The following is a 229482-nucleotide window of genomic DNA, read 5'->3' as shown; positions in this document are numbered from 1 at the left end:
AAGACGTGTGTCCGTGGTTGCCCTATGCGGACGGGGGGGTTTTCGGGCTGCCGACGGGGGGGAGGGGGAGGAAGGGGGACAGGGGGGGGACGGCGCCGGTCGCTCCGGGCTGACGCCCGCCCCCCCCGGGCCGCCCGGCCCGGACGACAGGACCTGGCCGAGGGCGCGAGAGCCTGGCCGAGGACGGGAAAGTCCGGCCGGGGGCGGGAGAGTCCGGCCGAGGCCGAAAGAGTCTCGCCGATGCGGAGAGAGCCTGGCCGGGGACGCTGACAACGGCCTGCCCAAGCCCCCTGCGAGTTATCCACAGGCCGTTGTCCACAGGGGTGGTGGGCCGGCTCCGGCCTTGGCACAGTGGTGGTCATGCGGGGGTGGTGGCGGGACCTCACCGACCTGGTGCTGCCGACCGACTGCGCGGGCTGCGGAGCACCTCGTACGACGGTCTGCGCGCGCTGCCGGACCGCGCTGGCCGGGAGTGCGCCCCGGCGGGTGCGGCCGCTGCCGGAGCCACCGGGACTGCCGGCGGTGTACGCGTCGGCTCCGTACGCGCAGGCGGTGCGCGCGCTGCTGCTGGCGCACAAGGAGCGGGGCGCGCTGACGCTCACGGGAGCGCTCGGCACGGCCTTGGTGGGGGCCGTGCGGGCGGGCCTCGACGCGTCGGCCGGGGCCGGTGCGCCGGCGACCGGGGTTCGCGGGGGCGGTACTCCGGGGCCCGTCGTGCTCGTGCCCGTGCCCTCCGCGCGGTGGGCCGTGCGGGCGCGGGGGCACGATCCGGTACGGCGGATGGCGCTCGCGGCCGCCGGTGAGCTGCGGCGCACCGGGACACCGGCTCGGGTGGCGGCGGTGCTGCGCCAGCGCAGAGCCGTGGCGGACCAGGCGGGACTGGACGCGCGCCGGCGCCTGGCGAACCTCGCGGGCGCGCTGGAGGTGACGGCGGGCGGGGACCGGCTGCTCGCCGGGGGCCGGGTCGTGCTGGTCGACGATCTCGTCACCACCGGCGCGAGTCTCGCGGAGGCGGCGCGGGCCCTGCGAATCGGCGAGTCAAGGGCTGTGTACGAGAACGCAACTCGGGAAGGAAGGGAGGAACGAACCACCGGGAGGCGGTCGGAGAGGGAGAAGCGGGAGAAGCGGAAGTGGGTGCATGGTGCAGCGAAAAGAACGGCGGTGAGCGCCTTCGGGCCGCCGTTGCACGCGGCCGTGATCGCCGCGCCCGCGGATTCTTTCGAAATAAACAGGAACTGACCGCCGACCTGCGTCGTTGCAGGTAGTGACAGGGTTAATTCACCTGAACGGAGGTACGCCGCAGTAGAGGGTGACGACATCCGTCCGGGCGAGATATGTTCGGTTGTGAGGAAAGAGGCGCAGGCCACACCTCTCATATCCGAATGCCGTGCTGCGGGTTTTTCGGCAATCACCCGCACCGGTGGGGTGGACAACCCGCCCTTGGGGGAGGAGGAGGTGGACGTCACCGAGTCCGAGGTCCGGTGCTCACCGGACCTGGTGCAAAAGGGAGATGCTCCGCCGAAGCAGCGGAGCGATCCGGGAACGGAGTTCTGCGTGGACATCGTCGTCAAAGGCCGCAAGACCGAGGTGCCCGAGCGGTTCCGCAAGCACGTGGCCGAGAAGCTGAAGCTGGAGAAGATCCAGAAGCTCGATGGCAAGGTGATCAGCCTCGACGTCGAGGTGTCCAAGGAGCCCAACCCTCGACAGGCCGACCGCTGCGACCGGGTGGAGATCACGCTCCGCTCGCGGGGCCCGGTGATCCGGGCGGAGGCAGCGGCCAGCGACCCGTACGCGGCACTCGACATGGCGGCGGAAAAGCTGGACGCGCGCCTGCGCAAGCAGCACGACAAGCGGTTCTCGCGCCGTGGCTCACGGCGGATCTCGGCGGCGGAGGTCCCCGACCACGTGCCGGGCGCGGCGACGCTCGACGGAAACGGCGTCCCGGTGGGGGAGGACGAGACGGACGGAGTGCCGACCACGAAGATCGGCCCGCTCGAGGTCAAGGGCGAAGGCCCCCTCGTCGTCCGCGAGAAGACCCACGTCGCCTCCCCGATGAGCCTGGACCAGGCCCTCTACGAGATGGAACTGGTCGGCCATGACTTCTACTTGTTCGTCGACTCCGAGACGAAGGAGCCGAGCGTCGTCTACCGGCGCCACGCCTACGACTACGGCGTGATCCACCTCAACACGGACCCGATGGTCGCCGAGGCGCAGCCCCCAGCGGCAGGGGGCACGCTGGGCGGCTGACCGCCCGGAGCCGGAGCCGAACCGGTGCCCCTGGAGCGCGTGTGCGCCCCCAGGGGCACCAGTGTGCGACCACTTCGCGCCGCGTGCGGCGCCTCGGTGTGGTTCCGGCATGAAATCATGACCGCAAGGGCCCAACCGGTGGGCCGCTGCCTTGGGTTGGCGATGGCACGGGACCACACAGGCCACAGCCTTCAGGGGGAGGAACGATGGCGGACACCTTCGGACCGATGCGGGGCGAGGAGGCCGACGACACCGACGACGGTGTACTCGGCAGGTGCCCCGAAGGGGGCTCCTCGCGCGGGGAACCGATCAGGGTCCTGGTGGTGGACGACCACGCGCTCTTCCGGCGCGGCCTGGAGATCGTGCTGGCGGCCGAGGAGGACATCCAGGTCGTCGGCGAGGCGGGGGACGGCGCCGAGGCCGTCGACAAGGCGGCGGACCTGCTGCCCGACATCGTGCTGATGGACGTCCGGATGCCCCGGCGCGGGGGCATCGAGGCGTGCACCTCCATCAAGGAGGTCGCCCCCAGCGCAAAGATCATCATGCTGACGATCAGCGACGAGGAGGCCGACCTCTACGACGCGATCAAGGCGGGCGCCACCGGATATCTGCTCAAGGAGATCTCCACCGACGAGGTGGCCACCGCCATTCGCGCGGTCGCCGACGGGCAGTCGCAGATCAGCCCGTCCATGGCGTCGAAACTCCTCACCGAGTTCAAGTCGATGATCCAGCGCACCGACGAGCGCCGGCTGGTGCCCGCGCCCCGGCTGACCGACCGTGAACTGGAAGTCCTCAAGCTCGTCGCCACGGGGATGAACAACCGGGATATCGCCAAGGAGTTGTTCATCTCCGAGAACACCGTGAAGAACCACGTCCGCAACATCCTGGAGAAACTCCAGCTGCACTCCCGGATGGAGGCCGTGGTCTACGCGATGCGGGAGAAGATCCTGGAGATCCGCTAGCCGCCCGGCGCCGCCCCTCAGCCGAGGGCGCGGGCGAGTTCCGCGGTGAGCGGTCCCCGCAGGGCGGGGTCGTCCACGCGTTCCACCCGGACGTTCGTGCACTTCACCCATGTGGCAGCCTCCAGCAGGGCCTGGGCGACCGCCGGGACCGCCTTGGGACCGTCCAGGGTGACCTGCCGGGCCACCAGGGTGCGGCCCTCCCGTGCCGGGTCGACCCGCCCGACGAGGCGGCCGCCCGCGAGCACCGGCATCGCGAAGTAGCCGTACACCCGCTTGGGCTTGGGGGTGTACGCCTCCAGGCGGTGGGTGAAGCCGAAGATCCGCTCCGTGCGCGCCCGTTCCCAGATCAGCGAGTCGAAGGGCGAGAGCAGGGTGGTGCGGTGGCGGCCGCGCGGCGGGGTCGCCAGGGCCGCCGGATCCGCCCAGGCCGGCCTGCCCCAGCCCTCGACCTCGACCGGCACCAGACCCGAGTCCGCGAGCACCGCGTCCACCTGCTCGCCCTTCAGCCGGTGATAGTCGGCGATGTCCGCGCGGGTGCCCACGCCCAGTGACTCGCCGGCCAGCCGGACCAGGCGGCGCAGGCACTCGGCGTCGTCCAGCTCGTCGTGCAGCAACGTGGCGGGGACGGCGCGCTCGGCGAGGTCGTACACCCGCTTCCAGCCGCGGCGTTCGACGCACACCACCTCGCCGTACATCAGCGCCCGTTCGACCGCGACCTTGGTGCCGGACCAGTCCCACCACTCGCTGGTCCGCTTCGCGCCGCCCAGTTCGGTCGCGGTCAGCGGGCCCTCGGTGCGCAGCTGCTTGACGACCTGCTCGTAGACCCCGTCGGGGAGTTCGTGGTTCCAGTGCGGGCGGTTGCGGTAGGCGCGGCGGCGGAAGGCGAAGTGCGGCCACTCCTCGATGGGCAGCAGGCAGGCGGCGTGCGACCAGTACTCGAAGGCGTGCGTGTCCTTCCAGTAGGCGTCCTCCACCGTGGTGCGGCCGACGGCGCCGAGGCGGGCGTACGGCACCAGTTCGTGCGAACGGGCGAGGACCGAGATGGTGTCGAGCTGGACCGCACCGAGGTGGCGCAGCACCCCGCGCACCCCGGCCCGCCGGTCGGGCGCGCCGAGCAGACCCTGGGCCCGCAGGGCGATACGGCGGGCGTCGTCCGCGGTGAGCGTGGTGGTCGGGCGCGGCAGGGTCGTCATGCCACGGACGATAGACGGCGGCACTGACAACCCGTCCCGAGCTGCGGTTTACCGACCCGGCCCCGGCAGATAGGGGGCGGTGGACGGCAGGCCGAGGTCCGAGGGGAGCAGGGAGGCGATCCAGCAGTCCCGGCGCACCCCCTTGTTGGCGAGGGCGCAGCGCAGGGTGCCCTCCAGGGTGAAGCCCGCGCGTTCGGCGACCCCGCGTGAGCCGTGGTTGCCGACCTCGGCACGCCACTCGACCCGGTCGACGCCCAGGTCGGTGAAGATCCAGCGGCAGGCGGCGAGCACGGCCTCCGTGACATGGCCGCGACCGCGGTGCTCCTTGACGGCCCAGAAGCCGACCTCGGCCGCGGCTGGCCCGCGCATCGACAAACCGAGCATGCCGGCCAGCTCCCCGCCGGGGAGGAAGATCCCCCAGGTGAACATCGAATCCTGCGCCCAGCCGTCCGGGACCGTCTCGTGCGTGAAGCCGCGCGCGTGCTCGGGCAGGTAAGGGGAGGGGATCGGCGTCCAGCGCTGGATGTCGGGGTCCTGCGCGGCCTCGTACACGGCTTCGGTGTCGGCCGGTCCGACGGCGCGCAGGTGGAGACGGCCGGTGGTGAGTGTGACGGGTTCCATCGGGCGATTCTGCTCGTCCCGCCCCGCGGGGGCCATGGATTTCCGCGATCCGTGAGCGCGCGATCACAATTCGCATAAATCCCTGCGTCGATGCGGCACTATCCGGATATCCCGTCCGTTGTCCCTGTGAAGCAGCGGCCGGGACACCAGGCACTCCCGGCGCGGCGGGGTCCTCGCATACGATGGCCGTTGCTCAGTACGTCATGGAAAACCGACCGTCCCAGGCCCGACCGGCAAGGAGACCAGCCCCCGTGTCCGTCCTCTCGAAGATCATGCGTGCAGGCGAAGGCAAGATCCTGCGCAAGCTGCACCGCATCGCGGACCAGGTCAACTCCATCGAAGAGGACTTCGTCGACCTCTCCGACGCCGAGCTGCGGGCCCTCACCGAGGAGTACAAGCAGCGGTACGCCGATGGTGAGAGCCTGGACGACCTGCTGCCCGAGGCGTTCGCCACCGTCCGCGAGGCCGCCAAGCGCGTTCTCGGCCAGCGTCACTACGACGTACAGCTGATGGGCGGCGCCGCGCTCCACCTCGGCTATGTGGCCGAGATGAAGACCGGTGAGGGCAAGACCCTCGTCGGCACCCTGCCCGCGTACCTGAACGCACTGTCCGGCGACGGCGTCCACATCGTCACGGTCAACGACTACCTGGCCGAGCGCGACTCCGAGATGATGGGCCGCGTCCACAAGTTCCTGGGCCTCGACGTCGGCGTCATCCTCGCCAACATGACGCCGGCCCAGCGCCGCGAGCAGTACGCGTGCGACATCACCTACGGCACCAACAACGAGTTCGGCTTCGACTACCTGCGCGACAACATGGCGTGGTCGAAGGACGAACTGGTGCAGCGCGGCCACAACTTCGCCATCGTGGACGAGGTCGACTCCATCCTCGTGGACGAGGCCCGTACGCCGCTGATCATCTCGGGCCCGGCCGACCAGGCCACCAAGTGGTACGGCGACTTCGCCAAGCTCGTCCTGCGCCTGAAGAAGGGCGAGGCCGGCAACCCCCTCAAGGGCATCGAGGAAACCGGCGACTACGACGTGGACGAGAAGAAGCGCACCGTCGCCATCCACGAGTCCGGTGTCAGCAAGGTCGAGGACTGGCTGGGCATCGACAACCTCTACGAGTCGGTGAACACCCCGCTCGTCGGCTACCTGAACAACGCCATCAAGGCGAAGGAACTGTTCAAGAAGGACAAGGACTACGTCGTCATCGACGGCGAGGTCATGATCGTCGACGAGCACACCGGCCGTATCCTCGCCGGCCGCCGTTACAACGAGGGCATGCACCAGGCGATCGAGGCGAAGGAAGGGGTGGACATCAAGGACGAGAACCAGACCCTCGCCACCATCACCCTCCAGAACTTCTTCCGCCTCTACAACAAGCTCTCCGGCATGACCGGTACGGCGATGACCGAGGCCGCCGAGTTCCACCAGATCTACAAGCTCGGCGTGGTCCCCATCCCGACCAACAAGCCGATGATCCGCAAGGACCAGTCGGACCTGATCTACCGCACCGAGGTGGCGAAGTTCGAGGCGGTCGTCGACGACATCGCCGAGAAGCACGAGAAGGGCCAGCCGATCCTCGTCGGCACCACCTCGGTCGAGAAGTCCGAGTACCTGTCGCAGCAGCTCAGCAAGCGCGGCATCCAGCACGAGGTGCTGAACGCCAAGCACCACGAGCGTGAGGCGTCGATCGTCGCCCAGGCCGGCCGCAAGGGCGCCGTGACGGTCGCCACCAACATGGCCGGCCGCGGTACCGACATCAAGCTCGGCGGCAACCCCGAGGACCTCGCCGAGGCGGAGCTGCGCCAGCGCGGCCTCGACCCGGAGGAGCACATCGAGGAGTGGGCCGCGGCGCTGCCCGCCGCCCTGGAGAAGGCCGAGCAGGCCGTCAAGGCGGAGAAGGAGGAGGTCGAGGCGCTCGGCGGCCTCTACGTCCTCGGCACCGAGCGGCACGAGTCGCGGCGCATCGACAACCAGCTGCGCGGTCGTTCCGGCCGACAGGGCGACCCCGGCGAGTCCCGCTTCTACCTCTCCCTCGGCGACGACCTGATGCGCCTGTTCAAGGCACAGATGGTCGAGCGCGTGATGTCCATGGCGAACGTGCCGGACGACGTGCCGATCGAGAACAAGATGGTCACCCGCGCCATCGCCTCCGCGCAGTCCCAGGTCGAGCAGCAGAACTTCGAGACGCGTAAGAACGTCCTGAAGTACGACGAGGTGCTCAACCGGCAGCGCGAGGTCATCTACGGCGAGCGCCGGCGCGTGCTGGAGGGCGAGGACCTGCACGAGCAGATCCAGCACTTCATGGACGACACGATCGACGCGTACGTCGCCGCGGAGACCGCCGAGGGCTTCCCCGAGGACTGGGACCTGGAGCGGCTGTGGGGCGCCTTCCGGCAGCTCTACCCGGTGAAGGTCACCGTCGAGGAGCTGGAGGAGGCGGCCGGCGACCGCGCCGGCCTGACCGCCGAGTTCATCTCGGAGTCCATCAAGGAGGACATCCACCAGCAGTACGAGGCCCGCGAGGCACAGCTCGGCTCCGAGATCATGCGTGAGCTGGAGCGGCGGGTCGTGCTGTCGGTCCTCGACCGCAAGTGGCGCGAGCACCTCTACGAGATGGACTACCTCCAGGAGGGCATCGGCCTGCGCGCGATGGCGCAGAAGGACCCGCTGGTCGAGTACCAGCGTGAGGGCTTCGACATGTTCACCGCGATGATGGAGGGCATCAAGGAGGAGTCCGTCGGCTACCTGTTCAACCTGGAGGTCCAGGTCGAGCAGCAGGTCGAGGAGGTGCCGGTCGAGGAGGCCGAGCCGGTCGGCGAGGGTGCCGAGGACGCGGTGCCGGCGCAGGCCGGTGCGGGCCGTCCGGAGATCCGGGCCAAGGGGCTCGATGTTCCGCAGCGCCGGGACCTGCACTTCTCCGCGCCGACGGTGGACGGTGAGGGCGGCATCGTCGAGCGCGACCTGGAGGACGACGGGCCGGTGCGGTCGGAGTCGGACGGGCTGACGCGGGCGGAGCGGCGGAAGCAGGCCAAGGGCGGGCGGCGCCGCAAGAAGTGACGCGCACTCCCTGAGGGGGCCGGGTTCTTTCGAGCCCGGCCCCCTTTGCGTCGCCGTTCTTTCCGGCGGGACTGTGTCCAGTTGGGCCCCGTGCCGGCGCCGGCCGGAGGTTGGGCCGCTCACCGGCGCTGACGGGTGCCGCCGCGCCCACCCGTGCCGCCCCAGCGGCACGACCGCCCGCACCCACGGCGGCGGCAGCAGCGCCCCGCAAGGGGCGCGGGGAACTGCGCGAGCGGCCACGGCGGAGCCGCCCCCGGCGGAGCACAGGACCGACCCCCGGAACTGCTCCAGGAGCGGCCCCAGCGAGCCCTCGGCTATGGCGTTGGACGCGGGCCCGTTTCCACGGCGGTGCAGCGCCAGCGGAGGTCGGGGCCCAGTTCGAGGCGGAAGGCCAGGGCGCGGAGTTGGCTGCCCGCGGCGATGCGGGCGAAGACCTCCAGGGCGCCCTCGCCGGCGACGTAGTAGCCGAGGTCGCGGACGACCGGGCGGGTGCCGCGGGCGCGCAGGGGGCCGCGGGCGGCGAGGCGGGCCAGGTCGTCGTAGGCGCGGCCCGCGGTGTGGCGGAGCATCCAGTGGACCGGGCGCTGACCGCTGAGGACGGCCAGCAGGCGGTCCGCGAAGACGTCGGTGGGGCGAGGGGGCCCGGCGGCTGTCCGGGGGGCCGAGCGGGGCGGGCGGGTGGTCGTACGGCCGTCGGCGGACGCGCGGCGGGGGCCCGAGGCGGGGCGGCGGGTGTCGTGGCGGGTCGGCGGGCGGTGCCGGGGGCGGGAGTCAGGGGTGCGGCTCATGACCTTGTTCATGGGGGTCCCCGTTCGACGGCCCGGCGCATACCGGGCGGTAACTAGGTGGTGGGGATCTTGTACGGGGCCGGGGGCCGCGCGGCAAGGACGTGGCCGGTGGTGGCGAGGGGCCGAGGGGATTCACCCTCCGGAGGGATAGACAGAGGGGTGAGCCCCGAGATCATGCGGGTGTGCCGGGTGAAGGACGACGTGCGGGGCTGACGTTTCCGGGGTCTGTGCAGGGACTCGAAAGGGGACAGCCGCACGTATCCTGAAGGCCCTTCAAAACGACCAGGAAAGAGCGGCGAGCATGCGCGTCTACGTCCCCCTGACCCTCCCCGCTCTCGCCGCGGCGCACAGGACGGGTGAGCTGGGGGCCGGCCCCTTCGTCGGCTACGCCGTCACGCCCGCCCTGCGCGCCTGGTACCGCTCCGACGACGTCGAGGAGCTGGAGTACGCCGCGCTCGGCCGGGCCGCGGCGGCCTCTCTGCGGCTGCTCGCGGCCGACGAGGACGCGCCGCGGCGCCGGGTCGTGGTGGCCGTGGACGTGTCCGACGGCGCGGTCGTGGCCGCGTCCGACAGCGGGGCCGAGCCGGGCGAGGTGACCGTGCGGGTGACGGTGCCGCTCGCGAAGGCGGCGGCGGTCCACGCCGACGCCGACGACGCCGAGCCGGACGTGACCGCGGCGGCTCGGGCGCTGGCGGCGGCGGACGGCGGGGACGAGGCCGCGCGGTCCGCCGTGGACGAGGCCGAGGACCACGAGCTGCTGTGGTTCGCCACGCAGGAGATCCCCGGCCTCCTCGGGCGGGGCTGACCAGGCAGAACCGGCCGTCCCGGCGGGATTGTCAGTGGGGGCGGGTACGGTCTTGGGCATGGGGAAGCACGCACACGCGCACATCGTCTGGGACTGGAACGGCACGCTGTTCCATGACAACGAGGCGATCATCGAGGCCACCAACGCGGCCTTCGCGGAGCTGGGCCTGGCGCCGATCACGCTGGAGCAGTACCGGGCGTTGTACTGCGTGCCGGTGCCGAAGTTCTACGAGCGGCTGATGGGGCGGCTGCCGAGCCAGGCCGAGTGGGAGCTGATGGACGGGATATTCCATCAGCGCTACACGGAGCGGCGGGCGCGGTGCACGCTGACCGACGGGGCGGCGGAGCTGCTGCGGGGATGGCGTACGGCGGGGCACAGCCAGTCGCTGCTGAGCATGTACGGACACGAGGACCTGGTGCCGCTCGTGCGGGGGTTCGGGATCGAGGAGCACTTCGTGCGCGTCGACGGGCGGACGGGGCCGTCCGGCGGGAGCAAGGCGGAGCACATGGTGCGGCATCTGTCGTGGCTCGCGGGGGCGGTGGACCCGGAGCGGACGGTGGTGATCGGGGACGCGGCGGACGACGCGGTCGCGGCGCGGCATGTGGGGGCCGGGGCGGTGCTGTACACCGGGGGGTCGCACAGCAGGGCCAGCCTGGAGGAGGTCGGCGTCCCGGTGGTGGACACGCTGGCGGAGGCGGTGGAGGTGGCGCAGCGAATAGCTGTGTGACGGGGCGTTCACAGGTGCCCTGAGCTGGTGTCGGCGCCCGGCGTTCGTGCCGGCCGGGGGTCGGGTCGCTCACCGGCGCCGGCGGGTGCCGCTGCGCCCACCCGTGCCGCCCCAGCGGCACGACTGCCCGCAGCTAAGTGGGTCTCAGTTCACCGGCGCCTTCGCCCGCAGCACCTTGATGAACTCCCGCATCCAGGAGGGGTGATCCGGCCACGCCCGTGCCGAGACCAGCGTGCCGTCCGTCACCGTCTCCGTGTCCTGGAAGCTCGCCCCGGCGGCCTGCATGTCGGGTTCCAGGGCCGGGTAGGCCGTGACCCGGCGCCCGCGCAGGGTGTCGATCGCCGCGGTGAGCAGCGGACCGTGGCAGATCTGGGCGACCGGCTTGTCCGCGTCGAAGAAGGCCTTCAGGATCTTGCGCAGCTCGGGGTCATTGCGCAGGTACTCCGGGGCCCGGCCGCCGGGGATCACGAGGGCGGCGTACGCACTGGGCTCCACCTCGGCGAAGGACAGGTCCGCGGGCCAGGTGTATCCGGGCTTCTCGGTGTACGTGTCGTAGCCGGGCTCGAAGTCGTGCACGACGAAGCGGAGCGTCTTGCGGGAGGGGGCCGCGATGTCGACGTCGTAGCCCTCCTCGCGCAGCCGCTGGTAGGGGTACATGACCTCCAGGGACTCCGCGGCGTCGCCGGTGACGATGAGGATCTTCGCGGGCATGTCGGCACTCCTCCGGGACGGACGGGGACGGGCTCCCCGGCAACTCCTGGGCCGTACAGCTCTCAGGGTGCGGCGCAAGACGCCGGGCCGCTACCCCACCCCGCCCCCCCATCTGGCCGAATCCGGTTACGCCACTCGGGTGGTGCCGGGCGCTGTGCAGAACGTCAAAGTTTGACCCCCTGTTTTGTACACATACGGCTCATGACGGTTCCGGGGTGCGGGGCGATAGCCTTGTGGCGTGATCAGCGCGATAGCTCGCGGGAGCGATCAGGCTCCCGCCCTGCGCCCGGGTTGCACGGAGGACCTCCGTGACCGGGCGGCAGTCGCTGGTCCTCGCGGGCGGGACGGGGGCGCCGCTGCCCCCAGGACGCCAAGGCCGGCCCGGAACGCGACGGTGCCGAGAGCAGCGTCACACCACGTGGTCGTGTCGGAAACGGCCGAATACCCCCCGCTCATCCCGCCTGGCGGCATAGCGTCGGAACGGACCGGAAACTCCGGGCCGTGGCGTCGAGCCGCAGGGGAAGATCCCGTACTTCCTTCTACGTCACGCAACGGCGCGCGACAGGAGCCAGAGGACAATGCAGACCAAGCTGGACGAAGCCAAGGCCGAGCTGCTCGAACGGGCCGCTCGGGTAGCTGAGAACAGCCCGGTCGGGGGGCACCTACCGACCGGGTCGACGGGCGAGGGCTCCCCGGACACCCCGGACAGCGAGTCCACCCTCGCGTTCCTCCAGCGCTACTACCTGCACACCGCACCGGAAGACCTCGACGACCGCGACCCGGTGGACGTCTTCGGCGCCGCGGTCTCGCACTACCGGCTCGCCGAGAACCGCCCCCAGGGCACCGCGAACGTCCGGGTGCACACCCCGACGGTCGAGGAGAACGGCTGGACGTCCAGCCACACGGTCGTCGAGGTCGTGACCGACGACATGCCGTTCCTGGTCGACTCCGTCACCAACGAGCTGACCCGCGGCGGGCGCGGCATCCACGCCGTGATCCACCCCCAGTTCGTGGTCCGCCGCGACCTCACCGGCAAGCTGCTGGAGATCCTCCCCACCCCGGCCACCTCCGTCGACCCCGCCGAGCTGCCGCACGACGCGCACATCGAGTCCTGGATCCACGTCGAGATCGACCGTGAGACCGACCGCGCGGACCTGAAGGCGATCACCTCCGACCTGCTGCGCGTGCTCTCCGACGTCCGCGAGGCCGTCGAGGACTGGGACAAGATGCGGGAGGCGGCGGCGCGGATCGCCGGCGAGCTGGAGAGCGAGCCGGTCCCGGCCGACCTGCCGGAGGCGGAGGTCGCGGAGGCCCGCGAACTGCTGCGCTGGCTCGCCGCCGACCACTTCACCTTCCTGGGCTTCCGCGAGTACGAGCTGCGCGGCGACGACACCCTGGCCGCCGTGCCCGGCACCGGCCTCGGCATCCTGCGCTCCGACCCGCAGCACGACGAGGACGACCAGCACCCGGTCAGCCCCTCCTTCGAGCGGCTGCCGGCCGACGCCCGCGCCAAGGCCCGCGAGCACAAGCTGCTGGTGCTGACCAAGGCGAACAGCCGGGCCACCGTGCACCGGCCGTCGTACCTGGACTACATCGGCGTCAAGAAGTTCGACAAGGACGGCAACGTCGTCGGGGAGCGCCGCTTCCTCGGCCTGTTCTCCTCGGCCGCGTACACCGAGTCGGTGCGCCGGGTCCCGGTCATCCGCCGCAAGGTCGCCGAGGTCCTCGACCGCGCCGGCTTCTCGCCCAACAGCCACGACGGCCGCGACCTGCTCCAGATCCTGGAGACCTACCCGCGCGACGAGCTGTTCCAGACGCCGGCCGCCGAGCTCCAGTCGATCGTCACCAGCGTGCTCTACCTCCAGGAGCGCCGCCGGCTGCGCCTGTACCTGCGCCAGGACGAATACGGCCGCTACTACTCGGCCCTCGTCTACCTGCCGCGCGACCGCTACACCACCGGCGTGCGCCTGCGGATCATCGACATCCTGAAGGAGGAGCTCGGCGGCACCAGCGTCGACTTCACCGCCTGGAACACCGAGTCGATCCTGTCCCGGCTGCACTTCGTCGTCCGCGTCCCGCAGGGCACCGAGCTGCCCGAGCTGTCGGACGCCGACAAGGACCGCATCGAGGCCCGCCTGGTCGAGGCCGCCCGCTCCTGGGTGGACGGGTTCACCGAGGCGCTCAACGCCGAGCTGGGCGAGGAGCGCGCCGCCGAGCTGTTGCGCCGCTACAACAACGCCTTCCCCGAGGGCTACAAGGCCGACCACACCCCGCGCGCGGCCGTGGCCGACCTCGTGCACCTGGAGCGGCTGACCGAGGAGCCGGGCAACGACTTCGCGCTGAGCCTGTACGAGCCGGTCGGCGCCGCCCCCGACGAACGCCGCTTCAAGATCTACCGCAAGGGCGCCTCCGTCTCGCTGTCCGCCGTGCTGCCGGTGCTCCAGCGCATCGGCGTCGAGGTCGTGGACGAGCGGCCGTACGAGCTGCGCTGCTCGGACCGCACCACCGGCTGGATCTACGACTTCGGGCTGCGGCTGCCGAAGGCGCTCGGTGCCGGCAACGGCGACTACCTGGGAGACGACGGCCGCGAGCGCTTCCAGGAGGCGTTCGCCGCGACCTGGACCGGGCGCGCGGAGAACGACGGCTTCAACGCCCTCGTGCTCAGCGCCGGGCTGACCTGGCGCGAGGCGATGGTGCTGCGCGCCTACGCCAAGTACCTGCGGCAGGCCGGTTCGACCTTCTCGCAGGACTACATGGAGGACACCCTCCGCAACAACGTCCACACCACCCGGCTGCTCGTCTCCCTGTTCGAGGCGCGGATGTCCCCGGAGCGCCAGCAGGCCGGACTGGAGCTGACGGACGCGCTGCTGGAGGAGCTGGACGCGGCCCTGGACCAGGTGGCGAGCCTGGACGAGGACCGCATCCTGCGCTCCTTCCTGACCGTCATCAAGGCGACCCTGCGCACCAACTTCTTCCAGCGGCGCGCCGACGGCCACCCGCACGACTACGTGTCGATGAAGTTCGACCCGCAGGCCATCCCGGACCTGCCCGCGCCGCGCCCGGCCTTCGAGATCTGGGTGTACTCGCCGCGGGTCGAGGGCGTGCACCTGCGCTTCGGCAAGGTCGCGCGCGGCGGTCTGCGCTGGTCCGACCGGCGTGAGGACTTCCGCACCGAGATCCTCGGCCTGGTCAAGGCGCAGATGGTGAAGAACACCGTCATCGTGCCGGTCGGCGCCAAGGGCGGCTTCGTCGCCAAGCAGCTGCCGGACCCGGCGCAGGACCGGGACGCGTGGCTCGCGGAGGGCGTCGCCAGCTACAAGACGTTCATCTCGGCGCTGCTGGACATCACCGACAACATGGTCGGCGGCGAGGTCGTCCCGCCGAAGGACGTGGTGCGGCACGACGGCGACGACACCTACCTGGTCGTCGCGGCCGACAAGGGCACCGCCACCTTCTCCGACATCGCCAACGGGGTCGCCGAGAAGTACAACTTCTGGCTCGGCGACGCCTTCGCCTCCGGTGGTTCGGCGGGCTACGACCACAAGGGCATGGGCATCACCGCGCGCGGCGCCTGGGAGTCCGTCAAGCGGCACTTCCGCGAGCTGGGCGTGGACACCCAGTCCGAGGACTTCACGGTCGTCGGCATCGGCGACATGTCCGGTGACGTGTTCGGCAACGGCATGCTGCTGTCCGAGCACATCCGCCTGGTCGCCGCCTTCGACCACCGGCACATCTTCATCGACCCGAACCCGGACGCGGCCACCTCGTACGCCGAGCGCCGCCGCCTGTTCGAGCTGCCCCGCTCCAGCTGGGCCGACTACAACACCGAGCTGCTCTCGGCGGGCGGCGGGATCTTCCCGCGCAGCGCCAAGTCGATCCAGCTCAACGCGCACATCCGCGAGGCCCTGGGCATCGAGGGCAAGATCGCCAAGATGACCCCGGCCGACCTGATGAAGGCGATCCTCAAGGCGCCGGTCGACCTGCTGTGGAACGGCGGCATCGGCACCTACGTCAAGTCCTCCGCGGAGTCGAACGCGGACGTCGGCGACAAGGCCAACGACGCCATCCGCGTCGACGGCGCCGACCTGCGCGTCAAGGTCGTCGGCGAGGGCGGCAACCTGGGTCTGACCCAGCTCGGCCGCATCGAGTTCGCCCACCAGGGCGGCAAGATCAACACCGACGCGATCGACAACAGCGCCGGCGTGGACACCTCCGACCACGAGGTGAACATCAAGATCCTGCTGAACGGCCTGGTCGCGGACGGCGACATGACCATCAAGCAGCGCAACAAGCTGCTCGCCGAGATGACCGACGAGGTCGGCGCGCTGGTGCTGCGCAACAACTACGCGCAGAACACCGCGCTCGCCAACGCGCTGTTCCAGGCCAAGGACATGCTCCACGCCCAGCAGCGCTTCCTGCGCCACCTGGTGCGCGAGGGCCACCTGGACCGGGCCCTGGAGTTCCTGCCGACCGACCGCCAGATCCGCGAGCGCCTGAACCAGGGCCAGGGCCTGACCGGTCCGGAGACGGCCGTCGTCATGGCGTACACGAAGATCACGGTCGCCGAGGAGCTGCTGGCCACCTCGCTGCCCGACGACCCGTACCTGCGCGGCCTGCTGCACGCGTACTTCCCGACCGCCCTGCGCGAGCGGTTCGCGGAGGCCGTCGACAACCACCCGCTGCGCCGCGAGATCACCACCACGGTGCTGGTCAACGACACGGTCAACACGGGCGGTACGACGTATCTGCACCGGCTGCGTGAGGAGACCGGCGCCTCCCTGGAGGAGATCGTCCGCGCCCAGACCGCGGCCCGCGCGATCTTCTGCTCGGCCCCGGTGTGGGACGCGGTGGAGGCCCTGGACAACAAGGTCGACGCGGCCGTGCAGACCCGCATCCGGCTGCACTCGCGCCGCCTGGTCGAGCGCGGCACCCGCTGGCTGCTCAACAACCGGCCGCAGCCGCTCCAGCTCGCCGAGACGGTGGAGTTCTTCGCCGAGCGCGTCGAGCAGGTCTGGCAGCAGTTGCCCAAGCTGGTGCGGGGCGCGGACCTGGAGTGGTACCAGCACGTGTACGACGAGCTGTCCGCGGCCGGCGTCCCGGACGAACTCGCCACCCGTGTGGCCGGGTTCTCCTCCGCCTTCCCGGCGCTCGACATCGTCTCGGTGGCCGACCGCATGGGCAAGGAGCCGCTGGATGTCGCCGAGGTCTACTACGACCTCGCCGACCGCCTCGGCATCACCCAGCTGATGGACCGCATCATCGAGCTGCCCCGCAACGACCGCTGGCAGTCCATGGCCCGCGCCTCCATCCGCGAGGACCTCTTCGCGGCGCACGCGGCGCTCACCGCGGACGTGCTCACCGCGGGCAACGGCGCCTCGTCGCCGGAGCAGCGCTTCGCGGCCTGGGAGCAGAAGAACGCCCCGATCCTGGGCCGGGCGCGCACCACCCTGGAGGAGATCCGCAGTTCGGACTCCTTCGACCTCGCCAACCTGTCGGTGGCGATGCGGACGATGCGGACGCTGCTGCGCACGCACTCGTAGCGATACCGCGCAGGCGGGTGGGACGCCCCGGTCCGATGGAGAATCGGTCCGGGGCGTTCCCTTTCTTGCCGTCCTTTGTACAAAGGAGATAGGCGGATTTACCGTTTCCTGCTTATCAGTGTGTTTCGGATAGGGTCTGCGCTGTAATTACCTGGGCTTCCGCGATTGGGTGTTCCAGCAGAATGCACGCAGCACAGTCTGACCTCGAAGAACAGCTGAGCCGCCCGGAGCCCGCGGGCGGCGGCGCACGGGCGGCCCGTGTGGTGCCGCAGGTGGCCGCGGTGCTGGTGGTGGCCCTGCTGCTGGCGGTGATCGTCCGGCTGCCCTGGATCGGCGACCTCGGCATGCACGCGGCCACGATCCAGCGGCTCTCCCACAGCCTGCTGCACCCCGGCAACCCCCTGGTCGACGCGGACACGCCGAGCCCGTACTACTCGCCGTGGATGCTGCTGCTGGGCGCGCTCGCCAAGGTGACGGGCCTGTCGGTGTTCGTGGTGCTGCGCATCGGGGCGCTGGTGGGGCTGACCCTGCTGGTCACCGGGGTGTGGCGGTACGTCAGGACGCTCAGCGACCACCGTGCGGCGCCGGCGCTGGCGCTGCTGAGCCTGGTGCTGCTGTGGGGGACGGCCGTCCTCAACTGGAGCGGGTTCATCGGGCTGCACTCCCTCGCCCTGACCATCTCCTACCCGAGCGTGTTCGCGCTCGGCCTCAGCTTCCACTTCTGGGCCTGGCTCACCCGTGCGCTGCGGACGGAGGCGTCCTGGGGGCGGTGGCCGGCCCTCGGGGTGCTGTGGGCGCTGATCCTGCTCTGCCACCAGTTCACGGGCGTCGTCGCCACGCTCGGGGCGCTGGCCATGGTCGTCTCCGCCCGTCCGGGGCGTCAGGTGTGGCTCCGGCTCGGGGGCGGTCTGCTGCTCGGGGCGGTGCTGCTGTGGGTGTGGCCGTACTACGACTTCTTCTCGCTGTTCTCCGCCGGGGCGGATCTGGAGGCCATCCACAAGTCGCTGTACCAACACCTGTTCGAGCGGTTCGGGCTGGTGCTGCTGGGGGTGGCGGCGCTGGTGCCGCGGCTGCGGCGGAACCGGTGGGATCCGCTGGCGCTGTTCTTCGCGCTGGGCGTGCTGGTCGTCGTGGCGGGCGGGCTGACCGGGCACTACTCCTGGGGCCGCGCGATGCCCGCCGCGCTGATCCCGGCGCAGCTCGCGGCGGCACTGGAGGCGGTGACCGCGGGGCGGCGGGCCGTGCGGGCCGGGTGGGCATGTGTGCTCGGACTGGCGCTGGCGGTGGGTTTCTGGGGACAGGCGGGGACGATCGGGTACGCGACGGGGAAATCCGCGCTGCCGTCCGTGCTCGCCGACAAGTACGAGGCGCCGTGGGTCGGTTACCACTGGATCACGCCGTGGGTGCGGTACGGGGATGTGGTGATGGCGCGGACGGTGCCGGCGCGGCAGATCCCGGCGTACGGCGGGTACACGGTGGCGCCGGGGTATCCGGATGTGTTCCTGCGCGATTCGGCGCAGCGCTCCGCCGCGGTGTCCCGGTTCTTCGCGCCGGGGACATCGGCGGCGGAGCGGCGGGGGATGCTGCGGGAGTACCGGGTGCGCTGGGTCGTCGGCCCGGCGAACCTGGCCGGACCGGGCCTGCGGAAGGTGACGACGGGTCCTGCGCACCAGGTCCTGTACCGGGTGATGCCCTGAGCTGGAGCGCCCCGAAGGGGCGCGGGGAACTGCGTGAGCGGCCACGACGTAGCCGCGGTCGCCCACGCAGCTCGACCCCCGTGGCGCTATTTCAGCAGGCTCGCCACCAGCTTCGCCGCCTTGCGGACCCTCGGCCGGGCGATCTTGTGCAGGACCGGGCGGATCACCGCCGTCGCCCCCACCGGCTCCCAGCGGAGCTGCAAGCGGCCGGGGTTGCGGCCCTCCGGTTCCACCGTGACCAGGTGCGGCGTCGCGCCGGAGCGGTAGTCGACGCGGGTCGTGGCCGCGGGGAAGTCCAGCGGGGCCAGCAGGACGCCGGAGTTCCACAGGCCCTGCTGGTTGAGGCGGACCAGGGGATGGCGGATGCCCTGGAAGCCCTGGAGGGGCAGACGCGCGTCGGCCAGGTCCAGCCGTACCGTGCCCTCGAAGACACCGGGGCTGACCGGGTCGAGCCGGAACGGCACCGTCATCCGGCGCCCGCCGGGGGAGACGATCAGACCGGCGCGCTGGGGCCCGACCGGGAGCCGCAGACCGGGGTCGTACGTGCGGATGGCCAGCGTGAGGGTCGCCCCGCTGCCCCGGCTCAGCTCCGTGATCTCGTGCCGGAACTGCGCCGTCGGGAACGGCCGCGTCTCCAGCTCCAGATCGGCGATGCACAGCTCCCGCCGCCCGCGCTCGGTGTCCGGGACGCTGTCGCCCCAGTACGGCACGCCCGCCGCGTCCGTCGTGACCTGGCGCGGCGCCACCTCCTGGCCCAGCCCCCGCGCCGCGAGCCGCGCGTCCGCGAGGCGGCCGGAGCGCAGCAGTTCGAGGACGACCCGCTCGGGCCGGGGCAGCCGGGCGAACGCGCCCGGCGCCAGGGTGTCGAGGTACGGGTTCATGATGTCCGCGAACGCGGTCAGCCACTCCTCGTCCCGGTACGGCAGATCGCCCGCGTACATCCGGAAGTCGTGCTTAAGGAACTTGAAGTCCTTGTCCTCGCGCAGCCCCGCGTGCCCGCTCTCCACCAGGAAGTCGTCGATGAGGCGCTGGACATGGACGCGGTCGCGGACGTTGCTGACCTTGTGCCGCTGGTTGGAGATGGACGCCGACGCGGCCGCCGCGTACGGGTCGATGTACCAGACGTAGACCGGGTCCGGGATGATCGTGAACGCCTTGGCCAGGCAGTACGCCTGGGCCGAGAACAGCTGGTCCTCGTAGTGGATGCCCTCGGGGAAGCGCAGTTCGTGCCGGTCCAGGAAGGACCGCGCGTACATCTTGCTGGTCGACAGGTGCTCGAACAGCAGCCGCGGGTCGTCCTCGATGCCCTCGACCGTGCGCCGCTCGGCGACCAGGTGCGGCATCCATGTCGTACGCCGGCCGTTGTCCACCCGTACCCGGCGCACCGCGCCCATGGTGAAGTCGACCTCGCGCTCGCGGTGCGCGGCCAGCAGCAACTCCACGGCCTGCGGCGGGAGTTCGTCGTCGCTGTCCAGGAACATCAGGTACGGCGCGCGGGCGATCTCGATGGCCCGGTTGCGCGGGGCGCTGCACCCGCCGCTGTTCTCCGGCAGCCGGAGATAGCGCACCCGCGGGTCCTCCGCCTCCAGGCGGCGCGCCACCGCGGGCGTGTCGTCGGTGGAGTGGTCGTCGCTGATGACGATCTCGATGTTGGCGTGCGTCTGCGCGCGCAGCGAGGCGACCGCCCGCGGGAGGCGGGCCGCGTCGTTGTACACGATGACGGTGACCGTGACGTCGGGGGTCGTGGCCGCTTGCGTCATGCCGTGGCCTCCTCGGGGGTCGGAGCGGGGGTGCGGTCCTCGATCGGCAGCACCGGTGGCAGTGCCTCCTCCGGCTCGCCCAGGAACACCCGGCGTACCACCCGCTCGGCGGCGCGGCCGTCGTCGTACTCGCAGAACCGGCGCCGGAAGGCGGCGCGGGCCTTGGCCGCGGTCTCGTCGCGCCAGGCGCCGGAGCGGAAGATCTCCGTCAGCTCCTCCTGGGTGCGGGCGACCTGGCCCGGATGGTCGGTCATCAGGTCGAAGTAGACGCCGCGGGTGGTGCGGTAGGTCTCCCAGTCGTCGGCGTAGACGACGATCGGGCGGTCCAGGTTGGCGTAGTCGAACATGATCGACGAGTAGTCCGTGACCAGCGCGTCGGCGGCCAGGCACAGCTCCTCGACGGGGTCGTAGGAGGAGACGTCGATGAGCCGCCCGGAGCGGCGCAGGCCGGTCAGCGGGGAGGTGGCGCCGCCGTAGAAGTAGTGGGCGCGCACCAGCAGGACCGTGTCCTCGCCGAGCCGGTCGGCGAGTTCGGCGAGGTCGAGGCGGGGGGTGAAGCCGGCCTCGTAGTCGCGGTGGGTGGGGGCGTAGAGGATCGCGGTCTTGCCGGGGGCGATGCCGAGCCGGGCGCGGGCCGCGCGGACCGCGTCGGCGCCGCTGGTGTAGAAGACGTCGTTGCGCGGGTAGCCGTGGTCCAGCGAGGTGTAGCGGGCCGGGTAGGCGCGCTCCCACATCCGGGTGGAGTGGCTGTTGGCGCTGACGCTGTAGTCCCAGCGGTCGATGCGGGCCAGCAGCGCGTCGAAGTCCAGCCCCTTGGCGGCGGCCGGGTGTTCGATCTGGTCCAGGCCCATGCGCTTGAGCGGGGTGCCGTGATGGGTCTGGAGGTGGATCGCGTCGGGCCGCTTGACCACCGCGTTGGGGAAGTTGACGTTGTTGACGAGGTACTTGGCGGTGGCCAGCACCTCCCAGTAGCGGCGGGTGCCGGGCACCACATGGTCGGTGCCGGGCGGCAGCAGGGCCGTGTTCTCCTTGGCCACCACCCACACCGGGTGGATGTGCGGGGCGAGTTCGGCCAGCTTGGCGGCGATCGCGGCCGGGTTGCAGGCCACCCCGCGCTCCCAGTAGGCCGCGAACACCGCGAGGTTCGGGTCGATCGGGCGGCTCAGGGCGCGCCGGTACTGCTGCTCGCGCAGCTTGGCGCCGACCTGGCGCTTGCGGGTGCGGACCGCCTTGCGGGCGGCGCGGCGGGTGCGGTTGGCGGCCTGGAACGCGCGGTACTTCGTGTACGCGCCCTCCTCCAGCAGCGCGTGCCGTACGCCCTCCACGCCCGCCGGGTGCTCGTAGCGCTCGGGGCGCCAGCGCACCGCGGCGAGGGAGGCGCGGCGGAAGAACTCGCGGGCCACCGCGTCGGGCAGGTTCTCGCCGGCGAAGGTGCGCACCAGGTCGCGCATCATCAGGTCGTAGAGCACCACGCGCGGGGCGCGGCGGTCGCGGGCGAGCGGCATCAGCGCCTCGTAGCGCTCCACCAGCTCGAAGCGGTCCTCGGGGGCGAGCGGCGGCAGGCTCTCCGGGCGCAGCTCCCGGTTCTCGTACGCCACCTGGTTGAGGCAGGCGACGCGGTCCGCGCACAGCAGGGCGGCGCCGGCGGCACGCGGTTCGTCGTCGGTGTTCAGCCGCTCCTCGTGGGCCGCCCAGAACTGCCTGCGCAGGGCGCGGTTGCCCAGCAGCGGGGTGAGCCGCAGCAGGTCGGCGGCCTCGTCCAGCGGGAGGGCGGCGCGGCCGACGGCGGCGAGGAAGCGGCCGTCGCGGGAGGGGCGGGCGGCGGCCTGCCAGGTGGTGGTGAGGTGGTCGAGGAGGAGGACGTCCACGGAGTCGTCCAGCTCGGCGGTGCGCTCGGCGATCAGGCGGGGGGCGCCGGCCGGCAGCCCGTCCTTGGCGTGCACGAAGTGCAGCCAGCGGCCGGTGGCGCGGGCGGCACCCGCGGCTCGGGCGGCCGCGTCGGTGGTGCCGTCGGGCAGTGGGACCACGACGGTGCCGGGGGCGTGGCCCTCGGCCGTCTCGCGGGCCCAGTCACCGACCGCGGCGACCACGACCTCGGCGTCGGACAGGGGGTGCGCTTCGAGGGAGTCGAGCAGTTCCGTCAGATGCCCCTGCGCGTTGGGTCCGTAGACGATGACGCTGAGTTGGGGCATCGCGATGGACTCCTTCGGCTCGTCGGTGGAGGATCACCCTTCATAACATACTGTCATCAAGCGGATGAAAGGGATGACCACGTTCGGGGTAAGAAGAAGGGGACCCGGCAGTTAGACAGACGTTCCGGGTCCCTGGTTGCCCTCACGGCCACCTTCATGTGGTGAGGGGTTTGTGAGCGCGTTACGCGGCCTTCTTCGGGGCGGGATTCTTCTTGTTCGACTTGTCGCCGGTGAAGGCCTCGTACTCCTTGAGGACCTCCTCGGTGGGGCCGTCCAGGCGCAGCTCGCCGCGCTCCAGCCATAGCGTCCGCTCGCAGGTGTCGCGGATCGAGTTGTTGTTGTGGCTGACCAGGAAGACGGTGCCGGCCGTCTCGCGCAGCTCGCGGATCCGCTCCTCCGAGCGCACCTGGAACCTGCGGTCGCCGGTGGCCAGCGCCTCGTCGATGAGGAGGACGTCGTGGTCCTTGGCGGCGGCGATGGAGAAACGCAGCCGGGCGGCCATGCCGGAGGAGTAGGTGCGCATCGGCAGGGTGATGAAGTCGCCCTTCTCGTTGATCCCGGAGAAGTCGACGATGTCCTGGTAGCGCTCCTTGATCTGCTCGCGGGACATGCCCATGGCGAGGCCGCCGAGGTAGACGTTGCGCTCGCCGGTCAGGTCGTTCATCAGGGCCGCGTTGACGCCGAGGAGGGAGGGCTGGCCGTGGGTGTAGATGTGGCCGTTCTCCACCGGCAGCAGGCCGGCGACGGCCTTGAGCAGGGTGGACTTGCCGGAGCCGTTGGTGCCGATGAGGCCGATCGCCTCGCCCTTGTAGGCGACGAACGACACGTTCCTCACCGCGTGCACCCGGCGCACGCCGGCGGCCTTCTCGGCCTGCTTGCGGCGCATGATGCGGTTGAGGGCGGCGGTGGCGGAGCCGCGGCCCGAGCCGGTGCCGTTGATCCGGTAGACGATGTCGACGCTGTCGGCGACGACGGTGGGGATCCGCTCGCTCTGCATGGTCTGCCCGGTCTGCTGGGTTTGATGGGTGGTCTGCTGGGTGCGCTCGGTCTGCTCAGCCACGGCCGTACGTCTCCTCGGCCTTCCAGAAGTAGACGAAGCCGCCGACGCCGGCGAGCACGGCCCAGCCGAGGGCGATCGGCCACACGTGCGCGGGCAGCTGCTTGGCGTGGAAGCTGTCGATCAGCGCGTAGCGCATGAGGTCGATGTAGACCGCGGCCGGGTTGGTCTGGAGGAGGACCGTGACGGTGTGCGGCAGGTGGTCGTTCTTGGTGAGCTTGTCGATGCTCCACATCACGCCGGACACGTACATCCAGGTGCGCAGGATGAACGGCATCAGCTGGGCGATGTCCGGGGTCTTGGCACCCCAGCGCGCCATGATCATCGCCACGCCGGCGTTGAAGGTGAACTGGAGGATCAGCGCGGGGATCACCAGCAGCCAGGAGGCGCTGACCGGCACGCCGAAGCAGAGCAGGATGACGACCAGGGCGGCCATCGAGAACAGCAGCTGCTGGAGCTGCTGGATGCAGAAGGAGATCGGCAGGGCGGCGCGCGGGAAGTGCAGGGCGCGCACCAGGCCGAGGTTGCCGGAGATCGCGCGGGTGCCGACCTGGATCGAGCTCTGCGTGAACGTCCACACGAACACGCCGGTGACCAGGAAGGGGATGTAGTCCGGGACGCCCTTCTTGGTGCCGAGCAGGACGCCGAAGATGAAGTAGTAGACCGCCGCGTTCAGCAGCGGCGTCATGACCTGCCAGATCTGGCCCAGCTTCGCCTCGCTGTACTGCGCGGTGAGCTTGGCGGTGGCGAAGGCGGTGATGAAGTGGCGCCGGGCCCACAGCTGGCGGACGTACTCCGGCAGGGAGGGGCGGGCGCCGCTGACCGACAGGCCGTGCCGGGCGGCCAGCGCCTTGAGGTCGTCGGCCGGGGCCTGGATCGGGGGCGGTGTGTCGAGGACCTGGCTCACATCCGCTGCTTTCGCTCGGGGGGAGGGGGGTGCCACGGCTCCGACTGTGGCCGGAACCGGGGCGGGCCGGTCCCGTCGTCCGGCGTTTCCTTACGTTTCTCTTCACGTACTCTTACGACGGGACGGGACCGTATCGTCGCAACGTGAGCGTAGAACGTATTGACGCCGCAACGCAACCGTTTCGTCGTAACGCCCTATGCTGGTTGCCATGACCACGAACGCCGCCGGGCCCGTAGAAGAACCGGCCAAGCGCGCGCGCCGCCGTACCCCTGCCGGGGCCGCGGTGCTGCGCCCGGATGTGACCGAAGCCATCCGGGCGGCCGTCTTCGAGGAACTGGCCGCGGTCGGCTACGCGCGCATGAGCATCGAGGGGATCGCGCGGCGGGCAGGGGTCGGCAAGACGGCGGTGTACCGCCGCTGGCGCTCCAAGCTGCACCTGGTGCTCGACGTGGTCTCCGCGATGGCGGTCCTCGGCCTGCCGGTGCCGGACACGGGCTCCCTGGAGGGCGATCTGCGGCTGCTCTACGAGGTGACCTCGCGGGCGCTGCGCCACCCCGTCGCCTCCCAGATCATCCCCGACCTCCAGGCGGAGGCGGCCCGCAACCCCGATATCGCGGAGGCGTTCCAGAAGGCCCTGCGCGACGGTCAGGAGGGCGTGGCCAGCAAGGTCATCGCGGCGGCGACGGCGCGCGGCGAGCTGAGCCCCGACCTGGACCCCGACCTCGCCCTCGACCTCATCTCCGGACCGCTGTACTGGCGCTCGGTGGTCATCCGCTCCCCGAAGCCACCGAAGGGCTACCTGGAGAAACTGGCACGGGCTACGGCGGGGGCGCTCAAGGCGCTGTGAGGCGGCTCGGGCGCAGCCAGGCGCGAGGCTGGGTGCGATGTTTCAGGGCGAGATGAGGCGGCGGGCGAGGACGGCCAGCTCCGGTGCCCGCAGTACCCGCCCGCCGAAGCCGGGGAGCGGCACGTGCAGGACACGCGTCCACCGCTTCGGCACGGCCCCGATCCCGTACACGGCACCCGCCAGCGCCCCGGTGACCGCCGCCACGGTGTCCGTGTCGCCGCCCAGGTCCACGGCCGCGCGCACGGCCGCCTCGTACGACGCCGTCGTCCGCAGCGCCCACACGGCGGACCCCAGGCAGGGCCACACCGCGCCGTTGAACTCGGTCGCCTCGTCCGGGTGCCAGCCGGGCGCGAGCACCACCGCGAACCGCTCACGCTGACCGGCCCGCACCGCGGCGAGCGCCTCCGGTACGGCGTCCAGCGGGTCCCCGCCGGCCAGCGCGACCCGGATCAGCTCGTGCAGCACCGCGGTGCCCTCGCCGGCGGCGGGATCGCCGTGGGTCAGGGCGGAGAGACGGCGGGCGGCGTCGAGGGTGGCGGTACGGCCGCGCTGCGCGAAGTACACGGCGGAGGGGGCGGCCCGCATCAACGCGCCGTTCCCGGCGGCGCGCTGATTGCTCCGGAAGTGCAGGGCCGCGGCGGTGTCCCAGGGGTGCCCGCCGGTCAGCACCGCCTCCGTCTGCAACCCGATGTCCTTGGGCTCGGCCGCGGCCCAGCGCTGGAAACGCCGGAAGACGTCGGGGAGGTCGAGTCCACCGCGCTCCAGGAGGGATTCGCCGGCGAGTACGGCCAGCTGCGTGTCGTCGGTGGCCTCTCCGGGGTCCCAGCCGCCACCGCCGCGCATCTCGTCACCCGCGGTCGGAAAGCGATCCGAGAAGGCGCCCTCGGGCCCGAACTCGAACGGTGCGCCGAGCGCATCGCCGACGGCGGAACCGACGACGGCGCCGACGGCTCGGTCGACGGCGGAGGGACGACCCAGAGTCATCGGCTCAGGGTAGTTCCCTCGGGGGCGCGGGCGCGGGGAACTGCGTGAACAGCCGCGATGTACCCGCGCCCGGTGGTCCGAGCCGTGCCCCCGCGGTGGAATCCGATCAGTCCTTCAGCAGCTTGTCCCGGACCGGAATCCACTCCAGGGCCGAGCGGATGCCCTCTTCCAGGGAGAGTTTCGGGGTCCAGCCCAGCAGGCGTGCCGCGCGGTCGCTCGTGGTGTAGCCACCGGCCACGTCACCCGGCCGGGGATCCGCGTCGACCGTGGCCAGCGGTGTGCTCACGACGTTGTTGAAGGCCGCGCACAGCTCGCGGACCGTGGTGCCGGACCCCGTGCCCAGATTGATCGCGATCGACGGCGCGGACGCGGTGAGGATGGAGTCGAACCGCTCGATCGCCGCGATGTGGGCCGCGGCCAGGTCCCAGACGTGCACGTAGTCGCGGATGCCCGTGCCGTCGCGGGTCGGGTAGTTCACCCCGGTCACCGGGAACGGCGTACCCGCCTGGTGCGCCCGGATCAGCATCCCCAGCGCATGGCTGGGCCGCTTGAGCTGGAGGCCGGTACGCAGCAGCGGGTCGGCGCCGATGGGATTGAAGTACCGCAGGGACAGCACCCGCATCTCCCCGGCCGCCGCGATGTCGGCGAACATCTCCTCGCACACCGCCTTGGTCCGGGCGTACGGACTCTGCGGCGCCAGCGGCGAGTCCTCGGTGACCGGCGAGCCGTCCTCCGCCCGGTAGATGGAGGCCGAACTGCTGAAGACGAGCCGGTCGCACCCGTTGCGGCGCAGATGCTTCACGAACGCCAGGCTCTTGGTGACGTTCGCCTCGTAGTACCCGATCGGGTCCGCCACCGACTCCGGCACCACGATCAGCGCCGCGCAGTGCACCACCGCGGAGATGTCCGGGTGCTCGGCGAAGATCCGGTCCACCAGGGCGCCGTCCGCGATGTCGCCCTCGTAGAAGACCCGCCCCCCGGTGAACTCGGCGCGCCCGCGGACCAGGCTGTCGAGGATCACCGGGGTGATCCCCGCGTCCAGACAGGCCGACGCGACGGTGCTTCCGATGTAACCCGCTCCACCGGCGATGAGGACAGACACGTTGATTCTCTTCCCGGTCTCGTTCCAGACCCAGTAGTTCCAGACGGCCCAGCGGCTCCCGGTACGGCCAAGAGCCCCCGACACAGTACGAGCAAGCGGCCCGCGGCGTCAGCGCAGCAGCCGCCGCAGGCGTCCGCGCAGTATCCGGACGAGCCCGGACACCCCCGTCGCCACGCGCAGCGCCAGCGCGCCGGAGTGCGTCGCGTACGGCTGTACGAGCAGCGCGCCGTGCCGCAGGTCGGGCACGACACGCCGGCGCAGCCGCCCCGCGCCCGCGCGGGCGGCCGCCGTGACCTCGCGCTCCGCGCCGTCCGCGAAGTGCACGGTCAGCCGCAGGTCCCAGACGCCCTCGCCGAGCGCGCCGACATCGAGGGGCAGCTCGGCCGACCAGAGGTCCGGGCCCGCGGGGACGAGGGCGGCCGTCGCGCGCCGCCGGGTCCGCGCGTCGTCCCGCGCGTCCCAGCGCACGTCCAGCTCGCGCGGCCCCGCCTCGGCCACCCTGCCGTACAGCTCGTGCAGGCGCAGCGTGAGGGTCCCGGTGCCCGCGCGTGGCCGCACCTCCGCGTCCAGCGCGAGCGGGAGCGCCTCGACGGGGCTGGTCAGGAAGGCGGCGAGGGACACCTCGGGGAGGTCCTGCGACCAGACCGGGGTGCCGTCCGGGGTGCGGGCGTACGGCGGCAGCAGCCGGCCCGGACGCGCGGCGAGGTCCCGCAGCCGGGGCAGGTCGCGCGGCTCGGGCGACGCCAGGAGCAGCCGGCCCAGCAGCCGGCCGGGGGCGGCTGGGTCCTGCTCCCAGTCGGCGGCGTCGTAGCGCCCGAGATACTCACGGGTGTGCGTCCACCACGCGCGCCGGTACTCCGCGTCGCGCAAGCCCAGCTCCCGCGCGTACATCCGCACGTCGTGGTCGAGGAACTTGGCCCGCGCCGCCCGCGCCAGCTCCTTCTGGCCGGCGGCCAGCAGAATGTCGTACGCCAGCGCGCACGCCCGCGTGCGCGCCTGCCAGTTGTCGATGTGCCCCCGGTCCAGGGAGAGCGACAGCCGCTCGGCGGCGCGGCGCACATGCCAGACGTAGACCCGGTCCGGCACCAGCGCGATGCGCGGGTCACCGGCCAGGACGCGGGCGGTGAAGACGAAGTCCTCGTAGAGGAAGCGGCCTTCGGGGAAGCGGATGCCGTGCTCGCGCAGGAAGTCGGTGCGGTACAGCTTGTTGACGCACAGCGTGTCGTGGACCAGGCTCAGGCGCTCGGCGGGGCGCGCGAGGACGGAGTGCGCCGTGTACAGGGGCTTTTGCCAGGGCTGTTCACGCCCCGAGGGCAGCTCCCGGCGCACGCACAGCCCGCTCGCCACCGCGGCCCCCGCCCCCTCGGCGGCGGCCAGCAGCGCGTCCACCGCACCCGGCGGCAGCACGTCGTCGCTGTCCAGGAACATCACGTACGGCGCCGTCACCGCGTCGATCCCGGTGTTGCGCGGGCTGCCGCAGCCACCGCTGGTCTCGTCCCGCCGGATCACCCGCAGCCGGTCGTCGGCGGCGGCCATCCGGTCGAGCAACTCGGCGCTGCCGTCCGTGGAATGGTCGTCGACCGCGACGACCTCCGCGACCGCGGGTCCCTGTGCGAGCGCCGAACGGACCGCGTCGGCCACGTGGGCACGATCGTTGTAGCCGATCACGACGACACCGACAGAGCCGGTGCGCCGCGCTCTCTGTCGGGTCTGTGTGTTCGCTGACTGGGCGGGCGAGTCGGGAAGCATGGAGTCCACAGGCCGGGAGCGTAGAAATATTCGGTAATACCCCGTTAAGAGAGGCTTAGTGTTCGGTCTGGTAGACGGTCGGAATCGAGACGGGGTTGTGCCCTTTGCTCACCCTTTACCTTCGCCGCGCCGGTGGCCCGCCACAGCCGGACGAAGGACAGCACCGCCGCGGCGGTCAGCAGCCCGTTGCGGCCCAGCATCAGCAGGCAGCCGGCCCAACTGCCCCCGATCACCTGCCCGTAGCACAGCGGATACACCACCGTGCTCAGCGCGGACGCCGCCAGCACCAGCACCGCCACCGGGCGCTGGCCGGTGTGCCGCGAGACCAGGCACACCGCGGCGAGCCCGAGCAGCCAGACCATGTACTGCGGGCTGATCACCCGGCTGGTCACCGTGAACAGCAGCACCGCGCACAGCGCCGCGTCGGCCGGTGTCGCCCCGGTCCAGCGCCGCGCCCGCACCCGCCACAGCACCAGCAGCCCGAAGGCGAGTGCCGTCAGCGCGAGGGACGCGGCGGCGACGACGGGCACGTACGGGCCCACCAGTTCGATGGCGCCGTACTGGTAGTGGGGCCGCCCCGGCCAGCCCGCGTGCCGGGCGAGGTTGAGCGCCGTACCGCCCAGCGACTCGATCTGCACCCCGCGCCCGCCCTGCTCCGCCAGGAAGGACAGCGGATGCCGGAACGCGACGGACAGCAGCCCCAGGACGACGGTCCCGGCAGCCGCCGCCCACGTCCACGCGCTGCGCGTCGCCGCCCCGCGGGGCGTGCCCAGCAGCACCAGCGCGGGCCAGCCCTTCACCAGCGCGCCGAGCGCCCCGAGCACCCCGCCCGCGCGCGGGGAGCGCGCCAGCGCCAGCAGAGAGAGCACGGCGAGGGCGGTGACCTGGACGTCGTAGCGCGCGAGCGGCAGGTGCAGCAGCAGCGGCAGGCCGCCCGTCCACAGCGCCGCGCCGAGCAGGCTGCGCCCCGGCCCGCGCCCCGCGCGCACCAGCGCCCCCGCGATCAGTGCGTCCGCGAGCAGCGTGAGCGTCACGAACGCCTGGACGTACGACAGCCCCGGCAGCAGCCCCGGCGCCAGCAGCACCGCGCCCGCGCCCGGCGGGTACTGCCACAGCGTGTCGTGCACCGGGTAGGACCCCTGTTCGAGCACGCCGTACCAGTGGACGTACAACCGACCCACCTCGCGCGCCACCGAACCGCCGCTGAGCAGCGGCGAACTGTCGTGCGCGAGCAGCCACAGCATCGACGCACGGGTGGCGAGCCAGCAGACGGTGAGCCGGGGGACCGGGCCGGGGGTGACACGGAGACGCTTCATCGCGTTGGAGCCTAAGCCGGGTGGATGGAGTATCAGCGGCGATACGCCGCAATCACCCGCAAACATCGTGTCATCGCAAAAGATCGGGCCGTGGTGAACGTCGGGCTCCCTGTGGATGCTGTGGAAACCGTGCCAGCGCCGTCGCGGAAGCCGCCCGGAGCGCGGGGGCGGCGCGGGGCCGTGGTCGGGGTACCCGCGGCGGTGATGCTGATGCTCGGCCTGTGCGGGCTGGACCGGGGCGGCATGTGGCGGGACGAGGCGGTCACCTTCCAGGTCGCGCGGCGTACCGTGCCGCAGATCTGGCGGCTCGTGCACGGCGTCGACGCGGTGCACGGGCTGTACTACGTCCTCATGCACGCCGTGCTCGCCGTGCACGCCGACGAGGTGACGCTGCGCCTGCCGTCGGTGGCCGGGGCGGTGGTGACGGCGGCCCTGGTGGCCGAGGCGGGGGCGCGGCTGGCGGGGCCGCGGGTGGGCCTGTGGGCGGGGCTGCTGTACGCCGTGAACCCGATGGTCGGCCACTACGCGCAGGAGGGCCGCTCCTACGCGCTGGTCGCGGCCGGGGTGATGGGGGCGACGCTGCTGCTCCTGCGCGCGGTGGAGCGCGGCGGATGGTGGGGGTACGGCCTCGTCCTCGGCGTCACCTGCTGGCTGCACGAGTTCGCGGTGCTGGTGGTGCCGGCCCACGCGCTGACGCTGGCGCTGGCCCGCGTGCGGGGGCGGGTGTGGCGGGGGTGGGGCTGCGCGGCCGGGGCGGTCCTGGTCGGTCTGCTGCCGATGGTGGCGGAGTCGCGGGCGCAGGCGGCGCAGGTGGCGTGGCTGCGCAGGCCGACGGCGGAGACGGTGGCGGGCCTGGCGCGGCAGTTCTTCGGCGCCTCGGAGGGGGTCTACTGGGTCTGCCTGGGGCTCGCGGCGGCGGGCCTGCTGGCGGGGGCGGCGGAGATGGCGGGGGCGGCCGGGCGGAGGGGGAAGGCGGGGAAGGCGGGGGTGGCCGGGCGGACGGGGAAGGTGGCGCTCACGAGGGTGGCCGGGCGCAGGGGGAAGGTGGCGCTCGCGGGGGTGGCGGCGCCGCTGGCGGTGGTGCCGCCGGCCGTGCTGATGCTGGTCTCGCAGTCCTCGCCACCGCTGTACGTCGACCGGTACGTGCTGTACGCGCTGGCGGGGGCGCCGCTGCTGGTGGCCGGCGGTGCGGACTGGGTGGCGGAAGGGGCGGCCCGCCTGGTCACCGCTGCCCGGTCACGAAGCCGCCGTCCGGTGGCCGGCGGAGTGGGCTGCCTGCTCACCGCCGCCCGGTCGCGAAGCTGCCGCCCGGTGGTGGGAGGTGTGGGTTACCTGCTGCCCGCCGTCCGGTCGCGAAGCCGCCGCCTGTCGGCGGGAGGCGCTGGCCGCCTGCTCACCGCCGTCTGGTCGCGAAGCCGCCGTCCGGTGGCGGGAGGGGCGGCCCGCATGGTCCCCGCCTCCTGGTCGGGAAGCCGCCGCCCGGTGGTGGGAGGGGCGGCCCGCATGGTCCCCGCCTCCTGGTCGGGAAGCCGCCGCCCGGTGGTGGGAGGGGCGGCCCGCATGGTCCCCGCCGCCCGGTCGCGAAGCCGTCGCCCCGAGCGCCGGCCCGAGCCGCACCCGGCGCGCCTCCCGGTGCCCGCCCCCGCCACCCTTCTCGGCGCTCTCGGCCTCCTCGCCCTCGCCCTCGTCCCCCTCCAGCAGTTCTCCCTCCTCCGGCAGGACCGGGACCCCGCCCGGCGTCCGGACGACCTCGCGGCGATCGCGCGGGCGGCGGCGCACGGGGTACGCAAGGGGGACGCGGTGCTGTACCTGCCGGCGTACACGCGCAACACCGAGCTGGCGTACCCGGCGGCGTTCCGCGGGACGCGGGATCTCGCGCTCGCGCGGGCCGGGGACGTGTCCGGGACCCTGTACGGGGTGGAGGTCCCCGCCGCACGGGTGCGGCAACGGGTGGCCGGGGTCCAGCGGGTGTGGGTCGTCGCCGACCGGGCCGTGCTGGCGGGGCGGTGGACCCCGCGCGACCCCGGTGAGCGGGCCAAACTCGCCGTGCTCCAGCAGGAGTTCACGGTGCGCGGCGAGGCCGTGCGCGGGCGGACCGTCGTACGGCTCTATGTACGGCCCGTCAGTCCCGCGGGCTCCCGGCCTCCGTCGCCGCCGCCGCGTCCAGTGCGCTGGTGAGCCGGTCGAGGCGGGCGCGCAGGTCGGCGATCTCGGCGCGGTCGAAGCCGGTGGAGCGCATGACGCGGCGCGGTACCGCGAGGGCCCGCTCGCGCAGGGCCGTGCCCTCCTCGGTGAGCAGGACCCGCACCGAGCGCTCGTCCTCGACGCTGCGCTCCCGGCGCACCAGGCCCGCCGCCTCCAGCCGCTTGACCAGCGGGGACAGTGTGCCGGAGTCGAGCCGCAGCTGTTCGCCGAGCTTCTTGACCGGCAGGTCGCCCTGCTCCCACAGCACCAGCATCACCAGGTACTGCGGATAGGTGAGGCCGAGGTCCTTGAGGATCACGCGGTAGACGCCGTTGAAGGCGCGGGACGCGGCGTGCAGCGAGAAGCAGATCTGGTTGTCCAGGCGGAGCCAGTCCGTCTCGGACCCGGCGGGAGAAGCGGTCATGGGTCCAGGGTAGCTCCTCGTCCGGCATTTGGTTGTGGGCAACTTAATTGTGTGCTTCACTTGTGGGCGGGAACGCAAGCAAGCCCCACCCACGCAGGACACATCGAGAGGGATGGTTCGTCATGGACGCGCTCTACACCGCCGTCGCCACCGCCACCCACGGCCGTGAGGGCCGTGCCGTCTCCTCCGACGGCAAGGTCGACGTCAAGCTGGCCCCGCCGGTGGAGCTGGGCGGCAACGGCGAGGGCACCAACCCCGAGCAGCTGTTCGCCGCCGGTTACGCCGCCTGCTTCGGCGGCGCCCTCGGTGTCGTCGGCCGCCGGGAGAAGGTGGACGTCACCGACGCCGCCGTCACCGCCGAGGTCGGCATCGGCAAGGAGGGCGAGGGCTTCGGCCTGAAGGTCACCCTGCGCGTCGAACTGCCGGAGACCGTGGACCGCGAGACCGGCCGCAAGCTGGTCGAGGCCGCCCACCAGGTCTGCCCCTACTCCAACGCCACCCGCGGCAACATCGAGGTCGACCTCGTCGTCGAGTAAGCCGGGCAGCCGCCGTGCCGGCCAGTGGCTCCCCGCCACCGGCCGGCACAGCGTTTCCCCTCCGGCCGTACGACGCTCACGCCGATGTCAGCGCATCCCGTCCCGTCGTCGCCTGTTCCGGCAGTCGGACCGGGTCCGGCAGTGGCTCGTTCAGCAGGAGGGTGTGGACGACGCGGGCGGCGGCTCGGCCGTCTTCGTATGCGCAGTAGCGGGTGCGGAAGCGGGAGCGGAGGCGGGCCGACTCCTCGTTCCGCCAGTCGCCCGAGGTGAACAGACGGTTCAACTCGTCGTAGGAATAAGCGACATGGCCAGGGGGATCGGCCGGCAGGTCGAAGTAGGTGCCGCGGGTCTGGCGGAAGACCTCCCAGTCGTCGGCGTGGATCACGATCGGCCGGTCCAGGTTGGCGTAGTCGAACATCACGGACGAGTAGTCGGTGATCAGCGCGTCCGCCGCGAGCAGCACGTCCGCCAGCTGGGGCTCGTCCGTCGCGTCGACCACGACACCGCGCCGGGCCAGCTCCGTGAGGCCCAGACCGCGGGCGAACCCGGTCGCCAGCGCGGGATGCAGCCGGACCACCAGCGTGTGGCCCTCGCCGAGGTCGGCCGCGAGGCGGGCCAGGTCGATCCGGTCCACGTGCCCGCCCCTGCGGTAGTCCCGGCGGGTCGGCGCGTACAGCACCACCGTGTGGTCCCCGGGGATGCCGTGCCGTGCCCGGAAGTCGCTCGAACCGCCGTTGACCAGCACGTCGTTGCGCGGGCTGCCGGTGCGCGCCGGGGCGAAGTGGCAGGGGTAGGCCCGCTCGTACACCAGCTCCGCGTAGCGGCTCGCGACCAGGCTGTGGTCCCAGCGGTCGGCGCGGCGCAGCAGCTGCGGCACGTCCACGCCGAGCCGCGCGCCCGGCTTGTCCAGCAGATCGGCGCCGAGGTACTTCAGCGGGGTGCCCTGATGGGTGTGGATGTGCACACTGCCGGGCCGCTTGGCCGGGACGCCGGTCCACGGCACGTCGTTCACCAGGTACGCGGCCCGCGCCAGGACCTCCGCGCAGCGCCGGGTGCCCGCGATCACATGCTCCACGTCCGGCGGCAGGCCCGCCGCCGTCTCCGCGTCCCGCACCACCCACACCCCGCGCAGCTGCGGAGCGATCCGCTGGGCCGCGCGGTAGACGGCCGCCGGGTCGCCGAGCAGCCCCCGGTGCGCGGACGACGAGTACACCACCAGCTCGGGGTCCAGCGGGCGGCGGGCGTGCAGCGCGGCCCAGCCGGTGCGGGCCCGCCCGGCCGCCGCGCGCCGTGCCGCGCCCGCCCGCCGGGCCGCCTCCCGCGCGGCCCGGCCCGCCTGCCGCCGCAGCCGGTAGGCCGCCCAGCTTCCCTCCAACACGGCGACCTCGCCGCTCACTTGGGCGCCCTCGGGCTTCAGCCGGCGGAACAGGTCCGCCGTACGGCGGAAGAACTCGGCCTTGTCGGCGGGCGGCAGCCGGTCCGGCTTGGCCAGGATGTCCAGGCAGTGCTCGCCCATCTTGCGGTGCAGGTAGGGCCGCCAGGCGTCGAGTTCGGGATGCTCGTCCAGGAAGGCGAAGACGCGCTCGTACTGGTCGTGGACGTCGAAGTGCTTGCGGCTGGTGGTGGACAGGATGTTGCCCTGCCTGCGCTGGCGGTAGTCGAGGCAGATCCGGTCCAGCGCGGCGATCCGCCCGGCGCTGAGCATGACCGGGAAGGTCCAGGGCGTGTCCTCGTAGTAGCCCGGCGGGAAGGCGAAGCCGCGTGCCGCGACGAACTCCCGCCGGTAGACCTTGTTCCACACCACCATCAGCAGGTCCAGGATCCGCGGGTACCCGGCCGCCGTGAAGGTGTCCGGGCCGGCCTCGGCGAGCACCTCCGCGAGCGCGTTGCGCCGGGTGCCGCCCCACCAGTAGGTACGCGCGTAGTCGAACACCAGCACGTCCGGGTCGCCGCTCTCCGCCAGTCGCCCGGCGATCGCCGCGAGCGCGCCCGGCGTGAGGGTGTCGTCGCTGTCCAGGAAGAACAGGTAGTCCCCGGTGGCGTGCGGCAGCCCGGCGTTGCGGGCCCGCCCGAGGCCCACGTTCTCCGGCAGGTGCAGCACCTTCACCCGCCGGTCGCGGGCGGCGTACTCGTCGAGGATCGCCCCGCAGTCGTCCGGCGAGCGGTCGTCCACGGCGATCACCTCCAGGTCCCGGTACGACTGCCCCAGCACCGAGTCCAGGCATTCGCGCAGGTACGCCTGCACCTTGAAGCAGGGCACGATCACACTGAAGCGGGGCACGGGTCAGCTCCTCACGAGGGTCACGGCGGCGGGGGCGGGGACGCGCTCGCCGAGCGGCAGCACCGGCGGCAGCGCCTGCGGCGGCTCGCCCAGCAGCACCCGCCGTACGACGCGCTCGGCGGCCCGCCCGTCGTCGAACTCGCAGAACTTCTCCCGGAACGCGGCCCGCAGCGCGGTCGACTCCGGGTCCGCGTAGGTGCCCTCGCGGAAGACGGCGGCCAGTTCTCCGGGGGTGCGGGCGACCGGCCCCGGCGGCTCGGCCATCAGGTCGAAGTAGACGCCCCGCGACTGCCGGTAGACGTCCCAGTCGTCGGCGTAGATCACGATCGGCCGGTCCAGGTTGGCGTAGTCGAACATGATGGAGGAGTAGTCGGTGATCAGCGCGTCCGCGGCCAGGCACACGTCCTCGGCGCTGCGGTGCGCGGTGACGTCGATGATCCGGTCCGAGTGCCGGGTGCGGCCCTGGTCGTAGAAGTAGTGGGCGCGCAGCAGTACGACGACGTCCTCGCCGGCCGCCGCGCAGAACTCCTCCAGATCCAGGCCGGGTTCGAAGCCGCTGTGGTGGTCGCGGTGGGTGGGCGCGTAGAGCACGGCGAGCCGGTTCTCGGGGATGCCCAGCTCCCGGCGGACGCGGGCCACATCGGCGGCGGTCGCCGTGTAGTAGACGTCGTTGCGCGGATAGCCGTACTCCAGCGCCTCCCAGGAGCCGGGGAAGGCGCGCTCCCACATGCGCGTGGAGTGCCGGTTGGAGGAGAGGTTGAAGTCCCAGCGGTCCACCCGGCCCAGCAGCTTGGTGAAGCTGCCGGAGCGCGCGGCCACCACCGGGTACGTCGACTGGTCCACGCCCATCGTCTTCAGCGGGGTGCCGTGCTGGGTCTGGAGGTGCACGCTGCCGGGCCGTTTCACCACGCCCTCCGCGAAGTTGGCGTTGTTGACCAGATAGGTGGCGCGGGCCAGCAACTCCCAGGCGCGGTGGGAGCCGAGCACCGCGTACTCCACGTCCTTCGGCAGGGTGTGCTCCTGCCCGGCCTCCACCAGGAACACCTGGCGCAGCCGCGGGGCGAGTTCGCGGGCCTTGGCGTGGATCGCGGCCGGGTTGCAGGCGTAACCGCGGCCCCAATAGGCGCAGTAGACAACGAGGTCGGGGTCGAGCGGGCGGCGCAGGGCGGCGCGGTAGCGCAGCCGGGTGCGGACCGCGTGCGGGCGCGGGACGCTCCCGGCGGCCCGGCCCGCGAGCCGGTTGGCGTCGCGCAGGGCGCGGAAGGCGTCGTACGCGCCGACCGCCAGCAGCCGGTGCTGCACCCCGAGGCTGCCGCGCGGCATCCGGTGCCCCTCCGGCCGGAACCGGCGGTACAGACGGGCCGCGCGGCGGAAGAACGCCCGGTGCCCGCGGGCCAGCCGCTCCGGCCGGGCCGCGGTCTTCAGCACCAGCGCGAACAGCTGGTCGAAGAGGGGCCCGGTGCGCTCGGCGGGCAGGGCGTGCTCGGCGGCCCGCGCGAGGACCAGCTCCACCTGGTCGAGCAGGGCGTGCTGGTGTTCGCCGGGCAGGTTCAGCCGGCTGCCCTGCCGGCGCAGCCGGTGCCGGACGACCACCCGGCGCAGTACGGCGATCCGCCGGGCGGCGACCGTGGTCAGGCCGCCCCAGCCGAGGTCCGTGAAGTGGCCCTCCGGAAAGGCGAGTTCGTGCCCGGTGAGGAACGCGCGGCGGTACACCGCGCTCCACGCCGGGAGCGCGGCGCCGGTCAGCCGGGGCAGCGCGGCGGGGGCGAAGGCGCCCTGCGGGGCTCCGGCGAACAGCGGTGCGACCGGGTTCACCGGATCGCCCTCCCACCAGGGGGCCCGCTCGTGCTCCACGTACAGCACGTCCACCCCGCCGGTCCCGGTCAGCCGGGCGTCCACGGCTGCCAGCGCGCCCGGCAGCAGCAGGTCGTCGCCGTCCAGGAACAGCACGTACGCGCCGTTCGCCGCCCGCATCCCGGCATTGCGCGCCCCGCCGAGCCCGGCGGACGGCGGTGAGTGGACCGGCATCACCCGTGGGTCCCGCCCGGCGTACCCGGCGGCCACCTCGGCGGCCGGGGCGTCGGGCGCGTCGCAGACCGGGATCAGCTCCAGGTCGCCGAAGGACTGGCCGAGGACCGAGTCCAGCGCCTGGGACAGCCGGCCGGCGACCCCATGGGTGGGGACGATAATGCTGAAGCGGGGCATTCTGCTCTTTCTGTCGTTCTTCCTGTCGTCCTGCGGACGCGGCGCTACGGCTGTCGTCCTGCGGACGTGGCTCTACGGCGCCGTGCGCATCCGCCCCGGCCGGCCCGCCGGGCGCCAGGTGGGCGGCCGGCTCGGGGCGGGCCGCGTCGAGCCGAGGGGCAAGGGAACTCCCGGTGATGTCAACGGTGTTCGGCGATCCTGGTGACGGGTCGGTGGCCGGCCGGGTGCGGCACGGTGGCCAGCGGGGTCCGTGCCGGGTGCGGGGTGCCGGCCGTGGCCGGGCGGACCGGGTGGCGCTCGCCGAGCGGCACCACCGGGGACGGCTCGGTGCGGCCCAGCACGATGTGCCGTACGACGCGTTCGGCGGCGCGCCCGTCGTCCCAGGGGCAGAACCGCTCCCGGAACGCGGCCCGCAGCAGCGCGGCCCGCGCGCCGTCCCAGTGGCCCTCGGTGAACACGCCGATCAGTTCGTCCTCGTCGCGCCCCACCGCGCCGGGCGGGGCGCCGGGCAGATCGACATAGGCGCCGCGGACGGCCTGGTACGTCGCCCAGTCCCCGGTGTGCAGCACGATCGGCCGGTCCAGGCCGGCGTAGTCGAACACGAGCGGTGACTGGTCGGTGAGCAGCGCGTCCGCGGCCAGGCACAGGCTCTCGGGGCAGGGGTGCGCGGAGACGTCGATGACGCGGGCGCCCTCGACGGGCGCGTCCCCGTGGGTGCGGGCGAGCAGCACGAAGCGCGGGCCGAGTCCGTGCGCGAGCCTCGGCAGGTCCAGCGGGAGGTGCTGGGTGCGGCGGTGGTCGCGGCGGGCGGGGGCGTAGAGGATCGCGACGGCGCCCGCGGGGATGCCGAGGGTGGCGCGCAGCCGGGCCACGTCGTCCGGGGTGGCCCGCTGGAAGACGTCGGTGCGCGGGCTGCCGTACTCCAGGGCGGTCCAGCGGCCCGGATGGACGCGCTGCCAGGTCAGGGTGGAGTGCCGGTTGCCGCAGACCACGTGGTCCCACTGGTCGACGTCCCGCAGCAGTGCCGCGAAGTCGCTGTCCGCGCCGGCCGCCGGACGCTCCACGAGATCGAGCCCCGTGTGTCCGAGGGGGGTTCCGCCGAGGGTGCGCACGAGGATCTGCCCGTCCCGCTTGCGCAGCCCGCGGGTGAGGTGGGCGTCGCCGAACAGGTACGTGGAGCGGGCGAGCGCCGTCCAGTGGGCGGCCGTGCCGGGGGCGACGAGACGCGGGCCGGCGGGGAGCGGGTGCGGGTGCGCCGGGTCGGCGATCCAGGTGGTGCGCACATGCGGGGCGTACCGGCGCATCGCCTCCTCCAGCGCGGCCGGGTCGCCGCCGTACCCGCCCGCGGCGGCGAACACCGCGCGCTCGGGGCGCAGCGGCAGCCGCCGCTGGACGCGGTAGTGCAGCCGCAGCGCGCCGGAGCGCACGGCGCGCGCCGGGCCCAGCACGAGCGCCCGCAGGCGGCGGCGGGCGGCGGCGGCGTACCGCAGGGCCCGGAAGGTGCGGTGCAGCCCGAACCGGATCAGCAGATGCCGCCGCCGCAGCCGCGCCTTCGGCACCCGGTAGCGGCGGTAGTGGTCGCGGGCCCGGCGCAGGAACTCCCCGTGGCTGCCGCGCGGCAGCCGTCCGGGGCGGGTGAAGACCACGCCGTAGTGGTCGATCATCCGGCGGAACAACTCGGGCTTCCAGAAGGCCAGTTCCGGGTGGTCGGCGACATAGGCGAAGACCCGCTCGTACTGGTCGAACAGATCGAAGTGCTTGCGGCTGGTGGTGGACAGGATGCTGCCCTGGCGGCGCTGCCGGTAGTGCACGCACACCCGGTCCAGCGTCGCGATCGAACCGGCCGCCATCAGCACCGGGAAGGTCCAGGGGGTGTCCTCGTAGTAGCCCGGCGGGAAGGCGAAGCCCTGCTCCGCGACGAACTCCCGCCGGTACGCCTTGTTCCAGGCCACCATCAGCACCCGCAGCAGCCCCGGCCGGTCGGTGAGCCGGAAGGGCGCCCGGCCCCACTCGCTCAGCTCGGCCGCGAGGTGGTTGCGCACCCGCCGGCCGTCCCAGTACGTGCGCTCGTAGTCGTACACCAGCACATCCGGTCCGCCGGTCGCCTCGATCCGCCGGGCGATGGCCGCGAGCGCGCCCGGAGTGAGGGTGTCGTCGCTGTCCAGGAAGATCAGGTACTCGCCGGTGGCCTGCGCGAGCCCGGCGTTCCGGGCCCGCCCGAGCCCCCGGTTCTCGGTCAGGTGTAACGGCTTGACCCGCGGGTCCCGGACCGCGTACTCGTCGATGATCTCCCCGCACGCGTCCGGCGAACAGTCGTCCACGGCGATCACTTCGAGATCCGGGTACGACTGCGACAGCACGGAGTCCAGGCACTCGGAGAGATACGCCTGGACCTGGTACACGGGGACGATGACACTGAACCTGGGCACGGGACATCCATGGGTCTCTCGGCGCGGGCGTTCTGCCCGGCAACGGCCGAAAGGGTGACGGGGTTACGGGCCGTACGGCATTCGGGGGACATCCGGTGAACGGGAGGGGGCGGCTCGGTCCTGGGCCGCTCCGGGAAGGAGAGGTCCCGATCCGTGCGCGAACTACCGTGCCCGGCCATTAAGTTATGGCTTCGAGCGATGAGGGCAGCGCGTCACCATGGCCAGGGATGAACAGGGAGCGTTCAAGGTGATGCCGTCGAGCGTGCCCGGCTTCGCTGAGCTGCTTGGCCAGTGCGAGCGCTCCGCCGTTCACTTGGAGCTGCGTGACTCCTACGCGTCCACGGACCGCTTCGAGGCGTGGAAGCGGGGCGAGCGGATCAGCTGGGAGGACCGTGTGTCCTGGTGGCATCCCTACGATCAGTTGATCACTGCCACGAGTATCCCCTTGCCGGGGAATGACTTCTGGCTGTTCGATGGCGTGCTGCTTCGGGTGCACCACTTCTCAGGTGACGGAGTGGTGGTGGAGGACGAGATCACGACGGATCCGCAGGCCGTGAAGCTGTGCTCCGCGGCCTTCGAAGCGGTCTGGAAGCGGGCGATCCCGCACCACCTGTACAAGATCTGACGATCCCGGAAGGCAGGCCACGCATGACAAGCGCCCCCTGTGCGGCCAGAGGCAGCCGTACAGGGGGCGCGCCGTCCTTCAGACTGCTGAGGGAAGTCCCTATAGCTCGCCCTTGACCACGCTTGCGATGAATGCCTGCCACCCCTCGAAGGCGCTGGTCAGGACAGGACCGGCCTGCTGTTTGCTGTCTCGCGCGGCGACCGTGTCGTCAAGGTGGGCCACCTCGACGCAGGAGCCGTTTCCGTTGCTGTGGCTCGACTTGAACCACTCGGCCTTCTCAACCCTTTTCATAGCTCCCTGCTACCTCAGCGATCAGGCGTCTCGACGCCTGCTCGTCCAGCGATGCATCCCAGATGTCGTTAAAGGCCGCGTCGTACTGCTGTACCTCTCGCTCCTTGTCGAGGTACAGGCCGCCGGTGTACCCGTCCGCGTAGACCGTCGGCGGTTCCGTGGCGACCCCGTCACCGGTCAACGGGAAGCGGAGGACTGCAAACGGACCCGTGACAACTCCCAAGTGCATACCAGCAGCGAAGGGCGCCACACGAATCGAGACGTTCGGTAGCTCCGAAACGTAGACAAGGTGCGCGAGTTGCTGCATCATCACCTCGCGCCCACCGACGGGGCGGCGTAGAACCGCCTCGCCCAGCACCGCGTGCAACACCAGCGGATCGGTGGCTCGGGTCAGGAGCGACTGACGTTCGATGCGAAGGCGCGTGCGGCCATCAAGGTCCGCTTCGTCAATGCCTCGGATGTGCGTACGGATGATCTCTCTCGCGTACCCGTCGGTTTGAAGCAGGCCGTGTACGAGGTCGCTTTCGTACAACGACAGTGACTCCGCTGCCTCTTCGAGGCCGACGTAGACGTCGAACCCCTCCGGGATCACGTCGCCGTACGCGTGCCACCAACCACGCGCCTTGGTCTCCTTCGCCAGCCCCATCAGGGCCTCGGTGATGTGCGGTGGAGCGCCATACACCGAGCACATCGCCTGGACATCCAGGCTTCGCAGCGGTGTCTGGCCGGTCTCGATGCGCCACATCTTCGCCTCGGACCATTCCAGCTTCGTCGCTGCCGCACGCACTGTCAGGCGTGCTCGGTTACGCAAATCCCGTAAGTTCCGCCCCAGTTGACGACGGGGAACGGTTGATCCGGTCGGACCCTCAGTCATCTCCAGCCCCTCCGTAGAACCCGGTATGAGCGACTTTCGCCCCTCACGATGAAAGCTCTCGGGCACCCGCTGCGCAATGCAAGACGTTCGTTCGACACCTTCTCGGTGGTGTTACGCCGTGAAGTCTTGCACGCGATCGAGTCGGCCGTGCAGCCTGGAAATCCGCTCCCGTAAGCGGTCTTTTCGCTACGTAGTCGACTGAGCAGCACAAGTCGGCTACTGAGCACGGAAATTGCCCATGAAGGGGTATTCGTGATCAATCTTCCGCAGGCACCCCCACCCGCATGCTGCCAGCCGCCCGACGGGCCGCCGCACACGCTGCTGCTGGTGAGCGAACCCGAATCGGTGGGCCGGGCCCGCGCCTATGTGCGCGAGGTACTGGCACGTGGTGAACTCCCGGTCGCCGTCGACTGTGTCGACACCGTCGTGCTCATCGTCTCCGAGCTGGTGACGAATGCCTACCGCTATGGCACCGAGCCGGGCGACTCGATCCACGTCGTGGTCGGTACGACGCCCGACCGGGTGCGCGTCGAGGTGCACGACCCCAGGCGGCGCCGCCCCCGGCCCCGCGAGGCGACGGGTGAAAGCATCCGAGGGCGCGGCCTGCACATCGTCGGTGTCCTCGCGGAGCGGTGGGGTGTGGACGACAGGCCGTTCGGCAAGAAGGTATGGGCCGAGGTGACCAGGTGACCGATGCTGGTCCCACGATCCGGGCTGTACCCGGCGCCGACTTCCTCGCGGGTTGCATCGTGTCGACCTGGCTCGACATGGCCGCCTTTCTGCTGATCGGCCACCCTCCGCCGCGATGCCCTGGTGAGACGGCCGAATCGATCGAGGTCGGTTTGATCGGCATGGTCGACGCCATGGGGCTGCGCTCTGCCGCCGAGACCGTATCGACCGTCGGGCCCCGAATCGTGAGGCGGGGTGCGTACGTGGTCCTCGACTACGGGCACCCGAAAGTCTTCGTGCAGGTGCCCGATCCCGGTGACGCGTGGCGGTCACACCTGGATCGTGGTTACCCGGCCCTGCTCATCGTCGCTCTCGACCCGATCCCACCGGGCGCCGGCCCCGACGCCCTCTCGAACTACCTGGACCGCGTCGCCTCCACGCGACGGGCCTACGCGGGCGCAACAACTCTCCGGAACTGGTGATGATCCAGGAATGCGGCAGAGGCCGACGAACGGACTCTGCCGCCTCCGTTCATGCGGTCGTGCCCCGTCTACGTGGGGAGGAGCACCTTGTGGGCCTGCTCGGTACGGTAAGCCGGTGTGTTTCTACGCCATGACCTTTTACAAGCTGCACTATGCGTGTGTCTCGTGCCATGTCAGTTTCAAGCAGCATGCCTATCCGCAGCGGGAGCACCGGTGCCCGAACTGTTCTCAGTCCCTCATTTGCGCTGGTCACGACTTCGCTCCGCCGCCCAGGCGTGATGTCCGCAGTTGGTCTGTGGTGGCTGCGGTGCTGGGTGAAGGGTTGCGCTACGAAGGGCTGTCGGTCTGCGGGTGTGGCAAGGAACCCAAGTACCGTCCGCGGACTCGCGCTGAACTGCGGGTCCGCGGACCGTTGCTGCGAGGGATGGTCTGCCGCTGTCCGAGGTGCTGTCCCGACCGGACCCTCTCACCCCGCTGACGGACTGATGGCGCAACTCAGCGGGTGAGTCGGCGACGTCCGATGAGAGCTGCCGCAATGTCGACGAGGGCCAGGAAGTGTTCCGGCTTGCGCTTATGGCGACGGTGCGGGCGGCGACAGCCGGCGAGCCAGGACACGGTTCTCTCTATGACCCAGTGATGACGGCCGAGGCGGTTCGACGATTCGGTGCCTTTGCGAGCGGCGCGTGGGGTGATGTTCCGCTCTCGCGGCCGTACCGCGGATGGGCATGGTCACAGGCGGCAGTTGGCGCGACGTGCAGCCGGAAGTGGTGACGAAGACGATCCCGGCCAAGACCTCGCGATCGTCGGCCCGCCTCTTCCCTCCACCCTGCGGACGAACCATCCCGGTCGGCGGCACCATCCGCCGAAAAGATCCCACAGTTTCTGCGCCACCAGCCGCTCAACGAGACCTGCCATGACCCGGCGACGGGACAGCTCCCCATCAGAAACGGCGCCGAAGCGAAGTGGGAAGACGACAATGCCTGTCGCCTCCGGGCTCAGCACCGGGCACGCGACCTTTGCATGCCACGGAGGCGCGTGAAGGCCCCGCTCATCCACCGCGGGGCGAGCGGGGCCGGGCCAAGGCCGATCGATGTGCGGCTACTGCCACCCGTGCAGCGTCAGGGCGCTGGACGGATCGAGGCAGCCGTGCAGGCCCGCGTAGGGGTACTCGATGATGTCCTCGGGGAGGTCATGGGTGGCGAACCACTGGAGGGCGAGACACTTATCGGGCTCCTTGTTGACAGGTGTTCCCGCCCACTCGGTGGCCACGAAGAAGAACCCGATCCGCTCCGAACCGTCCTCCTGCCGGTGCTGCACGACATGCCGGAGTTCCAGGTGGCCGGGGTCGGTCGTGACGCCGGTCTCCTCGAAGAGCTCGCGGGCCGCCCCGGCGGTGAGGGTTTCGCCCCGGTCGAGCTTCCCGGAAGGCAGGTGCCACCGGCGGTAGCCGTAGGGGCCGCCTCTCTGCGAGAGCAGGATCTTCTCGCCGTCGAGGAGAAGAACGTGAGTGTCGATGATGGGCTGTGCCGGCTGTCCGCTCATGGTTCCTGGGGGGTCGGGGCGGTGGTTGAGGCCCCCGACGGTAGTGGGAGGGCGGGGATCGCGTCGGCGATTCGGCGCGCGACCTCCGATGGAGGTATCTCAGTGGTGTCGATGACGAGCACCTTGGACCCGAGGGTTTCGAGGATTTCCGCAGCGTCGTCGTACAGCTCGACCTCACGGACTGGTGCTTCGGGGTCGGCTCGGAAGCGATGAGTGAGGCCGCTCTGGGCGATGCGGTCCGCGATCGTACCGGGGGAGGCGGTGAGGATCACTGCCAGGTCCGCGTGCGGGGCCGCCTCGTTGAGGAGAAGCAGAAACTGCATCGGTACGCCGTCGAGCCGCTGGAGGACAAGGGACGATGCGACGTACCTGTCGGATATGAGCAGTCGCCCATTGGTGAGCGCCGGGTCGATGGTGGTCTCGATGTGCCGGTATCGAGCGGATGCGACGAGGCAGGCCAGGGCAATGCCCCGAAGCTGTGGGCCGTGTGTACGGGTGAAGTCCCCGAGGAAGTCACCACGGGTCGGTTCAGCCGTCCACTGAGAAGGAACACCCCGCGCGGAGAGCAGGGCGCGCAGCTTCCGGACAGTGGTGGATTTTCCCACGCCGCTCGGGCCGTCGATGCTGATGAAGAAGCCGGTGCGGTCTCCGGTCATGCGGCTGACTCCATCCCGGACCGGTTCCGTTCGTGCTGTTCTCGGGTGAGCATCGCGAGCGTGGCACGGACCTCATTCAGAGGAACGTCGCCGAACTGGATGCCCACGCTAAAATTGAACTCGTCGCGCTGACGCATGGACTCGTCGGCGCCGTCCTGGGTGAGGTCGACATCCCCGTAGGCGAGCAGATCATCCGGCTGGTAGCCGGCCTCTTCGGTGAGGGTCTTCCACACCGGCGTGCCCGGATAGGGGCGGAACTCGAAGACGCTGGCGCGCAAGTCGCCGGGAAGCTGATCGCAGGTGTCCCACAGATTGCGGATGTGCCGCACAGTGGCCTCCAGGTCCGCCTTGGTCTCGCCGGGGAAGCCGAGGATGAAGTACCCCTTGACCCCGATGCCGTGGGAGACCAGCCGACGAGCGACGCGTTCGGTCATCTCGGCGGTGATGCGCTTGTCCATCGCGGCCAGAACGCGGTCGCTGCCGGATTCGATGCCGAGGGCGACTTCGCGCAGCCCGTTGGCGACGAGACGGTCCAGGTCGGCGTCAGTGAGTCGGTCGAGGACATTGATCCGGCCGGTGGCGTCCCACACGTACCGGTCACCGATCTTGTGGTGGGTGAAAGCTCGCATCTGCTCATCGATGACCCGGCCCGCGCCGAGGAACAGGTCGTCCACGAAGCGGAAGGCGGTCACGCCGTACTCCTCGTGCAGTTGGTCCAGCTCACCGATGATGTTCTCGGGGGACCGCACGCGGATCGCGACGTCCGGGTTGGCGGACACGGCAGCACCGCAGAACGTGCAGTTGTAGGGACAGCCACGGCTTCCGACGATGTTTGCCTCCCAACGCCTGGCGGTATGGCGCCGCACGATCCAGGGCTGCGTGCCGGCCACCGGGCGATCCGGCGTCGGCGCGGCCCGGTAGGGATCCTGGGAGAGAAAGGCACGGTTGACGTACGGCAGGCTGTTGATGTCGGGACCCAGCAGCGTCGCGCCGCTCTTGGGGTCGGTGATACCGGCGGCCCGGGTACCGAGCAGAGGGTCGCGCCACAGGACGCCCGGCAGGACGCGCCGGTTCCGTTCGTCCTCCAGGAGGGCGGTGACGCGGAGTTCTCCTTCACCGAGGACGAGTGCGCGCAGGTGCCGCATGCGAGGGTCGGCGAGGATGCGGTCCGGCATGGCCTTGGCATGATGGCCGCCGACCATGAGGGCGATACCCGGATCGAGCAGGGCGGCGATCTTTGCGGACATCTCGTATGTGGGTGCGAGGAGGTTCATGGCAGCCCAGCGGGGCGCGGCCTCGTTGACGATCCGGGCGGTCTCTTCTAGACCCAGTCCGTGGGCCTCGGCGTCGAGCACGCCCACATTGAAGCCGCTGAGCCGGGCGTAGGTGGCGATATACGCCATGCCGAGCACGGGCAGGGTGTAGTCGTTGGTCCGAGGCCGCAGGGTGTAGTCACGCAGCGGCGCGTTGACGAACAGGGCGTCCAGCGTGTGCAGGTTGTCGGCGCCCGCGATCAGCGGTAACTGCTGCATCGGTCCTCCATGTCATCGGGCGTGCGTCCCCCAGGAGAGGGTCGCGAGCGTGAGGGTGTGCAGGGCGGCGCGGTCGGTACCGGCCCAGCCCGTCCACAGCGGGCCGAAGGCCTTGTCCTTCTTGCCGGGCCAGGCGAAGGCCGGGGCGATCTTGGCGGCCCAGGTACGCACGGCCAGGTCGTCATGCGGGTAGACACTGAAGTCGCCGGTGAAGTCCGCCGCCGCCGCGGCAGCGGTCCAAGGGCCGACGCGGGAGATGAGAGTGAGGCTGATGGCCAGGGCGCCGGCGCGCAGGCACTCCCAGTCGCGGTGATTCCGCTTGTACTCCGCTGCTGCCGCCAGCAGGGCATTGCGGTGGAACTTCGCCCCGACCTCCGCGAACTGCTCATCGGTCAGGGCGAGTACGGCGTCAGGAGTGGGCGCCACGGCGAGCGGCCCGTGGGGGCCTTCAATGGTAGTGCCGTAGGCGCTGCACCAGATGCGGTACAGCTTCCGGGCCTGGTCGGCGCGGACGACCTGCCGCAGGATCGCCGTGCTGATCGCGTCCCACAGTGATGGGTTCGCCAGGCGCTGGGTGACGCCGAGCCCGAGGAGGCCCTCACGGAGGGACACCGGGGCGGCCGACGGGAGGTGCGCGGGGTCGGTGGCGATGAACTCGGGCTTGACGTCCTCGGTGCCGTCCACGCACCTCATATGCAGGCCGTCCCGGTCGTGGGACACGATCCAGATGCCGGAGGCCGTACGGACGGCACGCGCGTGGGTACCGTCCTCGTACGTCTGCCAGGCGGGGTGATCGGTGGTCAGCACGTTGCTCATCGGTTGCTCCTCGGTGTACCGGCAGTGCTGGCCGTAGCCTCTCGCGTCATGGCCGTACGACGTACCGAAGCCACGGAATCGAGACCCGAACGCTCGACGCCGGCAGCTGCTCCATGTGCTTCGGTGGCGTTCGCCCATTGAACTGCCGGGGAACACAAGAAATGAGGGGCCAGGAAGGGGTGCGCTTTCCGGCAGGGGGCCGCTGCAGGGGGCCAGGATGAGGTCCTCACCCGACGGTGACGGAGGGAAAGTGCCATGGTGGCCCCGGACGGCATCGGCGTCTTACTGCGAACGATCCGCGAAGACGCCGGACGCACCCGCGACGAACAGGCCCAGGTCGTTCAACAGGCCCAGGGCGGGCGCTGGTTCGACTGGGAGAACATCAAGCGGTGGGAACTGGAGAAGCGGTTACCGGTCCCGGACTGGCACGAGACGATCGCCCGAGCATTCGGGTTGAGCGTCACGGATGTGCAGCGGGCAGTCGCCGCATCGCGACAGCACCGACGCAGCCGGCGCAGGGAGAAAGAGGACGTGGAACGACGAAGGTTTCTCGGGGTGGCCGCCGTTGCGGCAGGTGTGACGGCGCTGCCTGGCATCGCACAGGCTCGCGAGGGCATCGACGGGGCTCTTACAGGGACCGGGGCCGGTGACCTGGCCTACCTGGAGTCGGCATTCGAGCGGCACCGAGGCGGCTACCACGGCCGGGCCCCCGACGAAGTCCTGGCCGAGATGCAGGCGGATCTCGTTCTCCTCGGGCAAGTCCTCAACCAGCCCCACCCGGCCCGCGCACGTGCTGATCTCGCCCGCACTGCCGCGGGGATCGCCGGTCTGGTCGCCATCGTTCAGCATGACCGGGGCGACAAACAGGATGCTTTCCGCTGGTTCGCGACAGCGGAGAAGGCGGCCCGGGAATCCGGTGACCGCAGGATGACCGCCTGGGTGCTGGCACGGCATGCGATGGTGCCGCTGAACTACGGTGCCCCCGAAGTGGCCGTACGCATCGCGGCCCGAGCCCGCAGAGCAGCCGGCCGGACCTCCATCGCGGCCGGAGCACTGGCAGCGGCCGTGACTGCCCGCTCCCTCGCCGCCATCGGCGACCGCCAGGGAGCGTGGACGGCGGTCGCGGATGTGCGGGCCTTGATCGAACGTCTCGGCGAGAATGAGGCAGCCGACACATGGTTTGGCTACCCGGCCCAGAAGCACTTCGTCCATCTCTCCCAGGCATACACCCTTCTCGGGGATACCGAGGCCGCCTACTCGGCCCAGGATGACGCCCTCGACCTCACCGCATCCCCTTCAGTGATGACCCGGGCCCTGATCGCGATGGACACCGCCAGCTGTCTGCGCCTCGACGGTGATCCCTCGACGGCGGCCGAGATGGCGGTCGGGATCTTCGACCGCCTCCCAGGCCCCTACCGTGACGGCCTGGTCCGGTCCAGGGCCGAAGCTCTGCGCCAAGCCCTCGATGGCCGTCCCCGAGATCTCCTCGGCCAGGTTCTCGCCCGATAGGGGCTCCGTGTGAAGTGACGTGCCGTACGTCTCTGCCCGGTCTCCATGAGTGCCTACTTCACCGCCCCCGCCATCACCCCCGACACGAACTGCCGCTGGAAGGCGAAGAACACGGCCAGCGGGATGACCATGGAGATGAACGCGCCGGGCGCCAGGACGTCGATGTTGTTGCCGAACTGCCGTACCTGGGTCTGGAGTGCGACCGTGATCGGCTGGGTGCCGGACTTGGTGAAGACCAGGGCGACCAGCATGTCGTTCCACACCCACAGGAACTGGAAGATGCCGAGGCTCGCGATGGCCGGGCCGCCCAGCGGCATCACCACGCGGGCGAACAGGCGCAGCTCGCCGGCGCCGTCCAGGCGGGCCGCCTCCAGGAGTTCGCGGGGGATCTCGGCGAAGAAGTTCCGCAGCAGGAACACCGCGAACGGCAGCCCGAAGCCGGTGTGGAACAGGACCACGCCGAGGATCGTGCCGAACAGGCCGATCTTGCCGAAGAGTTCGGCGATCGGAATCAGTGCCACCTGCACCGGCACCACCAGCAGACTGACCACGCCGATGAACCACCAGTCCCGGCCCGGAAACTCCATCCAGGCGAACGCGTAGCCGGCGAGCGAGCCGATGACCACGACGAGGACGGTCGCCGGGACCGTGATCAGGAGCGAGTTCAGCAGGGAGTGGGTGATGTCCCCGTTCTCCAGCAGCTTCCGGTAGCTGACGAAGGTCAGCTGGGACGGCTTGGTGAACACCGTCCACCAGCCGCTCGCGCTCATGTCGTCGGGGGAGCGCAGTGAGGAGATCAGCAGGCCGATGGTCGGCACCAGCCAGAACAGGCCGACCAGGACGAGGAAGACGCGGACCAGGGTGCCGCCCAGCTTCTCCGTGATCCGGGCGCCGAGCGGGCGCCGGGGCGCGGGGGCGGGCGGGGTCGTGCGCGTATCGGTGGCGAGCGCCGTCATCGCCGTACCTCCCGCCGGAGCCGTCGGACGTTGAACAGCATCACCGGGATCACCAGCACCAGCAGGAACACCGCGATCGCGCTGGCGACACCCGGCTGGCCCTCCGCGAAGCCCCGGCGGTACAGCTCCAGGGCGAGCACGTTCGCGTCGTCCTGGGAGGAGCCGGGGGCGATGATGTACACGAGGTCGAACACCTTCAGCACATTGATCATCAGGGTGACGGCGACGACCGCGAGGACCGGCGCGAGCAGCGGCACGGTGACCTTGCGGAACACCTGCCACTCGGTGGCGCCGTCCACCCGCGCCGCCTCCAGCAACTCCCGTGGCACGCCCGCGAGTCCGGCCGCGATCAGCACCATCGCGAAGCCCGCCCACATCCAGACGTACGCCCCGATGATCGCCGGGGTGACCAGCGCCGGGCCGAGCCACTCCACGCCGTTGTACGGCTCCTTGAAGTTGCTCGCGGGCAGCAGCAGCCGGGCCCCGTCGGCCGCCGCGGGCAGCGTGAACGTGCCGTCCGCCGCCGCTTTCGTGGCCGCCACCACCTTGCCGCCCTTCACCGCCTCGATCCGCATCCCCGGATAGCCCAGCTCGGACGGGTCGGGCGCGCCGAGCCGGCCCACCCCCTTGCCGCGGGTGAAGTCCTGCCAGGTGGTGCCGGTGACCTTGCCGGGCTGTGCCCGCGCGGCCGTCGCCCGCTTCGCGTCGCCGGGCATCTCGTCCGGGGCGACCCCGACGAGCGGCAGGGCGACCGGCCGCCCGGCGTGCACCGCGGCCCTGGTGACGAAGCCGCCGCCCTGCGGGACGAGCGGCGACTCACGCCCCGGATGCGCCTTCGGGAACGCCGAGGACCGCGCGAAGGTGTCGTGCACCGACACCCACGCCGCGTTGGCGACGCCCTTGTCCGGGTCCTGGTCGTACACCAGCCGGAAGATGATCCCGGCCGCCAGCATCGAGATCGCCATCGGCATGAAGACGACCAGCTTGAACGCCGTTCCCCAGCGCACCCGTTCGGTCAGCACCGCGAAGATCAGCCCGAGCGCGGTGGAGACGGCGGGCGCGAACACCACCCAGATGACGTTGTTCTTCAGAGCGGTGAGGATGCCGTCGTCCGTGAAGACCGTCTTGTAGTTGTCGAATCCGGCGAACCCGTGCCCGGAGTCGGTGCCGAAGCTGCGGACGACCGAGTATCCGATCGGGTAGACCACGAGCGCGCCCAGCAGCACCAGGGCGGGCAGCAGGAACAGCACTGCCACGGCCCTGCGGGTGCCGGTCACGCTCTTGCGCGCGCGGGGCGCGGCGGGAGCCGGTGGGGCCCCGGCCGCCGCTGCCGACGCCATCGCCGGCTCAGCTCCCGCTTCCGTACGCGGCCGCCGCGTCCTTCTCCAACGCGGCCTGGGCGCCCGCGACATCGCCCGGATTCCTCAGGAAGTCCTGGAGGTCCTTCCACTCGCCCTTGCCGGGGGTGCCGCCGAAGGCCTGCGGGGCCTGGTCGGACATGTCGAAGCGGAAGTCGTCACCGGACGCGATCAGCGACTTCGCGATCTGCTGCTGGACGCTGTTCGGGTACGCCGAGACCGGCACGTTCTTGTTCGGCGAGAGATAGCCGCCCAGCTTCGCCTGGATGGTGGCCGCGTCCGGGGAGGCGAGGAAGGTCATCAGGGCCTGCGCCGCCTTGGAGTCCTTGAGGACGACCGCCGCGTCACCGCCGGAGACCACGGGCGCGGTGGCGCCGACGGCCGGGAACGGGAACACCTTGGCGTCCGTGCCCACCTTCGCCTTGGTCTCAGCGATGTTCACCTGCACGAAGTCGCCCTCGTAGATCATCGCGGCCTTCGGCTGGTCGCCGCCGGTGAAGGTCTGGGTGACCGAGTTCGGGAACTCGGTCTGGAGCGCGCCGTCCTGCCCGCCCGCCAGGTAGTCCTTCTTGCCCCAGATCTGCGCCAGCGTCTGGAGCGCCTGCTTCACCGAGGGATCGGTCCACTTGATCTTGTGCTGGGCGAGCTGGTCGTACTTCTCCGGGCCCGCCTGCGACAGATAGACGTTCTCGAACCAGTCCGTCAGCGGCCAGCCGTCCGCGCCCGGCACCGAGAAGGGCGTGACCCCCGAGTCGTAGACGGCCTGCGCGGTCGTCAGCAGGTCCTTCCACGTCTTGGGCTCCTTGGCCCCCGCGTTCTCGAAGACCTTGGCGTTGTACCAGATGAGCGACTTGTTGGCGGCCTTGTAGTAGACGCCGTACTGCTTGCCGTTCACCTTCCCGATGTCCTGCCAGCCCTGCGAGTAGTTCTTCCGGACCTCCTTGAGCGCGTCCGGTCCGACCGGCTTGGCCCAGCCCTTGTCCACGGCCTGCTTGATGGCGCCGGGCTGCGGCAGCAGCGCGATGTCCGGCGGCTGCCCGCCCGCGATCTTCGATCCGAGGAAGTTGATGATCGGGTCCTGCGCGGGCACGAAGGTGACCTTCGCGCCGGTGCGCTTCTCGAACTGAGCCAGGACCTTCTTGAAGTTCGTCTGCTCCTGCCCGGTCCACACGGCCGCGATCTCCAGGTGCGCGCCGTCCAGCCGGGGCAGGGCGACCGAACCGCCGGCGGCGGGCGAACTCCCGCCGCCCTTCTTGCCGTCGCCGCCCCCGCCGGAGCACGCGCCGAGCACAAGGCTCCCCGCGAGCAACGCGGCGACCGCGCCGGCGGCCCTGCCGGTCCGGATGGTGCTGCTCTTGCTGCGCATCACTTCCCCGTTCGTCGTTCTGCGTCCTGCCGTGAACGTCCGTGCGCGTGAACGCCGGAACACTGTTCGTGCGCTCCGGTGTACGCGGGCCGTCGGGGCGGGGCAAGAGCGCCTGCGTCCGGGAAGGGGTGATCGTGACCGGGTCGTGATCAGCGGTGTATGCGCCCTGATCCAGGGCGAGTCGGGATCCGTGATCTCCTACAGCAGCGAGGGCACCCGCGCCGCCGCGACCTGCCGGGCGGCGCGCTCCACGGCGCTGGCCAGCAGCGCCAGGTCGGTGGGGCCGTTGCCGAGTTCGCGGACCGGGCGGCGGGCCGGGGGGTCGCCCATGCGCTGCCAGTCCAGCGGGACGACCGTGGGGCGCTGGGTCGCGGTACGGGGGATGCGACCGGTGACCCGGCCGGCCTGGAACGCCACCGAGGGGGCACCCGGACGGGCCAACTCGCCCCGCCCCGGCGCCGGTTCCTCGGGACCCTGCTGAGGGGCCGCGAGCCTGATGCGCAGGCTCGCCCGGCGGGCCGGTTCGCTGTCCGCGGTACGGCCGTCCGAGCCGGCCGCCGCCACCAGGTGCACGCCGAGCCGCTCGCCCTCGCGGGCCACCGCCTCCAGGGCCCGCATGACCGACCCCGCGGCGGGCCGGCCCGGAGCGCCGAGCGCGGGCGAGACCAGCGCGTCCAGGTCGTCGACGACCACCACCAGCCGGGGCAACGGCGGTACTGCCTCGGCGCGTTGGCGTGCCGCGGCGCCGGGGCGCAGCCGCAGCGTCGAGCTGGGCGGCGCCTCGATGTCCCCGGCGCCCTGCGGGGTGCGCTGTGCGACGACCCGGCCCGGCTCCGCCCGCCCCGCGTGCCACTGCGCGAAGTCCGTCCGGCCCAGCAGCTCGGCGCGCCGCTTCAGCTCCGCGCTGAGCGACTGCGCGAACTCCCGCATGCGGACGGGGTCGTTGGCGAGCAGGTGGGTCGTCACATGGGGTATCTCCACGCAGACCCGCAGGCCCTCGTTGCGCCCGTTGCCGGCGCCCACGCCGTCCCGGCCGTCGATGAGCACCATGCCGAGCCGGTCCGGCCGTTCGGCCGCGGCCAGCGACGCCACCACGGCCCGCAGCAGCTCGGTACGGCCGCTGCCCGCCGGGCCCTCGATCAGCAGATGCGGTCCGTCGGCCACCAGGTCCGCGGTCACCGGGCCGTGCGGTCCGGCGCCGAGCACGGCACGGGCCCGGCCGCCCAGCGCCTCCGGGTCGTCGGCCGCGTCCGCCCAGCGGGCCATCAGCGAGGCCGGGGTGGCACGGGCCAGGCCCAGCTCGTCCAGCAGCCGCGCCGACTGCGGCAGCGGCGCCGCCACCCGCGCGTGCCCCGCGTCGGCCGGGCCGTCCGGCCGCAGCGGCGCCAGCGCCCGCGCGAACCGCTCCGCCCACGCCGGGGACACCGCGTCCACGGTGGCGGGCACACCCGGCGTCACCGGGCCGCCCGGCGCGATCCGCAGCAGCTGGAGGGTGCCCGCCACATCGCCGCTGAGCAGGGCCGCGGCCCCGCAGTGCCGGAACGTGGGGGCCACGGCGCACGCCGTGTCGTACGTACGGGTCACGGGCGAGGCCGCCGAGGCGGCGGAGACCTCGGCCAGGCACAGGACGTGCACCCCGGCCCGCGGGCCCACCGCGGCCAGGCGGGCCAGGGCCTCCTGGAGCCCGGACCCGCCGGGATCGCCGTCGACCACGACCACCGTGTAGGGGCCGGGGAATCCGGTACCGCCGAGGTCGGCCTCCGCCCTGGCCCAGGAGGGACGGCGGGCACCGCGGGGCGGCGCGCCGAAGGCGGGGGAGAGCGTGCCGGGGGCCGGGGCGCCGAGGGGACCGGCGGGGGCACCGGGCACGCTCGGGCCCGGCGCCTGAATCGGGTCGCCCGGCTCCCGCCTCTGGTCGCCCGGCCCCTGCCTCGGGTCGCCCGGTCCGTGGCTCCGGTGGCCCGGCGCCTGGCTCGGGTGGCCTGGGCCCTGGCTCTCATGGCCGGGGCCCGGGCTCCGGTGGCCCGGTCCCTGGCTCTGGTGGGGGATCAGCGGGGTGTCCGAGGTGGCGTACGGCGTCGCGTACGACCGCGACCCGGAGCCCCCGGTGTTCTGCGACCCGGAGCCCCCGGTGTTCCGCGCCGGGACCGGGTGGGGACGGCGGCCGGTGAGGTCGTCCACCCGGCGCAGCAGTTCCTCCGTGCGGGCGGCCGCCTGTTCGCGGTCGTAGGCCAGCAGGAGGCGGCAGTCCTGCCCGTGGTTCGGACGGACGTGCGGCAGCCAGCCCAGCCAGGACCACTCGGCGGTGCGCTCCGCCACCGGACGGGAGGCGTCCGCGCTGATCAGCACGATCTCCAGCAGGTCGGGGGAGTGCAGCGCGGCGAGCTGGGCCAGCACCGCGCGGGCCAGCCCGGACAGCCGGGGCCGGGGCCCGGCGAGGCCCAGCGCACCCGTCTCCCGCAGCGCGGCGGTCACCGGTACGGCGGGCAGCAGGCCCGAGCCGTCCGGCGTGCTCCGGTCGGCCGTACCGAGCCGTACGGTCAGCGCCTCCGGGTGGCCGGGCCCGCGCTCCCACAGCCGGGGGCCGGGGCCGAGCGCGGTGAGCAGCAGCGCGGCGGGGTCCGGCCAGGTGTCGGGGCGCTGCGGGGCCCCGGCGTCCGGGGCGCCGCCGGGCGGGGCCGTCTCGTCGTACGACCGCGCGCCGTCCGCCGGCTGCTCTCCGCGCCCGCCGGCCAGCCGCCGGGCCCAGGCGCCGAGCCCCCGCCGCCGGACGCCCTGCGCCCCGCCGACCCCGGACCGGCCCGCGTGGGTGTCTCCGTCGCGCCCGGCGGGTCCCGCGTCCGCGGCGCCCCAGGAGGCGGAGCCGTAGGCATGCCCGGTGCCTTCCGCGACGCCGGTTGCCGAGCCGGGGGGACCGGCCCAGGTCCCGCCCGGCGCCGACGGCGGCACAGGCGACGCGGGTGATGCAGGCGAGGCGGGCGATGCTGGCGATGCCGACGACGCGGGCGCCGCGGGCGGGAATCCGGCATCCGCCGCTTCCGCACCCGGCCCGACGCGCAGGCAGCCCTCCCCGTCCGCGACCACCGGCACCCGCGCCCGCGGCCCGCCGGGCGCGACCCGCAGCGCCGACTCCCCGATCCGCAGCAGGCCCCCGGCGGGCACCCGCACCGCCCGCTCGCCGATCCGCGTGCCGTCCAGCGTCGTACCGTTCGTGGAGCCCAGGTCCGCCACGGACACCCGGCCGTCCGCGCCCACCGTCACCGCGCAGTGCAGGCGCGAGACATCGGGGTCGTCCAGCGGCACATCCGCGTCCGCGGAGCGCCCGACCGTGATCCGGCCGCCGTGCAGCAGATGGACCCCGCCCGCGTCCGGCCCGGCCACCACATGCAGCTGCGTGGGCGCCTCGTCCAGCTCGGGATGCGGTTCGGCGGCGGCGGGCGCGCCCAGGGCCAGTACGGCGCCGTCGACCAGCGGCGGCTCCCCGAGCACGGCGCGGCGCGGGTCCAGCCGCTCGGCACCGGCGTACAGCACGACCGCCGCGCCCCCGGTGTCGCGGCCCGCGCCCTCCCCGGTGACCGCCCCGGCCAGCGCGGCGGCGACCGCGGCGAGGTCGGTGCCCGCGGGCGCCGTGACCAGCACGTCGCGGCTCGCGCCCCGCTGTGGAGGCGGGCCCAGCGGGTCTACGACGGTCAGCCGGATCTGCATCGGCGTCAGCGGTCCCTTCTGCGCGGGTCTGCGCGGGCGCGGACTACCCCCCACCCCACACGAGCACGTCGGCCAGTACGGGAGCATCCTCGCACCTGCCACCGACACCGTGCCCGTCACCCGGTGCGAAGTGATCTTGATTGGTCGGCTCTGACCCCAAAAGTGCCTGACATGGACCACCCCGACGATCAGTTGAGATCGGTCACGTCCCCTCTTATGGCCCCCTTCAGTCGGCTTCCGTCGGCTGCCACCGGCGTCCGCGGCGGCGCACGGCGAGTGCGGGCAACCACGGGCGACGGACACGCGTCTTTCCTTCGGACCTGCCCGCGAACGCTTACGTGGCGCCCCACCCGGCACCACTACAGTGGTCCGGAACACCGGGAATGCAGGCAAGCAGCATCAGCAAGCAGCAGGGAGCGCGTGACGTGCGGCCAGTCGGCAGCAAGTACCTGCTTGAGGAGCCGCTCGGACGCGGCGCCACAGGCACCGTCTGGCGTGCCCGCCAGCGCGAGACCGCGGGCGCGGAGGCGGCCGTCCCCGGCCAGCCGGGCGAAACGGTCGCGATCAAGGTCCTGAAGGAGGAGCTGGCGAGCGACCCGGACATCGTGATGCGCTTCCTGCGCGAGCGCTCTGTCCTGCTCCGGCTCACCCACCCGAACATCGTCCGGGTCCGCGACCTGGTCGTGGAGGGCGAGCTGCTGGCCCTGGTCATGGACCTGGTCGACGGCCCCGACCTGCACCGCTACCTGCGCGAGAACGGCCCCCTGACGCCGGTCGCCGCCGCCCTGCTGACCGCCCAGATCGCCGACGCGCTCGCCGCGAGCCACGCCGACGGCGTGGTCCACCGCGACCTCAAGCCCGCCAACGTGCTGCTGCGCCAGCGGGACGGCGAGATGCACCCGATGCTGACCGACTTCGGCATCGCCCGCCTCGCCGACTCTCCGGGCCTGACCCGCACGCAGGAGTTCGTCGGCACGCCCGCGTACGTCGCGCCCGAGTCCGCCGAGGGCCGCCCGCAGACCTCCGCCGTGGACGTCTACGGCGCCGGCATCCTGATGTACGAGCTGGTCACCGGCCGTCCGCCGTTCTCCGGCGCCACCTCCCTTGAGGTGCTGCACCAGCACCTCAGCGCCGAGGCGCGCCGGCCCTCCACCGTGCCGGACCCGCTGTGGACGGTGATCGAGCGCTGCCTGCGCAAGAACCCCCTGGAGCGGCCCAGCGCCGAGAACCTGGCGCGCGCCCTGCGGGTCGTCGCCGAGGGAGTCGGGGTGCACGCGAACTCCGCCCAGATCGCGGCGGCCGAGGGCGTCGGCGCGCTGCTCGCCCCCGACCCGGCCCCGGCCGCGGTGCCGGGCGAGCCGGGCGTCGCCGGTGCGGCGGACCCCACGCAGGTGCTGCCCACGAACGCCCCGCAGGGGTCGTACGACCCGAACGGCGCCACCAGCGTCCTGCCGCCCACCGCGGGCCCCGCCGGCGCGGCCGACCCCACCGCCGTGCTGCCGCACACCGGCGCGGCCGACCCGACGGCCGTGCTGCCGAGCACCGGCGCCGCCGACCCGACGGCCGTGCTGCCGAACACCGGGCCGGGGGGCCCCGGACCCGAGCAGCCGCACCCCTGGCAGAACCAGCTGCGGGCCGCCCGTGACCGCAACGAGCAGACGCAGATCCAGTACCTCTCCCCGGAGGACGACCCGCTGCACCACCGGCCCCAGCGGCAGGTGGCCCGCCCGCAGCAGCAGCCGCGGCCGGCAGCGCAGCCGCGCCGGCAGCAGCCGCAGCAGCGCGGCCGGCAGCAGGGGCAGCCGGGGTACCAGCAGGGCGGCTACGGCTACGCGCCCCAGCAGCCTCAGCAACCGCAGCAGCATCAGCCGCAGCGCCGGCCCCAGCAGTACGCGCCGCCCCAGCAGCCGCAGCGGCCCGCGCGTGAGCCCAGGGCGCCGCGGCAGCGCAGCGCCAACCCGATGAAGATCCCCGGACTCGGCTGCCTGAAGGGCTGCCTGTTCACGATCGTCATCCTGGTGGTGGCGAGCTGGCTGATCTGGGAGCTGACGCCGCTGCACACCTGGGTCGGACAGGGCCGGGGCTACTGGCACGAGCTGAGCCACTGGGCCGGCCAGGTGAGCGGCTGGGCCAAGGACCTGGGCAGTGGCAACTGACCTGTTGGATAGGGGATTTGTCGACATCTGACGGGTGATTTCCGTCTCCGCGGTGAAGGTTGGCTCGCCGGACGCGTAGTTTTAACGACAACACGCGTCTGTAGGAGCAGTCTTGGCACGGAAGATCGGCAGCCGGTACACCGCGAACCAGATCCTGGGGCGGGGCAGCGCCGGCACGGTGTGGCTGGGCGAGGGGCCCGAGGGCCCCGTCGCGATCAAGCTGCTGCGGGAGGACCTCGCCTCGGACCAGGAGCTGGTCGGGCGCTTCGTCCAGGAGCGCACGGCGCTGCTCGGGCTGGAGCACCCGCACATCGTCACCGTGCGCGATCTGGTGGTCGACGGCAATGACCTGGCCCTGGTGATGGACCTGGTGCGCGGCACCGATCTGCGCACCCGGCTGGAGCGGGAGCGCAGGCTCGCGCCCGAGGCCGCGGTGGCGATCGTCGCCGACGTCGCGGACGCGCTGGCCGCGGCGCACGCGGCGGGGGTCGTGCACCGGGACGTCAAGCCGGAGAACGTGCTGCTCGACATGCAGGGCCCGCTCGGACCCGGCGGGGCGCATCCGGCGCTGCTGACCGACTTCGGGGTGGCCAAGCTGATCGACGCGCCCCGGCGGACGCGCGCCACGAAGATCATCGGTACGCCGGACTACCTGGCCCCCGAGATCGTGGAGGGGCTGCCGCCGCGGGCCTCCGTGGACATCTACGCGCTGGCCACGGTGCTGTACGAGCTGCTGGCGGGCTTCACGCCGTTCGGCGGCGGGCATCCGGGCGCGGTCCTGCGCCGCCATGTCACGGAGACCGTGGTCCCCCTCCCCGGCATCCCCGAGGAGCTGTGGCAGCTGATCGTGCAGTGCCTCGCCAAGGCGCCCGCGTCCCGGCTGCGGGCCTCCGAGCTGGCGGCGCGGCTGCGGGAGCAGTTGCCGACGCTGGCCGGGCTGCCGCCGCTGGACGTGGACGAGCCGGACCTCTCGGAGGAGGGCGCCGAGGAGGAACCGGCGGCCCCCGCGGCACCCGCGGCCCCCGCGCAGGGTGCGCCGGTACGACGACGGGGCGCGGTCTCCCTCGTGCAGGGCGCCCGGCCCGACTCCAACCGCGACACGCACACCTCGATGCGGGTCCCGGCACCGGACGAGCTGGCCGGCGGCGCGCACGGGACGGCACGCGCACCCCGGCCTACGGGCGCGCCCCGGCCGGGCTCGGCGAAACACCGTGCCGCGGTGCGGCGCCGTCGGATCACGGTGGGGGCCGCGGGGGTGGCCGTGGCGGCACTGGTGTCGGTCGGCGCGTGGTGGGCCACGTCGGACACCCCGCCGGACTCCCCCCACCCGGCCTCGACCTCCCCCACCCCCTGACCCCCCTCCTTTCCCACCACCCACCCGCCTCGGCCGGCTGGAAGGCCCACCCACCCGAGACCAGCTGGGCCGGTGCGCGGAAACGGTGAGAGCGCAGCGCGGCGATGGCCGCTTGCCACAGCCGTTACGCTTGAACCGTGGCAGTCGTCGATGTATCCGAAGAGCTGAAGTCCCTCTCCTCGACCATGGAGTCGATCGAGGCCGTCCTGGACCTCGACAAGATGAGGGCAGATATCGCCGCGCTCGAGGAGCAGGCGGCAGCCCCGTCCCTGTGGGACAACCCGGACGAGGCACAGAAGATCACCAGCAAGCTCTCCCACCTCCAGGCCGAGGTCAGGAAGGCGGAAGCACTGCGCGGCCGCATCGACGACCTCTCGGTCCTCTTCGAGATGGCCGAGGAGGAGGACGACCCGGACACCCGCGCCGAGGCCGAGTCCGAGCTGACCGCCGTGCGCAAGGCGCTGGACGAGATGGAGGTCCGCACCCTCCTGTCCGGCGAGTACGACTCCCGTGAGGCCCTGGTCAACATCCGCGCCGAGGCCGGTGGCGTCGACGCCGCCGACTTCGCCGAGAAGCTCCAGCGCATGTACCTGCGCTGGGCCGAGCAGCGCGGCTACAAGACGGAGCTGATCGAGACGTCGTACGCCGAAGAGGCCGGCATCAAGTCGACCACCTTCTCCGTGCAGGCGCCGTACGCCTACGGCACCCTCTCCGTCGAGCAGGGCACCCACCGCCTGGTGCGCATCTCCCCCTTCGACAACCAGGGCCGCCGCCAGACGTCCTTCGCCGGCGTCGAGGTGCTGCCCGTGGTCGAGCAGTCCGACCACGTCGAGATCGACGAGTCCGAGCTGCGCATCGACGTGTACCGCTCCTCCGGCCCCGGCGGCCAGGGCGTCAACACGACCGACTCCGCGGTCCGCATCACCCACCTGCCCACCGGCATCGTGGTCTCCTGCCAGAACGAGCGGTCGCAGATCCAGAACCGCGCCACCGCGATGAACGTCCTCCAGGCCAAGCTGCTGGAGCGCCGCCGCCAGGAGGAGCAGGCCAAGATGGACGCCCTCAAGGGCGACGGCGGCAACTCCTGGGGCAACCAGATGCGTTCGTACGTGCTCCACCCGTACCAGATGGTCAAGGACCTGCGTACCGAGTACGAAGTCGGCAACCCCGAGGCCGTGTTCAACGGCGAGATCGACGGTTTCCTGGAGGCCGGCATTCGCTGGCGCAAGCAGCAGGAGAAGTAATTTTGTCGACATGACAACTGCCGCCCACGTGGCGGCAGTTGTTGTTTTGTCCGGCTTTTACGTCACAATCACATGCTTCAAATCCCCTCGAAGGCCCTCCCGTCCGGGCAAAGCGACCAGAACGCTCTTGACGTTGCTTTGAAAAATCGGAAGGGTGAGCGCGGCATGCGTGTATCTGGGGCGCATGTGAACCGGGGGTGCCGAATCACTCGATCTCGATTCGGGGTTCGTCAGCTGCCTCCGTCGATCACGGCCAGCCCCACTGCGCGGCCTCATTGACGAACAGCTACTGGGGGTAGCAACCATATGACGAAGAAGACGCGGATCCGGGTCGCGCGGATAGCCGCGGGCGCCGTGATCGCGGCCGGTGCGTCCCTGACCGCGGCCGGCGCGGCCTCCGCCCTGGACCTCGACGTCCACGCGGGCCCGATCAACCTCGGTGTGAAGGCCGACGGCCAGGACGACGGCGGCGACACCGATGGCGGCTGCCCGATCGCCATCTGCACCGACGGCGGTCAGACCGGCGGCGGCAACGACACCACCACCGGTGGCGACCAGACCACCGGTGGAGACGACACCACGACCGGCGGTGACCAGACCACCGGTGGCGACCAGACCACGGGTGGCGACCAGACCACCGGCGGGGACGACACCACGACCGGTGGCGACCAGACCACGGGTGGCGACCAGACCACCGGCGGCGGCGACACCACGACCGGCGGTGACCAGACCACCGGTGGCGACCAGACCACGGGCGGCGACCAGACCACCGGTGGCGGTCAGACCACCGGCGGCGGCGACACCACCGGCGGGAACCAGTCCACCGGCGGCCAGGGCAACTCCGGCGGCCAGGGCAACTCCGGCGGCAACGGCACCGGCGGCACCGGTGGCGGTCACCACGGCGGCGGTACCTCCGGCGGCTCCGGCACCGGTGGCGACAGCCCCCAGGGCGGCGGCAACGACAACGTCTCCCAGGAGGAGGGCTCCTCGGCCCTCACCGACACCGGGTCGGACAACCCGCAGCCGCAGACCGGCGGCAAGCAGCTCGCCGAGACCGGTGCCGGGCAGACCTCGTTCCTGATCATCGGCGCCGCGACGATGATCGCCGGCGGTATCGGCTTCCGCATCCTGCCGCGTCTGGCCGGCCGGGGCGGCGCGGCCGCCTGACGGTAGCCGCACGGCAAGCGTCCGCGTACCCCGCGTACGCAAAGGGCCCGGAGCCTTCGCTCCGGGCCCTGACGCTTTTCCGGGGATTTTCCCGACCGCTTCTTACCTGGTCGGGCGCTGGTCAGGCGGTCTGGTGCGCCAGCAGCACCACCGCGGCGATCAGCACCGCGAGGAGCGCGATCAGCGCCATCGGGTTGACCCCGCCCAGGAAGCCCTCCTGCTGAAGACGCTCGCGGTTGGCACGGCACACCGGGCACCGGCCCTCGCTCACGGGCGCCGCGCAGTTCGCGCACACCAACCGGTCGTACGTCATGCGCTCGCCCTCCTCGCACCGGCCGTATCACTTCGTACAACGCTCACAGGAACGCGAACGTTCCCCTCCCACTGTGCCAGTTTCCGCGGCGCCGTGCGCGGGGCCCCCGCCGCGGCGCCCGGAAGGGCCGTCGCCGCGCCCACCTCGGTGCCCGGACCAACGACCGGTGCAAAAGCGTACAAGTCTTGCCCAACCTCAGCCTGCGCCTGCGCTTGCACACCCGGTTCGCGTATGGTCACGCTCATCTACCCCCGGCGACCCGTGGTGCATCCGTGATCCGATTCGACAATGTCTCCAAGGTCTACCCCAAGCAGACCCGTCCCGCACTCAGGGATGTCTCCCTGGAAGTGGAAAAGGGCGAGTTCGTCTTCCTCGTGGGGTCCTCCGGCTCCGGAAAGTCCACCTTCCTGCGGCTGATCCTCCGCGAGGAGCGGTGCAGCCACGGCCAGGTGCACGTGCTGGGCAAGGACCTCGCCCGCCTCTCCAACTGGAAGGTGCCGCAGATGCGCCGCCAGCTGGGCACCGTCTTCCAGGACTTCCGCCTGCTGCCCAACAAGACGGTCGCGGAGAACGTGGCCTTCGCGCAGGAGGTGATCGGCAAGTCCCGCGGCGAGATCCGCAAGTCCGTGCCCCAGGTGCTCGACCTCGTCGGCCTCGGCGGCAAGGAGGACCGGATGCCCGGCGAGCTGTCCGGCGGTGAGCAGCAGCGGGTGGCCATCGCGCGCGCGTTCGTCAACCGGCCCAAGCTGCTGATCGCCGACGAGCCCACCGGCAACCTCGACCCGCAGACCTCCGTCGGCATCATGAAGCTGCTCGACCGGATCAACCGGACGGGCACCACCGTCATCATGGCGACACACGACCAGAACATCGTGGACCAGATGCGCAAGCGCGTCATCGAGCTGGAGAAGGGCCGCCTCGTCCGCGACCAGACCCGCGGCGTCTACGGCTACCAGCACTGACCGCGCGCCCCAGTTCGTCCACGGAAAGGCACAACCCGACGCCATGCGCCCCCAGTTCGTCCTGTCGGAGATCGGTGTCGGTCTCCGCCGCAATCTCACGATGACCTTCGCGGTCATCGTCTCCGTCGCCCTGTCCCTGGCCCTCTTCGGCGGCTCCCTGCTGATGAGCGACCAGGTGAGCACCATGAAGGGCTACTGGTACGACAAGGTCAACGTCTCGATCTTCCTGTGCAACAAGCACGACGCCGAGCAGGACGTGCACTGCGCCAAGGGCGCGGTCACCGAGGACCAGAAGAAGCAGATCCTCTCCGACCTGCACAAGATGCCGATCGTCGAGAAGGTGTCGTACGAGTCGCAGGACGAGGCGTACAAGCACTACAAGGAGCAGTTCGGCAACTCCCCGCTGGCCGGCTCGCTCACGCCGGACCAGATGCAGGAGTCGTACCGGATCAAGCTCAAGGACCCGCAGAAGTACCAGGTGATCGCGACCGCGTTCAACGGGCGCGACGGCGTGCAGTCGGTGCAGGACCAGAAGGGCATCCTGGACAACCTCTTCCAGCTGCTGAACCTGATGAACCGCGGCGCGCTCGGCGTGATGGCGCTCATGCTGTTCGTGGCGCTGCTGCTGATCGTCAACACCGTGCGCGTGTCGGCGTTCAGCCGCCGCCGGGAGACCGGGATCATGCGCCTGGTCGGCGCCTCCGGCTTCTACATCCAGGCGCCGTTCATCGCCGAGGCCGCGGTCGCCGGGCTCATCGGCGGCGGTCTCGCCTGCGTCTTCCTGGTGGTCGGCCGGTACTTCACCATCGACCACGGCATGGACCTGTCGCACAAGCTGACGCTGATCAACTTCGTCGGCTGGGACTCGGTGCTGACCAAGCTGCCGCTGATCCTGGCGACCAGCGTGCTGATGCCGTCCCTGGCCGCGTTCTTCGCGTTGCGCAAGTACCTGAAGGTGTGACGCAAACCAAGGCGGTGGGCGGGGCAACGGGCCGTGACGGCGGGCCCGTTGTCCTAGACTCACCGCCATGTCCGGCCGCGACCCGCTCTGTCCGCCTCACCGCGCCCGCCAAGGGGCCGCGCTGACCTTGGTCTTCGCCGGAGTCATCGTCGCCGGGGCGGTCACCGGCGCCTTCCCGGACCCCGACCACCCGGCACCCCGGACCACCACCCCCGTGCCCGTGAGCGCCGTACGCGACGAGTCCGTACGCGACGAGTCCGTCCGGTCCATCCGGGATGCCGCCGCCCGCGCGATGGCCGACGGCACCTCCCCGATGGAGGCCGCCGAGCGGGCCGTCAGCCGCAGCGGCGACCGCTGGGGCGCCGTCTACTCCGAGGGCGAGTACCAGGAGTTCCAGGACTCCCTCGACGGCCGCTACACCGGCGTCGGCCTCTCCGCCGCGCGCGAACAGGACGGCCGTATCGAGGTCACCGGGGTGCGGCCCGGCTCGCCCGCCGCCGCGGCCGGCATCCGCGCCGGCGACCGGCTGCGCAGCGTGGACGGCGCCCGCGCCGACGGCCTGCCGGTCACCGAGGTGGTCGCCCGGCTGCGCGGCGACGCCGACGACGCGCCCGCCGGTACGACCGTCACGCTCGGCCTCCAGCGCGGCACCCGCGCCTGGACCCGGACCCTGCGCCGGGCCACCCTGACCACCGACTCGGTGAGCGTCCGCCGGCTGTCCGCGCGGGCCACCCTGATCCGGGTCGCCGCCTTCACCAAGGGCACCGGCGCCCGCGTCCGCGAGGCCCTGCGGGCCGCCCCGGCCGGGGCCGGGATCGTCCTGGACCTGCGCGGCAACTCCGGCGGCCTGGTCACCGAGGCCGTGGCCACGGCCTCCGCCTTCCTCGACGGCGGCCTGGTCGCCACGTACGACGTGGACGGCGCCCAGCGCGCCCTGCACGCCACGCCCGGCGGGGACACCGGGCGTCCCCTGGTCGCCCTGGTCGACGGCGGCACCATGAGCGCGGCCGAGCTGCTCACCGGCGCGCTCCAGGACCGGGGCCGCGCGGTGGTGATCGGCACGCGCACCTTCGGCAAGGGCTCCATCCAGATGCCGACGAACCTGCCCGACGGCTCGGTGGCCGAGCTGACCGTGGGCCACTACCGCACCCCGTCCGGGCACGCGGTCGACGGCCGGGGCATCACGCCGGACCTGGAGGCGGGGGACGGCGTGCTGCGACGCGCCGAGACCGTCCTCACCGGCCTGGGCGAAGCCGATTAAAGGCTGGCCGCAGGCCCCCCGCGTAGTGCGAAAATGGACGGCACTATGAGCAAGGGAATGTACGTACCCAAGGAGTCCCAGCCCAAGCAGGGCGGCGGGGCGGGCAAGGCCAGGGACGGCGAGAAGGGCGGCAAGCGCAAGATCGTCGCCCAGAACAAGAAGGCCCGGCACGATTACGCGATCATCGACACCTACGAGGCCGGGCTCGTGCTCACCGGCACCGAGGTCAAGTCGCTGCGCGAGGGCCGGACCTCGCTGACCGACGGCTTCGTCCAGATCGACCGGGGCGAGGCGTGGCTGCACAACGCCCACATCCCGGAGTACCACCAGGGCAGCTGGACCAACCACTCCGCGCGCCGCAAGCGCAAGCTGCTGCTGCACCGCGAGGAGATCGACAAGCTGGAGTCCAAGGCCCAGGAGACGGGTCACACCATCGTGCCGCTCGCCCTGTACTTCCGGGACGGCCGCGCGAAGGCGGAGATCGCGCTGGCACGGGGCAAGAAGGAGTACGACAAGCGGCAGACCCTGCGGGAGAAGCAGGACCGGCGCGAGTCGGAGCGCGCCATCGCGGCGGCGAAGCGGAGGCAGCGCGGGGTGTAGCCCCTGCGGGGAATACGCTGGCATCGACCCGCGTTGGTCCCGTACGATGGCAGCAGCACCGGACGCGAGCCCGGTGCGCACCTTGAAAAAACAACATGGGGATGATCGGTTTCGACAGCGGCTGTCGAAGCAGGGGAAGCGTGTCGAGGAAGCGGCCATGATCTCGTAAACCACAGGCCGAAAAAAATAATCGCCAACACCAAGCGCGATTCCTTCGCCCTCGCTGCCTAAGTAGCGACTTGCGAAGTGTCAGCCCGGGGCTGTTCCCGACCCGGATCCTGGCATCAGCTAGGGAACTAAACCTTGATCCCGGTCACGGGGTGAAGAGGGAAATCAAACAGTGACTGAGCCCGTCGGCGACTTGTTCGCGTGATCGCCGGGGCTGAGAAAATCACAGCGAACTGCACACGGAGAAGCCCTGATTCCGCACCGTTGGACGCGGGTTCGATTCCCGCCATCTCCACGAACCCCTCCGGGGGCACCCCATGTGGGCAAAGGCCCCGCCGCTTGTCCTTGAGTTCTAGTGGTCGTCGCAACACCCCAGCTCAAGGGGTGCGATGGAGTTCGAGATCCGCAAGGTGCGGACAGTGGCCCAAGGGCCCAGGAAGCTGGTCCGTGAGCGGGAGGAATACTTCCGGCTCATGGATCAGGGCCTGAGCAGCACCGAGGCATGCAGACGCGTAGGGATCAACGTCCGGACGGGCAAGCGGTGGCGGAATGGCCGCAACCCGTCCGGCAAGGACAAGGCGGCACCACCGGCTCGGTGCACGGTGGTGCCGTCGTCTGGCGCCTCCCGGTACCTGCGCGAAGCCGACCGCATCCATATCGCCGACCGCCTGCGGGAGAAGGCTTCGGTGCGGCAGATCGCCGCCGAGCTGGGCCGCAGTCCCTCGACGATAAGTCGGGAGATCCGCCGCAACGGCATTCCCGTGCGGGCAGGTTCTTCCCGCTGGGCCTACCGGCCTTTCGCCGCCCAGGCCCGCGCGGACAGCCGCCGGCCCAGGCTCAAGCCAGGCAAGATCGGCCAGAATCCTCAGCTGCACGACTTCATCCAGCGCCATCTGGAATACGGTGGAGCCCGGAACAGATCTGCCAGGCTCTGCGGACACAGTTCCCAAGGCGCCCGGAGATGCACGTGGTCCACGAGACGATCTACCAGGCCCTTTACGTCCAGGGCCGCGGTGAACTGCGCCGCGAACTCGCTCAGGCACTGCGGACCGGGCGTGTCCGACGCAAGCCCCGCCGCCAAGCACAGCAACGCCAGCCCAGCTTTCGCGAGCCCATGGTGATGATCAGCGAACGGCCCGCCGAAGCGGAGGACCGGGCGGTGCCCGGCCACTGGGAAGGCGACCTGATCATCGGCAAGGACGGCGCCTCGGCCATCGGCACCCTCGTGGAGCGTCCGACCCGCTATGTGATGCTCCTGCACCTGCCAGACGGCCGGGGCACTGAGCTCGTCCGAGACGCCCTGGTGGAGACCGTCACGACCTTGCCGGCTCATCTGAAGCGGTCCCTGACCTGGGACCAGGGCAGCGAGATGGGTCGCCACCGCGAGTTCACCGTCGCCACTGACATCCCGGTCTATTTCTGCGACCCGGCCAGCCCCTGGCAGCGCGGCTCGAACGAGAACACCAACGGCCTGCTGCGGCAGTACTTCCCCAAGGGCACCGACCTGTCAGTCCACACCCGAGCCCACCTGGACGCCGTGGCCGCCGAAATCAACGGCCGACCACGCAAAACGCTCGACTGGGAAACCCCAGCCGAGCGTCTCGCCAAGCTCCTGGCAAGAGCCAGTTGATCACCTGTGTTGCGACGACCCCTGGAATCCGCCGTCGAAGCGGCGGGGCCTTTGCCATGCCCGCATATCGCTGGCTCCGCTTTGCCTTTTCACCGCGATCCCGAGGGGGGACGCGGGCCGTGTGAGGAGGACCCTCATACATGCTCGCGTCATCTTCATCGAGTACGGGCCGATCTCCAAGTGACTGTGAAAGGGAATGGTGTGGTAAGCGCAGATGCGGCCGACCTCCAGGGGTGGAGCGAGGAGAGGCGTCGGAACGCCAATGAGATAGCGGATATGCGTCCCGCGCTCCTCTTGATGAGTTCGAGGAGCCCGACTGGATCACACTGCACTTGGACTTGGCATCCTATGTTGCCGAATTACTCATCCGGAAAAGCGGTGCGCATTGGACCGTCGTGAGCAATTCAACCGGGTCGGTCGGGTTCCGCTACATCGAGGCGAACGGAATCGACGGACAGACCCGTCGGGTCGACCTAACCGCCCCATCGAGATCATTCGTATGCTGGCCAGCGCGGAACTCACCTTGAACCTCGCGGTGCAAGCCGGTGACGAGGGGTGAGCGAGGTGCGAACATCACCGGAACGTCCGGTCGTGCTGTCGTGGGCGTCGGACCGGGTGCCGTAGTGCCGCCGCCCGCCGGTGTCAGCGGTTGATGGACCGTCCTTGTTGGGAATGGCTACATTTGGCCTGAGACGTGTGGTGGCTGCGACAACTGGTCTGTTATTAATGGCTGTTCCGTTGTCGGCGATGTGCTCTCGGTGCCGATTGGCGCTGAGGAAGCGTATCCGTGGGAGTTCTGGCGGGGGTTGACGTGACGGGGTGGGACATCAGTCCCGGCGGGGTGGAGTCCGTTCTGTCGTTGGTGGGTCTGGCCGCCGAAGACCTGAGCAAGGACGTCAAGGGCTATGGGACGAGTGTCGAGGAGGCGGCGCGGTCCGCGGGCACGATCAGCGGCCCGTACTGCGGCGCCGCTCCGGTGGGGCCGGTAGGTGTCGCGGTGGCGAACTTCGTGTCCGACACCGAGAACTCCATCAAGTTCCTCGCGGCCCGTATCAAGAAGACGATGGACGGGACGGTCAAGGCGACCGGTGCGTACGTCGACGGTGACCTGGCGATGGCCGCCCGTGCCCAGCGCGACGCGGCCAAGGCGCCCACCCCGGCCGAAATCCGGGCCGTGGGCGGGCAGCCAGAGCACGGCCACAGTGGGGGCGGGCAGTGACCGACGCGATCAGTCCGGGCCAAATTCCTCAGTACACCGGTGACTTCGGCGCCCTGTCCAAGACGGTCACCGATCTGCGCAAACGTGCCGTCGGCATCCGTGATGCCGGCCAGGACGTCCACTCGCGCTTCCAGGCGACGGCCGCGTACTACCAGGCACCGGAGGCCGATCAGCTTCTCTCCTCCACCCAGCCGGTGATGGACACGGCGGACGAGTTCGCCGGCCACATCGAGTCCCTCGCCGATGCCCTGGACACCTTCATCAGCGGGGCAAAGCCCCACGCGGACCGCTTGAAGCATCTGAAGGAGCAGGCGATCGCCTTCGCCGACAGCATCGAGGGCGACGACCACTGGACGAACGACCAGCACAAGGTCGACACGCACAAAGCCCTGATGGACGGCGTGGCGGAAGCTGTCGTGGGCTTCCAGAAGGCGGAGCACGACGCGGCGGTCACGATCGGCGCCATCAGTCCTGCCATGTGCCGCCCCATCGGCGACGAGGGCGGCACGTACGGCATGAGCGCCAAGACGCTCGAGTCCATGCCCGACCTGCCGTGGGGTACTCCGGTGGACCGTACCTACGAGCGCTGGAGTCTGGGCTGGTGGGGCCACGGCGCCAAGAGCTGGGCGTGGGACGGCATCGTCAAGGACAGCCTCTGGGGCGGCTTCCTCGGGTTGGGCACCTTCGAGAACAACATCGTGGGCACCAACGGCCCCGAAGCACGGGAGCAGACGTGGGACGGCCTCAGGCGCACCTTTGTCGGCGCGTACGCCTACGGCATGGACGTCGTCGGCCTCGGTGATGATCTGTCGGACTGGCAGCGCGGCAGCGAGGCCTATGCCAAGGAGTTCGGCAAGCAGTTCATCGACTATGACGAGTGGCAGGAGGATCCGGCCCGCGCTCACGCCGTCACCAGCTTCAACCTTCTCACGCTGGTCGGAGGCGCCGGCGGGGCGCTCGCCAAGCTGGGGAAGGCGGGCACCTTCGTCGAAACCGCCGGTGCGGTGGCCAAGGTCGGGAATGTCCTCGACCCGGTCTCCGGTGCCGCGCGGGCGGCCAGGGCTCTGACCGATCTGCCGAAGGTCTCCGAGGTGCTGGCGAACGTCAGCGAACACCTGCGGCTGCCGAAGACCAAATTCCCCGACGGCGCCCTCGACCTCAGCGACCGCTACCGGGTTGACAAGGACGGCCGCTTCGTCGCCCTCAAACCCGACGGCACACCCGACCTGGCCGCGGCCCCGCACGAGCCTGCCGCCGCCGAGCGCGTGTCTTCCGACGGATCGGACGACCGGGAACTTGCCGGCGTGGGAGGCCGCGCGTCCGACGCCGCTTCCCATGGCACCACTCACACGGGAGGCGACGCCGGACACCACGTACCCACCGCTGCGCACCACCCTGGTCATACGGGTCACGGCGCTTCGGGAACGAAGACGGTACCCACCACACACCACGGTGCGACTGGTGGCACCCATGGATCCGGCCACGACCCCGGGGACCACGGCGGCCACCCCGGCCCCGGAACGGGCCATGGCGGCGGAGGCCCCCATCACGGCCCGACAACACCCCATGGCCAGCATGTCCCCGAGCCGAGCGGTCACATCCCCGAGCACACCTTCGACCACGTACTCAAGGGGGAGCTGAAGTACGGCAAGGACGGTCAGCCCAAGGTCGTCGGATATCATTTCCGGCCGGGCGGCCGCGACCCCTACGGTGTAAAGGTGCCGAAGATTCTCAAGGTTGATCACAAGACGGGACTGACGACGGGCAATGTGTGGATGCGCGACCCGCGTACCGGCACCTGGGTGATGAAGCGGGCCAAGTCTACTTTTTTTCCGTCGAGTTGGACGGAGCGCGATGTCCGACGGGCGATGACCAAAGCCTTCGAGCACAGCAGAGTGGTCGAGCCTGAAAATTACAAATGGAGGGGCACATACAAGGGGATAACCTTCGAAGGTTATTTTGACCCCGTCACGGGCGAGGCGAAGACCGTCTATCCAATCATGCCCGATAATTGACAGAAGGAGATTTCTGCATGATCCGCACTCGATATTATGCGCGGGACGATGAATTCGGTGTGCCGAACTTCACCGGTCCAAAGGAGCTATCGGTTCTGGGGGGCTGGGTGACCGCCGATATCCAGCTTTCTGGTTACTCTATTCTGGAAGCGATCGACTTGGTGAGGCTGGCTCAGGCGGATCCGGGTTTCGCTCCGGAGGAGATGGACGGAAACGCTCACACTGCCACCTTCAGTCGCCAGGGGCTGGCGATCGAAAACCACTTCGTGGAGCATGTGCAGGGCGAGTTCCCTCTGGATACCGCGTTGGCGGTCCTGCTCGACTTCTGGGACTACTATGCGCAGGCATGTCCCGACGAAGTCGTACCCTTCTGGAAGCAATACGCAGAGGAAAACGGCCGGGACCCGCTGGCGGGGCTTCGGGACGTCGCGACGTAATTCACCCTTTTTCGGACAGTAGGACATGCCCCAGGACGTCATCGCCCTCACTCCCCAACTGCCGGACAGCAAGACACTGCTGGCCGCGCTGCACGCCGGTGGGCCGGATCTGCGGGTGAGGCGGGCGGGTGGAGGGGCCGTCGCCCAGTTGTGCACGGATGATGGGCGGCTTCTGGTCTCCGTGGAGGCGCCCCGCTACCTGCAAGTACCGGGCGAGACGGAGCGGTTGCTAGGGGTTGGCGTTCAGGCGGATGCGCCGGTGTGGTGGACCGAGGTGCGGGCGTCGACCACCGTCCCGGAAGCCAGGCTGCTCGCCGGCTCGGTCGCGGGACGGCTGACCACACTGCTCGGCGGCGCCACCTGGCCGCGGGAAGCCGCCCACACCGACGTCGTGACCGTCCCCGACACGGAGGCGGTGACCGCTCCGCCCGCCGACATGGGCGTACTGACCGATGCGGACGTGTTCACCGACAAGAGCGTCATCGTCATCTGCGACCGCCCCGTCGTCGCCGCCACGACATGGCTGACCGAGGCGGTGCGAACCGCGGGGGCGGGCCGGCGGGAGCTGTACCTCGTCACCTCTCCCCGCACCCGGCTGAGCCTGCCCGCCCGCACCATTCTGGAACGGGTGCCCGCGCGCTGGGTCGTACGCCACCCCGAGAACGGCTACTACGACGGCCTGTCCGGAGCCGTGCTGCGCTGGCACGACGGACGTTTCACCCCGGCCGCCGACGACGGCCCCCGCATCGCGGACGCCTTCCAGCCACCGCCGGGCCGGGCCGGTGAACGGCAGTTGCTGGTGTCCATCCGCACCGTCCACCCCGTCCACGAGCACCTCGTACTCGGTGGTGCTGTGGAGGACGCCTGGCAGATCCTCACCGGATCGCCGCCCGCCGGATGGGCCGGCGCCGAACCCGTCAACGTCCCCTGGTCGCCCCGGCAACTGACCGAACTGGCCCGCAGCCGCGCCCGCCAGGCCCGGCCCACCTGGGCGGTCGCCGTAGGCGCCGCCGACCGCTCCGCCATCGCCACCGTGCGCATCGCCCACACACCACGGGGTGTGGAGGAGCAGCTCACCCTCGCCGTCGGGTATGCCGCCGACGAACGGGCACCGCTCGCGCTGCTGCCCCAACTCGCCGAAACCCTCGCCGCCAGGCACAACCTCGCCACCATGATCAGCGAACTGCGGGCGGGGCGGGCCGACCTGACCGCTCCGGCCCACTACGAACCACCGCCGATCCCCATCTCCCTCACCCTCGGCCCCGACACCGTGGCCGCCCTCGGCGCCGCCCATGCCCGCGACGCCCTGCCGGACCAAACCCCCACCCGGCTCGGCCCCGCCCCTCGGCCCGCTCTGCACTACCCGCTCGGCGACGGCACCGACCCCACCGCCTGGCAACGGCTGGGTCACATCGACGCACACCTGAACCGTAGAAATCAAGCTGGTGGCCCACCCGGAACGTGAGTGCGTCGGCGGCAGGGCGGGGCACGAGGGCCAGGGCAGCCGGGCCATGCCTGACACCGTTCGTGACGGACGTGCGGACCATGCTCGCGTTCCCGTGAGAGAACGGCGTCGCCGGGGGCGGGCGCAGCGGGTCGGGGCTGTGCCTGGTGGACGGTGCGCTCGCCCTCGATCAGGCGCCGATGCGGTGGGCCCATGTCGAGCCGGCGGCCCGGACCGCCCGCGTCGGCGGCGGGAGCCGGCTCGGCGATCTCGACCACGCGGCGCACACCTCGGCCCGGCGTGCCCTCCGGGATCGGCGCGGCGGGCAGGAACGCCCGGTACCGGCACCGCACTTCACGCGCGCTCACGACTCCGGCAACTTCTTCCACGCCAACCAGACATCCCGCCCGCTTGAGGGCGACCGGTGCCGGCGCGAGGGGTTCCGGCGGGTCGGTTGGGCGGGCACTGTGGGAGCGAGCGGTCTGTACGACTCCCCGTATGCCTAGGCGGTGACAGGCACATGGTGCTGCGGTTCGATGCCGGACGGGTATGTCTGGATCTGTTGGCGACCAGCCATCCCGGTGAACGGCTCGGTTCCGTCGGGGCGTTGTGCGTCTGGATCGAGGAGGCCGGGCTGGTTCCGGCCGGTACGGGGCTCGCGCACGCCGATGAGTCGTGGGTGGCGCGGTTTCAGGAAGTGCGCAGGGACGTAGGTCAGTTGGTGCGGCGCACCGGGGGCCCGGTGTCGTACGGGAGAGCGCTCGCGCGGGTCAACGAGGTGGCCCGTGGGGTGCCCCCGGTGCCCTGTGCCGTACGGCGCGGCGACGGGATGCTCGTACGCGAACTGGTCGCGCCGCCCGGACCCGCCGCCCTGCTCGCGCTGCTCGCCCGCGACGCGGTGGAGCTGCTCACCGACCCCGTCGCGCGGGCCGCCCTTCGCGAGTGCGAGGGGGACAACTGTCCGCTCCTCTACCTCGACACCTCCCGCGGGCGCCGCCGGCGCTGGTGCTCCAGCGAGGTGTGCGGCAACCGGGAGCGGGTCGCCCGCCACCGCCGCCGTGCCGCCCTCACCCGCACCTGAGCACCCACGGGACCACAGATGTGAGACCACAGATGTGAGACCGCAGATGGGTATCCGTGCCCGAGCATCCGTGGCCCGCGCCTGACCGCCCGTGCCGAGCACCTGCGACCCGCCCCTGCGCACCCGCGCCCCGCGACCCGCGCCTGAGCACCCGCAAACCCGCGCCTGCGCACCCGCACCCGCGCCCCGCGCCCCGCGCCTGAGCACCCGCAAAACCCGCGCCCGCGCACCCGCAAACCCGCACCCGCGCACCCCCGCCCCCCACATCCAGGCACCGGACCGGTGGGTGCCGTAGCCTCGTCCGGCCCCCTTCGCGTACGGTTGACGGCTGCCCAGCACGTCAGAAGGGGGCCCGGTGGCCGCTCAGGTTCAGCATTCCGCGGTCGGCTCGGAACACGACGCACAGGACTCCGTGCGCGACCGAGAGATCAGCGTCGAACAGGCACACCTGGACCGGGTGTACCGGCGGCTCGAGGAGAAGATCCACGAGGCCGAGTTCCTGATGAACGACGCGGCCCAGCGCGGCCAGGTCGGCACCCCCGGCGCGCTCGCCGAGCGGGACGCGCAGGTCTTCCGCGCCGGTGTCCACCTGAACCGCCTCAACAACGAGTTCGAGGACTTCCTGTTCGGACGGATCGACCTGCTGCTCGGCAAGGACGGCAAGAAGGGGCCCGACGGGGCCTACACGGCGGTCGAGCCGGCCGAGGGCGCGGTGCGCGAGGACAACACCGCCGACATCGCCGAGACCCTGCACATCGGGCGCATCGGCGTCCTCGACGAGGACTACGCGCCGCTCGTCATCGACTGGCGCGCCCCCGCCGCCGCGCCCTTCTACCGGGCCACCCCCGTGGAGCCCGGCCGGGTGGTGCGCCGGCGTGTCATCCGCTCCAAGGGGCGCCGGGTGCTCGGCGTCGAGGACGACCTGATGCGGCCCTCGCTCACCGCCCACCTCGACGGCCGGGAGCTGCCCGTCATCGGCGACGGCGCCCTGATGGCCGCCCTCGGCCAGGCCCGCGGCCACACCATGCGGGACATCGTCTCCTCCATCCAGGCCGAGCAGGACCTCGTCATCCGGGCCCCTGCCGCCTCGATCACGTACGTCGAGGGCGGCCCCGGCACCGGCAAGACCGCCGTCGCCCTGCACCGCGCCGCCTACCTGCTCTACCAGGACCGCAGGCGGTACGCGGGCGGCATCCTCATCGTCTCCCCGACCCCGCTGCTCGTCGCCTACACCGAGGGCGTGCTGCCCTCGCTCGGCGAGGAGGGCCAGGTCGCGATCCGGGCGATCGGCTCGCTGGTCGACGGCGTGGAGGCGACGCTGTACGACTCCCCGTCCGTGGCCCGCGCCAAGGGCTCGTACCGGATGCTGAAGGTGCTGCGGAAGGCCGCCAGGGGCGCCCTGGAGCTGGGCCCGGCCGTCCGGGCGGGCCACGACGAGGACGACGGCGCGCCGCGGCAGGCCGCCGACCCCACCCGCCTCCGTGTCGTCGCCTTCGGCCGCCGGCTCGAACTGGAGGCCGAGGAGCTGGACCACATCCGCCGTACCGCCCTCGGCGGCACCGCCCCCGTCAACCTGCTGCGCCCGCGCGCCCGCAAGCTGCTGCTGGACGCCCTGTGGGCGAAGTCCGGCGCCGGCGCCCGGCACACCGACCCGGAGCTGGCCGCCGAGCTGCGGAGTTCCTTCGACGAGGACATCACGGGCGAGGACGCCTTCATCGGCTTCCTGGACGCGTGGTGGCCGGAGCTGACCCCGGCGCGGGTGCTCGACGCCATGGCCGACGAGAAGCGGCTCGGCCGCTGGGCGCGCCGCATCCTCAACCCCGGCGAGGTGCGCAAGGTGGCCCGTTCGCTCAAGCGGGACGGCCGTACGGTGCACGACATCGCCCTGCTGGACGAGCTCCACGCGATCCTGGGCGCCCCGGCCCGGCCCCGCAGGAAGCGGGAGCTCGACCCGCTGGACCAGCTCACCGGCCTGGAGGAGCTGATGCCGGTGCGCGAGGAGACCCAGCGGGAGCGGGCCGAGCGGCTGGCGCAGGAGCGCACCGAGTACGCGCACGTCATCGTGGACGAGGCGCAGGACCTCACGCCGATGCAGTGGCGCATGGTCGGCCGCCGCGGCCGGCACGCCACCTGGACGGTGGTCGGGGATCCGGCCCAGTCCTCCTGGTCCGACCCGGACGAGGCCGCCGAGGCCCGTGACGAGGCCCTGGGCAGCCGCCCCCGGCGCCGTTTCCAGCTCACCGTGAACTACCGCAACCCCGCCGAGATCGCCGACCTGGCCGCCCGCGTGCTCGCGCTCGCCATGCCCGGCGCCGAGTCGCCCAGGGCCGTGCGGTCCACCGGGGTCGAGCCGCGCTTCACCGTCGTGGGGGAGTCCCTCCAGGACACCGTGCGGGCCGAGGCGGAGCGGCTGCTGGGGCTGGTGGACGGCACGGTCGGCGTGGTCGTCGCGATGAACCGGCGCGAGGAGGCGAGACGCTGGCTGGCCGGGCTCGGCGACCGGGTGGTGGCGCTCGGCAGCCTGGAGGCCAAGGGCCTGGAGTACGACGCGACGGTCGTCGTCTCGCCCGCGGAGATCGCCGACGAGTCCCCGGCCGGGCTGCGCGTGCTCTACGTGGCGCTCACCCGCGCGACCCAGCAGCTCACGGTGGTCTCGGGGGAGCGGGACGAGCCGGACGCGGCCGGGGTCCCGGACCTGCTGCGCGACTGAGTTTTCCGGCGAACTCCCGCTGGGGGGAATGGCATCCGGCATCCGTTTGTTAGCCTGGGTACGGCACCGGCCCGATCCAAGCCCCCGGGCCCAACCTTCGTCCCTTCGAGGGACCACTTGCCGCGAGGCGAGCATGGCGGGCCGGTGTCGTCAGTGTGGGAGGCCCACGTCACGATCAAGTGGCGTGGGCCTCTTTCTTATGCCCGTCAACTCTCGTATGGTGGAAGTCGTTTTCCGAAACTGCGTACCGACCGGTCATCGAGCGTGTACAAAACGTCCGCAACCGAGGGCGACTACCACGTACTGATCGGTAGGTGCGACGATCGGACGGCACAACTCGCGACACGGTGAAAGCAGAGGAAGTCGGCCATGGCAACGGCGCCCAGCGTCTCCTACTCGATGACCATCCGGCTGGAGGTGCCCGCGAGCGGAACCGCCGTCTCGCAGCTCACCAACGCCGTGGAGTCCTCCGGAGGCTCGGTGACCGGCCTCGACGTCACCGCGTCCGGGCACGAGAAGCTCCGTATCGACGTCACCATCGCGGCCACCTCCACGGCCCACGCCGAGGAGATCGTCGAGAAGCTGCGCGGCATCGAGGGCGTCACCCTCGGCAAGGTCTCCGACCGTACGTTCCTGATGCACCTCGGCGGCAAGATCGAGATGCAGTCCAAGCACCCCATCCGCAACCGTGACGACCTCTCCATGGTCTACACGCCGGGTGTGGCCCGCGTCTGCATGGCGATCGCCGAGAACCCCGAGGACGCCCGCCGCCTCACCATCAAGCGCAACTCGGTTGCGGTCGTGACGGACGGTTCCGCGGTGCTCGGCCTCGGCAACATCGGCCCCAAGGCCGCGCTGCCCGTCATGGAAGGCAAGGCGGCCCTCTTCAAGCGCTTCGCCGGCATCGACGCCTGGCCGCTGTGCCTGGACACCCAGGACACCGACGCGATCGTGGAGATCGTCAAGGCCATCGCCCCCGGCTTCGCGGGCATCAACCTGGAGGACATCTCCGCGCCCCGCTGCTTCGAGATCGAGGCCCGGCTGCGCGAGGCCCTGGACATCCCGGTCTTCCACGACGACCAGCACGGCACCGCCATCGTCGTGCTGGCCGCGCTGACCAACGCGCTGCGCGTCACCGGCAAGGCGATCGAGAACATCCGGATCGTGATGTCCGGCGCCGGCGCGGCCGGTACGGCCATCCTCAAGCTGCTGCTCGCGGCGGGCGCCAAGAACGCCGTCGTCGCCGACATCCACGGCGTGGTGCACGCGGGCCGCACGGACCTGGTGAACGCCCCGGCCGACTCGCCGCTGCGCTGGATCGCCGACAACACCAACCCCGAGGGCCTCACCGGGACCCTGAAGGAGGCCGTGCGCGGCGCGGACGTGTTCATCGGCGTCTCGGCCCCGAACGTCCTGGACGGCGACGACGTGGCCGCCATGGCGGACGGCGCGATCGTGTTCGCGCTCGCGAACCCGGACCCCGAGGTGGACCCGGCGATCGCCCGCCAGACGGCCGCGGTGGTGGCCACCGGCCGCTCGGACTTCCCCAACCAGATCAACAACGTGCTGGTCTTTCCGGGTGTCTTCCGCGGCCTTCTGGACGCGCAGTCCCGTACCGTCAACACTGAGATGATGCTCGCCGCCGCCAAGGCACTCGCCGATGTGGTCGGCGAGGACGAGCTGAACCCGAACTACATCATTCCGAGCGTCTTCAACGACAGGGTCGCGGGCGCCGTCGCCGGAGCGGTCCGCGAGGCCGCCAAGGCGGTCGGCGCAACCGCCTGACCAGGGAAGACCGCCCGACCACGGCGTGTCGTACGGTGCCGGGGGCTGTGAGGATCACCACGGTGGCCCCCCGCACCGGCGCGTCGTGGAACCACCTGGTACCGGGCGCCCTCTAGGGTGACGCCGATCAGGCGCTGTTCGTGTGACTCCCCAGGGTGTTCTCACGACTCCTACGGGTGCCGGATTGGCTTTCCCGCCGCAGGTAGGGGCAGGATGCGTCCCTGGGCGCGAGCGCATCGGCATCGCAGTGCCGCGGGCATGACCGCCGCGTGGCACACCCCAACGGCAAGAAAACACGGGAGTAACAACATGAACCGCAGTGAGCTGGTGGCCGCGCTGGCCGACCGCGCCGAGGTGACCCGCAAGGACGCCGACGCCGTGCTGGCCGCGTTCGCCGAGACCGTCGGCGAGATCGTCGCCAAGGGCGACGAGAAGGTCACCATCCCCGGCTTCCTGACCTTCGAGCGCACCCACCGTGCCGCTCGTACCGCGCGCAACCCGCAGACCGGCGAGCCGATCAACATCCCCGCCGGGTTCAGCGTGAAGGTCACCGCGGGCTCCAAGCTCAAGGAAGCGGCCAAGGGCAAGTAAGCGCTGCGCTTGCAACGCCGTTCACCGGAGCGCCGTTGCACGGGGGCGCCGTGGGTGACGGCCGGTCGTGGCCGGTCGCGCCCGCGCGGCGGGGCCGCGGATTCGATGCGGCCCCGCGCCCCCTCGGGCGCGGCCCGGTGAGCGATGCAAACAGGGCGGTCCCCCTCGACGAGAGGGGGACCGCCCTGTTCGCTTGTTTGCCGGGGGTCAGCCGAGGGCCTTGCCCGGCAGTTCGACCTTGGCGCCCAGTTCCACGAGCTTCTCCATGAAGTTCTCGTAGCCGCGGTTGATCAGCTCGATGCCGTGCACGCGGGAGGTGCCCTCGGCGGCCAGGGCCGCGATCAGGTAGGAGAAGCCGCCGCGCAGGTCGGGGATGACCAGGTCGGCGCCCTGGAGCCGGGTCGGGCCCGAGACGACCGCGGAGTGCAGGAAGTTGCGCTGGCCGAAGCGGCAGTCGGAGCCGCCCAGGCACTCGCGGTAGAGCTGGATGTGGGCGCCCATCTGGTTGAGCGCCGAGGTGAAGCCGAGACGGGACTCGTAGACCGTCTCGTGGATGATCGACAGGCCGGTGGCCTGGGTGAGCGCCACCACCAGCGGCTGCTGCCAGTCGGTCTGGAAACCGGGGTGTACGTCCGTCTCCAGGGCGATGGACTTCAGCTGGCCGCCCGGATGCCAGAAGCGGATGCCCTCGTCGTCGATCTCGAAGGCGCCGCCGACCTTGCGGTAGGTGTTCAGGAACGTCATCATCGAGCGCTGCTGGGCGCCCCGGACGTAGATGTTGCCGCCGGTCGCGAGGGCCGCGGAGGCCCAGGAGGCGGCCTCCAGGCGGTCCGGCAGGGCCCGGTGGGTGTAGCCGCCGAGCTTGTCCACACCGGTGATGCGGATGGTCCGGTCGGTGTCCATCGCGATGATCGCGCCCATCTTCTGCAGCACGCAGATGAGGTCCTCGATCTCCGGCTCGACGGCCGCGTTGGACAGCTCCGTGACGCCCTCGGCCAGCACGGCCGTCAGCAGCACCTGCTCGGTCGCGCCCACCGACGGGTAGGGCAGCGTGATCTTCGTACCGCGCAGGCCCTTCGGTGCCTCCAGGTACTGCCCGTCCGCGCGCTTCTCGATGCTCGCGCCGAACTGCCGCAGCACGTCGAAGTGGAAGTCGATGGGCCGGCCGCCGATGTCGCAGCCGCCGAGACCGGGGATGAACGCGTGCCCGAGCCGGTGCAGCAGCGGGCCGCAGAACAGGATCGGGATACGGCTGGAGCCGGCGTGCGCGTCGATGTCGGCCACGTTGGCGCTCTCGACGTACGTCGGGTCGAGCACCAGCTCGCCGGGCTCCTCACCCGGACGGACCGTCACGCCGTGCAGCTGGAGCAGCCCGCGCACGACGCGCACGTCACGGATGTCCGGAACGTTGCGCAGCCGGCTCGGCCCGCTGCCGAGCAGCGCGGCGACCATGGCCTTCGGTACGAGGTTCTTCGCACCGCGGACACGGATCTCGCCCTCAAGCGGGTTTCCGCCGTGGACAAGCAGGACATCGTCGTTGACGGTCATGAATCTCGCGTTCCGATCAGATGGGCATGGGGGCCGCCGATCACGGACGGGCCGTGGGACAGGGTAATCGCCGATCACCCCCCGTTCGTAAGTCCGCGTGCCGCCCCGTCGCGTCATGGGTGTGTCACAACACGAACCGTTTGCAATCGGACACACGGGGTCACCGCGGGTGAGCGTGCGCCGGTTCTGCTTCCACGCTCCCTGAGCTGCGTTCACCCTGGGCACTCCGATTGGCTCCCCACCGCGGGGGAAGATGCGGGATCATGTCTGGCATGACCGAGGTGTCCTCGCTCACAGGGCGGCTGCTCGTGGCCACCCCCGCCCTGGCGGACCCGAACTTCGACCGCGCGGTGGTGCTCCTCCTCGACCACGACGAGGAGGGCTCCCTCGGTGTCGTCCTCAACCGCCCCACCCCGGTGGGTGTCGGGGACATCCTGGAGGGCTGGGCCGACCTCACCGGCGAGCCCGGCGTCGTCTTCCAGGGCGGGCCGGTCTCGCTGGACTCCGCGCTCGGCGTGGCGGTCATACCGGGCGGGGCGAACGGCGAGCGGGCCCCGGTGGGCTGGCGGCGGGTGCACGGCGCGATCGGGCTGGTCGACCTGGAGGCGCCGCCCGAGCTGCTGGCCCCGGCCGTCGGCTCGCTGCGGATCTTCGCCGGGTACGCCGGCTGGGGTCCGGGCCAGCTGGAGGAGGAGCTGGCCGAGGGCGCCTGGTACGTGGTGGAGTCCGAGCCCGGTGACGTGTCCTCGCCGGAGCCCGAGCGGCTGTGGCGCGAGGTGCTGCGCCGCCAGCGCAGCGAGCTGGCGATGGTGGCCACGTATCCGGACGACCCTTCGCTCAACTGATGCCCCGGCGCTTCAGTACCCTGGGCAATATGAGCACTCTTGAGCCCGAGCGCGGGACTGGTACGGGGACCCTCGTAGAGCCGACGCCGCAGGTGTCCCACGGCGACGGCGACCACGAGCGCTTCGCCCACTACGTCCAGAAGGACAAGATCATGGCGAGCGCCCTCGACGGCACCCCCGTCGTGGCGCTGTGCGGCAAGGTCTGGGTGCCGGGCCGCGACCCGAAGAAGTACCCCGTGTGCCCCATGTGCAAGGAGATCTACGAGTCCATGGGCAGCGGCGGCGACAAGGACAAGGGCGGCGACAAGGGCAAGTAAGGCCCCGCCTCACACGGTGACCCGCGAGGGCCCCGGCGCGCTCCGGCGTGCGCCGGGGCCCTTCGCCATGCCGGGACAGTCGAGCCGTGCCGGACCGCCGAGCCCGTGCCGGGGCCCTTCGCCGTGCCGCGCCCGTGGATTGGTCGAGACCTCTTGTGGGCGGGTGCCGGTCCACCTAGCCTCCGTACCGATCGGCTGGTTGTGCGGAGCGAAACGGCTGTTGCACAGGGTGCAACGCGGGGCGTGGAGGTCACATGGGTGAGACCGGCGGCGCGGGGACGGACCCGGCCGGGGAGGTGGCGCTGATCCCGGCGCCGGGCGAGGTCGCGGTGTCGGGTGCCCGCTGTGTGGTCGACGCGGACACCGGGATCGAGGCCGGCGAGGGCACCGAAGGGGTGGCGCGCTGGCTGCGCTCGACGGTCGGCGCGGCGACCGGGTTGCCCTTCGCGCCGTACCGCGAGGGGGAGAGCCGGCACGGCCGGGTGCGGCTGCGGATCGTGCCCGCGCTCGCGGAGGAACTGGGCGGCCCGGAGTCGTACCGATTGACCGCCGAAAACAGGGTGGTCACCCTGGAAGGGGCGAGCGAGGCCGGGCTGTTCCGGGCCGTGGGCACCTTTCGGCAACTGCTCGGACCCGAGGCTTTCCGGCGCGCTCCCGTCAGTGATCGCCGGACCTGGGAATTCCCGGCGCTCACTGTGCGCGACAGCCCCCGATTCGGCTGGCGCGGGCTGCTGCTCGACGTGGCCCGGCACTTCATGCCCAAGGACGGGGTGCTGCGCTATCTCGACCTCATGGCCGCGCACAAACTCAACGTCCTGCATCTGCACCTGACGGATGATCAGGGCTGGCGGATCGAGATCAGGCGGTATCCGGAACTGACCGGGACCGGCTCCTGGCGGGCGCGGACGAAATTCGGTCACCGGGCCTCGCCGCTGTGGGAGGAGAAGCCGCACGGGGGTTACTACACCCAGGACGACATCCGGGAAATCGTCGCCTACGCGGCCGAGCGGCACATCACCGTCGTACCGGAAATCGATGTGCCGGGGCATTCGCAGGCCGCCATCGCCGCGTATCCGGAACTCGGCAACACCGACGTCGTCGACACGAACGCACTCTCCGTCTGGGACACCTGGGGGATCAACCCCAACGTATTGGCCCCCACCGACGCCACCCTCCGGTTTTACGAAGGGGTGTTCGAGGAGGTCCTGGAGATGTTCCCGTCACGGTTCATCCACATCGGTGGCGACGAATGCCCGAAGGACCAGTGGCAGAAGTCGCCGGCCGCCCAGGAGCGCATCGCCGCTCTGGGCCTCGGCGACGAGGACGGGCTCCAGTCGTGGTTCGTCCGGCACTTCGACACCTGGCTCGGGGCGCGCGGGCGCCGGCTGATCGGCTGGGACGAGATCCTCCAGGGCGGCCTCGCGCCGGGCGCCGCGGTCTCCTCCTGGCGCGGCTACGAGGGCGGGGTCACCGCCGCGCGCGCCGGACACGACGTCGTCATGTGCCCCGAGCAGTACGTGTATCTGGACCACCGGCAGGCCCCCGGCGACGAGGAGCCGGTGCCGATCGGCTTCGTGCGCACCCTGGAGGACGTCTACCGGTTCGAACCGGTTCCGGCCGCCCTCACCGAGGCCGAGGCGCGCCATGTGCTCGGCACCCAGGCCAATGTGTGGACCGAGGTCCTGGAGGATGCCCGGCGCGTGGACTACCAGGCGTTTCCCCGGCTCGCCGCGTTCGCGGAGGTCGCCTGGAGCCGGCTGCCCGCGCCCCCGGAGCGGGACTTCGCGGACTTCGAGCGCCGGATGGCCGTGCACTACCGGCGACTTGACGCGCTGGGCGTCGCCTACCGGCCGCCGGCCGGACCCCGGCCCTGGCAGCGGCGGCCCGGCGTGCCCGGCCGCCCGATCGACGGACCGCCGCCCACCAGGTGATCCCGCCAGGTGATTCCGGCGAGCGGTTCCGGCGGGCGGGTTCCGGCAGCCGATCCCGAACGGCCGGAACCCGCCGGGTGTACCCCAACAGGCGTGCCGTGCAACGCGGATAGAACAGATAGCGGAAAAACCCCGGCAGCTTCACCGAAGAGTGGCAATTCCCGCGCACCGGTGAAGCAGTGCGAAAACGGACCATCTCCCCGGTGAGGTGGGCGAATGCCTCCTAGCGGACCCCCGCGTTCGAGCCCTGCGAAGATGTGCCAGAGTTGCCACGTCCGCCCTGTCAGCACGTACCGTACGGCGCAACAGGCGGGACCAGGTGGGACAGCGGGAAGGGGCAGCCGGGTTGACCACGCACGCACCGCAGGCGGGGCAGGCCGTCACGCTGCCCACGACGCTGGACGAAGCGGTGGCGGCACTCGCCGCGATGCCCACCGCCGTCCCGGTCGCGGGCGGCACCGACCTGATGGCCGCCGTCAACTCCGGGCAATTGAGGCCCGCCGCCCTGGTCGGTCTCGGCCGGATCAGCGAGATCCGCGGCTGGCAGTACCAGGACGGCCACGCGCTGCTCGGCGCCGGACTCACCCACGCGCGCATGGGCCGCCCCGACTTCGCGGCCCTCATCCCGGCGCTCGCCGCCGCCGCGCGCGCCGCGGGCCCGCCGCACATCCGCAACGCGGGCACCCTGGGCGGCAACATCGCCTCCGCCGCGCCCACCGGGGACGCGCTGCCCGTGCTCGCCGCGCTGGAGGCCACGCTGATCGTCGCCGGGCCGGGCGGGGCGCGCCGGGAGGTCCCGGTCTCGCACCTGCTGGCGGGCGTGGAGATGCTGGGCGCCGGCGAACTCATCGGCTTCGTGCGGGTGCCGCTGCTGCACGCCCCGCAGGTCTTCCTGAAGGCGACCGGGCGCACCGGACCCGGCCGCGCACTGGCCTCCGTGGCCCTCGTCCTCGACCCGGCGCGGCGCGGGGTGCGCTGCGCGGTCGGGGCCATCGCGCCGATGCCGCTGCGGCCGCTGGAGGCCGAGCAGTGGGTCGCGCAGCTCATCGACTGGGACAACGACCGCGCGCTCGTCCCCGAGGCGCTCAGCGCCTTCGGCGAGTACGTCGCCGCGGCCTGCATCCCCGACCCGGCGCCGGAGGCGGACGGTACGGTGCCGTCGCTGCCGCCCGCCGTACTGCACCTGCGGCGCACCGTCGCCGCGCTGGCCCGACGAGCACTGGGGAGGGCGCTGTCGTGACCGACGACCGGCACGGAGAGGGCACGCCCGAGGGCGGCGGCCGCTGGAACCCGCTGCCCCAGGGCGACTACGACGACGGCGCCACCGCCTTCGTCAAGCTCCCCGAGGGGGGCATAGACGCCCTGCTGTCCGGCGACAGCCCGCTGGCCGCGCCGGGCCACGGCTATGTGCCGCCGCGTATTCCGGGGGCTCCGGCCGAGGGCGGTCAGGGCGGCTGGCCCGCGCCGCCGAGCGCGGCGCAGTGGCCCGACGCCGACGGCGGTCAGGGCGGCGGCCAGTGGGCCGATCCGGGCGCCGGGCAGGGGGCGACGCAGGGCGGCGACCGCTTCACGTACGACCCCGCGGCCACCCAGCACTGGAACTTCGAGGAGCCCCCGGCGCCCGCCGCGCCCGGCCATGACGTCACCGGGCAGTGGTCCATCCCGGTCGCCGGCGGGGAACTGCCGGACGAATCCGGCGAGTTCACGACGTCGTCCCTGGTGGAGCAGTGGGGCGGCACCCCGCCCGCCACGCTTCCGGGCGGCGCGCCCGCGCCCTGGGCCACCGACGCCGGCTGGCCCTGGGGCGACCAGGGCGAGGCCCCGCACGGCCCGGACACGTACGGGTCCGGCGAGGGGTTCGGACATGAGGCGTACGGCTCCGAGACCGCCGAGGCGTACGACCAGGGGGGCGCGGACTTCGCCGCCGGGCCCGCGGAGGGCGCGGCGCAGGGGGATGTCGGCAGCGCGCGGGCCCGCCGCCAGGCCCGCGCACAGGCCGCGTACGAGCAGTCCGGGGCCGGTCAGGGCGGGTACGAGCACGCGGGCCCCGAGCAGGGCCAGGCCGCGGGGGAGCGGCAGGGCGTGGCGCCGGGTGCGCACCAGGACGCCGCCGCCCCTTACGGGCAGGACGCTCACGGACACACCGGTCCCGTACCGGGCGCGCACGAGCAGGCCGTTCGCGCGCCGGAGCAGACCGGCCCCGTGCCGGGCGCGTACGACACGCTGGGGCGCGACGCGTACGAGCAGGGCGGCGCCGGTCAGGCGGGGGCGGCGCCGGGCGCGCACGAGCCCGCTGGGCACGCGCAGGGCGCGGACGCTCGGGACGTGTACGAGCAGGGCGGGTACGAGCGGTCCGGGCAGGCGGACGGCGCGGGCGCCCGGGGTCCGGTCGGAGCCGGGGCGCAGGAGCACGCCGCGCACGGGCAGGACCAGCGGATAGACGACCACCTCGGGCGGGCCGGGCACGGGCAGCCGGGGCACCCGGACGCCGCGCACGGACAGGTGCCGCAGGCGGGGTACGCGCCGAGTCCGCATGGGCAGGCGGGCCACGAGCAAGAGGCCCAGGAGCAGCCGGCTCACGAACAGCGGGGCCACGAAGAGGGTGGCCACGAACAGGGTGGCCACGAACAGCGGGGCCGCGAACAGGGTGGTCACGAACAGGGTGGTCACGAACGGGTCGGCCACCCCGATGCGGCGCACCCGGAGCCGGGGCGCGCCCAGCCGGGGCACGCCGCCTCCGCTCACCTCCCCGCGCCGGCCGCCGAGCCGTCGTACCCCTCCCACGATCACCCCCAGGCCGACGCCGGGGCGGAGCACCGTACGCCGCCCGCCGGGACGCACGTCGGACCGGACGAGCACGGACCGGCCGAGCCCGCCGCGACGTCCGGGCACCCCGTCGACGGCCCCGCCGAACACACGGAGCGGGCCGCCGCGCCCGAGGCCGCCACGCCGCCGGACGCGGAGCCCGGCCCGGCCGCCACGCCGGCGCACGGCACCCCGGTGCCCCCCGGCGACCCGGCGGCACCCGTCGTACCCGAGCAGCGCTCCGGCGCGGGCGCACCCGTCGTACCCGGACAGCGGTCCGACACGCCCGTGCCGGCGTCCGCCGGGCCCGCGGAGCCCGCTGCGGCGCACGACGGCGACACACCGGTCCCCGCGCCGGACGCGTCCGGACACGCCGACGCCGGGCCCGGAGGGACCGAGGCCTCCGGCGCACCCGAGGCACCCGAAACCTCCAAGGCCCCCGGCGCACCCGAAGCGCCCGCGGCCCCCGAGGAGCCGGAACCCGCCCCCCTCTCGCCGCACGACGACCACCCCCTCGCCTCCTACGTCCTGCGGGTCAACGGCGCCGACCGGCCCGTCACCGACGCCTGGATCGGGGAGTCGCTGCTGTACGTGCTGCGCGAGCGGCTCGGCCTCGCGGGCGCGAAGGACGGCTGCTCCCAGGGCGAGTGCGGGGCCTGCAACGTGCAGGTCGACGGCCGCCTCGTGGCCTCCTGCCTGGTACCCGCGGTCACCGCCGCCGGCACCGAGGTGCGCACCGTGGAGGGGCTGGCCCAGGACGGGCACCCCTCGGACGTGCAGCGGGCGCTGGCCCGGTGCGGCGCCGTGCAGTGCGGGTTCTGCGTGCCCGGCATGGCGATGACCGTGCACGACCTGCTGGAGGGCAACCCCGCGCCGACCGAGCTGGAGACCCGGCAGGCCCTGTGCGGCAACCTGTGCCGCTGCTCCGGCTACCGGGGCGTCGTCCAGGCCGTCCAGGAGGTCGTCGCCGAGCGGGAGGCCGCGCACGCCCCCGAGCCGGAGGCGGCCGGGGACAGCGACGACGCGCGCGTACCGCACCAGGCGGGCCCCGGCGCCGGCGGCGCCGGCCCGTCGGTGTTCGAGGCGCCGGGCGTGTTCGACACACCGCCCCCCACCCCCGACGGCTACGGCGACACGCCCGGCCCGTACGACCAGCACTACGGCCAGGACGGAGGCCAGGCGTGAGCGACGAGACCGTCACCGCCACCGCGGAACCCGCCCCCGAGCCCGAGCCGGCACCGCACGGCCTCGGCGTCTCGCTGCCGCACGCGGACGCCCGCGCCAAGACCGAGGGCACCTTCCCCTACGCCGCCGACCTGTGGGCCGAGGGCCTGCTCTGGGCGGCCGTCCTGCGCTCCCCGCACGCGCACGCCCGGATCGTGTCCATCGACACCGCGCACGCCCGCGAGATGCCCGGCGTGCGCGCCGTCATCACCCACGAGGACGTGCCGGGCACCCCCCGCCACGGCCGGGGCACCCCCGACCGGCCGGTGTTCGCCGCCGAGGTCGTACGGCACCACGGCGAGCCCATCGCCGCCGTCGCCGCCGACCACCCGGACACCGCGCGGATGGCCGCGGCGGCGATCATCGTCGAGTACGAGATCCTCGACCCGGTGACCGACCCCGAGCAGGCGTTCGAGGCCGAACCCCTGCACCCCGACGGCAACCTGATCCGGCACATCCCGCTGCGCCACGGCGACACGGACGCGGTCGGCGAGGTCGTGGTCGAGGGGCTGTACCGGATCGGCCGCCAGGACCCGGCCCCGATCGGCGCCGAGGCCGGTCTCGCGGTGCCGCGCCCCGACGGCGGGGTGGAGCTGTACCTGGCCTCCACCGACCCGCACCACGACCGCGACACCGCCGCCGCCTGCTTCGGGCTGTCCCCGGATCGGGTGAAGATCGTGGTTACCGGGGTGCCCGGCGCCACCGCCGACCGCGAGGACCAGAGCTTCCAGCTCCCGCTCGGCCTGCTGGCGCTGCGCACCGGCCTGCCGGTGAAGCTCACCGCGAGCCGCGAGGAGTCCTTCCTCGGGCACGTCCACCGCCACCCCACCCTGCTGCGCTACCGCCACCACGCGGACGCCGAGGGCAGGCTGGTGAAGGTGGAGGCGCAGATCCTGCTCGACGCGGGCGCGTACGCCGACACCTCCGCGGACGCGCTGGCCGCCGCCGTCTCCTTCGCATGCGGGCCGTACGTCGTGCCGAACGCGTTCATCGAGGGCTGGGCCGTACGCACCAACAACCCGCCCTCCGGCCATGTGCGCGGCGAGGGCGCGATGCAGGTATGCGCCGCCTACGAGGCGCAGATGGACAAGCTGGCCCGGAAGCTGGACCTGGACCCGGCCGAGCTGCGGCTGCGCAACGCCCTCGCGACCGGTGACGTACTGCCCATCGGCCAGACCGTGACCTGCCCGGCCCCGGTCGCCGAACTCCTCCAGGCGGTACGGGACTTCCCGCTCCCGGCGCTGCCCAAGGACACCCCCGAGGAGGACTGGCTGCTGCCCGGCGGTCCCGAGGGCGCGGGGGAGCCGGGCGCGGTGCGCCGGGGCGTCGGCTACGGCCTCGGCATGGTGCACATGCTCGGCGCGGAGGGTGCCGACGAGGTGTCCACGGCGACGGTCAAGGTCCACGACGGCATCGCGACCGTGCTGTGCGCGGCCGTGGAGGCCGGTCAGGGATTCACCACGCTGGCCCGGCAGATCGTGCAGGAGACCCTGGGCATCGAGGAGGTCCGCGTCGCCCCGGTCGACACCGACCAGCCCCCGTCCGGACCGGGCAGCCGGGGCCGGCACACCTGGGTGTCGGGCGGCGCGGTGGAGCGGGCCGCGAAGATGGTCCGCACCCAGCTCCTCCAGCCGCTGGCCCACAAGTTCGGCATGTCGACCGAGCTGCTCCAGATCGAGGACGGCAAGATCACGTCGTACGACGGGGTGCTGTCGACCACCGTCACCGAGGCGCTGGACGGCAAGGAGCTGTGGGCCACGGCGCAGTGCCGCCCGCACCCCACCGAGCCGCTGGACGCGGCCGGGCAGGGCGACGCGTTCGTGGGCCTCGCGTTCTGCGCGATCCGCGCGGTGGTGGACGTGGACATCGAGCTGGGCTCGGTGCGGGTGGTGGAGCTGGCCGTCGCCCAGGACGTGGGCCGGGTGCTCAACCCCGCCCAGCTGGCGGCCCGGATCGAGGCGGGCGTCACCCAGGGCGTGGGCATCGCGCTCACCGAGAACCTGCGCACCCCGCGCGGCCTGATCCGGCACCCCGACCTGACCGGGTACGCCCTGCCGACCGCGCTGGACGCGCCGGACATCCGGATCGTCAAGCTGGTGGAGGAGCGGGACGTGGTCGCGCCGTTCGGCGCCAAGTCGGTCAGCGCGGTGCCGGTGGTGACGGCCCCGGCGGCCATCGCCTCCGCCGTCCGCGCGGCCACCGGCCGCCCGGTCAACCGGCTCCCGATCCGCCCCCAGGCGGCCGTCGTCACCGACCGGTGACCGCCGCCGGGCAACGCGTCACGGCCGTCTGACGTCCTTCTCCGGGGGCGTTGTCAGTGGGGCCGCGTAGTGTGCTCGGCGGTGGGGGAGCCGTCGGTGCGGGCGCCCGTACCGTGTCACGCACGGGCGAGACCGCGGGGGAGCGATGGGTACGACGACGGATGCCGGGGCGGCGATCACGCTGACCGAGGCGGAGCTGGGCCGCCATGTCACGCATGCCGCGACGCGCGGTCTGCTCGCGGGCGCCGGGCTGCCCGCCGTCACCGATGTGCTGACCTTCTCCCCGCTGCGCGCGCACGGCCTGCGCACCCTCGCGGACGCGGCGGACGCCCCCTTCCATCTGGCGGAGGAGCTGCGGGACCGGCTGGTGATAGGCGAGCTGCTCAACCCGGCCGGCATGGAGCGCGAGTCGATCCTGCTCGACGGCGACACGGGCGAGGTCACGACGGCGTACCTGCGCGACCCCTCCGCGTGGCGCCCCTTCGCGCCGTCGCTGGCCACGCTGCTGCGGTTCGCCGCGGTCACGGAGGAACTGGCGGGGCTGCGCGGCCGGTTCGCGTCGCTGGCCGGTCAGTACGGCCCGCGGACGGTCGCCGAGGCATCCCGCCGGCTGCTGGCCCTCTTCGCGGAGGGCACGGACGGCCGGGTGCCGCCGTACTGGAAGGCGGCGGCCCTGATCCGCCCGCTCGCGCTGGCCGTCGGCCCCGGTACGGCGTCCGGTCTGACCCTGGACATCCCCGCGCGCGTCCTCGACCAGGAGTTCGGGCAGGGCAGGGTGGCCCGCTTCGAGGACGTCGACTTCCCGGCCACGCTCACCCATGAGCCGACCCGCCGCTTCCTGCGCGAGACCGGGTTGCCCGAGGAGGCGGTCCTCTTCTTCACCGACCCGGACGCCCCGCTGCCGACCCTGCGCGAGTACGTCACGGAGGAGGGCGCCGACTACCCCCTCGGCGAACTCCCGGCCCACTGCGACCACTTGATCCGCCTCGGCCGCCTGGTCGAGGACAACAGCCTGGTGGTGGACGGCCGCACCGGCGCGGTCCTGACCTTCTCCGCCCCCGAGGCCGCGCTCCACCCCCTCAACACCGACGTCTCCACCCTCGCGTTCACCCTCTGGCTCCTCCACCACGAACGCACCATCGACCAGCACCTCTCCCACGAACTGACGACCACCTCCTACGACCAACTGGCCGCCGCCATGCTCCACACCCTGACCACCCTCGACCCGACAGCCACCCTGCCGGACACGACGTGGCACTACTGGACGGAGTCCTTCCAGGACGAGGGGGGCGGGGCGCTCTGAGAACACCCCGCCCACAAGAAGAGGCCGTGACGGGAATCGAACCCGTGTAACTCGCTTTGCAGGCGAGCCCCTCAACCACTCGGGCACACGGCCGTGTTGTGTTGTCGTTCTTCGGCCGTGGCGGGGATCGAACCCGTGTGACTCCCCGCGAGCGGAGCTCGCTGATGGGTGCAGCGCAGGCGAGCCCCTGAACCACTCGGGCACACGGCCGTGTTGTTGGAATGACCGTAGGGCGGGGGTGTGGCGGTGCTCAAGAGGGGCCGTGGGGATGCAATGTGACTGCCATACGGCGTTCACGGGAGGCGGGGCGTAGGTCGGAGGTCGCAGGGGAGAGGGGGCCTTTGACAGGGGTCAAACTCCGGGTCGCGCCTTACTCTGGCGGGCATGAGTGTGCTGGGGTCCCGTGCCGACGACGTCGTGGTGGAGGAAGGCTCCGAGCCGGAAGGCGGGGTGCTCGGCCGGGCCTACCGGGCGCTGAGCGTCGGCATCGTGTCCGTCGTGTTCCTGATCGCCTTCGAGGCGACCGCCGTCGGCACCGCCATGCCCGTCGCGGCGCGCGAGCTGCACGGCGTGGCGCAGTACGCCTTCGCCTTCTCCGGCTTCTTCACCACCAGCCTCTTCGGCATGGTCCTGGCCGGCCAGTGGGCCGACCGCCGCGGCCCGCTCGCCGCGCTGACCACCGGCATCGGCGCCTTCGCCGCGGGCCTGGTGATCGCCGGAACCGCCCAGTCCATGTGGGTGTTCGTCCTCGGCCGGGCCGTACAGGGGCTCGGCGGCGGGCTCGTCATCGTCGCCCTGTACGTGGTCGTCGGCCGCGCCTACCCCGAGCGGCTCCGCCCCGCGATCATGGCGGCGTTCGCGGCCGGCTGGGTCGTACCGTCCATCGTCGGCCCCCTCGCCTCCGGCGCCGTCACCGAACAGCTCGGCTGGCGCTGGGTGTTCCTCGGCATCCCGGTCCTCGTCGTGCTCCCGCTGGCCCTCGCCCTGCCCCAGATACGCCGCCGGGCGTCGGGACCAGTCGACGCGGAATCCGCCGCGGCCCCCCTCGACCGCCGGCGCATCCGGCTCGCCCTCGGTATCGCCCTCGGCGCCGGGCTCGTCCAGTACGCCGCCCAGGATCCGCGCCCCCTCTCCCTGATACCCGGCGCGGCCGGTGCCGCCCTGCTGGTGCCCGCCGTCCTCGGCCTGCTGCCGCGCGGCACCTACCGCGCCGCCCGCGGCCTGCCCTCCGTCGTACTGCTGCGCGGGGTGTGCGCCGGGTCCTTCGTCGCCGCCGAGTCCTTCGTGCCGCTGATGCTGGTCACCCAGCGGGGCCTGTCGCCGACGCTCGCCGGGCTCTCCCTGGCCGCGGGCGGCGGCACCTGGGCGCTGGGCTCCTGGCTCCAGTCCCGGCCGCGCCTCGCGCCGTACCGGGAGCGGCTGATGACCGCCGGGATGGTCCTGGTCGTCGGCGCGCTGCTGACCGCGCCGAGCGTGCTGCTGCCCGCCGTGCCGGCGTGGATCGTCGCCGTCGTCTGGGCCTTCGGCTGCCTCGGCATGGGCCTGGTGATCTCCTCCACCAGCGTGCTGCTGCTGCGCCTGTCCGCCCCGGAGGAGGCCGGCGCCAACTCCGCCGCCCTCCAGATCTCCGACGCCCTCTCCAACGCCCTGCTCCTGGCCGCCGCGGGCGCCGCCTTCGCGACCCTCGGCGGCGGCTCGGCCGCCCATCCCGCCGCCTTCGCCGTCGTCTTCTTCGCCATGGCGGCGGTCGCCCTGGCGGGCGTGTGGGTCGCGACCCGCTGCACAGGCGGCGACGGGACGGCCGCGGCGGCCCGGCGACCGGCGTCCTGACCAGGCGGCATACAGTGACCGCCATGCGCCCACTGACCGTGCACCTCGACCCCGCCACCCACCAGGCATTTTCCGACCTCGCCGACGCACAGGGGCGCACGCCGGAGCAGGCGGTGGCGGAGGCCGTACGCCGGTATCTGGCGGCGGAGGAGACGGCCGTGCGCGACACCGCCGAGCGGCTGGCGCACGCCCACGCCGACCTGCTGAGGAGGCTCGGCGAATGAACACCCGCCACCTCACCGTCGCCGACGTCACCGCCCTCGCCGCGCTCGCCTTCGGCGGCCGGCCGCCGAAGGCGCGGGAGCCGGGGCTGCTCGCCTCCGCCGTACACCGCCCGCGCGCCCGGATGTTCGGGGCGGCCGCCTACGACGACCTGTACGAACAGGCCGCCGCCCTGCTGCACGCCCTCGCCGCGAACCACCCCCTGGTCGACGGCAACAAGCGCACCGCCTGGCTCGCCACCGCCACCTTCCTCGCCCGCAACGGGGTCGATCCGGCCGGGGTCGACCAGGACGCGGCGTACGCGCTGGTCATCGATGTGGCGTCGGGGACGCAGAGCGACGTGGGTGCGATCGCCGGGCGGCTGCGGGCGTTGTGACGTGAGTCCCACCCGGCGGTGACGCCGGGGCGTTCGGGGCGGATGGGGCCGGCGGCGCCGGTAGGGTGGCCCGGTTGTCATACGTAGCCGACCGAACCGACCACGGAGACCGTGACTACCGCCCGCCCGTCACCCGCCGCCACCCGCAACGGAGAGCCCTCCGGGCCCGCCGCCATGTCTGTTTCCTCCCACCACCTTTCCCCCGCCTTTCCGGGCCGCGCGCCCTGGGGCACCGCCGGCAAGCTGCGTGCCTGGCAGCAGAGGGCGATGGAGAAGTACATCCAGGAGCAGCCGCGTGACTTCCTCGCCGTCGCCACCCCCGGCGCCGGCAAGACCACCTTCGCGCTGACGCTGGCCTCCTGGCTGCTCCACCACCACGTGGTGCAGCAGGTGACCGTGGTGGCGCCCACCGAGCACCTGAAGAAGCAGTGGGCCGAGGCGGCGGCACGGATCGGCATCAAGCTCGACCCCGAGTACAGCGCCGGGCCGCTCGGCCGGGAGTACGACGGCGTCGCCGTCACCTACGCGGGCGTCGGCGTCCGCCCCATGCTGCACCGCAACCGCGTCGAGCAGCGCAAGACCCTGGTGATCCTGGACGAGATCCACCACGCCGGCGACTCCAAGTCCTGGGGCGAGGCGTGCCTGGAGGCGTTCGAGCCCGCGACCCGGCGGCTCGCGCTGACCGGTACGCCGTTCCGCTCCGACACCAACCCCATCCCGTTCGTGACGTACGAGGAGGACAACGCGGGCATCCGCCGCTCCTCCGCCGACTACACCTACGGGTACGGCTCCGCGCTCTCCGACGGCGTCGTGCGCCCGGTCATCTTCCTGTCCTACAGCGGGCAGATGCGCTGGCGCACCAAGGCCGGCGACGAGATCGCCGCCCGGCTCGGCGAACCGATGACCAAGGACGCGGTCAGCCAGGCCTGGCGCACCGCGCTGGACCCGCGCGGCGAGTGGATGCCCAGCGTGCTGCGCGCCGCCGACCAGCGGCTCACCGAGGTCAGGAAGGCCATCCCGGACGCCGGCGCCCTCGTCATCGCCTCCGACCAGGACTCCGCCCGTGCCTACGCCAAGCTGATCCGCGAGATCACCGGTACGAAGGCCACGCTCGTCCTGTCCGACGACGCCGGCGCGTCCCAGCGCATCGACGACTTCAGCGCGAGCGACGACCGCTGGATGGTCGCGGTGCGCATGGTGTCCGAGGGCGTCGACGTGCCCCGCCTCGCGGTCGGCGTCTACGCCACCACCATCTCCACCCCGCTGTTCTTCGCCCAGGCCGTCGGCCGCTTCGTGCGGTCCCGGCGGCGCGGCGAGACCGCCTCCGTCTTCCTGCCGACCGTGCCCGACCTGCTGACCTTCGCCAACGAGATGGAGAAGGAGCGGGACCACGCCCTCGACAAGCCGAAGAAGGAGGGCGAGGAGGACCCGTACGCCGAATCCGAGAAGGAGATGGAGGAGGCGAACAAGGAGCAGGACGAGGACACCGGCGAGCAGGAGCAGTTCTCCTTCGAGGCGCTGGAGTCCGAGGCCGTCTTCGACCGGGTGCTCTACGACGGCGCCGAGTTCGGCATGCAGGCGCATCCCGGCAGCGAGGAGGAGCAGGACTACCTCGGCATCCCCGGACTGCTGGAGCCCGACCAGGTGCAGCTGCTGCTCCAGAAGCGGCAGGCCCGGCAGATCGCGCACAGCAAGAAGAAGCCGGACACCGAGGCCGACCTGCTCGAACTGCCCGCCGAGCGGCGCCCCGTCGTCTCCCACAAGGAGATGATGGAGCTGCGCAAGCGGCTCAACACCCTCGTCAGCGCCTACGTCCACCAGAGCGGCAAGCCGCACGGAGTGATCCACACCGAGCTGCGCCGGGTGTGCGGCGGGCCGCCGAGCGCGGAGGCGACGGCGGGACAGCTGAAGCAGCGGATCGCCAAGGTGCAGGAGTGGGCCACGCGGATGCGGTGACGCGGCCGGCACCCGGTTCGCTGCCGTACGTATCCGGACGTATACCGTCAGTTCGTCCGCACGTCTGCCCGGATTCTGGACCGAGACTTCCGCTCAGCGAACCCGCTTCGCTACTGTCCCGCTACGCAACGCCCCGTGGCAGCGCCGCCGCGGAGCGCAGCCGTGAAAGCGACAGGGTCCGGAGCCGCCGGGCCGTCCTGCCGATCGGCGGCCTCTGGAGCGCGTCGCCGACGGGACTCGGTGACGCATTTCCCGCTCGGGGGCTCGCCGGCCTACCCGCCGAAGGAGTGGGGGTCGTGACCGCGGAGACCTCTCAGACGCTCGACCGGGGACTGCGTGTCCTCAAGCTGCTCGCCGACACCGACCACGGGCTCACCGTCAGCGAGCTGTCCAACAAACTGGGCGTGAACCGGACCGTGGTGTACCGGCTGCTCGCCACGCTGGAGCAGCACGCCCTGGTACGACGTGATCTGGGCGGCCGGGCCCGCGTCGGGCTCGGCGTGCTGGGGCTCGGCCGCCAGGTGCACCCGCTGGTCAGGGAGGCCGCGCTGCCGGCGCTGCGGTCGCTGGCGGAGGAGATCGGGGCGACGGCGCACCTCACGCTGGTCGACGGCGCCGAGGCACTGGCGGTGGCGGTGGTGGAGCCGACCTGGACCGACTACCACGTGGCCTACCGCGCAGGCTTCCGGCACCCCCTGGACCGGGGCGCGGCGGGCCGGGCGATACTCGCGGCGCGCCGGGCCCCCGCGGGCCAGCCGGCGTACACCCTGACCCAGGGCGAGCTGGAGACCGGGGCGTGCGGGGCGGCGGCGCCGCTGGTGGGGGTGACCGGGGTGGAGGGCAGCGTGGGCGTCGTGATGCTCGCGGACTCCGTACCGGAGCGCGTCGGGCCGAGGGTGGTGGAGGCGGCCCGGGAAGTGGCGGAGGCGTTGCGCTGAGCCGCGGGGTCGCGGTGCGCGCCGCAGCCGACGGCTCCTGCCGCGTCCCGTAGGGGGCGTCGGCGGCTCTGCCGCGGCTATCCACCGCGACGGCGGCCGGAAACGGCGCCCGGCGCCCCGGTCGGTCACCGCCGAGCCGCCGGACGGCACCCGTCACGTAAATTGAACCCGTGCTCTCACGTCTCACGCGCCCCCAGGCCCTGACCCTGTGCGCGCTTCCCGTCGTCGCGCTGATCGCCACCGCGCTGTTCGCGCCGCTGCCGTTCTCCGTGGCGCAGCCCGGCATGACGGCGGACGTGCTGGGCGCGAACCGGGGCGCGCAGGTGATCACCGTCAAGGGAGCCGGCACCCGCCGGACAAGCGGGCAGCTGAGGATGGTCACCATCGAGGCGACCGGCCCGGACACCCGGCTCACCTTCCGCGACCTCGCCGGTGACTGGTTCCGCACCGACCGGGCCGTGATGCCGCACGACGCGGTGTATCCGAGCGGCAACACGCTCAAGGAGATCGAGCAGCACAACACGGCGCAGATGCGGCAGTCCCAGGACGCGGCGGCCGGCGCGGCGCTGACGTACCTGAACCTGAGCCCCGAGAAGGTCAAGGTCACGCTGAAGCTGGCGGACGTGGGCGGTCCGAGCGCGGGCTTGCTGTTCACGCTGGGGATCATCGACAAGCTGCGCGGCGACGGCCACGGCGGCGATCTCACCGGGGGCCGCACCATCGCCGGTACGGGCACGATCGACGCGGCGGGCCGGGTGGGCGCGGTCGGCGGCGTGGGCCTCAAGACGCAGGCGGCCCGCCGGGACGGTGCCACCGTCTTCCTGGTCCCGAAGGCCGAGTGCGCCGATGCCCGCGGCGGTCTGCCCAAGGGCCTGCGCCTGGTGCCGGTGACCACCCTGAAGGGCACGGTCGACGCGCTGCGCGCCCTGGAGACCGGGAAGGGCTCGGTACCGAGCTGCTAGCCGGCGAGCGCCACGGCCCGGCGGGGGCCGGCCGCGAGCCGCAGGCCCAGTCCGATCAGGGTCCAGCCGACACGGGTCCGCAGCTCCGTCGGCGGCTTCACCGCGGCGGCGAGGCGGTCGGCGTCGGCCCCCGCGTGGAGGTCCGCACGGTGCTGGCGGGCGAGCTGGGCGTTGATGTCCATGACGTGGCCTCTCATATCGGTTCGGTTCACCGCGGGTCGGTTCACCGCGGTGTGAGTCACTGCGAGTCGATCGGGAACAGGTGCGTGTGGACGCGCACTTGCTCGGCTCCGGGCGTCCGCGCTCCGGCCCTGTCGCGGTAGTCGTCCACCAAGTCGTGCATCTTCTCGATGAGTTCGCTCGCGAGCTCGGGCGTGAGCCGCAGCGTCATGTCGCTCATGTCGGTGGACCGGGACCACTGCGCGGACCACTGGTCGCGGGTGCCGAGCCAGGTGGCCAGCTCGCGGGCGTGCCGCGCCGCGCTCTCCTGGAAGAACATCTCGGTCAGCCCCCGCACTTCGGGACTCGCGTCCTCGAAGTCCGCGCTGTCGAACGCCAGCCCCTGGTCCACCGCCCGCCACCACCGCTCCCGGCCCTTGCCGCGCTCCGGGGCGTCCTCGACGAAGCCGTGCTCGGCGAGCTGGCGCAGGTGATAGCTGGTCGCGCCGCTGGACTCGCCGAGGCGCTCGCCCAGTTGGGAGGCGGTGGCGGGGCCGTGCCGCCGCAGGGCGTCCAGCAGCTGCATCCGCAGGGGGTGGGCGAGCCCGCGCAGTGAGCGGGCGTCCAGCCTGCGCGGCTTGTAGTCGTCGTGCTCCGTCATGCGTACAAAGATAGCTATGCAAAGCCTCCTTTGCAACGCCTCTTTTGCATCAACTCCTTTGCATGCGGGCCCGGATGATGGCCGACTCGGGCCGACCCGACCGCCACCGGGACCGGTTACTCCTCCGCCGCCTGCTCCACCAGCGGAATCACCCGCAGGGGCACCGGGTTCTCCATCACGATCGCCGTGGAGGCCCGCACGATGCCCTCGAAGCCGACGACCCGGTCGATCACCCGCTGAAGATCGGCGTTCGAGCGGGCCACCAGGCGGCACAGCATGTCCCCGCTGCCGGTCGTGGTCAGCAGCTCCAGCACCTCCGGCACCGTCGCCAGATACGCCCGTACGTCCGCCCCCTGGCCCTGCCGGATCTGGAGCGTGGCGAACGCGGTGACCGGGTAACCGAGGGCCGCCGGGTCCACCTGGGGGCCGAAGCCGCGGATCACGCCGTTCGACTGGAGCCGGTCGAGCCGCGCCTGCACCGTGCCCCGCGCGACCCCGAGCCGCCGGGACATCTCCAGCACGCCGATGCGCGGCTCGCGTGCCAGCAGCACGATGATCCGCCCGTCCAGATGATCGATCGCCACAGCCCCTCCAGGGATGGTCATCGTGTACAGAAAGTCCGGCGACTGGGTCGTTCCACCTAACAAATTGCCCAGTGAATGCGGGAACTATTGCGCACCTTGCAGAGTCCGGTCACCCTTCGGCTATGACGCAGACCACACAGCACACTCCCGACGCGACCGCCCGGCAGGCCGACCCCTTCCCGGTCAAGGGAATGGACGCGGTCGTCTTCGCCGTGGGCAACGCCAAGCAGGCGGCGCACTACTACTCCTCCGCCTTCGGCATGAAGCTGGTCGCCTACTCCGGACCGGAGAACGGCAGCCGCGAGACCGCCAGTTACGTCCTGGAGAACGGCTCGGCCCGGTTCGTCTTCACCTCGGTGATCAAGCAGTCCAGCGACTGGGGCCGGTTCATCGAGCAGCACGTCGCCGAGCACGGCGACGGCGTCATCGACCTGGCCATCGAGGTCCCGGACGCCCGCGCCGCGTACGAGTACGCCGTCGCGCAGGGCGCCCGCTCGATCGACGAGCCGTACGAGGTCAAGGACGAGCACGGCACCGTCGTCCTCGCGGCCATCGCCACCTACGGCGAGACCCGCCACACCCTGGTGGAGCGCTCCGGCTACGAGGGCCCCTACCTCCCCGGCTTCGTGGCCGCCCAGCCGATGGTCGCGCAGCCCGAGCACCGCACCTTCCAGGCGATCGACCACTGCGTCGGCAACGTGGAACTCGGCAAGATGGACGAGTGGGTCGGGTTCTACAACAAGGTCATGGGCTTCACGAACATGAAGGAGTTCGTGGGCGACGACATCGCCACCGAGTACAGCGCGCTGATGTCGAAGGTCGTCGCGGACGGCACCCTGAAGGTGAAGTTCCCGCTCAACGAGCCGGCCATCGCCAAGAAGAAGTCCCAGATCGACGAGTACCTGGAGTTCTACGGCGGTCCCGGCGTCCAGCACATCGCGCTGAACACCAATGACATCGTGCAGACCGTCCGCACCATGCGCGCGGCCGGCGTCGAGTTCCTCAACACCCCGGACTCGTACTACGACACGCTCGGCGAGTGGGCCGGCGAGACGCGGGTGCCCGTGGAGACCCTGCGCGAGCTGAAGATCCTCGTCGACCGGGACGAGGACGGCTACCTGCTGCAGATCTTCACCAAGCCCGTCCAGGACCGGCCGACGGTGTTCTTCGAGCTCATCGAGCGGCACGGCTCCATGGGCTTCGGCAAGGGCAACTTCAAGGCCCTGTTCGAGGCGATCGAGCGCGAGCAGGCCAAGCGCGGCAACCTCTAGAGGTCGTCCCTCGCGCCAGAGGTCGTTCCTCGCGACGGGGACCGCCCGGCGCGTACGGCACCGGGCGGTCCCCGTCGTGCGTCCGCCCGGACGCCTCAGCCCGGCACCGCCCCGTCCGGCGGGTTCCCCAGCGCCGCCAGGGCCGACTTCGCCTCGCGGGACCACAGGGGGGAGAAGGCCGGGTTGATCCGGAGCGACTCCTGGAGGCTGCGGCGGGCGGGGCCGTCCAGTTCCAGCGCGGATTCGATCGCGCCCCGGTGATAGGCGTACAGCGCGCTGCGCACCCCGCCGCCCTTCGTGCCGTCCGTGGCCGTCGTGGCGTACTCCAGGGCCTCGTCGTCCTCGCCGACCCGGTGCAGCGCCCAGCCGAGCGCGTCGGCCACCTCGATGCCGGGCTGGCGGTCGTACTCCTCGCGCAGCCGCTCCACGGCCCGCTGGGCGTCCCCGTGATCGGCCTCCAGCCGGCCGAGCACCAGCTCGTCGTCCACCCCGTCCGAGGTCTCCCGCCGCGCCAGCTCCCGCACCTGGTCGTAGCTCTCGCGGGCCTGCTTGGCCATGCCCAGCGACTCGTACAGCTCGCCCAGGTCGAGCGCGTCGCGCGGGTCCGGCCGGCGGGCCAGCGCGTTGCGGTACGCGGTGACCGCCTCCGTCGTACGGCCCAGCGCCGCCAGCGTCCGCGCCCGCCCCGCCGGTGCCGCCGGCTGGTCGGCGTCCTGGCGCAGCGCCGCGTCGTAATGGCGCAGCGCGTCCGGCAAGTCCCCGCGCTCGAAAGCGAGTTGGCCGAGCTGGGTGAGGTAGGCGGCCTGTTCGGCGGGGGTGCGGGCGGCGGCGGCCGCGTCGGAGAGCTGGGCCACCGCGTCCTCGCGCCACCCCCGGTTCCGGTACACCGCGGCCGCCTGCGCCATCACCGCGGGCCGCTCGGCCGCCCCCGGCTTGAGCGCCATCAGCTTCTCCAGGGACTTGCCGACCGCCTCGTAGTCGCCGAGCCCGGTGTCCGCGTCGATCAGCCGGGCGTACGAGGACCACCGCGCCGGCGCCAGCTCCTGCGCCTCCTCGGCGTAGCGTTTCGCCTCGGTGAAGTCCCGGCGGGCCAGGGACAGCGCGGCCATGCCGTCCAGCGCCGGGAGGTTCTGCTCCTCGTCCACCACCTGGAGCGAGGTCTCCAGCGCCCGCTCGGCCCGCGGGAAGTCCGCCACCGCGGCCGCCGCGCGCCCCCGCTCGACATACGCCGTCCCCAGCACCGCCCACGCCTTCGCGTCCCGCGGCTGGGCCCGCACCCGCTGCTCCTGCTCCCCGATCAGCGCGGTCAGGGCGGGCAGCGTCGCCGGCATCCCGGCGGTCACCGCGGTCAGCGCCTGCGCCGCCTGCGCCGGGGCGCGCAGCTGCGCCCGGTGGGCCCGCGGCCCCGGCGCGGGCGCACTGGCGACCCCGGTTCTCAGCCCCGGCCAGATGGCCAGGACCGCGCCCGCGACCACACCACCGCTCAGCGCGGTGACCAGTACCCGCCGCAGCAGCCGCCCGGAACGGCGCGGCGCGGGCGGCCCGCTGGGCAGGGACGTTCCCGGCTCGCTCACTCTGTAGTCCATGGCGCTCACTGTGCGTCAATACGACAAGAAGATCGCGCCGAGTGTGGCGAGCGGCTGACGGGGTTCACACCGGTGGCCGTGAGTGCGAACCTGTGATCATGAGCCGCATCGAAGCACGTCGCGATGAAGCCATCGCAGCAACCGGCAATCTCACCGACCGGCTCCTGGCCGGCCTGCCCCCCGAGGCCGTGCTGACCGACCCCGATGTCACGGCCGCCTACGCTCACGACATGGCGAGCTTCTGCCCCGCCGGCGCCCCCGCCGTCGTGGTCCTGCCGCGCACCGTGGAACAGGTGCAGCACGTCATGCGCACCGCCACCGAGCTGCGCGTCCCCGTCGTCCCCCAGGGCGCCCGCAGCGGCCTGTCCGGCGCGGCCAACGCGACGGACGGCTGCATCGTGCTGTCCCTCACCAAGATGAACCGCATCCTGGAGATCAGCCCCGTCGACCGGGTCGCCGTGGTCGAACCGGGCGTGATCAACGCGGACCTCTCCCGCGCCGTCGAGGAACACGGCCTGTACTACCCGCCGGACCCCTCCAGCTGGGAGATGTGCACCATCGGCGGCAACATCGGCACCGGCTCCGGCGGCCTGTGCTGCGTGAAGTACGGCGTGACCGCCGAGTACGTCCTCGGCCTGGACGTCGTCCTCGCCGACGGCCGCCTGATGTCCACCGGACGGCGCACCGCCAAGGGCGTCGCGGGTTACGACCTGACCCGCCTCTTCGTCGGCTCCGAGGGCTCCCTCGGCATCGTCGTACGCGCGGTCCTCGCCCTGAAGCCCAAGCCGCCCGCGCAGCTGGTGCTGGCCGCCGAGTTCCCCTCCGCCGCGAGCGCCTGCGACGCCGTCTGCCGGATCATGGCGGGCGGTCACCTCCCGTCGCTCCTCGAACTGATGGACCATACGACCGTCAAGGCGGTCAACGCCATGGCCCACATGGGGCTGCCGGAGACCACCGAGGCGCTGCTGCTCGCCGCCTTCGACACCCCGGCCCCGGCCGCCGACCTCGCCGCCGTAGGCGCCCTGTGCGAGGCCGCCGGCGCCACCGAGGTCGTCCCGGCCGAGGACGCGGCCGAGTCCGAGCTGCTCCTCAAGGCCCGGCGGCTCTCGCTGACCGCGCTGGAGGCGGTCAAGGGCACGACGATGATCGACGACGTGTGCGTACCCCGCTCCAAGCTGGGCGCCATGCTGGAGGGCGTCGAGGCGATCGCCGCCAAGTACGGCCTGACGATCGGCGTCTGCGCCCACGCGGGCGACGGCAACACCCACCCCACCGTCTGCTTCGACGCGAGCGACGAGGACGAGTCCCGCCGGGCCCGCGAGTCCTTCGACGAGATCATGGCCCTCGGCCTGGAACTGGGCGGCACCATCACCGGCGAACACGGCGTCGGCGTACTGAAGAAGGAGTGGCTGGCACGGGAGATCGGGCCGGTGGGGGTGGAGATGCAGCGGTCGGTGAAGCAGGTCTTCGACCCCCTCGGCATCCTCAATCCGGGCAAGGTCCTCTGAGGTCGCCGGGCCCGTCGCAGCGGGCGGGTTCACCGGGCGAGGAACTGGTCGAGGGCGTCGTCGATGCCGAGCCGGCCGCCCTCCGTGCCCGGCGGGACCGCGCGCAGGGTCCGCTCCAGCCAGGCGGAGACCTGCGGGGCCGGTGCCTCCAGGAGCGCGTCGCCGTCGGGTGAGGTGAGCGCCATCAGGACGACGCTGCGCCCCTGCGACTTCGTCGGCCACACCCGCACGTCCCCGTGCCCGCACGGCCGGAACACGCCCTCCACCAGCAGCTCGCGGGCGAACGTCCAGTGCACCGGGAACTCGGAGTTGATGTGGAAGACGATGTGGACGGCGTAGGGATCGTCGGAGCGGTAGGCGAGCCGGGCCGGGACCGGGATGCTCCGCTCGGGCGACAGGATCAGCTTGAGTTCGATCTCCCGCTCCACCACGGTGTGCTGCATGACCTGGACTTCCTTTCGGGTCGGGGACCGCTCGGTGCGGGCCCGTACCGGAGGAGAGCGGGCAGCGGTCCGGGCATTACGCGGGTCGGGGGAAATTTTTTTCGCACCGGGCCGGGGAGCGGACACGGCATTGACCGGATGGGGTGGGACCCGCCGGAGTGGCGGTGGCGCGTGCCCGCGTCTGATAGATGTGGGTGGCCCCATCCCACCCACGAGCAGATACGGGACGACGGACATGAGCGCCCCAACCCCGGCCCCCGGTGACGACCGGCCCCGCGAGGGCTACTACCCGGACCCGTCCATCCCCGGCTACGTCCGGTACTGGAACGGCGCCGCCTGGGTGCCCGGCACCAGCCGCCCGGCGCCGAAGGACGGCGAATCGCTCGCCCCACCCCCCGGTGTCACTCCGGCCGTGGAGGAGACGGGCCCGCACTTCTTCGACGAGGAACCCGACGGACCGGCGGCCTCCGGACCGGCGGTCACCGGCAACTCCGCGCCCGCGGCGGGGGGTTCGGGGACGGCAGGGCAGTGGCCCGCGGCGGACGGGGCCGGCGCTCCGGACCGGGCGGGCGTGCCCGGTCAAGGGGGGCAGGCGGGTGCTTTCGGTCAACCGGCGGGAGCGGACCGGCCGGGGCGGTCCGGGCCGGCGGGCGCGAGCGTACCCGGCCAACAGGCGGGCCCGGCAGGCCAGTCGGGCCACCCGTCGGGCGCACCGGGCGCACCGGGCGCACCGGGCGTGCCGGGGCCCGCGGGTCCGTCGGGTGAGCAGGGCCGTCCGGGACCGGGCGGCCCGTGGGACCAGGGGGTCCCCTCCGGGCAGCAGGGCGCGCCCGGCGCCGGGCACCCCGACCCGCGCCAGGCCGCGGTGCCCGCGCAGGCCGGTGCCCCCTGGGCGTCCGACCCCCGGCTGCCCGCCGAGGGTTTCGCGCAGCCCGAGGGGCGGGCGGAGCGCGGCGACGGCACCACCGCGGTCCCGCCGGCCGGGCACGACGCCCCCGACCCCGGCACCTTCGTCTTCCGGCGGCCGGTCACCGGTCGTACGGACGACGGCACGATGACCATCCGCCCGGTGCCGCCTAAGCAGACCGACGTGCCCGGCCTCGGCACCCAGGGCCCGGTCGCCGCGCCCGCCCCCGCGACACCCCCGGCGCCCGCCACCCCCGCGGCCCCCTCCCCGCAGCCCGGCTTCGGCGCCGTACAGCCGCCGCCGCAGAACCGGGGGCCCGCGCCCGCCGCCCCGCCCACCGCCCCCCAGGTGCCGCAGCAGGGCGGGCCCGCCGGGGGGTCCTGGGCGCAGCAGGTGCACCAACTGGCCGGGGGAGCGGCGCAGGAGCAGCCCGTCGCGCCGTGGAAGCCGCCGGTGGAGGACCCCTTCCAGGCGGCGGCGCGCAGACAGGCCGCCGCCCGCCCCGCCGGACTGGGCAAGCGGCTCGCGGCCCGGCTGATCGACACCGTGGTGGTGGGCGCCGTGACCGCCGTCGCGGCCGTCCCGCTCGGCATCCGGGCCGTCAACCACATCCAGCAGAAGGTCGACGCGGCCCGGCAGTCGGGGCACGAGGTCACCGTCTGGCTGCTCGACGGCACCACCGGCACCAGCCTCGGCATCGTCCTCGCCGTGCTGCTCCTCCTCGGCGTCGGCTACGAGGTGCTGCCCACCGTCAAGTGGGGCCGCACCCTCGGCAAGAAGCTGTGCGGCCTCGACGTGCGCGACATCGAGGGCCACGAACCCCCGGCCTTCGCCCCCGCGCTGCGCCGCTGGCTGGTGTACAGCGTTCCGGGGGTGCTCGGCATCGGGATCGTGGGCGTGCTGTGGTGCCTGTTCGACCGGCCCTGGCACCAGTGCCTGCACGACAAGGCGGCGCACACCTTCGTGGCGGGCTGACCGGGCGGCGCGTTCCCGTCGGCACCCCGGACGGCCGTACCCCGGACGGCCGTCCGCCGGATGCGGAGCCGGGGGGTTCGCGATCCACTCGGGCCATGAGCAGCGCACCGCCCCCCGGCTCCGGAGAGCAGCCACCCGAGGACGACCCGTTCAGGAAGCCGCCCCCGCCGAACCAGGGGCAGGGCTCGCCGTACGACTCCCCGCCGCCGGGCGGCGAGCAGCCTCCTTACGGGGGTCAGCAGCCACCCCCTTACGGCGGCCGGCAGCCCCCGCCCTCCGGCGGCCCGTACGGCGGCGGCCCCTACGGCGGCGGCCAGCCCCCGCCCGGCGGGGGCCCCTACGGGGGCGGACCCTACGGCGGCGGTCCGCACGGCCCCGGCGGCTACCCCGCCGACCCCCTCGCCGGCATGCCCCCGCTCGCCGACAGCGCCAAGCGGACCCTCGCCCGCATCATCGACATGATCCTGGTCGGCATCGTCGTCTACCTGCTCACCTGGGCGTTCAACGTGCGCGAGTACGACGTGAACGGCGACCAGATCAACGCAGCCCGCTCCCTGGGGCAGTCCGTCATCGCCGCCGTGCTCTACATCGCCTACGACACCTTCCTCACCCACAGGACGGGCCAGACCCTCGGCAAGAAGTGGCTGCGCATGCGGGTGGCCAACCTCTCCGACGGCGCCACCCCGAGCGCGGGGACCTCGCTGGTGCGCGCCCTCGTGCTGTGGCTGCCGTTCGCCTTCTGCTGCGCCTGTGTGTGGACCGTGATCTGCGGCGGCTGGAGCTTCTTCGACAAGCCCTACAAGCAGGGTCTGCACGACAAGGCCGCCAAGACGGTCGTGGTCAGCACGGAGACCGAACCGCGCCGCTGACCGGACGACCTCACAGGGCCGTCGGGACGCGCTCCTCCTCCGGGGCCGTCCCGGCGGCCTCCTGCGGTGTGCCGCGGGACCCGGCCGGCACCGTCATCGCGACCAGCAGCCCGAGCGCGAGCGCCGCGAGGGCGATGACGGCGATCCCGGCCCCCGAACCCGTCTCGGAGAGCAGCAGCATGGCGAGGGTCGAGAAGATCACGGTGCTCGCGCCGTAGGCGAGCTGGGCGACGGTCGGACGAGGCATGGCAATCGTGTCCTCGGAGGTCTTCGGGTGTCGGGGTGGCCGTTCGACGCTCTCCCCGCCTGCATGCCCGAACGTGCGTCCAGGTAAGCGTGACCTCACCCACGCCGCCGATGCATGGGGGGCGCACAGGAAGCACGCCGCGCCTAAAGCGAGCGTCAAATCCGCATAGTGCACCAGACCTTACCGAGTCAAGGTCTGTCTTTTCTTCTAAACCTCTAGTCAAATTACGTCACTTGAACACGCGCTTGTCATGCGCGCACGGACTTCCGATCACGGGAACCCCCTGTCCGCGCGCGGGGCGCGGGGGAGGAACTCAAGTGACCAGCAGATCCTGGACGTTCAGAGCGGCCGCGATCGGTGTGACGCTCGCGGCGGCCTCCGCCACGTTCGCCACCTTCGCCGTCGCGGAGGCGAGCACCCAGCGGGGCCCGGCCGGCGCTGTACAGCGGCACGACCCGGCCCCGGTGCGGCAGAAGACGCACGACCTCGACGGCCCGCTGAGCAAGACCCAGAAGGCCCAGCGCGAAGAGGCGCTCAACCAGCTCATCGCGGGCAAGGCGAGCCCGCAGGAGCGCGACGGCTCCCGTGTCGTCAAGCTCAAGAGCGGCAAGGGCAAGAGCAAGTACGTCGAGCTCAGCCGCGAGAAGACCGACAAGATCTTCACCATCCTGGTGGAGTTCGGCGACAAGACCGACCCGAAGTACGGCGGGACCCCCGGCCCGCTGCACAACCAGATCGCCGCGCCGGACCGTGCGAAGGACAACTCCACGGCCTGGCAGAAGGACTACGACCAGAAGCACTTCCAGGACCTCTACTTCGGTACCGGCAACAAGACCGAGTCGCTGAAGAAGTACTACGAGAAGCAGTCCTCGGGCCGCTACTCCGTGGATGGCGAGGTCTCCGACTGGGTCAAGGTCCCCTACAACGAGGCCCGTTACGGCAACAACGCGTGCGGCTCCACCAACTGCACCAGCGTGTGGAACGTCGTCAGCGACGGCCTGAACGCCTGGGTCGCTCAGCAGAAGGCGGCGGGCAAGTCCGAGGCCGACATCAAGAAGGACCTCGCCAAGTACGACCAGTGGGACCGCTACGACTACGACGGCGACGGCGACTTCAACGAGCCCGACGGCTACATAGACCACTTCCAGCTGGTGCACGCCGGTGAGGACGAGTCCGCGGGCGGCGGCGCCCAGGGCACGGACGCCATCTGGGCCCACCGCTGGTACGCCTTCGGCACCGACACCGGCTCCACCGGCCCTGCCGCCAACAAGCTCGGCGGCGCGCAGATCGGCGACACCGGCATCTGGGTCGGCGACTACACCATCCAGCCGGAGAACGGCGGACTCGGCGTCTTCGCCCACGAGTACGGCCACGACCTCGGCCTGCCGGACGAGTACGACACCGACGGCGGCGACAACTCCACCGGCTTCTGGACCCTGATGTCCTCCGGCTCCTGGCTGGGCACCGGCAAGGAGGCCATCGGCGACCTGCCCGGCGACATGAACGCCTGGGACAAGCTCCAGCTGGGCTGGCTGAACTACGACACCGCCAAGGCCGGCACCAAGTCCTCGCACAAGCTGGGCGTCGCCGAGTACAACACCAGGAACAAGCAGGCCCTGGTGGTCAGCCTGCCCGACAAGGCGGTCACCACCACCATCACCGAGCCGGCGCAGGGCGCCACCCAGTGGTGGAGCGGCAGCGGCAACGACCTGAAGAACACGCTGACCCGGTCCGTCGACCTCACCGGCAAGTCCTCGGCCACGCTGAGCCTGGACGGCTGGTGGGCGATCGAGAACAACTACGACTTCCTCTACACCGAGGTGTCCACCGACGGCGGCGCGAACTGGACCGCCCTGGACGGCACCGCGGACGGTCAGCCCATCCCGCGGGACGGCGGCGGCAAGCCCGCGCTGACCGGCTTCTCGGAGACGAACAAGAAGCTGTCGTACTCCCTGGACGCCTACGCCGGACAGAAGATCCAGCTGCGCTTCCGCTACCTCACGGACGGCGGCGTCGCGGAGAACGGCTTCACCGCGGACGAGATCACGGTGACCGCCGACGGCACGCCCGTCTTCTCGGACGACGCCGAGTCGGCGGACAACGCCTGGACCTCCAGCGGCTTCTCCCGCATCGGGGCGTCCTTCACCAAGGACTACAAGCAGTACTACATCGCCGAGAACCGGCAGTACGTGTCGTACGACACCACGCTCAAGACCGGCCCGTACAACTTCGGTTCGGCGGCGCGGCCCGACTGGGTGGAGCACTACCCGTACCAGAACGGCCTGTTGATCTGGAAGTGGGACCTGTCCCAGGCGGACAACAACACCAACGCCAAGGACCATCCGGGCGTCGGCCAGATCCTGCCGGTCGACTCGCACCCGACCGCGCTGCGCTGGAGCGACGGCACGCTGATGCGCAACCGGATGCAGGCGTACGACTCCCCGTTCAGCCTGTACCGCACGGACGGCATCACGCTGCACAAGGCGGACGTCGCCACGAAGATCAAGTCCTCCAAGGGCGTCCCGGTCTTCAACGACCACACCAGCGACTACTACGACCCGGCGAACCCGGCCGGTGCCGTGAAGGTAACTGACACCAACACCAAGATCTCGATCGTGCGCGAGGCCAAGGACGGCTCGACGATCTCGGTCAAGGTCGGACCCGCGGTGAAGTAGTCCGCATCTTCGCAGGTCAGACGCGTATCGGCGGCAACCCCTTGGCGGGTCGCCGCCGATCGTGTTTAGGTGCGTCCTGTGACTCGCTTATTGACACCGACCGGAACGGGGATGTGACCGCATGGCCGCTGGAGGCTTCTGCAAACTGCCGAACGGCACGGTCGTCGTCGCGCTGAACCTGCCGTACGACGCCGTCGGCGTGCGCTTCCTGGTGCACGCCCGCAACCGCGCCCGCGCGCTGACCCGGCTGCGCAATCTGGGCCTGCGGGCGGTCTACCTGCGGGGCAACACCGCGCCTCCGACGCCGGACGAGATCACGGCGGTCCTGCACCACCCCGACGGCCTCATATGGCGGACGGCACCCGCGGACAACGGTGTCCTGCCGCCGGAGCTGTGGCATCCGATCCGGGCCCTGCTGCGCAGGTCGGCCGTGGTGCGCTAGCGGATCAGCCGCTCACGACCGGCTTTCCCGTCAGCTCCACGCCCGCTTCCCGCAGCTCCTCCAGGGCCTTCTCCGTCGTCGCCGGGGAGACGCCCGCCGTCAGGTCCAGCAGGACCTGGGTGCGGAAGCCTTCCCGGACGGCGTCCAGGGCGGTCGCCCGGATGCAGTGGTCGGTGGCGATGCCCACCACGTCCACCTCGTCGACCTCGCGGGCGCGCAGCCAGTCGGCGAGCGGGGTGTCGTTCTCGTCGGTGCCCTCGAAGCCGCTGTAGGCCGCGGAGTAGGCGCCCTTGTCGAAGACGGCGTCGATCGCGCCGGAGGCGACCGCGGGGGCGAAGTTGGGGTGGAAGCCCACGCCCTCCGTGCCGGCGACGCAGTGCGCCGGCCAGGAGCGCACGTAGTCCGGGTCGTCCGCGAAGTGGCCGCCGGGCGCGATATGGCAGTCCCGTGTGGCCACCACATGGCGGTACCCGGTGCCGCCCGCCTGCCCGATCAGCTCGGTGATCGCGGCGGCCACGTCCGCGCCCCCGGCCACCGCGAGGCTGCCCCCCTCGCAGAAGTCGTTCTGCACATCCACGACGATCAACGCGCGACGCATGATGGTGTCCTTCTCCTGGTGGTGAAGTACCCGAGCCTAGAGAATTCCGGGCCCTTGGGGGAGGGGGCGGGCAGTGGTCCCGCTCTAGCTACCCGAGCGTTCGTGCACGTACTCCGTCGGGAGCACCGGTTCCCCCCGCGACAGCTGCGTCGCGGACAGCGGGAGGTTCGCCCGCGCGGCGATGTGCCGCGCGCGCGGCACGTCCAGCGGCTCGCGCGCCACGACCCGGCCGTCCTCCACCAGCCGGATGAGCAACTGCCGGTCCGCGAGCTTTGCCGGCACCGGTCCGGTGCCCACGACCTCCGCCTCGGCCACCCCGTCCGCGTCCAGCCGCCGCGCCGCCCACTTGCGGCCGCCGACGGACGCCTTGCCGCCGCTGGACTTCTTCGCGACCGGCACCAGCGGGGCCTGCGGGTCCGCGGTCTCGGCGCGCGCGACCAGCTTGTAGACCATGGAGGCGGTCGGATGCCCGGAGCCGGTGACCAGCTGGGTGCCCACGCCGTACGCGTCCACGGGGGCCGCGGCCAGCGAGGCGATGGCGTACTCGTCCAGGTCGGAGGTGACCACGATCTTGGTGTCGGTCGCGCCCAGCTCGTCGAGCTGCTGGCGGACCCGGTGCGCGACCAGGAGCAGGTCGCCGGAGTCGATGCGCACCGCGCCCAGCTCGGGCCCGGCCACCTCCACCGCCGTACGGACCGCCTCGGTGACGTCGTACGTGTCCACCAGCAGCGTGGTGCCGGGGCCCAGGGTGTCCACCTGGGCCTGGAAGGCGTCCCGCTCGTGGTCGTGCAGCAGGGTGAAGGCGTGCGCGGAGGTGCCGACGGTCGGGATGCCGTAGCGGAAGCCGGCCGCGAGGTCGGACGTGGTGGCGAAACCGCCCACGTAGGCGGCGCGGGCGGCGGCGACGGCCGCCAGCTCGTGGGTGCGGCGGGCGCCCATCTCGATCAGCGGGCGGTCCCCCGCGGCGGAGGCCATCCGGGAGGCGGCGGCCGCGATCGCCGAGTCGTGGTTGAGGATGGAGAGGATCACCGTCTCCAGCAGCACGCACTCGGCGAAGCTGCCCTCCACGCGCAGGATCGGGGAACCGGGGAAGTACACCTCGCCCTCGGGGTAGCCCCAGATGTCCCCGGTGAACCGGTATCCGGCCAGCCACGCCAGGGTCTCCTCGTCGACGATCCGCTGCTCGCGCAGGAAGCCGAGGACGTCCTCGTCGAAGCGGAAGTTCTCCACCGCGTCCAGGACGCGCCCGGTGCCCGCGACCACGCCGTAGCGCCGCCCCTCCGGCAGCCGCCGGGTGAAGACCTCGAACACGCTGCGCCGCTCGGCCGTACCGGCCTTCAGCGCGGCCTGCAACATCGTCAGCTCGTACTGGTCCGTGAAGAGTGCCGTCGAGGGAACATCCACCGGCAGCCGAAGGTCCGCTGTGTCCATGGCCAGGATGGTACCCCCTATTCGTCAGTGTGACGATTTCCGGGGCCCGTGGCAGCATGGGCACTGTGACGTCACCCGCGCCCGTAGAGATCGAACGCACCGAGTCGGCGGAGGAGGTCTTCGCCGTACCCGAGCCCGACGTCCCCTGGGTCACCATCGTGCACAACGACCCGGTCAACCTCATGAGCTATGTGACGTACGTCTTCCAGACGTACTTCGGCTACTCCAAGGACAAGGCCACCAAGCTCATGCTCGACGTCCACCACAAGGGCCGGGCGGTCGTCTCCAGCGGAAGCCGCGAGGAGATGGAGCGCGACGTGCAGGCGATGCACGGCTACGGTCTGTGGGCCACCCTCCAGCAGGACCGGAAGTAGCGACCCGATTTCATGCCCGGACACTTCGAACCGCTCCCCGGCGGCGGCGCGGCCGTCGCGCTCGACGACGTCGAGATCTCCATCATCCGCTCGCTCGCCGTCCAGCTCCTGGAGCTGATCGGACCGGGCCCCGGCGCGGACGCCCCCAGCGACCCGCTCGCCGAGCTGTTCGCGCAGGGCCCGAGCGAGCCGCCCGCCGACCCGGTGCTGCGCCGCCTCTTCCCGGACGCCTACTGCGACCCGGAGCAGGCCCCGGACTCGCCCGCACAGGCCGAGGAGCGGCGCGCGCACTCCGCCGAGTTCCGCCGCTTCACGGAGAACGACCTGCGGGCCGGCAAGCGGGAGAACGCGCTCGCGGTGATCCGCAGCCTGGACGCGCTCGCCCCGGTGGACGAGGGCGGCGCCGTGCTGAAGCTGTCCCCCGAGGAGTCCCGGCGCTGGCTCGGCTCACTGAACGACCTGCGCCTCGCGATCGGCTCCCGGCTGGAGATCGCGGAAGACGACGACACCGAGCTGCTCTACCGGCTCCCCGACGAGGACCCGCGCAAGCCGATGGTGATGGCCTATCTGTGGCTGGGCGGCCTCCAGGAGACCCTGGTGTCGACCCTTATGCCGTGATGTCGGTGACTGCGGGGATTTGGGCGTTCGCTCAGCGGACGCTCAAATCCGGATAACGATCCCGTCACCGTTGCGGCCTGGTTTGCCGCATTCGCTCGCTCTTTGTCCGCTTTTCCCTGTGAAGCGCGCCACATTTCCGTCCCCCGATCAATATTGCGGTCGTGATAAATCTTCACGACCGCCCGGCGAACACCACCCTTGTTCGGCCGGGTGCGCCACCGAGCCGACGACCGTCGGCCAGGCAACGACTCCATCAATCCGGGGGGATTCGAAACCCGGTCCGCGGCCGACGAAAGGCCGGGACCGGAATGGAGAAAGGCGCACCACCATGACCTCAGCGCAGGTCGACCAGCGTTCCGACGGCACCGAGTCCGCGCGGGCGGAGGGCGGCGAGGGCGAGGGTTATCAGCGCGGGCTCGGCTCCCGCCAGATCCAGATGATCGCCATCGGCGGTGCCATCGGCACCGGTCTGTTCCTCGGCGCGGGCAAGGGCATTTCCAAGGCGGGACCCAGCCTGATCCTGGCGTACGCCATCGCGGGCCTCGTCATCTTCTTCATCATGCGCGCGCTCGGCGAACTGCTGATGTACCGCCCGGTCTCCGGCTCGTTCTCGGAGTACGCGCGCGAGTTCATCGGCCCCTTCGCGGGCTTTGTCACCGGCTGGACGTACTGGCTGTTCTGGGTGGTCACCGGCATCACCGAGGTCACGGCCGCGGCCGCCTACATGACGTACTGGTTCAGCATTCCGCAGTGGGCCTCGGCGCTGATCTTCACGATCGTGCTCTACGCCGCCAACTTGATCTCCGTGAAGCTTTTCGGCGAGCTGGAGTTCTGGTTCTCCATGGTCAAGGTGACCGCGATCATGGGCATGATCCTGATCTGCGCGGGCATTCTGACGATCGGCTTCTCCGACGCCGGCGACACGGCCTCGGTGAGCCACCTGTGGAACGAGGGCGGCTTCTTCCCGCACGGCGTCGGCGGCACCCTGATGACGCTCCAGATGGTCATGTTCGCCTTCCTCGCCGTCGAGCTGGTCGGGGTGACCGCAGGCGAGTCCAAGGACCCCAAGAAGGTGCTGCCCAAGGCGATCAACACCGTGCCGTGGCGGATCGCCGTCTTCTACGTCGGCGCGCTGATCATGATCCTCTCGGTGGTGCCGTGGACCGAGTTCCACGCCGGGGTGAGCCCCTTCGTGGCCGCCTTCCAGAAGATGGGCCTGTCGGTCGGTGCCGGCATCGTCAACTTCGTGGTCCTGACGGCCGCGCTCTCCTCCTGCAACTCCGGCATGTACTCCACCGGCCGCATGCTGCGTGACCTGGCGCTCAACAGCCAGGGCCCCAAGCTGTTCACCAAGCTGACGCGCAGCGGTACCCCCCTGGTCGGCACCACGTTCTCCGCCGCGCTGATGCTCGTCGGTGTCTGGATCAACTACCAGTGGCCGGGCAAGGCGTTCGACTACGTCGTCTCCTTCGCGACCATCTCCGGCATGTGGGCGTGGATCGTCATCCTGATCTGCCACATCCGCTACCGGAGGGCGTCCGACCGCGGGCTGCTGCCCCGCTCGGAGTTCCGGGCCCCCGGCGCCCCGTACGCCAGCGTCCTCGCGCTGCTGTTCATCGGCATGGTGATCGTGCTGATGGGCATCGACAAGGACGCCAGGGTCTCGCTGTACTGCGCGCCGCTGTGGGGTGCGATCCTCGGCGTCTCGTACGCGGTGCTCAAGCGCCGCAACCCGCAGGCCGCGGCCTTCGCCAAGCGCTGACGCCACCGCCGGACCCCCTCCGGGACGTCCGGCCGCCGGGAGCACTCGTGGCGCCCCCGGCGGCCGCCGCTCAGGACGTCCAGCATGCGGGCCGTCTCGTACCATCCCTCGGTACGAGGCGGCCCGCCCGTCACCCGCCGCCACCCTGCCTGACGCGCTCCGCGCGGCCCCTTTTTCTCTGTGCTTATCCTGGCGGGCATGCTGACCATCACCCGCGCCCTGTACGACCAGATCGTCGCCCATGCCCGCGAGGACCACCCCGACGAGGCGTGCGGCGTCGTCGCGGGGCCGGCCGGTTCGGACCGCCCCGAGCGGTTCATCGCGATGCTGAACGCGGCCATGTCGCCGACCTTCTACGAGTTCGACTCCGGCGATCTGCTCAAGCTCTACCGGGAGCTGGACGACCGCGACGAGGAGCCGGTGGTCATCTACCACTCGCACACCGCGACCGAGGCGTACCCCTCCCGCACGGACATCTCGTACGCCAACGAGCCCGGCGCCCACTACGTCCTGGTCTCCACGGCGGACACCGACGGCCTCGGCGAGTTCCAGTTCCGGTCCTTCCGGATCGTGGACGGAGAGGTCACCGAGGAGGAGGTCAGGGTCGTCGAAAGCTACTGATCTCAGCATCCGAGCGGGATTCGTCCGCCAGATGGGATCACATTCGGGTCCGGTGACCGGGAATCGATACGATGAGCCCATGGTTACGACTGTGGTGCGCGCCCTCGGCCTCTGAGGAGGTGCGCTCCTCGGCTGGCGTACCGAGCCCGCAGCCCCCGAAGACTCTTCCGACAGGAGCCCGCAACCATGGCCATCGAGGTCCGCATCCCGACCATCCTCCGCACGTACACCGACGGCCAGAAGGCCGTGGAGGGCAGCGGGAACACCCTCGCCGAGCTGTTCACCGACCTGGAGAGCCGGTACACGGGCATCCAGGCCCGCATCGTGGACGGCGACCAGCTGCGCCGGTTCGTCAACGTCTACCTGAACGACGAGGACGTCCGCTTCCTGGACGGCATCAACACCAAGCTGTCCGACGGCGACAACGTCACGATCCTGCCGGCCGTCGCCGGCGGGATGCGCTGATCGGCCGCGAGCGGCATGCGCTACGACTCCCCGCTGGCCGCGGTGGGCAACACCCCTCTGGTGTGCCTGCCGCGGCTGTCGCCGTCCCCCGAGGTCCGCATCTGGGCGAAGCTGGAGGACCGCAACCCCACCGGCTCGGTCAAGGACCGGCCCGCGCTGCACATGATCGAGCAGGCGGAGAAGGACGGCCGGCTCACCCCCGGCTGCACCATCCTGGAGCCGACCTCCGGCAACACCGGCATCTCGCTGGCCATGGCGGCCAAGCTCAAGGGGTACCGGATGGTGTGCGTGATGCCGGAGAACACCTCCCAGGAGCGCCGGGACCTGCTCGGCATGTGGGGCGCGGAGATCATCTCCTCGCCGGCCGCGGGCGGCTCGAACACCGCGGTACGGGTGGCCAAGGAGCTGTCGGCCGAGCACCCCGACTGGGTGATGCTCTATCAGTACGGCAACCCGGACAACGCGGGCGCGCACTACGCCACCACCGGCCCGGAGATCCTCGCCGACCTGCCCTCGGTCACCCACTTCGTCGCGGGCCTCGGCACCACCGGCACCCTGATGGGCGTCGGCCGCTATCTGCGCGAGCACAAGCCGGATGTGCGCATCGTGGCCGCCGAGCCGCGCTACGACGACCTGGTCTACGGCCTGCGCAACCTGGACGAGGGCTTCGTCCCCGAGCTGTACGACGCCTCCGTCCTCACCACCCGCTTCTCGGTGGGCTCCGCCGACGCGGTCACCCGCACCCGTGAACTCCTCCAGCAGGAGGGCATCTTCGCGGGTATCTCCACCGGCGCCGCCCTGCACGCCGCGATCGGCGTCGGCCGCAAGGCGGTCAAGGCGGGGGAGTCCGCGGACATCGTCTTCGTCGTGGCCGACGGCGGCTGGAAGTACCTCTCCACCGGCGTCTACACGGCCGCCACCACGGAGGCCGCCATCGACACCCTCCAGGGCCAGCTCTGGGCCTGAGTTTCGGCCGGGTTACGTCTCAAGCGCTCACCAGCCCCCTCTCACGAGGGGGCTAAGCCGTTCCTATGGACGAGCAAAGAAATCCGTCCGGTACTGCCCGGTAGCCGCCCGCCGGGGCTAGGTTCCTCCCGCACCCTGTCATGTCACGTTCAGCCGACACGACGAGTGTCTGAGGTGTCATGCTCATGACTGCGTGGTCGCCGCTACGCGCGTCACGGGCTGCCAACCAGTGCGAGAAACCCCACTTCCCGATGGAGGCAGTACCCACATGCGTGAGTCACGCCCGAGCGGGCGAACCCGAAGTGCGCGAAGACTTCTGGCCGTCGCCTTTCCCGCTCTCTCCCTGACCGTCGCCGGATTCGCCGCCGCACCGACGGCCGGCGCGGCCCAGCCCGCCGTCGCGGCCCACCCGGCGACCAGCAAGGTCACCACGAACAACCAGGCGCTGACCGCCCCCCAGCGGCAGACCTTCCACTCGACCGGCAAGGCCGGGCAGAAGGTCCCCACGACCCACCTGTGCGCCGCGGACCACACGCCGGGCCACGTGTCCTGCTTCGCCCAGCGCCGCACGGACATCAAGCAGAAGCTGGAAGCGGCGATCGCGCCCGACGCCACGCCGTCCGGGCTCTCCCCGGCCAACCTGCACAGCGCCTACAACCTGCCCACCACGGCCGGTTCGGGCATGACCGTGGGCATCGTCGACGCCTACAACGACCCCAACGCCGAGTCGGACCTGGCCACTTACCGGTCCCAGTACGGCCTGTCCGCCTGCACCAAGGCCAACGGCTGCTTCAAGCAGGTCAGCCAGACCGGCTCCACCACCTCGCTGCCGACCAACGACAGCGGCTGGGCCGGCGAAGAGATGCTCGACATCGACATGGTCAGCGCGGTCTGCCCGAACTGCAACATCGTCCTCGTGGAGGCCAACTCGGCCACCGACGCGGACCTGGGCGCGGCCGAGAACGAGGCCGTCGCGCTGGGCGCCAAGTTCGTCTCCAACAGCTGGGGCGGCTCCGAGGACTCCTCGCAGACCAGCGAGGACACCCAGTACTTCAAGCACCCGGGCGTCGCGATCACCGTCTCCGCCGGTGACGAGGGCTACGGTGCCGAGTACCCGGCGACCTCCCAGTACGTGACCGCCGTCGGCGGCACCGCGCTGACCACCGCCTCCAACTCCCGTGGCTGGAGCGAGTCGGTGTGGAACACCAGCTCCACCGAGGGCACCGGCTCCGGCTGCTCGGCGTACGACCCGAAGCCGAGCTGGCAGACCGACTCCGGCTGCTCCAAGCGCATGGAGTCCGACGTCTCCGCGGTCGCCGACCCGGCCACCGGTGTGGCGGTCTACGACACCTACGGCGGCAGCGGCTGGGCGGTCTACGGCGGCACCAGCGCCTCCTCGCCGATCATCGCCAGCGTCTACGCGCTCGCGGGCACGCCGGGCTCCAGCGACTACCCGGCGAAGTACCCCTACAGCCACACCGGCAACCTGAACGACGTGACGAGCGGCTCCAACGGCTCCTGCTCCACGGCGTACTACTGCAAGGCGCAGACCGGCTACGACGGCCCGACCGGCTGGGGCACCCCGAACGGCACCACCGCCTTCACCGCGGGCGGCAGCACCGGCGGCAACACCGTCTCCGTCACCAATCCGGGCAACCAGTCCACCACGACCGGCAGCTCCGTCAGCCTCTCGATCAAGGCGTCGGACAGCGCGGGCGCGGCCCTGACCTACAGCGCCTCCGGCCTGCCGACCGGCCTGTCGATCAACAGCTCCACCGGTGTGATCTCCGGCACCGCGTCCACCGCGGGCACCTACCAGGTCACCGTCACGGCGACCGACTCCACCGGCGCCACCGGCTCCACCTCCTTCACCTGGACCGTGAGCACCAGCGGCGGTGGCGGCGGCTGCACCTCGACGCAGCTGCTCGCCAACCCCGGCTTCGAGTCGGGCAACACCGGCTGGACCGCCTCCAGCGGCGTCATCACCAACGACAGCGGTGAGGCCGCCCACACCGGCTCGTACAAGGCGTGGCTGGACGGCTACGGCACCTCGCACACCGACTCGCTGTCCCAGTCGGTGACGATCCCCGCGGGCTGCAAGGCGACCCTCTCCTTCTACCTGCACATCGACACCGCGGAGACCAGCACCAGCACCGCGTACGACAAGCTGACGGTCACCGCCGGTTCGACCACCCTGGCCTCGTACTCGAACCTCAACAAGTCCACGGGTTACGTCCAGAAGACCTTCGACCTGTCCTCGCTGGCGGGCCAGACGGTCACCCTGAAGTTCAACGGCGTGGAGGACTCCTCGCTCCAGACCAGCTTCGTCGTGGACGACACGTCCCTGACCACCAGCTGATCACCCGCGCCACCCGCACCACCTGAACCACCCTGCGATCCCGCACGCGGAACTCCGCGTGCGGGATCCGTTCGTTGGCCGGTACTTTGCCCCGTGGCGGGATCCGTCCGGGGCCGCGGTACGTCCCATCCGTACCAGGCGGGCCGACCGGCGGCCCCGCGGAAAGGCGGTCCCCCCATGCGCCGTACGACACTTCTCGCCCTCGCGGCCACCCCGCTGCTCCTCGCCGGCTGCGGCACCCACACCGGCTCCACCGGCAGCGCGAAGGTCTCCCCGGTCCCCGGCGGCCCGGTGTGCCGCGACCAGGTGCGGCTGACGGCCGCCGACAGCGGCCGTACCCTCTGCGTCGCCAAGGGCGGAGAGATACGGCTCAGCCTCGGCGGCACCAAGGAACGCCCCTGGAAGCCGGTCACCGTCACCGGCGGCGCCCTCAAGCCGGTCAACTCCGGCCTCGTCATACGGCCCGGCAACGCCGAGGCCGCCTACCGGGCGAGCGCGCCCGGCACCGGAAAGCTCACGTCCTCCCGCCCCATGTGCGCCACCGCCCCCGGCCAGATGTCCTGCAAGGGCATCCAGGAATGGACGGTCACCGTGACGGTGAAAAGCAACTGACGCGCCGCTAACGGGCGAGGTGGCGCACCTGGTCCCACAGGACCGGGTCGACCACTCCCACCCGGCGGCGGAAGTCGCCCACCGGCACCTCGCGCAGCTCGTCGGTCTGGAGGAAGCTCGGGCGGCCCCGCGCGTCGCCCACCGCGCCGGGCGGCAGCGGGATCACCCCGGCGCGCTCGTCGTGGTACTTGGTGGTGATCTTCGCGACCGTGGCCCGGTCCCCGCGCACCGCCAGCACCAGACAGGGCCGGTCCTTGACCTCCGCGCGGTCCTCGTACGGCACGTTCGCCCACCAGATGTCACCGGGTGACGGGAGCCCGCCGGGCCCCGGCGCCGCGTGCCGCTCCCTGGTGCCGGGCCGGCCCGGTGGCCGCAGCCGCCGCCCGCCGGGCCGGCGCCCGCGGCCCCAGCCGTCGATGACCGAGGCCACCAGCGCGAGCAGCACCACCGCGGCGAGCGCCAGCCACCAGGACGTGTCCATACGACGACGTTACCGGCGCGCGGCCGAAGACGCGCGCCCTTGTACGGATCCCGTGCGCCCCTGGGGCCAGCCGAACCGGTGACAGCACAGGTGAGTTCGCCCACAACGGCCCCTGGCGAAGGAGCGGCCCGCCGCCGGGCGCCGTACGCTCGACGGACCGCACGACCCCCGTCAGCCCTTTCCGAGGTGCCCTGTCCCTGTGGGGCCCTCGGCCCACCTGTCTTCGCCTACGGAGGTTTCTGCTTCATGAAGCTCACCGTCGTCGGCTGCTCGGGGTCGTTCCCGTCCGCGGAATCGGCCTGTTCGAGCTACCTCGTCGAGGCCGACGGCTTCCGGCTGCTTCTCGACATGGGCAACGGCGCCCTGGGCGAGTTGCAGCGCCACTGCGGTCTCTACGACCTCGACGCGATCTTCCTCAGCCATCTGCACGCCGATCACTGCATCGACATGCTCGGGTACTTCGTGGCGCGCTACTACCGCCACGACGGCGGCCGCTGCCCCGCGCTGCCGGTCTACGGCCCCGAGCGCACCGAGCACCGTCTGACCACGGCGCACGGCGACACGCCCGCCGCCTCCTCGATGGGCGAGGTCTTCGACTTCCGCACCGTCAAGCCGGCCACGTTCGAGATCGGCCCCTTCACGGTGCACACCGACCGGGTCCGCCACCCCGTGGAAGCGTTCGGCATCCGCATCGAGCACGGGGGCAGGTCCCTCACGTACTCCGGGGACACCGGGGTCACCCCCGTACTGGACGAGCTGGCCCGCGACGCCGACCTGTTCCTGTGCGAGGCGGCGTTCACGTACGGCAAGGAGAACATCCCCGATCTCCATCTCAACGGCCGCGAGGCCGGCGAGACCGCCACCCGCGCCGCCGCCCGCCGCCTGGTCCTGACCCACATCGCCCCCTGGACCGACCCGGAGGTCAACCTCCGCGACGCCCGCGCGGCCTTCGCCGGCCCGGTGGAACTGGCGGCACCGGGCGCGGTGTACGAGGTCTGAGGGACGGTACGACAGGACGAGGGCCCCGGAACCTCCAGGGTTCCGGGGCCCTCGTCTCGCGCGGGTACTACTTGGCCTCGGCCTTCTGGAGTTCGGCGAGTTCCTCGTCGGACTCGCGGCCCGGAGTGGGCAGGTTGAACTTGGTGATGGCGAAGCGGAAGACGACGTAGTACACGGCGCCGAAGCACACGCCGACCAGGGCCAGGCCCCACGGGTTGCTGGCTATGCCCAGGTTCAGCAGGAAGTCGATCGCGCCGGCGGAGAAGCCGAAGCCGTCCTTCATGCCCAGCGCCCAGGTCAGCGCCAGCGAGACACCGGTGAGCACCGCGTGGATCGCGTACAGGGCCGGTGCGATGAACATGAACGTGAACTCGATGGGCTCCGTGACACCGGTGACGAAGGACGTCAGCGCGAGCGAGAGCATCATGCCGCCGACGACCTTGCGGCGCTCGGGGCGGGCGCAGTGCACGATGGCGAGGCAGGCGGCCGGCAGGCCGAACATCATGATCGGGAAGAAACCGGTCATGAACTGGCCCGCGGTCGGGTCACCGGCCAGGAAGCGGGCGATGTCGCCGCTCTTGCCGTGGTACTCGCCGGCCTGGAGCCAGGGGAAGGAGTTCAGCAGGTGGTGCATGCCGATCGGGAGCAGCGCGCGGTTGGCGACACCGAAGATGCCCGCGCCGACCGCGCCCGAGCCGACCAGCCACTCGCCGAAGTTGTGCAGCCCCGTGCCGAGGATCGGCCAGATGTAGCCGAAGACGATGCCGAGCACCAGACCGGCGAAGGCCGAGAGGATCGGGACGAGCCGGCGGCCGCCGAAGAAGCCCGCCCAGTCGGGCAGCTTGGTGCGGTAGAAGCGCTGGTAGATCAGGGCGACGACGAGGCCCATCACCACGCCGCCGAGGACCTTGGCGTCCGCCGGGGCGTTGACCATGACCACCTTGCCGTCGACGGCGGTGGCCACCTTCGGCAGGCTCTTGTCGGTGAACGTGCCCAGGACGTTCTTGAAGACCAGGTAGCCGACGACCGCGGCGAGCGCCGTCGAGCCGTCCGACTTCTTCGCGAAGCCGATCGCGATGCCGACCGCGAACAGCAGCGGCATGTTGTCGAGGATGGCGTTGCCGCCCGCCGCCATGAAGGACGCGATCTTCGTCAGGAACGCCGGGAAGTCCGGGCGGCCCAGCATGTCGGTGTTGCCGAGGCGGACCAGGAGGGCGGCGGCCGGCAGTACCGCCACCGGCAGCATCAGGCTGCGGCCGATGCGCTGCAGCACGGCCATCACGCCGGCGCCCTTCTTCTTCTCGGCCGCCGGAGCGGTGGTCGCCGTGGTCACGTGTTCCTCCAGTAGGCAAGGCGCCGCCCGGGAACCATGGAAGGGGACGGCAGCGTCTCTGGTCTACACCACTTACTGGTGTAGACCTGTTGTAGCACGATGAAGGCACCGTAAGGAACCGCGAATTCCGCGACGGGAGCGCTACGCGCGGTGGCCGCAGGCCAGGGGGTCCGGCGGTGTCAGAGTTCCGCCGCGTCCTCGGTCTCCGCCTCCGGCTCACGGCCCGGCGTCCTGAGGTCGAATCTGGTGATGGCGAAGCGGAAGACCGCGTAGTAGACCACCGCGAAGCACAGGCCGATCGGGATGATCAGCCAGGGCCTGGTCGCCAGGTGCCAGTTGATGACGTAGTCGATCAGCCCCGCCGAGAAACTGAAGCCGTCGTGCACCCCCAGCGCCCACGTCACCGCCATGGACACCCCGGTGAGCACCGCGTGGACCGCGTACAGGACCGGCGCGATGAACATGAACGAGTACTCGATCGGCTCGGTGATCCCCGTGACGAACGACGTCAGCGCCACCGACAGCATCAGCCCGCCGACCTCCTTGCGGCGGTGCGGCTTCGCGCAGTGCGTGATCGCCAGCGCCGCGGCCGGCAGCGCGAACATCATGATCGGGAAGAAGCCCGAGGTGAACTGCCCCGCGTGCGGATCACCCGCCAGGAACATGCTGATGTCGCCGTGCACCACCGTGCCGTCCGGCTGCCGGTAACTGCCGAACTGGAACCAGATGGGCACGTTCAGGAACTGGTGCAGGCCCACCACCAGCAGCGCCCGGTTGGTGACCCCGAACAGCCCGGCCCCCCACGCCCCGGCCGCGTGCAGCCAGCGGCTGAAGCTCTCCAGCCCCGCGCCGATCGGCGGCCACACCCACAGGCACAGCGCCGCGAACAGGATGGCCGCGAACGCCATGAGGATCGGCACCAGGCGGCGCCCGTTGAAGAAGCCGAGCCAGTCCACCAGCCGCGTCCGGTGGAACCGCGCCCACAGGAACGCGGCCAGCAGACCCAGCACGATCCCGCCGAAGACCCCCGGATTCTGGAAGGTGAACGCCGCCACCGTCCCGTCCCCGGCCCGGCAGCCGATCCCCGGCAGCGTTCTCGAACCGGCCGGGCAGTCCGCCGGGAACTGGTGCAGCACCCCGTAGTAGACGAGGAAGCCCGCGACCGCCGCGAGCGCCGTGGAGCCGTCCGCCTTCTTCGCCATGCCGATCGCCACGCCCACGCAGAACAGCAGCGGCAGCCCCAGCGAACCGTCCAGCAGCGCCCCGCCCGCCCCCCGCATCACCTTCGCGACCGTCGTCCAGCCCAGCCCGCCCGCGCCCACCACGCCCGGCTGCCCGAGCCCGATCAGCAGACCCGCGGCCGGCAGCACCGCGATCGGCAGCTGAAGGCTGCGCCCCATCTTCTGCATGCCCTGGAACAGCCGGCCCCAGCGCTGCCGCGCCACGCTCCCCTCGCTCATGGGCGTCCTCCGGCCACTCGACGGCCACTCGACTCGGCGCGGTTTGGCGACCGTCCCTCCGCTGGTGTAGACCAGTTGCCCGGACGGTTCCGCTGTCGTGATCGCCATCCTTCGGCACGGACGGCATGACCGCTCGCGAAGATGGGCCAACTGTGGGTTACTGCGACAAAGCGGTTCGGATCAGGGGAGAAGCAACATGGCCAGCAAGGCTGAGAAGATCGTCGCCGGCCTCGGCGGGATCGACAACATCGAGGAGATCGAGGGCTGCATCACCCGGCTGCGCACCGAGGTGTCCGACCCCTCGCTGGTGGACGACGCCGCCCTGAAGGCCGCCGGCGCCCACGGCGTCGTCAAGATGGGCACCGCCGTGCAGGTCGTCATCGGCACCGACGCCGACCCGATCGCCGCGGAGATCGAAGACATGATGTGAGACCCGGATCCGGCCGGGATTCACCGGTAAGGGGCTCCTCCCGACGCGGGAGGAGCCCCTTCCGCATCTACGGCTAGGCTCCATGCCATGTCTCGCATCGACGGCCGTACCCCCGATCAGCTCCGCCCGGTCACCATCGAACGCGGATGGAGCAAGCACGCCGAGGGCTCCGTCCTCGTCTCCTTCGGCGACACCAGGGTCTTCTGCACCGCCTCCGTCACCGAGGGCGTCCCACGCTGGCGCAAGGGCAGCGGTGAGGGCTGGGTCACCGCGGAGTACTCCATGCTGCCCCGCGCCACCAACACCCGCGGCGACCGCGAGTCGGTCAAGGGCCGCATCGGCGGGCGCACCCACGAGATCTCCCGGCTCATCGGCCGCTCGCTGCGCGCCGTCATCGACTACAAGGCGCTCGGCGAGAACACCATCGTCCTCGACTGCGACGTCCTCCAGGCCGACGGCGGCACCCGCACCGCGGCCATCACCGGCGCGTACGTCGCCCTCGCCGACGCCGTCACCTGGGCGCGCGGCAAGAAGCTGATCAAGGCCGGCCGGCAGCCGCTGACCGGCACGGTGAGCGCGGTCTCCGTCGGCATCGTCGGCGGCGTCCCCCTCCTCGACCTGTGCTACGAGGAGGACGTGCGCGCCGAGACCGACATGAACGTCGTCTGCACCGGCGACGGCCGCTTCGTCGAGGTCCAGGGCACCGCGGAGGCGGAGCCGTTCGCCCGCGACGAGCTGAACGCGCTGCTCGACCTCGCGGTCGGCGGCTGCGACGCGCTGGCCGCGCACCAGCGGGCGGCCCTGGCGGACACGCTCGCGCCGTAACGGGCAACCTGGTGGCCCCTCCCCGCGTCCTACCTCTACGCAGCGCAGCGACATCCCTGGGGAGGGGAACACCATCATGGCCGCCAGCCGAGGCCGTCTCGCCGTCATCGCGGCGACCGCCGTGCTCACCGCCGGTCTCGTCGGTGGCTGCGACGCCGCACACAAGGCGATGGACTGCGTGCACACCGCCGACACCATCGCCGACAGCGTGACGCGCCTCCAGCAGACGGTGGAGAACGCCGCGCACGATCCGGAGCAGGCCGAATCCGCGCTCGACGCCATCGAGAGGAACGTGCGGAAGATCGGGGACCGGACGGACGACGCCGACGTCGACAAGGCGGTCGACGATCTCGACAAAGCCGTGGGGAATGTGCGTACGGCCATCCGCAACGGGGACCGGACGCCGGATGTGGGGCCGGTGACGGACGCGGCGGGGGAGCTGACGAAGGGGTGCGCGAAGTAGTCGGGTGCGGGTCCGCCCTGGCTAGTCGCGCAGTTCCCCGCGCCCCTTCGGGGCGCGTTTGCCCGCCTTGTGCTCCACCCCCACCCCGCCCCAGAACGCGAACCCCCCGATGATCACCCTCGGGGCGCCCGGTTCCTCGGTGAAACCCTCGTCCCGCGGGTGTTCGAACGCGCCCATGATGCCGAGGCCCCGGACGACGACCTCGACGCCCGGCGGCACGGTCACCTGGACGCCGCCCATGATCGCCACGACGTTGATCTCCACCTCGCGGTCGGCGAAGTCCGCGTCGCGCAGGTCGATGTCGGCGCCGCCCATGAAGGCGAGGCAGTTGAAGCGCTTGGGCACGGTCCAGCGGCCCTTGCGCTCGAAGCCGGACAGGATGGCGACGCCGCCCGAGGAGGTGCCCGCGCCGCCGACGATGCGGGAGGCCCAACTGCCGTCCGCCACCGGCTGCTTGGTGAAGGAGACCGGCGCGGGGGCGGAGCCGGTCGGCAGATCGCGGGTGATCGGGACCAGCTCGCCGTACGTACGCGCCGCGTACGCCGCCTCCAGCCGCTCCTCGAACTCGCCCATGTCGAGGCGCCCTTCGGCGAGGGCGTCGCGCAGCACCTCGGCGACCCGTTCCCGGTCGGCGTCGGAGGCGCGGAGGTCCGGACGTGCGTCGTCGGTCATGGCAGCAGCCTACGAGACCGCCTTCTCCGCGTACATCTTGGCGATGACGGCCTCGATGTCCGGCTCCCGCACCGACAGGTCCACCAGCGGATAGCGCGCCGCGAGATCGGCGACCAGCGGCGCCGCCGACCGCCCCGCCGGGAACGCCAGCCACTGCCGGGGCCCCTCCACCCGCACCACCCGCGCCGACGGCACATCCACCGGCGGCAGCTCCCGCTCCAGGTCCACCACCAGGGTCCGCTCGCTCTCCCCGGCCTCGTGCAGCCCGGCGAGCGGACCGTCGTACATCAGCCGGCCGTGGTCGATCACCATCACCCGTGAGCACAGCTGCTCGATGTCCTGGAGGTCGTGCGTGGTCAGCAGCACGGTCGTACCGCTCGCGGCGTTCAACTCCCGCAGGAAGCCCCGCACCTTGGCCTTGGAGACGACGTCCAGGCCGATCGTCGGCTCGTCCAGGTACAGCACCTCCGGGTCGTGCAGCAGCGCCGCCGCGATGTCCCCGCGCATCCGCTGCCCCAGCGAGAGCTGGCGCACTGGGGTGTCCAACAGGGTGCGCAGCTCCAGGAGTTCGACCAGCCGGTCCAGGTTCTCCCGGTAACGGGCGTCCGGAATGCGGTACATGCGGTGCGCGAGCCGGTAGGAGTCGAGCAGCGGCAGGTCCCACCACAGCGTGGTGCGCTGCCCGAACACCACCCCGATCCGGTGCGCGAGACGGCGGCGCTCGCGCGCGGGGTCGATGCCCGCGACCCGCAGCCGGCCCCCGCTCGGCGTCAGGATGCCGGTCAGCATCTTGATCGTGGTCGACTTGCCCGCGCCGTTCGGCCCGATGTAGCCCACCATCTCCCCGCGCGCCACGGTGAACGACAGCGAGTCCACCGCCCGCACCTCGTGCCGCTCCCGCTGGAGGAAACCGGTCTTGCGGCGCACCGAGAAGACCTTCTCCACCTCCTCCAGCGCGATGAAGTCGTCCCTGACGTCCATGAGGTCCTAGCTCCCTGTGCTCCGGTACGAACGAAGTCCCGCCCGCCAGGCCAGCCCGGCCAGCGCGCAGCAGGCCGCCGCCACCAGCGGGGTCGTCCAGGCCAGCCAGCCCGGCAGGTCCAGCGGATAGGGCCGCCCGAGGATGTAGCTCGCGGGCAGCCAGTTGACGAAGGCCAGCGGCAGCACGAACGTCACCCCGCGCACCAGGTCCTTCCCGAACACCGTCGGCGGGTACTGGAGCAGCGTCGTACCGCCGTACGTGAACGCGTTCTGCACCTCGGCCGCGTCCTGCGCCACGAACTGGAAGGCCGCCCCGGCCACGAACACCGCGCAGAAGATCCCGCAGCCGGCGAGCACCGCCAGCGGCATCAGCAGCACCCGGCCCGCGCTCCAGTCGACGTCCAGCCGGGTCAGCGCCCAGCCCAGCACCAGCGAGCCCTGGGCCAGCCGGCCCAGGCGGCGCAGCGCGAACCGGTCCGCCGCCACCTGCGCCAGTATCGGCGCCGGCCGCACCAGCAGCGCGTCCAGCGTGCCGTCCCGCAGCCGCCGCCCCAGCCGGTCCAGCGAGCCGGTCACCAGGTCCGCAAGCCCGAAGGAGACCGCCGACAGGCCGTACAGGAACGCCACCTCGGGCAGCGACCAGCCGCCGAGGGCACGCACCCGCGAGAACATCAGCATGATCGCGACGAAATCGAAGAAGGTCGCCGCGAAACTCCCGAACGTGGTCATCGCGAACGACGCCCGGTACGCCATCGTGGACCGGATCCACATCCCGGCGATCAGCCCGTATGCCCGCGCGCCCTCCGCGAGCCGCCCGCGCTCAGCCACCCTGCACCACCACCCGCCGCGTCGCCACCGACTGGAGCAGCCGCCCGGCACCGAGCAGCACCACGGCCCACGCCCCCTGGAACAGATAGGTGCGCGCCGGGTCCCCGTGCCCGAGCAGGATGTCCGCCGGCGCCTGGAGGAGCGAGGACCAGGGCAGGGCGCGTACGACGGTGCCGAGCGCCCCCGGAAACACGTTCAGCGGCAGCAGCATCCCCGAGCAGAAGTAGCCGAGCAGCCACGTCATCTGGCCCACCCCGGTGCCGTCCAGCAGCCAGAACGCGCTCAGCGCCACCAGATAGCGCAGGCCGAAGCCGACCAGCATCGCCAGCAGCACGGCCAGCAGGAACGCGGCCCAGGTGCCCGGAGCGGACGGCAGGTACGCCGGGAAGACCAGCGCGCCGAAGACGAACGGCACCACGCCCCGCCCCAGCAGCTGGAAGAACGCCCGGCCGAGGTCGGCGGCCAGCCACCACAGCTGGAGGTCGGCCGGCCGGTACAGGTCGATCGCCACGTCCCCCGTGCGGATGCGTTCCATCAGTTCGTCTTCGACGCCCCCGCCGCTGATCGCGAGCGTCGACAGGAAGGCCTGCCCCAGCCACACATAGGTGACGGCCTGCGCCTGGTCGTATCCCCCCAGATGCGGTTTCAGGTCCCATAGGGCCTTGTAGGTGTAGACGAGAATGAGCCCGAAGACCGTATTGGTGAAGACCCCTGCCGCAGTAGCGGCCCTATACGTCGCGTACCGTCTGAATCCCCCTAACGCCACGGCCGCGTACAACCGTCCCGCGCCCACGTCAGTCGACCTCCTCGGACCGCTCGACACCGAAGCGCAGGAGCCTAGTCCGGAGGCCCGGCGGCCTGCCACGCATTTTGTGGCCGAAGCGTGCCGGAATCCGGGAACGGAACGCCAGGTGCGAGAGTCTTCAAACTGGGGGGCCGCAGAAGGCGTACGGGAACGTACGACGCGAAACAGGAGTCCGTGCACGACATGAGCGACGAGCCACAGCCGCAGCAGCCGAAGGAAGGCGTGGCACCGGATAAGCCGCTGCCGGCTGCGAGGCCCGGGAGCCCGACGCCGGGATCCCCCACCACCCCCGCGCAGGGGGCCGGACGGGTGAAGGACACCGAGGAGCAGGGGAGGCCGGAGAAGCCCGAGGAGTCCGAGGAGTCCGGGAAGGCCGAGGGGGCCGCGGGGACCGGGAGGTCCGGCGGGCGGGCCGAGGGTGCCCGCGAGACCGAGGGCTCCGGCAAGACCGGGGCCGCCGGGAAGGCGCAGGGCGCCGACGAGACCCGAGGGGCGGGCAGGAGCCAGGACGCAGCCGCGGGTGGGGAGGCGCCCGCCGGTGACCGGGACGCCGCCCGCGACGCGGACGCGGCGGCCGCCGACACGGCGCGCCGTTCCGTGCCCGCGCCGCAGGACCGTACGGCCTCCATCGCCCGTGCCCGGCAGGCGGCGCGGGACGCCCGCACCGACAAGGGCGGGGCCCCGGCCGCCGAGGGCACCGACGAGCGCGGCGACTCCGGCAAGCCGTCCGGCGCCGGCAAGCCGCAGGTGCCCGGCGCCCGTACGCCCGAGCAGCCGGCCGAGAGCACCCAGGTGCTGCGCCGCGTCACGCCGCCGCGGGAGTCCCAGGGCTCCGGGAAGCCCGGTGAGCCTGGCACGTCCGGTCAGTCCGGCACGTCCGGTCGGTCCGGCACGTCCGGTCGGTCCGGCAAGTCCGGCCAGAACCCGCCGGCGCCCGAGACCACCCAGGTGCTCCGCCGTGTCAGCGCCCCGCGCAAGGGCGAGACGGGCGGTCCCGCCACGGCGGGTACGGCCGCGACCGGCCCCACCTCCCACACGACCGGCTCCCGGCCGGGCGCCGCCCGCGCGGCAGGCGCGGCCGCCGCCGGTGCCGCCGGTGCCGCGGCCGCCGCCGGCACCGCGAAGGCGGCGGGCACGGCCGGAGCCGCGGGCGCCGCGGGCTTCGCCGGTGCCGCGAACGCCCCGAACGCCCCGAACGCCGCGAACTCCGCGACCACCGCCGACGGCGCCGCCGCCGGCCCCCGTACCGCGACCGGCTCCGGCCCGACGCCCCCCTCCGCCGCGGACACCACCACCGCCACCGGCGCCGACGACGGCAAGGGCAAGGGCAAGAAGAAGGCCAAGAAGCCCAAGCGCACCGGATGGCGGCGCCTCCTGCCGACCTGGAAGATGGTGCTCGGCGGCTTCGTCTTCGTCGTGCTCGCGGTCATCGGGCTGTTCTTCGTGGGCTACTCCCTCGTCGACATCCCGCCCGCCAACGCCCTCGCCACCAAGCAGGCGAACGTCTACCTCTACGCCGACGGCTCCCAGATCGCCCGCGACACCCGCGACAGCCAGGTCAACCGGGAGAAGGTCACCCTCGCCGAGGTCTCCAAGGACGCCCAGCACGCCGTACTGGCCGCCGAGGACCGCGACTTCTACACCGAGTCCGCCATCGACCCCAAGGCGATGCTCCGCGCCGCCTGGAACACCGCGACCGGCAAGGGCAAGCAGTCCGGCTCCACGATCACCCAGCAGTACGTGAAGAACTACTACCTGGGCCAGGAGCAGACGGTCACCCGCAAGGCCAAGGAATTCTTCATCTCGATCAAGCTCGACCGGAACAAGTCCAAGGACGAGATCCTGGAGGGCTACCTCAACACCAGCTACTTCGGCCGCAACGCCTACGGCATCCAGGCCGCCGCCCAGGCCTACTACGGCCGCGACGCCAAGGACCTCGACCCGGCCCGCGCCGCCTACCTCGCCGCGCTCGTCAACGCGCCCAGCGAGTACGACGTCGTCGCGCACCCGGAGAACAAGTCCGCGGCCGTGGCCCGCTGGAACTACGTCCTGGACGGCATGGTCAAGCAGGGCTGGCTCAGCCAGTCCAAGCGCGCCGGGATGAAGTTCCCGATGCCGAAGGAGCAGACGCTGTCCACCGGCATGTCCGGCCAGCGCGGCTACCTCGTGGACGCCGTCAAGCACTACCTGATCGCCAACCACATCCTGGACTCCGACCAGTTGGAGGCCGGCGGCTACCGCATCACGACCACCATCCAGAAGGACAAGCAGGACGCCTTCGTCAAGGCGGTGAACGACCAGCTGGTCTCCAAGCTGGACAAGAAGAACAACAAGGTCGACAGCTACGTCCGGGCCGGCGGCGCCTCCGTCGACCCGAAGACCGGCCAGGTCGTCGCGATGTACGGCGGCATCGATTACGTGAAGCAGTACACCAACGGCGCGACCCGCGGTGACTTCCAGGTCGGCTCCACCTTCAAGCCGTTCGTCTTCACCTCCGCGGTGGAGAACGGCTCCACCACCCAGGACGGCCGCCGCATCACCCCGAACACCCAGTACGACGGCACCAACGAGCGCCCCGTACAGGGCTGGAACGGCGGCGCGTACGCCCCGCAGAACGAGGACCAGAAGTCGTACGGCCAGATCACCGTCACCAAGGCCACCGACCTGTCGGTGAACGCGGTGTACGCGCAGATGGCGGTCGACGTCGGCCCGTCCAAGGTCAAGCAGACCGCGATCGACCTGGGCATCCCCGCGGACACCCCGGACCTCCAGCCGTACCCGTCCATCGCGCTCGGCCCCGCCACCGCCAGCGTCCTGGACATGGCGGAGGGGTACGCCACGCTCGCCAACCACGGCAAGCACGGCACGTACACCATGGTCAAGAAGATCACCCGCAACGGCACCGACGAGGTCAAGCTGCCCGACGCGCCCGTCAAGCAGGCCGTCAGCCGCAGCGCCGCCGACACCACCACCAGCATGCTCAAGAGCGTGGTCCAGGGCGGCACCGCCACCGCCGCGCAGGCCGCGGGCCGTCCGGCGGCCGGCAAGACCGGTACCGCGGAGAACGACACCGCCGCCTGGTTCGCCGGCTACACCCCCGACCTCGCCACGGTGGTCTCCGTGATGGGCCAGGACCCGGTGACGGCCAAGCACATGCCGCTGTACGGCGCGCTCGGCCAGGCCCGGATGAACGGTGGCGGCCCGCCCACCCAGATCTGGGCCCAGTACACCCACGACGCGCTGAAGAACACCCCGGCCTCGTCCTTCGACCTCCAGCTCCAGGAGGGCGCCGACCAGACGCAGCCGCCCGCCCCCGGCGACCCCAGCGCCTCCGCCACCACGGACGGCGGCGACACCGGCGCCTCCACCGAGCCGGGCGACAGCACCAGCGGCAGCCCCACCGACGGCGGCACCACCGGTACCGCGACCGACGGCGGCGCGACGACCGGCGGTGACACCACCGGTGACACCACGGGCGGCGGCACCACCGGCGGCGGCACGACCGGTCCCGACCCGGCCACCGTCGGCGGCGGCACGGGCGGCGATCCCACCACGGGCGGCGGCGGTACCGCGGCCGGCGGCGCACCCGGTGACGGCGGTACGGGCACGGGTGGCGGCGGCGCGGCCGCGGGCGGCGGCACCGGCACCATCGCCGGGGGCGGCGCAGGCGGCCCCGGCACGTGAGCCAAGCCCGCGCTAGCTGCTGGTCGCCTTCAATCCCACCACGGCGACCAGCAGCAGGCACACGAAGAAGATCCGGGCGGCGGTGACCGGCTCACCGAGCACCACCATGCCGAGCACCGCCGCCCCGGCCGCGCCGATACCGACCCACACCCCGTAGGCGGTACCGATGGGCAGGGAGCGGGCGGCGCAGGACAGCAGCAGCATGCTGGCGACGATCCCGGCACCGGTGAGCACACTGGGCAGCGGCCGGGTGAAACCCTCGCTGTACTTCATCCCGATCGACCAGCCCACTTCCAGCAGACCGGCCACGACAAGCAGAACCCAGGCCACGACGGCACCTCCGAGACGTACGGCGTTTCTCTTCCGGTGCGTCGTCTTTGCCTGCATCCCGGTACGGCGCGTCTCGTCGGGCTCGCCTCCGAAGCTAGCAAAACCACGCGGAGGAGGGTTGGTGACGATGGTCACCAGCCCTCCTCCGCGATTTCCGGCCCGCTACGGCCTCACAGGTAGAGCCCGGTCGAGTCCTCCGACCCCTCGAAGCGGTCCGCGGCCACGGCGTGCAGGTCGCGCTCGCGCATCAGGACGTACGCCACGCCCCGCACCTCGACCTCGGCCCGGTCCTCCGGGTCGAACAGGACGCGGTCGCCGGGTTCCACGGTCCGGACGTTCTGGCCGACCGCGACGACCTCGGCCCAGGCCAGCCGGCGGCCGACCGCCGCGGTGGCGGGAATGAGAATGCCGCCGCCCGACCGCCGCTCGCCCTCACCGGTCTCCTGCTTGACCAGCACCCGGTCGTGCAGCATCCGGATGGGCAGCTTGTCGTGCTGCGGGGTGCTCTGCTCGTGTCTCTTGGCGCTCACGCCTCGAACCTACCTGCCTTCGACGCGCCCGTGACCCGCTGGGTGGCCGTCCTGCCCGGTGCGTCCGTTTCAGCGCCCGCGCTTGCGGGACAGGGCGATGAGGCCCACCACCCCGGCCACCACGAGCGCGACCGGCACGACCCGCTCCGCGCGCAGCCGGCCGTCCTCGTCCGTGAACTGCGCCCTGACCTCGCTCACCACCCGGTTGACCTGCACATACGCACGTCCCACGGTGTGATCGATGTTCGCTACGGCCTTGGCCTTCGCGTCCCCGACGATCGTCTTCGGATGCACCCGCACCCCGATCTCGTCGAGCGTCTCGGCCAGCACTTCGCGGCGGCGCCTGATGTCCGCCTCGATCTGCGCCGGGGTTCTGGTGTCCGCCGTGTCCGCCACCGTACGGCCTCCGAAGTCTGCCGAAATCTGCTGTCCTGTTCCGGACAGTCTGTCAGCTCCAGCCCGAGCCGCACCGCAAGGGGCCCCGGTTACGCTGGTCCGATGAGCGAGCGACTCCAGCCGGGGGACGTGGCCCCCGCCTTCACCCTCCCGGACGCCGACGGTAACGAGGTCTCCCTCGCGGACCACAAGGGCCGCAAGGTCATCGTGTACTTCTACCCCGCGGCGCTTACTCCAGGCTGCACCAAGCAGGCCTGCGACTTCACCGACAACCTCGACCTGCTGGCCGGCGCCGGCTACGACGTCATCGGCATCTCCCCGGACACCCCGGAGAAGCTGGCCGCGTTCCGCGAGAAGGAGTCCCTCAAGGTCACCCTCGTCGCCGACCCCGACAAGAAGGTCGCCGAGTCCTACGCCGCCTTCGGCGAGAAGAAGAACTACGGCAAGACCTACCTGGGCATCATCCGCTCCACGATCGTCGTCGACGAGGACGGCAAGGTCTCCCACGCCTTCTACAACGTCCGCGCCACCGGCCATGTAGCGAAGATCATCAAGGATCTGGGCATCTGAACCCGCTGCCCGGCCGCTAGCATGGCCGGGCAGCACCAGGCGGCCGTGGTGGAATTGGCAGTCACGCTGGGTTTAGGTCCCAGTGGGGTAACTCCCGTGAGGGTTCGAGTCCCTCCGGCCGCACCAGAGTTGAGCCGTGGGTGAGATCAGCCGAGCAGCTCCCGCACCGCCGGTACCAGCGCGCGGAACGCCTTGCCGCGGTGGCTGATGGCGTTCTTCTCGGCGGCGGTCAGCTCGGCGCAGGTGCGGGTGTCGCCCTCGGGCTGGAGGATCGGGTCGTAGCCGAAGCCGTTGGTGCCGGCGGGCTCGTGTCGCAGGGTGCCGCGCAGCCGGCCCTCCACCACGCGCTCGGTGCCGTCCGGCAGGGCCAGGGCGGCGGCGCAGGCGAAGTGGGCCGCGCGGTGTTCCGCGGCGATGTCGGAGAGCTGGGCGAGGAGCAGATCGAGGTTGGCCTTGTCGTCGCCGTGCCGGCCGGCCCAGCGGGCGGAGAAGATGCCGGGCGCGCCGTTGAGGACGTCCACGCACAGGCCGGAGTCGTCGGCGACCGCGGGCAGTCCGGTGGCCCGCGCCAGGGCATGCGCCTTGAGCAGGGCGTTCTCGGCGAAGGTGACGCCGGTCTCCTTGACGTCGGGGATCTCGGGGAAGGCATCGGCCCCGACCAGCTCATGGGGCAGCCCGGCGTCGGCCAGGATGGCCCTCAGCTCGGTGATCTTTCCGGCGTTGCGGGTGGCGAGGATCAGGCGGGTCATGCCGCCCAGTATTCCTCCCGGCCACCGCTGACCGCCGCCGGCCTCCCCCTCGCCGCCGCGGGCCGCCCGTCACGGATGCCGTCAGCCGCCGGGCACCGGCACCTGCCGCGCCTGTCTGCTTCCGCCGCCGACGCCCGTCGCGCCCGGCTGCGGTCCGGCGTCCGTCGCGCCCGGCTAGGGTCCGGCGTCCGCCGCGCCCGCCTACGGTGGCCCGGCGCCCGTCGCGCTCGCCTGCGGTCCGGCGTCCGCCTACGGTGGCCCGGCGTCCGTCGCGCCCGGCTAGGGTCCGGCGTCCGTCGCGCTCGCCTGCGGTGGCCCGGCGTCCGTCGCGTCCGCCTACGGTGGCCCGGCGTCCGTCGCGCTCGCCTGCGGTCCGAGGTCCGTCGCGCGCTCGCCTGCGGTCCGGCGGCGGCCGTGTCCGGCCCCCCGGCCCGGCCCCCCGGCCCGGCCCTCACAGTTCCGTCTGTCCGCCGCCCTTCAGGGTGTGCAGGTCGAAGACCCTGGCCATCGTGGCGAAGCCGAGGTCGCTGGGGTGCAGATGGTCGCCGGAGTCGTAGTCGGGGCGCAGGCGGCGCGGGTCGTACGGGTCGCGCAGGGCCTTGTCGAAGTCGGCCACCGCGTCGTACACCCGGCCCGCGCGGATCTGCGCGTTGATCTGCTGCCGTACGGCCTCCCGCGCGGGCGTCCAGCCCCGGTGGCCCCGGAACGGCATCAGGGTCGCCCCGACGACCTTCAGCCCGCGCGCGTGCGCCTCGCGGACCAGGGTGCGCAGACCGGTGAGGATGCGGTCGGGGCCGTCGAGGTGCGGGTCGCGCAGGATGTCGTTGATGCCGAGGTCGATGACGACCACCCTGACACCGGTCCGGGAGAGCGCGTCGCGCCCGAAGCGGCCGAGCCCGCTCTGGTTCTCCGCGGGGCGACCGAGCCCGTCGGCGAGGACCTGGTTGCCGCTGATGCCCTCGTTGACGACGCTGTAGCGCGGCAGCCGCTCCCCGCCGGCGAGCGCCGAGCGCAGCCGGTCGCCGAGGACGTCGGGCCAGCGGCGGTTGGCGTCGACGGTGGAGGTGATGCCGTCGGTGATGGAGTCGCCGAAGACGACGACCGTGCCGTCGGCCTCGTCGCCGAGCACGTCCAGCGCGGTCAGATACCGCCAGTACGGCGTCCGTTGGGTGTAGGGCTCGCCGGTGGAGTCCTCGGTGCGGTCCCCGGCGGCGACGTACGAGGTCTGCTGCGCGTGCGGGTGGTAGGTGACCGGCCCGGAGGGGGTGGGGGAGTACGTGGTGACGAGGACGTCCGTGTCATGGGGTACGACCAGGCGCACCGCGTCGCTGACGACCTGTTCGCCCGCGGGTATGACGACGCCGCTGGCGCCGCCGAAGGTGAGCCGCCGCATGGTGTCCGCGTCGGCCGCCGCGGTGGCGTCCCCGGCGGACAGCGCGATCGTGGCGTGGGTGATGTCCAGCGGTGTCTGGCCGTAGAGGTTGGACAGCGTGATCCGGGCACTCGTACCCCCGGCGTCCGCGTGGACGACGTTGCGCACGGAGCGGCCCGCGAGGCCGGCCGTCTCGGTGCCCGGCTCGCCGCCGACGGGGGCGCTCGCCCAGGAACCGACCCAGGTGCCGGCGGAGACGGGCGCGGCGGAGCCGTGGTGCGGGCGGTCGTCGGCGAGGGTGCCGCCGGCGGTGTGGTCGCCGGTCGCCGTGGTGACGTAGATCCCGGCGCTGACGGCCACCACCAGCGCGACGAGCCCGCAGAGCAGGGCGAGGTACTTCGTGCGGTGCGGGCGCGGTGCGCTGGGGTCCTGTGTGGGATGCGGTGTGCTGGGATGCGGTGCGCGGGGCTCCTCGGGGGTCCCGTCCTGCCGGCTGGTCACGCTGGTGCCGTTCTCCTCGGGCGAGGGAGCTCCGGGCTCCGGTCTTGATGAGTCCATGATGCTTCATGGGCCGGGCCGGACATCCGGCCCCTCGGGTGCAAGCCCCCGCCCGAACAGACGCCGGGAACTCCTGTTCCGTTCCGGGAGTCGGTCAGGAGAGGACAATTGTGCGCGGGATCACCGAACGGGTGGAGCTGATGGAACCTACCGAGACCGAGACCGCCGGGCCGGCCGCGTCGTACCGGACGATGACGGCCTTCACCCCGGCCGACGAGGAGCGCCGGCGCGGAGTGCGGCGCATGAAGCTCACCGCGACGGGCCTGCTGCTGTTCGTGGCCGTGGTCTACGTCCTGTCCAAGCTGGCCGGGAACGCGGGCGCCGGGGCCTGGGCGGACTACGTCTCCGCGGCGGCGGAGGCCGGCATGGTGGGCGCGCTGGCGGACTGGTTCGCGGTCACCGCGCTCTTCCGCCACCCCCTCGGGCTGCCGATCCCGCACACCGCGATCATCCCGACCAAGAAGGACCAGCTGGGCGTCTCGCTGGGCGAGTTCGTGGGCGAGAACTTCCTCTCCCAGGACGTCGTACGGCAGCGGCTGCGCGCCGTCGGCATCGGCGCCCGGCTGGGCGCGTGGCTGGCCGAGCCGGAGCACGCGGACCGGGTGACGGCGGAGCTGGCGACCGCGCTGCGCGGCGCGCTCACGGTGCTGCGGGACTCGGATGTGCAGGCGGTGGTGGGGGAGGCGATCACCCGGCGGGCCGGGGCGCGGGAGATCGCGCCGGGGCTCGGCAAGATGCTGGAGAAGGTCGTCGCGGACGGCGGTCACAAGCGGGCCGTGGACCTGGTGGTCTCGCGGGCCCACGACTGGCTGGTGCTGCACGGCGACAACGTGATGGGCGCCGTGCAGGGCGGGGCGCCCGGCTGGACCCCGCGGTTCGTGGACCGCAAGGTCGGCGAGCGGGTCTACAAGGAGCTGCTGCGCTTCTGCGCGGAGATGCGGGACATGCCGTCCCATCCGGCGCGCGGCGCGCTGGACCGTTTCCTCACCGACTTCGCCTCCGATCTCCAGTCGGACACGGAGACCCGTGCGCGGGTGGAGCGGCTCAAGGGCGAGGTGCTGGGCCGCGGCGAGGTGCAGGACCTGATCGCGTCCGCGTGGACGGCCGTACGGTCGATGGTCGTCGCGGCGGCGGAGGACGAGCGCAGCGAGCTGCGGACGCGGCTGCGGTCGGCGCTGCTGTCCCTGGGCGCGCGGATGGCGAGCGAGCCGAAGATGCAGGAGAAGGTGGACAGCTGGCTGGAGGGCGCGGCGGTGCACGTCGTGACGACCTACCGGGCGGAGATCACCTCTCTGATCACGGACACGGTGGCCGGCTGGGACGCCGAGCACACCACCCGGAAGATCGAGGCGCACATCGGGCGTGATCTGCAGTTCATCCGGATCAATGGCACGGTGGTGGGATCACTGGCGGGACTGCTGATCTTCACCGTGTCGCGGGCGGTGGGTGGCTGACGCGGCGTCGTCCGGCGCCTGGAACCGCGGCGCGGGGGTATCCGTCGTCCTGCCGTCCCTCCGCTGCGGGGGGCGTCCTCGACGAGGAGGGAGCCGATGACAGGAGCCGAGAAGGCGTCGCGGGGAGTCGGTGAGCCGGGCGGGACCGGCCGAACGGGTGAGGGTGGCGTTCCGGCGGGTGGCGGTGGCCGGGGTCTTGGGGATGCCGGTGGGCGGACCATCAGCACCGACATCCCGGCCCGCCTCGACCGTCTCCCCTGGTCCCGCTGGCACTGGACGATCGTGATCGGCCTGGGCACCGTATGGATCCTGGACGGCCTGGAGGTCACGGTCGTCGGCAACATCGCCAGCCGTCTGGCCGAACCGGGCAGCGGCCTGTCGATCACATCCGGCCAGATCACCGGCGTGGCCGCCGCGCTGTACGTCGCGGGCGCGTGCGTCGGCGCCCTGTTCTGGGGCCGGCTGACCGACCGTTACGGCCGCAGGAAGCTGTTCATGATCACCCTCGCGGTGTACCTGGTGGCGACGGCCCTGACCGCCGTCTCCTGGGAAGCCTGGTGGTTCTTCCTCTTCCGCTTCCTGACCGGCTTCGGCATCGGCGGCGAGTACGCGGCGATCAACTCCGCGATCGACGAGCTGATCCCGGCCCACTACCGCGGCCGCGTCGACCTGATCATCAACGGCAGCTTCTGGCTGGGCGCGGTGGGCGGCTCGCTGCTGTCCATCGTGGCGCTGAACACCGGCCTGCTGCCGGCGAACGTGGGCTGGCGGCTGACCTTCGCGCTGGGCGCCGTACTGGCGCTGGTGATCCTGCTGGTACGACGGCACGTCCCGGAGAGTCCGCGGTGGCTGCTGATCCACGGCCGGGACGAGGAGGCGGAGGAGATCGTCGCCGGCATCGAACGGCAGGTGGAGGCGGAGAAGGGCACCCGGCTGCCGGCGGTGGACGCGCGCCTGAGCATCCACCAGCGCAAGAGCGTCACCTTCGGGGAGATCGCCCGCACGGTCTTCGGGCAGTACCGCAAGCGCGCGGTGCTCGGCTTCTCCCTCTTCATCGGGCAGGCGTTCCTGTACAACGCGATCACCTTCGGCTTCGGCGCGATCCTGACGAAGTTCTTCGGGGTGCCGACGGATCGTACGGGCTACTACTTCGCGGTCATCGCCGTCGGAAACTTCGTCGGCCCGCTGCTGCTGGGCAAGCTGTTCGACACGGTCGGCCGCCGGGTGATGATCTCCTCGACGTACCTGCTGTCGGGCCTGCTGCTGTTCGGCACGGCGTGGCTGTTCGGCCGGGGCGTGCTCGACGCGACGACGCTGACGGCGTGCTGGTGCGCGGTCCTCTTCTTCGCCTCGGCGGGCGCGTCCAGCGCGTATCTGACGGTGTCGGAGATCTTCCCGATGGAGACGCGCGCGATGTCCATCGCCTTCTTCTACGCCCTGGGCACGGCGGCCGGCGGCGTCAGCGGCCCGCTGCTGTTCGCGGACCTCACCGGCACCGGCAGGGTCGGCGACACGGTCCTGGCCTTCTCCATCGGGGCGGCACTGATGTGCGCGGCGGGGCTGGTGGCGGCGGCGCTGGCGGTACGGGCGGAACGGCGCTCGCTGGAGGACGTGGCGAGGCCGCTGACGGCGGTGGAGGGGTGACGGCGGGGGAGCGGTGACGGTGGAGGGGCTGGGGCTGGGACTGGGCGCTGGGACGAGCAGAGGGCCGGGCTTACGGCGCGCCCGGCGACGCCTCTGCTCGTCCGTCGCGCCGGCTCCTCAGGCCGTTGCGGTCGGCGACGGCCCAGGAGGCGAGGGCGACGGCACCGGCGACGCCGAGGACGGAGGGCCAGGCGCCGACCTTCTTGGCGAGCGGGTGGGAGCCGGCGAAGGCGCCGACGTAGGCGGCGGTGAGCGCGCCCGCGGCGGCGTTCCCGGCCTGCTTGCGCCACTGCCGCGCGGCGGCGGCCCCGGCGACGGCGAGCACGGCCCCGCCGAGCGGCCGCCTCTTCGTCCACCGGGCGACTCCGTACCCGCCGACGAGCCCGCTCGCGGCGACGACAGCGCTGGGGATCCTGGCCATGCATGCCTCCGAATGTCGTAGAGGAGGCCGAGGCTAACGCGCAGGCGGACACGCTTACCTAACCTGAGTCGAGGGTTGTCAACTTTCCCTCTCCGAGCTATATAAATAGCCATAGGGCATCGCACCCAGCACCTGAACGAAGGGAGTGACCCGTGATGCTCATGCGCACCGACCCGTTCCGCGAATTCGACCGACTCGCGCAGCAGGTCCTCGGCAGCACCGCCCGTCCGGCCGCGATGCCGATGGACGCGTACCGTGCCGGTGACGAATTCCTGGTCCACTTCGACCTCCCCGGTGTCGATCCGGAGACGATCGAGCTGGACGTCGAGCGCAACGTCCTCAATGTCCGCGCCGAGCGCCGCAGCCCCGCCCCCGAGAACGCGGAGACGCTGGTCGCCGAGCGGCCGACAGGCACCTTCACCCGCCAGCTCTTCCTCGGTGACACCCTCGACACGGACCGCATCGACGCCTCCTACGAGTCCGGCGTCCTGACGCTGCGCATCCCGGTCGCCGAGCAGGCGAAGCCGCGCCGTATCCAGATCACCGGCGGGACCCCCTCCCGCAAGCAGATCGCAGGCTGACACCCCCGACGCGGGGCGGGACCCGAACCTCCGGAACCCCGGACCTCCGGAACCCCGGACCTCCGGAAGTCCGGAACCCCGGAACCCCGGAAGTCCGGAACCCCGGAAGCCCGGAACCCCGGAAGTCCGGAACCCCGGAAGCCCGGAACCCCGGAAGTCCCGCCCCGCGCCGGGCCGTCCGGCCCCGAACCCTGCCCACCCGTCCCGGCCTGGCCGCCCCGCGACGGGGTACGAAACCTCTGGATCAACCGGACGCCCGGCACCCGCCCGACGTGCCCCCGAGAAGGAGCCTTGACGATGACCACCCCGGCGACCACCGCGGCGCCCAAGCAGGCGACGAACGCGACGCTCAAGACGGCGAGGAGTACGGCGCCCAGGGCATCGGCCTCGATGGTGACTGCGGCGGTGCCCCTGCCGAAGCCGCACCCGAGCCCCGCCGACTCGGCGGCCTGGGAGAACCTGACCGAGGCCGTCCGCGAGGCGGGCCGCTACCCGACCCGGACGGAGGCCGAGCGCATCACCCGCATCGTCCTGTCCGCCCTCGGCAGCCACGTCACCGGCGACGAACGCGTCGCCCTGGCCCGGTCCCTGCCCCCCGAGGCCGGCCGCCTGATCGCCGCCCAGATCCCGGTCCCCGAGCCCCTGACGGCCCGCGAGTTCGTGGACTCGGTATCCACCCGGATCCCCGACTCGACCCCGGCAACCGCCCGCTGGGACGTCAGCTCGGTCCTGACCACCCTCTCCACCAAGCTCCCCCCCGACCTGACCGACCGCATCCTCTCCCAACTGCCGCCTGGCTACGCCCTGTTGTTCGGGAGGGCGGAACTGGCGACTGCCGGGTGACCGTAATCCGTGGGTGCCGCAGGCGTGTACCGGCCTCACGTGCATCCCAGCCGGATGCACTCGGATTAAGGGGGCGGCGGAACCGCTGAGGGCACCGACCAGGAGCACGACATTCCCGACGCTCGTTAGCTGTGCGTCGGGCACGGCGCACAGCATGAGATGGCGCAGATGGGACGCCTCCGCGGTGGCAGCTCTGCTCCTCTCGGGACCGTACCGTGTCGGCCTGGGCCTTTCGGCAGTCCCGCCACTCAGTGGGCGGGACTGCCGAAGCGTGGGCGCGGGTGGTCATGAACGAGACCAACGCCCGGAAGCAATGGCCCCCCGGCTCAAGCGGGCGGCCGCGGCGCTGGAGCGGGGCAGAGGTGCCGAAAGTGATGCCAACCGGCAACGTCGGCTTCAGCACGCCGGCCTGAAGGAGTGCGCGGTCGGACTGATCGCGGAGCTGCTCCACTGGACAGCCGCACGGGATACGACCTGGACGACGTCCACCGACCAGGAACATGCATGACGAATCCGAAGCAGGCGCGGCATGACGGCAGGGCGGTTCCGTACCGTCCGGTGGCGGATCAAGACACCCACTGCCCTGCCGGCTGTCACTTCAGGGCTGCCCGCAGTACGGCGCCGGCGTCATCTGCCGCTCCTTCCTCATGCAGCTCCGCCGCAACCCTCATCACAGACCCGTCTTCCTGGTCGCGGCCATAGACGTGGATCAGGTTGTCTGCCAGGTGATCGCGATTCTGCTGCCTCAGCTCCACGATGACCAGTGCGGTCTCGGCGGGGCCCAGCAGTTCGGTGGTGCCGCGCCGGAGGAGGGCCAGGGCTTCGTCCGGCTGGCCAGTGCTGTCCAGCTCGCGTGCCTGTGCCGCCAGCTGCCGTGCCACGGCCACTTCCTTCTGGCTCCGCTGCCGGTCCCGCTGGTGGCGGGGGACCGGCAGCGGAGTCCGGCGAGCCTTGGCCATGGCTAGGCACGCTTGCGGGCCGGCCTCGGACGTCTCCAGGGCCTGCATCTTGGCCCGCAGTCCGGCAATCTCCTGGCGGAGGGATGCCACCAGAGCGGCGGTGTCTTCCTGCTCCTTCTCACGGGCCACGCACGCGGAGCAGGGGGCGTTGGGCTGAGCGGTGAGCGAATCGATTCGCCCGCCCAGCTCAACGCAGGACGTGCAGCCCCGCCTTTCGCCGTCTGCGCTGGTGCGCAGATCCTGCAATGCCTCAAGGGTGATGTCGACCTGGACGCCGCCGACAGTGGCGCACAGGCAAGCCTCCCTATAGAGGTCATCGATAAATTTCCGGCTCGGGATCCGGGGATCAAGGCTGGCAAACCGGGACAAAGAAGTGGAGTTGGTGTCCAGCAGTTCCGCCAGCTTCGCCTGTGTCGGCGGCATGCCACCGAACTTGGCGGAATCCTGCGTCCACAACAGGACCAGCAAACGCCTGATGGCAAGGGCGAGTTGCTGCTTCCGTGGAAGGCTGTCACCGGCGAGCGGTCTTATGAGCCAGCGCGGCATGGGCGTGCGGCTTCCCTCCGGCGGTGCTCCTGATGGCACGTGTTTCCTCCCTGAGATGCGCAGGCGTCAATTGCGCGGATGCCTGCCGAACGGCCCTGTGGCCTGGCTCCGATCTTGCAATTGTGCCCGACGGCAGCTGAATCAACCACACGATTCAGCTTGCTTTCTGACGGGCCAACTTGCCATTCAGCGAGCAAGTCGGGCTTGGGTATTTGCTTTACCCGGGCAAGCGGGGAAAGGGCTGGACTTTCGCAGTGCTCGTCGTGTGAAGTGTTGAACGAGCCGCCAAGGGTCAGGGGTTGCGGAGTTTACGTGGGTATCGCCCATGTTTGGCTGGGCTGCCGCACAACCCGAGGGGGGTAGCGTGTCCGCTGGGCAAGCTGATGAATTCACGGAGGTCTGCTGGTGGAAGAAATCCCGTCTTATCAGGACAAGAAGTTCGGAACCATGGCGAGGGCCGCGCTGTGGCTGATCTCTGAGGTGGGGGTAGGCGAGATCTTCACCAAGGCGCAGTTGCGCGAGGCGTTTCCCGACGTAGCGCAGATCGACCGCAGGCTCCGCGACCTGCGGGATCACGGCTGGCGTATCGACACCAGCCGCGACGACCCCGAGCTGCGCCAGCAGGAACAGCGGTTTGTGATCAGGGGCGCCGACGTCTGGATCCCTGGCAAGTCGAAGGCGCCTAAGCACAAGGCGAGTCTGACCGCTGCCCAGCGGGCGAAGGTTCTCCACGACGACAATCACCTGTGCCGCTCTTGCGGCATCGGGGCCGGCGAGGCGTACGAGGACGGCGGCGGCGTCGAGCTTGCCAAGCTCAATGTCTCCCGGCGTAAGGTGCTTCACTCCGCCGGGACCGTGGAGTACCAGCTCATCACCGAGTGCAAGAGGTGCGGCACCGGCGGCGGCCCCGACCGGGAGGTCGACCTCGGAGCGCTGCTGGAACTGGCTGAGTCTCTCTCGCCGTTGGAGCAGCGTCTCTTCGCCAAGTGGATCGAGGCCGACCAGCGTTCCTTCAGCCCGCTTGAGAAGGTATGGGGCATCTACCGGACGCTGCCCCAGCAGTCGCGTACGGCGGTGGCGGAGGCCATCGACGAGATGACCGGCTGATCCAGAAGGACCGGCAAGAGCAGCTGACAGGACCGGCGACAGAAAGGGACGGGGAAAAGACATGGTGCGGGACTTCCCGCCGCCACCGCGCGCGGAATACTTCAGTAAGCTGATCAAGAAGAGGGTAGAGGAGGCGAAGTCGACCGGCGGTACCCGGGAGACCGTCACGGTCGACTGGAATGGGCAGCAGCTCCATGTCGACGTGATCGACCTGCCGTTGAACGACCTCTACCTCAACCCTGGTACGCACAGGATCCGGGCCCAGCGCACTCACAAGCCCGACCAGGATCAGAACCTGGACAAGGATCCGTTCGGCGAGGCCGGCCAGGACTACCTGCGCTGGCTGCTCCAGGCCCTGCCGTCCGATCCTGAACTCCGCGACCCGGCCTTCGAGAAGCTGAAGGAAGACCTGCGGGAGTTCGGCCAGAACGACCCCGGACTGGTCACCCACCACGGCGTGCTGGTGAACGGCAACACGCGCGCGGTTGCCCTGCGCGAGCTCGGCAAGCAGTCGATGCGGGTGGGTGTACTCCCCTCGTCGTTTACCCAGGCCGACATCGACGCCGTAGAGCTGGCGCTTCAGCTCCGCCAGGACCAGCGGCGTGACTACTCGTACATCAACCGGCTCCTAGCCATGGAGGAGCAGGCGGCGCTGGGGCGGACGCCGGAGCAGATCGCCAAGGAGTTCCGGATCAGGCCGGCGACTTACCACCAGGAGCGGTGGATCCTCAGCGTGATCAAGGAGCTGAACGGCCGCAGCGCCAGTGGCGGGGGTGTCGCGCTGCGGCTGGTGGACTGGGAGGGGGCACAGGAGCGCCTCAAGGAACTCCAGAGGCTCTATGTGAAGCTGGAGAACCTGGACCGGGACCAGGCTGAGATTCTGAAGGAGCGGCGCCTCGCGGCGATCCTGCTGAACTTCTCGAAGACCGACGTGCGCCACATCGACGAGGTCTTCCTGGAGGAGGGGTATCTGGAGGACGTGCTGCCGCCGGAGCTGGCGGACAGCGGAACGGCGGCGCAGCCTGAGGCGGTCTCCATTCCCGGGCTGGGCCTCGACGTGCCGGCCGCCTCGTCGGCCGTATCGGCGGCCCGTGCTCTGAATGACCGCATTCTCCGCGCAGCTGCCACCGTCCGTAATACGGCGGCGGGACTGCCCGACAGCGAGAAGGCGTCGGCTCAGGCGCTGCTCGACCAGGCCAGGGATGCCTTCGACAAGGCGATCGACAAGCACGGCCGGGACGCGCGGGTCCGCAAGCGCAAGCAGCTCGCGCCGGCCCGGCTCGCGGACGCGTGCGCCAATATCGACCAGTGCGTCTTCGAGCTGGTCCAGGCCCGTACCTCGAACAGTCTGGATGAAGAGGCCTTCGACGAGGCCGTGCTCAAGCTCCAGGGCAGTCTGCGCAAGCTCGCCCAGCAGGCCGGGCGCGGCATCCCGAACCCCGGCGACGGTGTTTCCTGGCTCCTCGCCGCCGCCACTGTGGAGGGCTCTCGGTGACGGAAACGTCCCTGCACCTGGGGTTCGACGACGCGCGCACCCGCGTCGTTCTGCGGACCACTGACCAGTACCGGCAGGATCTCGTCCAGCTGGCCGCCCGGTTCCGTACCGGCGGCCAGCTGGGCCCGCACTCCGCTTCTGTCGTCCTGGACGACCTCCTGGCGAATCTGGCCTTTCTCAGCGGCTGGCCCGACCCTGCTGGTGTTGAGTGGGCTCCGGAGCTCCGGAACCTCGTTTCCGGAGTGGTCAGGGATTCACGGCTCGTCGAAGAACGGCTGACGGACGCCGGAGCACCTGCGGAGATTGCCGCTGACGAGGTGCTGGGCATGCTCGGCGACACCTGGAAGGAAGACCTCAACACCTTCCAGCGCCGGGACGTCGCCAAGCTGCTGTCCCTCGGACATGGGGCGAACTTCAGCGTCCCCGGTGCCGGCAAGACGCGTGTAGCGCTCGCGGTGTATGCCGCCCAGCGGGCCAGAGGGGGCGTCAGCAGGCTCCTGGTCGTATGCCCTAAGTCGGCTTACGAGTCCTGGCGTTATGAGACCGCCGTCTGCTTCACCTACCCCTTGCGTACCCACGTCCTCGACGGCTCTCTGGATGAGTGGGCGGAGGTCCTCATCGTCAACTATGAGCGTCTGGACCGTTCGCTGTCCCTGCTCGCGAGCTGGCTGAAGTCCGCACCTTCGATGATCGTGCTCGACGAGGCACACCGTATGAAGCTCGGTGCACGCGGCACCTACGGCGCCGCGTGCATGGCGCTCGGGCCGCTCGCGGAGCGCCGGCTGATCCTGACCGGGACGCCGGCGCCGAACGGCTCCAAGGACCTGGAAAACCTTATGGGCTTCGTCTGGCCGGGGCACGGCCAGCGCGCGGTCACCCGGGCGGTGGCCGGCGGCGATCTCGCTTACGCGAGTACGGTCCTGAGGCCGCTGTTCACGCGGACGACCAAGCAGGAGCTCGGCCTGCCGCCGATGACCCTGCGGATGCGCTATGTCGACATGCCGGATCTGCATGCCGAGATCTACAGCTCTCTGGTAGGCGGTGCGGCCGCCGGCACCGCACGCGACGACCTCAGCGGGCTCGGCAAGACGGCACTGCGTCTGCTGATGGCGGCGACGAGCCCGGCCCTGCTGCTGGAGGGGGCCACCAAGCATGAGCCGCTTGCCTATCAGCTTCCTCCGCTGGAGATTCCGGCCGGCAGCTCGTTGTACTCGCTGATGCAGAATCTTCCGGACTACGAGCTGTCCCCGAAGTACAAGGAAGCGCTGGCGATCGTCGCCGAGAACGCGGCGCAGGGCCGCAAGACGCTGGTCTGGACGACCTTTGTGCGCAGCCTGACCACCTTGGCGCAGATGCTGGAGAAGTACAGCCCGGCTGTCGTCTACGGAGGCACGCCCGACCGGGAGGAGCAACTGCGCCGCTTCCGCGAGGATCCCAGCTGCATGGTGCTGATCTCCAACCCGGCGACACTCGGAGAGGGAATCAGCCTTCATCACGTGTGCCACGACGCGGTCTACGTGGACCGGGACTTCATGGCCGGACGCTACCTCCAGAGCCTCGACCGGATCCACCGGCTGGGGCTCGCCCCGGATACGGAGACGAGGGTGACCGTGATCGCAGCACGCAAAACGATTGATGAAGTGGTCGAGATACGGCTGGACCAGAAGCTCGAGTTCATGGGCAAGATCCTTGATGACCCCACGGTCCAGCAACTGGCGGACCTGGAGGAGGAGCCCTCTGTAGCGGCTGGTCTGGCACCTGGTGACATCGAGGCGTTGCTCCGGCATATCGGCCGCGGCTGAGAGCCAGGCGCCCTTGACGGACTACTTCAGACGATGCCCGGCTGCATCACTTGCCACGATGTCTGGTGAGTGAGATCACAGGGGCATGAAGTGTTCCCTGATCTCAGCCCTGGCCTGACCGGCGGCCAGGGCTGGGACAGTGGGAGACTCGTGGGTGCGATGTGCTCGAGAGCCAGCAAGTGACCGCTGGTCTCTGGGACACTTGGGATCCGTTTTGAGTCACCCCTGGAAGGAACCTTATGAGCGCCAGCGGTCGTGAGCGTCCGCAGTTCGCCCGGTCACTGACCTCAGTGGAGATCTGTGCCGGCGCGGGCGGGCAAGCCGTTGGGCTGCATAACGCGGGGTTTGACCACCTGGCCCTCCTTGAGTGGGACCCGCATGCGGTGGAGACCCTGCGAGCGAACGTGGGCGGCTGGCCTGGCTGGAGCGAGGAACGGGCCAGGGCCCTCCGGCCGGCGGACGTACGGGAATTCCTCAAGCCCGGTGGAGTCGGGAATCCCGGAATCAAGAAGACCGAGCTGGGCCTGCTGGCGGGCGGCGTGCCCTGCCCGCCTTTCTCGCTGGCTGGCAAGCGGCTGGGGAAGGATGACGAACGGGACCTTTTTCCGGATGCTCTGAGGATCGTCGATGAGCTTATGCCGGAAGCGGTCATGATCGAGAATGTCCGGGGAATTCTGGAACCCCCGGAGGTGTTTATCGACTATCGCAGGGACATCCTGGGTAATCTGCGGGACCTCGGCTATGCGGTTCCTGAAATCAAGGCGAGCTGGTCGGCGGAGAAACAGGATCTCGCCATGCGGAAGGTCTGGCGCCGGATTGACGCAAGTAAATTTGGTGTCCCTCAGCTGCGGCCGCGAGCCATTCTGGTCGTAATTCGTAAGGATGTGCTTGAGCGGTCAGGCCATGAATTTGTTTGGCCGTCCAGAATCGAGGGCAAGCAGGCTACGGTAGTCGACGAGCTTGCCGCCAGCATGGAGGAGCGCTGCAAGAAGTTCTGGACGAAGAACAAGCACGGAGAGCGTGCGAAGCCTGGGGAGCGTACCGGGAAGGACGTCTACCAGGAGTGGCTGCGCAAGGCTTCCAGGGCGGCGGAGACCGGCAGGGGGGTCGCGCCGACCCTCGTCGGCGGGTCGAAGAAGCATGGTGGTGCGGACCTCGGACCGACCAGGGCCAAGAGGGCGTGGGAAGCGCTCGGCGTGGATGGCATGGGCATCGCCAATGACCCTGATAGCTGCGACCCGGAACGGGACCTTTTCCGTCCTGCGGGACCGATGCTCACGGTGGAACAGGCTGCCCTGATCCAGGGATTCCCGGCCGACTGGAAATTCCAGGGCAGGAAGACCGCAAGATACCGCCAGGTCGGTAATGCATTCCCGCCTCCGGTTGCTGAGGCGGTAGGACGGGCGATTGTGGCGGTTCTGCGTCCGGAGCACCGTGACGAGTTTCTCCGTGACTACGCGCCGGACACGCAGGATGCTTCCGCTGACCTGCTGCAGCAAGAACAGATGACTTTTCCTGTGTCAGTCGGGCTGGACACTGATTCCGCGTCGTTGACTCACTGCCGTGGCGATCGTGTTGGCGCAAATGTCTGACGGTTCGTGCTCCCAGAAGCGGAGCACGAGCCACCCGGCTTCTTTGAGGCGTTCGTCGGTGTCGCGGTCGCGCGCGACATTCTGGAGCACCTTTTCCGACCAGTAACCCGAGTTGGTCCTGGGCGGAACGTAGTGCTCAGGGCAGCCGTGCCAGTAGCAGCCGTCGATGAATACGGCTACCTTCGCCGGACGGAACACGAGGTCCGCTGTCCGGCGAAGGTCCGGCAAGGGTCGTGCGGCGACGCGGTAACGCAGGCCCTGGGCATGGACCAGTCGCCGGACCAGTCGCTCAGGCTTCGTGTCCCGGCTGCGGATCGCCTGCATATTGCGGCGCCGCGCCGCGGATGAGGCCCAGGAGCCTTCCGGCGCTACCCACGGAGAGTCTTCGGACACCCTGCAAGCCTAGCCTGGGCTGCTTACGCCCCATGACACTCGGCGTAGTTCCTCTCCGCCCCGCACCAGCACTCCGCCCCCCTCCCCGGTGGCCATGCCATCGCGCGGCCCCTTGCGGCGAGGGTTGTGGCGTATTGGGGGAGGAGGGTCGGGTCGTCCGGGGTGGTTGCTTCGGAGGCGGCGAAGGCTTCGTAGGAGGGGACCGTGCCGGTGACGATGCCGAGGTTGCCGGTGCCGGAGGTGGAGAGTTCGCGGAGGGAGGACTCTATGGTCGCGAGGTGGGCGGCGTGGGAGGGGTACTCCGTGGCGAGGGCCGGGTAGGCCGTCAGGAGTTCGGCCAGTTCCGGGGCCGGCCAGTGGAGGACGGCGACCGGGAAGGGGCGGGAGAGGGCCTCGCGGTAGGCGCCCAGTTCCGTGCGCAGGCGGGAGATCTCGGCCTCCAGCTCGGCCGGGTTGTCCGAGCCGAGGGACCAGACGCGCTTGGGGTCGTGCAGCTCGTCCAGGGTGACCGGCGCGGTGTGCAGGGTGTCGGCCAGGGTGTCCCAGTCGTCGTGCGGCAGGCCCCGCATGCGGCGGACGCGGTGGCGGCCGTAGAGGAGCGGGTGGAGGTGGGCCGGGGGTTCCGCGGCGTCCGGGAGCAGCAGGCGCGCCGCCTGTGTGAACGTCTCCTCCGCCGACTCCAGCTCGTCGTGGGACTCCAGGGACTCCGCGATGATCACCCAGGGGCCGGGCTCGCGCGGGGCCGTCGTACGGATGCCCTCGATGATCGCCCGTGCCTCGGCCTCATGGCCGTACTCCCAGAGGTTGGCCGCCTTCAGGGCCCGTACCAGCGACGGGTTCTCCAGGGTGGCCGGGGTGGACAGCAGGCGGTCGTAGAGGGTGGTGGCGGCGGGGCGGTCGCCGGACAGCTCCAGGTGGGCCGCCGCCCGCAGGAGCAGGGCCTCGGCGTCCTCCGGGTACAGGCCGGCGGTCCGCTCCAGGCGTGCCGCTTCGGCGGTGTGGTCGACGTTCTCGGCAGGCGTGTCGGGGCGCATGGGGGACACCGTACTGCCGGGCGCCGACAAACGTCAGGGCGGTCCGGTGGGGGTGATCCCTGAGGGGGACACCTCGCATATACCGGCCTCTGTAGGGATATACCGGTCCGTCGGGCCCCGGTCACCCGGTCCGTCGGGCCCCCGTCACCCGGTCCGTCGGGCGGCCGTACAGCCCCCTCACCCCGGCCGTACAGGAGCACTCGACCCCGGCGGCCATACGGAACCCCACGTCCCCGCCCCAGGGGACCACTCACCCCCTGTCACACAGGACCACTCGCTATCTTCTGTGCCTACAGCGACATCCGTGCGGGCATCCGGTCCGTGCGGACATCTGGACGTGGGGTCGGGATGCGGGTGACGGGCGAGCTGGTCCACGTCGAGCCGGAGGGGCGGGAGGCGGGCCGGACGGGGGAGGAGCCCGGAGCGGGTGCGCTGCCCCGGTACTGGCCGCTGCTGCTCGTCGGGGCCGCCGTCGTGCCCGGCACCCTGCTCTTTCTCGTCGGGCGGTGGGGGGACGCGCCGGCCGCGCAGGCGTGGCGGACCGTGTGCCTCGCGGTGACCGTGCAGGCGCTGCCTTTCCTGCTGCTCGGTACGGCCCTGTCCGGGGCGATCAACGCCTTCGTGCCCGAGCGGGTGTTCCGGCGCATGCTGCCCCGGCGGCCCCTGCTCGCCGTACCCGTGGCGGGGGTGGCGGGGGTGGTGCTGCCGGGATGCGAGTGCGCGTCCGTGCCGGTGGCCGGCAGCCTCATCGGGCGGGGGGTCACCCCGGCCGCCGCCTTCGCCTTCCTGCTGTCCGCGCCGGCCATCAACCCCGTCGTCCTCACCGCCACCGCGATCGCCTTCCCCGGCAACCCCGCCATGGTGCTGGCCCGGCTGCTCGCCTCGCTCGCGACGGCCGTCGTGATGGGGTGGCTGTGGTTGCGGTTCGGGCGCAGCGAGTGGCTCAGGCCGGCCGTACGGCACACCGGGCACCAGGTGGGGCACAGCCGGTGGGACGAGTTCCGGGCCGGGTTCCAGCACGACTTCCTGCACGCCGGCGGGTTCCTGGTGCTCGGCGCGATGGCCGCCGCCACCTTCAACGTCGGGGTTCCGCGCTCCGTGCTCGCCACCTTCACCGGGACGCCCTGGCTGTCCGTGATCTTCCTGGCGGCCCTCGCCGTGCTGCTCGCCGTCTGCTCCGAGGCGGACGCCTTCCTCGCCGCCTCGCTGACCGGGTTCCCCCCGGTGGCGCGGCTGGCGTTCATGGTGGTGGGCCCCATGGTCGACCTGAAGCTGATCGCCCTCCAGGCGGGCACGTTCGGGCGGGCCTTCGCCGTACGGTTCTCCGCCGCCACCCTCGTCGTCGCCGTCGTGTGCAGCGCGCTGATCGGAGGTGCCCTGCTGTGAAGCGGACGCTGCAATCGGGGCTGCTCGTGCTGTGCGGGCTCGGCCTGCTGCGCATCTCCCTCGTCACCGACCTGTGCCTCAGATACGTCAAGGAGAGCATGCGGCCCCTGCTCATCGCCTCCGGGTGCGTGCTGGTGCTGCTCGGAGTCGTCAGCGCGGTGCTCGACCGGAGGCGGCGGAAGCGGGAGTACGGCGGCCACGGGCGCGATCACGCAGACAGTCACAGTCACAGTCACGGCCACGGCCACGGACATGGGCACTCCGACGGCCATGGCCATGAACACGGCGACGGCCACGGGCACGATCACTCCCATCTCCCCCGCGTCGCCTGGCTGTTGCTGCTCCCCGCGCTGAGCCTGCTTTTCTACGCCCCGCCCGCCCTCGGCGCCTACACCGCCTCCCGGCAGCCGCCCAAACCCGTCGCCCCGCAGAGCGAGTTCGCGCCGCTGGCGGCCGTCTCGCCGCTGCCGATGACCCTGTCCGACTTCACCAGCCGGGTCCAGCAGGACCGCTCGCGGGCCATCAAGGGGCGTACCGTCCTGATGACCGGCATCGTCACGCCGCACGGGAACGGCAGCTGGGACCTCACCCGGATCATCATCAACTGCTGTGCGGCGGATGCCCAGTCGGTGAAGGTACGGGTCTACGGCGGTCCCGTGCTGCCCGCCAACACGTGGGTCACGGTCACCGGGACGTGGCACCCCGGCGGCACCCTGGGCACCGCTTCCGCGGCGGTCGCGCTGGACGCCCGTACCGTCGAGAAGGTGCCCCGGCCCATCAACGGCTACCAGGACGCCCTCCCGCTGCCCACCACACGCACCTCCTGAAAGGAATGGGGCGGGGGCGAACCGGCCGTCATGACAAGGGAGTTGGTCCTGCCCTCCCGCCGGTCTGCTTGCCCTCCCGCAGCGCCAGCACCCCGATCGCGCCCGTCGTCGCCAGGGCCGCCGAGACCAGCAGGGCGAGGTTCATGCCGTGGGCGAGGTGGCCGCCGGAGGTGGCGAGGGCGATGGTGAGGGCGACGCCGACGCTGGAGCCGATGTAGCGCAGGGTCTGCTGCGCGCCGGAGCCCATGGCGGCGCGGGCGCGGGGGACGGAGTCGACGGCGAGGAGCGGGAGGGCGCCGTTGAGGAGGCCGCTGCCCAGTCCGCCGATGATCAGACCGGGGAGCAGCCGGGTCCAGGAGCCGGAGCCGATGGCGCCGAGCAGGGTCAGGGCGCCGGCGGCGTGCAGGGCGAAGCCCAGGGCGAGTTGGCCGCGCGGGGGGACGGGCAGGCGTTTGACCTGGAGGGCGACCGTGCAGCTCAGGCCGGACCAGAGCAGCAGCAGACCGGCCGTGGCGAGCGGGGAGAGGCGCATCGTCTGCTGGGCCACCGCGGGCAGATAGCTGAAGACGCCGATCACCGCGAGGCCCGTGAACAGGCCGCCCGCCGAGGAGGCCAGGAAGCGGGCGTGGCGCAGCAGGCTCAGGTCGATCATCGGGGTGCGGGAGCGCCGTTCGACGGCGACGAAGACGGCCAGCAGCGCCACGGCCGCCGCCAGGAGCAGCCCCACCGGTGCCCGCAGCCAGCCGTCCCGGCCCAGCGTCAGCGCCGCGACCAGGGAGATGAGGGCGAGTCCGAAGATCAGCGCGCCGGGTATGTCCGGACGGCCGCCGCGGGGGGCGCGGGACTCGGCGAGGGTGCGGGTGCCGAGCGCGGCCAGCAGCAGGGCGAGGGCGCCGAGGACGCCGTAGCCGGCGCGCCAGTCGGGCAGTGAGGCCGCGATCAGGGGGCCCGTCGCGATGCCGCCGCTGACGAACGCGCCCCACACGCCGGTCGCGTGCAGCCGGCCGCGCGGGCTGGGGAAGGCGTGCACGATCAGGCCGAGGGCGCTGGCCAGCAGGGCCGCGCTTGCCGCGCCCTGGGCGATGCGGGCCAGGGTGAACTGCCAGGTCGAGGTGGTCAGCGCGCCGAGGGCGGTGGTCAGACCGAGGGCCAGGGTGCCGGCGAGGAAGACCCGGCGGCGGCCGTAGTCGTCGGCGAGGCTGCCGGCCACCAGGAGCAGGGCGGCGAGGCCCAGCGGGGTGCCGTTCAGGAGCCAGGCCTGGCCGGAGAGCGGGGTGTGCAGGGCGGCCGCCGTCTGCGGGAGCGTGACCATCGGGGCCGTGTAGTTCATCAGGGTCACGGCGGTCGCCGCGCTGACGAGGGCGAGGGTGGCGCGGGGGCGGGCGGGGGAGGGTGCGATGCCGTCCGGTTCCGGGGGCGGGGCTCCGCCGGTGCGCGCCGCGCGTGACCCGCGGGAGCCGCCCGGCCCCGGCGCGTCGCGAGCTCCGCGCACCACCTCCTGCACTCCATGCGCCTTTCGCGCCTCGCCCACTGCGGCGGAATCGGGCCCGGTCATGGCAAGTCCTCAGTTCGGTCAATGAACCTAGCTGTCCCGGCCACCGTAACACCGTCGGTTCGGTGACTGAACCGAACGTCGGAAAGTGGCTACAGTGGAGGGCATGGCACTGGGCAAGGACTACGCGACACAGGAGTGCTCCATCGCCCGCGCGCTGGAGATCGTCGGCGAGCGCTGGACGCTGCTCGTCGTCCGGGACGCGCTCTACGGCGTACGGCGCTACAACGACTTCCTCGTCCACCTCGGCATCCCGCGCGCCGTCCTCGCCGCCCGGCTCCAGACGCTGACCGCGGAGGGGATCCTGGAGAAGCGCCGGTACCAGGAGTCGCCGCCGCGCGACGAGTACGTGCTCACCGAGCGCGGCATCGCCCTGTGGCCCACCCTGCGCGCCCTCGCCGCCTGGGGCTGTGACCATGTCGTCGGCGTCCGGCTGCGCTACTTCCGGCACGCCGGGTGCGGCGCCGAGATCGGGCCGTACGCCGCATGCGTCCGGTGCGGAACCGTCGTGCCGGCCGGCGACGTCGTCATGGAGCCGGGCCCCGGACTCGATCCGGACCCGGCGGACCCGGTCAGCCGCGCCCTGCTCAAGCCGAAGCGGCTGCTGGAGCCCATGGAGATCGAACAGGCGTAGAACAGGCGGACGGTGAACGGCGCCCGGCGAACAGGCATAATCGAGCGGGCACCGTCGAGTGCCGGCCAAGCGCCGATCGGAGACGATCAGGGAGGGGGGATGACGATGAGCCGGACCATGAGCCGCGGAACCGGCCGTGCCGTCGCGTTCCTGCTGGCCCCCCTGCTCTTTCTGCTTCCCCTCGCGATCCTCGACACCGGCGGCCTGACCACCGCCGTCGCCCTCGCCGCGACGGCCGCCGCCGGTTCCGCGCTCGCCCTGTGCACCCTGATCGCCGCCGGCTGCGCCCCCGCCGTGCCGCCCACCCGGATCCGTACGGCGATACGCGACCGCGCCCGGCGCACGGCCTTCCTGCCCCAGCGTGATCCCGACGCGCGCGGCCGCCGCAGGCCGCGGGCGCCCGGACGGACCCTTCCGGCGACCGCCGCGTAGGGCCCGTATCCCCCGTATTTCCCGGCCCCGCGCGGGTCGTCCTGCCGATATCTCCTTTTTCCGGCACGACGAGACCCCCGGAGGGCTCACCCATGTCCGTCTTCTCCGTGTTCGCACACCTGGTCGAGCGGCTCGCCGACCTGCTCGCCCCGCTCTGCCACGGCTCCGCGACCGCCGCCGCGATCGTCCTGTTCACCGCGCTCGTACGACTCCTCGTCCACCCCCTCTCCCGCGCCGCCGCGCGGGGGCAGCGGGCCCGCGCCGCGCTCCAGCCGAGGATCGCGGAGCTGCGGAAGCGGCACGCGAAGGACCCCGAGCGACTGCGGTCGGCGATCATGGAACTGCACACCGCGGAACAGGTCTCGCCCCTGTCCGGCATCCTGCCGAGCCTGCTCCAGCTCCCCGCGTTCTTCCTCCTCTACCACCTCTTCTCCAGCACCTCCGGCAACGCGCTGCTCGCCCACCGGCTGTTCACGGCGCCCCTCGGCGGCCGCTGGGCCGACGCGCTCGCCGGCGGCGGGGTGTTCGGCGGCGCCGGACTGGTCTACCTGGGCCTCTTCGCCCTGGTCGCGGGCGTCGCCACCGTCAACTACCTGCGGACGAAGCGGCAGCTCGCGCAGAACCCGGTCATGGCCGCCGGTGGCGGGGAGCCGGTGCCGGGGCTCGGGGCGGTCGGCAAGGTGATGCCGTTCCTGTCCTTCCTCACGCTGGTCAGCGTGGCCGTCGTACCGCTCGCCGCCGCGTTGTACGTCGTCACCAGTACGACGTGGAGCGCGGTGGAGCGGGCCGCGCTGTACCGGCAGTCGTAGGCGCGCGACCCGGAGTTACGGTCCAGTACGTGAACAGGGTCTTGCCGGGTGGACGGTGTGCTTGGAGGATCGTCCAGCCCTGCCGATGGCTGCACCCGTCGGCCGGGCGCCCGCGATCGAGGGAGATGGTGACCCATGAAGCTGCTGCGAGTCGGTGCGGCGGGGGCCGAGCGGCCCGCGCTGCTCGACGCCGACGGAACCTTGCGCGACCTGTCCCCGCTCGTGACCGACATCGACGGGGCGCTGCTTGCCGACGCCGCCGCGCTCGGGCGGGTGCGGGAGGCGGCCGCCGCCGGTGAACTGCCCGTCCTGGACGCGGCGGGGCTCCGGATCGGGCCGCCGCTCGGGCGGATCGGGAAGATCGTGTGCATCGGGCTGAACTACCACGACCACGCGCGTGAGACCGGCGCCGAGCCGCCCGCCGAGCCGGTCGTCTTCTTCAAGGCGCCGGACACGGTGGTCGGGCCGGACGACACCGTGCTGGTGCCGCGCGGCTCCGCCAAGACCGACTGGGAGGTGGAGCTGGCCGTCGTCATCGGGCGCACGGCGCGCTATCTGGAGTCGGCCGAGGAAGGACTCGCGCATGTCGCCGGGTACGCGGTCGCGCACGACGTCTCCGAGCGGGAGTTCCAGATCGAGCGGGGCGGGACCTGGGACAAGGGCAAGAACTGCGAGACGTTCAACCCGCTCGGGCCGTGGCTGGTGACCGCGGACGAGGTGCCCGATCCGCAGCGGCTGTCGCTGCGGCTGTGGGTCAACGGGGAGCTGAAGCAGGACGGCACGACGGCGGAGCAGATCTTCCCGGTGGGCGAAGTGGTGCGCTACGTCAGCCAGTTCATGACGCTGTACCCCGGTGACGTGATCAACACGGGGACACCGGCCGGAGTGGCGATGGGGCATCCCGAGCCGAAGCCGTACCTGCGCGCCGGGGACGTGGTGGAGCTGGAGGTCGAGGGGCTGGGGCGGCAGCGCCAGGAGTTCAAGGACGCGTAGCGCTCCGCTGGGATGGCCGGGGGGTGTGAGTCCGCCGGGACGGTCGGTGGAGCGCGGCTTCGTCCGGGGTGGCCGGGGGTGTGGCTTTGTCCGGGGTGGCCGGGGGGGCTCTGCCGGGGTGGCCGGGGGAAGTGGCCTCGTCGGGACGGTCGGAGGGGTGCGGCTTTGCTGGGGTGGCGGGCGATGCGGCTCCGCCGGGACGGCCGGGGGTGTGGCTCTGCCGGGATGGTCGGGGGGTGTGGCTCTGCCGGGTCGGTCGGAGGGGTGTGGCTTTGTCCGGGGTGGCCGGGGGGGCTCTGTCGGGGTGGCCGGGGGAAGTGGCCTCGTCGGGACGGTCGGAGGGGTGCGGCTCCGCTGGGGTGGCGGGCGATGCGGTTCCGGGGGGATGGTCGGGGGGTGTGGCTCTGCCGGGTCGGTCGGAGGAGCGCGGCTTCGTCCGGGTCGGCCGGGGAGGGGTCTGCCGGGGTGGCCGGGGGAAGTGGCCTCGTCGGGACGGTCGGAGGGGTGCGGCTTTGCTGGGGTGGCGGGCGATGCGGTTCCGGGGGATGCGGTTTCGGCGCTGGGTGGGGTGGGTGGCGTGGGCGGTCGCGGTCGCGCGGCGCGGTCGTACGTCGAGACGGCCCCGCCTCCGGGCTGGGCGGGGCCGGTCGCGCGTGTCGACGGTCCCGCCCGGCCCGGTCGTCGTGCCGGGGGCGGGGGTGCGGGCCGGTCACCTCAGCAGCAGGGCCAGCCTGCGCCACTGCTCCCTCGGGATGGTCTGGCCGGTGGTCTCCGTGACCACCTGGAGGGCCACGTGGTCGGCGCCCGCCTCGTGGAAGGCGTGCACACGGCTGCGGATCCGGTCGTCGTCGCCCCAGGCGAAGACCGCGTCGATGAGCCGGTCGCTGCCGCCGTCCGCGACATCGGACTCGGTGAAGCCGAGGCGGAGGAAGTTGTTGGTGTAGTTGGGGAGTTCGAGGTACCGGGCCAGGTAGGCGCGGGCGATGCCGCGGGCGCGGCTCGGGTCCTGCTCCAGGACGACCTTGAACTCCGGGGCCAGCAGCGGGCCTTGGCCCAGGATCTCGCGGGCCTTCGCGGTGTGCTCGGGGGTGACCAGGTAGGGGATGGCGCCGGCCGCGCGGTCGCCGGCCAGCTTCAGCATCTTGGGCCCGAGGGCGGCGAGGACGCGGCGGCCGGCCGGGACACCGGCCTTGTCCAGCTCGTCCAGGTAGCCGGTCATCGCGGAGTAGGGGCGGTGGTAGCCCTCGACGCGGGGACCGTGGCTTACGCCGAGGCCCAGGATGAAGCGGCCGGGGTGGGACGACTCCAGCCGGGCGAACTCGGCCGCGGTCGTGGCGGCGTCCTGCTGCCAGACGCTCTGGATGCTGGTGCCGACGGTGATGTGGTGGGTGGCCTCGATGAGCGGGGCGGCGTGCGCGGCGGTGCTGTTGCCGCCCAGCCAGATCGCGCCGAAGTCGAGTTCCTCCAGCTCGGCGGCGGCGTCCTCCTGCTCACCGCGGCGGGCGGGGTCCTCCGCGCGCAGCGCGACGTCCCAGACGCCGTGCCGGCCGATGCGCTGCTTCAGCGGGCCTGTTGTCTCACTCATGCGGGCGATCCCTCCGGAGGATGGGCGGTGCTGGCGTGATCGTCACGTCTGTGCCCACTGCCAACCGGAGGGGGTCCCCGCTGATTCCCGACTTCCCTCGGTCCGGCTGCCGGGTTCCCTCAGTCGGCCGAAGGGGCGAGGGGCTCCCGCGGGCGGCCGAGGAACTGCTCCAGCGCCGCCACCACCAGCCGGTGGTCGTCCACCTGGGGCAGTCCCGAGACGGTCACGGCGCCGATGACGCCCGCGTGCTCCAGCCGGATCGGGAAGGAACCGCCGTGGGCCGCGTAGGCGTCCGGGTCCAGGCGGGAGGAGTTCTCGAAGGTGGTGCCCTTGGCCCGGAAGCGGCAGCCGACCAGGTAGGAGGAGGCGGCGTAGCGCTCGGCCACCCGGCGCTTGCGGACGATCCAGACGTCGTTGTCCGGGGTGGAGCCGGGCAGGGCCGCGTGGAACAGCTGCTGTCCGCCGCGGTGGATGTCGATCGCGACCGGCGCCCGGTGCTCGCGGGCCAGCCCGACCAGCAGGGAGCCCAGCTCCCAGGCGTCGTCGTACGTGAACCGGTCGAACACCAGGCGCCGCTCCTGGTCCTCCAACTCCTCGATGGTGGGCGCGAGTTGCTGCTGCTGTGCGGTCACAGGGTCACCGTCACCTTCTCCTGGGCGGACCTGCGGGCCGCCTCCAGTACGTCGAGGGCGGCGGCCGCCTCAAGGGCGGTCACCGGGTTGGGGCCGGCGCCGGCGAGGGCGGCGGCGACGGCCGTGTAGTAGGCGGGGTAGTCGCCGGGCAGGGTCTTCACCGGGGTGCCGCCGCCGGTCAGCGGGGATTCCCCGGCGCCGATCCGGCCGTACAGCTCCTCGGGCTCCGCACCCCACCGGGGTCCGGGGCGCAGGCCCTCGCGCAGGGCGGCCTCCTGGGGGTCGAGGCCGTACTTCACATAGCCCGCCTCGGAGCCCAGCACCCGGAAACGGGGGCCGAGTTGGGGGGTGGTCGCGGAGACGTGGAGGTGGGAGCGGACGCCGCTCCGGTGGGTCAGCGCGATGAAGGTGTCGTCGTCGGCCTCGGCGCCCGGACGGCGCACGTCCGCCTCCGCGTACACCTCGGCGGCCGGGCCGAACAGCACCAGGGCCTGGTCGACGACATGGCTGCCGAGGTCGTAGAGCAGACCGCCGATCTCCGCCGGGTCGCCGGACTCGCGCCAGCCGCCCTTGGGCTTCGGGCGCCAGCGTTCGAAGCGGGACTCGAAGCGGCGCACCTCGCCGAGCGCGCCGTCCGCGAGCAGGGCGCGCAGGGTGAGGAAGTCGTTGTCCCAGCGGCGGTTCTGGAACACGGACAGCAGCAGACCGCGGTCCTCGGCGAGGGCGGCGAGCGTCCGGGCCTCGGCGGCGGTGCCGGCGACCGGCTTGTCCACCACCACGGGCAGGCCCGCCGTCAGCGCCGCGGTGGCGAGCGGGACGTGCGTCTTGTTCGGGGAGGCGATGACGACCAGGTCCAGCTCACCGGCGCGGGCGAGGAGTTCTTCGGGGTTCGCGGCGAGGGTCACGTCCGGGAACGCGTCGCGGGCCTGGCGCTGCCGCTCCGGGTTCGAGGTGACGACCGTGTCGAGGACCAGGCCCTCGGTGGCGGCGATCAGGGGGGCGTGGAAGACGGAGCCGGCGAGGCCGTAGCCGATCAGGCCGACGCGGAGGGGAGTGCTCATGCCCCCCACTTTCGCAACGCTGTTGCCAAAGTGCAAGCGGTGGGGAGAATGGGTGAGTGAGCGAGGACAGGGTGGACAGCGGGGCAGGGGTGCGGCGCGAGCCGGTCGCCGGGCGGGCGGGAGCGAACCTGGGGGCGGTGCGCTCGCACAACAGCGCGCTCGTGCTGGGGCTGCTGCGCGGGGCCGGGGCGGAGGGCATCAGCCGGCTGGAACTGGCCGAGCGCACCGGGCTGACCCCGCAGGCCGTCAGCAAGATCACCGGGCGGCTGCGGGAGGCGGGCCTCGCGGCGGAGGCGGGCCGGCGGGCGTCCACGGGGGGCAAGCCGCGCACGGTGCTGCGGCTGGTGCCGGAGGCGGCGCACGCGGTGGGGGTGCAGCTGGACCGGGACGCGCTGCGGGTGGTGCTCGTACGGCTGGACGGGGCCGTGGTGGGGGAGCGGCGCGGCGAACTGGACCTCGGGGCGGGCGCGGAGGCCGTGCTCGGGGTGGTCGTGGAGGAGGTCACGGGGCTGGTCCGCTCCTGTCTCGGGCCCTTCGGGGAACTGGCCGGGGCCGGGTCGCTGCTGGGGGTGGGGGTGGCCCTGCCGGGGCCGCTCGACCACGCACGCGGGGTGCTGCACCGGGTGACCGGGTTTCCGGGGTGGGACGGGTTTCCGCTGCGGGACGCGCTGCACGGGCGGCTGGGGGTGCCGGTGGTGGTGGACAAGGACACCAACGCGGCGGCGGTGGGGCTGGCGGCCGGCGGTGAGGGCGGGTCGTTCGCGTACCTGCACCTCGGTACGGGCCTCGGGGCCGGGCTCGTGATCGGCGGGCGGGTGCACCGGGGGGCGCGGACCGGGGCCGGGGAGTTCGGGCACCAGGTCGTCCAGCTGGACGGGCCGCGCTGCGCGTGCGGGGACCGGGGGTGTCTGGAGGCGCTGTGCCTGTCCGCGGTGGCGCGGGGCGAGGTGGCGGCGGCGGCGCGGGCGCTCGGGGTGGGGGCCGGGAACCTGGTGGGGCTGCTGGACATCGACCGGGTGCTGCTCGGGGGGCGCACGGTGCTTGCGGACCCGGAGCCGTTCGTGCGCGGGGTCTCGGCGGTCCTGGACGCACGGGCCCGGCGGGAGGGGCTGGGCGCGGGCGCCGCGGTGGCGGTCGTACGGCAGGGGGAGCGGGTCGTGGCGGAGGGGGCGGCGGAGATGGTGCTGGGGGCGGGGGTGTTCGGGAGGGGGGAGGGGTGACGGATCCCTGGGGACGACCCCCCGCCGGTGAGGGGGCTGGCGGGCGGTCGTTTTCGAGCGCGCCGCGCGAGCGCCGGATCCGGATGTGGGTACTCATGCTGTGGGGGTTGCTCGTGGGACGGAGGTGTCCGATGAGGTGGATGAAAACCAGAGTGGCCGTCGGGGCGATCGGGCTCGGTCTGCTCTGCGTGTCGGGCGGCGGCACGGCCGTCGCGGCGCAGGACGCGGGCACCCGGTACTGCGGAGCCGATCCCGCCTCCGGGCTCGGCGTCCTGGCGAGCAAGCCGGTGACCTGCGGCGCGGCCCTCCAGGTCGCGGCGGCCTACACGAAGGTCTGGCACGGCGCGGCGGCCGGGGCGCAGGTGCGGGCGGCCGGGGCCCGGTGGGCGTGCGGGGAGCGGCAGGGGAATCCCGACCCGTACCAGGTTTGCGTGGAGGTCCGGGACAGCGGGCGCGTGGTCACGTTGTCCTCCTGACTCGGCGTCACCATCCGTACACACCCTCAGCATCCGTCACAGCGGAGGTTCCCATGAGGTCCATACGACCGTTCGCGGCCGGAGCGCTGGCGCTGCTCGCCTTCTCCGCCGCCGCGCCCGCGGCCCACGCCGCTTCCCCGACCAACTGCGACAAGGCCCTGGCCGCCGCCCAGAAGGCGGAGCGGTCCTACGACGCCATGAAGGCGGACCTGCTGCGCGGCATCGCCGACGGCGGACACCCCGACGCCTCCCAGCGGCGGGCGCTGCAACAGGCCGAAAGCCTCCGGAACTCGACGGCCACCGAGGCGGAGCACGTCTGCGCGGGCGCTTCCTGAGCGGGCCGAGTGTTCCGGTGCTTGCCGGTCCGGCCGACTGCCTCCGCGTTCCCCGGACTGGCCGACTGCCCCAACGCTTCCTGACCCGGCGCACCATCCCGGTGCTTCCCGGATCGGCCGAGTGTCCGGGCAGGTGCCGGGCCGGTTGACCGCCCCGTCGTTTCCCGGACCGGCTGCGTGCCTTGGCGCTTCCCGGCCCGGTTGACCGCCTCGGCGCTTCCGGGTCGCCTGGGCGACTGCCTCGGTGCTTCCCGGATCGGCCGAGTGTCCGGGCAGATGCCGGGCCGGTTGACCGCCCCGTCGTTTCCCGGACCGGCTGCGTGCCTTGGCGCTTCCCGGCCCGGCTGGCCGCCTCCGCGCCTCCGCGCCTCCGCGCCTCCGCGCCTCCGCGCCTCCGCGCCTCCGCGCCTCCGCGCCTCCGCGCCTCCGCGCCTCCGTGCCTCCGTGCCTCCGCGCCTCCGTGCCTCCGGACCCGGCCGACTGCCCCGGTGCTTCCCGGAACCGGCCGCCTGCCCCGGCACTTCCCGGACCGGCTGACCGCCCCGCTGCTTCCCGGACCCGCTGACCGCCCCGGCGCTTGCCGGACCGGTCGGCCGGGTGCCTCCGCCGATCGAGGGGTGTCCGGGGTCGTCCCGGAGTGGCGGTCCGGTCCCGCGGCCCCGACCCGGCATGGTCATGTGTTCATGCGACTGCGCTCGTCCTCGTCCCCCGGCCGCATCTCCCGCCACCCCCTCGCGCATCCCCTCACCCTCGCCGCGGCCACCGCCCTCGCCCCGCTCCCGGCCGCCCTCCTCACCCCCCTTCCGGCCGCCGCCCTCGCCCCCCTCCCGGCGTCGGTCCCCGCCGGTCCTCTCCCGGCGTCGGTCCCCGCCGGTCCTCTCCCGGCGTCGGTCCTCGCCGGTCCTCTCCCGGTGTCGGTCCTCGCCGGTCCTCTCCCGGTGTCGGCCCTCGCCGGTCACCTCCCGGCCGCCGCCACCCCCGCGCCCTCCTGTGCCGCGCCCGGTGACCACGACTTCCCGCTGGCCACCCGGATCCGCGGTGGCCCCACCGAGTACCAGCCCGGCGCCGGTGCCGTCGCCTGGTACATCGACCTCACCAACACCACCCGCCGCTCCTGCGCGGGCATCCACCCGGTCGTCGTCCTCGTCGACGACCGGCACGAACTGAAGGCCGGCCAGGCACGGCTGGACTTCGACGACGGCTCCCGCGTCCGCCCCGTGACGTTCGAGAGCACCGACGAGAAGGAGTTGGTCGGCGTGCTGGACGCACCCGGATTCGGCGGTCTCACCGTGGCCCCCGGCAAGACCGTCAGCGTGCGGGTCCGCCTCGCGCTCACCCGTGAGGCCGCCGTACCCGACCAGGTCACCGCCAACGCGGCCGCCGTACAGCGGCGCGGCCAGGACGGGGACTGGGTCGGCGAGTCCAACGCCTACCGGTTCGGGGTCGGCACCCCGATGTCCCCGGCCCCCGAGCCGCCCGGAGACCAGGACGGCACCCCGGTCGCACAGGACCTCTCGGGCACCGGCACGGCCACGGCTCCGGAGCCGACGCAGGGCACCGGCAGCCCAGGCACCGGCACCGGTACCCCCGACCCCGCCTCCTCCGCCGCCCCCTCCCTCCCCCTCGCCCAGGACGCGCGGGAAGCCGGGAGGCGCGCCCGTGAACTCGCCCGCACCGGTCCCGCCCTCACCCACGGCCTGCTCGCCGCCGCCGGTGCCCTGCTCTGCGTGGCCGGCGCCGCGTTCCTGCTGGCCCGCGCGCGCCGCTGAGTTGAGGCGCCCCCACCCCCGTCTGCGACGATCCCTGCGTGGACTACCCCTTTGAGCAGGCCCCCGGCGCCCCCGTCCGGTCCGGCATCCCCGAGCACGGCCGGATCCCGAAGTACTACGCGGTGAAGGCGAGGATCGCCGCGCTGCTGGAGCAGCTGGGGCAGGACAGCGTCATCCCGACCGAGCGGGATCTCGCCGAGCGGTACGACGTCGCCCGCGAGACCGTGCGCCAGGCGGTGCGGGAGCTGGTGCTGGAGGGGCGGCTGCGCAGGCGCGGGCGCGGGACCGTGGTGGCCGGGCCGAAGCTGGCCCAGCCGCTGTCGCTGGCGAGCTACACCGAGGGGGTGCGCCGCCAGGGCCGTACCCCCGGCCGTACCCTCGTCGGCCTCGACCGCTTCCCCTGCCCGCGGGCGCTGGCCGCCGAGACCGGGCTGACGCGGGGCGAGCCCGTCTGGCACCTGGAGCGGGTGCTGCTCGCGGACGAGGAGCGGGTCGGCCTGGAGAGCACGTACGTCGCCGTCGCGCGGGTGCCCCGGCTGGACACGGACTTCGACGCCGACTCCTCCTTCTACGGCTATCTCGCGGCCCGGGGCATCCGGTTCGGCGACGCCGACGAGCGCCTGGAGACCGTGCTCGCCACGCCCCGTGAGGCGCTGCTCATCGGGACCCCGCCCGCGCTGCCGATGCTGCTGATCCACCGGGTGTCCCGCGACACCGACGGCCGCCCCCTGGAGCGGGTGCGGTCGCTGTACCGGGGGGACCGGTTCTCCTTCACCACCCACCTCCAGGGCTGAGGGCGTCCCTTTTCAGCGGGAAGATCGGTATATGTGCGCCACCCTGTAGGTTACGTTAAGATAACGGGTCTAGCCCAAACGTGATGGGCGGTTCACGCTCCCGTCGACCGGCGGACGACTCCGGTTACCCGCCCCCGAGGACCGTGGGCGGCGTGAGAGTGACAGTCGTCGGAGGCGGCGTGATCGGCACCATGCACGCCTGGCAAGCAATCGAACGTGGCCACGAGGTCGTCCAGATCGAGCGGGAGGCCGAGGCGCGCGGCGCCTCGCTGCGCAACTTCGGGCAGATCTGGGTGAGCGGCCGGGCCGGGGGAGCGGAACTGCAGACCGCGCTGCGGGCACGGGAGCTGTGGGAGGGCATCGGCGGCCGGGTGGCCGGGCTGGGCTTCCGCGCCACCGGCTCCCTGACCCCGGTGCGCACGGACCTGGAACTGGCCGTCGCCGAGGCCGCCGTGGCCCGCGCGGACGCCGCCGCCCGCGGCTACAAGCTGCTGACCCCGGCCGAGGCCCGCGCGCTCAACCCCGCCCTGCGCGGCGAGTTCACCGCCGCCCTCTACTGCGAGCGGGACGCCGCGGTCGAGCCGCGCACCGCGCAGCTCGCCCTGCGCGCGGAGCTGCGCAGGTCCCCGAAGTACACCTTCCTGCCGGGCCGCGAGGTCCGCGAGGTGACCGGCGCCGGGACCGTTCGCGACGACCACGGGGACGTGCACCGCGCCGACGCCGTGGTGCTGGCCACCGGCGCCTGGCTCGGCGGTCTGGTCCGCGAGCTGGCCGGGCCCGGCCTGCCCGTGCGCCGGGTCCGGCTCCAGATGATGCAGACCGACCCGCTGGGCGAACCGCTGCCGACCTCGGTCGCGGACGGCGACAGCTTCCGCTACTACCCGGCCTACGCCTCCGCGGCCCTCGACGCGCTCAACGCCGGCCAGCCGCAGCCCGAGACGGCGGCCGCACACAAGATGCAGCTGCTCATGGTGCAGCGCGCCGACGGCGGTCTGACCATCGGCGACACCCACGAGTACGAGCACCCCTTCGCCTTCGACACCGTCGAGGAGCCGTACGAGCACCTGACCGGCGTCGTGGAGAACCTGCTGGGCCGGCCGCTGCCGCGCATCCGGCACCGCTGGGCGGGCGTGTACGCGCAGTGCACCGACAAGACCCGCGTCGTGCACCGCCAGCAGGTCGCCGACGGGGTGTGGCTGGTCACCGGGCCCGGCGGGCGCGGCATGACCTGCTCCCCCGCGATAGCCGAGACCACCGCGAACGAACTGGGCTGGTGAGCACCCCCATGACCGACACCTTTGCCGACATCCGGCTCGTCGTCCTCGACATGGCCGGTACGACCGTCGCCGACGGCGGGCTCGTGGAGCGTGCCTTCGCCGTGGCCGCCGCCGAACTCGGCGTCCGGGAGGGCACCGACGAGCACGCCGGGCACCTCGCCTACGTCCGCGCCACCATGGGCGAGTCCAAGATCTCCGTCTTCCGGCACCTGTTCGGGGACGAGGAGCGGGCCCGGCGCGCCAACACCGCCTTCGAGAAGGCGTACGGCGAACTGGTCGACGGCGGCCTGATCGCCCCCGTCCCCGGCGCCCGCGAGACCATCGAGGAACTGCTCGCGGGCGGCCGGACCGTCGTCCTGACCACCGGCTTCGCCCGGATCACCCAGGACGCCATCCTCGCCGCCCTCGGCTGGCGGGACCTGGTGCCGCTCACCCTGTGCCCGGCGGACGCCGGCGGGCGCGGGCGGCCCTACCCGGACATGGTCCTGGAGGCGTTCCTGCGCACCAGGGCCGCCGAGGACGTACGGCAGGTCGCCGTGGTCGGGGACACCGCGTACGACGTGCTCAGCGGGGTGCGCGCCGGGGCCGGACTGGTCGCCGGGGTGCGCACCGGGGCGCACGGCGACGAGGAGTTCCGCGCGGCGGGCGCCGGCCACGTCCTGGACTCCGTGGCCGGCCTGCCCGCGCTGCTCACGGGAGCCCGGTGAGATGAGCATCCGCTTCGATTCCGTCACGGTCGCCTACGACGGCACCGTCGTCCTCGACTCCCTCGACCTGACCGTCGAGCCCGGCGAGGTCATGGCGCTGCTCGGGCCCTCCGGCTCCGGCAAGACCACCGCGCTGCGGGCGGTCGCCGGGTTCGTCCGGCCCGCGTCCGGGCGGGTGTTCCTCGGCGGCCGGGACGTGACGGACCTGCCACCGTACCGGCGGGGCATCGGGATGGTCGTCCAGCAGTACGCGCTGTTCCCGCACATGCGGGTCGAGGAGAACGTGGCCTTCGGGCTCAAGGCGCGCGGCACGGCCAAGGCCGAGATACGCCGGCGGGTCGGCGAGGCGCTGGAGATGACCGGCATGGCCGGCTACGCCCGCCGCCATCCGCGCGAGCTGTCCGGCGGCCAGCAGCAGCGCGTCGCGATCGCCCGCGCGCTGGCCATCCGGCCCGACGTGCTGCTCCTGGACGAGCCGCTGTCCGCGCTCGACGCCCGGCTGCGTTCCGGGATGCTCGCCGAACTCGCCCGGCTGCACCGCGAGTTGCCCGAGGTGTCGATGCTGTACGTCACCCACGACCAGGTCGAGGCGCTGACGCTGGCGGACCGGATCGCGGTGATGGACAAGGCGCGGCTCCAGAGCTGCGGCACGCCCAGGGAGCTGTACCGGGCGCCGGCGAACGAGTTCACCGCGTCCTTCGTCGGCGGGGCCAACCTGCTGCCTGTGACGGTGAGTTCGGAGAGCGTCGACTTCGCGGGCCGGGAGGTGAAGGTCGACACGGCGGACGTGGCCGCGGGGGCGCGGGCCACGCTGTGCGTACGGCCGCATCTCGTGGGGATCGGGGAGGGCCCCAACCAACTCACCGGTGTGGTACGGGAGATCCAGTGGCGGGGGGCCACGCACCGGCTGTACGTCGGGGTCGGTGACCACCAGGTCATGGCCGACGTACGGGAGTTGAGGAATCCGCCGGGGCGGGGGGACGAGGTCACGCTGCACTTCGCGGCGGACGACGCGGTGCTGCTGCCCGCGGGGGTGGCCGGCGATGACAAGTGACCCGGCGCTGGTGGCCGTGCCCACCCGTTCCGCCCTGCGGAACGATCGCCCACGGCAGTGGGGCGCCAAGCTGTGGGCCCTGCCTCCCCTCGCGCTCCTCGCCCTCTTCTTCCTCTACCCACTCGCCCTCGTCGTCCAGCAGTCCTTCCGGCCGGACAGCGGCGGGACCTCCGTCCAGCCGTACGCCGATGTGTTCGCCTCGGAGGCGTTCCGGCACGCGCTGTGGACCACCGTGTGGCTGGCGCTCGCCTCGACCGCCGGGTGCCTGGTGCTCGGGTTCCTGCTGGCGCTGGTGATCGCGTTCGTGCCGTTCCCCGGAGCGAGGGCGGTGGCGCGGTTCGTGGACGTGTTCCTGTCCTTCCCGTCCTTCCTGATCACGCTGGCCCTGCTGTTCATCTACGGCAGCGTCGGCATGGCCAACGGGGCGTGGACCGATCTCACCGGCGCCGCGCAGGGGCCGTTCCAGTTCCTGAACACGCCCTGGGGCGTGCTGCTCGCGGAGATCACCTACTTCACGCCGTTCGTGATGCGCCCGCTGCTCGCCGCGTTCTCGCAGCTGGACACCGCCCAGCTGGAGGCGGCCAGTTCGCTGGGGGCGCGGGCACCCAGGATCGTCCGCAGGGTGATCCTGCCGGAGGCGCTGCCCGCGCTCGCGGCCGGCGGCAGCCTCGTCCTGGTGCTCTGCCTCAACGAGTTCGGCATCGTGCTGTTCACCGGCGCGAAGGGGGTCACCACCCTGCCGATGCTCGTCTACAGCAAGGCGATCCTGGAGTCCGACTATCCGGGCGCCTGCGTGGTCGCCGTCGTCAACGTCCTGATCTCCGTGGGCCTGTACGGCCTCTACCGGGTGGTGAGCCGTCGTGCTGGTGCATAGCCGGGGGGCCAGGTGGGCCCTGTGGGCGGTGTTCCTCGTCCTCTTCCTGCCGCTGTTCGCGCTGCCGCTGCTCACGGTGCTCGGCGCCTCCTTCGCCACCCACTGGTCCAGCGTCCTGCCCTCGGGCCCGACGCTCGCCAACTACCGTTCCGCGACCCGCGGCGAGGCTCTCCAGGCGCTCGTCACCAGCCTGCTCACCGCCACCGGCGCCAGCCTGCTCGCGCTGGCCGCCGGCACCTGGGCGGCGCTCGCCGGGGCCGCCCTGGGGAAACGCGGAAAGCGGGTGCTGGACGCCCTGTTCGTGCTGCCGGTCGCCGTGCCCTCCGTGGTGGTGGGCCTGTCGGTCCTGGTGGCCTTCTCCAAACCGCCGCTGCTGCTCAACGGCACCCGCTGGATCGTGATCCTCGCGCACACCGTGCTGGTCACCGCCTTCGCCCACCAGTCCGTGTCGGCGGCCATCACCCGCCTCGACCCGGCCTACGAGCAGGCCGCCGCCGCCCTCGGCGCCCGGCCCTCCTACGTGCTGTGGCGGGTACGGCTGCCCCTGCTGCTGCCCTCCCTGACCGCGGCCGCCGGCCTCTGCTTCGCCCTGTCCATGGGCGAGCTGAGCGCCACGATGATGCTCTATCCCCCGGACTGGACCCCGCTGCCCGTCCTGATCTACGCGGCCACCGACCGCGGCGCGCTGTTCACCGGCTCCGCCGTCGCCGTGGTGCTGATGGCCGCGACCCTGCTCGTCCTGTTCGCCGTCTCCCGGATCCGCACCCGAGCGTCGTACCGCTGACCCTCCCGACCGCCCTGAAAAACGCCAGGAGTTCGTTCCGCCATGTCCAGAACCCGCGTCCCGCTCGCCATCGTCCTCGCCCTGCTCGCCGCCCCCGCGCTGTCCGCCTGCGGTTCCTCCTCCGCCGCCTCCGACGCCAAGGAGGTCACCGTCTACAGCGCGGACGGCCTCAAGGGCGAGAACGGGGACGGCTGGTACGACAAGGTCTTCGCGGACTTCACCAAGAAGACCGGTATCAAGGTCAAGTACGTCGAGGGCGGCTCGGGCGAGGTGGTGCAGCGCGCCGTGCGGGAGAAGAGCAACCCGCAGGCCGATGTGCTGGTCACGCTGCCGCCGTTCATCCAGGAGGCCGACGCCAAGGGCCTGCTCCAGAAGTACGAGCCCGAGGGTTCCACGGCGGTCAGCGGGGCCGACAAGGCGCCCGACGGCACCTGGACCTCCGTCGTGAACAACTACTTCGGCTTCGTCTACGACAAGAAGGAGCTGAAGCAGGCGCCGAAGACCTGGGACGACCTGCTCGACGCCCGGTACAGGAACAAGCTCCAGTACTCCACGCCGGGCGTCGCCGGCGACGGTACGGCCGTGCTGATCCAGGCCATGCACGACCTCGGCGGCAAGGACCAGGCCCTCGCCTACCTGAAGAAGCTCCAGGCCAACAACGTCGGCCCGTCCGCCTCCACCGGCAAGCTCGCGCCCAAGGTGGACAAGGGCGAGCTGCTCGTCGCCAACGGCGATGTCCAGATGAACTACGCCCAGTCCAAGACCATGCCCAACCTCGGCATCTGGTTCCCGGCGGGCAAGGACGGCAAGCCCTCCACCTTCGCGCTGCCGTACGCCGCGGGCCTGGTCACGAAGGCCCCGCACAGCGCCAACGGCAGGAAGCTGCTCGACTTCATGCTCTCCCAGCAGGCGCAGGCCCAGGTCAGCTCCATCGGGGGCGGCTTCGCGGCCCGCGAGGACGTCAAGGCCACGGACGCCAACGCCATCGCCCTCACCAGGCTGATGGACGGCGTCCAGTTCTTCGAGCCCGACTGGAACGACATCGACAAGAATCTGACGTCGTACGTCGAGGACTGGAAGTCGGCGACGGGCAGCTGACCGCCGGGACACGGATCGGCCGCGGCTGACTACGCTGGGGGCGTCGGTACGCCGTGGTTCCGGCGCCCCCGCCCGTAGATCTCACGCATGCCAGGAGACGCACAGCATGGCAGACCGCAAGCCGATCACATCGTGGCTCACCGACATGGACGGCGTCCTGATCCACGAGGGCGTGCCGATCCCCGGTGCCGAGGACTTCCTGAAGAGGCTGCGCGACTCGGGCCGCCCCTTCCTTGTCCTCACCAACAACTCCATCTACACCGCCCGCGACCTGCACGCCCGGCTGCGCCGGATGGGCCTGGACGTGCCGGCCCAGAACATCTGGACCTCGGCGCTCGCCACCGCCCAGTTCCTGAACGACCAGCGGCCCGGCGGCAGCGCCTATGTCATCGGCGAGGCCGGCCTGACCACCGCGCTGCACGACATCGGCTACGTCCTCACCGACCACGAGCCCGACTTCGTGATCCTCGGCGAGACCCGCACCTACTCCTTCGAGGCCATGACCAAGGCCGTCCGGCTGATCAACGACGGCGCCCGGTTCATCGCCACCAACCCCGACAACGTCGGCCCCTCCACCGAGGGCGCGCTGCCCGCCACCGGCTCGGTCGCCGCCCTGATCACCGCCGCGACCGGCCGCAAGCCCTACTTCGTCGGCAAGCCCAACCCGCTGATGATGCGCGCGGGCCTGAACGCGATCGGCGCCCACTCCGAGACCTCCGCGATGATCGGCGACCGCATGGACACCGATGTGCTGGCGGGCCTGGAGGCCGGTATGCGCACCTTCCTGGTGCTCAGCGGGGTGACCCGGCCGGAGGACGTGGACGGGTACCCGTTCCGGCCCTCCCAGGTCGTGGACTCCATCGCGGACCTCGTCGACCTCATCTGACGTCCGGCCCCCGCACCCGTCTCACCCGGATGGAGCAGCGGGGCGCCCTCCGGGATGCGGGGGCGCCCCGGCCGGGAGAACCTCCTTACGTGTCTGGAGGTTCACGATGGGCTCACTACCCCTCACTGTGTGCAGCGGTCTGCTGGCCGTAGCCGCGCTCGGCCCGACGGCCCAGGCCGCCCACGCGGCCGACGGCGGTGCCCTCGCCGCGGCGCCCGCGGCCCCCGCGCCGGGGACCGAGGTGACCCTGCGGGTCAGCGGCTGCACCGGAAGGCAGGCCACCGCCGCCTCGCGCGCCTTCACCGCCGACGCCCGTCTCACCGGCGCCCGCAGCACCCTCTCGGGCCGGGCCCGCGTCGGCTCCACGGTCGGGCCGGGCGCCTACGACGTCAGGGTCACCTGCGCCGACCGGGTGGTGGACGGCAGGATCACGGTCGTGGCCGGGGACGGCGGCGGAAGAGTCTTTGCCGCTCCCGTCGACGCCACCGCGCACTTCGCCACCGTGGCCACCAGCGGCTCCGGACCCGACACCGCGCAGGCCCTGACCGGTCTCGCGCTGGCCTCGGTCGCCGCCGTCGCCGTGGGCCTGCGCACCCGCCGCGACCGCCGCCCCCGCTGAACCCGCCGCGCCGGCCGCGGTCGGCTCACCCGGTCGAGTCGGCTCACCCGGACAGGCGTGTCCGCACGTTCCCGAAGTGGTCCCTTATGGCGCGCTCCGCCCGCGGGGAGTCCCCGGCGCGCACCGCGTCCAGGATCTCCCGGTGCTGGCGGCAGGTCACCCGCGGTTCCTGCGGCACGTCCACCAGATCCCGGCGCACCCGGTGGAAGGCGTCCCAGAACGCCTCCAGGACCTCGCTGAGCAGGGCGTTGTCCAGGCCCCGGTAGAGCGTGGCGTGGAAGGCGCGGTCGGTGTCCGCGAGACCGTCGCCGCGCGCCGCCTGCTGTTCCATGCGGTCGACCAGCGCGTCCAGCTCGGCCAGGTCCGCCGCGGGCAGCCGCCCGGCGAGCCGGGAGACGAGGCCGGTCTCCACGGCCTCGCGCAGTTCGAGGAGCTGGAGCAGCGAGTCCTCGCCCCGGTAGTGGCCGACGACCGTGCGGAAGGCGAGGCCCTCGATCATCGGCGCGAACGACATCGGGCCGACGTACGTCCCGAAGCCGTGCCGGATCTCCACGATGCCCATCGCCTGGAGCGCCTTCAGCGCCTCGCGCACCGAGTTCCGGCTCGCCCCGAGGAACTCCATCAGCTCCGGCTCGGTGGGCAGCGGGGCGCCGGGGGGCAGCCGCCGGTCCACGATCAGCTTCTTGATCCGCTCCTGAAGGTCCCGCGCCGCCATGACCAGAGCGTAGCGGCCCACCCACCGACGGACGCCCCCGGCAACGGGCATGCGGAGCCGCGCAAAACAGAGATGGCGACCCAGGTCCGCGTTGTCCGCGAACATGGATCGCCATCGTCATCGTGCGCCGCCAGGGACTCGAACCCCGGACCCGCTGATTAAGAGTCAGCTGCTCTAACCAACTGAGCTAGCGGCGCCTGCTGACAGAGAGAACTCTACCTGACCTGCGGGGGTGCTCCGAACCACCGGGGAGGGGCGCAGGAGGGGCCGTACATCATTCGGACCGTCAAAGTGCGCGTTCCGTGGACAGTTGGGAAACTGATCAACGTGCACACAAGCGGACAAAAACACCATGAATGTGAGGCAGATCGCATGACCGCTCCGGTGTTCGAGGAGTTCGAACCCGCGCGCGACTGCGACTGCCCCGGCTGTGTCCACCGGCGCCGCGCCCGCCGCCGCCAGCTGCCCGGCCGTCTCGCCCAGCTCCCCGCGAGACGCGGGATGGCCGTCGTGGCCGCCGTGTCCGCCGCCCTCGGCGCGGTGACCCCGGCGGCCGCGCTGCCCGCCGTCCTCCCCGCCGGCCACCCCCCGCACCGCCAGGCCGTCCCCGGCGACGGCGAGAGCGCGACCCCCCAGGGCCCCCCGTCCCCGCTGCACGGCCGGGGCCCCGTCCGCCCCGGCGCCGCCCGCACCCCGCACACCACCCGCAACGCCATCATCAAGCGGGCCAAGTCCTGGGTGACCGCGAAGGTGCCGTACAGCATGGGCAGCTACTGGACCGACGGCTACCGGCAGGACTGCTCGGGCTACGTCTCCATGGCCTGGGGCCTGGGCAGCAACCAGTGGACCGGCAGCCTCGCCCAGTACGGCGTGAAGATCACCAAGTCCCAGCTCCAGCCCGGCGACATCCTGCTCTACCACAACACCGCCAACCCCCAGAACGGCTCCCACGTGGTGATCTTCGGCGGCTGGACGGACTCCGCCCACACCCACTACAAGGTCTACGAGCAGACACCCCCGCACACCCGCAGCCAGACCACGCCCTACCCCTACTGGAGCAACACCGGCAAGTACGTCCCCTACCGCTACAAGGGCCTGTCCACCGGCAGCGAGGGCGCCGAGGCGGCGGACGGCAAGACCTCCCCGGACTTTCCGGGCGCGGGCGCCTTCGGGTCCGGCGCGGTCAACGAGTACGTCACCCAGCTGGGCCAGATGCTGGTGGCGCGGGGCGCGGGACCGTACTACCCCGAGGGTCCGGGCCCGGTCTGGAGCGAGGCGGACCGGCGGGCCACCGAGGCGTTCCAGCGGGCCCAGGGCTGGCAGGACGCGCAGGCCGACGGGCTGCCGGGTCCGCGCACCTGGGAACTGCTCACCTCCGGCCGGGGCCGGGACATCCCCCCGGACGCGCCGGAGCCCGCCGCCAACGGCGTGCCCGGCTACCCCGGCAAGGCCTACTTCCGCGCGGGGCAGAGCAACGAGTACGTCACCCGGCTGAGGAGCCGGCTGACCCGCAAGGGATTCGGCCGGTTCCCCGACGACGATCCCGGACCGCGGTGGGGCGAGGCGGACCGGCAGGCCGTGGCGGCCTTCCAGCGCAGCCAGGGCTGGCGGGGCGGCGCGGCCGACGGCTCGATGGGCCCGGAGACCTGGCGCCGCCTGTTCTCCTGAGCCCCGCCCCGACCGCCGTACGCATCCCATCAGTTCCCGTTCATGACGCATCTGGCGCGGAGGCTGGAGGCACCCATGAGTACGACCACCTCGCACACACCGTCCGGTTCCGAGGGTCACCCCTGGTCGGCCACGGCCACCGGCACCCGCCCGGCCCGGCTGATCCGCAACGAGTCCACCACCGAGATCCCGGTCCATCTGCTGTTCCGCGACGACCCCGGCGGCCGGGACGGTCGCGGCGGCGACCGCGATCCGGTGGGGCCGCCGCTCGCGCCCGCCGTGGTGGGGCGCCGCCAGGGCACCGGTGAACTGCCGCGCGCGAGCCGCCCGGCGCCGGCGCGGCGGCACCCGCTGCCCCGGATCGACCCCGAGCTGACGGAGCGTCCGGCGCGGGTGCTGCCCGGTGCGGCCGGGGTGCTCGCCGGGGCCTGCGGGGTCGCCGGCTGCCTGGCCGCCTCCTGGTGGGCGGGGGTGCTGCCGCCGCTCGCCGCCCAGGCGCTGCGCCTGCCGGAGCCCGCGGGCGCGGGGCTCGGACCGGCGCAGTGGGCGGCGTACGCCGGGGCCGGGCTGCTCGGCGCGGCGGGGTTCGGCGGGCTGGCCCGCGGGCGCACCGGACGGGCCTGGGTGGTCGGCCTGTTCGGCCGCTACCAGGGGACGGTACGGCGCACCGGGCTGCTCTGGGTCAATCCGCTGCTGCGGCGCCGGCGGGTCGACGTGCGGCTGCGGCACTGGCGCAGCGAGGCGATCCCCGCGGCCGATCCGGGCGGCACGCCGCTGCGGGTGGTGGTGCTGGTGGTGTGGCGGGTGCGGGACACCGCGCGGGCGGTGCTGGGCCTGGAGGACCATGAGCGGTATCTGCGCGAGTGCGTGGAGGCGGCGCTCGCGCGGGTGCCGGTGGAGCCGGCGGGCGGCGTGGGCGGCGGGCCCGCGGCGGCGGGGGAGCGGCTGACCCGGCTGGTGACGGCCCAGACCGCGCCGGCCGGTCTCGAGGTGTTCTCCGTGCAGCCGCTGCGGGTGGAGTACGACCCGGAGATCGCGGCCGCGATGGAGCGCCGCCGGATCGCCGCGCTGGACGCCCGGCAGCGGGCCAGCGTGCTCAGCTCGGTGGTGGACTCCGTGGAGGACACGGTGACCCGGCTGACCACGCGCGGCCTGGTCGAGCTGGACGACGACCAGCGCAAGGTGCTGGTGCGGGACCTCACGGTGGCGTTCTGCGCGGGGCGCGGGGAGCAGGTGTAGCCGGGAGCAGGTGCCGACGCCACTGGTATGGACATGACCAAGTGACGCCCATAACCTGTGACTTGGTCTAGACCTTCCTCCGTGGCGCCTCCCTGAACTCCCCACGTTCTCCAGGAGCGGCAGTATGCGAACCAAGACCAGAATGTCCGCAGTCGTGCTCGGCGTGGTGACCGCCGGAGCGTTCGCGCTCTCCACCGGCGGCGCCAGCGGACACGGCTACACCGACCTGCCCATCAGCCGGCAGAAGCTCTGCGCCAACGGCACGGTCAAGGGCTGCGGCGACATCCAGTACGAGCCGCAGAGCGTCGAGGGTCCCAAGGGCTTCCCGGCCGCCGGGCCCGCCGACGGGCAGCTCTGCAACGGCGGTGTGGACCGGTTCGCCCAGCTCAGCTCGCCGACCACGCCATCCGGCGCCGCCTGGCCCACCACCCAGGTGACCGGCGGGCAGTCGTACACCTTCCGCTGGCAGTTCACGGCCCGGCACGCCACGACGGACTTCAAGTACTACGTCACCAAGCAGGGCTGGAACCAGAACCACCCGCTGTCCCGCTCGGACCTCAACCTCACGCCGTTCCTGACGGTGCCCTACAACGGCCAGCAGCCGCCGGCGACGCTCAGCCACAGCGGCATCCTGCCGACGGGCCTGTCCGGCCACCATGTGATCCTCGCGGTCTGGACGATCGCCGACACGGGCAACGCGTTCTACGCCTGCTCGGACGTCACCTTCTAGGCGAACGAAAAGGGCCCCTCACCGAGGTGAGGGGCCCTTTTCGCTGTGCGCCGCCAGGGACTCGAACCCCGGACCCGCTGATTAAGAGTCAGCTGCTCTAACCAACTGAGCTAGCGGCGCGTGACTCTCGCCTTCCGCTTCCCGCGGCCGGCGACGAAGAAAATACTACCTGGTCCTCAGGGGTGCTCGTGACCACCCGAGGGCCGCCTAGATCGCCAGCGAGAGCAGCACCGGCGCGGCGCTCCGGTTCAGCGTGTCCGCGGCCTGCTTCAGCCGGTGCGCGTGCTCCACCGGGAGGGACACGGCCAGGCAGCCCACCGAGGCGCCCGCGGTGATCGGGACCGCCGCGCAGACCGTGCCCACCGCGTACTCCTGGAGGTCGAGCACCGGCACCGTCGGCGGCTGGGACTCCAGGCGGGACAGCAGCAGCTTGTCGCTGGTGATGGTGCGCGAGGTGAGGCGGGCCATCTTGTGCCGGGCGAGGTGGTCGCGGCGCGCGTTGTGGTCCAGCTGGGTCAGCAGGCTCTTGCCGACCGCCGTGGCATGGGCCGAGTAGCGGAAGTCCACCCACTCGTTGACCGCGGGGGCGGCGGGCCCGGCGGCGTACTGGGTGACCTTGACCTCGCCGTCGACGTACCGGCTGATGTAGACCGCCGCGCCGACCGAGTCGCGCAGCCGGTCCAGCATGCGCTGGAGCTTCTCGGTGAGGGCCCGCTCGCGGTCCCGCACCGAGGTGAGCCGGCGCAGGGTGTCGCCGGTGGTGTACGCCCCGCCGCCGATCTGCTCCACGTACCCCTCCCGGCGCAGCATCCGCAGCAGCAGGGTGAGCCGCTCGGGGCCGAGGCCGGTGTGCCGGGCCAGCTCGGTCTCGGTGACCCCGGCGGCGGTGCGCGCCACGGCCTCCAGCACGCGCAGCGCGTCCTGGACGGAGTGGTACGGGGCGGTCGGCTCGTGCATCAGCGCCACGGTGGGTCCCCCCTGCGCTCGCTTACTGGGCCGTGGATTTCCGGACGGTGCGGCGATACCACGATAACGGGCAAAGGGCCGCCGGGGAGGGGGCGTTGACAAGTTCCCAGTCCGTCGTTCTCGTCCCGGCGGCCGCCTCAACTGCGGCGGAGGCCCGCTGGCATATGTCAAAGGCATGCCCCAGCGGCTGGACCTCGACCGTTGCCCCCGGACGCCACAGCACCGCCCTCACAGCACCGCCCTCACAGCACCGCGCCGAGGAATTCCCGTGTGCGGTCCTGCTCCGGCTCGCTGAAGATCTTCTCCGGCGGGCCCGACTCGATCACCCGGCCGCCGTCGAACATCAGCACCTGGTCGGAGATGTCCCGCGCGAAGCCCATCTCGTGGGTCACGCACAGCATCGTGATCTCGGTGCTGCGCGCGATGTCCCGCAGCAGGTCGAGCACGCCCGCGACCAGCTCCGGGTCGAGCGCGGACGTCACCTCGTCGAGCAGCAGCACCCGCGGCCGCATCGCCAGCGCCCGCGCGATCGCCACCCGCTGCTGCTGCCCGCCGGACAGCTGCGCCGGGCGCGCCCCGCACTTGTCGGTCAGCCCCACCAGCTCCAGCAGGTCCCGCGCCCGCTCCTCCGCCTCGTCCTTGGACAGCCCGAGGACTCGCACCGGCGCCTCGGTGAGGTTGCGCAGCACCGACATGTTCGGGAACAGGTTGAAGTGCTGGAACACCATCCCGATCTTCTTGCGCACCTCCCGGACCTGCTTCTCCGGGGCCGGGAACAGCGCTTCGCCGTCCACGGTGATGGTCCCCTCGTCCGGTTTCGCCAGGGTCATCAGGAGTCTGAGGATCGTGGTCTTGCCGGAGCCGGAGGGCCCGATCAGGGTCACGTGCCTGCCTGGCTGGACCGTGAAGTCCAGGTGGTCGAGGACGGTGTGGGCGCCGAACCGCTTGGTGACCTGCTCCAGGCGGATCAGCTCGGCCGGGGGCCGGTCGGCGGTGACGGCGGGCTGGGTACGGGTCTCAACGGACAAGGCGTCGCTCCAGGGCTCGCAGGAGAAGGGAGGCCAGGTAGGAGATGAGGACGAAGGCCACGCCGATCACGGTGAGCGGCTCGGTGAACTGGAAGCGCTGCTGGGAGAAGAACCGGGCCTGGCCCAGCATCTCCAGCACGGTGATCACCATCAGCATCGGCGTGTCCTTGAGCATGGAGATCACGTAGTTGCCCAGCGCCGGGATCACCCGGCGGATCGCCTGCGGCAGGATCACCGCGGTCCAGGTCCGCCGCCGGGGCAGGTTCAGCGCGGTCGCCGCCTCCCACTGGCCGGCGGGCACCGCCTCGATGCCGGCCCGGTAGACCTGCATGGTGTACGTCGAGTAGTGCAGCCCGATCGCGAAGACGCCGGTGGACAGCGCGGAGAAGGTCAGGCCCCACTCCGGCAGCACGTAGAAGAGGAAGAACAGCTGCACCAGCAGCGGGGTGTTGCGCACGAACTCCGTGATCACCCCGACCGGCCAGCGCACCCACCGGGTCGGCGCCCGCATCAGCAGCGTCCACACCAGGCCGAGGCTGAAGGACAGCAGTGAACCCAGCGCCAGCGCCTGGAGGGTGACCAGCAGGCCGTCCCGGAAGTGCGGCAGGAAGTCGCCCACCGCGTGCCAGTCCCACGTCATACGACACCACCGCCCACCCCGGTCGTCCGGGCCCGCTTCAGCACACGCGCCGCCGCTTCCGGGCCGGCGTCCCGGCCGATCCCGGCCTTCAGCCGCTTCTCCAGGGCGCGCATCAGCCGGGTCAGCACGAAGGCGATCAGGAAGTAGATGAGCAGCACGTACGTGTAGATCTCCGCGCTCTGCTGGAGCGCGAGGCGCACCAGGTTGGCGCTGAACGTCAGATCGCCCATGCCCATCACCGACACCAGCGCGGTGCCCTTGAGCAGCTCGATCAGCAGATTGCAGAAGGAGGGGATCATCTCCGGCACGGCCTGCGGCAGCACGATCAGCCGCATCCGCTGCGCCGGCGTGAAGCTCAGCGCGATCCCGCCCTCCCGCTGCGCCGGGTCCACCGCGTTCAGCGCGCCGCGCACGATCTCGGAGCCGTACGCGCCGTACGTCAGGCCGAGCGCCAGCGTGCCCGCCCACATCGGCACCAGCTGCCAGCCGAAGGCGATCGGCAGCACGAAGAACACCCAGAAGATCATCACCAGCGCGGAGGTGCCGCGGAAGACCTCGGTGTAGACGCCGGCCGCGAAGCGCACGATCCACCGGCGGTGGGTGCGCGCCAGGCCGACCGCGAAGGACACCGCGGCGGCCAGCAGCGCGCTGAACACCAGCAGTTGGACGGTGGTCCAGACGCCCTTGAGTACCAGTTCCCAGAGCCCCGAGGTCATCGCCCGCACAGCTCCTTCGCCGTCAGGTCCGTCATCTCGGCCTTGGTGAAGCCGAACGGCCGCAGGATCCGCAGCAGTTCACCGCTGCGCTTGAGCTCGTGGAGCTCCGCGTTGAACGCGTCCCGCAGCCGGGTCTCGGTCGGCCGGAACGCGAACGCCCCGCCGTCGATGTGCGGTTTGCCCTTGACCAGCGGCGCGAACGGCGCGGTCGCCTCCGCCTTGGCCGACTTCCTGACGACCTCGCGGGTGGTGACCGCCGTACCGGCGAACACGTCGACCCGGCCCGCCTCGACCGCGTTCAGGCCGGCCACCTGGTCCGGCACGATCAGGATGTCGCGCTGCCGGTAGCCCGCATCGACCGCGTACTGGATCTCGGCGTACCCGGTGCCGGTCGCGAACTTCGCCTTCTTCGCCACGACGTCCTGGTAGGAGTGCAACCCCTTCGGGTTCCCCTTGCGGACGATGAACGAATCCAGCATCTGGTAGTCGGGATCCGCGAAGATGACCTGCTTGCAGCGGTCGGCGTTGACGTACATGCCGGCCGCGACGACGTCGAACTGCTGGGAGTTCAGGCCGGGTATGAGCGAGCCGAACTCCGTCGGCACCGGCTGCACCCGGTCCACGCCGAGCCGCTTGAACACCGCCTTCGCCAACTCCGGTGCCTCACCGGTGAGACGGCCGTCCCTGTCGATGTACCCGAAGGGGATCTCGCCCGCGATGCCGAGCCGTACGACGCCCTGCGCGCGGAGCCGGTCGAGCAGTTCGCCGCCGTGCCGGCCCGCGGCGGCGACCCGCGTACAGCCCGTGGCCCCCAGTGCCCCGAGCGCCGCGATCGAGCCGAGCAGCGTCCGCCGGCTGGGTCTGTGTCCTGACCGAAAAGCGTGTCCGTCGTTCCCGTGTGGTGGAGCCATGGCGGCGCCGCTACCCTAGCCGATCCGAGGTATGCGCCCCGATTTCCCGGCCGGACGACGCGTCACCACCCCGCCCGGAACCCGCGAAGTGCCGTGACTGGTCCGGCTGTTGGCCGATCCGGGCCGCTGACCTGCGCGGCCACGGCACCGCCCCACCACCTAGCCGCGCCGCGCCCCAGCGGCCTGTCCCCGCTTCCCGCCCCTCACCTCCACACAACCCCCACCGTCCACCGGATCAGTGGCCGGGTACGTAACCGCGTTTCTTGTCGACCACGTTCAGCAGGGGCCGGCCCGCCGCCCAGCGCTCGTACAACTCCAGGAACTGGCGCCCCAGTTCGTCCCGCCAGCCCACCGTGTCCCCGCTCATGTGCGGGGAGACGATCAGCCCCTCCAGTTCCCACAGCGGGCTGTCGGCCGGCAGCGGTTCGGTGGCGAACACGTCCAGCGCGGCGCCGGCGATCCAGCGCCGGGCCAGAGCGTGGACGAGCGCCTCCTCGTCCACGAGGGCGCCGCGCCCCACGTTGACGAAGAACGCCGAGGGCTGCATCACGCCGAAGAGGTGGGCGCCGAACATGCGGTACGTCGCCTCCGTCAGCGGCGCCGCCGCGATCACCCAGTCCGCGCGGGAGACCAGCCGGTCCAGGTCGTCCGGGCCGTACACCCCGGTCCGCGGCACCCGCCCGACCAGCGCCGTCGTCACCCCGAGCGCCTTCAGCAGCCGGACGATCGCCCGCCCGACCGGCCCCGTACCGACCACACACGCCCGCGTGCCCGCCACCCGCCTGCTCTCCCGGTGCCGCCACACCCGCGCCCGCTGCTGCTCCAGGGTGCGCGGCAGCTCCTTGGCCACCGCCAGCACCAGAGCCGCCACGTACTCGGCGATCGGCTGCTCGAAGATCCCGCGCGCGTTGGTGACCACCGCCTCGGACGCGGCCAGCTCCGGGCACAGCAGATGGTCCACGCCCGCGCTCGCGGTGTGCACCCAGCGCGGCCGGGGCCCGGCGCCGGGCCATGCCTCGCGCACCGCGGTCGAGGTGAAGTCCCAGACCAGCAGCGCGTCCGCGTGCGGCAGCCGCTCGGCCAGGTGCGCCGCGTCGGTGTGCACGATCCGGGCCCGCCCGGTCAGCCGGCCGAGCCGGGGCGGCGGCTCGGCGTCCAGCACCAGCAGGGTGGGGACGCTCGCCGTACCGGACGGCTCCCGGCGTCCGGCGGGACGGCTCCCGACGTCCGACATGCGCGGCTCCCGGCGGTCCGTGGCGGGTGCGTGCCCGGACGCCCCGGAGGCACCCCTCCGACCGCCCGGACCGCACGGATCGACCACGCTCGCACCCCGGCCCACCCACGTCAACACGGTCGGCCGGCCATGGTGTGGGCCGCGCCGCCGAGGCTGGGTACCCGAGCCGTGGGACCGCACCGGGCGTCGCCGTGCGGGGCGTCCCGTACCAGTGCCCGAACGCACGCAGGAAGGACGGACATGACCGCACTCGGAGTCCTCTATCCGGGCCACTTCGCCGAGGACGACTATCCGCGCATCGAGCAGCTCCTGGGCAGCGACATCCGGGTGGACCTGGTCCACGCCGAGGACGGCGAGGACGCGCGCCGGGTCGAGGAACTGCGCGAGACGGGCTCCGCGGAGCGGCTCGGCGCGGGCATGGAGCGGCTGCGGCTCGCCGGCGCCGAGACCGTGGTGTGGGCGTCCACCAGCGGCGGTTTCGTGCACGGCTGGCAGGGCGCCCAGGACCAGGTGCGCACGCTGGCCCGGCTGGCCGGGATGCCCGCCTCCTCGACGTCCTTCGGCTTCGTGCACGCGGCCCGTGAGCTGGGGGTACGACGGGTCGCCGTCGGCGCCACCTACCCCGAGGAGATCACCGCGCTGTTCGCAGAGTTCCTGCGGGCCGGGGGCCTGGAGGTGACCGGGGCGCGCTCCTCGGGGATCGGCTCGGCCGCCGAGGCCGCCCGCTGGGGCGAGGAGGACGTGCTGACGCTGGCGCGGGCCGCGGACGACGCGGGCGCGGAGGCGGTGCTGCTGCCGGACACCGCCCTGCACACGGCCGCCCACCTCGGCCTGCTGGAGAAGTCCCTGTCCAAGCCGGTCCTCACCGCGAACCAGGTCACGGTGTGGGAGGGGCTGCGACTCGCCGACCGGCGGGTGAACGCGCCCGAGCTGGGCGCGCTGTTCACGAGGGAGCCGCTCGTCCAGGTCTGAGGGCCGCCCCCGGCGGGCGGAATAAGCGGGGAGGGCCACCTGTTACGACACTCCGGCACAGCTCACGCCGGAACCAGGAGGCCCCCACCGTGTCCGCAGACGAGGCAGCTCAGGCGCGCGAGAACCACGCGGTGGCGCGGGAGGATCACGCGGTGGCGCACGAGGACCGCGCGGTCGCGGACGGCATCCGGGGCACGGCGCACGGCACCGCGCCCGTCCCGCTCTCCGTCCTGGACCTGGTGACGGTCGGCGCGGGCCGCACCGCCACCGACGCGCTGCGCACCAGCGTCGAGCTGTCCCGCCTCGCCGAGGCCCGCGGCTTCCACCGGTACTGGGTGGCCGAACACCACTCGATGCCGGGCGTCGCCTCGTCCTCGCCGGCCGTGATCCTCGCCCACCTCGCCGCCCACACCGAGCGCATCCGGCTCGGCTCCGGCGGCGTGATGCTGCCCAACCACGCCCCGCTGGTGATCGCCGAGCAGTTCGGCACGCTGGAGGCGCTGGCCCCGCGCCGGATCGACCTCGGCCTCGGCCGCGCCCCCGGCACCGACGGCGCCACGGCCGCCGCCCTGCGCCGCAGCGACACCCTGCACGAGGGCGCCGACGACTTCCCCGAGCAGCTCGCCGAGCTGATCCGCTTCCTGGACGACGACTTCCCCGACGGCCACCCCTACCGGCGCATCCACGCGATCCCCGGCCCGGTGCAGGGCAGCACCGCGGGCGGGGTCCAGTCCCCGCACCGCCCGCCGGTCTGGCTGCTCGGCTCCTCCGGGTTCAGCGCCCAGCTGGCCGGCATGCTCGGCCTGCCGTTCGCCTTCGCGCACCACTTCTCCGCGCAGAACACCATCCCCGCGCTCGACCTGTACCGGGAGACCTTCCGCCCCTCCCCGGTGCTCGCCGAGCCGTACGCCCTCATCGGCGTCTCCGCCCTCGCCACCGACGAGGAGCGCGAGGCCCGCCGCCAGACCCGCGCGATGGCCCTCAACATGCTCCGCCTGCGCATGGGCCGCCCCGGACTCTTCCCCGACCCGGCGCAGGCCGAGAGTCAGGAACTCGGCGCCATGGAGGAGGAGTTCATCGCCTCCTGGTCGGCCAACGTGGTGCACGGCACCGCCGACGAGGTGCGCTCCGGCCTGAACGACCTCCACAAGCGCACCGGCGCCGACGAGTTGATGATCACCACGCACGCCCACCGCGGCGAGGTGCGGGTGCGCTCGTACGAACTCATCGCGGACGCCTACGAGTTGCCGACGGCCGGATAGCCCCTACGGCACCGCACGCCCCGCCCTCGCGGGGTGGCGGTGCGGCCGTCCTCAGGGAGTGGCGGTGCGGCCCTCCTCACGTGGTGGCGGTGTACGCCCGTGCCCCCAGCAGCTCGGAGATGCGGTCCGGCGGCACCGGGCGGGAGTACAGCCAGCCCTGGCCGGTGTCGCAGCCGATGCGGCGCAGCCGGGTGGCCTGGGCGGAGGTCTCCACGCACTCGGCGGTCACCGTCAGGCCCAGCCGGTGGGCCAGCTGGATCATCGCCTCCACGATCACCTCGTCGGCCGGGTTGGGCGCCACCCCCTTGGGCGTCTCCTCGTACTGGAAGCCGCGGACGAAGGAGCCGTCCAGCTTCAGCGCCGAGACCGGGAGTCGGCTGAGGTAGGCGAGGTTGGAGTAGCCGGTGCCGAAGTCGTCGATGGCGATGCGCACCCCCATGTCGCTCAGGGCCTGCAACGCCTGGAGCGGGCGGCCCGCCGAGCCCATCACCGCGGACTCGGTCAGCTCCAGCTGGAGCAGATGCGGGGCCAGTCCGGTGTCCGACAGGGTCTGAGCCACGTCCGCCACCAGGTCCGAGTCCCACACCTGGCGCACGGCCACGTTCACGCTGACGAAGATCGGCGGCTCGCCGGGGTGGGCCTGCTGCCAGCGGCGGGCCTGCCGGCAGGCGGTGACCAGCGCCCAGCGGCCGAGCTGCACGATCGAGCCGTCCTCCTCGGCCAGCCCGATGAACCGATTCGGCGTCAGCGTGCCGAACTGCGGATGGTGCCAGCGCACCAGCGCCTCCACCCCGGACAGACGGCCGTCCTCCATGCCCACCAAGGGCTGGTATTCCAGGGCGAATTCACCCCGCTCGATGGCGGGCCGCAGGGTGGAGGACAGGGCCTGCCGGGTCATCCGGTGCGCGTTGCGCTCGGGGTCGAACAGCGTCCAGCGGCCCTTGCCGTCGGCCTTCGCCCAGTAGAGCGTCGTATCCGCCGCCTGCATCAGACCGGTCGCCGTGGTGCCCGCCGCATGGCGCTCCACGACCCCGATGGACGCCGTCAGCGACAGCCGCTGCCCGGCCAGGTCGAAGGGCTCCTGGAGGGCCGCGAGCGCGGACTCGGCGAGGTCGGCGAGCTGTTCGGTGCCGGTGGAGTCCTCCACCAGCAGCGCGAACTCGTCCCCGCCGAGCCGGGCCACCAGGGGGGGCGCGGCGCGGGCGTACCCGGCGTCGTCGGCGACCCTGGTCAGCCGCTCGGCCGCGGCGGCGAGCAGCCGGTCCCCGACGCGATGGCCGAGGGTGTCGTTGACCGCCTTGAACCCGTCGAGGTCCAGGTAGCACAGCCCGATCCGGCCGGTGCCGCCGCGCTCGTACGACTCCGCCTCCAGCGCGGCCGTCAGGCGCTCGAAGAACAGGGTGCGGTTGGGCAGCCGGGTCACCGGGTCGTGCATCTGCAAGTGCCGCAGCCGCGCCTGGAGTTCACGGCGGGCGCTGATGTCGGCGGCGGACAGCAGCACGCCCGCCCCGCCGTCGGCCAGCGGGACCACGGTCAGCTGCACCCACACGGTGTTCCCGGCGGGGCGCTTCAGCCTGCGGGTGCAGCGCAGCCTGGCCTGCCGCCCGCTCAGCACCTCCCGGTAGGCGTGCCAGGAACGGGCGTCGGCGGCCAGGTCCACCAGCTCCGCGGCGGACCGGCCGGTGAGGGTGTCGCAGTCGGTGCCGAGCAGCTCGCCGAAGGCCGGGTTCGCGCGCAGGACGAATCCTCCGCGGTCCACGACGGCCATGGCGAGCGGCGACGCTCCGAAGACACGGTCGTAGGTGATGTGATCACTGTCTGTGACGGCTGACCGGTCGAGGTCTGCCGCGGGCGTCGGCCCTTCGGACGTTCCGCTCACCGCTCGCTCCCGCAGTGCACTCGATCTCTGTCCGTGCCGGAAAGTGTGCCGATCATAGAGGCTGGCCCCAGGCCCTTCCAGCCATCATCCAGTGTCCCGGACCGGACAGACTTTCTGACAGATCGTTTCTGCCCGCACCTGGACGGGTTATTGAGCCCGTCGACCAGTTGTGACGTTCCGTGAGTGAATCGGGGCTGACGAGCGCCGTAGTGCGCCGGGCGCCCAAATGGGGAGCGCTCACCCTTCTGGTGCAGACAAACAGGGCATCGAGTGGCGAAACCGAGCAATCTGGGTGCGGGTCTGTCGAACCGCGTCCGGAGGTCATGTCCGTGCCCCTGCTGCGCAGCACCGCCGCCGTGTGCACCACGTTGTCGGCGGTGGCCGCGACCTCGATCTTCACCGGCCCGTCGGTCGCCGAGCCCTTCTCCACCGCCCCCTGTGCCCTGCACCGCACCGAGGCCCACCACTCCGAGGGCGTCGACACCTGGGACTCCGACTACACCCGCCCCACCCGGACGCTGGACGCGGTGATGGTCTTCCTGTCCTTCCCGGACGGCACCCCGCGCACCACCCCGGCGGAACTGACCGCCGACCACTTCCCGGAGACCAGCCGCTACTTCGAGCAGGCCTCCTACGGCAGGTTCACCCTGCGACCGCATCCGCTGACGCACTGGCTGCGTATGCCCCGTCCCTCGACGGCGTATGCCATACGGCGGGACTGGGCCGCCGAGGACCGGGCCGCCTATCTGAACGACGCCTTCAAAGTGGCCGACAAAGTCGTCGACTTCTCCCGCTACCAGGTGGTGTACCTGGTCGCCGACCCGGACGCGCCCGGCGTGGACTCCGACGCCACCAAGGTCGTCAACCTCGACACCCCCCTGCATGTGGACGGCACGGATGTACGACGGGTCGTCACGGTGTTCGAGAAGCATCCGCCGGACCGGCTGGTTCTCGCCCATGAGACCGGCCATGTCTTCGATCTGCCCGACCTCTACCACCGCCCGGCCGACGGCAAGGGCGACTGGGACACGTACGTCGGCGACTGGGACCTGATGGGCAGCCAGTTCGGGCTCTCGCCGGACCTGTTCGCCTGGCACAAGTGGCGGCTCGGATGGCTGGACCCGCGCCAGGTGATGTGTGTACGCGGCACCGGGCCGACCCGGATCACCCTGGAACCCCTCGCCGCGGGGCCCGGCATCCCGGTGCAGGGCACCGGCGGGGCGCCCGCGTTCGGGCTCGGCGGCGGGGTGAAGCTGGCCGTGGTGCGCACCGGGGCCGACAGCGCCCTCGCCTTCGAGGCCCGCACCGCCGCCGGCAACGACCGCGCCACCTGCCGCGAGGGCATCCTCGTCTACCGGGTGCGCAGCGGCGCGGAATCCGGCGGCGGCCCCATCGAGGTCGTCGACGCCCACCCGCACACCTCGGCCTGTCCCGACGACTCCGTCTACCCGCCCCTGGCCGACGCCCCCGTGGCCCTGGGCGAGAGTTTCACCGTGCCGGGGCAGGGCGTGAAGGTCGAGGTGGAGGACCGGACGGCCTCGGGGGCGTGGACGGTGAAGATCACGCAGAGGATCAGAGGCTGACCCCTCGGCCGGCGTCCACCCGGCCGACCTCGCGGGGGCGTGGGTGGCGGGGCCCCCGCACCGCGCGGCGGAGCCGCGCGAAAACAGCGATGGCGAGTCCGGACCGTGTTTTCACGGTCAGAACTCGCCATCGCCATCGCGTGCGCCGCCAGGGACTCGAACCCCGGACCCGCTGATTAAGAGTCAGCTGCTCTAACCAACTGAGCTAGCGGCGCCTGCTGACGTCGTAGACCTTAGCATCCTGGTCGGCGGGAGGAAAAATCGATATCCGCACCGCCGCGCGGGCCGCCCGCACCGCCGCCCACAGCAGCACCTCCGGGCCCGGCAGCCAGGGGTGACGCGCGTCCGGGGCGACCAGCCAGCGGGGGTCGGCCGAGGCGTCGCCGTCGGGTGCCGGGACGGTCACCGCGTCGCCCGTGCCGTGGCAGAGCAGGGGCGGTACGGCGGCGGCCCGGTGCGAGCCCCACTCCTCCCAGGCCAGCAGCGAGGGCAGCCGGTGGGCGGTGCCGGGGGCGCAGAACAGCAGCATCCGGCCACGGGACATCGCGACCGGGCCCGAGCCGGGGCCGTCGTCCCAGAGCCGGTCCAGCATCCGGCGGCCGAAGACGGCCGGGGCGCTCACCACGTCGAAGACGGTGCCGCAGGGCAGGACGGCCGGGGCGGGCGCGCGCCGCGGGTAGGTCCCGGCCGAGGCGAGCCAGGCGGCGCCGTCGGAGGTGACGCGGGTGACGTTCGGTGTACCGCTCATGCCGTACAGATCTACCGGCGGTGAGCAACCGGTTCTGCTGAGTTGCGGAAAACCGGGACAGGTGGTGGGGGAGAGGAGTATCTTGCCCGCCTGGCATATGCCAGGCGAGGATCACGTCGGCTTATCACACGACGGATCGGGCGCGGGTCACACGGGATCGGCGGTGGTCCGGCCCTCGCTGTTACCGCGCATCAGGTCCCGGCCGAACTCGACCATGCGCTTGGCATAGTCCTCGGTCCACTCCGCGCGCTCGGCGATGTCGGCGGTGGTCAGCCGGTCGAACCGGCGCGGGTCGGCGAGCTGGGCCGCGGCGATGGCCTGGAACTCCACGGCACGGTCGGCGGCCGCCCGGAACGCCTGGCTCAGCTCCGTCGCGCGGGACAGCAGCGCCCGCGGGTCCTCGATGGACTCCAGTTGGAAGAAGTGCTCGGGATCGGCGGCCGCTTCCGCGGGCTCGAAGATCAGGGGCGCGGGGCGTAGCCGCGGTTCGTTCCGACGCGGCGTGGGCTCCGCCATGTCTTCATCTCCTCCTCGTACGGCTCTGCTGCCGGACCCGGCGGGTCTGCCGGGCCACCGTCCATTGTCCCGCGTGCACAAGGGCGCTGCCGCGGTGCCGCCGGCTGTGGGGTGCTGCCGTGGTGGGCGGGGTGGTGCCGTGGCCTTCTGCGGGTCCGTTGTGGCTGGTCGCGCAGTTCCCCGCCCCCCTGGGGGGTTTGCGGTGCCGCCGGCCGGAGGGTGCTGACGCTTCCCCGCGCTCCTGGGGGGTTGCGGTGCGGTCGGTTGTGGGGTGCTGGCGTGGTGGGTGGGGGTGGTGTCGTGGGCTTCTGTGGGTCCGTTGTGGCTGGTCGCGCAGTTCCCCGCGCCCCTGGGGGGTTGCGGTGCCGCTGGCCGGAGGGTGCTGACGCTTCCCCGCGCTCCTGGGGGGTTGCGGTGCGGTCGGCTGTCACGGCTCCCGGAGGGATGCTCACGGTCGCCAGCGCACCCGGTGTTCCGCCAGATGCGCCAGTACCGCGTGGTTCGCCTCCCAGCCGTCGGGGAACTTGACCAGGGTGCCCAGGGGGACCGGTTCGGTGGAGGGGTAGTCGTCCAGGAGGTCGGTCACGCCCTCGCGGCAGACCACGATGCAGGCGTGGCGGTGCCGGGAGGCGAGGACGCACAGGCGGCCGGTCTCCAGGTGGAAGGCGGTGGCGTCGGGGCGGCCGGAGAGCGGGTGCAGGACGACCGTGACGTCGTACTCGCGGCCCTGGAGCCGGTTCGCCGTGTCGACCGTCACGTCGGGGACGCCCAGGTCCGCCAGCGCGGAGCGCACCGCGGCCGCCTGGTCGCGGTGCGCGGTGCCGACGGCGATCCGGGCGGCGGTCAGCGGTGCCGGATCGGGTGAGCCCTCGGAGAGCGCCGCGCCGCCCCGGTCCAGCAGCCGCCGGACCACCGCCGCCACCGCCCGCACCGCCTCCGGGTCGGTGCGCGGGGTGTGCCGGGCGGGCAGCTCCAGCAGGCCCCAGCCGGAGGCGGCCGCCTCGTCGATCACCCGGTCCGGGCCCGAGCCGTCGGAGGGCACCGCGAAGCCGAGCCGGCGGTCACCGGGCCCGGTGCCGCTGCGGAACGGGGTGTACGGGTAGAACGCGTCCGAGACCAGCGGCGCCGCGGAGGCCGGCAGCCGCCAGGAGACCGGCAGCCGGTGCTGCGGCAGCCGGGGGTTGTGGGCCAGCAGCGTGGTGACGGCGGAGGCCGAGGGGTCGTACGACAGCCCCGCCCACTGCTCGCTGCCGACGATCGCGAACGGGTCCAGCTGGCCGGGGTCGCCCACGAACAGCGCCCGCTCGAACAGGCCGGCGACCGCGAGCAGGGAGTCCGAGCGCATCTGGTACGCCTCGTCCACGATCGCGTGCCGCCAGGGCTCGTCCACCGTCACATGCGCCCACTTCGCGGCCGTGGACAGCACCACCGGCAGCCCCGCGAGATCGGCCGCCTTCGCCGACGTACGCACCTGGGGCAGCTCGTCCAGCGCCTTGTCGTACGCGTCCGCGTCGCTGCTGTGCAGCCGCCCCACCGGCAGCTCCGGGTTCTTCCCGGCGAGGCGCAGCACCAGGTCGTCCACCTGCGCGTTGGTCTGCGCCACCACCATCAGCGGGCGCCCCGCGTCCGCGAGTTCGAGTGCCGCCCGCACCACCAGCGTGGACTTGCCCGCGCCGGGCGGCGAGTCGACCACCACGCCCCGCTCGGTGCCGTGCAGCGTGTCGTGGAGAATCGCGTCCGTGGCGCGCGCTGCGGCGGCTCCGGGGTCCGCCTCGACGGTCGTCACAGCACGTCCTCCTCGGTGATCGGATCGGCGGCCTCCGCCACGGCCTCGCCGGGCGGCCCGCCGTGCGTCCACGGGGTCTGCTCCGGGTCGGGCAGCTTCGCCCCGCCGCGCTGCTCGTGCTCGAAGAGGGTGAAACAGACCCGCTCGCCCTTCTCCGGCACCGAGCCCGGCTCCGGCTCCTTGCCGCGGCCCATCTTGTCGAGGACGCGCAGCACGACCGCGTCCTCGGCCGCCCGCTCCACGAACTCCGCCGACTGCGGCCGGCCGGCCAGCGAGCGGTACACCTTGACGCGCTCACCGAGCTGCGGCCGGTCGTCGGTGCGGACCGTCACCAGCGGGCGCGGGCTCGGCCGCTTGCCCTCGCTGTACGCCATGACGACCTCGATCACCTCGCCCGCGAACGCCTCCCCGGCCAGCCGCCGCCCCGCCATCACCAGCGGATCGTCCAGCGCCTCCTGCGCCTCCAGCCGGGCCTGCTCCCGCTCGCGGGCGGCCAGTTTGCTCGCCGCCGTCACCGCGTCGTCCCGGCGCGGCTGCGGGGGCTCCCCGGCCAGCACCCGGTCCCGGTGCCCGGTGAACGACCAGCGGTCCCGCACCCAGCGCTCCCCGGCATGCCCGCCCTCCGGCAGCGCCCGCAGCAGGTCGAGGCCCCGCCACACCGCGTCCCAGGTCGGCCGGGTCTGGCCCTCGATCAGGTCGCGGATCTCCCGCTCGGCGCGGGTGAGCGCGGCCAGCCGGTCGTCGGCCTCCAGCGGGTCCTCGGCGGCGGCGAGGGCGGTACGCGCCCGGTCGTACCGCTCGATCGCCGGGGCCAGCCGCTTGTTGTCGAACGCCGGGTCGGTGGCGGGACCGGCCGGCGGGCACCGCAGCTGCCCGGCCTCGTCACGCGCCAGCTCCGCCGCCCGCGCGGCCTCGGCGCCGCTCATCCCCTCCGGGGGGTCGATCCAGGCCAGCAGCGCGCCCAGGTGCTGGTCCTCCAGGCCCGACTGGCCGGTCGCCCAGTGCCGGGAGAGCACATCGGTGAGGGCGAGCAGCAGCGCGGAGCCGGGGACGCGGGCCCGCTCCCCGTAGTGGGTGAGCCAGCGCCCGAGCAGCGGCACCCGCGGCGGCGCCGGATAGGGGGCCTCCGGGTCCTGTTCCGCGGTGCGGCGAAAGCGCATGGAGCGGCCGAGCAGCCGTACGAACTCCAGGCCGGCGCGGCTCGGCACGATCAGCTGGGGCGCGTCCGCGCACAGCTCCGTCGCCACCTTGACCCGCTTGCCGGTCTCCGGGTCGGTCTCGGTGCGCTCGGCGGCCTCCACCTCGGTGGCGTAGGAGTCGATGTACGGCAGGATCACGTCGGCCAGCTCGGCGAGGAACGCGAACCGCAGCTCGCGGTCGCGGGGCTGCGGTACGACCAGCAGCCGGGGCGCGTCCCGGTCGGTGCCGACCAGCGCGCCGAGCGGGGCGCCGGCCTCGCCCGCGGTGGTGAGCGGCACGAACACCAGCGGACGGCCGGACAGATGCCGGTGCCGCACGGTCGCGGCGGCCTGGGCCCGCCCGCTGCCGACGGCCTCCAGGCGGGCGAGGGTGTCGATCAGCGACATACGGCGGCCACCTCCCGGTCACGGGCCTCCTGGAGGGCCTCGGCGCGCAGGGCCGCCGCCCGGCGCAGGGCCGCGACCGCCGGATCGTCCGGGTCGCCCAGCTCGCCGTGGGCCGCCGCGAGGACGTCCCCGACCGTGGTCAGGCCGCCCAGCTCGGCGCGCAGCGGCCGGCCGAGCGGGGTGACCGCGCCGGCCGCGCGGGCCCGCTCGCGGCAGTGGAAGGCCAGTTCGCAGGCGGACAGGCACTCGGGCGCGTACGTCGCCGGGACCGCCGCCACCGCGGCCGTCAGCTCCTCGGGGTCCCGGTCGGGCGCGAAGCAGGTGCCCTCGGGCAGGGAGCCGGCGATCTCCTCGATCCGGGTGAGCCGGGCGAGCTGCCGAGCGGTGACCGCCCGCTGCTTGCGCACGTCCACGGCGGAGCCGGCCGGCAGGTTCGAGAAGTCCTTGGGGCACACCAGCAGCACCTGGTGGCGCACCCGCGGGGCGGGGTCGAGCCGGGCGGCCACGTCCTCCAGGGCGAGCACGTACACCGCGGCCTGCCGGGCGGCGGCGCCCACCTTCGCCGGGTCCGCGGAACCGTCCAGCATCGGGAAGGACTTGATCTCCACCACGGACCAGCTGCCGTCCGGGTGCACCACCACCGCGTCCGGCTCCAGGAACGCGAGCGAGCCCGCCACCTCCAGGGCGAGCATCGGGTGGTCCAGCAGCGTCCAGCCGCCCGCGCGGGTGGCCTCGCGCAGCGCGAGCGCCGTACGCGCCGTACGGCCCTCGGGGCCCTGGGCGGTCAGGTCGGGCACCGCGGCGGACACGGGCGGCTCGGCGGCCGGGTCGAGGCGGGTGTGCGCGAGGCGCAGCAGCTCGGCGCCGCCGTCGGCCTTCACCTTCGCCTCGAACGCGTTGCCGCGGGTCAGCGCGAACTGCGACTGGCCGAAGCCGGAGGGCGCCCCGAGCGCGCTCGCCAGCCTGGCCTTGTCCACCCCGGCGCCGTCCAGGATCGCCCGTCTGCGGCAGCCGGGGTTGGCGGCCAGCGCCGCGAGGGCGCGGGCGTCCAGGGCCTTCGCCGGTACGCCGGGGCCGCGCAGCTCAGCGAGCCGGTGCCGGAGCCCCGTCGCCCGCGTCCGTGGGGGAGGGGTCCGGCTCGGCTCCGGCGCCGGGCCGCGACTCGCGCTGCCGTGGAATTCGCTCACCCGCGGAAGTCTGGCATCCGCCACTGACAATCGGGGAACTTCCGGCCGCGGAGCCCTTGAACAGGCGGGCGCGGACCAGGTCGACGGCCCGCAGCACGCGCGGCGCGAGCAGGTGGCCGACGCCCATCACGGCGACGCCGGCGAGCGCGTCCAGCAGGTAGTGGTTGGCGGTGCCCATGACGACCAGCGCGGTGCCCAGCGGATAGAGCACGCCCAGGACCTTGGTGAGCCGGTTGCCGCCGTGCCGCCACAGCATCAGCCCGCACCACAGCGCCCAGCCGACGTGCAGGCTCGGCATCGCCGCGTACTGGTTGGTCATGCCGCCCAGGCCGCGCGGGGCGCTGGCGTCGCCGCCCCACCAGCCGTAGGAGCTGTAGTGGGCCATGGTGTCCACGAAGCCCTGGTCGGCGGCGAGCAGCCGGGGCGGGCAGGTCGGCACCAGGGTGAAGCCGATCAGTCCGATGAACGTGGACGTCATCAGCCAGGCGCGGGCCCGCCGGTAGTGCTCGGCGCGGTTGCGGAACAGCCAGACGAGGATCGCGGGCGTGACCAGGTAGTGCAGCGAGGCGTACCAGAAGTCCGCGGGTATTCCGAGCCAGGGCTCGCGGGTGAACAGGCGGTTGAGGGGGTGCTCGGCGTTCAGGTGGAGCAGCTTCTCGGCGCGCAGCAGGGCCAGGCCGTGGTCCACGGCGTCGTCGACGTCGCCGCGCACCAGGAGGCGGCCGGCCGAGTAGCAGCCGTAGACCAGGACGAGCAGCGGCAGCTCGGTCCACCAGCGCAACCGGGTGCGGGGCGCCACCTCGGTGCCCGGTGTCTCGGTCTGCGGCATCCGATCGCCCTCCCCCTTCTGCGGTACGGCCACCCGGCGGGCGACCGTGCCACTTTACGGTGTCCTTCCGCGGCCCACGCGGGTGCTCCGGAGCTCGCCCGGCGGTGGGCGGCCCCGGCCCAGAAAGACGCCGGGACCGGGCGCGGGGTTGCCCCGCAAGGGTGAGCGATGATGGAGGGGCCGACTCTTGTTGTTCCTGTGGCGTCTTCTGGGCGTCCGTCTCCCGGAAAGGTCCCCCATGGCACCGCGCATCCTGCTGGCCCGGCACGGACAGACGGCATGGTCGCTGTCCGGCAAGCACACCGGCAGGACCGATGTGCCGCTCCTGGAGGAGGGCCGGCACGGCGCGAAGCTGCTCGGCGAACGCCTGCACCGGGCGCCGCTGGACGGGCTGCCCGGCGTGGCGGTGCGCACCAGCCCGCTCGTGCGCGCCGCGGAGACCTGCGCGCTGGCCGGGTTCGGGGAGCGGGCCGAGACCTGGGACGCGCTGATGGAGTGGGACTACGGCGCGTACGAGGGCCTGACCCCGGCGGAGATCCGGGCCGTCCGCCCCGGCTGGCTGATCTGGCGCGACGGCGTCCCCGAAGGGGAGAGCGTCGCGGAGGTCACCGCCCGCGCGGACGAGGTCGTCACCTGGGCCCGCTCCGCCGACCGGGACGTCCTCCTCTTCGCCCACGGCCACATCCTGCGCTCCCTGGCCGCGCGCTGGCTCGGCTTCCCGCTGGACTTCGGCGCCCGTATCCGCCTCAACCCGACGTCCCTGTCGATCCTGGGCTGGGCGTACGGCGAACCGGCACTGGAGAGCTGGAACGACGTGGGTCACTTGGCGGGCTAGGAGCCAACACCCCTCCGGGGGCGCGGGGCCGGGCCCGATCCACGGCTGCGCTGCGAGCCGGGGCCGATCTATGGCTCGCTCCGGGCCGGGGTCCGATCTACGGCTCGCTGCGGGCCGGGGCGAGCCATGGCTCCGCCGCGGGCAGGGTCCGACCCACGGTTCCGGCGCGTGGGCGCGACAGGCCGCTTACAGCCCGCGGGCCGACGACGGCAGCCTCCCGCCTCGTCCACCAGCCCCGGCCTCGTCCACCAGCCCCGGCCGCTTCCATCAGCCCCGCGGCTTCCATCAGCCCCCCGGCCGTTTCCGTCAGCCCCCTGCCGCTTTCGTCGGCCCCCGGCCCCTCCGTCACGCTCCCGCCACCCTCGGATACGCCTTGTGCCGGTCGAGGAAGTCCGAGACCCCCGCCGCCCGCCGGTGCGGCAGCAGCACCCGCGCGGTGCCCGCCAGCATCGTCTGGATGCGCGACGACTGCACCTGGTCCAGGAGCGACAGCACCCGCATCCCCGCCTCCGCCGCCTCGTCCGGCCGGCCCTCGCGCGCGAGGTCGTCCGCGAGTTCCGCCGTATACAGGGCGATGTTCCGGGTGAAATGGGGGTCCTGGAGGTCCGCCGCCCGCCGGGCGTGCCGGGACGCGCGCGGCCAGTCGCCCAGCATGGACCAGCACTGCGCCTCCAGCCCCTCCAGCTCGGCCTCGCCGTAGAAGCTCATCCACTCGGGGTCCGCCTCGGAGCGCCCCCGCGCGAACAGCGCCTGCGCCCGCGCGAGCGCCCGCGCGCAGCCGGTGCGGTCGGCCAGCCCCGCCCAGCCGCCCGCCTCCCGCAGCGCCAGCAGCGAGTTCAGCCGGTCGGAACCGAGCGACCGGGCCGCCCGCTGCGCGGCCTGCGCGGCGCGCACCGCCTCCCGCGGCCGGCCCGCGTCCCGCGCGAGGAACGCGGTGTTGCAGAAGGCATGCGCCTCCAGCCCCTCGTCCCCGGTCATCCGGGCCGTGGCCAGCGCCTCCGCGTAGTGCGAGCGCGCGTCGTCGAAACGGCCGGAGTCGTGCGCCAGCCAGCCCACGGAGATGGCGAGTTCACCCGCGCCCGTGTGCAGCCGCTCGACGGTGGCCTGCCGGGTCGCACCGGCGTCCAGCAGCGCGTACGCCGCGCGCAGGGGAGCCGCCGCGCGCCGGTAGAGGCCGTCCGCGCCGTGCCGGTCGTCCAGCAGCCGGATCCGGCGGACCGCCTCCTCCAGGGCCGTTGCCTCGGTGCTGCCGGGCCGGCGCGAGCGGCGGGGCGCGGGCACGGCGTCCGGGGTGAGCCGCAGGGGGCCCAGGGCGGCGGCCACGGTGGCGCCCCCGCCGGTCATGAATGCGCGACGCAGCACGTCGCTCTCCTCGTGGTTCGGATGGTCGTACGGGTACGGTCCCTGGGGGCCGTACGCCTCGTGCGGGTCATACGGGTCGTGCTGGTCCGGCGGCTCGATCGCGTCGCCGCCCGCCACGGCGGCGGCCTCCCGCACGGCGGGAGACGGCGTGGCCGTACGCGCCGCGCGGCCGCGGACGGACGCGCGGGGCGCGAAGCCGAGGTCGGCGAGCGTACGACCGGGGAACATGTGCAGGAACACCCGCTCGTAGGCGTAGTTCGGGCAGCGGATCTCACCCGCCTCGACCCGCCCGACATAGCGCGCGTCACAGCTCACCCGCTCACCGATCTCCCGCGCGGCCCGCCGCACCAGCGCCGCGAACTCGGCCGGTGAGCGCCGGCCGCGCAGCCGCCGGAAGGCGAGGTTCGGCCGGGGTGGCCGTTCGGGCTGTGACGAGGTCACGGTAGACGACGCCATGGCCGGGTCCTCTCGTGCGAACCGTCGAACCATGCCGGTGCCGGGGCGGGTTCGGGACATGGCGCCCGAGTGGTGCCCTGGTTCCGGCGAGCAAGAACGTACCGGCTGTGAGGGTCCCGCCACGCTGGGTTTGGCCACAAAAGCGGATATCTCATCCGCGAACTGCCATGAAGTGCCATCCTTTGCGGCGCACTTGTGCCGTAGCCGTTGACAGGTTGGCGCGTTGAACATGTTGACCGCGACAGTGCTGTGTGGTGGAGGCGGGCATGCAGACCAGCCAGAGCAAGAAACCGTGTACCCCGCCGCTGTCGCCCGGCTCGGGCGACACGGTGTGCGACCTGGTGACCGTACCGGCCCGGCAGGGCCTCGAAGCGGTCGACATCCTGCGGCGCGGTGCCGCGGACGCGGTCGGACCGGTGCTGCACGACGACGACCGCGACACCCTCGGCTTCCTGGTGCCCGCCGGCACCGCGGCCGGCTGGGACGTGCCGGGCAGCACCTGCACCCAGACCAACGGGCGCGGGCTGCGGCTCGCCCCGGAGCCCCCGGTCGCGGGCGCCGACTGGCTCCTGCCCCCCGGCGACGACGCCGACCTCGCCACCGACCCGGTCGTGCTGCGCAAGGCCCTCGGGGAGGCGGCGCGCCTGATCGAGGCCGCCGACAACTGCCGCTGACACGTCTACCGCGGGGAGCTGCGAATCCCCCGCGGGGACCTGCGAAAATGGCCGGATGGGCAGGTCCGGGAACCCGCGGCGCGCAGCGGCCGCCGCCACCGCCGTCGAGGAAACCGTCGACGGCGGTCTCGCGCGGCTCGTCCCCGACCCGGACCGGAGCCGGGCCTGGACGCTGCTGATCGACGGGGCACCCCAGTCGCACGTCGACCTGGACGACCCGGCGTACCTCTCCTTCGAGTACCAGCGCCGCCTCGGCCATGTCATCGACCTCGCCGCCCCGCCCGGCAAGCCGGTGCACGCCGTCCACCTGGGCGGCGGCGCGTTCACCCTCGCCCGCTACGTCGCCGCCACCCGGCCCCGCTCCACCCAGCAGGTCGTGGAGCGCGACGCGCGTCTGGTGCAACTGGTCCGCCGGGAGCTGCCGCTGGACCCCGGCGCCCGGATCCGGGTGCGCTCGGCGGACGCCCGTGCGGGTCTCGCCAAGGTGCCCGACGGCTGGGCCGATCTGATCATCGCCGACGTCTTCAGCGGCGCCCGCACCCCCGCCCACCTCACCTCCACCGAGTTCCTGGACGAGGTCCGCCGCGCCCTGAAACCCTCCGGGATCTACGCCGCCAACCTCGCCGACGGCCCGCCGCTCGCCCATCTGCGCGGCCAGATCGCCACCGCCGCCGCCCGGTTCGGCGAACTCGCGCTGATCGCCGACCCGGCCGTGCTGCGCGGCAAGCGCTTCGGCAACGCGGTCCTGGTCGCCGCCGACCTGCCGCTGCCGCTCGCCGAACTCACCCGGCGCGCCGCCTCCGACCCGCACACCGCACGCGTCGAACACGGCCGCCCGCTCACCGACTTCACCGGCGGCGCGCCGCCGGTCACGGACGCGGCGGCCGTGGACTCCCCGGCGCCGCCGCCCTCCGTGTTCCGCTGAGCCCGGCCGGCCGCCTCAGTAGGTGCCGATGTCCACGTGCGGCGGACCGTCGTGCCAGGCGCAGAACACCGACACCCGGTCCGTGCCCCGGCTGAACTCCACCCGGATCCACGTCTGCGTCTTCCACACCTGCATCGACCAGCCGGCCCCCGGCGTCGCCGAGACGAGCGTGGCATCGGCCGCGCCCAGCTCGAACACCGCACGGCCGCCGTCGGTGTCGTACGCCCTGACTTTGCCGGAGGCGGTGGCGGAGGGGGCGGGGCGGGAGCGGGGGCCCGGCGAGCGGTGGACGGTCGCCTCGGCGGAGCGGGACGGCGGCGGGGGCGCGGAGGGCGACGGGGACGGCCGCGGGCCCGGAGCCGTGGCCGACGTCGCCATCGTCGTCGGGGCGGGCGCCGGCCCGACCGGCAGCGCGCGCGGCGGGGCGGGCGCCGTCCCGGCCATCACCGTGTGCACGCCCCACCACGACAGCGTGACCGCCGCGCCCGTCGCGAGCAGCCAGGCCAGTGCGTGAACGAGTCCTCTGCGCATCGCGGTCCATCCTGCCCCACCGGTCCCGCGGGACCCACCGGCCGGCGCCGGTTGTCCACAGCCGGGGAGTTGTCCACAGGCCCGCACCGGGTTCCCGCGCATGGCGTACGGTGCGGCGCATGGCAAGTCTGCTCGTGGTCGAGGACGACCAGTTCGTACGCTCCGCGCTCATCCGGCAGTTGACCGACGCCTCGCACACCGTGCGCTCCGTCGGCACCGCGCTGGAGGCGCTGCGCGAGGTCGCCCACCACCGTTTCGACGTGGTCGTCCTGGACCTCGGACTGCCCGACCTGGACGGCTCCGAGGCCCTGAAGATGCTGCGCGGCATCACCGACGTGCCGGTCATCATCGCCACCGCGCGCGACGACGAGGCGGAGATAGTCCGGCTGTTGAACGCGGGCGCGGACGACTACCTGACCAAGCCGTTCTCCGTCGGCCACCTGTGCGCCCGGATCTCGGCGGTGCTGCGCCGCGCCCGCGCCACCGGCGGCGAGGACCCGCCCTCCAGCGTGCTGCGGGTCGGCGGGCTGACCGTGGACCCGCTGCGCCGCCAGGCCGAGCTGGACGGCACCCGGCTCGACCTCACCCGCCGCGAGTTCGACCTGCTCGCCTTCCTCGCCGGACGCCCCGGCGTCGTCGTCCCGCGCAGAGAACTGCTCGCCGAGGTCTGGCAGCAGTCGTACGGCGACGACCAGACCATCGACGTCCATCTGTCCTGGCTGCGCCGGAAACTGGGGGAGACGGCGGCCCGGCCGCGCTATCTGCACACGCTCCGCGGCGTCGGCGTGAAGCTGGAACCCCCGGCGGACGTGGAGCCGCCGCGATGAGGTGGGCCCTGGTCAAGGTCTGCCTGGCGGTCACCACCATGGTCGTCGTCGCCTTCGCCGTGCCGCTCGGCCTGGTAGTCCGGGAGATGGCCCGCGACCGTGCCTTCGCGGGCGCCGAGCGGGAGGCCGCCGCCGTGGCGCCCGCGCTGTCCATCACCACCGACCGGGACGAACTGGAGCGCGTGGTGGCCGCCGCCGGCGCCGACTCCCACCTGGCCGTCCACCTGCCCGCCGAGGGCACCCGCGCCGCCCTCGACATAGGCGCCGCCCACGCCACCGGCCACGACATCCGGGCGGTACGACACCTCGGCCGGGCCTCCACCACCACCGTCACCGGCGGTTTCGCCCTGCTCCAGCCGGTGGCGCTCGGCTCCGGCGCGATCGCCGTCGTCGAGGTGTACGTCCCGGAGTCCGAGGTGACCCACGGCGTCGGCACCGCCTGGGCCGTGCTGGCCGGGGTCGGCCTCGCGCTGATCGTCGGCTCGGTCGCCGTCGCCGACCGGCTCGGGGTGCGCATGGTGCGGCCCGCGCGCCGGCTGGTCGAGGGCGCGCGGGAACTGGGCGAGGGCGAGCTGGGCGCACGCGTGCCGGAGGAGGGCCCGACCGAACTGCGGCTCGCGGCCGTCGCGTTCAACTCCATGGCCGACCAGGTCGTCCGGCTCCTCGCGAGCGAGCGGGAGCTGGCCGCCGACCTCTCCCACCGGCTGCGCACCCCGCTCACCGTCCTGCGGCTGAACGCCGCCTCACTGGGCGCCGGACCGGCCGCCGAGCAGACCCGCGCGGCCGTCACCCAGCTGGAGCGGGAGGTGGACACCATCATCCGCACGGCACGGGAGGCCAAGCCCCAGACGGCCGCGCCCGGTCCCGGCGCCGGGTGCGACGCGGCCGAAGTGGTGGGCGAGCGGATGGAGTTCTGGTCCGCGCTCGCCGAGGACGAGGGCCGCGCCTGGCGGGTGGCCGGGGTGGACCGCCCGGTGCGGATACCCGTGGCCCGCGCCGACCTGGCCGCCGCGCTCGACGCCCTGCTCGGCAATGTCTTCCGGCACACCCCGGAGGGCACCGCCTTCGCGGTGGACGTGCACCAGGGCGAGGACGCGGTGATCGTGCTGGTCTCCGACGCGGGCCCCGGCATACCCGACCCCGAGGCGGCGCTGGCCCGCGGCCGGGGCTCCGGGACCACGGGCTCGACCGGGCTCGGCCTCGACATCGTGCGCCGGCTCGCCGAGTCCACCGGCGGCGACGTCCGCATCGGCGCCTCGGTGCTCGGCGGCAGCGAGATACGCATCCGCTTCCAGCGGGACCCGCGCGGGCCCCGGCGCCGGGGACACCGGGGTGCCGTGCGACGGCGCGGGGCACGCCGGCTGGTCTCGACCTTTAACCGGCCCCGATCCCTTCCTTAAGCGAAGCCTAAGGACCGGGGCGGCCGCCCGCATCAAGCGGTTTGCCCGATTCCGGCTCGCTAGCGTGCTGCCGCACCACACCCCCACACCCCGTGACGAACGAAGGCAGGCACGCGCATGAGCACGCACCGGCGCAGCATCAGTGGCAGGAACAAGGCGATAGGCGGCCTCATCGCCGCGGCCGTGGTCGGCGGCGCCGCGCTCCTGTTCACGGGCACGGCGAACGCGGCGGGGGTGAACGCCGCCTACACCCGGACCAGCGACTGGTCCACCGGCTACACCGGCCAGTACGTCGTCACCAACACCAGCACCCAGCAGGAGAAGACCTGGACCCTGGAGTTCGACCTGCCGGCCGGGGCGAAGCTGTCCTCGCTGTGGAACGGCACCTCCAGCGTCAGCGGGAGCCATGTCACGGTCCGCCCCGCGAGCTGGGACACCACCGGTCTCGCCCCCGGCAAGTCGGTGACCGTCGGCTTCGTGGTCGAGGGCAGCGGCGCCCCGACGGGCTGTCGTATCGACGACAGCTCCTGCTCCACCGACGACGGCCCGGCCCCCGAGCCGAGCGGCCGCCCCACCGAGACCGGGACCCCCACCCCGGCCCCCACGCCCACCAAGACCACCAGCCCCGCCCCCACGCCCACCACGAGCACCGGTTCCGGCACCACAGCGTCCGCCGGGTTCGCCCCCTACGTGGACACCTCGCTCTACCCGGCCTTCGACCTCCTCGGCGCCGCCGACGCCACCGGGGTGAAGAACTACAACCTGGCCTTCATCACCGACGGCGGCGGCTGCACCCCCAAGTGGGGCGGCGTCACCGATGTCACCAGCGACGCCGTGGCCGCGCAGATCGGCGCCCTGCGCGCCAAGGGCGGCGATGTCCGGGTCTCCTTCGGCGGCGCCAGCGGCTCCGAGCTGGCCACCACCTGCTCCTCCGCGGACGCGCTCGCGGCGGCGTACGGCAAGGTGATCGACGCGTTCAAGCTGACCAAGGTCGACTTCGACGTGGAGGGCGGCGCGCTGCCGAACACGGCCGCCAACACCCGCCGCGCCCAGGCCATCGCCAAGCTCCAGGCCCAGCACCCCGGCCTGGACGTCTCCTTCACCCTCCCGGTGATGCCCGAGGGCCTCACCCAGGACGGCGTCAACCTGCTGTCCAACGCCAAGGCGAACGGCGTGCGGACCGGCACCGTCAACATCATGGCGATGGACTACGGCTCCTCGTACAGCGGCGACATGGGCGGCTACGCCGAGCAGGCCGCGACCGCCACCCAGGCCCAGGTCAAGAGCGTGCTCGGGCTCTCCGACGCGGCCGCCTGGAAGACCGTCGCCGTCACCCCGATGATCGGGGTCAACGATGTCTCCACCGAGACCTTCACGGTCGCCGACGCCACCCAACTCGCGGGCTTCGCCACCGCCAAGGGCCTCGGCGGACTGTCCATGTGGTCCGGCGCCCGCGACCAGCAGTGCCCCGGCGGCCCCAAGCCCTCCGCCGACCCCACGTGCAGCTCCGTCGCCCAGGACAAGTGGGCGTTCTCGAAGGCGTTCGCCGCCTTCAAGTAAGACACGGGCACGAGCACGAGCACGGGCACGGACCCGAGCCAGGGGCGCGGCGCCACTCCGCCGCGCCCCTCGCGCACGCCCCCACCCAGGCGCCCTCGCGCACGTGCCCCCGCGCGGACGCCCGCACGCGCCCCCGCCCCCGTGGTCGGCCCCCCCGGTCAGCTCACGCCGCGTCCACCGGCGGCAGTTGGCCCGTCCGTGCCGCCCGGCTGTACCAGTGGGCGCTCGACTTCGGGATGCGCTCCAGGGTCGTGTAGTCGACGTACACCGCGCCGAACCGCTTGCCGTAGCCGTACGCCCACTCGAAGTTGTCCATCAGGGACCACAGGTAGTAGCCGCGCACATCGGCCCCGTCCGCGATGGCGCGCTCCACCTCGGCGAGGTGGGCGCGCAGATACGCGATGCGCTCGGGGTCGTGCACCCGGCCCTCGGCGTCCGGCTTGTCGTCGTAGGCCGCGCCGTTCTCCGTGATGTACAGCCGCAGCCCCGGAGCCTCCCGCGAATAGCGCATGACCAGCTCGTACAGGCCGCTCGGGTCGATGGTCCAGCCCATCTCGGTGCGCTCGCCCGGCGTCTGGTGGAACAGCACGTCGTCGGCGCCCGGCCAGGGGGAGTGCTCGCTGGCGCCGTGGCCGTCCGCGCGCGGGCCCGCGACCTCGCCGGGGGCGGCCGAGACCAGCGCGGGGGTGTAGTAGTTCAGGCCCAGCGCGTCCAGCGGTGCCCTGGCCGCGGCCAGATCGCCGTCCCGCACGAACGACCAGTCGGTGATCCGGGCGGTCGCCTCCAGCAGCGTGGCGGGGTACGCCCCGTGCAGCATCGGTCCGTGGAAGACGCCGTTGGCCAGGTCGTCGATGCGCCGCACCGCCGCCAGGTCGGCCGGGTCCGGCGTGAGCGGCCGTACCACCGAGGAGTTGAGGCTGACCGCGATCTGGTTGCGGGCCGGCATCACCGAGCGCAGCGCCGACGCGGCGAGCCCATGGCCCAGGTTGAGGTGGTGCGCGGCGCGCAGCGCGGCCACCGGGTCGGTACGGCCGGGGGCGTGCACCCCGGAGCCGTAGCCCAGGAAGGCGCTGCACCAGGGCTCGTTGAGGGTGATCCACTGCTCCACCCGGTCGCCCAGCGCCTCCCCGACGAGCTGGGCGTACTCCGCGAACCGCAGCGCGGTCTCCCGCTCCGGCCAGCCGCCCGCGTCCTCCAGCTCCTGCGGCAGGTCCCAGTGGTAGAGGGTGATGGCGGGCCGGATGCCGTGCTCCAGCAGGTCGTCCACGAGCCGGCGGTAGAAGTCCAGGCCCACCTGGACCGCGGGGCCCCGGCCGGTCGGCTGCACCCGCGACCAGGAGACGGAGAACCGGTAGGCGTTCAGGCCGAGGCCGGCCATGAGCGCGACGTCCTCGCGGTAGCGGTGGTAGTGGTCGACGGCGATGTCACCGTGGTCACCGCCCGCCGTTCTGCCCGGCGTATGGCTGAACGTGTCCCAGATCGAGGGGGTACGGCCGCCCTCCCGCACCGCTCCCTCGATCTGGTACGCCGAGGTCGCACAGCCCCAGAGGAAGTCGGTCGGGAAGGTGACGGGGGTGAGGGGTTCGGACATGGAAGCGCTCCCATGAGAGTTGGAGGGACCGGAGGTGGTGGGCGCACCGGGCGGGCGGCCCGCGGGGAAGAGACGGGCGCGGGCCGTGGGGCCGGGCGGAGCGGGCGGGCGAGGAGGCCGGGCGGTGCGGGCCCGGCCCCGCGCGGGGTGATCGGTTCGCCGGGCTCAACCCTTGATCGCGCCCTGCATGATCCCGCCCACGATCTGCTTGCCGAACAGCAGGAAGGCGATCAGCAGCGGCAGGGTGCCCAGCAGCGCGCCCGCCATGATCACCGACTGGTCCGGGACGTAGCCGGTGCCGAGCGCGTTCAGGGCCACCTGCACGGTCGGGTTCTGCTGGTTCAGGGCGATGATCGGCCACAGGAAGTCGTTCCAGGCGAACACGAAGGTCAGCAGGCCGAGCACCGCCATCGCGGGCCGCGCGGCCGGGAAGACCACGTGCCAGACGATCCGCAGACTGCTCGCCCCGTCCACCCGCGCCGCCTCCACCAGCTCCGAGGGCAGCGCCTGCACCAGGTACTGCCGCATGAAGAAGGTGCCGAAGGCGGTCACCAGGCTCGGCAGGATCACCGTCTGGAGCTGGTTGGACCAGCCGAGGTCCGCCATCCACAGATACAGCGGTACGACGGCCAGCTGCGGCGGGATCATCATGGTGCCGATGGTCAGCAGCAACAGCAGCCCGGAGAAGCGGAACCGGAGCTTGGCGAAGGCGAACCCGGCCAGCGTCGCGAACAGCACCGTGCTGACCGTGATGGTGCCCGCCACGAACACCGAGTTGACCATCGCGGTGCCGAGCCCGGCCTGGTCCCAGGCCGCCTGGAGGTTGCTGAACAGATTGCCGCCGAACCACAGCGGCGGCGGGGTCTGCGCCAGCCGCCGGTCGGTGCGGGAGGCCGCGACCGCCGTCCACACCAGCGGGGCGAGCGAGACCAGCGCGAAGACGGTCAGGACGACGTACGTCACCGGTCCCGCGTGCAGTTGCTTGCCGGCGCCCAGCACCCGGCGCCGGGTGCGCGGGGTGTGCGCCTTCGGCGGCAGCGTCAGTTCACTGGTGGTCATTGGGACTTCCTCAGCCGTCGGGTGAGCAGCAGATTGACCGCGGCGATGATCAGCAGGATCAGGAACATCGACCAGGCGATCGCGGACGCCTTGCCGAGGTTGCCGACGATCCAGCCCTGGTCGTACATGTACAGACCGAGCGTCTGGTACTGGTGCTCGGAGCCGCCCTTGGACCCGCTGACCCCGCCGAACAGCAAGGGCTCGCCGAAGAGTTGGGTCGCGCCGATGGTGGAGACCACGACCGTGAACAGGATCGTCGGCCGCAGCTGCGGGACGGTCACATGCCGGAACTGCTGCCAGCGGTTGGCACCGTCGATCGCCGCCGACTCGTACAGGTCGGCCGGGATCGCCTGCATGGCGGCGAGGTAGATCAGCGCGTTGTAGCCGGTCCACCGCCAGATCACGATGGACGACACCGCGAACTGCGAACCCCAGTCGGACTCACGCCAGTTGACCGGACCGACCCCGGCGAAGTGCAGCAGCCAGTTGACCATGCCGCCGTCCCACGAGTACAGCAGCGTGAACACCAGGGTCGCCGCGGCCACCGAGGTGGCGTACGGGGTCAGCATCACCACCCGCCACACGGTGGAGCCGCGCAGCCGGTAGTTGAGCAGATGGGCCAGCCCGAGCGCGGCCAGCAGCTGCGGCACCGTCGAGATCACACCGATGGTGAAGGTGTTCTTCAGGGCGTTCCAGAAGAAGTCCGAGGACAGCAGGTTCCGGTAGTTGGCCAGGCCCGTCCAGGTCTGGTGGTCCAGCGAGGACAGCTGCACATTGTGCAGTGAGTACCAGGCCGTGTAGAGCAGCGGCACCAGGGTAAAGGCCCCGAAGAGGATGAAGAAGGGGGCGACGAACGCGTATGGCGACCCCTTCATGTCCCAGCGGTACAGCCGGCTGCGCCAGGAGCCGGCGGCCGCGGGCCCGGCCGGGCCGCGAGCGCTCCGGGCCGCGCCCGGCGGGGTGCCGGGCGCGGCCTCGGCGCTCGACGCGGAGTGCGCGAGAGCCTCGTCGGAGCTGGTCACTGGCCGAGCACGTCCTTGATCTCCTTGGATGCCGCGTCCCAGCCCTGGGCCGGCGTCTTGCCCTTCTGCTCGACCTGGAGGATGCCGACGTCCGTGATGGCGGTGGTCATCGGCTGGTCCTTGGCGCCGAAGATCTGCGTCGGGATGGTCTTCGCCGAGTCGGAGAAGATCTGGGTGATCGGCGCGTTCGAGAAGTACGCGGTGGTGTCCGCGGCCGGCTTCAGGTCCGGGTAGGCGGCCGGGGTCGAGGGGAAGCTCGCCTGCTTGGCGAAGACCTTCTCCTGCTGGGCGGGCGCGGTCAGCCACTTGGCCAGTGCGATGGCCTCCTTCTGGTGCTTGCCCGCGGTCGGCACACCGAGCCAGGAGCCGCCCCAGTTGGACGCGGTGGGCGCCGCCGCCACATCCCAGTTGCCCTTGCCGGAGTCACCGGACTTCTGCTCGATGTAACCCATCATCCAGGCCGGGCAGGCCACGGTGGCGAAGGAGGCGTTGGCGTAGCCCTGGTCCCAGGTCGGGTCGAACTGCTTGAGCTTCGCCGACATGTCGCTGGTGGCGACGGTCATCGCCACGTCCCAGGCCTTCTTCACCCCTTCCGACTTGTCCCAGATGACATTGCCGTCCTTGTCGTAGTAGCGGTCCGCGGCGCCGCCGAGGGCCGCGTTGTAGACGGAGGCCGCCGAGTCCACGAACTTGGTGCCCTTGGGCGCCTTCTTCATGTACTCCTTGCCGACGTCGACGTACTTGGCCCAGTCGCCCTTCCACATCTGGGCGAGCTTGTCCCGGTCGGTGGGCAGGCCCGCCTTCTGGAACAGGTCCTTGCGGTAGCAGATCGCCATCGGGCCGATGTCGGTGCCGAGCCCGATCAGCTTGCCGTCCTTGGTCGTCGCCTGGGCGTTCTTCCAGTCCAGCCACTGGGACTTGTCGACGTACTTGCCCATGTCGACGAACTTGTCCGCCTGGGTCTGCACGGCCTCGGTGATGTTGCCGATCTCGATGGCCTGAATGTCGTCGGTGCCGGAGCCGGCCTGGAGGCGGGTGAGCACCTTCGGCCAGTAGACGTCGGTGCGGGTGGTGACGTTCTCCTTGATGTTGATGTCCGGGTGGAGCTTCATGTACTCGTCGTAGAGGCCGGCCTGCTTGTAGCCGAAGACGCCGTACGTCCCGACGGTCAGCGTGATCTTCCCCTTGCCGTTGCCGCCGTCCGCGTCGTCCGAGGAGCCGTCCTTGGCGTCCTTGGCGCAGCCGGCCAGCAAACCCGTGGTCAGCGCGGCGACGGCCGCCAGGGCCATCATCCGCCTGGACCGGCGGAAGTTCGTGCGCATTGCGTCCTCCTGTTGCCTGACGTGCCGACCCCCCGGCCGACTGCATGGAATCGGGCCCGTTCGTCACGCGCTGCGGCTCGGGCGGGGAACGTGCGGGTTGTGTAGGTGTCAGGTACTGTGGGAGCGCTCCCACAAGTGATGGCTTGAAGGGTCGTCGGTTCCGAGCGGGGTGTCAAGGGACCGGACGCGGGGGGCCGAGTTCAGTTATCGGAGCGTTAACTGGCCCGCGCGGACGGGGCGTTCGGGCCTCCTGGGGCATACGGAGCCGCCGGGGGCCGGGCGGGACTGTTAGATTCCAGCCAACCGGAGGACGCGAGGGAGGCGGAGCGCATGGCGGGCCAGGGAGTGCGGGGCCGGAGCGGGGGCCGGCCCACGCTGGAGCAGGTCGCCGCGCGGGCGGGGGTCGGCCGGGGCACGGCCTCGCGCGTGATCAACGGCTCGCCCCGAGTGAGCGACGCGACCCGCGCCGCGGTGGAGGCGGCCGTCGCCGAGCTGGGCTACGTCCCCAATACGGCGGCCCGCGCGCTGGCCGCCAACCGCACCGACGCCATCGCGCTGGTCGTCCCCGAGCCGGAGACCCGGTTCTTCGCGGAGCCGTACTTCTCCGACATGCTGCGCGGGGTCGGCGCCGAACTGGCCGACACCGAGATGCAGTTGCTGCTGATCTTCGCGGGCAACGACCGGGAGCGGCGGCGCCTCGCCGAGTACCTGGCGGCGCACCGGGTCGACGGCGTCCTGCTGGTCTCGGTGCACGCCGACGACCCGCTGCCCGACCTGCTGTCCCAGCTGGAGATCCCGGCCGTGGTCAGCGGCCCGCGCTCGGCCGCGGAGACACTCACCTCGGTGGACTCGGACAACTACGGCGGCGCCCGCGCGGCCGTGGAGCACCTGCTGGCCCGCGGCCGCACCCGCATCGCCCACATCACCGGCCGCCTGGACGTCTACGGCGCCCGCCGCCGTGTCGACGGCTACCGCGACGCCCTGCGCGCCGCGGGCCACGAGGTGGACGAACTCCTGATCGAGCCCGGCGACTTCACCGAGGAGGGCGGCCGCAAGGCCATGTCCGCCCTGCTGGCCCGCCGCCCCGGCCTGGACGCCGTCTTCGCCGGCTCCGACGTCACCGCGGCCGGCGCCCGCCAGGTCCTGCGCGAGTCCGGGCTGCGCATACCGGACGACGTCGCCCTCGTCGGCTACGACGACTCCGCCATCGCCCGCCACATGGACCCGCCCCTGACCAGCGTCCGCCAGCCCATCGACCACATGGGCCGCGCCATGATCGACCTCCTGCTGACGGAGATATCCGACAGACGCCCCTCGGGCCCCCGGCGGGGCGAGCGGCGGCACGCGGTCCTGCCGACGGAGCTGGTGGTGCGGGCGTCCTCGTAGGCGGCGCGGGCGGCGGGCGCCGTCTCCAGGAAACGCGAAACAGCCGGTGACCCGTCTTGCGACGGAGTCACCGGCTGTTCACACAGGGTGAGTGACGGGACTCGAACCCGCGGCATCCTGGACCACAACCAGGTGCTCTACCAGCTGAGCTACACCCACCATGACCGGTGCTTGGAAACTTGTCGTTTCCCCGACCGGCCGAGAAGAAGTCTACAGGGTCCGAGGGGGTGCTCGCGCACAGGTTTTCGCGCGGCTCCCCGACGGCCCCCCGCGGGCCCCCAGACGGGGTCCGGGGCGGCCCGCTTCGCCGGCTACTGTGCCGCGGGCAGCACGTGCTTCGCCGCGATCGTCCGCGCCGTCTCCGAGTCCGGTCCGGGCTGCGGCACGAAGATGGCCTCGCGGTAGTAGCGCAGCTCGGCGATGGACTCGCGGATGTCGGCGAGCGCCCGGTGGTTGCCGTTCTTCTCCGGGCTGTTGAAGTACGCCCTCGGGTACCAGCGGCGGGCCAGCTCCTTGACCGAGGAGACGTCCACGATCCGGTAGTGCAGCCAGTCCTCCAGCGTCGGCATGTCGCGCAGCAGGAAGCCGCGGTCGGTGCCGACCGAGTTGCCGCACAGCGGAGCCTTGCCCGGCTCCTTCACGTGCTCCTTGATGTAGGCGAGGACCTGCTCCTCGGCGTCCTGGAGCGTCGTGCCGTTCGGGAGCTCGGCGAGCAGCCCGGACGCGGTGTGCATCTGACGCACCACCTCCGGCATCGTCTCCAGCGCCCGCTCCGGCGGGCGGATGACGATGTCCACCCCCTCGCCGAGTACGTTCAGCTCGGAGTCGGTGACGAGGGCGGCCACCTCGATGAGAGCGTCGTCGGACAGCGAGAGGCCGGTCATCTCGCAGTCGATCCACACCATGCGATCGTTCATGCGACCACCCTAAGACGGACCTCGCCTTTTGGATGCCCCGCGGACGAAGAGAGGGGTGCGGAGCCCGTGCCCCGCACCCCCTTCCCGGACTTCCGGTCAGCTCCCGGAACGCGGCCCCGGAAGCAGGCTCACCGCCCCGGCCGCCGCGGTGCGCCTGCTCTGCATCGGCACCCCGCTGTCCCGCTCGCTGTGCAGCACGGGCATGCCGCTCAGCGGCCCCGGACCCGCCGGTCCCGCGGGCGGCAACGGCTGCCCGGCGCCCTGCTGGAGCGCCGCCTCCGCCTCACCCGGCTTGTCGCCGCCGGGCCGCCGGGCCCGGTACGCGGCCCGGTACGCGGCGGGCGAGGAGCCGAGCTGGCGGCGGAAGTGCCCGCGCAGCGCGACCGGCGAGCGGAACCCGCACCGGCCCGCCACCTCGTCCACCGAGTAGTCCGATGTCTCCAGCAGCCGCTGCGCCTGGAGCACCCGCTGGGTGATCAGCCACTGCAGCGGCGCGCTCCCGGTGAGCGAACGGAACCGGCGGTCGAACGTACGACGGCTCATGTACGCGCGTGCCGCCAGCGTCTCCACGTCGAACTGCTCGTGGAGGTGCTCCAGCGCCCAGGCGACGACCTCGGCGAGCGGGTCGGCGCCGATCTCCTCGGGTAAAGACCGGTCGAGGTAGCGCTCCTGACCGCCCGAGCGGCGCGGCGGGACCACCAGCCGGCGGGCCAGCGCACCGGCCGCCTCGTTGCCGTGGTCCGTCCGCACGATGTGCAGACAGAGATCGATTCCGGCCGCCGTCCCCGCGGAGGTCAGCACGTCGCCGTCGTCGACGAACAGCTCCCGCGGATCGACGTGCACCGACGGATAGCGCTTGGCCAGCGTCGGCGCGTACATCCAGTGGGTGGTCGCCGGGCGGCCGTCGAGCAGCCCGGCGGCCGCGAGCACGAACGCGCCGGTGCACAGCCCTACGATGCGGGCGCCCTCTTCGTGCGCCCGGCGCAGCGCGTCGAGCGCCTCCTCGGGCGGCGGCGCGGTGATCGAGCGCCAGGCCGGTACGACGACCGTACCGGCGCGGGCGATCGCCTCCAGCCCATGCGGGGCGGTGAGTTCGAGACCGCCGGTGGTCCGCAGCGGACCCTCCTCGCCGCCGCACACCAGCAGTCGGTAGCGCGGCACCCCGGCGTCCTGGCGGTCGATGCCGAACACCGACAGCGGTATGGAACTCTCGAAGATGGGGCCGCCGCTGAACAGCAGCACCGCGACGATCTCCTTGCGGCGACGCCCGGACAGTTTCCGGACAGCGGCTTCCGGCGCGGCAGTGGAGTCGTGGCTCATACTGCTAAGCCCCCCTCGGTGGTCGCGGCTCCTCGGTTGTGTCGCTCCTGCACGTTTCCCCTCGGTCCTGCACGAGTCCCCCGCCGTAAAGACAGTCAAGATCGAATCTACTGGGTCCCGCGAACGCACGGTGACCCGTTCCAAATGCGGCACATTGTCGACATGACAACTTGGCGTGAAGCATTCGATCACGAAGCGTTGCACTCGTGGGCCGTGCAGGGAAGTGCACCTCCGGGCAGTGGCCAAACCGCGTAGGGTGCGCAGCGCCCCCTGGACCCTTTCCGTGCAGGTGGAACGGGGGTTGAGGGGTGGTGGGGACCCCACTTGGGCGATATCAAGAAGTTGGCTGAAAAGAAGCGCTTGGAAGCATGGAAACCGGTCAGTCGACCGGTGTCCGCTGCCGGGTGTGACGTCCGCCTCTTTGCATCTCGCAACGCCCGCCGTGCCGCCCGCCGTTCCGGCTCCCGCCCCGGCCGGCGTCCCGCCCGACCCCCCGCGCCCCGCCGCGCCGTGATCCGCGCCCCCGGCCCCGCCCCGCACCCCGGCGTGCGCCGTGCCGTGCCGTGTGCTCCGAACGCCGGAGCAGCAGCCGGCACGCGGCCGTGACGGCGGCCAGCCCCAGGGCGGTGCCCGTGGCGCCGGCGAGCGAGGCGCCGTACCAGAGCAGGACCACCGGGACGAGGACGCAGGTGAAGGCGGCCCAGCGGATCAGCTCGCCGGTGCTGTCCTGCGGGCCGGGTTCCTCGGGGCGGGACCGGTGTCCGGACATCTCGTACTCCCTGTGGCGAGCTGGGCCGGCCGCCGGCGCATGGTGGCGCCCGGTGGCTCCCCGTGGCTCCCCGTGGTGGTGGCTCACCCCCTTCAACGCCCGGCGGAGCGGTCGGTCACCGGCCGTGCGTCCGCGAACCCTGTGCAAAGCGCCTGTACGGGGCAGCAAGCATTGCGTAACGGGCGCGGCTCGTGCATGCTCCGGTGAACCCCTACGGATGTCGGGGGGCCGCTTACGGAGCGTGCAAGGGATCTGTCCTCGGGACGCGTGCCGCCGTACCCTTGGGGGTATGGGGTGGGGAAGATGAATCCCGGACACAGGTCCGCCGCACACTGTCGTCCCGTCCCATAAAGGATCACAACGCCGAGACAGCCATGGCCGGTCACGAATTCTTCGAACCCGCGGACCGCAAGCGACCGGTCGCCGATCCTACGGCGGCCGATCCCCAGGCGGCCGAAGAGTCACGCCCTTCCTGCGACCCCGCCTTCCGGCACGGTGTCGTCGTCGGCTTCGACGGCTCCACCTCCAGCGAGCGCGCCCTCGCGTACGCGATCGGCATGGCGCACCGCTCCCACTCCGGTCTGATCATCGTGCATGTGGCCAACCGGCTGCCCACCACGGTGTGGGCGGGCTGCGAGCCACCGGTCTTCGTGGACGTGCCGGATCACCGTACGGAGGTGCTCGGCCTCGAACTCGCCTGTGCGGACTACCTCTCCGAGGTGCCCTGGATCCTCGTCGAGCGCGGCGGTGACATCTGCCACGAACTCGAGGAGGTGGGGCGGGAGTACGAGGCGGACGCGATCGTCGTCGGCTCCACGCACGGGATCGTGGGCCGGATCTTCGGCTCGGTCGCGGGGCGGCTGGCGCGGCGGGCGCGGCGGCCGGTGATCGTGATCCCCTGAGACGGCGGAACCCCCCGCGCGGCGCACGGGGGGTTCGTTCGTCCGGCTGCGGCGGTCCCTACTCGACCGTCACCGACTTCGCCAGGTTCCGCGGCTTGTCGATGTCGCGGCCCAGGGCCTTCGCCGTGTGGTAGGCGAGGAGCTGGAGCGGGATGCCCATCAGGATCGGGTCGAGTTCGTCCTCGTTCTTCGGGACGACGATCGTCTGGTCGGCCTTCTCCTGGTGCCGGTGGGCCACGGCGAGGATCTTGCCCGAGCGGGCCTTGATCTCCTCCAGGGCGGCGCGGTTCTTCTCCAGCAGATCGTCGTCCGGGATGATCGCGACCGTCGGCAGGGCGGGCTCGATCAGGGCCAGCGGGCCGTGCTTCAGCTCGGAGGCGGGGTAGGCCTCGGCGTGGATGTAGGAGACCTCCTTGAGCTTGAGGGAGGCCTCGCGGGCGACCGGGTAGCCGCGGACCCGGCCGATGAACAGCATCGAGCGGGCGCCGGCGTACAGCTCGGCCAGCTCCTTGATCTGCTCCTCCTGCTTGAGGATCTCGGTGATCTGGTCGGGCAGCCGGCGCAGGCCCTCGATGATCCGCTTGCCGTCGCGCACCGAGAGGTCGCGGGTGCGGCCCAGGTGCAGCGCGAGCAGCGCGAAGGCGACCGTGGTGTTGGTGAAGCACTTGGTCGAGACGACGCAGACCTCGGGGCCCGCGTGCACATAGATCCCGGCGTCCGCCTCACGGGCGATCGCGGAGCCCACCACGTTGACGACGCCGAAGACCCGCGCGCCCTTGCGCTTGAGCTCCTGCACGGCGGCGAGCACGTCGTACGTCTCACCGGACTGGGAGACCGCGACGTACAGCGTGTCGGGGTCCACGACCGCGTTGCGGTAGCGGAACTCGGAGGCCGGCTCGGCGTCCGCGGGGATCCGGGCCAGCTCCTCGATCATCTGGGCGCCGATGAGCCCCGCGTGGTACGAGGTGCCGCAGCCGAGGATCTTCACCCGGCGGATCTGCCGGGCCTCGCGGGCGTCCAGGTTGAGGCCGCCGAGGTGCACGGTGGAGAAGCGGTCGTCGATCCGGCCGCGCAGCACCCGGTCCACCGCGTCGGCCTGCTCGAAGATCTCCTTGTGCATGTAGGTGTCGTGGCCGCCCATGTCGTACGACTCGGCCTCCCACTCCACCGTGGTGGGCTCGGCGGTGGTGCGCGTGCCCTCGGTGGTGTAGGTGCGGAAGTCGTCGGCCTTGAGGGTGGCCATCTCGCCGTCGTCCAGCGTCACTATCTGCCGGGTGTGCATGACCAGCGCGGCGATGTCCGAGGCGACGAACATCTCCTTCTCGCCGATGCCGAGCACGACCGGGGAACCGTTGCGGGCCACCACGATCCGGTCCGGGAAGTCGGCGTGCAGCACGGCGATGCCGTACGTGCCCTCGATCAGCCGGACCGCCTGGCGGACCTTGTCCTCCAGCTTCTCGGCGCCGGCGCGGGCGATGAGGTGGGTGAGCACCTCGGTGTCGGTCTCGGAGAGGAACTCGACGCCCTCCGCCTCCAGCTTGCGGCGCAGGTCGGCGGCGTTGTCGATGATGCCGTTGTGCACGACGGCGACCTTGTTGTCGGCCGACATGTGCGGGTGGGCGTTCACGTCGGAGGGGGCGCCGTGGGTGGCCCAGCGGGTGTGGGCGATGCCGGTGGTGCCCTTGAAGCGCGCCGGGACCTTGGCCTCCAGGTCGCGCACCCGGCCCTTGGCCTTGACCATCTTCAGGCCGGGCGCCTTCGGGGAGGTGACCACGATGCCCGCGGAGTCGTACCCGCGGTACTCCAGCCGCTGGAGGCCCTCCAGGAGGAGGGGGGCGACATCACGCTTCCCGATGTAACCGACAATTCCGCACATATACAGGTATTCCTAGCCGTAGACGATGCGGCGCAGCTGCCTGAGCGTCAGCTCGGGCGGTGCCACCGCTCGATATCTGAGGTCCGCCCCGATCCGTTCGAAGATCTCCGCGTTCACCAGGCCGCGGGCCTGGAGTTCGCGGTGGCGGCGACGGACGAAATCCTCCGTCGACTCGTCGAAATAGGCGAGCACGTCCTGGATCACCCGCAGCGCCTCGCCCCTGCCGAGGGGCGTCGACCGCGTCAGATGATCTACGAGTTCGTCGTGCACCCGTAGATCCTCGGGTACCGGCGTCGGTTTCGCAAGAATCCTGCCCGATATCGGGCACCGGGGTGCCGGGTGGCGCGCTGAACTCCTGTTCGCCCACTGTGTCCTACGTCACTCCAGCTCCCTTGCCGCCCCCGGTGGGACAGTGGTCCCGACAAGACCCGAAGGGAGCGCATGTGACACGGAATGACCGTACGACTCCCCGAACCGCCCGCGTCCTTGGTTCGCTGCTGCTCGTCGCGGCGGCCGGCGTCTTCACCCTCGGCGCCGCCCCCGCCCCGCCCGAGGCCCGCGCCACCCCGCTGAACCAGGTGATCCCGGCCCCCGCCTCCGTCACCCCCGGCGGCGCCCCGTACCGCATCACCCGCGGCACCGCTGTCCGCGTGGCCGGCCCGGCCGCGGTCCGCCGCGTCGGCGCCTACCTCGCCGGCATCCTGCGGCCCTCCACCGGCTACCCGCTGCCGCTCACCGGGCACGGCAGCGGCGGCATCCGGCTGCGCCTGGCGAAGGGCGGCTACGGCGCCGAGGGCTACCGGCTGAGCAGCAACCCCTCCGGTGTCACGCTCACCGCGAGCGCCCCGGCCGGCCTCTTCCACGGTGTGCAGACGCTGCGCCAACTCCTCCCGGCCGCCGTCGAGAAGAAGACCGTCCAGCGTGCGAGCTGGCAGATCGCCGGCGGCACCATCGAGGACCACCCCCGCTACGCCTACCGCGGCGCCATGCTGGACGTCTCCCGGCACTTCTTCACCGTCGCCCAGGTGAAGCGGTACATCGACGAACTCGCCCTCTACAAGGTCAACGAGCTGCATCTGCACCTCAGCGACGACCAGGGCTGGCGCATCGCCATCAACTCCTGGCCCCGGCTCGCCCGTTACGGCGGCGGCACCGAGGTCGGCGGCGGCAAGGGCGGCTTCTACACCCAGGACGAGTACCGGCAGCTCGTCTCCTACGCCGCCTCCCGCTACATGGAGGTCGTGCCGGAGATCGACATGCCCGGCCACACCAACGCGGCCCTCGCCTCCTACGCGAAGCTGAACTGCGACGGCGTGGCGCCCCCGCGCTACACCGGCACCGAGGTCGGCTTCAGCTCGCTGTGCGTGTCCAAGGACGTCACCTACACCTTCGTGAACGACGTCATCGGGGAACTGGCCGCGCTCACGCCGGGCCGCTATCTGCACATCGGCGGCGACGAGGCGCACTCCACCAGCCACGCCGACTACGTGACCTTCATGGACCGCGTGCAGCCGATCGTCGCGAAGTACGGCAAGACGGTCATCGGCTGGCACCAGCTCACCGGCGCCCACCCGGCCAAGGGGGCGCTCGCCCTGTACTGGGGGCTGGACAGCACCAGCGCGGCCGAGAAGGAGCAGGTCGCCGCGGCCGCGCGGAACGGCACGGGGCTGATCCTGTCCCCGGCCGACCGGGTCTACCTCGACATGAAGTACACCAAGGACACCCCGCTCGGGCTCAGCTGGGCCGGGCTGGTCGAGGTCCGGCGGTCGTACGACTGGGATCCGGGCGCCTATCTGCCGGGCGCCCCCGCGTCGGCGGTCAAGGGGGTGGAGGCGCCACTGTGGTCGGAGACGCTGAAGACGCCGGCCGACATCGACTACATGGCGTTCCCGCGGCTGCCGGGCGCGGCCGAGCTGGGCTGGTCGCCCGCCGCCACCCACGACTGGGACACCTACCAGGTACGGCTGGCCGCGCAGGCCCCGCGCTGGGACGCCCTCGGCATCGGGTACTACCGGTCGCCGCAGGTGCCCTGGACCGACGGCTGAGCGGAAGGTGAACGGGCGCCCCGGAGGACCGTACTCCGGGGCGCCCGCCCGTCCGCGCCCAACGCGGCTGCCCGGTACAGGCGTTGGTGTCAGCGACCGGCCAGTGGGTTGCGCAGCGTGCCCACCAGCTGGAGCGCCGCGGAGGGGTCCGCGAGGTCCACCATCTGCCGGTTGTCGCGCAACTGGAGCCGGTTGAGGCAGGACAGCGCGAACTCGGGGGCGAACAGGTCGTACTGCCGGAACCGGTCGGCGAGTTGGGGATTCGCCTCCTGGTACTCACGGGAGACCTCCGCGACCGTGCGCCAGAACTCGTCCTCGGTGAGGACTCCTTCGGCGGCGAGGTTCGCGGACAGGAAGCGGAAGAAGCAGTCGAAGACGTCGGTGAAGATCGACAGCAGCTTCTGGTCCTTGGGGATGTCGGCCCGGATGCGGGCGACCTCCGGCGGCAGCACGGCGTCCGGGTCCATCACCACGATCTCCTCGGCGATGTCCTTGTAGACGGCCCGCTGCACGACCCCGTCCCGCAGCACCAGGATGGTGTTCTCGCCGTGCGGCATGAACGCCAGGTCGTAGGCGTAGAGGCTGTGCAGCAGCGGGGTGTAGTAGGCCCGCAGGTACCGGCGCAGCCATGCGGCGGGTTCGAGTCCGGACCGTTCGATCAGGGCGCCCGCGAAGGACGCGCCCTCGTGGTCGACGTGCAGCAGGGAGGCCATGGTGGCGAGCGTCTCGCCGTCCTGGAGGGAGGGCACCGGGCTCTCCCGCCACAGCGCGGCCAGCATCTTGCGGTAGGGGGAGTAGCGGTCGGTGGCCCGCTCGTACTCCAGGTGCCGGTAGCCGACGGCGGCCCGTTCGCGGATGATCGTCAGGCCGCTGCCCTTGAGCACCGGGTCGCCCTCGATGAGCTGCGCGAGCCAGTCGTTGATGGCGGGGGTCGCCTCCATGTAGGCGGCCGAGAGTCCGCGCATGAAGCCCATGTTGAGGACGGACAGGGCCGTCTTCACATAGTGCTTGTGCGGGGCGCTGGTGTTGAAGAAGGTCCGGATGGACTGCTGGGCCAGGTACTCGTCGTCGCCCTCGCCGAGCGGGACGAGGTGCCTGCGGGCCACCTCCGCCGCGAAGGTGACGGACAGCTTGTTCCACCACTGCCAGGGGTGGACCGGGATGAGGAGGTAGTCGGCCGGGTCGAGGCCCTGCCCGGTCAGCGTCCGCCGGAACCGCTCGACGGTCTCCTCGCCCAACTCGGCCCGGACGAAGCCCTCGTACTCGATGCCGGCGCCCGCCGTGAACGCGGCGCGGGAGCGGTGCGCGGCCAGCCACAGCAGCCGGACGGGGTGCGCGGTCTCCGGGGCGTACGCCAGGTACTCGTGGACCCCGAAGCCGAGCCGCCCGTTGTTCGCGACGAAGCAGGGGTGGCCCTCGGTCATCCCGGTCTCGATCGCCTGGAAGCCGCTCGACGCCAACTCGGCGGAGGTGAGCTGGTGTTTGGCGAGCTTGTAGCAGGTGCCGGAGAGGGTGGAGGAGATCTCCTCTAGGTAGACGGGCAGGATGGCGTCGCTCAGGCCCAGGGAGTCCTTCAGCTCGATGAAGAAGTCCAGGGCGGCGAGCGGGAGTTCCGCGCCGTCGCGCCGCCGGGTGATCGAGCCGGCGTCCACCTCCCAGTGGTCGAGGGCGCGCCGCACGGCGGTGAACCGGTAGGCGGTGAGGCCGTCGTCGCTGCGGACGACGTAGCCCCCGCCGTCCTCCTCGGGGGTGATCAGGCGCTCGTGCGCGAACTCGGCGAGCGCCTTGCGGAGCAGCAGCCGGTTGGCCCGCGCCCAGCGCTCGGGGGACAGATGGGCCACGGACTCGGCGGGCGTCAGCACGCGGACACCGCCTTCGTGAACTGCTCGCGGGTGCAGAAGCTCAGCAGGGCCGTCTTCTCCGGCTTGCGTATCTCACGCTCGGCCACGAACCCGACGGCCGCGTTCAGCGCGTGCACCGCCTTGTTGCGCACGTCCGGCTCCACGACCACGCGCTCGACGGCCGGGTCCGCGAAGAGATGGGCCATGACGGCGGTGATGACGGCCTTGGTGAACCCGTGCTCGGGGGTGTCGGTCGCGGGGGTCAGGAAGTGCATCCCGACGTCGCCCGGCCGCGGCTCGTAGAGGCCGACCAGCTCCCGGTGGACGGGGTCGTACTTCTCCATGAGGAAGGCGGGGACGCCGTCCCGGAGCCCGAGCAGCGCGTGGTGGTGCTCGTCGGCGGCTATCTCCATGTACGCCCGCTCGACGTCCTCCAGTTTCGCCTCCCGCATCATCCAGAAGGCGGCCTTCGGGTGGGTGACCCAGGAGTGCAGCAACTCGGCGTCCCGGAGCGGGTCGACGGGCCGGAAGGTGAAGGTCGGGGCGGTCATACGGCGAACTCCTGGAAGGCGATGGACTTCTCGACCGGGTAGTACTCGCTGCCGAGCACCTCGCGGATGATGCACGCGTTGCGGTACGGGCCCATGCCCAGGTCGGGGCTGGTGATGCTGTGGGTGTGGACGCCGGCGTTCTGGAGGAAGACGCCGCGCCCGGTGACGTCGATGGCGTAGTTGCGGGCCACGTCGAAGCGGCCGTGGCCGTCGAAGCGCAGCCGCTCGCGCAGCGGGGCGAGGAAGGCCGGGGGCGCGTAGTGGTAGCCGGTGGCCAGCACCAGCCCCTCGGTGCGGATCTCGAAGTCCTTGCCCTGCTCGTCCTGGCGGAAGCCCAGGGTGTACGCCTCACCGTCGTAACGGGCGCTGTTCAGCGAGGAGTTGGTGAGCAGCCGGGTCGGCACCGGCCGGTCCCCGCTCGCCACGTTCTTCTGGTACAGCAGGTCGAAGATCGCGTCGATGAGGTCCGAGTTGATGCCCTTGAACAGGCCCTTCTGCTGCTTCTCCAGCCGGTAGCGGGTCTCCTCGGGCAGCGCGCGGAAGTAGTCGATGTAGTCCGGGGAGGTCATCTCCAGGGTCAGCTTGGTGTACTCCAGCGGGAAGAACCGGGGGGAGCGGGTGACCCAGTTGAGCTGGTAGCCGTGGACGTCGATCTCGGACAGCAGCTCGTAGTAGATCTCGGCGGCGCTCTGCCCGCTGCCGACGACCGTGACGGACTTCTTCCGCTGCAACTCCGCCTTGCGGTGCATGTACTGGGAGGTGTGCAGCAGGTCCCCGCCGAGGTCCCGGCAGGCCTCGGGGAGGTAGGGCACCGTGCCGGTGCCGAGCACGAGGTGCCGGGCGCGGACGGTGTCGCCGGCCGCGGTCCGCACGGCGTACAGGCCGTCCTCGTACGACACCTCGGTGACCGTCGTGCCGAAGCGGACGCTGCTCAGCTTGCCGGCGGCCCAGCGGCAGTAGTCGTCGTACTCCACCCGCAGCGGGTAGAAGTTCTCGCGGATGTAGAAGGAGTACAGCCGGCCCTTCTCCTTCAGGTAGTTGAGGAAGGAGTACGGCGAGGTGGGGTCGGCGAGGGTGACCAGGTCCGACATGAACGGGGTCTGGAGGTGGGCGCCGTCCAGGAACATCCCGGCGTGCCACTCGAAGCCGGGCTTCGACTCCAGGAAGACGGCGTCCAGTTCGGCGATCGGCTCGGTCAGGCAGGCGAGGCCGAGGTTGAAGGGGCCGAGCCCGATCCCCACGAGGTCGTGGATGCGGCTGGGTTCAGGAAGCGCGGTCAAGGGACTCTCCCAGGTACTGCTCGGCGTGGCCGGCGATGAGATCGAGGACGGCGGCGATGTCGGACACCGTCGTCTCGGGGTTGAGCAGGGTGAACTTCAGGTAGTGGCGGCCGCCCACCTTGGTGCCCGCGACCACCGCGTCACCGGAGGCGAACAGGGCCTTGCGGGCATGGAGGTTGGCGCGGTCGATCTCGGCCGGGTCGGTGACGGCGGCCGGGACGTAGCGGAAGACGAGGGTGGACAGGGACGGCTCGACCACCACGTCGTAGCGCGGGTCGGCGGCGAGCAGGTGCCAGCCCTGGACGGCCAGGTCGCAGACCTCGTCGAAGAGTCCGCCGATGCCGTCGGCGCCCATCACGCGCAGCGTCAGCCACAGCTTGAGGGCGTCGAAGCGGCGGGTGGTCTGGAGGGACTTGTCGACCTGGTTGGGGATGCGCTCGCGCACCGCGCGGCGCGGGTTGAGGTACTCGGCGTGGTAGGTGGCGTGCCGCAGGGTGGCCCCGTCGCGCACCAGCACGGCGGACGAACTCACCGGCTGGAAGAAGGACTTGTGGTAGTCGACGGTCACCGAGTCGGCACGCTCGATGCCGTCGATGCGGTGCCGGTACTTGCGCGAGGCGAGCAGCCCGCAGCCGTAGGCCGCGTCCACGTGCAGCCACGCGCCGTGGCGGTCGCACAGCTCGGCGATCTCGGGCAGCGGGTCGATGGAGCCGAAGTCGGTGGTGCCGGCGGTGGCGACGACCGCCATGGGCACCAGGCCCTCGGCGTGGCAGCGCTCCAGCTCGCGGGCCAGGGCGACGGTCTGCATCCGCTTGTCGCGGTCGACGGGGACGGTGACGACCGCGTCGGGGCCGAGCCCGAGCAGTTTCGCCGACTTCTGCACGCTGAAGTGGCCGGCCTCGGAGGCGAAGATCCGCAGTTTCGCGAGGTCGCCGTTCTTGGCCTCCTCGCGGGCCAGCAGCAGCGCCTGGAGGTTGGACTGGCTGCCGCCGGAGGTGAACACGCCGTCCGCGGCGGGCCCGAGGCCTATCCGCGCGGTCGTCCAGTCGATCAGCTTGCGCTCGATGAGCGTGCCGCCGGCCGACTGGTCCCAGGTGTCCAGCGAGGAGTTGACCGCGGAGAGCACGGCCTCGCCGAGCACGGCCGGGATGACGACCGGGCAGTTGAGGTGGGCGAGGTAGCGGGGGTGGTGGAAGTAGACCGCGTCCTTCAGGTAGACGTCCTCCAGCTCGTCGAGGACGGCGGCGGTGTCGCCGAGCGGGCGGTCGAGGTCGATGGCGTCGACGCGGGGGGACAGCTCGTCCACGGTGACGCCGGTGAACGGGCGCTCGGTGGCGGCGAGTTTGGCCGCCACCCGCTCGACTCCTTCGGTCACGGAGCGGCGGTAGTGCTCCGCCGTGCGGCCATTGAGCAGGTGGGAGCGCATGGGGGGTCCTCCGGGGGGAAGTCCGTGGGGATTAACTTAGGTTAGCCTAACCTAAGTTTCTTGGATCAAGGCACACGGGTGCGGGGAACGCTTGCGAAACGGGGTGGGGCGGCTGTTCGGCGCCGCCCGGAACTACTCGCCGGCCGCGCGGAGCTGTTCCTCGGTCAGTCCGCGCCGCCAGTACCCGACGAAGGTCACCCGGCGCCGGTCGACCCCGCGCTCCTGGACGAAGTGCCGCCGCAGCGCCTTCACCTGACCGGACTCGCCGGCGATCCAGACGTACGGGCGCCCCGTGGGCGGGAGTTGGGCGCCGCGCACGGCGTCGAGGGGGTCGGAATCGCCCGCGCCCCGCACCAGCCAGGTGATCTCCGCGTCGGCGTCCGTGCGCACGTCCTGGATGTCACCGGCGTGCGGCACCTGGAGCCAGGCGCGCACGCGGGTGCCCGCCGGAAGGGACTCCAGGGTCGCGGTGGCGGCGGGCACGGCGGTCTCGTCGCCCCACATCACCACCAGATCGGTGTCCTCGGGCGGGCGGAACCGGATGGCCCGGTTGTCGGCGAGCACGGGCCCGAGTACCAGTACCCGGTCGCCGGGGACGGCCCGTGCGGCCCACCGGGAGGCGGGTCCCGCGGGGGTGGCGGCGCCGGGACCGACCCCGTGCAGGGCGAAGTCGATGTCGACCTCGTCCGGGTCGCGGCGCAGCTCCCGCAGGGTGTACGAGCGCATCACGGCCCGTACGTCGTCCGGCAGTTCCCGCCACGCCTGCCACCATCCGTCCCCCAGGTCGAGCGGTACGACGGGCTCTTGCTGGCCGGGGTGCGGCAGGAACAGCGAGAGGGACTGGTCGCGCCCCTCGGAGCGGAAGTCGCACAGCTCGCTCCCGCCGAAGGTGACCCGGACGAGAGACGGCCCGAGCCGCCGCGTCCGTACGACCTGGAGGGAGAAGAACCGGTAGGGGGCGGCAACGGCCGTGGTCATGGGGGCTCCTGGGGGAAGCGGGGGGACGGCGGCGAACCTGGGGGGGCGGCCAGTCCGGCCACGACGCACCGGCGTACGCGGCCGGGCCGGGCCGCCCCTGCGATCGGGGTGCGGTGCCTAGCTGACCTTCTTCGCCTTCTCCAGCGCCTCGGCGAGCGTCGTCAGCAGCGGTACGCACTTGTCGTACGACAGGATCGGCTCGGGCGACCGCGCGATGACCTGGCCCGCCTTCACCGCCGGCAGCTTCTTCCATGTCGGCTGGGTGATGTCCGCGGGCTGGATGGCGGAGGACCGGTCGTCCATCATGATGATGTCGGCCTGGTACTTGTCGACGTTCTCCCAGCTCAGCGACTCGTACCAGCCGCCGCCCTGCTTCTTCGCGCTCTCCGGCGGCTCCACGAAGTTCACGCCGAGGGCCTTGAAGTACTCCAGGTCGACGGAGAGATGCGTGCCCGAGACGTAGAACAGCTGGTCGCTGGCGCTGCCGGCCATCACCTTGATGTGCGGCTTGGCCTTGGCGGCGGCCCGCAGCCGGGCGGCTGCCGCCTCGAACCGCTTCTTGGCGTCGGTGACCTTGGCGGCCTTCATGTCGCCGCCGAGCGACTCGGCGAGGTCCCACATCCGCTGGAGCGGCTGGGTGAGCTGGCGGTCGTAGACGGAGATGCCGACGCTGGGGGCGAGTTCGGCTATCTGCTTGGCGGACTGCTCCGGGACGTACCAGAGGGTGCCGGCGCCGTCGAACATCGTGGTGATCAGCACGTCGGGGGAGAGGGCGGCGTACTTCTCGACGTTGAACTGGCCCCAGGTGTTGCCGAGGACGGTCACCTTGCTGACGTCCATGTCGCCGGCCTGGACGTCGGGCTTGCCGCCCTTGGTCGTGGTGGGGCCGAAGACGCCCTTGACCTGGACGCCGTAGTCGTAGAGCGCGGCGCCGACGCCGGTGAAGGCGACGATGTTCGCCGGCACCTTGTCGAGCTTCACGGTCTTGCCGCGGTCGTCCTTGAACGACCAGGGTCCCGACTTCGCCGCGGCCGACCCGCTGCCGGCGCCCTTGGCTTTGCCCTTGTCGCCCCCGCAGGCCGCGAGCGCGACGCCGAGCCCTGCGGCGCCGCCCGCGGCGAGCAGGCCGCGGCGGGAGAGATGGATGGCACGGGCATGGGACATGGGGAGGACCGCTTTCAAACGGGGCGCGACGCCCGCCGGACAAGTGCGATGCTTAGGTTAGCCTAACCTTCTTGTCTGTCCAGGGTGCGGGGCGGTTTCCCGCGCGTGTGGAACTCGTCCGGGAGAGGCGGCTCCATGGGCCCTGGCTGGAGCTACAGGGGCCCGCGTCCCGATGACAGCCCCGCCTGCGACCCTTGCCCCCATGAGCGCACCCCCCGGCGGCCTCCCCGCCTACCGCGTCCTCACCGGCCCCGACGACGCCGCCTTCTGCCACCGGGTCAGCGAGGCACTGGCCCTCGGCTACGAACTCCACGAGGGCCCCGCCGTCACCTTCGACGGCGAACGGGTCATCGTGGCCCAGGCACTGCTCTGGCCGTCCCGCTGACAGGAGAAGGGCCGCATGCGCACCCGGCTCGCGGGACTACGCCACCCCGGTGCTTCGCTTCTCGACTCGTCGGAGTGATCAATGTCCATTGGGTGAGGTGGTCGGTGTCCGGGACGCGAGGAGCAGGGCCAGGGGACCGCCCTGCAGGAGGAAGCGTCCATTGCCGACGGCTTCGAGTGCTTCCTCCAGTGACCACCATGTGAGTTTGAAATCCGGCTCCCACGGCATGAGTTGCTGGGGCCCGCAGGTGAGCTGGTCTGCTTGGAAAAGGTGGACGCTGGCGGCGGAGTCGAGACTCATGGCGTACGAGCCCAGATGCCGCCAATGCCGAGCGGTGACGCCGGCCTCTTCGAGGAGCTCTCTGCGGGCGCACTGTTCAGGGGTTTCTCCCGCCTCTGCCCTGCCGCCGGGCAGGAACAGGTACTCGCCGCCATGCCGAGGGAACTCCGCGGTCAGGACGGCGATCCGCCCGTGGTTGTCGCGAGCCACGATCACGGAGGCATCGGGCCCTGCGTCACTGCCATGGGTGTCGGCCATGCTCGGTGAGCGTAGCCGCCGGGACGAGCGTTGCGGCGAACGGCACGTTCAGCACCGTTGGGTGGGCGATGCCGCGGCCGTGGTGGCCGTCCGTGGAGTACCGCGAAGTTGTGCGGCGCGGTCCAGTCCACGTCGCTCGTCGGGAACGGAAATCACGTTGCCGCCTCCAGCTCCGCCCAGGTCTTCTTGCCCCAGGGGCCGCGGATCGGGTGGCTGCCGAGAAGGGTGTAGCCCCAGCGGTCCGCGAGTGCGTCGATCAGGAGCAGACCCCGGCCGGATTCGTCGTCGGCGCCGGCGGAGCCGAGAACGGGCAGGCGTGAGGGTGCCCGGTCCACCACCCCGATGTGCACCCGTGCCGGGTCCGGCCGCCCGACGAGGAGGCGGAGTGAGTGGCACGAGGTGTGTCTGGCGGCGTTGGCGACCAGTTCCGAGACGATCAGTTCGGCGGTGTCGGTGAGGTGGTCGAGGTGCCAGGCGCCGAGGGCGTGACGGACGAGTCCGCGTCCGCGTCCGGCCGTCTCCGGCGCGCAGGGGAAGGTCTGGCTGTAGGCGGGGTGCCCGGTGGAAGTGGTCCGCGCCGATGTGTTGAGACCCGTCATGGTGTGGAGCCTTCGCTGGTGTCGTTGCCTGTGCCTGAACCCGCATGCTTGGAGGCAGTTCGGGCCGTCAACAGCCGCCTCCTGAGGGAGGAGCGGCCGATGCTTAGACAACTCCCCTCTTTGCCTGGGCAGTTAGGGCGATCGATTGCCCTTTCGGTGGGACGCCCTAGGGTGATTTGGTGATTCCTTTATCTGACGGGCTGGAATCATGGCGATACTGTGCGCGCATGAACGCCACCACGCGCAACACCGTTCTCGAAGCGTGGATGAAAGAGCACGGATACAGCTCCAACACCTTCGCCGAAGCCGTCAACTCGGCCGTTGAACGGCTCACCGGGCACGCCAGCGGACACGACGGTGCATCGGTCCGGGACTGGAAGTCCGGTCGGGTCAGATGGCCGAAGTCGGCAACTCGCAGGGCGATTGAAGAGGTCACAGGGCTGCCCGCTACTGCTTTGGGGTTTGTGCCCAAAGGACGCAAGCCGTCGGCACCGGCTTCGATGCAGGAGGACCCCGACACCATGAAGCGCCGCTCCCTCGTCGGAGGCATCCTTGCTACTGCTGCCCCAGTCGCAGTCCGGGCGTCGTCGAGCCAGCGCATCGGTATGAGTGACATCGAGCGCTTGCACCAGCGCTTTGCCGAGATCGTCAAACGCGATCACCGGCACGGCGGCCAACTCGGCGTAGAGCAGCAAGCCAGCACACTTGCTGATGCTGCGCTTCAGCTCCAGAACACGAGCAGCGCCTCGCAACGCGTACGAAGCAGCTTGTACGCCGCCGCCGCTGCGTTCCGTTCGTCAGCGATGTGGGCAGCCATCGACGGCCGCCGCTACGGCGACGCGCACGCCCACATGCGTGAGGCCCAAGTCCTCGCCGAACTGTCGGGGGAGCAGGCGATCAAGTTCCGCATCTGGAGCCACGCGGGAACCATGTACCGGCACATGGGCCGTCCCGCAGAAGCCCTTGCCGCCAACGACGTCGCGCGCAATCTGCACATCACGCGACGAGACCCCTTGTTCGCAAGCCTCGGCCTGGCTCGGGAGGCGGCCATCCGAGGAGTGGGTCAGGACAGTACCGGAACCCGTCGCGCATTCGACCAGGCGCAAGACGCCATGCTCCGGGCTGATCCACACGCCCACAGGCCACTGTGGCTGCTCGCCTTCTACGACCAGGCCGAATTGGACTCCTTGGCCCTGTCGGCGTACCTGTCACTCGGTGATTACCAGACAGCCGAGTTCCACGCTCATCGTTGTCTTTCCGCCCTGCGCCCCCACATGGTCCGTTCCAGGGCTATCGCTACGACGCGTTTGGCGCACGCGCAGCTCGGGCAGGGCGACGCCGACGCGGCGACGGAAACCGCTATGACGGTCCCTGCCGAGGCCGCTACCCAACACGCCCGTGTGTCCAGCATGCTTCAGGGGTTCGGCACGGCACTGAAGGCGACCGCGCCGGGCGGTACTGCCGTGCACACCTGGACCGAGCACGTCGCCGCTTGGAGGACCGCATGACTCCGGTACATGTCGCAGAACTTCGTACGTTCACGGAACTTGGCGCTGTTCGTGCCGACTTGCTCGACGTGTACGCCGATGTGCGCGCGCCACTGCTCCATCTGCCGAACTACGCCGTGACCACCTTCGGCGAGCGCCTGGACCGGCACGGCGGCGAACCCGGTTTCACGGCCGTTCTCGGATACGCGGCCGGGCAGGCCGTCGGCTACGCCTACGGCAACGCCATCGAACACGGTGACCGGTACTGGCGGCGCACGTCGCCGGAGCCGGCGGACGACTACACCAAGCGTGCGGCATTCGCCCTCAAGGAGATCGGCGTACGACCCGCGTGGCGAGGCACCGGGACTGCACGGCGCATCCATGACGAGCTGATCGCCGCCCGCGAGGAGCCGTACGTGACCCTCATGGTCAACAAAGCCGCCGGTGACGGCAAGGTCCATGCGCTCTACCGCTCATGGGGATATGAGGACATCGGAGAGAGCCAGCCATCACCGGCCTCACCGGCTCTCACGGTGATGATCCGCGCCACGAGGTGACCCGGACGCCGGGGGGGGGGGGGGGGGGGGGGTGGGGGGTGGGCCTCGTCGCTTCCCACCACACCCGCGAAGTCTCCCTCCCTCGTCCCTCCCCTTGCGCCTG

The 229482-nt window shown here is 71.9% G+C and carries 198 protein-coding genes, 7 tRNA genes, 1 other RNA gene, 2 pseudogenes and 1 riboswitch; of the genes and pseudogenes, 112 read left to right on the top strand and 96 right to left on the bottom strand.

Annotation, left to right across the window (positions count from 1 at the left end):
* Positions 1–360 precede the first annotated feature (360 nt).
* The 3 genes from AC069R_RS01995 to AC069R_RS01985 all read left to right on the top strand — a co-directional run bounded on the left by AC069R_RS01995 (position 361) and on the right by AC069R_RS01985 (position 3209).
* On the top strand, positions 361–1239 hold the full coding sequence (locus tag AC069R_RS01995) for a ComF family protein (RefSeq protein WP_478763679.1): 879 nt from the start codon (positions 361–363) through the stop codon (positions 1237–1239).
* A 315-nt stretch (positions 1240–1554) separates the two neighbouring features.
* Positions 1555–2247 carry a ribosome hibernation-promoting factor, HPF/YfiA family gene (gene hpf / locus AC069R_RS01990; RefSeq protein WP_397985662.1) on the top strand — a complete coding sequence of 231 codons (693 nt, stop codon included), beginning with the start codon at positions 1555–1557 and terminating at the stop codon, positions 2245–2247.
* Positions 2248–2453: 206 nt separating this feature from the next.
* On the top strand, positions 2454–3209 hold the full coding sequence (locus tag AC069R_RS01985) for a response regulator (RefSeq protein WP_397985663.1): 756 nt from the start codon (positions 2454–2456) through the stop codon (positions 3207–3209).
* A gap of 17 nt (positions 3210–3226) precedes the next feature.
* Here AC069R_RS01985 and AC069R_RS01980 read toward each other — a convergent pair whose 3' ends face one another.
* Together AC069R_RS01980 and AC069R_RS01975 are read right to left on the bottom strand one after the other, a co-directional pair.
* Complete coding sequence (locus tag AC069R_RS01980; RefSeq protein ID WP_478763678.1) at positions 3227–4402, bottom strand: winged helix-turn-helix domain-containing protein; 1176 nt, start codon at positions 4400–4402, stop codon at positions 3227–3229.
* A gap of 48 nt (positions 4403–4450) precedes the next feature.
* A complete protein-coding gene (locus tag AC069R_RS01975) occupies positions 4451–5023 on the bottom strand; it encodes a GNAT family N-acetyltransferase (RefSeq protein ID WP_478763677.1) in 573 nt (190 codons plus the stop codon).
* Between the two features lie 251 nt (positions 5024–5274).
* Here AC069R_RS01975 and secA point away from each other — a divergent pair, with 251 nt between their 5' ends.
* A complete protein-coding gene (gene secA, locus AC069R_RS01970; protein WP_478763675.1) occupies positions 5275–8088 on the top strand; it encodes a preprotein translocase subunit SecA in 2814 nt (937 codons plus the stop codon).
* A gap of 314 nt (positions 8089–8402) precedes the next feature.
* On the opposite strand, the gene AC069R_RS01965 is transcribed toward secA, so the two are convergent.
* Positions 8403–8888 (bottom strand): Rv3235 family protein, encoded by a 486-nt coding sequence (locus tag AC069R_RS01965; RefSeq protein WP_478763674.1) that lies wholly within the window; start codon positions 8886–8888, stop codon positions 8403–8405.
* A gap of 289 nt (positions 8889–9177) precedes the next feature.
* Between AC069R_RS01965 and AC069R_RS01960 the strand changes: the two genes are divergently transcribed.
* Positions 9178–9681 carry a DUF6912 family protein gene (locus AC069R_RS01960; RefSeq protein WP_478763673.1) on the top strand — a complete coding sequence of 168 codons (504 nt, stop codon included), beginning with the start codon at positions 9178–9180 and terminating at the stop codon, positions 9679–9681.
* A 58-nt stretch (positions 9682–9739) separates the two neighbouring features.
* Positions 9740–10408, top strand: coding sequence for an HAD family hydrolase (locus AC069R_RS01955; RefSeq protein ID WP_478763672.1), 669 nt, complete (start codon positions 9740–9742; stop codon positions 10406–10408).
* Positions 10409–10552: 144 nt separating this feature from the next.
* Here the strand turns inward: AC069R_RS01955 and AC069R_RS01950 are convergent, their stop codons facing one another.
* Entirely contained in the window at positions 10553–11119 is a 567-nt protein-coding gene (locus AC069R_RS01950) for a DJ-1/PfpI family protein (RefSeq protein WP_478763671.1), read from the bottom strand.
* A 578-nt stretch (positions 11120–11697) separates the two neighbouring features.
* On the opposite strand from AC069R_RS01950, the gene AC069R_RS01945 reads away from it, so the two are divergent.
* Positions 11698–16659: an NAD-glutamate dehydrogenase gene (locus tag AC069R_RS01945; protein WP_478763670.1), complete on the top strand. Its 4962-nt coding sequence runs from the start codon at positions 11698–11700 to the stop codon at positions 16657–16659.
* Between the two features lie 182 nt (positions 16660–16841).
* Positions 16842–18356 carry a hypothetical protein gene (locus AC069R_RS01940; protein WP_478763669.1) on the top strand — a complete coding sequence of 505 codons (1515 nt, stop codon included), beginning with the start codon at positions 16842–16844 and terminating at the stop codon, positions 18354–18356.
* A gap of 86 nt (positions 18357–18442) precedes the next feature.
* Here AC069R_RS01940 and AC069R_RS01935 read toward each other — a convergent pair whose 3' ends face one another.
* The 4 genes from AC069R_RS01935 to AC069R_RS01920 form a co-directional block, all read right to left on the bottom strand.
* On the bottom strand, positions 18443–20116 hold the full coding sequence (locus AC069R_RS01935; RefSeq protein ID WP_478763668.1) for a glycosyltransferase family 2 protein: 1674 nt from the start codon (positions 20114–20116) through the stop codon (positions 18443–18445).
* A complete protein-coding gene (locus tag AC069R_RS01930; RefSeq protein WP_478763667.1) occupies positions 20113–22308 on the bottom strand; it encodes a CDP-glycerol glycerophosphotransferase family protein in 2196 nt (731 codons plus the stop codon). The genes AC069R_RS01935 and AC069R_RS01930 overlap by 4 nt, the downstream gene beginning before the upstream one ends.
* Positions 22309–22489: 181 nt before the next feature.
* Positions 22490–23305 (bottom strand): ABC transporter ATP-binding protein, encoded by an 816-nt coding sequence (locus AC069R_RS01925; RefSeq protein WP_478763700.1) that lies wholly within the window; start codon positions 23303–23305, stop codon positions 22490–22492.
* 55 nt (positions 23306–23360) lie between these two features.
* Positions 23361–24272, bottom strand: a complete 912-nt coding sequence (locus AC069R_RS01920; protein ID WP_478763666.1) for an ABC transporter permease — start codon at positions 24270–24272, stop codon at positions 23361–23363.
* 208 nt (positions 24273–24480) lie between these two features.
* Here AC069R_RS01920 and AC069R_RS01915 point away from each other — a divergent pair, with 208 nt between their 5' ends.
* The gene (locus AC069R_RS01915; RefSeq protein WP_478763665.1) at positions 24481–25119 is read left to right on the top strand and encodes a TetR/AcrR family transcriptional regulator; all 639 of its coding nucleotides are present in this window, start codon (positions 24481–24483) and stop codon (positions 25117–25119) included.
* A gap of 42 nt (positions 25120–25161) precedes the next feature.
* Here AC069R_RS01915 and AC069R_RS01910 read toward each other — a convergent pair whose 3' ends face one another.
* The 4 genes from AC069R_RS01910 to AC069R_RS01895 form a co-directional block, all read right to left on the bottom strand.
* Positions 25162–26103 (bottom strand): ADP-ribosylglycohydrolase family protein, encoded by a 942-nt coding sequence (locus AC069R_RS01910; RefSeq protein ID WP_478763664.1) that lies wholly within the window; start codon positions 26101–26103, stop codon positions 25162–25164.
* 106 nt (positions 26104–26209) lie between these two features.
* On the bottom strand, positions 26210–27205 hold the full coding sequence (gene galE / locus AC069R_RS01905; RefSeq protein ID WP_478763663.1) for a UDP-glucose 4-epimerase GalE: 996 nt from the start codon (positions 27203–27205) through the stop codon (positions 26210–26212).
* A 108-nt stretch (positions 27206–27313) separates the two neighbouring features.
* A complete protein-coding gene (locus AC069R_RS01900; RefSeq protein ID WP_478763698.1) occupies positions 27314–28954 on the bottom strand; it encodes a glycosyltransferase family 2 protein in 1641 nt (546 codons plus the stop codon).
* 44 nt (positions 28955–28998) lie between these two features.
* Positions 28999–30270: a glycosyltransferase 87 family protein gene (locus tag AC069R_RS01895; protein WP_478763662.1), complete on the bottom strand. Its 1272-nt coding sequence runs from the start codon at positions 30268–30270 to the stop codon at positions 28999–29001.
* Positions 30271–30474: 204 nt separating this feature from the next.
* Between AC069R_RS01895 and AC069R_RS01890 the strand changes: the two genes are divergently transcribed.
* On the top strand, positions 30475–32448 hold the full coding sequence (locus tag AC069R_RS01890) for a glycosyltransferase family 39 protein (RefSeq protein WP_478763697.1): 1974 nt from the start codon (positions 30475–30477) through the stop codon (positions 32446–32448).
* Here AC069R_RS01890 and AC069R_RS01885 read toward each other — a convergent pair.
* The gene (locus AC069R_RS01885) at positions 32393–32878 is read right to left on the bottom strand and encodes a MarR family winged helix-turn-helix transcriptional regulator (RefSeq protein WP_478763661.1); all 486 of its coding nucleotides are present in this window, start codon (positions 32876–32878) and stop codon (positions 32393–32395) included. The genes AC069R_RS01890 and AC069R_RS01885 overlap by 56 nt on opposite strands.
* Before the next feature lie 122 nt (positions 32879–33000).
* Between AC069R_RS01885 and AC069R_RS01880 the strand changes: the two genes are divergently transcribed.
* Positions 33001–33414, top strand: coding sequence for an organic hydroperoxide resistance protein (locus AC069R_RS01880; RefSeq protein WP_397985687.1), 414 nt, complete (start codon positions 33001–33003; stop codon positions 33412–33414).
* Between the two features lie 76 nt (positions 33415–33490).
* Here the strand turns inward: AC069R_RS01880 and AC069R_RS01875 are convergent, their stop codons facing one another.
* The 3 genes from AC069R_RS01875 to AC069R_RS01865 form a co-directional block, all read right to left on the bottom strand.
* Positions 33491–35695 carry a bifunctional glycosyltransferase/CDP-glycerol:glycerophosphate glycerophosphotransferase gene (locus AC069R_RS01875; protein WP_478763660.1) on the bottom strand — a complete coding sequence of 735 codons (2205 nt, stop codon included), beginning with the start codon at positions 35693–35695 and terminating at the stop codon, positions 33491–33493.
* Between the two features lie 3 nt (positions 35696–35698).
* Positions 35699–37900 (bottom strand): bifunctional glycosyltransferase/CDP-glycerol:glycerophosphate glycerophosphotransferase, encoded by a 2202-nt coding sequence (locus AC069R_RS01870; protein WP_478763659.1) that lies wholly within the window; start codon positions 37898–37900, stop codon positions 35699–35701.
* A gap of 179 nt (positions 37901–38079) precedes the next feature.
* Complete coding sequence (locus AC069R_RS01865; protein WP_478763658.1) at positions 38080–40329, bottom strand: bifunctional glycosyltransferase/CDP-glycerol:glycerophosphate glycerophosphotransferase; 2250 nt, start codon at positions 40327–40329, stop codon at positions 38080–38082.
* Positions 40330–40579: 250 nt separating this feature from the next.
* Between AC069R_RS01865 and AC069R_RS01860 the strand changes: the two genes are divergently transcribed.
* Positions 40580–40954, top strand: a complete 375-nt coding sequence (locus tag AC069R_RS01860) for a DUF6879 family protein (protein WP_478763696.1) — start codon at positions 40580–40582, stop codon at positions 40952–40954.
* A 99-nt stretch (positions 40955–41053) separates the two neighbouring features.
* On the opposite strand, the gene AC069R_RS01855 is transcribed toward AC069R_RS01860, so the two are convergent.
* Positions 41054–41245, bottom strand: a complete 192-nt coding sequence (locus AC069R_RS01855) for a DUF397 domain-containing protein (protein WP_478763656.1) — start codon at positions 41243–41245, stop codon at positions 41054–41056.
* Entirely contained in the window at positions 41232–42119 is an 888-nt protein-coding gene (locus AC069R_RS01850; RefSeq protein ID WP_478763655.1) for a helix-turn-helix domain-containing protein, read from the bottom strand. Before AC069R_RS01850 ends, AC069R_RS01855 begins: the two co-directional genes overlap by 14 nt.
* Before the next feature lie 327 nt (positions 42120–42446).
* Here AC069R_RS01850 and AC069R_RS01845 point away from each other — a divergent pair, with 327 nt between their 5' ends.
* Positions 42447–42809, top strand: a complete 363-nt coding sequence (locus AC069R_RS01845) for an ATP-binding protein (protein WP_478763654.1) — start codon at positions 42447–42449, stop codon at positions 42807–42809.
* The gene (locus AC069R_RS01840) at positions 42806–43270 is read left to right on the top strand and encodes a hypothetical protein (RefSeq protein ID WP_478763652.1); all 465 of its coding nucleotides are present in this window, start codon (positions 42806–42808) and stop codon (positions 43268–43270) included. The genes AC069R_RS01845 and AC069R_RS01840 overlap by 4 nt, the downstream gene beginning before the upstream one ends.
* A 495-nt stretch (positions 43271–43765) precedes the next feature.
* Here AC069R_RS01840 and AC069R_RS01835 read toward each other — a convergent pair.
* The 5 genes and pseudogenes from AC069R_RS01835 to AC069R_RS01815 form a co-directional block, all read right to left on the bottom strand.
* Positions 43766–43969, bottom strand: a pseudogene (locus AC069R_RS01835) (IS5/IS1182 family transposase); the annotation flags it as partial.
* Positions 43970–44368: 399 nt separating this feature from the next.
* Complete coding sequence (locus AC069R_RS01830) at positions 44369–44812, bottom strand: NUDIX hydrolase (protein ID WP_093679469.1); 444 nt, start codon at positions 44810–44812, stop codon at positions 44369–44371.
* Positions 44809–45468 carry a dTMP kinase gene (locus AC069R_RS01825; protein WP_478763650.1) on the bottom strand — a complete coding sequence of 220 codons (660 nt, stop codon included), beginning with the start codon at positions 45466–45468 and terminating at the stop codon, positions 44809–44811. Before AC069R_RS01825 ends, AC069R_RS01830 begins: the two co-directional genes overlap by 4 nt.
* Positions 45465–47000 (bottom strand): B12-binding domain-containing radical SAM protein, encoded by a 1536-nt coding sequence (locus AC069R_RS01820; protein ID WP_478763648.1) that lies wholly within the window; start codon positions 46998–47000, stop codon positions 45465–45467. Before AC069R_RS01820 ends, AC069R_RS01825 begins: the two co-directional genes overlap by 4 nt.
* 12 nt (positions 47001–47012) lie before the next feature.
* The gene (locus AC069R_RS01815) at positions 47013–47816 is read right to left on the bottom strand and encodes a DNA glycosylase family protein (protein ID WP_478763646.1); all 804 of its coding nucleotides are present in this window, start codon (positions 47814–47816) and stop codon (positions 47013–47015) included.
* Positions 47817–48071: 255 nt separating this feature from the next.
* Here AC069R_RS01815 and AC069R_RS01810 point away from each other — a divergent pair, with 255 nt between their 5' ends.
* Positions 48072–49325, top strand: coding sequence for a transcriptional regulator (locus tag AC069R_RS01810; protein WP_478763645.1), 1254 nt, complete (start codon positions 48072–48074; stop codon positions 49323–49325).
* Between the two features lie 53 nt (positions 49326–49378).
* Here AC069R_RS01810 and AC069R_RS01805 read toward each other — a convergent pair whose 3' ends face one another.
* From AC069R_RS01805 to AC069R_RS01790, 4 genes are all read right to left on the bottom strand, one after another.
* A complete protein-coding gene (locus AC069R_RS01805) occupies positions 49379–50281 on the bottom strand; it encodes a carbohydrate ABC transporter permease (RefSeq protein ID WP_478763643.1) in 903 nt (300 codons plus the stop codon).
* Entirely contained in the window at positions 50278–51621 is a 1344-nt protein-coding gene (locus AC069R_RS01800; protein ID WP_478763641.1) for a carbohydrate ABC transporter permease, read from the bottom strand. Before AC069R_RS01800 ends, AC069R_RS01805 begins: the two co-directional genes overlap by 4 nt.
* A 7-nt stretch (positions 51622–51628) precedes the next feature.
* Positions 51629–53005 (bottom strand): ABC transporter substrate-binding protein, encoded by a 1377-nt coding sequence (locus AC069R_RS01795; protein WP_478763639.1) that lies wholly within the window; start codon positions 53003–53005, stop codon positions 51629–51631.
* Between the two features lie 198 nt (positions 53006–53203).
* A complete protein-coding gene (locus AC069R_RS01790) occupies positions 53204–56710 on the bottom strand; it encodes an FHA domain-containing protein (RefSeq protein ID WP_478763637.1) in 3507 nt (1168 codons plus the stop codon).
* A 425-nt stretch (positions 56711–57135) separates the two neighbouring features.
* On the opposite strand from AC069R_RS01790, the gene AC069R_RS01785 reads away from it, so the two are divergent.
* From AC069R_RS01785 to AC069R_RS01770, 4 genes are all read left to right on the top strand, one after another.
* Positions 57136–58866, top strand: coding sequence for a serine/threonine-protein kinase (locus AC069R_RS01785; protein WP_478763635.1), 1731 nt, complete (start codon positions 57136–57138; stop codon positions 58864–58866).
* Positions 58867–58978: 112 nt separating this feature from the next.
* Positions 58979–60220, top strand: coding sequence for a serine/threonine-protein kinase (locus AC069R_RS01780; protein WP_478763633.1), 1242 nt, complete (start codon positions 58979–58981; stop codon positions 60218–60220).
* Positions 60221–60357: 137 nt separating this feature from the next.
* Positions 60358–61464, top strand: a complete 1107-nt coding sequence (gene prfB / locus AC069R_RS01775; RefSeq protein ID WP_478763631.1) for a peptide chain release factor 2 — start codon at positions 60358–60360, stop codon at positions 61462–61464.
* A 306-nt stretch (positions 61465–61770) separates the two neighbouring features.
* Positions 61771–62631, top strand: coding sequence for a hypothetical protein (locus tag AC069R_RS01770; protein ID WP_478763629.1), 861 nt, complete (start codon positions 61771–61773; stop codon positions 62629–62631).
* 121 nt (positions 62632–62752) lie between these two features.
* Here the strand turns inward: AC069R_RS01770 and AC069R_RS01765 are convergent, their stop codons facing one another.
* Entirely contained in the window at positions 62753–62944 is a 192-nt protein-coding gene (locus tag AC069R_RS01765) for a hypothetical protein (RefSeq protein ID WP_478763627.1), read from the bottom strand.
* A gap of 272 nt (positions 62945–63216) precedes the next feature.
* Between AC069R_RS01765 and ftsE the strand changes: the two genes are divergently transcribed.
* The 14 genes and pseudogenes from ftsE (at position 63217) to AC069R_RS01695 (ending at position 79808) form a co-directional block, all read left to right on the top strand.
* Entirely contained in the window at positions 63217–63906 is a 690-nt protein-coding gene (gene ftsE / locus AC069R_RS01760) for a cell division ATP-binding protein FtsE (protein ID WP_070022695.1), read from the top strand.
* A 43-nt stretch (positions 63907–63949) separates the two neighbouring features.
* Positions 63950–64867 (top strand): permease-like cell division protein FtsX, encoded by a 918-nt coding sequence (gene ftsX, locus AC069R_RS01755; RefSeq protein ID WP_397985708.1) that lies wholly within the window; start codon positions 63950–63952, stop codon positions 64865–64867.
* 67 nt (positions 64868–64934) lie between these two features.
* Positions 64935–66128: a S41 family peptidase gene (locus AC069R_RS01750; protein ID WP_478763624.1), complete on the top strand. Its 1194-nt coding sequence runs from the start codon at positions 64935–64937 to the stop codon at positions 66126–66128.
* Positions 66129–66185: 57 nt separating this feature from the next.
* Positions 66186–66728, top strand: a complete 543-nt coding sequence (gene smpB / locus AC069R_RS01745; RefSeq protein WP_397987276.1) for an SsrA-binding protein SmpB — start codon at positions 66186–66188, stop codon at positions 66726–66728.
* 97 nt (positions 66729–66825) lie between these two features.
* Positions 66826–67194, top strand: a transfer-messenger RNA (tmRNA) gene (ssrA, locus tag AC069R_RS01740).
* Positions 67195–67285: 91 nt separating this feature from the next.
* Positions 67286–68526 (top strand): annotated as a pseudogene (locus AC069R_RS01735) (IS30 family transposase).
* A gap of 811 nt (positions 68527–69337) precedes the next feature.
* Entirely contained in the window at positions 69338–69745 is a 408-nt protein-coding gene (locus AC069R_RS01730) for a DUF6507 family protein (RefSeq protein ID WP_478763622.1), read from the top strand.
* Positions 69742–71760, top strand: a complete 2019-nt coding sequence (locus AC069R_RS01725) for an EndoU domain-containing protein (protein WP_478763620.1) — start codon at positions 69742–69744, stop codon at positions 71758–71760. Before AC069R_RS01730 ends, AC069R_RS01725 begins: the two co-directional genes overlap by 4 nt.
* 17 nt (positions 71761–71777) lie before the next feature.
* A complete protein-coding gene (locus tag AC069R_RS01720; protein ID WP_478763618.1) occupies positions 71778–72197 on the top strand; it encodes a hypothetical protein in 420 nt (139 codons plus the stop codon).
* Between the two features lie 25 nt (positions 72198–72222).
* Positions 72223–73662 (top strand): DUF6177 family protein, encoded by a 1440-nt coding sequence (locus tag AC069R_RS01715; protein WP_478763616.1) that lies wholly within the window; start codon positions 72223–72225, stop codon positions 73660–73662.
* Between the two features lie 499 nt (positions 73663–74161).
* Complete coding sequence (locus AC069R_RS01710; protein ID WP_478763614.1) at positions 74162–74722, top strand: CGNR zinc finger domain-containing protein; 561 nt, start codon at positions 74162–74164, stop codon at positions 74720–74722.
* 355 nt (positions 74723–75077) lie between these two features.
* Complete coding sequence (locus AC069R_RS01705; RefSeq protein WP_478763612.1) at positions 75078–77432, top strand: HelD family protein; 2355 nt, start codon at positions 75078–75080, stop codon at positions 77430–77432.
* Positions 77433–77801: 369 nt separating this feature from the next.
* Positions 77802–79217: an NAD-dependent malic enzyme gene (locus tag AC069R_RS01700; RefSeq protein WP_397985713.1), complete on the top strand. Its 1416-nt coding sequence runs from the start codon at positions 77802–77804 to the stop codon at positions 79215–79217.
* A gap of 309 nt (positions 79218–79526) precedes the next feature.
* Positions 79527–79808, top strand: a complete 282-nt coding sequence (locus tag AC069R_RS01695; RefSeq protein WP_014673024.1) for an HU family DNA-binding protein — start codon at positions 79527–79529, stop codon at positions 79806–79808.
* Positions 79809–80015: 207 nt separating this feature from the next.
* Here AC069R_RS01695 and murA read toward each other — a convergent pair whose 3' ends face one another.
* Complete coding sequence (gene murA, locus AC069R_RS01690; protein ID WP_471058052.1) at positions 80016–81356, bottom strand: UDP-N-acetylglucosamine 1-carboxyvinyltransferase; 1341 nt, start codon at positions 81354–81356, stop codon at positions 80016–80018.
* A 272-nt stretch (positions 81357–81628) separates the two neighbouring features.
* On the opposite strand from murA, the gene AC069R_RS01685 reads away from it, so the two are divergent.
* From AC069R_RS01685 to AC069R_RS01655, 7 genes are all read left to right on the top strand, one after another.
* A complete protein-coding gene (locus AC069R_RS01685) occupies positions 81629–82201 on the top strand; it encodes a YqgE/AlgH family protein (protein ID WP_471058055.1) in 573 nt (190 codons plus the stop codon).
* 29 nt (positions 82202–82230) lie between these two features.
* On the top strand, positions 82231–82518 hold the full coding sequence (locus AC069R_RS01680; RefSeq protein ID WP_397985716.1) for a DUF3039 domain-containing protein: 288 nt from the start codon (positions 82231–82233) through the stop codon (positions 82516–82518).
* A 254-nt stretch (positions 82519–82772) separates the two neighbouring features.
* Complete coding sequence (locus AC069R_RS01675) at positions 82773–84449, top strand: beta-N-acetylhexosaminidase (RefSeq protein ID WP_478763609.1); 1677 nt, start codon at positions 82773–82775, stop codon at positions 84447–84449.
* Between the two features lie 346 nt (positions 84450–84795).
* The gene (locus tag AC069R_RS01670; protein ID WP_285562353.1) at positions 84796–85689 is read left to right on the top strand and encodes an FAD binding domain-containing protein; all 894 of its coding nucleotides are present in this window, start codon (positions 84796–84798) and stop codon (positions 85687–85689) included.
* Positions 85686–88439 carry a 2Fe-2S iron-sulfur cluster-binding protein gene (locus AC069R_RS01665; protein ID WP_478763607.1) on the top strand — a complete coding sequence of 918 codons (2754 nt, stop codon included), beginning with the start codon at positions 85686–85688 and terminating at the stop codon, positions 88437–88439. Before AC069R_RS01670 ends, AC069R_RS01665 begins: the two co-directional genes overlap by 4 nt.
* Positions 88436–90739 carry a xanthine dehydrogenase family protein molybdopterin-binding subunit gene (locus AC069R_RS01660; RefSeq protein WP_478763605.1) on the top strand — a complete coding sequence of 768 codons (2304 nt, stop codon included), beginning with the start codon at positions 88436–88438 and terminating at the stop codon, positions 90737–90739. The genes AC069R_RS01665 and AC069R_RS01660 overlap by 4 nt, the downstream gene beginning before the upstream one ends.
* Positions 90740–90884: 145 nt before the next feature.
* Entirely contained in the window at positions 90885–92042 is a 1158-nt protein-coding gene (locus AC069R_RS01655; RefSeq protein ID WP_478763603.1) for an SUKH-4 family immunity protein, read from the top strand.
* A gap of 21 nt (positions 92043–92063) precedes the next feature.
* Here the strand turns inward: AC069R_RS01655 and AC069R_RS01650 are convergent.
* Together AC069R_RS01650 and AC069R_RS01645 are read right to left on the bottom strand one after the other, a co-directional pair.
* Positions 92064–92135, bottom strand: a tRNA-Cys gene (locus AC069R_RS01650).
* A gap of 19 nt (positions 92136–92154) precedes the next feature.
* Positions 92155–92252 (bottom strand) — tRNA-OTHER (locus AC069R_RS01645).
* A 174-nt stretch (positions 92253–92426) separates the two neighbouring features.
* Between AC069R_RS01645 and AC069R_RS01640 the strand changes: the two genes are divergently transcribed.
* From AC069R_RS01640 to AC069R_RS01615, 6 genes are all read left to right on the top strand, one after another.
* A complete protein-coding gene (locus AC069R_RS01640) occupies positions 92427–93872 on the top strand; it encodes an MFS transporter (protein ID WP_478763601.1) in 1446 nt (481 codons plus the stop codon).
* 23 nt (positions 93873–93895) lie between these two features.
* Positions 93896–94096, top strand: a complete 201-nt coding sequence (locus tag AC069R_RS01635; protein WP_478763600.1) for a hypothetical protein — start codon at positions 93896–93898, stop codon at positions 94094–94096.
* Positions 94093–94470 (top strand): type II toxin-antitoxin system death-on-curing family toxin, encoded by a 378-nt coding sequence (locus AC069R_RS01630; protein WP_478763598.1) that lies wholly within the window; start codon positions 94093–94095, stop codon positions 94468–94470. The genes AC069R_RS01635 and AC069R_RS01630 overlap by 4 nt, the downstream gene beginning before the upstream one ends.
* 174 nt (positions 94471–94644) lie before the next feature.
* Positions 94645–96426, top strand: a complete 1782-nt coding sequence (locus tag AC069R_RS01625; protein WP_478763694.1) for a DEAD/DEAH box helicase — start codon at positions 94645–94647, stop codon at positions 96424–96426.
* Between the two features lie 296 nt (positions 96427–96722).
* Positions 96723–97364: an IclR family transcriptional regulator gene (locus tag AC069R_RS01620; protein WP_478763596.1), complete on the top strand. Its 642-nt coding sequence runs from the start codon at positions 96723–96725 to the stop codon at positions 97362–97364.
* 170 nt (positions 97365–97534) lie between these two features.
* Positions 97535–98326, top strand: a complete 792-nt coding sequence (locus AC069R_RS01615; RefSeq protein WP_478763594.1) for a S16 family serine protease — start codon at positions 97535–97537, stop codon at positions 98324–98326.
* Here the strand turns inward: AC069R_RS01615 and AC069R_RS01610 are convergent.
* The 3 genes from AC069R_RS01610 to AC069R_RS01600 form a co-directional block, all read right to left on the bottom strand.
* Positions 98323–98523 (bottom strand): hypothetical protein, encoded by a 201-nt coding sequence (locus AC069R_RS01610; RefSeq protein WP_478763592.1) that lies wholly within the window; start codon positions 98521–98523, stop codon positions 98323–98325. The genes AC069R_RS01615 and AC069R_RS01610 overlap by 4 nt on opposite strands.
* Before the next feature lie 41 nt (positions 98524–98564).
* Positions 98565–99146: a helix-turn-helix domain-containing protein gene (locus AC069R_RS01605; protein WP_478763590.1), complete on the bottom strand. Its 582-nt coding sequence runs from the start codon at positions 99144–99146 to the stop codon at positions 98565–98567.
* A 116-nt stretch (positions 99147–99262) separates the two neighbouring features.
* Positions 99263–99730 carry an Lrp/AsnC family transcriptional regulator gene (locus tag AC069R_RS01600; protein ID WP_046423174.1) on the bottom strand — a complete coding sequence of 156 codons (468 nt, stop codon included), beginning with the start codon at positions 99728–99730 and terminating at the stop codon, positions 99263–99265.
* Positions 99731–99852: 122 nt separating this feature from the next.
* Between AC069R_RS01600 and hppD the strand changes: the two genes are divergently transcribed.
* A complete protein-coding gene (hppD, locus tag AC069R_RS01595; RefSeq protein ID WP_397985726.1) occupies positions 99853–101001 on the top strand; it encodes a 4-hydroxyphenylpyruvate dioxygenase in 1149 nt (382 codons plus the stop codon).
* A 95-nt stretch (positions 101002–101096) separates the two neighbouring features.
* Here hppD and AC069R_RS01590 read toward each other — a convergent pair whose 3' ends face one another.
* Positions 101097–102587: a tetratricopeptide repeat protein gene (locus AC069R_RS01590; RefSeq protein WP_478763588.1), complete on the bottom strand. Its 1491-nt coding sequence runs from the start codon at positions 102585–102587 to the stop codon at positions 101097–101099.
* Between the two features lie 92 nt (positions 102588–102679).
* Between AC069R_RS01590 and AC069R_RS01585 the strand changes: the two genes are divergently transcribed.
* A complete protein-coding gene (locus tag AC069R_RS01585; protein ID WP_478763586.1) occupies positions 102680–104095 on the top strand; it encodes an FAD-binding oxidoreductase in 1416 nt (471 codons plus the stop codon).
* A 29-nt stretch (positions 104096–104124) separates the two neighbouring features.
* Here the strand turns inward: AC069R_RS01585 and AC069R_RS01580 are convergent, their stop codons facing one another.
* On the bottom strand, positions 104125–104538 hold the full coding sequence (locus tag AC069R_RS01580) for an SsgA family sporulation/cell division regulator (protein WP_478763584.1): 414 nt from the start codon (positions 104536–104538) through the stop codon (positions 104125–104127).
* Between the two features lie 235 nt (positions 104539–104773).
* On the opposite strand from AC069R_RS01580, the gene AC069R_RS01575 reads away from it, so the two are divergent.
* A complete protein-coding gene (locus AC069R_RS01575; RefSeq protein WP_478763582.1) occupies positions 104774–106420 on the top strand; it encodes an RDD family protein in 1647 nt (548 codons plus the stop codon).
* Between the two features lie 95 nt (positions 106421–106515).
* Positions 106516–107289, top strand: coding sequence for an RDD family protein (locus AC069R_RS01570; RefSeq protein ID WP_478763580.1), 774 nt, complete (start codon positions 106516–106518; stop codon positions 107287–107289).
* Positions 107290–107299: 10 nt separating this feature from the next.
* Here the strand turns inward: AC069R_RS01570 and AC069R_RS01565 are convergent, their stop codons facing one another.
* Complete coding sequence (locus AC069R_RS01565; RefSeq protein ID WP_478763578.1) at positions 107300–107536, bottom strand: hypothetical protein; 237 nt, start codon at positions 107534–107536, stop codon at positions 107300–107302.
* 317 nt (positions 107537–107853) lie between these two features.
* Between AC069R_RS01565 and AC069R_RS01560 the strand changes: the two genes are divergently transcribed.
* Both AC069R_RS01560 and AC069R_RS01555 read left to right on the top strand, forming a co-directional pair.
* Positions 107854–110211, top strand: a complete 2358-nt coding sequence (locus tag AC069R_RS01560) for an immune inhibitor A domain-containing protein (protein WP_478763576.1) — start codon at positions 107854–107856, stop codon at positions 110209–110211.
* A gap of 121 nt (positions 110212–110332) precedes the next feature.
* The gene (locus AC069R_RS01555; protein ID WP_478763574.1) at positions 110333–110653 is read left to right on the top strand and encodes a hypothetical protein; all 321 of its coding nucleotides are present in this window, start codon (positions 110333–110335) and stop codon (positions 110651–110653) included.
* A gap of 4 nt (positions 110654–110657) precedes the next feature.
* Here the strand turns inward: AC069R_RS01555 and AC069R_RS01550 are convergent, their stop codons facing one another.
* Both AC069R_RS01550 and AC069R_RS01545 read right to left on the bottom strand, forming a co-directional pair.
* Positions 110658–111251 carry an isochorismatase family protein gene (locus AC069R_RS01550; RefSeq protein ID WP_478763572.1) on the bottom strand — a complete coding sequence of 198 codons (594 nt, stop codon included), beginning with the start codon at positions 111249–111251 and terminating at the stop codon, positions 110658–110660.
* An 84-nt stretch (positions 111252–111335) separates the two neighbouring features.
* Positions 111336–112682 carry a nicotinate phosphoribosyltransferase gene (locus AC069R_RS01545; protein ID WP_478763570.1) on the bottom strand — a complete coding sequence of 449 codons (1347 nt, stop codon included), beginning with the start codon at positions 112680–112682 and terminating at the stop codon, positions 111336–111338.
* 56 nt (positions 112683–112738) lie between these two features.
* On the opposite strand from AC069R_RS01545, the gene clpS reads away from it, so the two are divergent.
* From clpS to AC069R_RS01505, 8 genes are all read left to right on the top strand, one after another.
* The gene (clpS, locus tag AC069R_RS01540; protein WP_059249785.1) at positions 112739–113056 is read left to right on the top strand and encodes an ATP-dependent Clp protease adapter ClpS; all 318 of its coding nucleotides are present in this window, start codon (positions 112739–112741) and stop codon (positions 113054–113056) included.
* A gap of 12 nt (positions 113057–113068) precedes the next feature.
* Complete coding sequence (locus AC069R_RS01535; protein ID WP_478763568.1) at positions 113069–113674, top strand: DUF2017 domain-containing protein; 606 nt, start codon at positions 113069–113071, stop codon at positions 113672–113674.
* Between the two features lie 328 nt (positions 113675–114002).
* Positions 114003–115436, top strand: a complete 1434-nt coding sequence (locus AC069R_RS01530) for an amino acid permease (protein WP_397985738.1) — start codon at positions 114003–114005, stop codon at positions 115434–115436.
* Positions 115437–115634: 198 nt separating this feature from the next.
* Positions 115635–116057 carry a M67 family metallopeptidase gene (locus tag AC069R_RS01525; protein WP_478763566.1) on the top strand — a complete coding sequence of 141 codons (423 nt, stop codon included), beginning with the start codon at positions 115635–115637 and terminating at the stop codon, positions 116055–116057.
* A gap of 186 nt (positions 116058–116243) precedes the next feature.
* Positions 116244–116522: a MoaD/ThiS family protein gene (locus AC069R_RS01520; protein ID WP_397985740.1), complete on the top strand. Its 279-nt coding sequence runs from the start codon at positions 116244–116246 to the stop codon at positions 116520–116522.
* 15 nt (positions 116523–116537) lie between these two features.
* Entirely contained in the window at positions 116538–117488 is a 951-nt protein-coding gene (locus tag AC069R_RS01515; RefSeq protein WP_478763563.1) for a PLP-dependent cysteine synthase family protein, read from the top strand.
* 268 nt (positions 117489–117756) lie between these two features.
* Positions 117757–119847, top strand: coding sequence for a putative Ig domain-containing protein (locus tag AC069R_RS01510; protein WP_478763561.1), 2091 nt, complete (start codon positions 117757–117759; stop codon positions 119845–119847).
* A 177-nt stretch (positions 119848–120024) separates the two neighbouring features.
* Positions 120025–120459, top strand: a complete 435-nt coding sequence (locus AC069R_RS01505) for a hypothetical protein (RefSeq protein ID WP_478763559.1) — start codon at positions 120025–120027, stop codon at positions 120457–120459.
* A gap of 7 nt (positions 120460–120466) precedes the next feature.
* Here the strand turns inward: AC069R_RS01505 and AC069R_RS01500 are convergent, their stop codons facing one another.
* Complete coding sequence (locus tag AC069R_RS01500; RefSeq protein WP_478763557.1) at positions 120467–120940, bottom strand: type II toxin-antitoxin system PemK/MazF family toxin; 474 nt, start codon at positions 120938–120940, stop codon at positions 120467–120469.
* Positions 120941–121186: 246 nt separating this feature from the next.
* On the opposite strand from AC069R_RS01500, the gene AC069R_RS01495 reads away from it, so the two are divergent.
* The gene (locus AC069R_RS01495) at positions 121187–121939 is read left to right on the top strand and encodes an MBL fold metallo-hydrolase (protein WP_478763555.1); all 753 of its coding nucleotides are present in this window, start codon (positions 121187–121189) and stop codon (positions 121937–121939) included.
* A 67-nt stretch (positions 121940–122006) separates the two neighbouring features.
* On the opposite strand, the gene AC069R_RS01490 is transcribed toward AC069R_RS01495, so the two are convergent.
* The gene (locus tag AC069R_RS01490) at positions 122007–123272 is read right to left on the bottom strand and encodes a PTS transporter subunit EIIC (RefSeq protein WP_397985746.1); all 1266 of its coding nucleotides are present in this window, start codon (positions 123270–123272) and stop codon (positions 122007–122009) included.
* 179 nt (positions 123273–123451) lie between these two features.
* Positions 123452–124732 (bottom strand): PTS transporter subunit EIIC, encoded by a 1281-nt coding sequence (locus tag AC069R_RS01485; protein WP_478763553.1) that lies wholly within the window; start codon positions 124730–124732, stop codon positions 123452–123454.
* Positions 124733–124928: 196 nt separating this feature from the next.
* On the opposite strand from AC069R_RS01485, the gene AC069R_RS01480 reads away from it, so the two are divergent.
* The 3 genes from AC069R_RS01480 to AC069R_RS01470 all read left to right on the top strand — a co-directional run bounded on the left by AC069R_RS01480 (position 124929) and on the right by AC069R_RS01470 (position 126450).
* The gene (locus tag AC069R_RS01480; RefSeq protein ID WP_361248011.1) at positions 124929–125162 is read left to right on the top strand and encodes a PTS sugar transporter subunit IIB; all 234 of its coding nucleotides are present in this window, start codon (positions 124929–124931) and stop codon (positions 125160–125162) included.
* 87 nt (positions 125163–125249) lie between these two features.
* On the top strand, positions 125250–125987 hold the full coding sequence (gene rph, locus AC069R_RS01475) for a ribonuclease PH (protein WP_478763550.1): 738 nt from the start codon (positions 125250–125252) through the stop codon (positions 125985–125987).
* Between the two features lie 76 nt (positions 125988–126063).
* Positions 126064–126450, top strand: a complete 387-nt coding sequence (locus AC069R_RS01470; RefSeq protein ID WP_478763548.1) for a hypothetical protein — start codon at positions 126064–126066, stop codon at positions 126448–126450.
* A gap of 21 nt (positions 126451–126471) precedes the next feature.
* On the opposite strand, the gene AC069R_RS01465 is transcribed toward AC069R_RS01470, so the two are convergent.
* Genes AC069R_RS01465 through AC069R_RS01450 form a run of 4 tightly spaced genes read right to left on the bottom strand, consistent with a single transcriptional unit; the run spans position 126472 to position 129724 of the window.
* The gene (locus AC069R_RS01465; protein ID WP_478763546.1) at positions 126472–127122 is read right to left on the bottom strand and encodes a DUF1707 SHOCT-like domain-containing protein; all 651 of its coding nucleotides are present in this window, start codon (positions 127120–127122) and stop codon (positions 126472–126474) included.
* Between the two features lie 9 nt (positions 127123–127131).
* The gene (locus tag AC069R_RS01460; protein WP_478763545.1) at positions 127132–128103 is read right to left on the bottom strand and encodes an ABC transporter ATP-binding protein; all 972 of its coding nucleotides are present in this window, start codon (positions 128101–128103) and stop codon (positions 127132–127134) included.
* Positions 128104–128109: 6 nt separating this feature from the next.
* Positions 128110–128874, bottom strand: coding sequence for an ABC transporter permease (locus AC069R_RS01455; protein ID WP_478763693.1), 765 nt, complete (start codon positions 128872–128874; stop codon positions 128110–128112).
* Positions 128875–128923: 49 nt separating this feature from the next.
* Positions 128924–129724 (bottom strand): ABC transporter permease, encoded by an 801-nt coding sequence (locus tag AC069R_RS01450; RefSeq protein ID WP_478763543.1) that lies wholly within the window; start codon positions 129722–129724, stop codon positions 128924–128926.
* A 960-nt stretch (positions 129725–130684) separates the two neighbouring features.
* Here AC069R_RS01450 and AC069R_RS01445 point away from each other — a divergent pair.
* Entirely contained in the window at positions 130685–133420 is a 2736-nt protein-coding gene (locus AC069R_RS01445) for a transglycosylase domain-containing protein (protein ID WP_478763692.1), read from the top strand.
* A gap of 12 nt (positions 133421–133432) precedes the next feature.
* On the opposite strand, the gene AC069R_RS01440 is transcribed toward AC069R_RS01445, so the two are convergent.
* The 3 genes from AC069R_RS01440 to AC069R_RS01430 form a co-directional block, all read right to left on the bottom strand.
* Positions 133433–133750: a DMT family transporter gene (locus AC069R_RS01440; RefSeq protein WP_471058156.1), complete on the bottom strand. Its 318-nt coding sequence runs from the start codon at positions 133748–133750 to the stop codon at positions 133433–133435.
* A 35-nt stretch (positions 133751–133785) separates the two neighbouring features.
* Positions 133786–133850: riboswitch (guanidine-III (ykkC-III) riboswitch) on the bottom strand.
* Positions 133851–133920: 70 nt separating this feature from the next.
* Positions 133921–134280 (bottom strand): GroES family chaperonin, encoded by a 360-nt coding sequence (locus tag AC069R_RS01435; protein WP_037651486.1) that lies wholly within the window; start codon positions 134278–134280, stop codon positions 133921–133923.
* Positions 134281–134349: 69 nt separating this feature from the next.
* The gene (locus AC069R_RS01430; protein ID WP_478763540.1) at positions 134350–134676 is read right to left on the bottom strand and encodes a DUF3618 domain-containing protein; all 327 of its coding nucleotides are present in this window, start codon (positions 134674–134676) and stop codon (positions 134350–134352) included.
* A 102-nt stretch (positions 134677–134778) separates the two neighbouring features.
* On the opposite strand from AC069R_RS01430, the gene bcp reads away from it, so the two are divergent.
* Together bcp and AC069R_RS01420 are read left to right on the top strand one after the other, a co-directional pair.
* Positions 134779–135246, top strand: coding sequence for a thioredoxin-dependent thiol peroxidase (gene bcp, locus AC069R_RS01425; protein ID WP_478763538.1), 468 nt, complete (start codon positions 134779–134781; stop codon positions 135244–135246).
* A gap of 39 nt (positions 135247–135285) precedes the next feature.
* Positions 135286–135372: transfer RNA gene (locus tag AC069R_RS01420), tRNA-Leu, on the top strand.
* A gap of 20 nt (positions 135373–135392) precedes the next feature.
* Here AC069R_RS01420 and rdgB read toward each other — a convergent pair.
* Positions 135393–135995, bottom strand: a complete 603-nt coding sequence (gene rdgB / locus AC069R_RS01415; RefSeq protein ID WP_478763536.1) for an RdgB/HAM1 family non-canonical purine NTP pyrophosphatase — start codon at positions 135993–135995, stop codon at positions 135393–135395.
* Positions 135996–136446: 451 nt separating this feature from the next.
* The gene (locus AC069R_RS01410; protein WP_478763534.1) at positions 136447–137925 is read right to left on the bottom strand and encodes an SGNH/GDSL hydrolase family protein; all 1479 of its coding nucleotides are present in this window, start codon (positions 137923–137925) and stop codon (positions 136447–136449) included.
* 140 nt (positions 137926–138065) lie between these two features.
* On the opposite strand from AC069R_RS01410, the gene AC069R_RS01405 reads away from it, so the two are divergent.
* Positions 138066–139379, top strand: coding sequence for a DUF445 domain-containing protein (locus tag AC069R_RS01405; RefSeq protein WP_478763532.1), 1314 nt, complete (start codon positions 138066–138068; stop codon positions 139377–139379).
* A 96-nt stretch (positions 139380–139475) separates the two neighbouring features.
* Positions 139476–141023, top strand: a complete 1548-nt coding sequence (locus AC069R_RS01400) for an MFS transporter (protein WP_478763530.1) — start codon at positions 139476–139478, stop codon at positions 141021–141023.
* Between the two features lie 70 nt (positions 141024–141093).
* Here AC069R_RS01400 and AC069R_RS01395 read toward each other — a convergent pair whose 3' ends face one another.
* The gene (locus tag AC069R_RS01395; RefSeq protein WP_478763528.1) at positions 141094–141444 is read right to left on the bottom strand and encodes a hypothetical protein; all 351 of its coding nucleotides are present in this window, start codon (positions 141442–141444) and stop codon (positions 141094–141096) included.
* Positions 141445–141599: 155 nt separating this feature from the next.
* Between AC069R_RS01395 and AC069R_RS01390 the strand changes: the two genes are divergently transcribed.
* A complete protein-coding gene (locus tag AC069R_RS01390; RefSeq protein ID WP_478763526.1) occupies positions 141600–142025 on the top strand; it encodes an Hsp20/alpha crystallin family protein in 426 nt (141 codons plus the stop codon).
* Positions 142026–142415: 390 nt separating this feature from the next.
* Positions 142416–142868, top strand: coding sequence for a DUF2267 domain-containing protein (locus AC069R_RS01385; protein WP_478763691.1), 453 nt, complete (start codon positions 142416–142418; stop codon positions 142866–142868).
* A 593-nt stretch (positions 142869–143461) separates the two neighbouring features.
* Here the strand turns inward: AC069R_RS01385 and AC069R_RS01380 are convergent.
* Complete coding sequence (locus AC069R_RS01380) at positions 143462–144373, bottom strand: hypothetical protein (protein ID WP_478763524.1); 912 nt, start codon at positions 144371–144373, stop codon at positions 143462–143464.
* A 405-nt stretch (positions 144374–144778) separates the two neighbouring features.
* Between AC069R_RS01380 and AC069R_RS01375 the strand changes: the two genes are divergently transcribed.
* The 4 genes from AC069R_RS01375 (at position 144779) to AC069R_RS01360 (ending at position 150369) form a co-directional block, all read left to right on the top strand.
* A complete protein-coding gene (locus AC069R_RS01375) occupies positions 144779–145480 on the top strand; it encodes a hypothetical protein (RefSeq protein ID WP_478763522.1) in 702 nt (233 codons plus the stop codon).
* 61 nt (positions 145481–145541) lie between these two features.
* A complete protein-coding gene (locus AC069R_RS01370; protein WP_478763520.1) occupies positions 145542–146975 on the top strand; it encodes a ParB N-terminal domain-containing protein in 1434 nt (477 codons plus the stop codon).
* Complete coding sequence (locus AC069R_RS01365) at positions 146972–148777, top strand: DEAD/DEAH box helicase (RefSeq protein WP_478763518.1); 1806 nt, start codon at positions 146972–146974, stop codon at positions 148775–148777. Before AC069R_RS01370 ends, AC069R_RS01365 begins: the two co-directional genes overlap by 4 nt.
* Before the next feature lie 239 nt (positions 148778–149016).
* Positions 149017–150369 carry a DNA cytosine methyltransferase gene (locus AC069R_RS01360; RefSeq protein ID WP_478763516.1) on the top strand — a complete coding sequence of 451 codons (1353 nt, stop codon included), beginning with the start codon at positions 149017–149019 and terminating at the stop codon, positions 150367–150369.
* Here the strand turns inward: AC069R_RS01360 and AC069R_RS01355 are convergent.
* Positions 150298–150762, bottom strand: a complete 465-nt coding sequence (locus AC069R_RS01355; RefSeq protein ID WP_478763514.1) for a very short patch repair endonuclease — start codon at positions 150760–150762, stop codon at positions 150298–150300. The genes AC069R_RS01360 and AC069R_RS01355 overlap by 72 nt on opposite strands.
* 23 nt (positions 150763–150785) lie before the next feature.
* Positions 150786–151796 carry a hypothetical protein gene (locus tag AC069R_RS01350; RefSeq protein WP_478763512.1) on the bottom strand — a complete coding sequence of 337 codons (1011 nt, stop codon included), beginning with the start codon at positions 151794–151796 and terminating at the stop codon, positions 150786–150788.
* Between the two features lie 348 nt (positions 151797–152144).
* On the opposite strand from AC069R_RS01350, the gene AC069R_RS01345 reads away from it, so the two are divergent.
* Complete coding sequence (locus AC069R_RS01345) at positions 152145–153182, top strand: permease (protein ID WP_478763510.1); 1038 nt, start codon at positions 152145–152147, stop codon at positions 153180–153182.
* On the top strand, positions 153179–154009 hold the full coding sequence (locus AC069R_RS01340) for a TIGR03943 family putative permease subunit (protein WP_478763508.1): 831 nt from the start codon (positions 153179–153181) through the stop codon (positions 154007–154009). Before AC069R_RS01345 ends, AC069R_RS01340 begins: the two co-directional genes overlap by 4 nt.
* Before the next feature lie 28 nt (positions 154010–154037).
* Here the strand turns inward: AC069R_RS01340 and AC069R_RS01335 are convergent, their stop codons facing one another.
* Positions 154038–155408 (bottom strand): MFS transporter, encoded by a 1371-nt coding sequence (locus AC069R_RS01335; protein ID WP_478763690.1) that lies wholly within the window; start codon positions 155406–155408, stop codon positions 154038–154040.
* A 259-nt stretch (positions 155409–155667) separates the two neighbouring features.
* Between AC069R_RS01335 and AC069R_RS01330 the strand changes: the two genes are divergently transcribed.
* From AC069R_RS01330 to AC069R_RS01315, 4 genes are all read left to right on the top strand, one after another.
* Positions 155668–156195 carry a winged helix-turn-helix transcriptional regulator gene (locus tag AC069R_RS01330; protein WP_478763507.1) on the top strand — a complete coding sequence of 176 codons (528 nt, stop codon included), beginning with the start codon at positions 155668–155670 and terminating at the stop codon, positions 156193–156195.
* 117 nt (positions 156196–156312) lie between these two features.
* Positions 156313–156627, top strand: coding sequence for a DUF6412 domain-containing protein (locus AC069R_RS01325; RefSeq protein WP_478763505.1), 315 nt, complete (start codon positions 156313–156315; stop codon positions 156625–156627).
* A gap of 92 nt (positions 156628–156719) precedes the next feature.
* Positions 156720–157436, top strand: coding sequence for a YidC/Oxa1 family membrane protein insertase (locus AC069R_RS01320; RefSeq protein WP_478763504.1), 717 nt, complete (start codon positions 156720–156722; stop codon positions 157434–157436).
* A 135-nt stretch (positions 157437–157571) separates the two neighbouring features.
* Positions 157572–158429: a fumarylacetoacetate hydrolase family protein gene (locus tag AC069R_RS01315; protein WP_478763502.1), complete on the top strand. Its 858-nt coding sequence runs from the start codon at positions 157572–157574 to the stop codon at positions 158427–158429.
* Between the two features lie 709 nt (positions 158430–159138).
* On the opposite strand, the gene AC069R_RS01310 is transcribed toward AC069R_RS01315, so the two are convergent.
* From AC069R_RS01310 to AC069R_RS01300, 3 genes are all read right to left on the bottom strand, one after another.
* Positions 159139–160014 carry an LLM class F420-dependent oxidoreductase gene (locus AC069R_RS01310; RefSeq protein WP_478763500.1) on the bottom strand — a complete coding sequence of 292 codons (876 nt, stop codon included), beginning with the start codon at positions 160012–160014 and terminating at the stop codon, positions 159139–159141.
* A 119-nt stretch (positions 160015–160133) separates the two neighbouring features.
* Positions 160134–160646, bottom strand: a complete 513-nt coding sequence (locus AC069R_RS01305; RefSeq protein WP_478763498.1) for a heme-degrading domain-containing protein — start codon at positions 160644–160646, stop codon at positions 160134–160136.
* A complete protein-coding gene (locus AC069R_RS01300; protein WP_478763496.1) occupies positions 160643–161707 on the bottom strand; it encodes a Gfo/Idh/MocA family protein in 1065 nt (354 codons plus the stop codon). Before AC069R_RS01300 ends, AC069R_RS01305 begins: the two co-directional genes overlap by 4 nt.
* Before the next feature lie 71 nt (positions 161708–161778).
* Between AC069R_RS01300 and AC069R_RS01295 the strand changes: the two genes are divergently transcribed.
* The 13 genes from AC069R_RS01295 (at position 161779) to AC069R_RS01235 (ending at position 173600) form a co-directional block, all read left to right on the top strand.
* Positions 161779–162927 (top strand): ROK family transcriptional regulator, encoded by a 1149-nt coding sequence (locus tag AC069R_RS01295; RefSeq protein WP_478763689.1) that lies wholly within the window; start codon positions 161779–161781, stop codon positions 162925–162927.
* A gap of 140 nt (positions 162928–163067) precedes the next feature.
* On the top strand, positions 163068–163403 hold the full coding sequence (locus AC069R_RS01290) for a hypothetical protein (RefSeq protein ID WP_478763494.1): 336 nt from the start codon (positions 163068–163070) through the stop codon (positions 163401–163403).
* Between the two features lie 53 nt (positions 163404–163456).
* A complete protein-coding gene (locus tag AC069R_RS01285; protein ID WP_478763492.1) occupies positions 163457–163738 on the top strand; it encodes a hypothetical protein in 282 nt (93 codons plus the stop codon).
* A 683-nt stretch (positions 163739–164421) separates the two neighbouring features.
* On the top strand, positions 164422–165507 hold the full coding sequence (locus AC069R_RS01280) for a hypothetical protein (protein ID WP_478763490.1): 1086 nt from the start codon (positions 164422–164424) through the stop codon (positions 165505–165507).
* 38 nt (positions 165508–165545) lie between these two features.
* On the top strand, positions 165546–166301 hold the full coding sequence (locus tag AC069R_RS01275) for a GntR family transcriptional regulator (RefSeq protein WP_478763488.1): 756 nt from the start codon (positions 165546–165548) through the stop codon (positions 166299–166301).
* 152 nt (positions 166302–166453) lie between these two features.
* On the top strand, positions 166454–167578 hold the full coding sequence (locus AC069R_RS01270; protein ID WP_478763486.1) for a TIGR03364 family FAD-dependent oxidoreductase: 1125 nt from the start codon (positions 166454–166456) through the stop codon (positions 167576–167578).
* Positions 167579–167586: 8 nt separating this feature from the next.
* Positions 167587–168285, top strand: coding sequence for an HAD family hydrolase (locus tag AC069R_RS01265; RefSeq protein WP_478763484.1), 699 nt, complete (start codon positions 167587–167589; stop codon positions 168283–168285).
* A gap of 1 nt (position 168286) precedes the next feature.
* On the top strand, positions 168287–169339 hold the full coding sequence (locus AC069R_RS01260) for an ABC transporter ATP-binding protein (RefSeq protein WP_478763482.1): 1053 nt from the start codon (positions 168287–168289) through the stop codon (positions 169337–169339).
* Complete coding sequence (locus tag AC069R_RS01255) at positions 169329–170213, top strand: 2-aminoethylphosphonate ABC transporter permease subunit (RefSeq protein WP_478763480.1); 885 nt, start codon at positions 169329–169331, stop codon at positions 170211–170213. Before AC069R_RS01260 ends, AC069R_RS01255 begins: the two co-directional genes overlap by 11 nt.
* Entirely contained in the window at positions 170200–170997 is a 798-nt protein-coding gene (locus tag AC069R_RS01250; RefSeq protein WP_478763478.1) for an ABC transporter permease, read from the top strand. The genes AC069R_RS01255 and AC069R_RS01250 overlap by 14 nt, the downstream gene beginning before the upstream one ends.
* 42 nt (positions 170998–171039) lie before the next feature.
* Positions 171040–172095, top strand: coding sequence for a 2-aminoethylphosphonate ABC transporter substrate-binding protein (locus tag AC069R_RS01245; protein WP_478763476.1), 1056 nt, complete (start codon positions 171040–171042; stop codon positions 172093–172095).
* 106 nt (positions 172096–172201) lie between these two features.
* Positions 172202–172981 carry an HAD-IIA family hydrolase gene (locus AC069R_RS01240; RefSeq protein ID WP_478763474.1) on the top strand — a complete coding sequence of 260 codons (780 nt, stop codon included), beginning with the start codon at positions 172202–172204 and terminating at the stop codon, positions 172979–172981.
* Positions 172982–173087: 106 nt separating this feature from the next.
* A complete protein-coding gene (locus AC069R_RS01235) occupies positions 173088–173600 on the top strand; it encodes a hypothetical protein (protein WP_478763472.1) in 513 nt (170 codons plus the stop codon).
* 43 nt (positions 173601–173643) lie between these two features.
* On the opposite strand, the gene AC069R_RS01230 is transcribed toward AC069R_RS01235, so the two are convergent.
* The gene (locus tag AC069R_RS01230) at positions 173644–174315 is read right to left on the bottom strand and encodes a FadR/GntR family transcriptional regulator (protein WP_478763470.1); all 672 of its coding nucleotides are present in this window, start codon (positions 174313–174315) and stop codon (positions 173644–173646) included.
* A 123-nt stretch (positions 174316–174438) separates the two neighbouring features.
* Positions 174439–174512 (bottom strand) — tRNA-Lys (locus tag AC069R_RS01225).
* Positions 174513–174687: 175 nt separating this feature from the next.
* On the opposite strand from AC069R_RS01225, the gene AC069R_RS01220 reads away from it, so the two are divergent.
* The 3 genes from AC069R_RS01220 (at position 174688) to AC069R_RS01210 (ending at position 177952) form a co-directional block, all read left to right on the top strand.
* Entirely contained in the window at positions 174688–175983 is a 1296-nt protein-coding gene (locus AC069R_RS01220; RefSeq protein ID WP_478763468.1) for a peptidoglycan-binding protein, read from the top strand.
* A 75-nt stretch (positions 175984–176058) separates the two neighbouring features.
* Positions 176059–177222, top strand: coding sequence for an SPFH domain-containing protein (locus AC069R_RS01215; RefSeq protein WP_478763466.1), 1164 nt, complete (start codon positions 176059–176061; stop codon positions 177220–177222).
* Positions 177223–177346: 124 nt separating this feature from the next.
* Entirely contained in the window at positions 177347–177952 is a 606-nt protein-coding gene (locus AC069R_RS01210; protein WP_478763464.1) for a lytic polysaccharide monooxygenase auxiliary activity family 9 protein, read from the top strand.
* 46 nt (positions 177953–177998) lie between these two features.
* Here the strand turns inward: AC069R_RS01210 and AC069R_RS01205 are convergent.
* From AC069R_RS01205 to AC069R_RS01175, 7 genes are all read right to left on the bottom strand, one after another.
* Positions 177999–178072, bottom strand: a tRNA-Lys gene (locus AC069R_RS01205).
* A gap of 87 nt (positions 178073–178159) precedes the next feature.
* Complete coding sequence (locus tag AC069R_RS01200) at positions 178160–178918, bottom strand: IclR family transcriptional regulator domain-containing protein (RefSeq protein WP_478763462.1); 759 nt, start codon at positions 178916–178918, stop codon at positions 178160–178162.
* 242 nt (positions 178919–179160) lie between these two features.
* On the bottom strand, positions 179161–179946 hold the full coding sequence (gene ehuA, locus AC069R_RS01195) for an ectoine/hydroxyectoine ABC transporter ATP-binding protein EhuA (protein ID WP_478763460.1): 786 nt from the start codon (positions 179944–179946) through the stop codon (positions 179161–179163).
* Positions 179936–180586 carry an ectoine/hydroxyectoine ABC transporter permease subunit EhuD gene (ehuD, locus tag AC069R_RS01190; RefSeq protein ID WP_478763458.1) on the bottom strand — a complete coding sequence of 217 codons (651 nt, stop codon included), beginning with the start codon at positions 180584–180586 and terminating at the stop codon, positions 179936–179938. The genes ehuA and ehuD overlap by 11 nt, the downstream gene beginning before the upstream one ends.
* Positions 180583–181302, bottom strand: coding sequence for an ectoine/hydroxyectoine ABC transporter permease subunit EhuC (gene ehuC, locus AC069R_RS01185; protein ID WP_478763456.1), 720 nt, complete (start codon positions 181300–181302; stop codon positions 180583–180585). The genes ehuD and ehuC overlap by 4 nt, the downstream gene beginning before the upstream one ends.
* On the bottom strand, positions 181299–182213 hold the full coding sequence (gene ehuB / locus AC069R_RS01180; protein WP_478763454.1) for an ectoine/hydroxyectoine ABC transporter substrate-binding protein EhuB: 915 nt from the start codon (positions 182211–182213) through the stop codon (positions 181299–181301). The genes ehuC and ehuB overlap by 4 nt, the downstream gene beginning before the upstream one ends.
* Positions 182214–182448: 235 nt before the next feature.
* Complete coding sequence (locus AC069R_RS01175) at positions 182449–183447, bottom strand: D-2-hydroxyacid dehydrogenase (RefSeq protein WP_478763452.1); 999 nt, start codon at positions 183445–183447, stop codon at positions 182449–182451.
* 240 nt (positions 183448–183687) lie between these two features.
* On the opposite strand from AC069R_RS01175, the gene AC069R_RS01170 reads away from it, so the two are divergent.
* Complete coding sequence (locus AC069R_RS01170) at positions 183688–184419, top strand: maleate cis-trans isomerase family protein (protein WP_478763450.1); 732 nt, start codon at positions 183688–183690, stop codon at positions 184417–184419.
* Between the two features lie 152 nt (positions 184420–184571).
* Entirely contained in the window at positions 184572–185681 is a 1110-nt protein-coding gene (locus tag AC069R_RS01165) for an LLM class flavin-dependent oxidoreductase (RefSeq protein ID WP_478763688.1), read from the top strand.
* A gap of 76 nt (positions 185682–185757) precedes the next feature.
* Here AC069R_RS01165 and AC069R_RS01160 read toward each other — a convergent pair whose 3' ends face one another.
* The gene (locus tag AC069R_RS01160) at positions 185758–187560 is read right to left on the bottom strand and encodes a putative bifunctional diguanylate cyclase/phosphodiesterase (RefSeq protein ID WP_478763449.1); all 1803 of its coding nucleotides are present in this window, start codon (positions 187558–187560) and stop codon (positions 185758–185760) included.
* Between the two features lie 323 nt (positions 187561–187883).
* Between AC069R_RS01160 and AC069R_RS01155 the strand changes: the two genes are divergently transcribed.
* Complete coding sequence (locus AC069R_RS01155; RefSeq protein WP_478763447.1) at positions 187884–189143, top strand: M6 family metalloprotease domain-containing protein; 1260 nt, start codon at positions 187884–187886, stop codon at positions 189141–189143.
* Between the two features lie 141 nt (positions 189144–189284).
* On the opposite strand, the gene AC069R_RS01150 is transcribed toward AC069R_RS01155, so the two are convergent.
* The 7 genes from AC069R_RS01150 to AC069R_RS01120 form a co-directional block, all read right to left on the bottom strand.
* Positions 189285–189358, bottom strand: a tRNA-Lys gene (locus AC069R_RS01150).
* Complete coding sequence (locus AC069R_RS01145) at positions 189349–189891, bottom strand: hypothetical protein (protein ID WP_478763445.1); 543 nt, start codon at positions 189889–189891, stop codon at positions 189349–189351. The genes AC069R_RS01150 and AC069R_RS01145 overlap by 10 nt, the downstream gene beginning before the upstream one ends.
* 147 nt (positions 189892–190038) lie before the next feature.
* Positions 190039–190407 carry a hypothetical protein gene (locus AC069R_RS01140; protein ID WP_478763443.1) on the bottom strand — a complete coding sequence of 123 codons (369 nt, stop codon included), beginning with the start codon at positions 190405–190407 and terminating at the stop codon, positions 190039–190041.
* A 448-nt stretch (positions 190408–190855) separates the two neighbouring features.
* A complete protein-coding gene (locus AC069R_RS01135) occupies positions 190856–192193 on the bottom strand; it encodes an AAA domain-containing protein (protein ID WP_478763441.1) in 1338 nt (445 codons plus the stop codon).
* Complete coding sequence (locus AC069R_RS01130; protein WP_478763439.1) at positions 192190–193779, bottom strand: hypothetical protein; 1590 nt, start codon at positions 193777–193779, stop codon at positions 192190–192192. Before AC069R_RS01130 ends, AC069R_RS01135 begins: the two co-directional genes overlap by 4 nt.
* Positions 193770–194966, bottom strand: a complete 1197-nt coding sequence (locus AC069R_RS01125; RefSeq protein ID WP_478763437.1) for a hypothetical protein — start codon at positions 194964–194966, stop codon at positions 193770–193772. The genes AC069R_RS01130 and AC069R_RS01125 overlap by 10 nt, the downstream gene beginning before the upstream one ends.
* Positions 194863–195795, bottom strand: coding sequence for a phosphatase PAP2 family protein (locus AC069R_RS01120; RefSeq protein ID WP_478763435.1), 933 nt, complete (start codon positions 195793–195795; stop codon positions 194863–194865). Before AC069R_RS01120 ends, AC069R_RS01125 begins: the two co-directional genes overlap by 104 nt.
* Before the next feature lie 238 nt (positions 195796–196033).
* Between AC069R_RS01120 and AC069R_RS01115 the strand changes: the two genes are divergently transcribed.
* Entirely contained in the window at positions 196034–196630 is a 597-nt protein-coding gene (locus tag AC069R_RS01115) for a histidine phosphatase family protein (protein WP_478763434.1), read from the top strand.
* Positions 196631–196975: 345 nt separating this feature from the next.
* Here AC069R_RS01115 and AC069R_RS01110 read toward each other — a convergent pair whose 3' ends face one another.
* Positions 196976–198448: a hypothetical protein gene (locus AC069R_RS01110; protein ID WP_478763432.1), complete on the bottom strand. Its 1473-nt coding sequence runs from the start codon at positions 198446–198448 to the stop codon at positions 196976–196978.
* A gap of 266 nt (positions 198449–198714) precedes the next feature.
* On the opposite strand from AC069R_RS01110, the gene AC069R_RS01105 reads away from it, so the two are divergent.
* Together AC069R_RS01105 and AC069R_RS01100 are read left to right on the top strand one after the other, a co-directional pair.
* Positions 198715–199122 (top strand): hypothetical protein, encoded by a 408-nt coding sequence (locus AC069R_RS01105; RefSeq protein WP_478763430.1) that lies wholly within the window; start codon positions 198715–198717, stop codon positions 199120–199122.
* Between the two features lie 55 nt (positions 199123–199177).
* The gene (locus AC069R_RS01100; protein ID WP_478763429.1) at positions 199178–200047 is read left to right on the top strand and encodes a spermidine synthase; all 870 of its coding nucleotides are present in this window, start codon (positions 199178–199180) and stop codon (positions 200045–200047) included.
* A gap of 15 nt (positions 200048–200062) precedes the next feature.
* Here AC069R_RS01100 and AC069R_RS01095 read toward each other — a convergent pair whose 3' ends face one another.
* Positions 200063–200578 (bottom strand): hypothetical protein, encoded by a 516-nt coding sequence (locus tag AC069R_RS01095; protein ID WP_478763427.1) that lies wholly within the window; start codon positions 200576–200578, stop codon positions 200063–200065.
* Between the two features lie 119 nt (positions 200579–200697).
* On the opposite strand from AC069R_RS01095, the gene AC069R_RS01090 reads away from it, so the two are divergent.
* The 3 genes from AC069R_RS01090 to AC069R_RS01080 all read left to right on the top strand — a co-directional run bounded on the left by AC069R_RS01090 (position 200698) and on the right by AC069R_RS01080 (position 204365).
* Positions 200698–201405, top strand: coding sequence for a response regulator transcription factor (locus AC069R_RS01090; RefSeq protein WP_397985802.1), 708 nt, complete (start codon positions 200698–200700; stop codon positions 201403–201405).
* The gene (locus tag AC069R_RS01085; protein WP_478763425.1) at positions 201402–202805 is read left to right on the top strand and encodes a HAMP domain-containing sensor histidine kinase; all 1404 of its coding nucleotides are present in this window, start codon (positions 201402–201404) and stop codon (positions 202803–202805) included. The genes AC069R_RS01090 and AC069R_RS01085 overlap by 4 nt, the downstream gene beginning before the upstream one ends.
* Positions 202806–202922: 117 nt before the next feature.
* Positions 202923–204365 carry a glycoside hydrolase family 18 protein gene (locus tag AC069R_RS01080; RefSeq protein WP_478763423.1) on the top strand — a complete coding sequence of 481 codons (1443 nt, stop codon included), beginning with the start codon at positions 202923–202925 and terminating at the stop codon, positions 204363–204365.
* A gap of 163 nt (positions 204366–204528) precedes the next feature.
* On the opposite strand, the gene AC069R_RS01075 is transcribed toward AC069R_RS01080, so the two are convergent.
* The 4 genes from AC069R_RS01075 to AC069R_RS01060 all read right to left on the bottom strand — a co-directional run bounded on the left by AC069R_RS01075 (position 204529) and on the right by AC069R_RS01060 (position 209359).
* Entirely contained in the window at positions 204529–205956 is a 1428-nt protein-coding gene (locus tag AC069R_RS01075; protein WP_478763421.1) for a GH1 family beta-glucosidase, read from the bottom strand.
* Positions 205957–206121: 165 nt separating this feature from the next.
* A complete protein-coding gene (locus AC069R_RS01070) occupies positions 206122–207015 on the bottom strand; it encodes a carbohydrate ABC transporter permease (protein ID WP_478763419.1) in 894 nt (297 codons plus the stop codon).
* The gene (locus tag AC069R_RS01065) at positions 207012–208037 is read right to left on the bottom strand and encodes a carbohydrate ABC transporter permease (RefSeq protein ID WP_478763418.1); all 1026 of its coding nucleotides are present in this window, start codon (positions 208035–208037) and stop codon (positions 207012–207014) included. The genes AC069R_RS01070 and AC069R_RS01065 overlap by 4 nt, the downstream gene beginning before the upstream one ends.
* Positions 208034–209359 carry an ABC transporter substrate-binding protein gene (locus AC069R_RS01060; protein WP_478763416.1) on the bottom strand — a complete coding sequence of 442 codons (1326 nt, stop codon included), beginning with the start codon at positions 209357–209359 and terminating at the stop codon, positions 208034–208036. Before AC069R_RS01060 ends, AC069R_RS01065 begins: the two co-directional genes overlap by 4 nt.
* 330 nt (positions 209360–209689) lie before the next feature.
* On the opposite strand from AC069R_RS01060, the gene AC069R_RS01055 reads away from it, so the two are divergent.
* Positions 209690–210745, top strand: a complete 1056-nt coding sequence (locus AC069R_RS01055; RefSeq protein ID WP_478763415.1) for a LacI family DNA-binding transcriptional regulator — start codon at positions 209690–209692, stop codon at positions 210743–210745.
* A gap of 86 nt (positions 210746–210831) precedes the next feature.
* On the opposite strand, the gene AC069R_RS01050 is transcribed toward AC069R_RS01055, so the two are convergent.
* From AC069R_RS01050 to AC069R_RS01035, 4 genes are all read right to left on the bottom strand, one after another.
* A tRNA-His gene (locus tag AC069R_RS01050) sits at positions 210832–210904 on the bottom strand.
* A gap of 152 nt (positions 210905–211056) precedes the next feature.
* Entirely contained in the window at positions 211057–211662 is a 606-nt protein-coding gene (gene orn, locus AC069R_RS01045) for an oligoribonuclease (protein WP_471058304.1), read from the bottom strand.
* Between the two features lie 96 nt (positions 211663–211758).
* A complete protein-coding gene (locus AC069R_RS01040; RefSeq protein ID WP_478763413.1) occupies positions 211759–212982 on the bottom strand; it encodes a helix-turn-helix domain-containing protein in 1224 nt (407 codons plus the stop codon).
* Between the two features lie 379 nt (positions 212983–213361).
* Positions 213362–213751, bottom strand: a complete 390-nt coding sequence (locus tag AC069R_RS01035) for a hypothetical protein (RefSeq protein ID WP_478763412.1) — start codon at positions 213749–213751, stop codon at positions 213362–213364.
* 374 nt (positions 213752–214125) lie between these two features.
* On the opposite strand from AC069R_RS01035, the gene AC069R_RS01030 reads away from it, so the two are divergent.
* Entirely contained in the window at positions 214126–214653 is a 528-nt protein-coding gene (locus AC069R_RS01030; protein ID WP_397985813.1) for a universal stress protein, read from the top strand.
* 58 nt (positions 214654–214711) lie between these two features.
* On the opposite strand, the gene glmS is transcribed toward AC069R_RS01030, so the two are convergent.
* Positions 214712–216529, bottom strand: a complete 1818-nt coding sequence (gene glmS, locus AC069R_RS01025) for a glutamine--fructose-6-phosphate transaminase (isomerizing) (RefSeq protein WP_397985814.1) — start codon at positions 216527–216529, stop codon at positions 214712–214714.
* Positions 216530–216541: 12 nt separating this feature from the next.
* Positions 216542–216799: a hypothetical protein gene (locus AC069R_RS01020; protein ID WP_397985815.1), complete on the bottom strand. Its 258-nt coding sequence runs from the start codon at positions 216797–216799 to the stop codon at positions 216542–216544.
* Positions 216800–216972: 173 nt separating this feature from the next.
* On the opposite strand from AC069R_RS01020, the gene AC069R_RS01015 reads away from it, so the two are divergent.
* Positions 216973–218574 carry a beta-N-acetylhexosaminidase gene (locus AC069R_RS01015; protein ID WP_478763409.1) on the top strand — a complete coding sequence of 534 codons (1602 nt, stop codon included), beginning with the start codon at positions 216973–216975 and terminating at the stop codon, positions 218572–218574.
* Between the two features lie 89 nt (positions 218575–218663).
* Here the strand turns inward: AC069R_RS01015 and AC069R_RS01010 are convergent, their stop codons facing one another.
* The 6 genes from AC069R_RS01010 to AC069R_RS00985 all read right to left on the bottom strand — a co-directional run bounded on the left by AC069R_RS01010 (position 218664) and on the right by AC069R_RS00985 (position 225814).
* Entirely contained in the window at positions 218664–220433 is a 1770-nt protein-coding gene (locus AC069R_RS01010) for an IucA/IucC family protein (RefSeq protein ID WP_478763686.1), read from the bottom strand.
* A complete protein-coding gene (locus tag AC069R_RS01005; RefSeq protein WP_478763407.1) occupies positions 220430–220966 on the bottom strand; it encodes a GNAT family N-acetyltransferase in 537 nt (178 codons plus the stop codon). Before AC069R_RS01005 ends, AC069R_RS01010 begins: the two co-directional genes overlap by 4 nt.
* Positions 220963–222246 carry a lysine N(6)-hydroxylase/L-ornithine N(5)-oxygenase family protein gene (locus AC069R_RS01000; RefSeq protein ID WP_478763405.1) on the bottom strand — a complete coding sequence of 428 codons (1284 nt, stop codon included), beginning with the start codon at positions 222244–222246 and terminating at the stop codon, positions 220963–220965. Before AC069R_RS01000 ends, AC069R_RS01005 begins: the two co-directional genes overlap by 4 nt.
* Positions 222230–223672 carry a lysine decarboxylase DesA gene (gene desA / locus AC069R_RS00995; RefSeq protein ID WP_478763404.1) on the bottom strand — a complete coding sequence of 481 codons (1443 nt, stop codon included), beginning with the start codon at positions 223670–223672 and terminating at the stop codon, positions 222230–222232. The genes AC069R_RS01000 and desA overlap by 17 nt, the downstream gene beginning before the upstream one ends.
* Positions 223673–223804: 132 nt before the next feature.
* Positions 223805–224650, bottom strand: coding sequence for a siderophore-interacting protein (locus AC069R_RS00990; protein WP_478763401.1), 846 nt, complete (start codon positions 224648–224650; stop codon positions 223805–223807).
* A gap of 117 nt (positions 224651–224767) precedes the next feature.
* A complete protein-coding gene (locus AC069R_RS00985) occupies positions 224768–225814 on the bottom strand; it encodes an ABC transporter substrate-binding protein (protein WP_478763399.1) in 1047 nt (348 codons plus the stop codon).
* A 202-nt stretch (positions 225815–226016) separates the two neighbouring features.
* Between AC069R_RS00985 and AC069R_RS00980 the strand changes: the two genes are divergently transcribed.
* On the top strand, positions 226017–226199 hold the full coding sequence (locus AC069R_RS00980) for a DUF1737 domain-containing protein (protein WP_478763397.1): 183 nt from the start codon (positions 226017–226019) through the stop codon (positions 226197–226199).
* 78 nt (positions 226200–226277) lie between these two features.
* Here AC069R_RS00980 and AC069R_RS00975 read toward each other — a convergent pair whose 3' ends face one another.
* Together AC069R_RS00975 and AC069R_RS00970 are read right to left on the bottom strand one after the other, a co-directional pair.
* Complete coding sequence (locus AC069R_RS00975) at positions 226278–226736, bottom strand: NUDIX hydrolase (protein WP_478763395.1); 459 nt, start codon at positions 226734–226736, stop codon at positions 226278–226280.
* 152 nt (positions 226737–226888) lie between these two features.
* Entirely contained in the window at positions 226889–227335 is a 447-nt protein-coding gene (locus tag AC069R_RS00970) for an ATP-binding protein (RefSeq protein WP_478763393.1), read from the bottom strand.
* Positions 227336–227562: 227 nt separating this feature from the next.
* Here AC069R_RS00970 and AC069R_RS00965 point away from each other — a divergent pair, with 227 nt between their 5' ends.
* Both AC069R_RS00965 and AC069R_RS00960 read left to right on the top strand, forming a co-directional pair.
* A complete protein-coding gene (locus AC069R_RS00965; RefSeq protein WP_478763392.1) occupies positions 227563–228843 on the top strand; it encodes an XRE family transcriptional regulator in 1281 nt (426 codons plus the stop codon).
* Complete coding sequence (locus tag AC069R_RS00960; protein ID WP_478763390.1) at positions 228840–229379, top strand: N-acetyltransferase family protein; 540 nt, start codon at positions 228840–228842, stop codon at positions 229377–229379. The genes AC069R_RS00965 and AC069R_RS00960 overlap by 4 nt, the downstream gene beginning before the upstream one ends.
* Positions 229380–229482: the final 103 nt, after the last annotated feature.

The sequence above is a fragment of the Streptomyces sp. NPDC043952 genome (assembly GCF_056435325.1).
The sequence above is the reverse complement of the archived record's forward strand: the minus strand, read 5'-3'. Positions and strand labels throughout refer to the sequence as shown.

Excerpts from the sequence above, each read along its gene's own strand:
- AC069R_RS01220 (WP_478763468.1), top strand. The coding sequence starts at position 174,688 with ATGACCGCTCCGGTGTTCGAGGAGTTCGAACCCGCGCGCGACTGCGAC.
- clpS (WP_059249785.1), top strand. The coding sequence starts at position 112,739 with ATGGGCACTGTGACGTCACCCGCGCCCGTAGAGATCGAACGCACCGAG.
- AC069R_RS01070 (WP_478763419.1), bottom strand. The coding sequence starts at position 207,015 with ATGACCACCAGTGAACTGACGCTGCCGCCGAAGGCGCACACCCCGCGC.
- ftsX (WP_397985708.1), top strand. The coding sequence starts at position 63,950 with ATGCGCCCCCAGTTCGTCCTGTCGGAGATCGGTGTCGGTCTCCGCCGC.
- AC069R_RS01485 (WP_478763553.1), bottom strand. The coding sequence starts at position 124,732 with ATGAGCGAGGGGAGCGTGGCGCGGCAGCGCTGGGGCCGGCTGTTCCAG.
- AC069R_RS01960 (WP_478763673.1), top strand. The coding sequence starts at position 9,178 with ATGCGCGTCTACGTCCCCCTGACCCTCCCCGCTCTCGCCGCGGCGCAC.
- AC069R_RS01410 (WP_478763534.1), bottom strand. The coding sequence starts at position 137,925 with ATGGACTCATCAAGACCGGAGCCCGGAGCTCCCTCGCCCGAGGAGAAC.
- AC069R_RS00960 (WP_478763390.1), top strand. The coding sequence starts at position 228,840 with ATGACTCCGGTACATGTCGCAGAACTTCGTACGTTCACGGAACTTGGC.
- AC069R_RS01455 (WP_478763693.1), bottom strand. The coding sequence starts at position 128,874 with ATGTGGATCCGGTCCACGATGGCGTACCGGGCGTCGTTCGCGATGACC.
- AC069R_RS01175 (WP_478763452.1), bottom strand. The coding sequence starts at position 183,447 with ATGTCGGACGTCGGGAGCCGTCCCGCCGGACGCCGGGAGCCGTCCGGT.
- AC069R_RS01245 (WP_478763476.1), top strand. The coding sequence starts at position 171,040 with ATGTCCAGAACCCGCGTCCCGCTCGCCATCGTCCTCGCCCTGCTCGCC.
- AC069R_RS01925 (WP_478763700.1), bottom strand. The coding sequence starts at position 23,305 with ATGCAGAGCGAGCGGATCCCCACCGTCGTCGCCGACAGCGTCGACATC.
- AC069R_RS01085 (WP_478763425.1), top strand. The coding sequence starts at position 201,402 with ATGAGGTGGGCCCTGGTCAAGGTCTGCCTGGCGGTCACCACCATGGTC.
- AC069R_RS01460 (WP_478763545.1), bottom strand. The coding sequence starts at position 128,103 with ATGGACGTCAGGGACGACTTCATCGCGCTGGAGGAGGTGGAGAAGGTC.
- AC069R_RS00980 (WP_478763397.1), top strand. The coding sequence starts at position 226,017 with ATGAGCGCACCCCCCGGCGGCCTCCCCGCCTACCGCGTCCTCACCGGC.
- AC069R_RS01935 (WP_478763668.1), bottom strand. The coding sequence starts at position 20,116 with ATGACGCAAGCGGCCACGACCCCCGACGTCACGGTCACCGTCATCGTG.
- AC069R_RS01360 (WP_478763516.1), top strand. The coding sequence starts at position 149,017 with ATGAGCGCCAGCGGTCGTGAGCGTCCGCAGTTCGCCCGGTCACTGACC.
- AC069R_RS01800 (WP_478763641.1), bottom strand. The coding sequence starts at position 51,621 with ATGGCGTCGGCAGCGGCGGCCGGGGCCCCACCGGCTCCCGCCGCGCCC.
- AC069R_RS01980 (WP_478763678.1), bottom strand. The coding sequence starts at position 4,402 with ATGACGACCCTGCCGCGCCCGACCACCACGCTCACCGCGGACGACGCC.
- AC069R_RS01265 (WP_478763484.1), top strand. The coding sequence starts at position 167,587 with ATGACCGACACCTTTGCCGACATCCGGCTCGTCGTCCTCGACATGGCC.
- AC069R_RS01850 (WP_478763655.1), bottom strand. The coding sequence starts at position 42,119 with ATGACTGAGGGTCCGACCGGATCAACCGTTCCCCGTCGTCAACTGGGG.
- AC069R_RS00970 (WP_478763393.1), bottom strand. The coding sequence starts at position 227,335 with ATGACGGGTCTCAACACATCGGCGCGGACCACTTCCACCGGGCACCCC.
- AC069R_RS01530 (WP_397985738.1), top strand. The coding sequence starts at position 114,003 with ATGACCTCAGCGCAGGTCGACCAGCGTTCCGACGGCACCGAGTCCGCG.
- rdgB (WP_478763536.1), bottom strand. The coding sequence starts at position 135,995 with ATGACCCGCCTGATCCTCGCCACCCGCAACGCCGGAAAGATCACCGAG.
- AC069R_RS01370 (WP_478763520.1), top strand. The coding sequence starts at position 145,542 with ATGGTGCGGGACTTCCCGCCGCCACCGCGCGCGGAATACTTCAGTAAG.
- AC069R_RS01565 (WP_478763578.1), bottom strand. The coding sequence starts at position 107,536 with ATGCCTCGTCCGACCGTCGCCCAGCTCGCCTACGGCGCGAGCACCGTG.
- AC069R_RS01300 (WP_478763496.1), bottom strand. The coding sequence starts at position 161,707 with ATGAGCACTCCCCTCCGCGTCGGCCTGATCGGCTACGGCCTCGCCGGC.
- AC069R_RS01860 (WP_478763696.1), top strand. The coding sequence starts at position 40,580 with ATGCCGTCGAGCGTGCCCGGCTTCGCTGAGCTGCTTGGCCAGTGCGAG.
- AC069R_RS01500 (WP_478763557.1), bottom strand. The coding sequence starts at position 120,940 with ATGGACACGTCCTGGTGGCTGGCGCTCGCCGCGGTGGTGCTGCTCGCG.
- AC069R_RS00975 (WP_478763395.1), bottom strand. The coding sequence starts at position 226,736 with ATGGCCGACACCCATGGCAGTGACGCAGGGCCCGATGCCTCCGTGATC.
- AC069R_RS01995 (WP_478763679.1), top strand. The coding sequence starts at position 361 with ATGCGGGGGTGGTGGCGGGACCTCACCGACCTGGTGCTGCCGACCGAC.
- AC069R_RS01715 (WP_478763616.1), top strand. The coding sequence starts at position 72,223 with ATGCCCCAGGACGTCATCGCCCTCACTCCCCAACTGCCGGACAGCAAG.
- AC069R_RS01100 (WP_478763429.1), top strand. The coding sequence starts at position 199,178 with ATGGGCAGGTCCGGGAACCCGCGGCGCGCAGCGGCCGCCGCCACCGCC.
- AC069R_RS01465 (WP_478763546.1), bottom strand. The coding sequence starts at position 127,122 with ATGACCGACGACGCACGTCCGGACCTCCGCGCCTCCGACGCCGACCGG.
- AC069R_RS01825 (WP_478763650.1), bottom strand. The coding sequence starts at position 45,468 with ATGACCGGAGACCGCACCGGCTTCTTCATCAGCATCGACGGCCCGAGC.
- ehuB (WP_478763454.1), bottom strand. The coding sequence starts at position 182,213 with ATGGCTCCACCACACGGGAACGACGGACACGCTTTTCGGTCAGGACAC.
- AC069R_RS01130 (WP_478763439.1), bottom strand. The coding sequence starts at position 193,779 with ATGTCGCTGATCGACACCCTCGCCCGCCTGGAGGCCGTCGGCAGCGGG.
- AC069R_RS01955 (WP_478763672.1), top strand. The coding sequence starts at position 9,740 with ATGGGGAAGCACGCACACGCGCACATCGTCTGGGACTGGAACGGCACG.
- AC069R_RS01395 (WP_478763528.1), bottom strand. The coding sequence starts at position 141,444 with ATGGCCAGGATCCCCAGCGCTGTCGTCGCCGCGAGCGGGCTCGTCGGC.
- AC069R_RS01290 (WP_478763494.1), top strand. The coding sequence starts at position 163,068 with ATGAAAACCAGAGTGGCCGTCGGGGCGATCGGGCTCGGTCTGCTCTGC.
- AC069R_RS01280 (WP_478763490.1), top strand. The coding sequence starts at position 164,422 with ATGCGACTGCGCTCGTCCTCGTCCCCCGGCCGCATCTCCCGCCACCCC.
- AC069R_RS01005 (WP_478763407.1), bottom strand. The coding sequence starts at position 220,966 with ATGACCGCCCCGACCTTCACCTTCCGGCCCGTCGACCCGCTCCGGGAC.
- AC069R_RS01075 (WP_478763421.1), bottom strand. The coding sequence starts at position 205,956 with ATGTCCGAACCCCTCACCCCCGTCACCTTCCCGACCGACTTCCTCTGG.
- AC069R_RS01285 (WP_478763492.1), top strand. The coding sequence starts at position 163,457 with ATGAGGTCCATACGACCGTTCGCGGCCGGAGCGCTGGCGCTGCTCGCC.
- AC069R_RS01105 (WP_478763430.1), top strand. The coding sequence starts at position 198,715 with ATGCAGACCAGCCAGAGCAAGAAACCGTGTACCCCGCCGCTGTCGCCC.
- AC069R_RS01215 (WP_478763466.1), top strand. The coding sequence starts at position 176,059 with ATGAGTACGACCACCTCGCACACACCGTCCGGTTCCGAGGGTCACCCC.
- AC069R_RS01495 (WP_478763555.1), top strand. The coding sequence starts at position 121,187 with ATGAAGCTCACCGTCGTCGGCTGCTCGGGGTCGTTCCCGTCCGCGGAA.
- AC069R_RS01900 (WP_478763698.1), bottom strand. The coding sequence starts at position 28,954 with ATGCTTCCCGACTCGCCCGCCCAGTCAGCGAACACACAGACCCGACAG.
- AC069R_RS01750 (WP_478763624.1), top strand. The coding sequence starts at position 64,935 with ATGTCCGGCCGCGACCCGCTCTGTCCGCCTCACCGCGCCCGCCAAGGG.
- AC069R_RS01795 (WP_478763639.1), bottom strand. The coding sequence starts at position 53,005 with ATGCGCAGCAAGAGCAGCACCATCCGGACCGGCAGGGCCGCCGGCGCG.
- AC069R_RS01890 (WP_478763697.1), top strand. The coding sequence starts at position 30,475 with ATGCTGATGCTCGGCCTGTGCGGGCTGGACCGGGGCGGCATGTGGCGG.
- AC069R_RS01385 (WP_478763691.1), top strand. The coding sequence starts at position 142,416 with ATGGTGACTGCGGCGGTGCCCCTGCCGAAGCCGCACCCGAGCCCCGCC.
- AC069R_RS01145 (WP_478763445.1), bottom strand. The coding sequence starts at position 189,891 with ATGAGCGGTACACCGAACGTCACCCGCGTCACCTCCGACGGCGCCGCC.
- AC069R_RS01770 (WP_478763629.1), top strand. The coding sequence starts at position 61,771 with ATGACGAAGAAGACGCGGATCCGGGTCGCGCGGATAGCCGCGGGCGCC.
- ehuC (WP_478763456.1), bottom strand. The coding sequence starts at position 181,302 with ATGACCTCGGGGCTCTGGGAACTGGTACTCAAGGGCGTCTGGACCACC.
- AC069R_RS01575 (WP_478763582.1), top strand. The coding sequence starts at position 104,774 with ATGAGCGCCCCAACCCCGGCCCCCGGTGACGACCGGCCCCGCGAGGGC.
- AC069R_RS01400 (WP_478763530.1), top strand. The coding sequence starts at position 139,476 with ATGACAGGAGCCGAGAAGGCGTCGCGGGGAGTCGGTGAGCCGGGCGGG.
- AC069R_RS01120 (WP_478763435.1), bottom strand. The coding sequence starts at position 195,795 with ATGCCGCAGACCGAGACACCGGGCACCGAGGTGGCGCCCCGCACCCGG.
- AC069R_RS01030 (WP_397985813.1), top strand. The coding sequence starts at position 214,126 with ATGGCCGGTCACGAATTCTTCGAACCCGCGGACCGCAAGCGACCGGTC.
- AC069R_RS01685 (WP_471058055.1), top strand. The coding sequence starts at position 81,629 with ATGACCGAGGTGTCCTCGCTCACAGGGCGGCTGCTCGTGGCCACCCCC.
- AC069R_RS01240 (WP_478763474.1), top strand. The coding sequence starts at position 172,202 with ATGGCAGACCGCAAGCCGATCACATCGTGGCTCACCGACATGGACGGC.
- AC069R_RS01710 (WP_478763614.1), top strand. The coding sequence starts at position 74,162 with ATGGTGCTGCGGTTCGATGCCGGACGGGTATGTCTGGATCTGTTGGCG.
- AC069R_RS01910 (WP_478763664.1), bottom strand. The coding sequence starts at position 26,103 with ATGACTCTGGGTCGTCCCTCCGCCGTCGACCGAGCCGTCGGCGCCGTC.
- AC069R_RS01390 (WP_478763526.1), top strand. The coding sequence starts at position 141,600 with ATGCTCATGCGCACCGACCCGTTCCGCGAATTCGACCGACTCGCGCAG.
- AC069R_RS01350 (WP_478763512.1), bottom strand. The coding sequence starts at position 151,796 with ATGCGCCCCGACACGCCTGCCGAGAACGTCGACCACACCGCCGAAGCG.
- AC069R_RS01230 (WP_478763470.1), bottom strand. The coding sequence starts at position 174,315 with ATGGCGGCGCGGGACCTTCAGGAGCGGATCAAGAAGCTGATCGTGGAC.
- AC069R_RS01110 (WP_478763432.1), bottom strand. The coding sequence starts at position 198,448 with ATGGCGTCGTCTACCGTGACCTCGTCACAGCCCGAACGGCCACCCCGG.
- AC069R_RS01060 (WP_478763416.1), bottom strand. The coding sequence starts at position 209,359 with ATGCGCACGAACTTCCGCCGGTCCAGGCGGATGATGGCCCTGGCGGCC.
- orn (WP_471058304.1), bottom strand. The coding sequence starts at position 211,662 with ATGAACGATCGCATGGTGTGGATCGACTGCGAGATGACCGGCCTCTCG.
- AC069R_RS01975 (WP_478763677.1), bottom strand. The coding sequence starts at position 5,023 with ATGGAACCCGTCACACTCACCACCGGCCGTCTCCACCTGCGCGCCGTC.
- AC069R_RS00990 (WP_478763401.1), bottom strand. The coding sequence starts at position 224,650 with ATGACCACGGCCGTTGCCGCCCCCTACCGGTTCTTCTCCCTCCAGGTC.
- AC069R_RS01765 (WP_478763627.1), bottom strand. The coding sequence starts at position 62,944 with ATGACGTACGACCGGTTGGTGTGCGCGAACTGCGCGGCGCCCGTGAGC.
- AC069R_RS01655 (WP_478763603.1), top strand. The coding sequence starts at position 90,885 with ATGGGTACGACGACGGATGCCGGGGCGGCGATCACGCTGACCGAGGCG.
- AC069R_RS01605 (WP_478763590.1), bottom strand. The coding sequence starts at position 99,146 with ATGACGGAGCACGACGACTACAAGCCGCGCAGGCTGGACGCCCGCTCA.
- AC069R_RS01635 (WP_478763600.1), top strand. The coding sequence starts at position 93,896 with ATGCGCCCACTGACCGTGCACCTCGACCCCGCCACCCACCAGGCATTT.
- AC069R_RS01510 (WP_478763561.1), top strand. The coding sequence starts at position 117,757 with ATGCGTGAGTCACGCCCGAGCGGGCGAACCCGAAGTGCGCGAAGACTT.
- AC069R_RS01535 (WP_478763568.1), top strand. The coding sequence starts at position 113,069 with ATGCCCGGACACTTCGAACCGCTCCCCGGCGGCGGCGCGGCCGTCGCG.
- desA (WP_478763404.1), bottom strand. The coding sequence starts at position 223,672 with ATGCGCTCCCACCTGCTCAATGGCCGCACGGCGGAGCACTACCGCCGC.
- AC069R_RS01965 (WP_478763674.1), bottom strand. The coding sequence starts at position 8,888 with ATGAACAAGGTCATGAGCCGCACCCCTGACTCCCGCCCCCGGCACCGC.
- hppD (WP_397985726.1), top strand. The coding sequence starts at position 99,853 with ATGACGCAGACCACACAGCACACTCCCGACGCGACCGCCCGGCAGGCC.
- ehuD (WP_478763458.1), bottom strand. The coding sequence starts at position 180,586 with ATGACGTGGGACTGGCACGCGGTGGGCGACTTCCTGCCGCACTTCCGG.
- AC069R_RS01820 (WP_478763648.1), bottom strand. The coding sequence starts at position 47,000 with ATGCAGCAGTTACCGCTGATCGCGGGCGCCGACAACCTGCACACGCTG.
- AC069R_RS01235 (WP_478763472.1), top strand. The coding sequence starts at position 173,088 with ATGGGCTCACTACCCCTCACTGTGTGCAGCGGTCTGCTGGCCGTAGCC.
- AC069R_RS01095 (WP_478763427.1), bottom strand. The coding sequence starts at position 200,578 with ATGCGCAGAGGACTCGTTCACGCACTGGCCTGGCTGCTCGCGACGGGC.
- AC069R_RS01810 (WP_478763645.1), top strand. The coding sequence starts at position 48,072 with ATGGTGGCCCCGGACGGCATCGGCGTCTTACTGCGAACGATCCGCGAA.
- AC069R_RS01480 (WP_361248011.1), top strand. The coding sequence starts at position 124,929 with ATGGCCAGCAAGGCTGAGAAGATCGTCGCCGGCCTCGGCGGGATCGAC.
- AC069R_RS01625 (WP_478763694.1), top strand. The coding sequence starts at position 94,645 with ATGTCTGTTTCCTCCCACCACCTTTCCCCCGCCTTTCCGGGCCGCGCG.
- AC069R_RS01255 (WP_478763480.1), top strand. The coding sequence starts at position 169,329 with ATGACAAGTGACCCGGCGCTGGTGGCCGTGCCCACCCGTTCCGCCCTG.
- AC069R_RS01515 (WP_478763563.1), top strand. The coding sequence starts at position 116,538 with ATGCGCTACGACTCCCCGCTGGCCGCGGTGGGCAACACCCCTCTGGTG.
- rph (WP_478763550.1), top strand. The coding sequence starts at position 125,250 with ATGTCTCGCATCGACGGCCGTACCCCCGATCAGCTCCGCCCGGTCACC.
- AC069R_RS01525 (WP_478763566.1), top strand. The coding sequence starts at position 115,635 with ATGCTGACCATCACCCGCGCCCTGTACGACCAGATCGTCGCCCATGCC.
- AC069R_RS01700 (WP_397985713.1), top strand. The coding sequence starts at position 77,802 with ATGGCAACGGCGCCCAGCGTCTCCTACTCGATGACCATCCGGCTGGAG.
- AC069R_RS01325 (WP_478763505.1), top strand. The coding sequence starts at position 156,313 with ATGAGCCGCGGAACCGGCCGTGCCGTCGCGTTCCTGCTGGCCCCCCTG.
- AC069R_RS01680 (WP_397985716.1), top strand. The coding sequence starts at position 82,231 with ATGAGCACTCTTGAGCCCGAGCGCGGGACTGGTACGGGGACCCTCGTA.
- AC069R_RS01815 (WP_478763646.1), bottom strand. The coding sequence starts at position 47,816 with ATGAGCAACGTGCTGACCACCGATCACCCCGCCTGGCAGACGTACGAG.
- AC069R_RS01590 (WP_478763588.1), bottom strand. The coding sequence starts at position 102,587 with ATGGACTACAGAGTGAGCGAGCCGGGAACGTCCCTGCCCAGCGGGCCG.
- AC069R_RS01895 (WP_478763662.1), bottom strand. The coding sequence starts at position 30,270 with ATGAAGCGTCTCCGTGTCACCCCCGGCCCGGTCCCCCGGCTCACCGTC.
- AC069R_RS01520 (WP_397985740.1), top strand. The coding sequence starts at position 116,244 with ATGGCCATCGAGGTCCGCATCCCGACCATCCTCCGCACGTACACCGAC.
- AC069R_RS01315 (WP_478763502.1), top strand. The coding sequence starts at position 157,572 with ATGAAGCTGCTGCGAGTCGGTGCGGCGGGGGCCGAGCGGCCCGCGCTG.
- AC069R_RS01320 (WP_478763504.1), top strand. The coding sequence starts at position 156,720 with ATGTCCGTCTTCTCCGTGTTCGCACACCTGGTCGAGCGGCTCGCCGAC.
- AC069R_RS01080 (WP_478763423.1), top strand. The coding sequence starts at position 202,923 with ATGAGCACGCACCGGCGCAGCATCAGTGGCAGGAACAAGGCGATAGGC.
- AC069R_RS01140 (WP_478763443.1), bottom strand. The coding sequence starts at position 190,407 with ATGGCGGAGCCCACGCCGCGTCGGAACGAACCGCGGCTACGCCCCGCG.
- AC069R_RS01405 (WP_478763532.1), top strand. The coding sequence starts at position 138,066 with ATGGAACCTACCGAGACCGAGACCGCCGGGCCGGCCGCGTCGTACCGG.
- AC069R_RS01155 (WP_478763447.1), top strand. The coding sequence starts at position 187,884 with ATGTCCGTGCCCCTGCTGCGCAGCACCGCCGCCGTGTGCACCACGTTG.
- glmS (WP_397985814.1), bottom strand. The coding sequence starts at position 216,529 with ATGTGCGGAATTGTCGGTTACATCGGGAAGCGTGATGTCGCCCCCCTC.
- AC069R_RS01580 (WP_478763584.1), bottom strand. The coding sequence starts at position 104,538 with ATGCAGCACACCGTGGTGGAGCGGGAGATCGAACTCAAGCTGATCCTG.
- AC069R_RS01790 (WP_478763637.1), bottom strand. The coding sequence starts at position 56,710 with ATGCAGATCCGGCTGACCGTCGTAGACCCGCTGGGCCCGCCTCCACAG.
- AC069R_RS01035 (WP_478763412.1), bottom strand. The coding sequence starts at position 213,751 with ATGTCCGGACACCGGTCCCGCCCCGAGGAACCCGGCCCGCAGGACAGC.
- AC069R_RS01930 (WP_478763667.1), bottom strand. The coding sequence starts at position 22,308 with ATGCCCCAACTCAGCGTCATCGTCTACGGACCCAACGCGCAGGGGCAT.
- AC069R_RS01040 (WP_478763413.1), bottom strand. The coding sequence starts at position 212,982 with ATGAGCCACGACTCCACTGCCGCGCCGGAAGCCGCTGTCCGGAAACTG.
- AC069R_RS01310 (WP_478763500.1), bottom strand. The coding sequence starts at position 160,014 with ATGAGTGAGACAACAGGCCCGCTGAAGCAGCGCATCGGCCGGCACGGC.
- AC069R_RS01870 (WP_478763659.1), bottom strand. The coding sequence starts at position 37,900 with ATGCCCCGCTTCAGCATTATCGTCCCCACCCATGGGGTCGCCGGCCGG.
- AC069R_RS01805 (WP_478763643.1), bottom strand. The coding sequence starts at position 50,281 with ATGACGGCGCTCGCCACCGATACGCGCACGACCCCGCCCGCCCCCGCG.
- AC069R_RS01855 (WP_478763656.1), bottom strand. The coding sequence starts at position 41,245 with ATGAAAAGGGTTGAGAAGGCCGAGTGGTTCAAGTCGAGCCACAGCAAC.
- AC069R_RS01720 (WP_478763618.1), top strand. The coding sequence starts at position 71,778 with ATGATCCGCACTCGATATTATGCGCGGGACGATGAATTCGGTGTGCCG.
- AC069R_RS01640 (WP_478763601.1), top strand. The coding sequence starts at position 92,427 with ATGAGTGTGCTGGGGTCCCGTGCCGACGACGTCGTGGTGGAGGAAGGC.
- AC069R_RS01695 (WP_014673024.1), top strand. The coding sequence starts at position 79,527 with ATGAACCGCAGTGAGCTGGTGGCCGCGCTGGCCGACCGCGCCGAGGTG.
- AC069R_RS01940 (WP_478763669.1), top strand. The coding sequence starts at position 16,842 with ATGCACGCAGCACAGTCTGACCTCGAAGAACAGCTGAGCCGCCCGGAG.
- AC069R_RS00985 (WP_478763399.1), bottom strand. The coding sequence starts at position 225,814 with ATGTCCCATGCCCGTGCCATCCATCTCTCCCGCCGCGGCCTGCTCGCC.
- AC069R_RS01985 (WP_397985663.1), top strand. The coding sequence starts at position 2,454 with ATGGCGGACACCTTCGGACCGATGCGGGGCGAGGAGGCCGACGACACC.
- AC069R_RS01630 (WP_478763598.1), top strand. The coding sequence starts at position 94,093 with ATGAACACCCGCCACCTCACCGTCGCCGACGTCACCGCCCTCGCCGCG.
- smpB (WP_397987276.1), top strand. The coding sequence starts at position 66,186 with ATGTACGTACCCAAGGAGTCCCAGCCCAAGCAGGGCGGCGGGGCGGGC.
- AC069R_RS01915 (WP_478763665.1), top strand. The coding sequence starts at position 24,481 with ATGACCACGAACGCCGCCGGGCCCGTAGAAGAACCGGCCAAGCGCGCG.
- AC069R_RS01090 (WP_397985802.1), top strand. The coding sequence starts at position 200,698 with ATGGCAAGTCTGCTCGTGGTCGAGGACGACCAGTTCGTACGCTCCGCG.
- bcp (WP_478763538.1), top strand. The coding sequence starts at position 134,779 with ATGAGCGAGCGACTCCAGCCGGGGGACGTGGCCCCCGCCTTCACCCTC.
- murA (WP_471058052.1), bottom strand. The coding sequence starts at position 81,356 with ATGACCGTCAACGACGATGTCCTGCTTGTCCACGGCGGAAACCCGCTT.
- AC069R_RS01345 (WP_478763510.1), top strand. The coding sequence starts at position 152,145 with ATGCGGGTGACGGGCGAGCTGGTCCACGTCGAGCCGGAGGGGCGGGAG.
- AC069R_RS01210 (WP_478763464.1), top strand. The coding sequence starts at position 177,347 with ATGCGAACCAAGACCAGAATGTCCGCAGTCGTGCTCGGCGTGGTGACC.
- AC069R_RS01470 (WP_478763548.1), top strand. The coding sequence starts at position 126,064 with ATGGCCGCCAGCCGAGGCCGTCTCGCCGTCATCGCGGCGACCGCCGTG.
- AC069R_RS01830 (WP_093679469.1), bottom strand. The coding sequence starts at position 44,812 with ATGAGCGGACAGCCGGCACAGCCCATCATCGACACTCACGTTCTTCTC.
- AC069R_RS01505 (WP_478763559.1), top strand. The coding sequence starts at position 120,025 with ATGCGCCGTACGACACTTCTCGCCCTCGCGGCCACCCCGCTGCTCCTC.
- AC069R_RS01950 (WP_478763671.1), bottom strand. The coding sequence starts at position 11,119 with ATGCCCGCGAAGATCCTCATCGTCACCGGCGACGCCGCGGAGTCCCTG.
- AC069R_RS01555 (WP_478763574.1), top strand. The coding sequence starts at position 110,333 with ATGGCCGCTGGAGGCTTCTGCAAACTGCCGAACGGCACGGTCGTCGTC.
- AC069R_RS01675 (WP_478763609.1), top strand. The coding sequence starts at position 82,773 with ATGGGTGAGACCGGCGGCGCGGGGACGGACCCGGCCGGGGAGGTGGCG.
- AC069R_RS01885 (WP_478763661.1), bottom strand. The coding sequence starts at position 32,878 with ATGACCGCTTCTCCCGCCGGGTCCGAGACGGACTGGCTCCGCCTGGAC.
- AC069R_RS01115 (WP_478763434.1), top strand. The coding sequence starts at position 196,034 with ATGGCACCGCGCATCCTGCTGGCCCGGCACGGACAGACGGCATGGTCG.
- AC069R_RS00965 (WP_478763392.1), top strand. The coding sequence starts at position 227,563 with ATGAACGCCACCACGCGCAACACCGTTCTCGAAGCGTGGATGAAAGAG.
- AC069R_RS01550 (WP_478763572.1), bottom strand. The coding sequence starts at position 111,251 with ATGCGTCGCGCGTTGATCGTCGTGGATGTGCAGAACGACTTCTGCGAG.
- AC069R_RS01570 (WP_478763580.1), top strand. The coding sequence starts at position 106,516 with ATGAGCAGCGCACCGCCCCCCGGCTCCGGAGAGCAGCCACCCGAGGAC.
- AC069R_RS01055 (WP_478763415.1), top strand. The coding sequence starts at position 209,690 with ATGGCGGGCCAGGGAGTGCGGGGCCGGAGCGGGGGCCGGCCCACGCTG.
- AC069R_RS01880 (WP_397985687.1), top strand. The coding sequence starts at position 33,001 with ATGGACGCGCTCTACACCGCCGTCGCCACCGCCACCCACGGCCGTGAG.
- AC069R_RS01170 (WP_478763450.1), top strand. The coding sequence starts at position 183,688 with ATGACCGCACTCGGAGTCCTCTATCCGGGCCACTTCGCCGAGGACGAC.
- AC069R_RS01330 (WP_478763507.1), top strand. The coding sequence starts at position 155,668 with ATGGCACTGGGCAAGGACTACGCGACACAGGAGTGCTCCATCGCCCGC.
- AC069R_RS01260 (WP_478763482.1), top strand. The coding sequence starts at position 168,287 with ATGAGCATCCGCTTCGATTCCGTCACGGTCGCCTACGACGGCACCGTC.
- AC069R_RS01610 (WP_478763592.1), bottom strand. The coding sequence starts at position 98,523 with ATGAGAGGCCACGTCATGGACATCAACGCCCAGCTCGCCCGCCAGCAC.
- AC069R_RS01380 (WP_478763524.1), bottom strand. The coding sequence starts at position 144,373 with ATGCCGCGCTGGCTCATAAGACCGCTCGCCGGTGACAGCCTTCCACGG.
- AC069R_RS01945 (WP_478763670.1), top strand. The coding sequence starts at position 11,698 with ATGCAGACCAAGCTGGACGAAGCCAAGGCCGAGCTGCTCGAACGGGCC.
- AC069R_RS01545 (WP_478763570.1), bottom strand. The coding sequence starts at position 112,682 with ATGGACACAGCGGACCTTCGGCTGCCGGTGGATGTTCCCTCGACGGCA.